Here is a 228,351-nt window from a genome sequence, read left to right on the forward strand (position 1 = left end):
AACTCTCGCTGCAGCCTCAGGAATGTTTCGGTCGGTCGATCATAGCTGACGAGCCTGACGTCGAGGTCGAAGCCGGACGCCAGCGACAGCGCGCGGCGCAGCGCGTCTTCGATCCAGGTTTCCTCATTGCCGAATGCGCCGCCGCCGACGCTGGTGAGCAGCACGATGTTCGAGCCGCTGATGGCGTTGAGGACTGCCGCCCAGATCGTTGCCTCGTAGGTGGCCTCCAGGATGAGGCGAGCGAATGACTCCCAATATCGAGGGGCGGGCGAGCCATAGGCCACGGGGAGCGCGGAGCAGAACGCCTGCGACACCGTCGGCATCGGCTCGGTTGCGTCGGTCAGTTCGACATCGCTGTGAATGCCGATCCGGAGATGTCCGCGCAGCGCATCGATCTCCTCGGGGCTGCTTACTCCAAGGAGCGCTGCAACGGTGTCGAGGCCGTTTCGCGTACACAGCGCGTAGCCGTTGGTCATCGCCCAGAGTTCGCCGGTGTTGCCGGGCAGGCGGCTCCTGAGCGCCGCACCGAGATCTGCGAGCGCATCGAGTTGCCGGTCGCAGGTCTGACCCGTTTCCTCTCCGACCGGGACAAAGTAGTTCCGGTAGATCGTCGCGGCGCCTGCGGCGATGGCGCAGGCAGGTCCCTGCGTCGGATCGGACTGATAGATCGTCACGCCGTCTTCGGGGGTGGCGTGCGGTCCGATCATCTCCAGCAGATTGAACTGCGACGCGACCTGGAACAGGGCGCCCGCGAACTCCGGAAATAGATGCAGGGTGCGGACGTCGCCGCTGACGAGGCTCACGCGAAGTCGCCCGCTGCGATACGCCGAGCCTTGAACCATGGTCCGGAGCTCCGACAATCTCGGCAGCTCCAGCCGTCCGGTAAGATAGGTCTTGCCGTTGACCAGAGACGTCAGCCGTCCATCTTCGCAGGCGAGCCTCGCGCGCGTGGAGGCATAGTCGGTCTCCTTGAAGCCGGTCAATCGTTCGAACCAGTCCACGACGTCAGCCTTTCATCATTGGCAATCAGATGAGGCGCCATCGCCTCGGCGCCTGCCGATCGCACGTGACCAAAGTGTAGATCATCGCAGCTCACCGCAGCAATGAACGACGCTGTCTCGCACCTAGAGGATCCGCAGCGGCCGCCAGTAGACGAGGCTCGGCGCGAACACGAGGATGGCAAGCGCAGCTGCGCTCCCGGCGAGACATACCAGGACGACGGCCCGCGGCGACAGGCTGCGGGCCTGCGGCAAGAATGTGAGCGCCCGAACGATGGCTCCGGTGATGAAGCCGGCTCTTGCGATCGGCAGCAACGGGATGTCGAGCAGATCTTCGAGCGTACAAGCGTTGCTGCAGCCGCCTTGCGCTGGCGTCCACCAGTCGCGCAGGGCGCCGATCGTGGTCGCCAGCGCGAGCAGCAGCGTTGCCACCGCCAGCGCCCGCCACGATGGCATCAGCACCGCGATTGCATAGGAGATCAGGCAGACCCCGAGAAGCTGCGTCGGATAATCGAACACGATCCGCTCGCGCCTCAGCTTTGATCCAGAAACGGCGCCACCACCTCGCGCGTCTCGGCGCTGGTCACCACCGGCACGATTTCGAAGGTCATGCCGGTGTCGCGGGCGTTGGCCAGGATCCATTGCTGCAGCAGCCGCGCATCGTCGCATTCCATCAGCTGGAAGCAGCGGTCGAAATTCGGCTCGATCCAGCTGCCGATGTATTTCAAGCCATCCGGAAAAATGATGCCGGGGTCGCGGACGCGGCGGTAGACGGGGATCGGGTCGCGGTCCTTGAAACGTTCGATGACCATGAACAGCATGCGCGCCTCATCTCGATGCGTCGGTATTATGAGCTGGGTCGCGCCGTCGCGCCAGCGCCGCAAGAAGTCAGCCCGTCGCGGATGTTGCTCCAGCCAAGCCGTGAAGGGCGCGGATGCAGGAGCCGTGGCCCGCTCCTTGCTTTTGCCGGGCTACCCGTATCCAAAGCCAAGGGAAGCCAATGAACAAGGCACGTCTCGTCGCGTATGCTCTGGTCGCAACGGTGCTGGTTGCACCCGCGGTTGCCGAGGAGCTGACCGGCACGCTGCAGAAGGTCAAGGAGACCGGCGCGATCACGGTCGGCTACCGCGAAACCTCGCTGCCGTTCTCCTACATCGATGACAACCAGAAGCCGCTCGGCTTCGCGCTCGACATCTGCGGCAAGATCGTCGACGAGATCAAGACGACGCTGAAGCTCGACAAGCTCGACGTCAAGCTGACGCCGGTGTCGTCGGCGACCCGCATTCCGCTGATGGCCAACGGCACCATCGATCTGGAATGCGCCTCGACCACCAACAACCTCGACCGGCAGCGGCTGGTGTCGTTCTCCCACACTTATTTCCTCACCGCCAATCGCTTCGTCGCCAAGGCCGCGAGCGGCCTGAAGACGATCGACGATCTCAAGGGCAAGACGGTGGCCTCGACGTCGGGCACCACCAACATCAAGCAGCTCTACGAGGCCAATACATCCCGCCAGCTCGGCCTCAACATCGTCGCGGCGAAGGACAATGCCGAGGGATTCCTGATGGTCGAGAACGGCCGCGCCGACGCCTATGTGATGGACGACATCCTGCTCGCAGGCCTCGTCGCCAGCGCCAAGGCGCCGGCGGACTTCGCGATCTCGACAGATCAGTTCTCGATGCCCGAGCCCTACGGCATCATGCTGCGCAAGGACGATCCCGCCTTCAAGGCCGTCGTCGACCGCGCGACGACCAAGCTCTACACCAGTCCGGAGATCGCGACGTTGTATGCGAAGTGGTTCATGAGCCCGGTGCCGCCCAAGGGCGTGAACTTCAACTTCCCCATGACGGCGGTGCTGCAAAAGGCGTTCGCGCAGCCGAACGACAGCGGCGATCCGAAGGCGTATTGAGGGATGAACGGAAGAAATTCTACCGAGCCTTTCGTTAGCTGAGGCTCGATGAATAGCCGCGCAAGCGGTGCGCTCCCTCTTCCCGTTCTTCACGGGGAGAGGGTCGGGGTGAGGGGCAGCCGTACGGGTGGTGCTGCTATCGAAGGACGCCTTACGAATCCGATGGAGCTGCGATGAGGCTTCGTCAGTGCCATGCCCCTCACCCGGATTGCTTCGCAATCCGACCTCTCCCCGCAAAGGGCGGGGAGAGGTTGCACCGTCGACGCCGACAGATTACTGCCTCAAGACAATGAGCTTGCCGTCCATGATGAGCTTCGCATCGCCGACGCGATTCGAGGCATCCACACGAACGGTGCGCTCCCTCTCCGGGTTCTTCACGGGGAGAAGGGCAGCCTTACTTACTTCACGATACGCACCGCGCCCTTGGCGGCGCTGCTCGCGAACGCTGCGTAGGCCTTGAGCGCGGTCGAGACCTTGCGGGCGCGGGTCTTCGGCTTCCAGGCCTGGTCGCCCTTCGCTTCCATCGCAGCGCGCCGCTTCGCGAGCTCCTCGTCCGACACCGCCAGGTGAATGGTGCGGTTGGGGATGTCGATCTCGATGCGGTCGCCTTCCTGCACCAGGCCGATCAGTCCGCCCTCGGCGGCTTCCGGCGAGACGTGGCCGATCGACAGGCCCGAGGTGCCGCCGGAGAAGCGGCCGTCGGTGATCAGCGCGCAGGCTTTGCCGAGGCCTTTCGACTTCAGATAGCTGGTCGGATACAGCATCTCCTGCATGCCGGGGCCGCCGCGCGGGCCTTCATAGATGATGACGACGATGTCGCCTTCCTTGATCTTGTTGGTGAGGATCGCCTCGACCGCCGCGTCCTGGCTCTCCATGACGCGCGCGGGACCTGCGAATTTCAGGATCGAGGCATCGACGCCAGCGGTCTTCACGATGCAGCCGTCCTGGGCGATGTTGCCGGTGAGAACGGCGAGGCCGCCGTCCTTGGAGTAGGCGTGCTCCATGTCGCGGATGCAGCCCTTCTCGCGGTCGAGATCGAGCTCCTGGTAGCGGCGGTCCTGGCTGAAGGCGACCTGTGTCGGCACGCCACCCGGTGCGGCCATGTAGAAGTTCTTGACGCTTTCGCTCGACGTCTGGCGGATATCCCAGCGCTCCAGCGCTGATGCCAGCGAGGCCGAATGCACGCTCGGCAGCTCCGTGTGCAGCAGGCCGGCGCGGGCGAGCTCGCCGAGGATGCCCATCACGCCGCCGGCGCGATGCACGTCCTCCATGTGCACGTCGGCCACGGCCGGCGCGACCTTGCACAGGCAGGGGACCTTGCGCGACAGGCGGTCGATGTCGGTCATCGTGAAGGGGATCTCGCCCTCATGCGCGGCGGCGAGCAGATGCAGCACGGTGTTGGTCGAGCCGCCCATCGCGATGTCCATGCTCATGGCGTTCTCGAACGCCTTGAAGTTGGCGATCGAGCGCGGCAGCACGGAGGCGTCGTCCTGCTCGTAGTAGCGGCGGGCGAGATCGACGATCAGATGTCCGGCCTCGACGAACAGGCCGCGGCGGTCGGCATGCGTCGCGAGCACCGAGCCGTTGCCGGGCAGGGACAGGCCGAGCGCCTCGGTCAGGCAGTTCATCGAATTGGCCGTGAACATGCCGGAGCAGGAGCCGCAGGTCGGGCAGGCCGAGCGCTCCATCACCTCGACATCTGCGTCCGAAACCTTGTCGTCGGCGGCCGTGATCATCGCGTCGATCAGGTCGACCTTGCGCAGCTTGCCCTGGATGTTGACCTTGCCGGCCTCCATCGGGCCGCCCGAGACGAACACCGCGGGGATGTTGAGCCGCATCGCGGCCATCAGCATGCCGGGGGTGATCTTGTCGCAATTGGAGATGCAGACCATGGCGTCGGCGCAATGCGCGTTGACCATGTATTCGGTGCTGTCGGCGATCAGCTCGCGCGACGGCAGGCTGTAGAGCATGCCGTCATGGCCCATCGCGATGCCGTCGTCGACGGCGATGGTGTTGAATTCCTTGGCAACGCCGCCGGCTTTCTCGATCTCGCGGGCGACCAGCTGACCGAGGTCCTTGAGGTGGACGTGGCCGGGCACGAACTGGGTGAAGGAGTTGACCACGGCGATGATCGGCTTGCCGAAATCCTCGTTGGTCATGCCGGTGGCGCGCCACAGGCCGCGGGCGCCGGCCATGTTGCGGCCATGGGTGGAGGTGCGGGAGCGATAGGCGGGCATGACGGTGTCCTCAAGCGTTCCTCAGGGAAGGCAATGTTGGTCCGGCGGGCGGGGCGGCTGGCCGCGACGGCCGGACGGGCGGCAAAACGTGCCGGAGGCATACAGCGAAGTCCTTGACGATTCGACCCTAAATTTCGCCGCAGCGGGGATGCGGGAGGGGCAGGGCAGGTGTCGGAGGGCTGCGTGCAAAAGGAACTGTCCACAGCTCAGCTCACGGCATTGTGGTGAGGTGTGGAACGGGCGGCTGCCATAGATTAGAACGGAATCGTTCTTTTCCGGGCGCAGCTCTTGCTTGCGGGATGCTGTGCATCCTCAGATGTCGGCCATCGATCCCATGCTCGCCCTGCGACTTCGCCTCCTGCTGCCCCTGGCCGCTCTCGCCTTGCCCGGCGCCGCCTCGGCCCACGCCATCATCGTCTCCTCGCAGCCCGCCTCGGGCGCGACCATCGACAAGGACGCGCTCGCGATCCGGCTGCGCTTCAACAGCCGCATCGATCACACGAGGTCGCGGTTGAAGCTGAAGGCGCCTGACGGAGCCGAGCAGGCGCTGAGCCCCGCCGCGGATGCGCCGGCCGATGAGATCGACGCGCAGGCGAGGGCGCTCAGCCCCGGCGCTTGGCACCTGCAATGGCAGGTGCTCAGCGTCGACGGCCACATCACCCGCGGCGACATCCCGTTCACCGTGCGCTAGCCGTCTTGCTGTCATGGCGCTGTTCCTCGACATCTTCGGCTATCTCTCGGTGGTGCTGCGCGGGCTGACCCTGCTGGCGCAGTCGTTCACCATCGGCGGCATCGCGTTCCAGCTCCTGCTGATGCGGCCGATGCAGGACAAACTGTCAGCGGATGCGCTGGTGGTGGGGAAGCGGGCACAGCGGTTCCTGCGCCGCAGCGCTACCGGCTGGTTCGCCGTGGTGATGGTCTCGCTGGCCGTCAACATGGCGGCGCTCACCGGCACGCTCGATTTGTCGCTGTGGGAGGCCATCGGCGCGGACTTCGTCCGCTCGGGCGTCGTCGTTGCCGCCTGCGCCCTTGGCATCGCCGTGCTGGCGCGGACCGGCACCTGGGTGACGTGGCGCGCCGCGGCGCTGGTGGCGCTGACGGGGCTTGCGCTGGCCATGCAGCTCAACCTCACCCACGCAGCCAGCCGGCTCGACGTGCGCTGGCCGCTGCTCGCGGCCGATTTCCTGCACATGTTCGGCGCGGGCGTGTGGATCGGCGGACTGCCGTATTTCCTGATGGCGCTGAACGGCTGCCCGTTGGAGGACGATCAGCGCCGTATCGGCCGGCGCTATTCGCTGATGTCGATGGCTTCCGTCGCGGCCATCGTGACGGGCGGCACGATCATGGCCGTCGCCTATCTCGGCTCGTTCGAGGCGATCTACGGCACGGCCTATGGCGTGATGACCTCGGCCAAGGTCGCGATGCTGCTGATGCTGCTCGCGCTCGGCGCCGGCAATTTCCTCGCCGTCGAGCGCCTGCGTCGCGGCGATCCCTCAGCGCCGCTCTCGCGGATGAAGCGCTTCGTCGAGGTCGAGCTCGGCATCGGGCTGACGGTGCTGCTCACCGCGGGCTCGCTGACCTCGCTGCCGCCCGGCATCGATCTCAGCCAGGACCGGCTGAGCTGGTCGGAGATCGTCGAGCGCGCCGCGCCGCAATGGCCGCGGCTGACCAGCCCCTCGGTGGACCAGCTCACGGTCTCCCAGCTCCAGGCCAAGATCGATGCCGCCGATGCGCAGCGCGTGACCGCGCCGCAGGCCTATGTGCCGGGCGAGGGCGTGATCCTGCCGCGTAGCGCGGCTGATATCGCCTGGTCGGAATACAACCACCATTGGGCGGGCATCTTCGTCGTGCTGATCGGCGTGCTCGCGCTGATCGAGCGCTTCTCCTGGGGCCGATGGGCGCGGCACTGGCCGCTGCTGTTCCTGGTGATGGCGGCGTTCCTGTTCCTGCGCGCCGACGAGATGGCCTGGCCGCTCGGCCCGATCGGCTTCTGGGCCTCGTGGCGCGATCCGGAAGTGGCGCAGCACCGGCTGTTCGTGGTGCTGATCATCCTGTTCGGCCTGTTCGAATGGCGGGTGCGGCTGCGCGGGCAGCAGGCGGGACGCGCGGCGCTGGTGTTTCCGCTGACGGTCGCCGCCGGCGGCGCGCTGCTGATGACGCATTCGCACGCCATCGCCAACATCAAGGACCAACTGCTGATTGAGGTGAGCCACACGCCGCTGGCCTTGTGCGGCATCACCGCCGGCTGGGCGCGCTGGCTGGAGCTGCGCATGGATGGCAAGATCAGCCGTGTCGCGGCCTGGGTGTGGCCGGTGGCGTTCGTGCTGGTCGGGCTGATCCTGCTGGACTATCGCGAGGCGTGAGATGCGCCCGTCAAGGCCGCGAGGCGTGCCGATCAGGGGTACAGCTCTTGCGTGTGTGCGATCTGTCAATATCGAGATAATTCGTCGATAGGCTTTAGAGAGTTCTTATAAAATTCACCCTTAGGTAGCGAACGCGTTGGTGTCAGGAGAGACCACAATGACGTTCGGCAAACGCCAGTCCGGTGTTGGCGCCTCGGCGCAGACGTTCAGTGCCGAGATGGCCACTGTAAGACCGGATACTGCAAGGACCGATACTGCAAGAAGCGACGTCGCGACCGAGGACCGTCCAGTCAAGGGCGGTCCGATCCGCTGGGCCATTGCCACGCTGGTCTGTGGCGCGTTCCTCTATGGATTTCTCACCAGCTACGGCCCGGATCTCCGGCGCGATCGGCATCTGGTTGGCACGTGGCAACCAGCCTACGACCTGCGGGCGACCGAGGGAAAGTGCAAGCGAACGAACTTCGTGATCACCAACTGCACCGCCACCATCGTCTCCGTTGCCCAGCCTGATCGAGCGCCGATCAAGGTCGACTTCTTCATGCTTTTCGCGGGCGGCGGCGGCGAGGCGATCGTGCCGGTGCGCTCGACGGCGGATCGTGCGGCGGTCTCGATCCACTACGCGGTGGAAACGAAGCTCTGGAACCGGACGCTGACGTTCGTCTTCGGGACGGTCATCCTGGCCCTGATGACGGCAGCTGCGGCGCTCACCTTCTGGAAGAAGGTCAATTCCTGACAACGCGGTGCAGGTTCACTCCTGCCTGGATTGTGTAGGCCACCGTGCCCCTGTTGAAATCACTCGGCATCATCTGCGGCGTCCTGCTGCTCTGGGGCTCCTTCCAATTGCCGTCCGGCTCGGGAGACGTCGCGTCCCGGCAGATCCTGTCGGTCAAGGAAGAGCCGGACCGCATCGTGCTCGGCTGGAGCGGGCCGGTGGAGCCGCCGATGAGCGAGCGCGTCGGCGCGGCGCTGGATCGCTACCGGGCCGACCCGCGCCGGCTGGTGCTGCTGCTGAATTCGCCGGGCGGCTCGATCCAGCATGGCCGCGACGTCGTCGCCGTGATCCGCGGACGCGATCGAACGGTCGACACGCTCGTCGAAAGAGCAGGGGTCTGCGCCTCGATGTGTGTGCCGATCTTCCTCGCCGGCGCCAGGCGCATGGCTGACCCCGAAGCCAACTTCATGTTTCACGAGGCCAGCCTGAACAGCAGTGCACGCGATGAGCTGAAGCGCCGGGAGATCGGCGCCGCCGAGGAGGCGGCGTTGTCGACGCTCGTCAAGACCACGGTCACCGACGAGATGTTCCGTCACGACATGGGCATTCGCGGCGTCAGCGCGCTCTGGCTTGCGGGCTTGCGGAAGAAGATCGCGGGGCGCGATGTATGGATGAGCGCTCAGCAACTCGTTGATGAGGGCTCCGGCATCGTCGATGGTCTCGTGCGTGCATCGGGCCGATAGCCGCCGCAGCCGCCGCGGCCGGTAGCGTTCTTGGTCAGGCCGATCCTGCTGGATGATCGCGCGGCGTGAGATCGTTCACGTTACGCAATTGACCCAAAGCACGACGGCTTTGGCGTCGTCGGACGGATTGGAGAAGCGGTGCGGCCGTCGGCTGGCGAAGCGGAAGCTGTCGCCGGTCTTGAGCGACCAGGTCTCGGCATCGACCGTCAGCATCATCTCGCCGTCGAGCACCAGGCCCGCTTCCTCGCCGTCATGCGTGTAGAGCTCGTCGCCGGTCGAGCCGCCGGGCTCCAGATGCACCAGGAACAGGTTGAGCTTGTTGTCGGCGCCGGCCGCGCTCAGCAGCTGCTTCGAGACGCCGGTGCGCCACAGCTTCAGCTCCGGGCGCTGCGCGCCGCGCGTGACCACGGAGTCGGACGCCGCATCGCCGCCCGGGCTGGAGCCGAACAGCGCGGCAATGCCGACGCCGAGCACATCGGCCAGCGTCGCCAGCACGCGCAGCGATGGTGACGACAGGCCGCGCTCGATCTGGCTGAGAAAGCCGATCGATAGCGCGGTCTCCGCCGCGACGGTCTCGAGCGACAATTTCCTGTCGCGCCTGAGATCGCGGATGCGCCTGCCCACCGCAACGTCCATCGCCGGCTCGCCCCCCGGCGCGGCCGACGGCGCCTTGCGTTTCCGGGAAGGCTCGGCTGCGCCCGGTTTGCGCAATCTCCTGCCACCACTCACGTCAGTCCGCTTCCTTCATGTGCATGAAAACCGCTTGCATGATCAGGCGAAGTATGGCCAAATTTTCATATTGGTGAAAATAGGCCGAAACGGCGCGGCCCGCAACGGTCGCCGTGCGCGACCGGTGAGACGCACCGGGTCCAAAGGGGGATGCGATGCTGTTGAAGCGTTTGGTTCAGGCCGCCTGTGCGGCGCTCGTCGTGGCCGCGGTGACGCCAGCCTCTGCGCAGCAGGTGCTCAAGGTTGGCTCGACCCCGACCGGCATTCCCTTCACCTTCCTCGACACCAAGACCAACCAGATCCAGGGCGTGATGGTCGATCTCATGACCGAGATCGGCAAGGACGCCGGCTTCAACGTGCAGATCGAGCCGATGCAGTTCTCGGCGCTGATCCCCTCTCTCACCTCCAGCAAGATCGACATCATCGCCGCGGCGATGTTCATCACGCCGCCGCGCAAGGAGGTCGTCGATTTCTCCGATCCGATCTACACCTATGGCGAGGGCCTGATCGTGCCCAAGGCCGACACCAAGGCCTATGCCTCGCAGGAGGATCTCAAGGGCGAGGTGGTCGGCGCGCAGGTCGGTACCGCCTTCGTCGATGCGCTGAAGAAGTCCGGCCTGTTCTCGGACGTGAAGGCCTACGACACCATTCCCGACATCCTGCGTGATGTGAACACCGGCCGCCTCAAGGCCGGCTTCGCCGACTATCCGATCCTCGCCTACAATCTCAAGCAGGGGGCCTTTCCCGATGCGCGGCTCGTCGCCAGCTACAAGCCCGTCACGGTCGGCTCGGTCGGCATCGCCGTGCGCAAGGGCGAGGCCGAGCTGCTCGGCAAGATCAACGCTTCGCTGGCCAAGCTGAAGGCGAACGGGACGGTAGACAAGATCCTCGACAAATGGGGCCTGAAGGGCTGACCCGACAATGAGCAGGTTCTGGCACGACGCCGTCGAGTTCTTTCCGATCCTGCTCAACGGCGTGGTGCTGACGATCGTCGTCACCCTGGGATCGCTGCTGCTCTCCACGGTGCTGGGCCTGGTCTGGGCGATGATGCGGGTGTCCGGCATCCGCGTCCTCTCGGGCGTGAGCGCCGGCCTGATCAATTTGATCCGCGGCATCCCGATCATCGTGCTGCTGTTCTATCTGTACTTCGTGATGCCCGATCTCGGCGTCACTCTGTCAGCGCTGCAGGCGGCCATCCTCGGCCTCGGCATCGCCTATTCGGCCTATCAGGCCGAGAACTTCCGCGCCGGCATGGAGGCCATCGACAAGGGGCAGATCGAGGCCGCGCAATCGATCGGCATGGGCTGGTGGATGACGATGCGCCGCGTGGTGCTGCCGCAGGCGGTGCGCATCGTGCTGCCGCCCTACGGCAACGTCATGATCATGATGCTGAAGGATTCCTCGCAGGCCTCCACCATCACGGTCGCCGAGCTGGCGCTGCAGGGCAAGCTGATCGCATCCTCGACCTTCAAGAACTCCAGCGTCTTCACGCTGGTCGCGCTGATGTATCTCACCATGAGCGTGCCGCTGATCCTGCTGGTCAGGCACTTCGAGAAGCGAGCGGCGCGGAGATGATCGAGCTCGTCGACGTCCACAAGAGTTTTGGCAAGGTCGAGGTGCTGAAGGGCATCACGGCCTCGGTCGAGAAGGGCGAGGTGGTCTGCATCATCGGCCCGTCAGGCTCCGGCAAGTCGACCATCCTCCGCTGCATCAACGGGCTGGAAAACTACGATCGCGGCACGATCAGCGTCGAGGGGCTGCGCGTGGACCGCGCTGCGCCGTCGATCGTGGCGATCCGCACCCAGGTCTCCATGGTGTTCCAGCGCTTCAACCTGTTCCCGCATCGCACCGCGCTCGACAATGTCATCGAAGGGCCGCTGTACGTGAAGAAGGAGCCGCGCGCGGCGACGCTGGAGCGCGGCCGGGCGCTGCTCGCCCAGGTCGGGCTGGCCGACAAGGCCGACATGCATCCGCCGCAGCTCTCCGGCGGTCAGCAGCAGCGTGTCGCGATCGCCCGCGCGCTGGCGATGCAGCCCAAGGCGATCCTGTTCGACGAGCCGACCTCGGCGCTCGACCCGGAGCTGGTCGGCGACGTGCTCGGCGTGATGCGCAAGCTTGCCGATGACGGCATGACCATGGTCGTTGTCACCCATGAGATCGGCTTTGCCCGCGAGGTCGCCGACCGCGTGCTGTTCATCGACTGCGGCGTCATCGTTGAGCAGGGGCCCGCGAAGGCGATGCTCAATCAACCGCAGCACCCGCGCACGCAGGACTTCCTGCGCCGCGTGCTGCATCCGATGTGATGTTCGAAAGATCCGCCATGACGACTCCTGATCGCCTTCCGCTGCCGCCATCGGTCTATGCCGTGACGGCGGTTGAGCCTGTGGCGACCCCACCGCTCGACGTCGACCGCAGCGTCTCGGTCGCGATCATCGGCGGCGGCTTCACCGGCCTGTCGACGGCGCTGCATCTGGCGGAGCAGGGCACCGACTGCGTCGTGCTCGAGGCGCAGGAGCCCGGCTGGGGCGCCTCCGGCAACAATGGCGGCCACACCAATCCCGGCATGAAGCATGATCCGGATCAGATCGAGGCCGATTTCGGCGCCGAGCTCGGCCGTCGCATGATCGACTTCGCCTATGGCACGACAAACTTCACCCACGACCTGATCCGCCGCTACCAGATCCCCTGCGAGGCGCGGCAGCAGGGCACGCTGCGAGCCGCCTATCATCCCGCGAGCGCCACGGCGATCGAGCGCACCGCCGAGCAGTGCATCCGCCGCGGCATGCCGGTTGAGCTGTACGACCGCGCAAAGCTGCGCGAGGTCACCGGCAGCGACCGATATGTCTGTGCGATGTTCGACGCGCGCGGCGGCGACCTGCATCCGCTGAACTACGCGCGCGGGCTGGCGCGGGCGGCGGTCTCGGCCGGCGCCGCCGTCCATGGCGACACGCCGGCGCTGTCCTTGCGCCGCGATGGCGCGCGCTGGCGGATCGAGACGCCGCGCGCGGTGGTGCATGCCGACAAGGTGCTGATCGCCACCAACGGCTTCACCGGCGATCTCTGGCCGGAGCTGCGCCAGACCGTGATCCCGGTGTTCTCCTCGATCGCCGCGACGGCGCCGCTGCCCGACGACATCGTGCGCGCGATCATGCCGACGCGCTCGGTGCTGTATGAGAGCGGCCACATCACCGTCTACTACCGTATCGACCAGAACAACCGCCTGCTGATGGGCGGCCGCGGGCCGATGCGCTGGATCAATTCGCCGGGCGACGTCGCCTATCTCATGCGCTATGCCGAGCAGCTCTGGCCGCAGCTCAAGGGCGTCGCCTGGACCCATGGCTGGAACAGCCGGCTCGCCATCACCAAGGACCACTATCCGCATGTGCACGAGCCGGCCGAGAGTGTGCTGATCTCGCTCGGCTGCAACGGCCGCGGCGTCGCGCTGTCCACGGCGATGGGCGCGCAACTGGCGCGCCGGCTGATCGGCGGCACGACTGCCGAGATCGACATGCCCGTCACCGGCATCACGCCGATCCCGCTGCATGCCCTCTGGCCCATCGCCGTGACCAGCGCCGTCATCGCCGGCCGGGTGCGCGACCGGCTGGGGCTCTGACGGCTTCGCCAGCCGTGACGATGCCGCCGGGCGCTCGCAGCAGGCTCAGGCCGGCTGCGCGCCAGGCCACAGGATCTCGATGTGCTCGTTGTTGAAATGCGGATCGTCGTCGGCGCCTCTGCGCCAGCACGTCATGCCGTCCGGCAGCGTGTTCATCCGGATGTCCTGACCGTCCGGCACCAATCCTCCCAACGCGAGCAGGTCGATGAACCGGTTGATGAGGTCGAAGACGGCGTCCCGGTGCTCGGCGCGGACCCGGTGGATGCTGAGGTCCGGACGGCCGAACTTGCGCATGCCCCTGGTGTGGATCCACTCGGTGCCGTCGGCTTCCTGTGAGATCAGGGTGATGACGTGCTGCCGTGGCGTGCAATGGCCGACGTTGAAAATGCGTGCGCGCCATTCCGGCGGGGTCCACCATTTCAGGATCAGCGGGTCGTAGATCGCGACCCCGCCGGCATCGAGGCAGAAGGTCAGCAGGCCGACCATGTCGCGAAGATAGCCCAATGTCGGGGGATCGCTCACCTCGCCTCTGATGACGAGGCAAAAGTCCTGTGCCGCGACCACGGCCGCCAGATCCGGGTCCTCGGTCGTGAGCCTGGTCCAGGCATGGCCGGTCCGGAAGCGCGTGACCACCGTGGGATTGGCTTCCGGGCCGAAGGCCAGCAGGTCGAAGCCCTCAGGGACGCCGCGCGAACGATAGATGCTCCGGGACAGCGGCCGATCGATGTCCACCCAGCCATAGACGATGTACATCAGGCAGGGATTCCTGCCTCCGGCGGCGAAGTAGGGGCGGGGCCAGTCGATGAGGGGGAGGGGGGCGTTCATCCGCCTGGCTCCGACGATTGCCGAGACCCGACCTCACGGGTTGGCGATATCCAGATTCGAATGGCGGGCGCGACGGCCTGGCCGCCCCGTGTCGGAGCTCCCGGCAACAACAGCGACAGAATCGGGATCGGACGCACGGCTGGCTCTCCGACGGCGGCACAACGAAGACGGGCCACGCCAATGGCGTAGTCCGCTGATCGTTGGCGACAGCGAAGGCGGAAATGAGATCAATTTCGATTCTCAGACGACCGCTGGCGTCTTTCGGCTTGCGGCATGATCTGGGCGTCGGACACAACCGGCGCGGATGGGGTCAGGGGTGGCCGACCTGGCTGTCGGGCCAAACGATCTCGATGTGCTCGTTGTTGAAATCGGGATCGTCGCTGCTGCCCTTGCGCCAGCAGGTCATCCCGGCCGGCAAGGCGTGCATCCGGATCTCCTGACCGTCAGGGACCCGTCCGCCCGAAGCGAGCAGCTCGATGAAGCGATTGATGAGCTCGACAATGGCCGTGCGATGCTCTGCGCGGACCCGGTGCACGCTGATGTCCGGGCGTCCAAACTTGCGCAGGCCGCGCGTGTGATACCATTCGGTGCCATCGGCATCCTCGGAGACCAGCGTGACGACGTGCTCATGCAGCGCCGACTGGCCGCTATCAAACGCTCGCGCGCGCCACTCCGACGGACGCCACCATTTGAACATCTGTGGGTCGTAAATGGCGACGCCGCCGGCATCGAGGCAAAAAGTCAGCAGACCACTGACGTCGCGAAAGTAGTTCAGCGTCGGCGGATCGTCGACCTCGCCTCGAATGACCAGACAGGAATCCTGCGCCGCAATCTGTGCCGCGAGCTCGGGGTCTGTGCTGATAAGACGGTCCCAGAGGAAGCCGCTCCGAAAGCCGCTCACGACATCAGGATGAACGGTCGGGCTGTAGCCCATGAGCTCGACTCCCTCCGGGATCCCTTCCGTCCGGTAGGCGATGCGGGACAGCGGCTGCGCGAAATCGACTCTGCCGAAGACCACATAAAATAGAAAGGGATTGTTGCCACCGGCAGCGAATTGCGGTCGCGGCCAGTCAGCCAAGGGCAAGCTCGTCTCGTTCTCCATGCCTCGTCACCCCGCGTATCCGGTTGTGCACCTCACTCCTTCTTCAGGAACACGTAATCCGCCGCGTAGGCCACGCTGCGAAACTGTCCGGCGGTCTCGCAGGCGCCTTCCAGCTTGCCGCCCGCCGTATTGATCCGCTGCACCGTGGTCACGTCCGACAGCACGCCCTGGCCACCGCGGTGGGAGACGACGGTGAGCTTCAGCCAGGGGATGTCGGCCTCGGTGGCGCCGATGGCGGTCCCCACGACGCGGCCGGTCACGATCGAGCCGTCCTGGTGCTCCCAATTCGGTCCGGCGTAGTGCCGGCCGACGGTCTTGCCATCCGCGGACAAAGTGGCGATCGGCTCGCGGAACGCCCAGGCGAGCTTGCCGTCCTTGTCCGTCTTGCATTCGTAGACCTGCGCGCCCTCGGCATGCAGTGTCAGCACCGGCTTCTCGCCGGCGGCCACCAGAGCGTCGGGGATCGTGGTCTCGGCGGCATGAGCCGGGATGGTCAGGGCGCCCAGCAGCACCAGCGACAAGGTCGGGATCACGCGCATGGTCTAGTCCTCAGGTGACAGCGGAAAATGAAACGGGCCACGCTTGTGGCGCGGCCCGTTGATAGGTGACGTCAGCGAAAGGCGAAAGTGGGGAAACTTACGCCGCCATCGCCTTGGTCAGGTTCTCGGCGATCTTGTCGAGGAACCCGGTGGTGGACAGCCAGCGCTGGTCGGCGCCGACCAGCAGCGCGAGGTCCTTGGTCATGTAGCCGGCCTCGACGGTGTCGACGCAGACCTTCTCCAGGGTCGAGGCGAACTTTGCCAGCTCGGCATTGTTGTCGAGCTTGGCGCGGTGCGACAGGCCACGGGTCCAGGCGAAGATCGAGGCGATCGAGTTGGTCGAGGTCTCCTTGCCCTTCTGGTGCTCGCGGTAGTGGCGGGTCACCGTGCCGTGGGCGGCCTCAGCCTCCATTGTCTGGCCGTCCGGGGTCATCAGCACCGAGGTCATCAGGCCGAGCGAGCCGTAGCCCTGCGCCACGGTGTCGGACTGCACGTCGCCGTCATAGTTCTTACAGGCCCAGACGTAACCGCCCGACCACTTCAGCGCCGCGGCGACCATGTCGTCGATCAGGCGGTGCTCGTAGGTGATCTTCTTGGCCTCGAACTTGTCCTTGAACTCCTTCTCATACACCTCCTGGAAGATGTCCTTGAAGCGGCCGTCATAGACCTTCAAAATCGTGTTTTTGGTCGAGAGATAGACCGAATAGTTCTTGGAGAGGCCCATGTTGAGCGAGGCGCGGGCGAAGTCGTAGATCGACTCGTCGAGGTTGTACATCTCCATGGCGATGCCCGGGCCGGGCGCCTTGAAGACTTCCTTCTCGATCACGGTGCCGTCGTCACCGACGAACTTCATCGTCAGCACGCCCTTGCCGGGGAACTTGAAGTCGGTGGCGCGGTACTGGTCGCCATAGGCGTGGCGGCCGATGATGATCGGCTTGGTCCAGCCGGGGACGAGCCGCGGCACGTTCTTGCAGATGATCGGCTCGCGGAACACAACGCCGCCAAGGATGTTGCGGATGGTGCCGTTCGGCGACTTCCACATCTCCTTGAGGCCGAATTCCTTCACCCGGGCTTCGTCGGGGGTGATGGTCGCGCACTTGACGCCGACGCCGACCTTCTTGATCGCGTTGGCCGCATCGATCGTGATCTGGTCGTTGGTCTTGTCGCGGCTCTCCATCCCCAGGTCGTAATACTGCAGCTCGATGTCAAGGAACGGGTTGATCAGCTTGTCCTTGATGTACTGCCAGATGATCCGGGTCATCTCGTCGCCGTCGAGCTCGACGACCGGGTTGGTCACCTTGATTTTTGCCATGATCGATGGGGCCTTCTTGGAAACAGCGCGCCAGGAATGGAAAGCGCTTGTGAAATCAAGCGCGTCATAGCACTGCTGCACCGCATGCGGAAGCGCACCCGGTAGGCTCACGGTGCTGATTTTCGCAGCCCGCTCATGCGGTGGGCAAAGCCGGCAAGGCGACGGCCTGCGATTTCGAGCAAACTGCAAATTTCTTGGCTAAGCCGATTATTTTGCTTGAGAATTCTGGCCAGCCGGGCCAACGGAGCGGGCAGGGCGCCGCAGCGGCGCTTCATCTGACATGGAAGTTGAGGATCGACCGGTGTCGGGCACCGACAAGACCAAGGCAGGAATGGAGATCGCCGGCCCAGTGGTGATCCTTGTCGAGCCGCAGCTCGGCGAGAACATCGGCATGGCTGCGCGCGCCATGGGCAACTTTGCGCTGACCGAGCTGCGCCTGGTGAACCCGCGCGACGGCTGGCCGAACATCGCGGCCGAGCGGGCAGCCGCCGGCGCCGATCACATCATCGACCATGTCCGCCTCTTCGACACGCTGCCGGAGGCGATCGCCGATCTCGACCTGGTGTTCGCCACCACCGCGCGCTCCCACGACCAGGCCAAGCCGGTGATGGGCCCGGAGGGGGCGGCGCGGGAGATGCAGGGCCAGATCGCCGCCGGCGGCCGGGCCGGCATCCTGTTCGGCCGCGAGCGGGCCGGCCTCACCAACGAGGAGGTCGCCCGGGCCAACCGCATCATCACGTACCCGGTCAATCCGGGCTTCGCCTCGCTCAACCTCGCCCAGGCCGTGCTGCTGATGGGCTATGAATGGTTCAAGCTGGTCACCTCGGGCTCGCTGCCGTTCGAGATGCCCGAGCGCTCCGAGCGCGCCAGCCAGGGGCAGATGGAGGCCTTCTTCGAGAACCTCGTGCGCGAGCTCGACCGGGTCGAATTTCTGCGGCCTGCCGAGAAGCGCGAGACCATGCTGGTCAATCTGCGCAACATCTTCTTCCGCATGGAGCCGAGCCGGCAGGACATTCATACGTTGCACGGCATCGTCATGGCGATCGCCGAGGGGCGCAAGGGGCCGGCCAAGGGCGGCGTGCTCGACAGCGAACAGGCGATGCGCTTGCGGGCGCTGATCGCGGAGCAGGGCACAATCGCCAACCTGCCGGATTCCCGCGGCTCGCTGCGTGGGCTGGCGCGGCTGCTCCGCCGCAACCCGACCGATGCCGAGCGCGCGCTGTGGCATGCGCTGTCGCGCGACCGGCGCTTCGCCGGCCAGTTCAAGCGCCAGACCCCGGTCGGCCGCCACATCCCGGATTTCGTCTCCTTCATCCACCGCCTTGCGATCGAGCTGGTGGGGACCGACGAGAGCGAAGGCGTGGTCGCAGACCGTGCGCAGCGCCGGGCTTGGCTGGAGAGCCGCGACTACCGCGTCACCGAGGTGAGGACGGCGGATGTCGAGGCGGATCTGGAAGCCGAGCTGGTCAGGCTGCAGGCGCTGATTGCGCAGACGAAGTAGCGATCGCGCAGCTCGATCCGCTCGACGGCGAACGCTGCGTTTGTCGTCCCATCGTCTTGTGCCGCTAACGGCTTGCAATCTCACAACGCCGACGGCGAGGTGCCGTTCAATGCAGCCGAGTCCGCGATCCCGTTTACACCGGCTGAACGATGATTCCCGAATGCAATTGCCGATTGTGGTCCACCCCGCCGGCATCGGTAACATCAGTGCACCACAACGATAACAGGGGGACACACATGGCGATGCGACGATGGTGCCTGCTCGCAGGTCAGGCGCTGATCATCGGTTTGATCTTCAACTCATCAGTGACAGCGGCACCGGCAGACGCGGCGCGCTGCACGAGCGGGGCCGACGCCCAGGCGCGCATTGCCGGCTGCACTCTCGTGATGGAGCAGAGAAGGCCGGCGCCCCCGCAGGTGATCAAAGCTCATCTGGCGCGCGCCAGCGCGCAGTTTCACCGCGGCGATCTGGACCATGCGATCGATGACTACAAGTGGGTGATCGCGCATGTCTCGGCCGATCCTCTCGCTGCCTACAATCGCGCACCTGACTTACGCGCAGGGGAGCCTCTGTCACTCTCCAGCGCCGAGCCGGTGCTTGGACGCGACAGCGACCGCGCCCGAGCCTATCGCGGGCTGGGAATTGCGAGCTTTCAGGCCGGCCTCCTGGAGCAATCTCAGCATGAGTTCAAACAGCTCACCGCGATGGATCCAGGCAATGCCGATGCGGCCTTGTGGCTCGATCTAGCCCGCCGGCGTGCCGGACAGGCCAGCGAACTCGCCAACGAGGCTAAGCGTCTCGACATGCGCAAATGGCCGGCTCCGCTGGTCCGTCTCTTCCTTGGGCGAGAAACGGTCGACGGCGTGCTCGCGGCGGCCGACCGCAGCGGCCCGGCTCTGCGCGGCATACGGCGCTGCGAGGCAAGCTTCTTCGCCGGCGAGCTGATGCTGCAGCAAAGCCGTGACGCTGAGGCTGTCAGGTTGATCGACAAGGCACTCGCCGAATGCCCGGTCGGATCGGACATGCGATCGGTCGCCAGCGCGGAGGGGCGCGTTCTCAGCGTGATCCCGTAATCCCAAAGCGGCGAACTCCTCCGGGAAGCGTTCGCCGCTGCGGACAACCCGCCGGTCTTCAAGAAGCGTGGGCAGATCTGCGAGGTCAATTCCCATGCAGGCGAGCTCGCACTCGCGCAGCATGAACCAGCCAAGGGCATCAGTTTTGCTCGAGGCCGCAGCTCAGGATTGCCCCAAGAGCTATCTCGCAAGAGCTATCTTGAATGGCTCGTCGCTCAGGCCGAGCTCCGAGCGCTCGACGCCAAGCGGTGACACGACCCTGCGCGACTGAGGAGCCGCGCGGATGCCGGCACGTGGTGCCCGTACGACTACGGCCTTCGCATCATTTGTCGTCGATCCGTAAATCCCTACCGACCGAACGGCCGTGGGATACAGCTGATCGAGACAAATTTCTAAAATTTGAACGGATCGCGCAGCTTTGCCGCAACGGCTGATGCGAACGATGGCGGGCCGGTCGCACATGCGATCAGGACCAGTCACATCGTTCACGGAGAGCCTCGACCAATGCCGATCCAGCCGCAGGGCCTACGCAAGCCGCAGACCGACCGGAACAGCGACCAGACCGGATTCTTCGAGAACGACAGCTGGTTCACATCCGACCTCGCCCCGTTGTGGCTGCCGAACCAGGCCCCTGCGGCCCCCGCAGCGCCCGCGGCTCCGCCGGCAGCAGCAACGGCGGATACGTCGGCAGCCATCGCGATCTACGGCAATTTCTGCAGCGTCGCTGCGACCGTGACCACGACGCCCGGCACGACCTCGGGCGTGAGCTCGACGACGTCGACCTCGACGGTTGCGGCAACGTCCACGACCAAGACCCCCGCGCCGGCCTGGGTGAATACCCTCACCAACGCCCAGATCAAGGCCGACATGACGGCCGCGATCACCAATGGCACGGTCACCTATGCCGGCCTGCTGAAGATCTTCACCGATATCGATGCGACGCTCGCCGCGACCAAGACCAAGCTGAGCGCGAGCCAGTTTGCCGATCTCAAGACGATCGCCGCCAATCTCAACAACGGCGTATCGACCTCGAGCTATCTCACCTACATCACCCAGGCGTTCGTCAACGGCAATGCCGCGAACGCGACCTGGACCGGCGGCGCGGCGAGCTCGGTTGCGCTCGGCAATCTCGCTAGCGGCTCGACCGAGCTGCAATTCGCCGAGCTGATCGGCAAGTGGTTCCTCGGCACCGACCTGCCGTCGTCGAAGGTGATCCTCGGCAGCACGCAATTCTCGGTGTCCTATTCGAACTCGACCAAGCCGCTGTTCTCCGCCGCCGGCGCCAGCATGAACGACATCAACCAGGGCTATCTGGGTGATTGCTACCTGCTCGCCGGGCTCGCCGAGGTCGCCTACAAGGAGCAGTCGGTGATCTCCTCGATGTTCACGACCAACGGCAACGGCAGCTATGGCGTGCGCTTCTACGTCAATGGCACGGCGCGCTACGTGACCGTCAACAGCGCGCTTGCCAATGGCGGCAACATCTTCAACAATGGCGGCGCTGCGATCTGGGCGAGTCTCGCCGAAAAGGGCTATGCCGAGCTGCAGGCCAGCGGCGTCTACACCGGCAACTCCATCAACTACGGCAATTCCTACACCACGATCGGCAATGGCGGCGCGCCCGAGATCGCGCTGGAGGCGATCACCGGCGCGACCCAGATCACCGACTTCCGCGCCATGGGCGGCTCCTGGGGCAAGGTGGTCTACAATTCGTCGTTCGGCGTGACGAACTATACCACGGGCAATTCGACGTCGGGCGTGCTGTCGACCATCGCGGCCAGTCTCGCGGCCGGCGACGACGTCATCCTCTCGTCCTACACCAACGCCAAGGATGCGACCGGCAAGACGACGCTGGTCGCCAACCACGCGATGTCGATCTACGGCTACAACAGCGCCAACTGCATGCTGCAGATCCGCAATCCCTGGGGCTCGGCGGCCGGCCAGTACTGGCAGACCACCTTCGAGGTCAGCCTCGCGACCCTGCTCGCCGCCGGCGACACCATCACGATCGACAATGTCGGCGACGCCAAGAAGCTGGCGGCGGCAACGATCACCACGTCATCGGGACTGAAGCTGACGTCCGATGTCAACGACCTCGCGGGCGCGGCCTCCGGCTTCGTCCAGGCGATCGCATCGCTGACCGATGGCGGTGCGTCGAACGTGGCGTTCACGCAGGGCCTGGCCTCGCAGCAGCATACGCTGGCAATGCCGCTGGCGGCGTGATCCCGCGTTCCAGCGACTGAGAATGGACCGCCCCCGCGCAGCGGGGGCGGTCGTGTCGTATCAGCCGATTCCTGCTGCATCCATACCCACCGTCATTCCGGGGCAAGGCCGCAGGCCTTGAGCCGGGAATGACGAGGCAAGCCGCGACTGACCCGCATGTTGTGACGCGGATCGTGGAGTGCCCCGGATGCGGCCGGCAACGCCGTACGTCACCTGTTAATCATCCGATTTAACGCCATGCGAACGCAGGTCCCGGAGGGTGTCGGCGGGGACGTCGGACCAAGAGGCGGGATCGATCGATGCAGGCGTGTACGGATCAGGGCGCATGGGCGCTGGCGCTGTCGCTGCATTTGCTCGGCATCGTCGCCGATCCCGGCCGCATCCAGCACGAGGCCGGCCGCAGCGATGCGCTCACGATCGATGATCTCCTGCGCGCCACAGCGCGCTTTCCGGTCAAGGCCAAGCTCGTCACGTCCAAGGCCGCGCGGCTGAAGAGCACGCCGCTGCCGACGGTCGCCGTGCTCAAGGATGGCGGCTTCGCCGTGATCGGCAAGGTCACCGAGACCGGCGTCCTCGTTCAAGGGCTGAACGATTCGGGGCCGCGTCTCCTGACCTTTGCTGAATTCGACGCGATCTGGTCCGGTCAGCTGATCCTGATCGCCAAGCGCGCGGAGCTGTCCGACACGGCGCGGCGGTTCAATTTGGGCTGGTTCGTCGCGGCGATCGGAAAATATCGCCGCATCCTGATCGAGGTGCTGCTGGCCTCGTTCGTGATCCAGCTGTTCGGCCTGGCGACCCCGATGATCTTCCAGGTCGTGATCGACAAGGTGCTGGTGCATCGCGGCCTGTCGACGCTGGAGGTGATGGTCGCGGGCCTCGCGCTGATCGCGCTGTTCGAGGCGGTGCTGTCGGGCCTGCGCACCTACCTGTTCACCCATACGTCGAACCGCATCGACGTCGAGCTCGGCGCGCGGCTGTTCCGGCACCTGATGCGGTTGCCGCTGGCCTATTTCGAGAGCCGCCGCGTCGGCGACAGCGTCGCGCGCGTGCGCGAGCTGGAGACGATCCGGCAGTTCATCACCTCATCCTCGATCACGCTGGTGCTCGATCTCGCCTTCGCCGCGGTCTTCATCGGCGTGATGTTTCTCTACAGCGCCACGCTGGCCTGGATCGTCTGCGCCACGCTGCCGGTTTATGCGCTGCTGTCGCTCGCAACGACGCCGGCATTCCGGACGCGACTGGACGAGAAATTCCGCCGCGGCGCCGAGAACCAGGCGTTCCTGGTCGAGAGCGTCACCGGGGTCGAGACCATCAAGGCGATGGCGGTCGAGCCGCTGATGCAGCGGCGCTGGGAGGAGCAGCTCGCGAGCTATGTCGGCGCCTCGTTCTCGGCCTCGCAGATCGGCAATTGGGCGAGCCAGGCCGCGAGCCTGCTGAACAAGGGCGTCGGCGCGCTGACGCTGTTCGTGGGCGCAGGCCTCGTGATCGCCAACAAGATGACGGTCGGCGAGCTCGTCGCCTTCAACATGCTCGCAAACCAGGTCTCCGGCCCGGTGCTGCGGCTGGTGCAGGTCTGGCAGGATTTCCACCAGGTGCGGCTGTCGGTCGAGCGGCTCGGCGACATCCTCAACACGCCGGTGGAGGCGCAGAGTGGCGGCGCCGAGCAGAACCTTCCGCCGGTCGAAGGCGCCATCGAGTTCGAGCGCGTGACCTTTCGTTACGGCCTCAACACCCAGCCGGTGCTGCGCGAGGTGTCGCTCAGTATCGGGGCAGGGCAGGTGGTCGGCATCGTCGGACCGTCCGGGTCCGGCAAGAGCACGATCGCCAAGCTGGCGCAGCGGCTGTACCAGCCGGAAGCAGGACGCGTGCTGGTCGACGGCGTGGACACCGCCGTGCTCGATCCGTCCTGGCTGCGGCGGCAGATCGGCGTGGTGCTGCAGGAGAACGTGCTGTTCAACCGCTCGGTGCGCGACAACATCGCGCTCGCCGATCCCGCGCTGCCGATGGAGCGGATCGTCGAGGCCGCGAGGCTCGCCGGCGCGCATGAGTTCATCTGCCGGATGCCGCAGGGCTATGACACGGTCATCGGCGAGCGCGGCGTGTCGCTGTCCGGCGGCCAGCGCCAGCGTATCGCGATCGCGCGCGCGCTGGTCGGCGATCCCCGCATCCTGATTTTCGACGAGGCGACGTCGGCGCTCGACTACGAGTCCGAGAGCATCATCCAGGCCAACATGCGCGACATCGTGCGCGGCCGCACCGTGCTGATCATCGCGCACCGGCTGTCGACGGTGCGCCATGCCGACCGCATCCTGACGATCGAGAGCGGCGTGATCGTCGAGGACGGCACGCATGAGCAATTGGTAGCCGGCGGCGGCCGCTATGCCACGCTGCACCGGATCCAGTCCGCAGGCCGTTGAGGAGAAGGCGATGAGTACACCTGCTGGCCTTCTGCGTGGCTTTTCGTTCGGCGGCACGACGTCGGAGCGCGAGTTCCTTCCCGCCGCGCTGGAGATCACGCAGACGCCGCCCAATCCGCTCGGACGCATCACGGCGCTGGCGCTGTGCACCGTCACCTTTGCGGCGCTCGGCTGGGCCGTTTTCGGCAAGGTCGACATCGTCGCGGTCGCCAGCGGCAAGGTGATCTCGCATACCCGCACACAGGTGGTGCAGCCGTTCGAGACCGCGAGCGTGAAGGCGGTGCTGGTGCAGCCCGGCCAGCGCGTAAGCGCGGGTGATCCGCTGATCGAGCTCGACAAGACCGCTGTCACCGCCGAGGCTGATCGCGCCCGCAGCGATCTGATCGCGAGCCTGCTCGACGAGGTCCGGCTGGCGGCGTTCCTCGATGGCGTCGCGAACGGACCGTTCGATCTGGTGGTCGGCGCCGAGCCGCTGGACCGCGCTCGCGCGCAGGCGCAACTCACGGCACAGCTGGCGATGCGCGCCAGCCAGCTGGCGGCGCTGGCGCAGGAGCGAGCGCAGCACATTGCCGAGCGCGAGGCGCTGCAGCAGACGGTGGCCAAATACGAGCAGACGCTGCCGATGGTGACGCAGCGCGCCGACATCCGCACCAAGGCGAGCGAGATCGGCAACGCTTCGATCATCGCCCGGCTGGAGAGCCAACAGCTGCTGGTCGAGACCCGCTCCGAGCTGGAGATCAACAAGGCCAAGATCATCGCGTTGGATGCCACCGTCGCAGGACTCGATCAGAAGATCGCGGCGACCGAGGCCGACATGCGCGACAAGGCGATGCGTGACCTCGCCACCGCGCGCGAGCGCGCCCGCGCGGCCGGAGAGGCGCTGACCAAGGCCACCCGCCGCGCCGAGCTGCAGACCTTGCGCGCGCCGATCGACGGTACGGTGCAGCAGATGCACGTCGCCGCCGCCGGCGCGGTCGTGACACCGGCGCAGCAGCTGTTGTCCGTGGTGCCCGACGACGACAGGATCGAGGTCGAGGCGGTGGTGGAGAACCGCGACGTCGGCTTCGTCGAAGCCGGGCAGCGCGTCGAGCTCAAGGTCGACGCCTTCCCGTTCACGCGTTACGGCCTGCTCGGCGGCAAGGTGACCTCGGTCGATCGCGACGCCGAGGCCGCGCCCGTCAATCCCCAGGGCGTGCAAGGTGCCGAGCGGCAGGCCGACCAGACCGACCGCGTCGAGGCCAGCGAGCGGCTGCGCTACATGGTGCACATCGCGCTCGACCGAGCGACGCTCGACGTCGACGGCCGGATGGCAACGCTCGTGCCGGGCATGTCGGTGAAGGCGGAGATTCTCACCGGCAAGCGCCGCATCGTCGACTTCCTGCTGGCGCCGCTGCGCGAGCATGTTCACGACGCCATGCGCGAGCGCTGATCGACCGGCATGCTTAACGTGCTCCCGCGCATTTGAGCAAAAACGTAACCTCAAATCCGTACGCGAACGCTTACGGAACGCTCGCGTTCGGACGGTATGTTTCGCGCATTCGCTTTCCTCATTGCGGTGTTGTGGCTTCTCATCATGAACGAGACAAAATCGGTATTGCGCGAGCTGGAAGACGCGATTGCGCGGGGCACGGCCGACAGCCGCGAGCGCGCGCTGTGGCACGCGACCGACCTGCTGCTCGCCGGCCGCTATTGCGAGGAGGAGATCGCGACGTTCGGCGAGGTGATCAACCGGCTCGCCGACGAGATCGAGGTCGAGGCCCGCGCCAAGCTCGCCGACCGTCTCGCCAAGATCGAATATTCGCCGGCCAGCGTCATCCGCAAGCTCGCCTTCGATGACGAGATCTGGGTCGCCGGTCCGGTGCTGCGCGAGTCCGAACGCCTCGACGACGCTGCGCTGGTCGAGAATGCCAGCACCAAGAGCCAAGCCCATCTGCTCGCCATCGCCGAGCGCAAGACGCTGAGCCCGGAGGTGACGGACGTGCTGGCGCGGCGCGGTGACCGCGATGTCGCGACCGCAGTGGCGCGCAATCACGGCGCGCAGTTCTCCGGCGCCGGCTTCCTGCACATGGTGAAACGCGCCGAGAACGACTCCATCCTGGCCGAGCATCTCGGCCGTCGGCTCGACATCCCGCGCCACCTGTTCCAGCAATTGATCGCCAAGGCGTCCGACGAGGTCGGCAAGCGGCTGGCGAGCGAGCGCCCTGAGCTGCTCGGCGAGATCGAGAGCTCGGTCGCCAACATCGCCGGCGATCTGCAATCGAAATTCGGGCCCGGCTCGCGCAACTACTTCGTCGCCAAGCGCACCGTGACGATCCAGCACCGCCTCGGCAATCTGCACGAGAGCACCATTGCCGGCTATGCGACGTCGCACAAGGTCGACGAGGTGACGATCGGTCTGTCGCTGCTCTCGGGACTGCCGGTCGACGTGGTCGATCGGGCGCTGTTCGATCGCAATCGCGAGATGCTGTTGATGCTGGCGAAGGCGCTCGGCTTCAGCTGGGACACGATGATGGCATTGGCCTTCCTCGGCGCCCGCGAGCATCGGATCACCGCGGGCGAACTGGACGAGCTGGAGCGGAGCTACGTCCGGCTGCAGACGCAGACTTCGCGGAGCGTCCTCGAATTCTACCAGTCGCGCAAGAATGCCGGGAAGGCTGGCGGCACACACGCGCCGCGCGCGGTAGCGCATTGAGTGTCAGCGAGAAGAGGTGAGCGCGGATGATCGGCATGGGACGTCATCTCCACGCCGCGCAGCGGCGGGGCAGCCGACACGCCGCGGTGGACCGCGCCGCCGTCGATGCCGCCTGGCACGTTCTCGAAGCCGCCAATGAGCTCGGCGACGAAACCACCGTCGCCGCCTGCCGCCGCATCATCGACGCGAGCCTCAATGGGGCGGGGGCCGACGAGGCCGACCTGCAGCGAGTGGCAGACTATTTCCGCTAGGTCTGTTGGCGCCTAGGTCGCGCAGTCGGCTCAAACCGCCGCAAGCTGCGGATCCGCCTTGCTGCCGCGCTTGCCGGCTTTCCCCTTCGCCGGCTCGAACAGGGCGCTCGCCGCGATGCCGGCCGTATCAGCGACCTCCGGATTGCGCGACACCATGGCGGCGACGATCGCGCCGTCGATCAGCAGCGCCAGCTGATGCGCAAAACTCTCCGGCTCCGCCGCGCCCATCTCGCGCGCCAGCTTCTCGATATGCGCCAGCACCACCTTCTTATGGCGCAGCGCGATGGTGCGGAACTGCTTCTGATCCTTGTCGTGCTCGCCGACCGCGTTGATGAAGGGGCAGCCGTAGAAGCGCTCCTCGCTGAACCAGCTCTTCAGCGCCGGGAAGATGCGCGTGAGCTTGGTCTCGGCGTCGCCGCCGCCGCTTTCCATCGCAGCGATGAACCATTCCCGCCACTGCTTGCCCTCGCTTTCGAGCACGGCGGTGACGAGCGCGGTCTTCGAACCGAATAGTTTGTACAGCGTCGTCTTTGCGGTGCCGGCCTCGCTGATGATCGCGTCGATGCCGGTGGCGTTGATGCCGTTCTTGCAGAACAGGTGCGTCGCCGCGCCGAGCAGGCGGCCGCGCGCCGACTCGTCGTCACCAGCGGCGATCGGTCGCGCGAGCGCCTTCTTGGCTGACGGTTTGCCCGCGGCGGACTTGATCTCTTTCTTGCCCATGCGCGCAAGCTTAATCGCGGTGCGCGTGAGTCAGCAAGACCGCTGATGCGTATGAGGCAGCGGTGCGCTCAATTTCATCGCCGAGAGCAGCACTCTGCATCGCACGTGGGCAGGCGAGGGGAGGCCAAATCCCGCCTTCTTCTTCTAAGCCGCGAAGATCATTCCGCCTTTTGATTTCCTGGGTCCCTGGCACGCTTCGTGCAGGAAACAGACCGTTCGGTATCCTCGATCCCAGGGAGAGAAATGAGATGACCGCTGTGGTTCAGAAGACGGCCCTCACGGGCTGCCTCGCACCCATCGACAAAAACGGGCTCGAACAGCTCATCATCAACGGCAAGGCCAACCCCAAGGTCATCAAGACCCTGAAGTGCAAGACCGTCGCGGAGGGCAAGTTCCGCCACGCCAACTACATCCGCAACCTCGCTCCTTATATCGTCGACGAGCCGCCGGGCCTGCTCGGCGACGACACCGCGCCGAACCCGTCGGAGGCCTCGCTCGCCGCGCTCGGTTCGTGCCTGGCGGTCGGCCTGCACGCCAATGCCGTGCATCGCGGCTGGATCGTCAACAAGCTCGAGCTGGAGCTCGAGGGCGACCTCAACATCACCGCGGTCTGGGGCACGGGCGACGTCTCCGAGAAGCCGGTCGGCTTCACCGATGTGCGCGTCAAGGTCGACATGGAGTGCGAGGGCATTTCGAAGGACGAGGTCCAGGCGCTGATCGATCACGTCAAGAAGTGGTCGCCGGTCGCCAACACCTTCACGCGCCCCGTCAATCTTGAGGTCGGACTCTGATCTGACCACGACGCGCAGCGGAGGGCTTCATCATGGGTTCACTCGGACAGCATCTGGCGGTCGATGGGGCGGGCGTGATGCCTGTCGCGTCGACCGTGGAGCAGGTGGCGGCGATTGCGCGCAACGAGCTTGCGCCGCTCGCCTCTGGCATCGACGCCGGCACGGTGTACCCGGCTGACGTGCTCCGCCGCTTCGGCGAAGTCGGCGCGTGGAGCAGCCATGTGCCGGAGGATGGCGCAGCCGATCTCAACTGCGCCATCGACTCGATTGCCGCGATCGGCGAGGTCTGCGGCGCCTCGGCCTTCATGGCGTGGTGCCAGAACACGCTGGTCTGGTACATCGCCAACTCCGGCAACACGGCGCTGGTCGATCGTCTGCTCGACGATGCGTCGAGTGGCCGGCTGCTCGGCGGCACCGGGCTCTCGAATCCGATGAAGAGCTTCTTCGGCATCGAGAAGCTCAAGCTCAAGGGGCGCAAGGTCGAGGGCGGCTACGTCGTGCGCGGCGTGCTGCCCTGGGTCTCCAATCTCGGGCCGGACCACATGTTCGGCACGATCTTCGAGCGCGAGGATGCGCCCGGCGAGATCGTCATGTTCGTCGCCGATTGCGCTGATCCGGCGGTGACGCTGTCGACGTGCCAGCCGTTCCTCGCCATGGATGGCACCGGCACCTACGGCATCCAGTTCCGTGACCTGTTCGTCCCGGACGAGCTGATCCTGGCCGATCCCGCGGGTCCCTTCGTCAAGAAGATCCGGGCCGGCTTCATCCTGCTGCAGGCCGGCATGGCGCTCGGCCTGATCAAGGACTGCATCAAGATCATGCAGGAGGTCGCGACGCCGCTCGGCCACGTCAATCGCTATCTGCCGCAACAGCCGGTCGATTTCAGCGCGCTTGCCGACGAACTCGCTCGGGAGACGGCCGAGCTCGCCCGCGATCCCTACAACACGGACGAGACCTACTGGCGCAAGGTCGTCGCGCTGCGCTTGCGCGCAGGCGAAGCCAGCGTCGCAGCGGCTCACGCCGCGATGCTCCATTGCGGAGCGCGCGGCTACATCAAGGGCAATCGCGCCGAACGTCGCCTGCGCGAGGCCTATTTCGTCGCGATCGTCACCCCCGCGACCAAGCAGCTCCGCAAGATGCTCGCCGACGGCTGACGCCGGCGAGAACGGCAAACAACGAAGTTTAGACCAGGAGAGGCCTGCCATGACGGACGTTCTGATTACTGCCGGCGAACTCGCTGACTTCATCAAGACCGAGCCGTGTGTCGTCATCGACACCCGCAATCCCGATGCCTACGGTGCGGGACATCTTCCCGGCGCCGTCAACGTCCACGAGATCTTCACCTATCTCGCGACCTCGACGCCGGAGGGCATCGCGGAGCTGAAGACGAAATTCGCCGACGCGTTCGGCGCGGCCGGCCTGTCCGGCGCTGAGACCGCCGTGGTCTACGAGCAGTCGATGAACTCCGGCTTCGGCCAGTCGTGCCGCGGCTATTTCCTGCTGACGATGCTCGGCTATCCCAAGGTGAAGGTGCTGCATGGCGGCTACGACGCCTGGGTCGCGGCTGGTCTGCCGGTCACGACCGACGCGCCGACGCCGGCCAAGGCTTCGTTCGCGATCGTGCCGGAGGCTGGCAGCATCCTGATCGACGCCAAGGCGATGCTCGCGGCGGTCGGCAATCCCGCGATCGCGATCCTCGACGTCCGCGACGTCGACGAATGGATCGGCGACTCGTCCTCGCCCTACGGCAAGGATTTCTGCCCGCGCAAGGGCCGCATCCCGGGCGCCGTCTGGCTCGAATGGTACCGCATGATGAAGCCGACCGGCGAAGGCCCGCGCTTCAAGTCGAAGGACGAGATCCTCGCCGAATGCGCCACCGTCGGCATCACGGTCGATACACCGGTCTATCTCTATTGCTTCAAGGGCGCGCGTGCGTCGAACACGTTCCTGGCGCTGAAGAACGCCGGGGTGAAGGATGTGCGGATGTATTTCGGCTCGTGGAACGAGTGGTCGCGCGACCCGTCGCTGCCGATCGAGGAAGGCCTGCCGATGCCGGCGATGACCAGCAAAGCGGCATAGAAGCTGCATGAGATGCACGTCCGGCCGCTGAAAAATGCGGCCGGATGAGCAGTTTGAAGGCGCAGTTAGCGCAGGTGTGACAAAGGGGCGCAGCACATGTCGATTTTCGATGATCCGTTCGATGCCGATTCCCGCGTGAATGCCGGTTGTATTTGCGGCCAGCATCGCAGCCCGGCCGAACATGAGCACGCGATGTCGGCGCTGCGCTGTGAGCCGGTCGTGGAGTCCCAAGAGAAGCGCTACGAGAACGTCGTGGCGTCGGCTGTGCTGCGCGCTGTTTTCCCCGAGGCCACGACGCGCCGCGCGTTTCTGAAAACCGTCGGAGCCGCGACGGCGCTTGCGGCGGTGTCGCAGTTCTTCCCGTTGAAGACGGCGACGGAAGCCTTTGCCGAAGCGGGCACGCCGGAGAAGAAGGATCTGAAGGTCGGCTTCATCCCGATCACCTGCGCGACGCCGATCATCATGGCTGCGCCGCTGGGCTTCTATGCGAAGGCCGGCCTGAACGTCGAGGTCGTCAAGACCGCCGGCTGGGCTGTCATCCGCGACAAGACCATCAACAAGGAATACGACGCCGCCCACATGCTGGCGCCGATGCCGATCGCAATCTCGCTGGGCCTCGGCGCGCAGCCGATCCCGTTCACGGTACCCGCGATCGAGAACATCAACGGGCAGGGCATCGTGCTGTCGATGAAGCACAAGGACAAGCGCGATCCGAAGGACTGGAAGGGGCTGAAATTCGCCATTCCATTCGACTATTCGATGCACAATTATCTGCTACGCTATTATCTGGCCGAGCACGGTATCGACCCGGATACCGACGTGCAGCTGCGCTCGGTGCCGCCGCCGGAGATGGTCGCCAATCTCAGGGCCGACAACATCGACGGCTTCCTGGCGCCCGACAACATCTGCCAGCGCGCGATCTATGACGGCGTCGGCTTCCTGCACATTCTCTCCAAGGAGATCTGGGACGGCCATCCCTGCTGCAGCTTTGCCGCCAGCCGCGAGTTCATCACGTCAGCTCCGAACAGCTTCGCCGCGCTAACCCGCGCCATCGTCGACGCGACCGCTTATGCGTCCAAGGCCGAGAACCGCAAGCAGATTGCTGAAGCCATCGCCCCGGCCAATTACATCAACGCGCCGGTGACGGTGCTGGAGCAGGTGCTGACCGGCACCTATGCCGACGGTCTCGGCGGCGTGAAGACCGACCCGAAGCGCGTCGATTTCGATCCGTTCCCGTGGCAGTCTTTCGCGGTGTGGATGCTGACCCAGATGAAGCGCTGGGGCCAGATCAAGGGCGACGTCGACTACAAGGCGGTGGCCGAGCAGATCTACCTCGCCACCGACACCCGCAAGGTCATGATCGAGATGGGGCTGACGCCGCCGAAGGACTCCTACAAGTCGTTCTCGGTGATGGGCAAGAGCTTCGATCCGACCAAGCCGGACGATTATGTTGCGAGCTTCAAGATCAAGAAGGCGTCGTGATGGGAGCGATGGGCGCGACGTTGCTTGCCAAGCCGACGGTGACGAATACGACGCAGTCGACCAGACCAACAGTGTCGTCCCCGCGAACGCGGGGACCCGTACGCCGTGACCTCGCTGGGGGCAGGGCTGGTCGCGAGGATCTTTTCCACCAACACCCGCCTGGGGTTATGGGTCCCTGCGTTCGCAGGGACGACACCGGCGGTGGAGCGACGGCATGATTGCCTCACTTCGCCTGCGCGCCGCCGTCGTCTCCATCGTGCTGCTCGCCGTGTTCCTCGGCGCATGGCATCTGGCCACGCGCAGCACGGGCACGGCGGCCAACATGAGCCCCGAATACGCCAAGCTGATGGGCATGACCGCCACGCAAGGCAAATCCGCCATGCCAGGGCCGCTTGATGTTGGCGCCAAGCTGTGGGAGCATTTGCGGCGGCCGTTCTACGACAATGGCCCGAACGATAAGGGTCTCGGAATCCAGCTCGCCTTTTCGCTCGGGCGGGTGATGCTCGGCTATCTGATCGCGGTTGCGATCGCGATTCCCCTGGGCTTCCTGATCGGCATGTCGCCCCTGATGAGCAAGGCGCTCGATCCATTCATCCAGATCCTCAAACCGATCTCGCCGCTCGCGTGGATGCCGCTGGCGCTCTACACCATCAAGGATTCCAGCCTGTCGGCGATCTTCGTGATCTTCATCTGCTCGGTCTGGCCGATGCTGATCAACACCGCATTCGGCGTCGCCAGCGTGCGGAAGGAGTGGATTAACGTCGCGCGCACGCTCGAGGTCGGTAATTTCAGGCGCGCCTTTACGGTGATCCTGCCGGCGGCCGCGCCGACGATCCTCACGGGCATGCGGATCTCGATCGGCATCGCCTGGCTCGTGATCGTGGCGGCCGAGATGCTCGTCGGCGGCACCGGTATCGGTTACTTCGTCTGGAACGAGTGGAACAACCTCTCGATCACCAACGTGATCATCGCGATCCTGCTGATCGGCCTTGTCGGAATGGTGCTGGATCAGATCCTGGCCCGCGTCTCGCGGCTCGTGACGTTTCCGGAGTAGGAGCGTGATGTCAGCTCAGAACGGCGCTGCTTACTTACCTCGCCCCGCTTGCGGGGAGAGGTCGGATTGCATCGAAGATGCAATCCGGGTGAGGGGGTACAGGTCTCTCGACACACACAGCTGGCGCGTGTGCCTCGCAGGACCTTTTTCGACGCGCACCTCCCGTGCAGCTGCCCCTCACCCCGACCCTCTCCCCGTGAAGGACGGGGAGAGGGAGCGCACCGTGCCCGGAGAGCCTGCTCGATGACATCGGACAAATTCATCTCCATCGAGGGGATCGCCAAGCGCTACGACGGCGCGCGGAGCACGACGATCTTCGAGAACCTCTGGCTCGCGATGGCCCGGGGTGAGTTCGTTTGCGTGATCGGGCATTCCGGCTGTGGCAAGACCACTGTGCTCAACATTCTCGCCGGGCTCGACGTGCCGAGCGAGGGGGCCGTGATCGTCGACGGCCAGGCCATCGAGGGGCCGAGCCTCGACCGTGCCGTGATCTTCCAGAGCCACGCGCTGCTGCCGTGGCGGACGGTGCTTGGCAACGTGGCCTATGCGGTCTCGTCAAAGTGGCGCAAATGGGATCGCGCCAAGGTCAAGGCGCATGCGCTGAAATACATCGAACTCGTCGGTCTCGGCGGCTCCGAGCACAAGCGGCCGTCGGAGCTGTCCGGCGGCATGAAGCAGCGGGTCGGCATTGCGCGGGCGCTGTCGATCACGCCGAAGATCATGCTGATGGACGAGCCGTTTTCGGCGCTGGACGCGCTGACCCGCGGCACGCTGCAGGACGAGGTCCGGCGCATCTGCGTCGAGACCGGGCAGACCGTGTTCATGATCACCCACGACGTCGACGAAGCGATCTATCTCGCCGACAAGATCGTGCTGATGACCAACGGCCCGGGCGCGGTGCTGGCGGAGATCGTCGAGAACCCGCTGCCGAAGGACCGGCTGCGCGGCGATCTGCATCGCCATCCGCTGTACTACGCGCTGCGCAACCACATCATCGATTTCCTGGTCAGCCGCAGCAAGACCTTCACCGCGGAGACGCCGGAGCATGATCCGCGCAAGGTGGCCGTGGTGAAGATCGGCCGGACCGAGCCGATCATCGTCGCATCCAAGCCGGCCGAGAGCGACGCACCGCAGGCGCTCGCGCGCTGAGCTCAAAAGAAACCCATCAACGAAGGCCCATCAAGGGAGACCAAGCATGAAGCGATCCGACCTCACCGAGAAGCTGCTCGACATCAAGCGCGAGAAGGGCTGGAGCTGGAAGTACATCTGCGAAAAGATCGGCGGCTACTCCGAGGTGCTGATCGTCGGCGCCATTCTCGGCCAGATGAAGCTGACCAAGCCGCAGGCCGCCAATGCCGGCGAGCTGTTCGGTCTGTCCAAGAGCGAAATCTCGATGCTGAACGAGACGCCGATGCGTGGCGAGGGCGTGCAGATGCCGCCGACCGATCCCTTGATCTACCGTTTTTATGAGCTCGTCATGATCAACGGGCCGGCGTGGAAGGAGCTGATCCAGGAGGAGTTCGGCGACGGCATCATGTCGGCGATCGACTTCGACATGGTGATGGAGCGCCTGCCCAATCCGAAGGGCGATCGCGTCAAGATCTCGATGTCGGGCAAGTTCCTGCCGTACAAATATTACGGCGCCAGCGGCAATGTGCCGGAGTATGGATTTAAAGAAGAATAAGCGAATAGCGAATTGCGAGTAGCGAATAGGGGAAGGACATCCCTATTCGCCACTCCCTATTCGCTATTCGCCCTATTTCACTGTCCCGCCTTGACCTGCGCCACCGCGGTGGCCAGCAGCTCGCTCATCTTGGCGCGAATCTCGGCCTCGGTGACGCCCTTGGCGGAGAGGTCGCCCAGCACCTTGCGCACCACGTCGGCGTCGCCGGCTTCCTCGAAATCGGACGCCACCACTTCCTTGGCATAGGCGTCGGCATCGGCGCCGGCTTTGCCGAGCTTTTCGGCCGCCCACAGACCGAGGAGCTTGTTGCGGCGGGCTTCCGCCTTGAATTTCAATTCCTCGTCATGAGCGAACTGCTTCTCGAACGCGTCCTCGCGCTTGTCGAACGTGGTCATAGCCGGAACTTCCAGTGTTGCCGAAAAGGGTTAACCGCGCAGGCGGTTGCGGGGTGATGGTCGCATGCCTAAATAATTGGAACACAAAGCCAATACAACGGGCACGAGGCCGCAGGAAGGCCGGTAAAACTAAGGTCTGGAGATCCGGATCGATTGTGCTCGGGACACCAATGGGATAGGTTTCCCACAGGCCCGGTTCTTGTTCTGTTTCCATTCAGGTCCAGGCCCTCGCGGCAGCTCCGTCGTGGTCCTGTCCAAAGTCATCCGGAGCCCACCATTTCATGGATTTCAACAAAACACGGTACATCCCAATGAGCCGTCGGCGTCGCATTTATGAAGGCAAGGCCAAGGTCCTTTACGAAGGTCCCGAGCCGGGCACCCTGATCCAGCACTTCAAGGACGACGCCACCGCCTTCAATGCCAAGAAACACCAGGTGATCGAAGGCAAGGGCGTCCTCAACAACCGCATCTCGGAGTACCTGTTTCAGCACCTCAACGACATCGGGGTGCCGACCCACTTCATCCGCCGCCTCAACATGCGCGAGCAGCTGATTCGCGAGGTCGAGATCGTCCCGCTCGAGGTCGTGGTGCGCAATGTGGCGGCGGGCTCGCTGTCGCAGCGCCTCGGCATCGAAGAGGGCACCCAGCTGCCGCGTTCGATCATCGAATTCTATTACAAGAACGACCAGCTCAACGACCCCATGGTGTCGGAGGAGCACATCACCGCGTTCGGCTGGGCGACCCCCCAGGAGATCGACGACATCATGGCGCTGGCCATCCGCGTCAACGACTTCCTGACCGGTCTCTTCCTCGGCATCGGCATCCGTCTGGTCGATTTCAAGATGGAATGCGGCCGGCTGTTCGAGAACGAGATGATGCGGATCATCGTCGCCGACGAGATTTCCCCCGATTCCTGCCGGCTGTGGGACATCAAGTCGAACGAGAAGCTCGACAAGGACCGCTTCCGTCGTGATCTTGGCGGCCTTCTGGAGGCCTATACCGAGGTCGCCAAGCGGCTCGGCATCCTCATGGAGAACGAGCGTCCGGCGGGCTCCGGCCCGGTTCTGGTCAAGAGCTAAGGGAATCACAGACGTGAAAGCGCGTGTCACGGTGACACTGAAAACCGGCATCCTCGATCCCCAGGGCAAGGCGATCGAGGGCGCCCTCAAATCGCTCGGCGTCGACGGCGTCGCCAGCGTGCGTCAGGGCAAGGTGTTCGACATCGAGCTCGCGGGCGCCGACAAGGCCCAGGCGGAGGCGGCGCTGAAGGCCGCCGCCGACAAGCTGCTCGCCAACACGGTGATCGAGAATTACCGGGTGGAGTTGTTGGGGTAGGGCGAAGCGGAGCGATGGCGTCCGATCTCGAAGCGATTGATGCTTGTGAAGTCAGACTTGCATTGTCTGCGACATGACCCTGCTTAAGGAAATTGGAAAACTCGGGTCTTTGGCCGTTGTTTTCGCGGCGGCGCTATCCGCCGCCAAAGCTGCGGCGCCTGTCACCTTGGATGGCTGGCGCTACATTGATGGCGGCGACAGTCTGCACGTGTTTGTCTGCGAACGCGGAGACTGCGTGCCGGGATCACGGGTGTTCTGCCATGTTGGGCAACGTGGTTCAGCGGTCGCTCCGGGTATTTTGAGGACCGAAGAGAGGAGAGCAGCGGCGCTGGCAGGCGAGCAATCTAGGCCGCCAACGAACGCACCGAGCGTCGGTCTTGATCTGTCCGGAGGCTCGCGCATCATCGAGACCGTCGACGATGTGATTTCAAGGTATAGAACATCCGGCGTCGTCAACAACGAGACCTCGCAGTTCATTTTGGTCAGTTCCGCGACAGACGAACAAGCCAGCCGAGCCAATCTCGCGCGTTTTGAGAAGGCTCTGCAGGAAATCAGCAAATAGGCCGCAAGCATGAAATCCGCCGTCCTCGTCTTCCCCGGCATCAATCGCGAGCGCGACATGGCGCGCGCGCTGCGCATGATCTCTGGCCATGAGCCGGCGATGGTCTGGCACGCCGAGACGGCGCTGCCCAAGGGCACCGATCTCGTCGTCGTCCCCGGCGGCTTCTCCTATGGCGATTATCTGCGCTGTGGCGCGATCGCCGCGCGAGCGCCAGTCATGGATGCGGTGCGCGATCACGCAGCCCGAGGCGGGCTCGTGCTTGGCGTCTGCAACGGCTTCCAGATCCTGTGCGAATCGGGTCTGCTGCCGGGCGTGCTGATGCGCAACGACCGGCTGAAGTTCATCTGCAAGGACGTGCATCTGCGCGTCGAGCGCTCGGACTCGCCGTTCACCCGCGGCTACAATGCGGGGCAGGTCATCCGCGTGCCCGTCGCCCATGGCGAGGGCAACTACGCGGCCGACGAGGAGACCTTGAAGCGGCTGAATGGCGACGGGCGCGTGCTCTATCGCTACTGCTCGGCCGACGGCGAGGTCGGCGACCTCAGCAACATCAACGGCGCGGCGCATTCGATCGCCGGCATCGTCAACGAGAGCGGGAATGTGCTCGGCATGATGCCGCATCCCGAGAATCACGTCGAGGACATCATGGGCTGCACTGACGGCCGCGGCCTGTTCGCCGGCCTTGTCGCGCATCTCGACCGCGCCGCCTGATCGCTTCGCTGCGCATGTTCAGCCGGGCTCGCCCGGCGGACCCACGACCGACTGGTGATCGAGGGGGCCGGGACGTTCCTCAATCTCCCGGGATCGTCCATGACGTCCGCCCTTGTCTCGATCCCGACGGTGCCTTGATGTCGACGCTGCCTCTCACTCAGCGCGCTCTGCGCTTGCTCCTCTTGTCCGCGCTGCTCTCGGTCGGCGTCGGCACGGCGCAGGCCGAGACCCCGGCGGCTGCACCCACGGCCGCCGCTGCGCCGTTCGCTGTGAGCGGCTGGAAGCCGCAGCGGCCGAACGGCACCGACGTAACCTTCTTCCTCTGCGAGGACGCCAAGTGCGGCCCCGGCTCGAAGGTCAGCTATCGGCTCTACCCGCCGAACACGACGATGACGATCGAGCAATTCCGAGCCTCCCAGGAACAGACCATCAAGCTGCTGGACCAGCGCGTGCCCGGCCAGACCACCACGATCCTGGGCGTCGACGGCGACAAGGGCACCAAGTTGCCGCGTGTATTTCGTGTGCGGCGCCTGAAGGTGGCGCCTGATGGGACCAAGGAATATCAGGTCAGCGGCGTGCTGTTCGGGCTGAAGGGCAGCGCGAGCCTGATCAGTTCGGCGGACAGCGAGAAAGGCAGCACCACCAACTTCGCGCAGTTCGCGATTCCCGTCATGGTCCTGCTCGGCCTGCCGCCGCGACAATGATAGTGAGCGCGGCAATCTGAGAGGGCGACGCCTCGCGCCTTCGCCTCCCGCGAATATCGGCTTCGATGAAGAGGCCGTTCATCGAAATCGTTCCGCGCGATTTTTATCCGGCTTCCGGCAACGCCGGGCGGCTGTTCGCGTTGTCCGCCCGCGAATGGGGCAGGGAACCAAGGAGGTTCTCTCATGACGACGAAACATTGGCTGGGAACGGCCGCAATCATCCTGGCGATCGGCACGGCATCAGGTGCTGCATCGGCCCAGGGCGACATGAAGCGTGAGGGCGGGGCGGCTGCTCCGACGGCCCGCGAGGCCACACGGCCTGCCGGCGAGGCTAAGAGTGAGGTCAAGGGTGGTGCCGCAGCGGCCGAGCGCGGCGCGTCTGAGACGCGGCAGAGCGCGCAGGAGCGCCGGAGCGAACCGGCAGCCGGTGGGCGCGAGCAGGCACAGGAACGGGCCGCCGAGCGGCCGGCGCGCGACGCCAAGCAGAGCGCCGAAAGCAAGGGCGGTGCAGCCGCCGAGCGCGGCCGCGACGCGAAGGAGAGCGCAAAGGAAAGCGCTGAGACGAAGTCGGCCACCGACAGCAAGCAGGCCGACAAGCAGTCGGATAGCAAACAGTCGGAGAGCAGGACCAAGGCTGAGTCCAAGCAGGAGCAGGACCGCGCCGCCGAGTCCAAGTCGGGCGCGACGGACCGGAAGTCCGACCGCGAGGCCGATCGCAACGCGCCTGACAAGGACAAGACCCGGCAGAGCCAGGACGAGCGCAAGACCGGCACGTCCGACAAGGCCGCGGACAAGGCTGGCGACAAGCAGGACAGCGACCGCAGCAAACAGGCCAATCAGCCCGGCGGCACCGACACCAAGAGCTCGACCGCGCAGCAGAACCAGCAGACCGGTCCGGCCGGCGCTGGTCCGCAGACGGGGCAGGCCAGCACCCAGACACAACCCAACGGCAACCGCACCAACGCCCAGGTCCAGGTCAACGATCAGCAGAAGACCCGCGTGGTCGATCAGCTGCGCCGCGATCACGACTTCGACCGCGCGCGCACCGACATCAACATCAACGTCAATATCGGCGAGCGCCTGCCGGAGCGTGTCCGGCCGCGTCCGCTGCCGTCGGATATCGTGACCATCGTGCCGGAATATCGCGGCTACGAATACACCGTCGTGCATGACGAGATCGCGATCGTCGACCCGCGCAGCCGCGAGATCATCGACGTCATCTCGCCGGACGGCAGGCGTGCCGACCGTGGCTATGACCGAGGCGGGTATGGCGTAAGCTCGACCCGCATCGTGCTCTCGGACGACCAGCGACAGATCCTGCGCCGTGCGGCCACCGAGACCGGCACGGTCGGTTCGACGACGTCTTCGTCCTCGACCGGCTCGAGCTGCCTGAGCCTGCGCCGCGTGCCTGATGAGCTCGCTCGCGCCAATCCGGAGCTGGCCAACTACCAGTATCTGGCGATCGGCGAGCAGGTCATCCTGGTCGATCCGCGCGATCAGAAGGTGGTGCAGGTCATCGATCAGCAGCAGTAATGCCGCAGTCATAGATTTGTCACGGAAGGGGCGGGAGCGCGGAGCGCTTCCGCCCTTTGTCTTGTCCGGTCGTGATGCGGGAGGTCGCCGTACGCCCAGCGAACTTGATCTCGAGACGGCTTGAACCCGCCGTTGCAGCCATGCGTCAAAGCAGCAGGACTGGCGAGCCAGCGCCGGCCACAGGATTGTCCATCGCGCATGGCCACGCTATCAACGCCGGCGTGTAACGTTGTTGGCTGTGGGGTGGGGGTCTGCCGTGCCGATTGCACTTGTCGTTCTGTTGCTCGACATCTCGCTGATCTATCATGCCTCCCGCACCGGCCGCCTGCAGCCCTGGGCTTTCATCATCCTGATGGTCCCGATGATCGGCGCGCTGGCCTATATCGTCGTCGAGCTGGTGCCGGAATGGCTGGGGAGCCACGACGTGCAAAAGGCGCGCAAGCGCGTCGCCAACAAGCTCGATCCCGAGAAATACTACCGCGAGTTGTCGGATCGCGTTGCGGTGACGGATACGATCGCCAACCGCGCCGCGCTCGCGGAGGAGTGCGTCGTCGTCGGTCGCTATGACGAGGCCGAGCAGCACTACGACCACATCCTGAGCCTGCCGATGGGTCACGAAGCGATCTTCGCGCTCGGCAAGGCCAAGGCGCAGTTCGCGCGGCGCCGTCCGGCCGACGCGCTGGCGACGCTCGACGAGCTGCAGAAGACGTGGCCGGACTACAATTCGGCCGAGGCGCATCTGTTGTATGCGCGGGCGTTGCAGGACGCCGGACGTACCGACGAGGCGCTGGAGGAGTACCAGGCGCTCTTGGACTACGCGCCGAGCAGCGAGGCCAAGGCGCGCTACGGCACGCTGCTCAAGCTGGTCGGGCGCGTCGACGAGGCCAAGGTGGTCTTCACCGAGCTCCTGATCCAGATGAAGCGCTCACCCCGTCACGTCCGCAAGGCCCAGGCCGAGTGGATCGCGATCGCCGAGAAGCAGATCGCGGGGTAGCTGTTGGACGGGCACCGTGAGCGGCGAGCGAGGTCTTCGCCTCTCCCGCGTGCGGGGAGAGGCCGGATTGCATCGATAGATGCAATCCGGGTGAGGGGGCTATCCGCGAGTCTGATGCGCGTGCCCCTCACTCCGACCCGCTCCCCCGTAAAGAACGGGGAGAGGGAGCACACCGCCTTCGCCGCTCTATCTCGAGTGCAATTCCGTGTAAGAGCCGCCTACGGCGAGCTCGCCGCCTCCGGCGTTCGCCGCCTGACGCGCTTGATGGTGCCCGAAAACGAGAACAGCGGCTTCGTCCCGGAATGCAGCATGCCGCGCAGGAAGATCAGCGAGGCGCCGGAGCGGGTGACCTCGCCGGTGGCTTCGATCAATTCGCCCTCGCGCGCGGCATCGAGGAATTCGGACGAGAACGAGACCGTGACGCCCGGGCCCTGCAGAATCGGGGCGGCGAAGGCGAACAGGCAATAGTCGGCGAAGGTCATCAGGCAGCCGCCATGGACGTTGCCGGCGCCGTTGAGGTGCTTCCTCTCGACCCGGAAGGCGCAGCGGATCGAGCCGTCCTCCTCCATCCGGTGCCAGAACGGCCCGGTATGGGATTCGTAGCTGTCGCGCATCCAGGTGCGCCAGCCGGCGAATTCGCCATCGGAGGCGATGTGGATGCCGGGGCGGTTCTCGAAGGCGGAACGGGACAGATCGTGCACGTGACGGGGCCTTTAACTGTTGATTGACCGTCTTAAATCCGATCAGTGGTCAATCTGCAAATATCCCGCCAGGCGGTCCGGGCCAAAGCTCTGGACAGGGCGGATGAGGGCCGTAAAAGGCCTTTTCGCATCAGGCCCGGCTTTCTATGAAGCAGGGTTTAAGGGACCAGCGGCCCACGGGGCAAAGGCATTTCTCCATGCGCAATGAACCGCAGATCACCCCCGAGCTCGTCGCCGCCCACGGCCTGAAGCCCGACGAATATGAGCGCATCCTGAAGCTGATCGGCCGGGTGCCGACCTTCACCGAGCTCGGCATCTTCTCGGCGATGTGGAACGAGCACTGCTCGTACAAATCGTCGCGCATCCATCTCAAGGGCCTGCCGACCAAGGCGCCCTGGGTGATCCAGGGCCCGGGCGAGAACGCCGGCGTGATCGACATCGGCGACGGCCAGGCCGTCGTGTTCAAGATGGAGAGCCACAACCACCCGAGCTACATCGAGCCGTACCAGGGTGCCACCACCGGCGTCGGCGGTATTCTGCGCGACGTGTTCACGATGGGCGCCCGTCCGATCGCCTGCCTGAACGCCCTGTCGTTCGGCGCGCCCGAACACCCCAAGACCAAGCACCTCGTGTCCGGCGTCGTCGCCGGCATCGGCGGCTACGGCAACTCGTTCGGCGTGCCCACGGTGGGCGGCCAGACCCGCTTCCACACCCGCTATGACGGCAACATCCTGGTCAACGCTATGGCGGTCGGCCTCGCCGACGCCGACAAGATCTTCTATGCGGCGGCCTCCGGCGTGAACATGCCGATCGTCTATTTGGGCTCCAAGACCGGCCGCGACGGCATCCATGGCGCCTCGATGGCCTCGGCCGAATTCGACGACTCGTCCGAGGAGAAGCGCCCGACCGTGCAGGTCGGCGACCCCTTCGCCGAGAAGCTGCTGCTGGAGGCGTGCCTCGAGATCATGGCCGCCGACTGCGTGATCGCGATCCAGGACATGGGCGCGGCCGGCCTGACCTGCTCGGCGGTCGAGATGGGCGCCAAGGGCGACCTCGGCGTCGACCTCGATCTCGATTCCGTGCCGACCCGCGAGACCGGCATGAGCGCCTATGAGATGATGCTCTCCGAGAGCCAGGAGCGGATGCTCATGGTGCTCAAGCCGGAGAAGGAAAAGGAAGCCGAGGCGATCTTCCGCAAATGGGGCCTCGATTTCGCTGTGGTCGGCTACACCACGCCCAGCAAGCGCTTCGTGGTCAAGCATGGCGGCGACGTCATGGCCGACCTGCCGATCAAGGAGCTTGGCGACGAGGCGCCGCTCTATGACCGCCCGCATGTCGCGTCATCAGCTCTGCCGGTGATCCATGCCCGCGAGGTCAAGCCGCCCCTGGACATCATCCCGGCGCTGGAGAAGCTGATCGCGACGCCCGACCTGTGCTCCAAGCGCTGGATCTGGGAGCAGTACGACCACGTCATCCTCGGCAACACCGTGCAGCGTCCGGGTGGCGATGCCGCCGTCGTGCGCGTGCAGGACGGGCCGAAGGGCCTGGCGATGACCGTCGACGTCACGCCGCGCTATTGCGAGGCCGATCCTTATCAGGGGGGCATGCAGGCCGTCGCCGAGGCCTGGCGCAACATCACCGCTGTGGGCGGCCGGCCGCTCGCCATCACCGACAATCTCAACTTCGGCAATCCGGAGCGGCCCGAGATCATGGGCCAGTTCGTCGGCTGCCTGAAGGGCATCTCGGAGGCCTGCCGCGCGCTCGACTTCCCGGTCGTGTCCGGCAACGTCTCGCTCTACAACGAGACCAACGGCCGCGCGATCCTGCCGACGCCCTCGATCGGCGGCGTCGGCCTGCTCGATGACTTCACCAAGTCCGCCAGTATCGCCTTCAAGGCCGAGGGCGAGGCGATCCTGTTGATCGGCGAGACCCATGGCTGGCTCGGCCAGTCGGTGTACCTGCGCGACATCTGCGGCCGCGAGGAGGGCGCTCCGCCGCCGGTCGATCTCGCCGCCGAGAAGCGCATCGGCGATGTCGTGCGCGGCATGATCCATGCGGGCACCGCGACGGCCGCGCATGATTTGTCCGACGGCGGTCTCCTGGTGGCGCTCGCCGAGATGGCGATGGCCTCGGGCATCGGCGCGCGCCTCTTGGCCGCGCCGGGGTCGATCGTGCCGCATGCCTATTGGTTCGGCGAGGATCAGGCGCGCTATCTCGTGACGGTGCCGGAGACCGAAGCCGGCCGCGTGCTCGCGAAAATGCGCGGCGCCAACGTGCCGTGCACGCGCATCGGCACGACGGGTGGCACGGCCCTGGCGATCGCGGGAGAGGCCTCGGTCGAGGTCGCCACGCTCAAGAGCCGGTTCGAAAGCTGGCTGCCGAGCTACATGGGCGGTAGCGCCGCATAACCCCCCGCTGTCGTCCCGGACAAGCTACGGCGGCGCACCGCGCCGCCGTAGCGCCGATCCGGGACCCATACTCCGTGTACGGAGTCGTCGGGCAGGCTGGTCATCGACCTGCGCCAACAACAACAGCCTGTGGTTATGGTCCCTGCGTTCGCAGTGACGACAGCGGAGTTTGTCGTCTGAGCATCGGTCCCGCTCGGCCAGTGAGAGCCTACAGCACGTTCTTCGCGCCCGGGATCTGCCTGAGCACCCATGTCGCGCCCCAGCTCAGCAGAACGGTGCCGACGAACGCAATCGTCGCCTTGGCGATCGCCGGCAGATTGAGGTCGAACAGCCAGTATTGAAGCCACAGCACGATCGGATAGTGCACCAGGAACATGCCGTAGGCGTCGGCCTGAAGGCGGTCGAGCACGGAGAATTCAGAGCGGCGGTGGTTGAGGAAGTAGGACAGGATCGCGAACATCATCGCGGTGCTGAAGATCACGAAGAAGAAGCCGTAGGCTCCCTCATACCAATGCGGCAGGTCAGGCGGATTGCCGAGCACCTGGCGCTTGATCGTGATCAGCACCCACAGCAGCGCGTAGGGCACGAGCGTCACCACAATCCACGCGCCGAGTCCGCGCTGTGACATCTGGCCTTCCGCCGCCAGCAGCCCGCGCTCGAAATTCGCCGCGCCGATGCCGGCCCCGACGTAGAAATAGGCGGCGTAGAGCAGGACGCGGCTGGCCTGCACTGAGAATGGCCCGGCTTCGAACCAGTAGGTCGGTCCGAAGAACAGCCGCGAGGGAATGTAGAGCAGGCCGGTGATCAACAGGAAGACGAAGAAGAAGTCGCGTGGATGCTCGAAGCCGCGCAGCGACAGCCGGTTGATCGGACCGAGCAGGCCGGGCGAGATGCGGTACAGCAGGGCCGCCGATGCGTCGAACGCCAGCAGCACCCAGATGAACCAGATCGGCCCGCTCGGCCAGGGACCGACGGTCACGGTCTTCCACCAGAAGGCGGAGAAGCTGGCGTCGGGATTGGCGCGCAGCTCGATCGCATAATAAGCGATCGGAATCAGCGTCAGCGCGGCGATGACGAAGGGCAGGCCGAGCCGCAGCAGACGATCGCGCAGGTGCTGCCAGGTCGACTTGTGCGCAAGGCCGGACCACGCGAACAGGCCCGACAGGAAGAAGAACATGGCCATGAAGAAGCTGTCGGTGGCCAGCACGATGCCGTCGAAGCCGAGGAAGGAGGTCGGGTCGGTGTGCCCGAAATAGGTGTAGGGAATCACGGCGTGATGCAGCAGCACCACCAGCGTGAGAAAAGTGCGGGCGTGATCGAGCGCGGCGTTTCGCGCTCGCGCCTTTGGCCGGACCTGAAGCTCGACCTTGGCGGCCGCCGCCGATTGCGTAACCGATATGACCATGTGCCCCAAGCCCCGCTGTCGTCTCGCTCGATTTTGACCGGTGCTGCAAATCAGTTGCCGAAGCCGCCCGCAACCCGATTTCTCACACCTCCCGCTACTTTGTCGTCATCTCCAGCTTACGAAGCAGCAGCCGCGAAAGTTACGAGCCGGCCTGCTCGAAGTTGCGGATGTTCTCCGGCTGGCTCGATCTCTGAAGGAACCGGTTCCCGGCAGCGTCGTTAGTGAGGCGAATGCGCCGGCACGGCGCCTGACCGGAGGACCATACCGTGACTATTCTCAAATGGGCGCTGCTGTTTTTCTTGATCTCGGTCGTCGCCGGTGTTCTCGGCTTCACGGGAATCTCGGCGGCTTCCGCAGACATAGCGCGGATCCTGTTCTACATCTTCCTGGTGATCTTCCTCGTGCTTCTGATCCTCGGCCTGACGATCTTCAGGGTGTAGCAGGCCGCGAACCAAACTCCCGCCGCACCGGTACCCACCGGGCGGCGGCGATCAGCCGGCCGCAACTTCCTCGATCCGCACCTTGTCGGGATAGAACGCCAGATGGCCCGAAATCTCGGCCATCGCCGGGAAGGGCGCTTCATAGCTCCATATCGCGTTGTCCAGCGTCTTGCCGCCCACGGCGATGCTGAAATAGCTGGCATCGCCCTTGTAGGGACAATGGGTGACGCGATCGGTTTTCTGCAGCGCCGTCATGTTGGCATCGGCCCGCGGCACGTAGTGGACGGCCGGGTAGCTCGCCTCCTTCAAGGTCAGCGCGTGCGTGGTATCCGCGATGACGACGCCGTGGGCGATGACGCGCACCCGTCTCGGATTTGGGGTGATGGTGATCGGGTGATCCGGCCCTGGAAGCTTCATGTCGTCTCCCTCGCGATCAGACCCGGGTGCGTCACCCGGTCCAGCGCATTGTATGTGAGCCGGATATATAGTGGTTCCGGGCGTGACCCCGAAACCGGTTCACGTTAAATTCCGCCATCACGGTCGCGCGAGAGCGCCTTGATTCGTGCCGTTCGACGGGCCACACAGGGGAGCTGCGGCCGGCAGCTCTTCGGCCGCTCGCTGCTACAGAAGGAGATGGACTGGGATGCCCATGGATGCCCACGTGATCGAGCAGATGATCAAGGCCGCCATTCCCGACGCCCAGGTGACGATTCGTGATCTCGCCGGCGACGGCGACCACTACGCTGCGACCGTCATCTCCGAGGCTTTCCGCGGCAAGTCCCGCGTGCAACAGCATCAGCTCGTCTATCAGTCGCTGCGCGGCCAGATGGGCGACGTCCTGCACGCGCTGGCCCTTCAGACCGGGGTGCCGGACCAGCGCTGACGCCGGTATCGGCCGTTTTCATCCCGGTTGATCGCATCCGCGCCGGGCGGGCGCGGATGCCTGTATTCCAGCAATCGCAGTGCCGTGGGGACGCTATCCCATCCAGCGAAGCCGGAGCCTCATGCTTCGGCCACCAGCGCCTGAACCGAGAACATCTTCTCGGCATCGGTCCAGACGGTCTGGACCTTCCAGCCTGAGCCGCGGGCCAGCGCCCCGAAGCGTTCGATGCTGTATTTGTAGCTGTTCTCGGTGTGGATGCTCTCGCCGGCACGGAAGGAGATCGTGCTGCCGAGCAGACGAACCGTTTGCGGCTTCCGCGCCACCAGATGCATTTCGATCCTGTGCTGCTCGCGATTATAGATCGCACGGTGGACGAAGGCGGAGAGGTCGAAATTGCCGCCGAGCTCGCGGTTGATCCGTAGCAGCAGATTGAGATTGAAGCGCGCGGTGACGCCGGCTGCGTCGTTGTAGGCAGCGTGCAGAGCGCGCTCGTCCTTCTCCAGGTCGACGCCGACGATCATCAGCGCGCCGACGCCGAGGATCTCCCGCGCCGAACGCAGGAAGCGGCAGGCCTCGTGCGGCTCGAAATTGCCGATCGTCGATCCCGGGAAGAAGCCGACCTTCGGCTTGCCTGCGATCGCCTCGGGCAGCCTGAAGGCGGTGGTGAAGTCCGCAATGACGGGATGCACGGCCAGATCGGGAAAATCGTGGCGCAGAGCATCGGCCTGTGCGGTGAGGAAGTCGCCGGAGATGTCGACCGGAACGTAAGCTGCAAAACGGCAGCTCTCCAGCAGCAGTCGCACCTTGGTCGTCGCGCCGGCGCCGAACTCGATCAGCGCCGCATCCTCGGGGATGATCGCGGCAATTTCGGTACCGCGGTCTCGGAGAATGCCGAGTTCGGTCCGCGTCGGATAGTATTCCGGCAGCCGCGTGATCTGCTCGAACAGGTCCGATCCGGCGGCGTCATAGAAGTATTTCGGCGATAGCTGCTTGGGCTGCTGGCTGAGACCTGCGACCGCCTCCTGCGCGAAGGCCGACGTCTTGTCGTCGGGAAGATGGGCATCGACCAGAGCGTTGACGTGCACGTTCATGATACTCTCCTGGACGCGCAAGAGGCGCGATGATCGGCAACAATGTTCGCGACTCTCTCAGACGTAGTCGGCGAGACGCAGCCCCGTGAATTGCCAGCGGTGATGCGGATAGAAGAAGTTGCGGTAGGTGACGCGGCTGTGGTCCGCCGGCGTGGCAAGCGATGAGCCGCGCAGCACGAGCTGGTTGACCATGAACTTGCCGTTGTACTCGCCGAGCGCACCTTCCGTGGCACGGTAGCCGGGATAGGGGCTGTAGGCGCTGCGGGTCCACTGCCAGACGATGCCGAAGGCGTCATGCAGCTGGTTAGCGCGCGCGGCGACCTCCCATTCCATCTCGGTCGGCAGGTGCTTGCCGGACCAGCGCGCGAATGCGTCGGCCTCGTAATAGCTGACGTGGCAGACCGGAGCATCGGGATCGACCGGCTGAAGGCCGCCGAGCGTCATGATGCGCCATTCGCCCTCGACCTCATACCAATGGCCAGGCGCCTGCCAGCCTTCGCGGCTGGCTGCGGCGAAGCCGTCCATCAGCCACAGCGTGGCGGTGCGGTAGCTGCCGTCGGCCATGAAGGCGAGCCACTCGGCATTGGTGACGAGGTTGCGCGCCAGTTTCACCGGCCCGACGAGCGCGCGATGCGCCGGTCGCTCATTGTCGAAATGATAGCCGTCACCGGCGTGACCGACGGTGTGAATGCCCTCGGGGAGGCTGATCCAATCCTCGCCGCGGCTGGCCGGGACGGGGAAGCGCCATGAGGGATCATAGGCCGGCGCCGTCGGGTTCTGGGCGAAGGCATGCAGGATGTCGGTCAGCATCAGCTCCTGATGCTGCTGCTCATGGTTGAGCCCGACTTCCACCAGCGGGGCTACGGCTTCCAAAGTCGCGACATCGGCGCGGCCTAGGAAGTCGACAACGGCCTCATCGACGTGGCGGCGATAGGCGGTGATGTCGGCCATTCCCGGGCGGGTGATCAGGCCGCGCTCGCCACGCGTGTGGCGCGGACCGGCGCTGACGTAATAGGAATTGAACAGGAAGGCATAGTCCGGATGGAAAGGCTGATATCCTCGGCAATGCGCGCCGAGCACGAACTGCTCGAAAAACCACGTCGTATGGGCCCGATGCCATTTCGTTGGACTGGCATCCGGCATCGACTGGATGACCTGGTCCTCCGGACTGAGCGGCGCGGCCCGGCGCTCGGTCTCGCCGCGGACCACCAGAAACGCATCGATCAGGCTCCCGGCGAGAGGGCCGAGCCTCGGGGTCTGCGTGGCGGTGACGGGAAACGAGGCTGTGGCGGAGGCTGAACTGGTCACGCGGGTCTCCGTTTGGGTGGAGAGAACGATTTTCGACGGAACAAGTTCCTTCGGACAGTTCGTCCTAGATGGGGGCTTGGTGACGGGATGAAACCCTCGCCGCGGCGATAATATTGCCGTCATCAGCCCATGGCCCGCGCGGGGGCCTGCCTTGCGGGCCGATCGTTGGCATTTTACTTTGGCACACCAACGGTTTGCGCTACATATAGGGGAAGTGACGGTCGTCCCCGGGCGAAATCGGCCCGACGCGACCGGAGCGGCACCGAGCCCCAGGCGTTCCTTGAGGCGCCCTAGAGGAAGCGAAGATGAGCATCGAGCAATTCATTGACAATGAAGTGAAGTCGAACGACGTCGTCCTGTTCATGAAGGGGACGCCGCAGTTTCCGCAGTGCGGATTTTCCGGCCAGGTCGTGCAGATCCTCGACCATGTCGGCGTCGGCTATAAGGGCCTGAACGTCCTGGAATCGGCCGAGCTGCGCAACGGCATCAAGACGTTCTCCAACTGGCCGACCATTCCGCAGCTCTACGTGAAGGGCGAGTTCGTCGGCGGCTGTGACATCGTGCGTGAGATGTTCCAGAGCGGCGAGCTGCAGCAGCTGTTCACCGACAAGGGCATCCCGGTCGGCACGGCGGCCTCAGCCTGAGCTACCCTGTCCGCGAGATCGGCGCGACCCGCTTCGAGGTCATCAAGGCCGACATCACCAAGCTCGGCGTTGACGCCATCGTCAACGCCGCGAATTCGTCTTTGCTTGGCGGTGGCGGCGTCGATGGCGCCATCCACCGCGCCGCCGGTCCCGACCTCGTCATGGAGTGCCGCATGCTCCATGGCTGCAAGACCGGCGAGGCCAAGATCACCAAGGGCTATCGGCTGCCCGCGCGCCATGTGATCCACACCGTCGGCCCGGTCTGGCAAGGCGGCGAGCGCGGCGAGCCGGAGCTTTTGGCCTCGTGCTATCGGCGCTCGATCGAGCTGTGCCACAAGCATCTCTTGGACTCCGTCGCCTTTCCCGCGATCTCGACCGGGATCTTTCGGTTTCCCGCGGATCGCGCCGCATCCATTGCGGTCGCGACCTCCATCGCGGCCGTCAGCGAGGAGACCTCGCTGTCGCAGATCGTGTTCTGCTGCTTCTCCGATCAGAGCGCCGAGCTGCACGATCACGCGCTCAGTGAAGCGATCGCCAGTCGCGCTCGTGCGGGTTCGCCGCGGTGACAGCGATCTCTCTGCAGCGAAGCAGCTAACGTGGATCGGCCGGTCTCGCGACGGACGCTGCTCGGCGCCATGCTCACGGCGCCGATACTGCCGGCTCTGGCTCGCGCCGATGTCACATCGCGGCGCAATCTCGATCGGCAGCGCCTCGATCAGGTCTCGGCCTACTTCCGCAACGAGGTTGCCGCCGGCAACATTCCCGGCTCCGTCGTCCTGGTCCAGCAGCACGGCAGTTCGGTCCTGCTGCAGAGCTTCGGCTTTCGCGATCCCGCGACCCGCGCGGCGATGACGGAGGATGCGATCTTCCGGATCTACTCGATGTCGAAGCCGATCACGTCGGTGGCTGCGATGATGCTGATCGACGACGGCGGTCTGAGGCTCGATGACCCCTTGGCCAAGTTCATCCCGGCCTTCGCTGACGTGAAGGCCGCCGGCGGACCGCTCGCGCGTCCGATCACCATTCTCGACCTGCTGCGCCATACCTCGGGCATCACCTACGGCTTCTACGGCGAGACGGCCGTGCGGAGGCTCTATGCGCATGCGCCGCTGTTCGATGGCGATATCGACAACGCCGCTTTCGTCGAGCGTCTTGCCAGGCTGCCGCTGGCCGAGCAGCCTGGCACGCTGTGGGACTACGGCCACTCCACCGACGTGCTCGGCCGGGTGATCGAAATCGTCTCGGGCCGCTCGCTTTATCAGTTCGAGCAGGAGCGGCTGCTCGGTCCGCTCGGCATGGCCGAGACGAGGTTCTTCCTCGCCGACCAGAGCCAGCGCGGCCGCGTCGCCGAGCCGTCGCCACGCGACTGGTTCGATCGTCCGATCGCCGGCCTCGATGATCCCATTCGGCCGCGGCGCTGGCAGTCGGGCGGGGCGGGGATGATCAGCACGATCTCCGACTACGCGCGGTTCGCGCAGATGCTGCTGAACGGCGGCGAGCTCGACGGGCGCCGCTATCTCAAGCCCGAAACCGTCGCGCTGATGACGCGGGATCATGTCGTGGGGGCGGGGATACGTCGTGACGACCTCTACTTTCCGGGCGCCGAGCACGGCTTCGGCTTGGGTTTCTCCGTACGTCTCGCGGCGAAGCCCCCGCTGCCGGCAGGCGAATATGGCTGGGATGGCGTCGGCGGGACGTTCTTCTTCATCGATCCCACCGACGATCTCTTCGTCATCGTCATGATGCAGGCGCCGTCGCAGCGCGGCCGTATCGCGAGCGATGTGCGGCAGCTGGTCTACTCGGCGCTCGTGCCATGATCCTCATGCGCCGCGAACGATCTCTCTGACGTGGCCGACCATCTCCTCGATCATCGCGGCTGACACATCGAGATGCGTGCAGGCGCGGATGCGGCCGTCCATCATCGCGAGCAGCACGCCGCGCTTGCGCAGCTCGCGCACCATCTTTTCGCCGGGGACGCCCGCGCCATCAGGCTTGAAGAACACGAGATTGGTCTCGGGCTCCTGCACCTCGATGCCTTGGATCTGCGACAGACCGCGCGCCAGCGCGCGCGCATTGGCGTGATCGTCGGCGAGACGGTCGACGTGATGATCGAGCGCGTAGATGCAGGCGGCGGCGACCACGCCGGCCTGGCGCATCGCGCCGCCGAGGCGCTGCTTCCAGCGCCAGACCTCGTCGATGAAGGCGGCGCTGCCGGCAAGCACGCCGCCGATCGGTGCGCCCAGGCCCTTGGAAAAGTCGATCCAGGCGGAATCCCAGCCGGCCGTCATCTCGGCCGCCGAGATGCCGGTCGCCACGGTGGCATTCAGCAGCCGCGCGCCATCCATGTGCGTCGCCATGCCATTCGCCTTGGCGATCTCGACGATTGCGTCGAGGTCAGCCTTCTTCCAGATCGTGCCGCCGCCGATATTGGCGGTCTGCTCGACGCTGACGACGGTCTGCGGCGGCTGGTAGCGGCTGCGCGGATGCAGCGCGGCGCGGAAGGTCTCGGGCGTGAACTGGCCGTCGGGACCCTTGAGCTGCGTCACCTGAAAACCGCCGAGCGCGGCATGCGCGCCGCCCTCGCGCGAGATGATGTGCGCGGTTTCGTGCGCCAGGATCTCGTCGCCCGGGCGGCAATGCACCAACGTGGCGGCGACGTTGCACATCGTGCCAGAGGGCATCAGCACCGCGGCTTCCTTGCCGAGCAGGGCGGCGACCCGGGCGGTGAGCTCGTGCACGGTCGGATCGTCGCCAATCTGCTCGTCGCCGACCTCGGCCCGCGCCATGGCTTCGCGCATCGCGGCTGTGGGGCGGGTCTGCGTGTCCGACAGCAGGTTGACGCGCACGGGCGGCGCCTTGGGATCGCGCGGGGGCGGGGTGTAATACATCGGCAGTCCTCGTTCGGCTTTCATTTGAGGACCTTACCCAACTCGGACCGCTCCCGCAAAACGCGCCTCCGTTGCAATCACGCCGCGAGCCAGATGTCGGGCCGCAGCGGCCTGGAGATATCGATCGGCCGGCTCACCAGCAGCGGCGCCTCCGCGCAATCGAACACCCACGACTCCAGCGGGCTGCGCCGCGAGGGTGAAAGAAGCAGTGCGGCGCCCGGGCGCTGGCGCTTGATGTTCCAGCCCATGTTCACCGCCGCCCAGCCGACCAGCATGGTCTGCCATTCGTCGAGGGGCTCGGGCGATTCGTCGAAACAATGGAGAAGTTCGAGCGCGAACGGATCGTAGCCGAGCTGCGCGTCGGCAAAGGTGAGCCCTGTTCCGACGTGACGGATCACATGGGCTGTCGCATCGGACTGGACGTGCCAGCAGGAGCGTTCGAGAAGGTCGAAGACGGTCGAAGGATAGAGGCCGTCGTTGAAGCGGTAGCGGATCCCGGAGGGTCGCGCGCGTAACGGAGAAGCATCGAGGGGCGGCGGCCGCAACGGCGGCAGAGGTGGAGCGCCGACCGCCTCGGTCGGCAACGCACCGAAGATGATATTGCGCCTGTTGAACTCCATGGCGAACGCCCCGCTACTTTACAACTGACGGCAGTGAATCACGGGACGGATTCGCTGTCAGCCCAGGTTGGGGCGAATTCGTGGCAAGTGTGGCATTCGGGAATCGGTTTGCCGCATCCGAAACAAATCCAAAAAACAAAGGCCCCGGCGCGTGCCAGGGCCTTCGGATTATCAGATGTGGACGGAGCGGCGCTCCGTCAAGATCAGCGCGAGTAGAACTCGACGATCAGATGCGGCTCCATCTGCACCGCGAACGGCACGTCCGACAGCGCGGGAATGCGGATGAACTTCGCGGTCATCTTGGAGTGATCGACCTCGATGTAGTCGGGCACGTCGCGCTCTGCGAGCTGGCTGGCCTCGAGCACCACGGCGAGCTGCTTCGAGGCTTCCTTGACCTCGATCACGTCGCCCGGCTTGACCTGATAGCTCGAGATGTTGACCTTGCGGCCGTTCACCTTGATGTGGCCGTGGTTGATGAACTGGCGCGCGGCGAACATCGTCGAGACGAACTTGGCGCGGAACACCACGGTGTCGAGACGGCGCTCGAGAATGCCGATCAGGTTCTCGCCGGTGTCACCCTTGATGCGGCCGGCCTCGACATAGATGCCGTGGAACTGGCGCTCGGAGATGTTGGCGTAGTAGCCCTTCAGCTTCTGCTTGGCGCGCAGCTGCACGCCGAAGTCGGAGAGCTTGCCTTTGCGGCGCTGGCCGTGCTGGCCGGGGCCGTATTCGCGGCGGTTGACGGGGCTCTTCGGGCGGCCCCAGATGTTCTGGCCCATGCGGCGATCGATCTTGTACTTCGCCTCACTGCGCTTAGTCATCGCGTCCTCTTTAAGTCTTTCGTTCGGGGTTGAGGAAACGCGCCCTCCTGTGTGTCCGGGAAACCCGGTCCACCGACAGGCCGATCCCCAAAGCGTGAGGGGACGAGGCCACGGGTCGCGAAACGCAACGCGGGCCGAAAGCGGCCCGCGAGCAGGGCGGTTCTTAAGGGAGAAACCGCTGGTCTGTCAAACTGTAACCGCCGATTTGACGGCAAATCACCCCTGCGGCCCCCCGATCGCGGTGATTTTCGGCCGGTTCGCCTCGCACGCCCGGTCGGTCACTGCCAATCCCGGCGGTAAAGCCCTGAGCTCGGCCGCGATCTCCCCGTTCAGCACCTCCTCGAGCCGTATCGCAGTCCTGGCGATCATGGCGCCGTCGGTAACCCGGTGATCCCAGCGGATCAGGATGGAAATCGTCTGGTCCGGCCGGACGACGTCGTAATTGAGGATGAATGGCCCCGGACTCAAAGCGAGCAGCTGGCCGCCGCCGCAGGCGGCCACGCTGGTGACCGAGAAATTGCCGAACCAGTTGGCGCGCTGGCGGCCGAAATTCAGCCCGACCCACCAGGCGAACCGGCGCAAGGGAAGCGGCAGCCGGGTCGCCCGCATCATCTTGCGGAACATGGCGACGTCCTCGATCGGCGCCTCCTTGCCCTCCCGGATCACGGCATCGATCTCCGCCAGCGACATGGCGTCCGGCCGGGAGACGCGCTGCGGCAGCACGCAATCCTCGCCATTCTCGACCCTGGCGATGGTGACGGTGGCGACGCTGCGCGGCAGCTCGTAGAGGCAGCGCTGCGGCCAGCCGGTGTAGAGCGTGCGCAGCACCGGCTCGTCACGGGCGACCAGCGCGAACGCCTTGACGAAAATGGCGGCAAAACCGGGCGGCCGGACGGCCGCGGCGCGCGCCTCCAGCAACGGGCCGATCTCGATCATGCGCGCCAGCGAGACGAACGGCACGTCGCGCGAGGCGTGCATCAGATCGATGATCAGACGGCGGTGCAGCGAGATCGGCCTGGTCTTTCCGCGCATTCTGAACCCGTCACTCCCGATCTATCATTGGTGGCCTGCCGGTCTCCGGCGGCGGCTGCTGTTAGCACCGCCTGCCGGTCCGGCGAAAGCCCCCCTCTATGGCGCCGGCGAGGCCAGCGGCTTGGTCTTGTCGACGACGTAGACGCCGAGCACCTTCAGCCCCTTGTCGCCATGAACCTTCGCGTCGTGAACGACGCCGGCCGGGATCTGGAACGAGTCGCCAGGTTTCAGGTGCCGGTCGGGCTGGCCCTCGACGATCAGCTCGGCCTCGCCCTCGAGGATATAGGCCGTCTCCACGCCCGGGTGGGTATGCCGGCCCGCGGCACCGCCGGCCGGGACCTCGGCGATCGCCTGCACGATGGTATGGCCGTCCGGAAAATCGGTCTTGTTCAACAGCGTGCGCTTGATTGCCGGCTGCTGCGCCAGGGCGGCGCCGAGTCCGAGCACGGCCAGCGTCAGGCCGAAAATCGTCTTCTTCATCATGAGCTTCTCCCCCAATGTTGTTTTTCGTTTGGAACGTGAAGTTCGGCGTGTTCTCGGTTTAGCGCTTGATCCCCTCGAAGCTCGCAGCAATGCCGCGCTGGAACAAGGACCAGTCGAAGCCGAGCGCGAGTGCGAGGTAGCCGCGTTCGATCATCGCATTGGCCTGCTCGGCCGACCGGGCCGCGCCGCCGATCGGCACGCCGGATTTGAGGATGCCGGCCTCGGCGCGGGCGATCAGGGATTTGACTTGGGGATCATCGAGTTGGCCGCGCTTGTTGATCGAGGTGGCGAGATCGCCGGGGCCGATCACCGCGATGTCGATGCCGGGCGTGGCCATGATCTCGTCGATGCGTTCGACGGCCTCGACATGCTCGATCGTGACCATGCAGATCATGTCGTCGTCGGCGGTCGCCATGTAATCGGCCATCGACACGTTCCAGTGGAACGGCGCATGGAACGGGCCCCACAGCCGGTCGCCGCGGGGCGGATAGCGCACGGCGCGCACCGCCTTCTCGGCATCCGCGCGGCTGGAGATCATCGGGAAGTTGATGCCGAGCGCGCCGAGATCCATCGGTGCTTTCGCCAGATGCGGCTCGTTGGCGGCGATGCGCACCAGCGGCACGCAGGGGGTGCCCGCAGTCGCCGTGATCATCGCATGCGCGGTGGAGAGATCGATCGGCCCGTGCTCGAGGTCGACGATGATCCAGTCGAGCGACTGCGCCATGATGCGCACAGTCTGGATGCTCGGGATGGTGGCGATGGCGCCGAAGGTCGGCCGCTTGTCGCGCCAGGCCTGCTTGAGGCGGTTGAGCGGTTTGGGTGTCGCAGACATCCTGGGCCTCCGTCAGGCCGGCACGCGGCCGCCGAAATAGGGCGTCAGCGCGCGGCTGAGCTGATGCGGCTTGTTCGAGGTGAAGATCATGCTGGCGGCGCCGTCGCCGGCGCTCGTGGTCGACGGCCCCAGGAGATCGACGACGCGGCGCGCGATCGCCGGCGCGGGATCGATCCATGCGACCGGCCAGGGTGCCAGCCTCTGCAGGCGGTCGAGCAGCAGCGGATAATGCGTGCAGGCGAGCACCACCGTGTCGGTGCGGGTGCCGGCGTTGTCGGCATCGCCGGTGAAGCAAGGCGCGATCTCGGCCGCGATTGCGGCATCGCCGACGCTGGTTCCGCTGAGCGCGGCTTCGGCCAGCGAAGCCAGGTCCGGCGAGCCGACCAGCGTGACCGCGCAGCCTTGCGCGAAGTCGCGGATGAGGGCGTGGGTGTATTCGCGCTGCACGGTGGCCTTGGTGCCGAGCACGGAGACGCGCTTGGTGTGCGACTGCGCGCAGGCCGGCTTGATCGCCGGCACGGTGCCGACGAACGGCGTCGCATAGGCGGCGCGCAGCGGCGCCAGCGTCTGCACCGAGGCGGTGTTGCACGCGATCACGATCAGGTCCGGCCGGTGCGCTGATATCAGTTCGCCCATCAGCGGCACCACGCGCGCGATCAGCGCCGGCTCGCTGTGATGGCCATAGGGAAAGAAGGCGTCGTCGGCGACGTAGACGTAATGCGCATCGGGCCGCGCGCCCACCACCTCGCGCAAAACGCTGAGGCCGCCGAGGCCGGAGTCGAACACGAGAATCGTCGGGCGGTGGGTCACGTCGCGAGTGTACCGGATCGGGGAGGGTTCAGTCGGTTTTTCTGCCGGGTTTGGCGGGAGTAGGGCGTCTCGGTGTGTTCCGTGGCGGAGGCGAAGGTTCAAACATGTATCCGTAAGCCCCCGCAGCCGCCAAACATTCAGTGTCATCCCGGCGTACGCCGGGATCCATAACCACCGGCTTGCATGGGCGCAAAGGCTGCCAGCTCCATCCTGCCTTACACGACCGCCGCGGAGTCCGGGTCCCGGGTCGGCGCCGCGCCGCCGCTGTCGCGTCGTCGCGGCTTGCCCGGGACGACAACTCAGTGTGGAGGCACAGCATCTCATCCTCGCACCCGCTTTCGCGTCCGAGTGTTGCTCGTCTCATCGCCCTCTCGACAATGAGGGCGCGGGGAAGGCCGGGTGCCGGTCGCACCCATGGCCCGCCTGCAGAAAAAAAGCAGGCGGCAGTCACCACAGGTACGGGCCGGATCATCCGGCCTTCCCCGCGCGATGGCGCTACGGCTTATACGTGCTCTCCCCGGGGACCGGCTTTTGACCCCGTCGCCTTGCGCGCTCGTCCAGACTTGGCAGCGCAGGCTTGATCTCAGCACCGGGAGACCAGGACCACACGATTTCGCCGTGCGCATCGGATCGTTCGTCGGCATGATCGCTCACGCTGCAACCCGACACGCCCACCGCATCCCGCACTCCACGCTCGTGACGATCGCGATGCGCCCCTCAAGTGAGGCGGGATGCAGCAACATAGCATGTTCTTCTGAAAAACGGAAGAAGAAAGATTCGGATTTTCGGATGAGGCCGGCGCGCCGGAAGAGCGCAGGGAGGGGACGAGTTCCCGGAATAATTAGCATTGACTAATTCATTAGTGAGCGCTATTGTTTCTGCATGATCGAAGCAGCCGAACCCATTACTGCCGTCATGCGCGCCTTGGCGGATCCGACGCGGCGGGCCGTGTTCGAGCGCATCGTCGACGCTGACGAGATCACCGTGGTCGAGCTGACCCGCGGCAGCAGCGTCACGCAGGGCGCGATCTCGCAGCATTTGAAAGCCTTGAAGCAGGCGGGCCTCGTCTGCGAGCGTCCGGAGGGGCGCAAGGTCTACTACCGCGCCGAGCCACGCGGCCTGGAGCCGCTGGCGAACTGGATGAGCCATTACGGCGTGTTCTGGCGCGACCGCTTCGCCGATCTGAGAAAACTGCTGAAGGACATCGATCCATGACTCAAATCGTGAAGCCGGACACGCACGCCATCGTGGTGGAGGAGGTCTTCCCGCATGCGCCTGATGTCATCTGGAAGGTGCTGACGAATGGCGATCTGATCGGCCGCTGGCTGATGGCGCCGAAGGGGTTTGAAGCCGTGGTGGGGACGCGCTTCACCTTCCAGACCACGCCGGCCGGGGAATGGGACGGCACCATTCATTGCGAGGTGCGGGAGGTCGTGCCGAACGAGCGGCTGTCCTATGCGTGGAAAGGCGGCCATGCCGGCAATGTCGGCTACGGCGCGCCGTTGGAGACCTTGGTCACCTTCACCCTTGCAACAGCGGACAAGGGCACGCGCCTGCGCCTCGTCCATTCCGGGTTCGTGCTGCCGGCCAACGAGACCGCGTATCGCAAGATGGGCGAGGGCTGGAAGACGGTGGTCAAGAAGCTCGATCAGCTCGTCACCGACGAGACATCGCTGCAGCGGCCGCATTGACGCCGAGGGAGAGCCACCATGACGAATGTCTATGCCGGCGGTTGCGCCTGCGGCGCGGTGCGCTACGAAATCAAGGGAGAGCCGGCTGTGATGCTGGACTGCCAATGCCGGCAGTGCCAGCGCGACAGCGGCACCGGCCATCAGTCGCACCTCACCTTCGTCGCGGCGGAGGTGAAGGTCGACGGCGAGGTGTCGCATTGGCAGACGACCGGCGACGGCGGCACCGTGAAGCGGCGCGCCTTCTGCCCGACCTGCGGCTCGTCGATGCACATGACGTTCCCGGCGATGCCCGATGTGTTCATCGTCACCCCGGCAAGCCTCGACGATCCCAGCCGTTACCGGCCGCAACTGGTGTCCTGGACGGCGGCCGGATATGCCTGGGATCACCTCGATCCGGCGCTGCCGGCATTCGAGAAGATGCCGCCGCGATGAGTAGGGCGGCGCGGTGACAGTTCTGGATTGTCACCGCAGGCCGATCGCGTACGGCGCTCCATCTCGGGCTGGACTGTTTCCACGTCGTCATGGCCGGGACAAGCCCGGGCATGACGGAGTCACTAATTGGGAGTCGTTTTGCCGCGATGGGCGCATTCTCCAATGCGATAGCCGTGTCTGTGGGCGTCCTCCCAAAGAAACTTAGAGAGCCACAGACCCAAAACCCTCGCGCGGACGTTTAAGCTCCGGGACCGGTGTCGGTGTCTTGGAGATCCGCATGGCGCCAGAGTCTGCACAATCGACCGTCTACTTCGACGGCTCCTGCCCGCTGTGCCGGGCGGAGATCGGCTACTACGGCCGGACGGACCAGGCCGGCGCGCTGTGTTTCGTCGACGTCTCCCAACCGGGTGCCGAGACGCCGGAGGGCTTGACGCAGGGGCAGGCGATGGCGCGGTTTCATGTGCGCGCCAGAGACGGGCGGCTGTTGTCCGGCGCCGCCGCGTTCGTCGAGGTCTGGCGCCGTCTGCCGCGCTGGCGCTGGGCGGCGCGTGTGGCCTCGCTGCCTGGGGCGCTGGCGGTGCTCGAGCTTGGCTACAGGCTGTTTCTTCCCGTGCGGCCGTTGATCTCCCGCAAGCTGGGACGCATCCTGCAGCGTCAGGGGCAGGAGGGACGCCGAGCGTGACCGGGCAAGCTGGCGGTGTGATGTCGCGTTTTATCGACTGGTTCTTCCGCAATCGCGAAACCGGCGAGATCACCATCGCGCAGATGCCGAACCCGGCGCTATGGATCGCGCTGGTGGGGAGCCTCATAGGCTGGGTCTGGCACCCGCAGGGCCCAACCGGCGACAAGCTGGATGGCCTCGTCAAGGCCAGTCTCGTCGTCTGGGCCGTCGATGAGCTCGCGCGGCGTCAATCCGTGGCGGCGCTGCCTCGGGGCGGCCGTGCTGATCTATGAGGTCGCGACCTTGGTGTAATCGATTTGCGCTGGGAACGTGAGCAGTGGTCCGTCGCTCCATGCCATCCTGCTATTGAGAGCAAAGCCTTCAGCAGTTTGCGAGCTACGCGGTCGTCTGGCCTCGCTGCGCCACCTGGTAGCGCTCGTCCCGGCAGTGCTGCCATCATTTGCGAACAGGAGCGCGGTGGCTGCAACTGTGCCCTCTCCCCTTGTGGGAGAGGGCATGTAGGTGGCGCGGCATATTCACTTGGGTGAGGGATATGTCTCCGCGAATGATACTTGAGGAGACATACCCCTCACCCAACCGCGCATGCGGATCGGCCGTACATGCCCTCTCCCACAAGGGGAGAGGGCGCTGCATCTGGCGGCGTCGTTGGCTCATGACATCGCTCGTGAGAGGTCGGCAAAAACCCGTCGGCGGCGCATTCTGCCCTGAGATGGGGGGCACGGCGGCATGACGAGCTCGGGATGACACGACGGGCGGCTGCGCCTTTTGCCCACGCACAGACTGATCCATCGTCGCCGGATCCTCGATCGCCGCGACACCGGGCTAGTAGATCTCTGAGGAAGGTCGGTTCAGCATGCCACGGCCTGACCGCGCCCAGCGCTTCAGTCCTCGTCGTGCTCGCTTTCGTCGAGCTCCTCCAGCTCCTCGCTCGCGTGGTCGATCACGTCGATGGCTTGCTGGACCTCGACGAGGCTCTTGACCGCAATTTCGGTTTCGCCCTTCTTGTAACCGGCCGAAACGGCCTTGGCCAAATTCAGGCGCATTTCGACCAGCACGTTGCGCGCGGTCAGGAAGATTTCGAGGTCGTTGTCGGCCATGGTGCTCCTCGTCAAGGCTGTGCGTTCGATTGGTAGCCGCGGCGTATGGCGGGCGTATGTCGGATCGGGCGTCAATCGGCATGACGCCGTTGTGTTTCGCCCCCGAGCTCGCTCGATCGGCGTTGGGCCGAAGGCAGCATCACTGAAGTTGCTCGCGTGTAGGCCAGGGCGGCGCGGTCCATAACGTCTTCCATGCACCCGCTCCACAATTGTCCAGCCGGAAGTCGACCCTTATCAGTGACAGCCCTTTGTCATAGGGCGCGATCTTGTAGATGTGTCTGAGTGCTCCCGTACACATGTCGTTTCCCCCGGTGGCCTCGAACACCTGGTCATCCCTGTTCCAGGTGACGAAGCCGGCACTGTCGGCTGCCACCAAGCCGCGTTCGGGGGCCATCTTCGCGAGCGGCAGCAACCGGGGCCGTCGGCGGTCCTGAAGGTCGAAGATCTCGTGCCACGTGGTAGCCATGCCGAAACAGGGAACGAGCACGAACGGCTTGGTTTCGACGACAAGGAAGCGGACTGGCACCGTCTTGAGGTCCTCCTTGTAGCGGCAGTTGGTCAGCTCGATCGCCCTCACGAGCTGCTTCGGTAAGAGGTCTGGATCGTGAATTTCGAATTCGCTTTGTCCCTTGAAGTCGATGCCGTCGAACTCACTTTTCTCGAATTTCTTGATGTGCGAGGCTTCGTCCTCGCCCCGCGCGGGTGCGCCAATCGCAGCGACCAGACAGAGCGCGATCAGCAAGGTCCTGAGGATAGAGGCGCGGTGTCTGCTCAATTGATATCCTTGCCATGATCGCGATTGCTTAGGTCAACCCGTGGACCTGAGGCGACGACGTGCTGGCCGGATATAGGCGCTCTGCGCTGCGGCGCCAGTTCCGTAACCACGAATGCCGTGCCGGGCTTGGGCGATCAGGCGGTCGATCAGCGCGGGGGCGTGAGGGCGGGTGGTTTCGCCCATCCTCGTGGGACATGCTGGGTGGCGGCACTCCTCGGCGGCGTGCTGATTGACGTAGTCGTAGCCGTGGAATGGACATGAGCCGGTGTGAGGTCAGGCCCTGGCGCCGGTGATGCCGCGCGCTTGACCTGCATCAACTGGCGCGGGCGGCTGCAGACCGATGGTCAGAGATGTGGTCCAGTGCCACGGGAACAGGCATGGAAGGCGTGCCTCCACGGCAGGAATGACGGTTTGACGAGTCCGGCCACCACCAACGACGCGAGTGCTGCCGCACCTCCGGAGCCACCGGGCGCCGCGCCGGTGTTTCGTGCCCGTAAGCTATCCAAGACCTATCGCATGGGCGAGGTCGAGGTACATGCGTTACGGGATGTCGATCTCGACATCTACGAGGGCGAGTTCGTCGTGCTGCTCGGGCCGTCGGGGTCCGGCAAGTCGACCTTGCTGAACATCCTCGGCGGGCTCGACAGTCCGACGTCGGGCGATGCGCAATGGCGGGATCACCAGCTGGTCGGGGCCGATGATGCCGAGCTCACGCGCTACCGGCGTGAGCATGTCGGCTTCGTGTTCCAGTTCTACAATCTGATCCCGAGCCTGACCGTGCTCGAAAACGTCCAACTGGTCACCGAGATCGCCGAGAGGCCGCTCGATGCCCTGGAGGTACTCAAGCTCGTCGGCCTCGAGAAGCGGATGGAGCATTTTCCCTCGCAACTGTCCGGCGGCGAGCAGCAGCGGGTGGCCGTGGCCCGCGCCATCGTCAAGGCGCCGGACGTGCTGTTGTGTGACGAGCCGACCGGCGCGCTCGACTACGAGACCGGCAAGGTCGTGCTGGCCGCGATCGCGCGGGCCAATGAGCGGCTCGGCACCACCACGGTCGTGATCACCCACAATGCGGCGATCGCCGGCATGGCCGATCGCGTGCTGCGGCTCGGCGGCGGCCGCATCGTCGGCGAGACGCGCAATCCGCGACGGCTCTCGGCCGAGGAGGTGACGTGGTGAGCCTGCTCACCCGCAAGCTCTGGCGCGACATCGGCGCCATGCGCGGGCAGGTGATCACGATCGCGCTGCTGGTCGCCGCCGGTGTCGCCGTGTTCGTGGGCTCGGTCTCGACCTATCAATCGCTGCGCGCCGGCTGCGAGCAGTTCTATGCGGAGGCGCGGTTTCCCCAGGTTTTCGTCACCCTGAAGCGCGCGCCGCTGGCGCTGGTCGCGCGGCTCAACGCCATCGCCGGCATCCTGGCGGTCGAGCCGCGCATCGTGCGCGAGGTCATCGTCGACGCGCCCGCCGCGTCGCAGCCGGTCTCCGCGCGCCTGGTCTCGCTCAGTCGCGGAGGCGACGAGCCGCTGGCCCGGTTGCATCTGCGCCGCGGCACGGCGCCCGCGCCCGGCGATGCGCGCAGCGCCGCCGTCAACGAGGCCTTTGCGGAGGCGAATGGCGTGAAGCCGGGCGACGAGATCCGGGTGCTGCTCAACGGCCGGCTGCAGGCGTTCCGGGTCTCGGGCATCGCACTGTCCTCGGAATATGTCTACGCGGTACGGCCGGGATTGCCGATCCCGGACGATCGCCTCTACGCCATTCTGTGGGTCGACCGCAGCGCGGCCGAGGCCGCCTTCGACATGAAGGGCGCGTTCAACGACGCGGTGGTCGCGCTCGCTCCGGGGGCCGCGGCGCAGCCCGTCATCGAGGAGCTCGACCGGCTGCTCGAGCCTTATGGCTCGATCGGCGCGATCGCGCGGCGCGACCAGCCCTCGAACCGCTTTCTCGAGGACGAGCTGAACCAGCAGAAGGTGATGTCGATCACCATTCCCATCATCTTCTTCGGCGTTGCCGCCTTCCTGCTCAACAGCGCGCTCGGACGGCTGGTCGCCGCGCAGCGCGAGCAGATCGCCGCGCTGAAGGCGCTGGGTTTTCCGACCTCCGCGCTGACCGTGCACTATCTCGCGCTGATGCTGGTGATCGTGCTGATCGGCTCTCTGCTCGGCATCGCCGGCGGCTTCGGCTTCGGGCAGGCGATGATTGCGAGCTATCACGGCTTCTTCCGCCTGCCGGAGCTGCCGTTCCGGCTGGCGCCCTGGGCGATGTTGGCCGGCGTCGCGATCAGCGCTGCGGCCGGGTCGCTCGGCGTCGTCACGGCGCTGCGCGCGGTCGTCAGCCTGGCGCCGGCGGAGGCGATGCGGCCGGCAATGCCGCTCGGCTTTCGTCGCTCCTGGATCGAACTGATCGTGCCGGGCGGTGCACGGCGCGCGCGGCGGATGATGATGCTGCGCAACGTCGCGGGGCGTCCGTTCCGTTCGCTGTTCACGGTCGTCGGCATCGCCTTTGCCGTGCCGATGATGGTGCTCGGGATCTTCTGGCGCGATGCGATCGGCGAGATGATCGAGCTGCAGTTCAACCTGGTCGAGCGCGGCAATGCCAGCATCACCTTTCCGCATCCGGTGGACCGCGCGGTGCTGCGCGATCTGGCGCGGCAGCCCGGCGTGCTGCTGGCCGAAGGTCAGCGCATCGTGCCGGTGCGGCTGCGCGCCGGCCATCGCAGCTATCTCACCTCGGTGGTCGGCCTCGCGCCGACGGATGAATTGCGCCGGCCGCATGATGCGGCGCGCCGACCGATCGTGGCTGCTCCCGACGGCATCACGTTGACGCGGCGGCTCGCCGAACGGCTGGCGCTGAGCGCAGGCGATCTCGTCACGGTGGAAGCCATGGAGGGCCGGCGGCGCCGCCGCGACGTGCCGGTCAGCGCCATCGTCGACGAGGCGATCGGGATGGCGTCCTACATGGACATCGACACGCTCAACCGCTTCACCGGCGAAGGCACGGTGATCTCGGCCGCCAGCCTGCATGTCGACCCCACGGCGCTGGCCGCGCTCGGCACGAGGTTCAAGAGCCTGCCGATGATCGAATCCGTCTCCATGAAGGCCTATGCCGTCGCATCCTTCATGGACAAGATCGCGGGCCTGGTGTTCGTCACCGCGGGAATCCTCACCGGCTTTGCCGCGATCATCACCGTCGGTGTGGTCTACAACAGCGCCCGCATCAGCCTGCAGGAGCGGGCCTGGGAGCTGGCCAGCCTGCGCGTGCTCGGCTTCACGCGGGCAGAGGTCGCGGGCATCCTGTTCGGTGAGTTCGCGCTGGAGATCGCGGTCGGAATTCCGCTCGGCCTGCTGCTGTCGCGCGGCATCATCGCGCTGATCGCGCGGTTGCATTCCAGCGAGAGTTTTCAAATTCCCGGCGTGATCGCGCCGCGGACCTATCTGATCGCGACCGCAGTGGTCTTGGCGAGCGCCGCGATCAGCGCCATCATCGTCCGCCGGCGGGTCGACCGGCTCGATCTGGTCGCAGCCCTCAAGACCAGGGAATGAGCATGCGTTTGGTGTTGCGCCGTATCATTATCTTGTCAGCGGCTCTGGCGGTCGCCGCCGGTGTCGCCTGGATGATGATGCCGAGCCCGGTCCCGGTTGAGACGGCTGTCGTGACGCGAGGGCGGTTCGTTGCGACCGTCGAGGACGACGGCAAGACGCGGGTGCGCCAGCGCTACGTCGTGGCCGCGCCGCTTGCCGGCCGGCTCGGACGCATCCGCTTCAAGGCCGGCGACCAGGTCAAGGCCGACGACGTCGTCGCCACCATCACGCCGGCGCCGGCCCCGCTGCTGGATCCGCGCGCGCGCCGCGAGGTCGAGGAGCGGCTCGGCGCGGCCGATGCCAATGTCGAGCGCGCCAAGGCGGTTGTTGCGCGGGCGCAGGCGCAGAGCGCGCAGGCGAGCGCCGATCTGGCGCGCACGACCGCACTCGCCGCGAGCGGAGCGGCGTCGACGCAGGCGAAGGAGCGCGCCGAGCTCGCGATGCGCATCGCCGAACGCGACCTGCGCGCCGCAGAATATGTCGACCATGCTGCCGGACACGAGCTCAACCAGCTCCGCGCGCTGCTGTCGCGCTACGGCGGCAACACCGATGCCGATGCGCCCGCGGAGAGTTGGACCATCACAGCGCCGGTCGGCGGGCTCGTGCTGAAGGTGACGCAGGAAAGCGAGACCGCGGTGTTGCCGGGGGCGCCGCTGCTCGACGTCGGCGATCCCCACGATCTCGAAGTGGTGATCGACGTGCTGAGCACCGATGCGGTGGAGATCCGTCCGGGCGCCGATGTGACGATCGATCGCTGGGGCGGCCCGGGCCGCCTGTCGGGGCGGGTCCGGCGCGTCGAGCCGGCGGCCTTCACCAAGATCTCGACGCTCGGCGTCGAGGAGCAGCGCGTCAACGTGCTGATCGACATCGTCTCGCCGGCCGAGCAGTGGTCGCGGCTCGGCGATGGCTATCAGCTCGATGCCCAGATCGTCGTCTTCACCCAGGACGACGTCACCATCGTGCCGACCGGGGCGCTGTTCAAGCGCGGCGAGGACTGGTCGGTGTTCGTGCTGAAGGACGGCCGCGCCGAGTTGCGCACATTGCGGATCATCCGCCGCTCCGGCCGGTTCGCGGCGGTGGCCGACGGCATCGCCAGCGGCGATGTCGTGATCATCTATCCCAGCGATCGCGTTGCTGACGGCGCCAAGGTCGCGCCGCGCTGATCCGCGCTGCTCGTGGAAGCGGCCTCACCGCTGCGACGCCAGCGCCCTCAGCCGCGCGTGCCGCGCCAGCGCGTGCGCGATCAGCTCGTCCATCAGCGCGGGCTGCGGCAGGCCGGTGGCCTCCCACATCTTCGGATACATGCTGATGTTGGTGAAGCCGGGCAGGGTGTTCACCTCGTTGACGTAGATCTCCTCGCCGCGGACGAAGACATCGACGCGCGCCAGGCTCTCGCAGCAGAGCACGCCGAACACCTCGGTGGCCATCTTGCGAATGCGCGCGGCGAGGGCCGGCTCGACCTGCGCGGGGACATGCAGCGAGGCGCCGGAGGCGTCGGTGTATTTCGCCTCGTAGGAGTAGAAGCCGTGGCTGTCCGCCGGCACGATCTCGCCGAGCTCGGAAGCCTTGATCTCGCCGTTCGCGTGCTCCAGCACGGCGCATTCGATTTCGCGCACCGGGGAGATGCAGCGCTCGATCAGGATTTTCAGGTCGAAGCGCAGCGCAAGCTTGCAGGCGGCATCGAATTCAACGGCGTTGCGCGCCTTGGAGATGCCGACGGAGGAGCCGAGATTGGCCGGCTTGACGAACAGCTCGGGCGAACCCACCGCGCGCGCGGCGTCTTCGTAGCTCACCGGCGCTGCCTCCGTCATGGTGACGAACGGCACGATCGGCAGGCCGGCGTCGCGCAGCAGGCGCTTGGCGACGTCCTTGTCCATCGCCGCCGCCGATCCCATCACGCGCCCGCCGACATAGGCGACGTCGGCCAGCTCGAGAGCGCCCTGAACGGTGCCGTCCTCGCCGTTCGGACCATGCAGCACCGGGAAGATGACGTCGAAAGCGAGCTCGCGCGGGGCGCCGTCGCCGAGCACCAGCGCGCGGCCCCGGCCGGCGGGCAGCAGCACGATGTCGGGCCCGTCCGCAGGCACCGTCAGCGCCGTCCCGGGCGCATCATTCGCGGCATCGGCGAGCACCCAGCGGCCGTCAGGAGTGATGCCGATCAAGGTGATCGCGTAGCGGCCGGCATCGAGCGAGCGGAAGATGTTGGCAGCGGAGGCGCGGGACACGTCGTGCTCCGCCGAGCGTCCGCCGAACAGGATCGCCACGCGTGTCTTTGTGTCAGTCATCGTTCGTCACCAGCCTGAGACTTTGCGGTGCGAGACCGTACAGCGAGAGCTCGGCCCGTCGCAATCGCGCCGTTCACCGCGAGCGCATCTCGCCATCCGAGCACAGCAGCGTTGTGCCGCCGGCATGCATGCAGCTGCGGTAGACCGGCGGCTCGACGAAGCGGCCGGACCAGATGCCGCGCCCGGAGCGGCGCGCGGCGAGCTGGTCGGCCGCGTAGGCGCCGTGGGAATATTGCGGCTCTTCGAGCGCTAGCCCGCGCGATACCATGAACTGGCCGAGATCAGCACCGCCGGCGGCGCAGCGTGCGACGATGCGGCCGTAGCGATCGCCCTCGATCGGTCGACAGCGCACGAGCTTGCCGCGCGCAAAGGCGTCGAGCGTGTTGGCGGCCAGCGCGCCGCACCGATAGGGCTTGCGGTCGCGACCACGGCAGAATTGCGCACTCTCGGGCGCATCGATGCCCCAGAGACGGATGCGCTCGCCGTGGACATCCAGGGTGTCGCCATCGACGATGCTGGCGCGGCCGATGAGATCGGCTGCGGCCGCAGGCAGAGTGGCCATGACGGGAAGAACGACGACGGGAAGAACGATGCAGCAGAGGCGAAGGAGGATGGATCGCAAGACGGGGACCTATGGCAGAGAAGGGCGTGAGCGCGTCGTCGGACGAATCGATCGCGAATCATCGTGCCTTATAGCGGAGCCCAGTCGTCCGATTGTGTCGCCGAGCATCGCGACGCCGTTGCGGCGGACGTGATCGGCGGCGTTTCAGCTGACGCGTGATCCGGCGGCGCGCGCGGCGCGTTCGACTTCGGCCGCGAGGTTGCTCAGATGTTCGGCGAGGCGCGCGAACAATTCGCGCTTGTCGCGGTCGGTGGCGAGATCGCGGATGAGGGCGCATTCGGCCGCGTCGGCCCGCAGCTTGTCCGGCTGGGTCATCAACTCTGACATCTTTCGCTTCCCTGCCGCGCCGGCAAGTTTTCGAAACGACGGTCGTTCAACATTGTTCCGTGATGCCGCGAGAATTTTGCACCGGCTTGCTCATTGCCCGACCAGAGTACCTCCAGATGACATCTTCGTTCGCTAAGCCGAGCAACGGGGCATGAAGCGCACGCTGATCGGGCGCCGTCTGCGAGAAGGTCGCCGCGCTTTTCAGCTGCGACAGACCGCGTATAAGTTCCCCGGTCAAAGCGATCGACGGGGGACCCGATGCGGCGATGGATGGTGCTGGCGTTGGCAGCATTGAGTTGGCTTAGCCTGTGCGGCACTGGGCTCGCCGATACGCGCATCGCGCTGGTCATCGGCAACTCCGCCTATCGCAGCGTCAGCCGGCTCGACAATCCCAAGCACGATGCGGAGCTGATGGCGGAGACGCTTCAGGGTCTCGGCTTCGACCTGGTCGGCGGCAGTGCGCGGCTCGATCTCGACGAGGCCACGATGCGTCGCGCCGTGCAGGAGTTCGGTGCCAAGGCGCGCGGCGCCGATGTCGCGCTGGTGTATTATGCCGGCCATGGCGTGCAGGTGCGCGGCGCCAACTATCTGGTGCCCGTCGATGCCAATCCGTCGCGCGAGGCCGACGTCGACTTCCAGATGCTCGACGTCAACGTCGTGCTGCGGCAGATGGAGAGCGCGGGCACCAAGCTCAATCTCGTGATCCTCGATGCCTGCCGCAACAATCCGTTCGGCGGCCGCGGCCTGCGCGATGGCGTCGGCGGGCTTGCGCAGATGCGCGCGCCCGAGGGCACGCTGATCTCGTTCGCGACCCAGCCCGGCAACGTCGCGCTCGATGGCCGCGACGGCAACAGCCCGTTCACGAAGGCGCTCGCCGAGACGATCCGGCGGCCCGGCCTCGACATCTTCAAGACCTTCAACCAGGTCGGGCTGGAGGTGAAGCGGGCGACCGGCGGCACCCAGCAGCCCTGGGTGTCGAGCTCGCCGGTCGACGGCGACTTCTTCTTCGCGGGTCAGGCGTTCGCGCCGGCGTCGACAGCGCCGCCCGCAGCAGGCGCGTCGTCGGATCCGGCCGAGCGTGCCTGGGCGGTGACGCAGAACACCACCAGCATCGCCGTGCTCGAGGATTTCGTGCGCCAGTTCGGCGCGACGCCCTACGGCTCGATGGCGCGGGCGCGCATCGAGGAGATGAAGAAGACGCAGACGGCCGCGCGCCCGGTGGAGTCGCCGATCGAGCGCGCGCAGGCGATCCTGCCCAATCCGCATCTCGTGCCGCGCATGATCAAGCGCAATGTCTCGCAGGGCTATCTCAATCTGCGCCGAGAGCCCGGGCAGAAGTCGGAGATTCTGACGCGCATTCCCGCCGGCGAGACCGCGATGGTCGGAGGCTGCGTGATGCCCGGCGACGGTGTCAGCCGGTTCACGTCGTGCCGCGCGGTCTGGAACGGTGTCGTCGGCTGGGTGTCGTCGAACGGGCTGGAGTAGGCGGCGCCGAAGCGTCAGCCTTCAGCGATGACGTCGGCTCAGCTTTCGGCCCTGACCGTTCTCGGCGCGAGATAGGGCCGCGCGAACAGATAGAGCCCGGTGCCCAAGAGCACGATCAGCGGGATCAATGCCAGCAGGCCGATCCAAAACGCCGGCTGCGTCTGCGTCATCGCCACGATGTTGACGATGACGCCGAGCGTGAAGGCGATCGAGACCCAGCGATGGATCTGGCGGATCGTGTTGGTCGAATTCATCGGTTCCTCCCTGTGATGACAACCTTAGATAAGATGAATGCGCGAGAAACTCTCCTTCGTCATTCCGGGGTGTGCGAAGCACGAGCCGGAATCCATCAAGCGGCAGTTTCCGCTGCTCAGTGGATTCCGGGCTCGCCGCGCTGCGCGCGTCGCCCCGGAATGACGATGGAGTTGTCCGTCAGTGCGGCTCAGTCGAGCCGCGCCAGAGTCTGCTCCAGCCCGTCGAGGAATTTCGGCCAGCCGTAGCGTGCGCCCTGATAGGCGCGGGTCTGGTCGGCGGCGAAGCCGGTCTGCTCCATGCGCAGGTGCGTTCCTGTCGCGGTCGGCGTCAGCGTCCAGGTCACGACGCTGTCGAGGCCGAGCGCGGCCCAGCTGTAGGACAGCATCTTCTGCGGCTCGATGGTCATGACCTGGCAGTCGACGACGCCCCAGTCGGCCTTCAGCTTGAAGCGATGATCGATGGCCGGCACGAAATCATTCGCCATCAGCCATTCCGCGATCAGATGCGGCTGCGTCAGCGCGCGCCAGAGTTTTTCCGGCGGATGCGCGAACTCGCGCTCGACGATGACGGTGCGGGTCTCCGGCGCGGCTGTGGTCATTGATCCATCCTGTTGAGCAGAGTTTCCAGATCGTCGAACCGGGCCTCCCAGAACGCGGCCATCTTGCTGGTCCAGTCGAGCAGCGGCGCCAGCGCCTTCGGCTGCGCGCGATAATGCGTGAGGCGGCCTTCGTGCCGCTCGCGCACCAGGCCCGCCTGCTTGAGTTGGCCGAGATGCTTCGACACCGCCGGCTGCGACACGCCGGCCTTGGCGGTCAGCGCGCCGACCGTCTGCTCGCCATGACGGCAAAGCCCCTCGAAGATCGCGCGCCGCGTCGGATCGGCGAGCGTTCGGAACAGCAGGTCGGGAGAGCGCGGCATTCGATCCATAACTCGTTGGTTATGGATTAATGCATAACTGTTCGGTTATGAACTGGCAAGCGGAAAGGCTTTGCCGGCGCGACGCGGGACGGGGGCGGCCGTCCGTCTCGGCGCGGTGATCAACCCTCGGCATTGTGGGTGATCCGGACGGAAGCGCCGTCCGGATCATGCGTCGTGGCGAGGCGGATCAGGGCGTCAACGTCCACTGCTGCGATCCGGCGGCCGAGGCGGTCGCGGTCAGCAGCTGATTGCCGAGAGAGGTCCCGTTCTGGCTCATCACCTCGACCGGATAGCTGCGCACCGCGATCGTGCCGGCGGCCGCATCATAGCGGAAGCGCTGGTTGTTGTTGCCGGTGCAGGTCCAGATGATCAGCTGCGCGCCGTCGCCATAGGTGCCGTTGTTGTCGAGGCAGTAGTGCGGGTCCTGCATGCTGCGGATCATGCCGGAGGCGTCGTCGTAGCTCCAGGTCTGGTTGGCGGCGCCGGTGCAGTTCCACTGGATCACGGCCGTGCCGTCGGCCATGGTGCCGCCGCTGATGTCCATGCACAGCGCCGACGTGCGGTTGACGATGCGGACCGGCTGGCGCGACGGTGCCGCTCCGGTGGAGACCGGCGCGTAGACGACGCCGAGCTTGTCGATGCCGTCGCCGGAGCGGCCATGGAAGCCTGTGATCTGCCAGCCGCCCGGAGCGGTGTAGCTGGTGCAGTTCGACGTCGTCGTGCCGCCCGACAGGGTGCGGCCTGCGCTGGTGCCGAACGCGATCCTGAAGATGCGGGTGTGGCCCTGATACTGGTCGCTGCACAGATTGACCGAGGTGAGATACTCGCCGCTGCCGAGCGCCAGGCTCTGCGCCGTACCGCCGGTGCCGCCATGGCTGTAGACATAGCCGTTCGAAAGCGTCAGCTCGACCTGGTCGACGCGATTGCCGGTGCGGATGGTCAGCTTGCTGACGACGGGATTGGCGGGCAGCGCGGAGACATCGTTGTAGCTCGTGCCGTGCGGGCCGCCGAACTGGTCGCTGAGCTTGCGGTTCGATGCCGTCGCGTAGCTCCAGTCGACCTCGACGGGGTGATGATCGGACAGCTGCGCGCCGTTTGAATCCAGCGCATCCTGGCGGTCGACATAACCGGACGCCTGCAGGGTCAGGAAGCCGTTGTTGCGCCACAGCACCTTGTCGACGATCTCGCAATCCGGCCGTGCCGTCTGCGTATCGCCGCACACCAGCGGATCGCCGATCGGCGGCACGCTGCCGCCGCGCACCGCCTCGACCCAGGCGTCGCTGAAGCCATGATGCAGGAACTCCCACATGTTCTGGCCGGCCCGCGTGTAGCGCGTGTTGGTGTCACCCATCACCATGACGGCATTGCCGGCGGAATTCGCCTCGATATAGCTCAGGATCTGCGCGACGTCGGACTCGCTGTCGGTGAGATCGGTGGCCGACGTGCCGGACTGGGCGTGCAGATTGTAGAAATCGAGATAGACGCCCTCGGCCAGCCGCGTGCGGACCAGCGAGAATCCCTTCGGCGTCAGCGCGTCGGAATCGGCGCGCTTGGTCCAGGTGACGCGGTCGAGATCGTCGAACCCATAGGTGCTGAGCGTGTTGAGGCCGTCGCCGATTCCGGCGGTGCCGGAGGTCGGCGTGCGATAGGGATGGTTGTCGCAGGTGTCGTACAACGCAGCATGCCAGAGGAAATCCTCCTGCACGTTGACGATGCCGAACTGGCGCAGATAGCAGCTGATCACGCGCGAATGCGCGTCGCTGCCGCCGTTGTAGGCGGTCGGCGTTTCCGCGACGTTGTAGGTCAGCGTGTTGAAAGTTCCGTCGGCGGCGTGCAGCGCGCTGCCGAGCAGGCTGGCGCATCCGAACGCGATTGCGCCGGCCCATAGGCGAAGTGTCATTGGTCGTTTCCCCATCGATGATGCTGGATAGAGGGGCGCGCGATATCATCCGCCGAATGTCGGTGTGATGACGGATCGATGGATGTTCTGCGTGGCACGTGTCATGCGGACGCGCGCCAGCCCAGGTTGTCATTGCCGCGCATCGAAGGTCGACGTTTCGCCGTGCCATGCGATGCGAATGCAACCGAGCGCCATCTGGCATCTACGGTCTTGGACTCCTGAGGTGAGGGCACCAGCAAACAACGCAGTGTGTGTCGGCGGCCATTCGTCCGCGTGAGCCTGATCACGGTCCTGAACCGCGCTTGCGTCGTACACGGAACGAGGCAGCGCAGGCTGGCCGAGGCGTCGGGCGGCGCTCGTATCGAATGCCGTGCCATACTCCTATCGGGGGACGCTGAGGGGACGCTGGGCTGCTAGCAATCCGATACGACTTGCTGGAGACACCGGACATGCAGGCCCATCAGGTTCCGCCGCGGCTCAGGCCGATCAGGTCGAAGCCATTCACTTCGAAGCCAGTCACTTCGAAGCAATGGCTCGGCGCCGTCGTTCTCGCCTTCTTCTTGATCCTGCACATCGTCGCGATTGCGATTCTGCGAGGAGCGGACACGCCGGACCGCGCGGGGGCAAGTCCGGTTGCGACGCTCCAGACCACCGATTGACGATCCATCATTTCATTTTCATCAGCCGGAGATTTTTCATGCCGGGACTCGGATCATTCTTGCTGCTCAGCGCCGCGGTTTTCTTCGGCGCCTTCGTCTCCGGCCTGGCCGGATTTGCCTTTTCCGCCGTGGCGGGCGCGATCCTGCTGCACAGCCTGCAACCGCTCGAGGCCGTGCCGCTGATGATGGCGTGCAGCGTCGGCGTGCAGGCCACGAATCTCTGGGCGCTTCGCAGCAGCATCCGCTGGAAGGAGAGCCTCGTCCTGATCCTGGGCGGACTGCTCGGCGTGCCGCTTGCGCTGTGGCTGCTGCACAATGCGGATGCGCGACTGTTTCAGCAGGTGTTCGGCGCGACGATCGCGATCTACGCCGGCTACATGCTGTTCAAGCCGGCGCTCGGCAGCCTTCAGCCGATGAACCGCAGTCGCACCGCGATCGTGGGCTTCGGCGGCGGTCTCATCGGCGGCCTCACCGCAATGCCCGGTGCGCTGCCGACGATCTGGTGCGAGATGCACGGCCTGCCGAAGACCGAGCAGCGCGGCCTCGTGCAGCCGTTCATCGCCGCCATCCAGCTCGCCTCGCTCGCGGTGATGCTGGCGCGGCAGGACCTGTCGTCCAAGGTGGTCATCGATCTCTCCTTGAGTATCCCGGCACTGCTCGCCGGCACCGCGCTCGGCATCCTCGCCTTCCGCAAGGTCAACGACGCGCTGTTCAGGAAGATCATTTTGGGGATTCTGCTGGCGTCGGGGCTGCTGCTAGTGGTGTGATCAATCGACGAAACCGGTCGCGATTGCGTTGGCCCAGTCGTGCATGCCATGACGGCGGGCGCGGGCCGACATGGCCGTGGCATCATACGGCACGTAGCGCAGCGTGACCGACCATGGACCGCGTCGGCGCTCCAGGATCGCGTAACAGGCATCCGGCGTGCCGGTCTCCACCTGATAGATATTCGGCGGGCGGCCGCGGTAGCCCGGCAGCCCGACGCTGCCGGGATTGACGATGAGCCGGCCGTCACGCAGCCGCACCACGCGCGGAATATGGCTGTGTCCACACAGGATCAGCGACGCATCGATGCCGCTCGCACGCGCCGTGATGTGCGCGAGACTATTCGGACGCAGCGTGCCGTCATCCATCATCTCCTCGAGCCAGAACGCCGCATCGTCGTCCGGTGCAGCGTGGCAGAGAAAGACGTCATCGCGATAGGTCAATGTCGGCGGTTGCGCCGCGAGCCAGCCGACATGCGCCTGAGACAGTGCACTGACATCACGGCGAGACGAGGAGCCGCTACGGGCAAGGTCGACTATGTGCCGGTCCTGGTCGCCACGAACGGAAGGAAAGCCACGCGCCATCAGCATTTCGGCGGTGCGGACCGGCTCCAGCGGGCCGCTGAGATGATCGCCGAGATTGACGACCTCATCGATGCCGAGATCCGCAATGTCCGCCAGCACGGCCGCGAGTGCGTCGGAATTTCCGTGGATGTCTGCAATGGCCGCAAACCGCATGAGAGCCTCCGTTCGGGGAACGGCGGGCAGGGGCATGGCCATGCGGCGGACCGTTCGCTTTAGCTGCATTTGGAAACGCGCCCGCAAGCTGATGGTCAAATCGGCGCTTGGTGTTGCTCATAGCATGGCGCGGCAAAGAGCGACAGTTGCTCGGGACGATTCTCCGCGTGAGCCAAATCCTTTCGCAACCGCAAGGGCTTGGCCGGACGATCTAAAATCCAAGTGGCGGTGCGCAGACAGGCTGTGTATAAGGCGCGCGCCGCTGCGCGGGGAACGAAGCGTGCTGAGATTGAGAGGGAGTAGAGAGCCATGACGGAGCGCTGGAGCCCGGAGAGCTGGCGGTCCAAGCCGGTGCAGCAGGTGCCTGATTATCCCGACCAGAAGGCGCTGGCCGAGGTCGAGGCGCAGCTTTCGACCTTCCCGCCGCTGGTGTTCGCCGGCGAGGCGCGCAACCTCAAGAAATCCCTGGCGCGGGTGGCCGCGGGCGAGGCGTTCCTGCTGCAGGGCGGCGACTGCGCGGAGAGCTTTGCCGAGCACGGCGCCAACAACATCCGCGACTTCTTCCGCGTGCTGCTGCAGATGGCCGTCGTCATGACCTATGCCGGCGCGGTGCCGGTGGTGAAGGTCGGCCGCATCGCCGGCCAGTTCGCCAAGCCGCGCTCGTCGCCGACCGAGAAGATCAACGGCGTCGAGCTGCCGAGCTATCGCGGCGACATCGTCAACGACACCGCCTTCACGGCCGAAGCGCGCATCCCCAATCCGCACCGCCAGCTCGACGCCTACCGGCAGTCGGCCGCGACCCTGAACCTGCTGCGCGCCTTCGCCACCGGCGGCTTCGCCAATCTCGGCAGCGTGCATCAATGGATGCTCGGCTTCGTCAAGGACTCACCGCAGTCGCGGCGCTACAAGGAGCTGGCCGACCGCATCTCCGAGGCGCTCAACTTCATGCGCGCCTGCGGCCTCGACCTGGAGAGCCACCCTGAGCTGCGCGCCACCGATTTCTACACCAGCCACGAGGCGCTGCTGCTCGGTTACGAGCAGGCCTTCACCCGCGTCGACTCCACCACCGGCGACTGGTACGCGACCTCAGGCCATTTCATCTGGATCGGCGACCGCACCCGCCAGCTCGACCACGGCCATGTCGAGTACTTCCGCGGCATCAAGAATCCGATCGGCCTGAAGTGCGGTCCGTCGCTGAAGCCGGACGAACTGCTCAAGCTGATCGACATCCTCAATCCCGACAACGAGCCGGGACGGCTGACCCTGATCAACCGCTTCGGCGCCGACAAGGTGGGCGACCACCTGCCGGGGCTGATCCGCGCGGTGCAGAAGGAAGGGCGCAAGGTGGTGTGGTCGTGCGATCCGATGCACGGCAACACCATCACGTCGAATTCGGGCTACAAGACCCGGCCGTTCGATCGCATCATCTCCGAGGTGCGCGCCTTCTTCGCGGTGCATGCCGCCGAGGGCACCCATGCCGGCGGCATTCATCTGGAGATGACCGGGCAGGACGTCACCGAATGCACCGGCGGCGCGCGCGCGATCAGCGACGAGGATCTCAACGACCGCTATCACACGGTGTGCGATCCCCGGCTGAACGCCGAGCAGTCGATCGACATGGCGTTCCTGATCGCCGAGTTGCTGAAGCAGCAGCGCGGCGGCAAGTCCACCCCGATGCCGGCGGTCGCGGGCTTCTGATGCTGCGTCTTTGGCGCGCGACGCTCAACTCGCGCAATGGCCTGGCCTTCGCGCTCCGCTCCGAGCAGGCGGTGCGCGAGGAGGTGATCGCGCTGATCCTGGCGCTGCCGCTGGCTTACGTGATCGGCGCGACGCCGATGCGCAGCGTCGAGCTGGTCTGCGCGGTCATGCTGGTGCTGGTCGTCGAGCTGCTCAACACCGCGATCGAGAAGCTCGCCGATCGCCTGACCACCGAGCACGATCTGCAGATCGGCCGCGTGAAGGACCTCGGCTCCGCCGCCGTGGGCGCCGCGCTGCTGATGTCCGGCGGCTTCTGGCTGTTTGCGATCGCCGAGCGGCTCGGGCTCTTGTGAACGAGCCGAGCGATGGCCGCTGACAGCTTCCGGATCACGCTGGCGCAGTTCAATCCTGTGGCCGGCGACGTCGCGGGCAATGCTGCGAAGGTGCGAGAGGCGCGCAGCAAGGCGGCGGCCGATGGCGCCGATCTGCTGGTGCTGCCGGAGCTGTTCCTCGCCGGCGCTCCGCCGCAGCAGTCCGTTCTGGACGCCGCATTCCTGTTGGCGTGCCGCACGGCGATCGAGGCGCTGGCGCGCGAGACCGCAGACGGCGGACCAGCCGTGCTGATCGGCACGCCCTGGGTCGAGGACGGCAAGCTGTATAACGCCGTGGCGCTGCTCGACGGCGGCCGCGTCGCCGCCACGCGTTTCAAGATCAATCTGCCTGATGATCAGAAGCGGTTGTTCTTGCGCGGCCCCGCGGCCGGCCCGGTCAGCGTGCGCGGTGTGCGCATCGGCATCGCGATCGGCGAGGACATCTGGCCCGAAGGGGCCGGCGACGAGAATGTGGTCGAGACCCTGGCGGAGACGGGCGCCGAGCTCGTCGTGGTCTCCGCAGCCGCTTGCTATGTGCGCGGCGGCGGCGATCGGCGGCTGTCGGCCGCGGTGGCCCGCGTCACCGAAAGCGACCTGCCGCTCATCTGGCTCAACCAGACCGGCGGGCAGGTCGGACAAGTGTTCGACGGCGCGTCCTTCGCGCTCAACGCCGATCTCTCCGTGGCGGCGCAACGTCCGGCCTTCGTCGATGATGTCAGTACGCTGGCGTGGAGCAGGGGAGCCGACGGCTGGCAGGGCCAGGGTCCGGTCGCCAAGCTGATCGAGGGCGACGAGGCCGACTATGCGGCGCGCGTGCTCGGACTGCGCGACCATGTCGGCAAGAGTGGATTGAATGGAGTCGTGCTTGGCCTGACGGCGAGTCTCGAAACCGTGTTGTCATTGGCGATTGCGGTGGATGCGCTCGGGCCGGCGAAGGTGCGCGGTGTCGTGCTGGCCGGGCCGGACACGGCGGTGCCGGCACAGGATGCGGCGATCGCGGCCGCGGCACGGCTCGGTGTGGCCGCCGAGGTGGTGCCGATCGCTGCCGCCGTCGCAGGCTTCGAGACCATCCTGCCGGGACAGCTTGGGAGCGGCCCGCATCGCGAGCTGCTGGCGAGGGTGCGCGCGACGCTGCTCGACGCACTGGCCAGTCTCTCCGGCGCGCTCGCTTTTGCTTCGGCGCAGGCATCGACGCCGCATGGCGACGAGGTCGGCCCAGGCTTCACGCTCCTCGGCGACATCTCGCCGCCGCAGCTGAGTCGCCTCGCAGCGCTGCGCAACCGCTGGCAGCCTGCGGACGCGCTGGGACCAGGAGGCGAGGTCATCGCGCCCGACCTCGTCGCACCCGCGGCGACGGACGCGCGCGACGACCGAGGCTGACGCCCCGGCGATGCCGCTCAGCGCGCCGGGATGAAGGTCGGACCGACCGTGCGGATCTGCTTGTCGCCGGCGGCGCCGTCGGCGGTCGCCGTGGTCGGAGCCGCGGGATCGGCCGGCGCGGCGCCCTTCTTGGCAGCCGTCGCCGGCGGCTTGCCGGTCTGGCGCTGCTGCATGCGCTTGGCGCTCTCCTCGGTGACGATGATGTCGCCTTGCTCGGCGGCGGAGGCCCGCTCGTCGATCGACTTCAGCGCCTCGGCCCAGGTCTGGCCCGGCGCCTTGCAGGAGCAGCTCGGGTTGAACTCGGTGCGATATTTGAACGCGTTCGGCAGTGCGCTGTAGGACTGGCCGTTGACCGAGACCGCCTGGTTCATGTCCTCGCCGGGATTGCGATAGGTGAACAGCGTCGCTTCGGCGGCGGGGCATTGCGCCTTGCAGGCGCGCTCGTCATCGGCGAAGCGGCCGGGAACGGTGGCGAACGAGATCGGGAAGTAGGCGCCGTCGCAGGTGCGCACGCAGACGGTGCGATAGGTGCCTTGCGGCGCGGCGAGATCGGCGCTCGGCGGAGGCAGCGAGGCGGCAGGGTTGTTGTCGCCGCCGCCGCCGCCGAACAGGCTGGTCAGGAAGTTGCCGCCGGCATTGCCGCCGCGATTCGCGTTCGCATATTGCTGGTACTGCGGGCCGCAATTGTTCTGGCCGAGCGCGGCGAGCACCGAGCGGCGCTGATTGTCGCGCTCACCGCCCATGCCGCCGCCGCGCAGCCGCTCCAGGCTGCCGGTGATCTGGTCGAGGTTGGAGCGCATCTGCTGGATCTGGTTGTTGACCGGCTGGCATTCGGCGGCGCGGCCGTTGAAGATCGAGAAGAAGCCGGGGCTGTCGCAGCCCATCCGCTTGGCCTGCATGCTGACGCGATCGAGCTCGGCCTGCTGCTTGGCTGCCGCGTCCTGATAGCGCCGGATCTGGTCGTCGCGCGCGGGATCGCCGCCTCCGCCGCGATCGATCGTGGCGAGCTGCGCCTCGAGGCGCGGGCAGATCGGATTGACGCCGGCCTGCGCACCCGGAGGGCCCGGCGGCATCTGCGCATAGGAATCGGAACTGGATTGCGCCAGGGCGTGCGAGCCGGTCAGGGACAGTCCGAGCAACGCAGAACAGGCCAACAGGCGCGGAGACAGGGATGCGATCAAGATGCGGTATTCCGGTCCATGGGTGCTGCCGCGGAGCTAGCACAGAATTCGGAAAATTCGCGGCAGCGGCGGGCATCCCATAGCCGCTTTGTCGGGCATCGTCACGTCGTTTCCGGGGCGCTCGGATGGCGGGAACAGCCGTTCCCTGGCGCCTCAGCGCTGGCAGGTGATGGCGACGTAGTCGCTGCAGCCGCCATGAGCGCAGTTTCCGCCGGCTTTCGGCACCGATCCGGTGATTTCATCAGGGTCGACGCGGCGGTAGGAGGACGCCTGCGCAAAATCGCGTGATTGGCAATAGGAGCGCGCCGCCGAGGCGCCGCATCTGTCGCCCTTGGCCAGGCACTGGTCGACGCCATAGCCGTCGGCCTCGTTGGCGATGATGAAGATTCGGCTCTCGGCCGAGGCGGTCGTCGCGACGGCGAGGACAACACAGCAGGCGAGCAGGCCTGAGGAGAATCGCATGGTGCACCGGTGGATGTAGGAGACAACCCATGGTTAGGCCCAAAGGGTTAAAAATGATTAACCTTGAGGCAGGGCCGGAGCGTTTGAGCGGCGAAAACGGCCGTTTTGCGGCTCTTGACGGCAACACCCTGCTGGATCATGGTGAAACCCATGAACGGTTTCCTCGCCATCTGCTGCATTTGCCGCGAGATTACGCGCTAGCGATTCGCTGGCTGAGGCCGTCTTTTCTCAACAGAGATGATCAGGACGCCCGGCCGGCAGGTCGGCAGCGTGTTTTTGGCCGTGGCCGCCCGCATCCGGGCCGTCATCTGGCGAGGATACCCGTTGCGTCTCGCCCAGTGAGACGCGGGCACAGGCATTCGGGACTGAGGCATTCGGGGACTGACCATGGACTTGCGTTTGTACGACACCGCGTCGCGGGAGAAGCGCCCCTTCGTGCCGCTCGATCCCAACAATGTCCGCATGTATGTCTGCGGACCGACGGTCTACGACTTCGCCCATATCGGCAACGCGCGCCCGGTGATCGTCTTCGACGTGCTGTTCCGGCTGCTGCGCCACGTCTACGGCGCCGAGCATGTGACCTATGTCCGCAACATCACGGACGTGGACGACAAGATCAACGCGCGGGCGGCGCGTGATTTTCCAGGTCTGCCGCTGAACGAGGCGATCCGGAAGGTCACCGAGGTCACGGCCAATCAGTTCCACAGCGACACGGCGGCGCTGGGCAGCCTGCCGCCGACCTTCGAGCCGCGCGCCACCGATTTCGTGCTGCCGCGTCCCGACGGCAAGGCGGACATGGTGTCGCTGATCAAGCAACTGATCGCGCGCGGCCACGCCTATGAGGCCGGAGGCGAGGTGCTGTTCGATACCCAGTCGATGCCGGACTATGGCGCGCTGTCGGGCCGCAAGCTCGACGAGCAGCTTGCCGGCGCCCGCGTGGCGGTCGATGCGCACAAGAAGAACCCGGCCGACTTCGTGCTGTGGAAGCAATCGTCGGCCGACGAGCCGGGATGGGATAGCCCATGGGGCCGCGGCCGCCCGGGCTGGCACATCGAGTGCTCGGCGATGAGCGCGGCCTATCTCGGCGATGTCTTCGACATCCATGGCGGCGGGCTCGACCTGATCTTCCCGCATCATGAGAACGAGATCGCGCAGTCGCGCTGCGCCCACGGCACGTCGGTCATGGCGAACTACTGGCTGCACAACGAGTTCGTGCAGGTCGAGGGCGCGAAGATGTCGAAGAGCCTCGGCAACTTCGTCACCATCCGTGACCTGCTGGCCGACTGGCCGGGCGAGGTGCTGCGGCTGAACATGCTCAAGATGCACTACCGCTCGCCGGCCGATTGGACGGTCAAGAACCTGGAGGAGAGCGCGAAGACGCTCGACGACTGGTATCGCGTCGCCGCCGATGCGCCGGGCGACCAGCCGGAGCCCGCGATCATCGCTGCGCTGCTCGACGACATCAACACGCCGTTGATGATCGCCGAACTGCACGCGTTGCGCGCACGGGCAGTATCCGGAGGGGAGGCGGAACGAGCGGCATTTGCCGGCTCGCTGCGCTACTTCGGTTTCCTGTCCCAAACCGCGGCGCAATGGGAGGCCCGCAAGCAGCAGGCCAAGGGCGTCGATGCCGCCAAGGTGGACGGGCTGATCGCCGAGCGCACCGCGGCCCGCGCGCGCAAGGACTTCAAGGAGTCCGACCGTCTCCGCGACGAGCTCGCGGCCATGGGCGTCGTGCTGAAGGACGGCAAGGGCGCCGACGGCAAGCCGGTCACGACCTGGGAGATCGCGCGATGAAGAAGCCCGACACGCCGTTTCCGCGGCACTGGCTGTACTACATCGTGATCAAGCTCGCGGTGATCGCCGGCGCTGTCGCGATCGTCACGAAGCTCTATGGGATCTGGTGAGGATATGGGACAGTCACTGCCGAAGGCCGCGCTGCGGCCGTTTCTCCCGACCGATACGCCAGTCCTGGCCGCGATTTTCGCTGCGAGCATTCAGCAGCTCACCGGAGACGACTATAGCGAGGAGCAGCAGGAGGCCTGGGCCGCCGCGGCCGATGACGAAGCGAGCTTCGGCAAGAAGCTGGCGTCCACGCTGACCTTGATCGCAACCTTGCAGGGCTCGCCGGTGGGCTTTGCCTCGCTGAAGGGCAATGATCACATCGACATGCTCTACGTGCATCCGAGCGTCGCCGGGCAGGGCGTCGGCGCGATGCTGTGCGATGCGCTGGAGAAGCTTGCCGGCGCGCGCGGCACCACGGGGCTCGTGGTCGACGCCAGCGACACCGCGGTGGATTTCTTCAGGAAGCGCGGCTACGTCGCGCAGCAGCGCAACAGCGTCTCGATCAATGGCGAATGGCTCGCCAACACCACGATGAAGAAGCCGCTCGGGGCGGGAGCGCAGGCATGAGCAGGGAACGGCTTTATCTGTTCGACACCACCCTGCGCGACGGCGCGCAGACCAATGGCGTCGACTTCACGTTGGCGGATAAGCAGGTGATCGCGCGGCTGCTCGACGATCTCGGCATCGACTACGTCGAAGGCGGCTATCCCGGCGCCAACCCGCTGGATACGGAGTTCTTCGCGCACAAACCCAAGCTCGGCCATGCCCGCTTCACCGCCTTCGGCATGACGCGCCGCGCCGGGCGTTCCGTCTCCAACGATCCCGGCGTCGCGGCGCTGCTGGAGGCCAAGGCGGACGCGATCTGCTTCGTCGCCAAATCCTCGGCCTATCAGGTGCGCGTCGCGCTCGAGACCACCAACGAGGAGAATCTCGCCTCGATCCGTGACAGCGTGACGGCGGCCAAGGCGGCCGGGCGTGAGGTCATGCTCGATTGCGAGCATTTCTTCGACGGCTACAAGGAGAATGCCGAGTTCGCGCTCGCCTGCGCCCGCACCGCCTACGAGGCCGGCGCGCGCTGGGTCGTGCTGTGCGACACCAATGGCGGCACCATGCCGCACGAAATCGAGGCGATCGTAGGCCAAGTCCTCAACCACGTGCCCGGCGATCACCTCGGCATCCACGCCCACAACGACACCGAGCAGGCGGTGGCGAATTCGCTGGCCGCCGTGCGTGCCGGCGTGCGGCAGATCCAGGGCACATTGAACGGGCTCGGCGAGCGTTGCGGCAATGCCAACCTGTGCTCGCTGATTCCGACGCTCAAGCTGAAGTCGGAGTTTTCGGACCGCTTCGAGATCGGCGTCTCGGATCAGCAGCTCGGCAGCCTGATGAAGGTGTCGCGCACGCTCGACGACATGCTGAACCGCGCGCCGAACCGGCATGCGCCTTATGTCGGCGAGAGCGCCTTCGTCACCAAGACCGGCATCCATGCCTCGGCCGTGCTGAAGGATCCGCACACCTATGAGCACGTGCTGCCCGAGAGCGTCGGCAATCATCGCAAGGTGCTGGTCTCCGACCAGGCCGGCCGCTCCAATGTCATCGCGGCGCTGGAGCGCGGCGGCATTCCGTTCAGCAAGTCCGATCCGAAGCTGACGCGGCTGGTCGAGGAGCTCAAGGAGCGCGAGGCGCTCGGCTACGCCTATGAGTCCGCCAATGCCTCGTTCGAGCTGCTGGCGCGGCGCACGCTCGGCTCGGTGCCGGAGTATTTCCGGGTCGAGCAGTTCGACGTCAATGTCGAGCAGCGCTACAACGCGCTCGGCGAGCGCGTCACGGTGGCGCTGGCCGTGGTCAAGGTCGACGTCGCCGGCGAGCGTCTGATCTCGGCGGCCGAAGGCAACGGCCCCGTCAACGCGCTCGACGTCGCGCTGCGCAAGGATCTCGGCAAGTACCAGGGCTTCATCGACGGCCTCAAGCTGATCGACTACCGCGTCCGCATCCTCAACGGCGGCACCGAGGCGGTGACGCGCGTGCTGATCGAGAGCGAGGACGAAACCGGCGAGCGCTGGACCACGGTCGGCGTCTCGCCGAACATCATCGATGCGTCGTTCCAGGCGCTGATGGATTCGGTGTTCTACAAGCTGGTGAAGTCGGGCGCGGCGGGATGAGTTAGGGGACCGTCATTGCGAGCGAAACGACGCAATCCAGGGCCGAGTGCGCGACTCTGGATTGCTTGGTCGCTTCGCTCCTCGCAATGACGGAGGAGAGAAAGCGGGGACGAAGCATGATCGACCACATCTCCGTCGGCGTCAGCGATCTCGCGCGCAGCGCCCGCTTCTATGAGCTGGCCCTGGCGCCGCTCGGCCTCGCCAGGCTGATCGAGCGGCCGGCGACTATCGGCTTCGGCAAGGCCTATCCGGAGTTCTGGATCAATCTGCGCGCCGGCATGGCGCGCGTGCCGGCCGACACCGGCTCGCATCTATGCTTCCGCGCCAGGAGCACGGCCGACGTGGACGCGTTTCACGCCGCGGCGGTTGAGGCGGGCGGCGTCTCGGATGGCGCGCCGGGGCTGCGGCCGCACGATCGCGTGCGCTATTATGCGGCCTTCGTGCTCGATCCCGACGGCAACCGGATCGAGGCGGTGACGTTTCCGAGCGAGTAGGGCTCAGAGGCGCTTCGCGATCTCCGGCGCCATCTGGGTCTCTTCCTTGGCGACGCGGGCGGCGGCTTCGCGAAGCCGCGGCAGGATGTCCTCGGCGCGGTCGGCTTTGAGCAGCTCGATCTGGAAGCCCGGGCGGATGAACTCGGTCTCGCGCATGTGGGCGAGAAGAGAAAAGAGCGGCTCCCAGAAGCCGTCGATGTTGGCCATCAGCACCGGCTTGGCGTGGCGGCCGAGCTGCTTCCAGGTCAGCTGCTCGACCAGCTCCTCGAGCGTGCCGACGCCGCCGGGCAGGGCCACGAACGCATCGGAGTGCTCGAACATCAGCCGCTTGCGCTCGTGCATATCGGGCGTGACGATGAGATCCTTGAGCGGCATCATGACTTCCTTCTTCACCAGGAAGTCGGGAATGATGCCGGTGACGTCGCCGCCATGGTCCAGCACGGACTTCGCGACCGCGCCCATCATGCCGATGGAGCCGCCGCCATAGACGAGGCGCACGCCGTTGTCGGCGAGCGACTTGCCGAGGGTCTTCGCCGATTCGATGAAGCTGGGATTGGTGCCCGGGCCGGAGCCGCAATAGACACAGACGGTGCGGATTTCAGTCATGGGATGGGTGTGACACTGCAACTGAAAGGCGTCAAGACGAGGGCGGATGGGGTGGTTCGCGGAGTTCTACGGGCAATCCAATCGATCTGAATCAAGTTATGCAATTACTGCGCCGCCGCAACGGAATCCGTCGGCATGCGGGTGCACTTGGCGGTCGAACACTCTATATGGGGCAGATGATCCTGATTCATAACCGGCCAAGATCCCCACTGTTCCAGATCGCTTGATGCCTCCTGATTCGTCTCCCCATCACGGCGCCGCCCAGCCGCAAGCGTCCCTCGAGCAGGGAACGCTCGCCGGTACCTTGCGGCATCTGTGGCCCTTCATCTGGCCGAGCGATCGCGCTGACCTGAAGATGCGCGTCCTATGGTCGGTGGTGCTGCTGCTGGCCGCCAAGGTCGCGACCCTGGTGCTGCCCTTCACGTTCAAATGGGCCACCGATGCCCTGACCGGGGCCAACACCGCGCCGATCAAGTCGGACGACTGGGCGTTCTGGCTGGTGGCCTCGCCGATCGTGATGACGGCGAGCTATGGCGCGATGCGCGTGCTGATGGCGGTGCTGACGCAATGGCGCGACGGGATCTTCGCCCGCGTCGCCATGCATGCGGTGCGCAAGCTCGCGACCATTACCTTCGTCCACATGCACGAGCTGTCGCTGCGCTTTCACCTGGAGCGCAAGACCGGCGGCCTCACGCGCGTGCTCGAGCGCGGCCGCAACGCCATCGAGACGATCGTGCGCATGGTGATCCTGCAGCTGATCCCGACCATCGTCGAGGTGTCGCTGCTGACCGCCGTGCTGCTGTGGCAGTTCGACTGGCGCTACGTGCTGGTCACGCTGACCATGGTCGCGGCCTATCTCTATTACACCTACATCGCGACCGAGTGGCGGATCGAGATCCGCCGCCGCATGAACGATTCCGATACCGACGCCAACACCAAGGCGATCGATTCGCTGCTCAACTACGAGACGGTGAAGTATTTCGGCGCCGAGGCGCGCGAGGCCGAGCGCTACGACCGCTCGATGGAGCGCTATGAGCGCGCCAGCGTGAAGACCTATACCTCGCTGGCGGTGCTGAACGCGGGGCAGGCGGTGATCTTCACCATCGGCCTGACCGTGGCGATGCTGATGTGCGCCCAGGGCGTGCGCGAGGGGCGCAACACGGTCGGCGACTTCGTCATGATCAACAGCATGATGATCCAGCTCTACCAGCCGCTGAATTTCATGGGCATGGTGTATCGCGAGATCAAGCAGGCGATCATCGACATCGAGATGATGTTCGGCGTGCTGACCAGGGATGCCGAGGTCAAGGACGCGCCGGGGGCCAAGCCGCTGGTCGTCACGTCGGGCGCTGTCCGCTTCGAGGACGTCCGCTTCGCCTACGAGCCGGAGCGGCCGATCCTGCAGGGGCTGAGCTTCGAGGTGCCGGCCGGCAAGACGGTCGCGATCGTCGGCCCCTCCGGCGCCGGCAAGTCGACCATCTCCAGGCTGCTGTTCCGGCTCTATGACGTGTCCGGCGGACGCATCCTGATCGACGGGCAGGACATCCGCGACGTCACCCAGGTGTCGCTGCGGGCGCAGATCGGCATGGTGCCGCAGGATACCGTGCTGTTCAACGACACCATCCGCTACAACATCCGCTACGGCCGGTGGGATGCTGCTGACGCCGAGGTGGAGGAGGCCGCGCGGCTGGCGCAGATCGATGGCCTGATCCGGATGGCGCCGAAGGGCTACGAGACCCAGGTGGGCGAGCGCGGCCTCAAGCTGTCGGGCGGCGAAAAGCAGCGTGTCGCGATCGCCCGCACGATCCTGAAGGGACCGCCGATCCTAGTGCTCGACGAGGCCACCTCGGCGCTCGACAGCCATACCGAGCACGAGATCCAGGAGGCGCTGGACGGCGTGTCGCGCAACCGCACCTCGCTGGTGATCGCGCACCGGCTGTCGACCATCGTCACGGCGGACGAGATCATCGTGCTCGACCGCGGCCGGATCGCCGAGCGAGGCACCCATGCGGACCTGTTGGCGCGGGGCGGACTCTATGCCGGCATGTGGAACCGGCAGCGCGAGGCCGAAGAGGCGCGCGAAAAGCTGGCGCAGATCGGCGACGAGGCCGCCGCGCCGAACCGCAATCCGCCCGGGACAGCCGATTCGGTGGCCACCGCCGCCGAATGAGCCCTTCGAACCGCCTTGATCCACAGTTAAGGAATCATTTTGACCTTCGCCGCGCAGCGACCTAGTCAAGGCGGCGGTCCGCTCTGAGGTCAGAGCGACGACATCTCAACGAAGCAGGCCATGTCGATCAGCAATTCCATCCGTGCCCAGATCCCGCCGATCCATCCCGAGGGCTATCCGTTCATCGGCGCCTTCGCCCTGGTCAGCCTGATCCTGTTCTGGATCTTCACGCCGCTCGGCTGGATCGGCACCTTGCTCACCGTCTGGTGCGCGCTGTTCTTCCGCGATCCGATCCGCGTGACGCCGCAGCGGGACGGGCTGGTGGTGTCGCCGGCCGACGGGCGCGTCTCCATGATCACCCGCGCCTTGCCGCCGGCCGAACTCGGTCTGGGTGACCGGCCGCTGCTGCGGGTGTCGATCTTCATGAGCGTGTTCAACGTCCATGTGAACCGCAGTCCGGTGGCCGGCCGGATCGAGAAGATCTCCTATCGCCCCGGCGCCTTCCTCAATGCGGAGCTCGACAAGGCGAGCGAGGACAATGAGCGCAACTCGCTGGCGATCTCGACGCCGCACGGCAAGATCGGCGTGGTCCAGATCGCAGGCCTCGTCGCCCGCCGGATCGTGTCCTTCGTGCGCGAGGGCCAGACCCTCGGGGCAGGTGAGCGCTTCGGCCTGATCCGGTTTGGCTCGCGGCTCGACGTCTATTTTCCCGATGGCGTCGAGGTGCTGGTCTCCGAAGGGCAGACCGCAATCGCAGGAGAGACCATCCTGGCCGATTTCGACGTCGCCGTGCCTGGCCTGAGCTTCCGGAGCCAGTGAACCGCCGCCCGGTCGGTGTGACTCATTAACGGGACCTTGGGCCGCGTCGCGGCACAAGGTTTGGACCATCCACTTTGCGGTGTGATCATGAGCTTCGATCCGACCTCTCCCGACCTGCGCCGTCGCCGCTTCCGCCCGATCCCGGTGCGGCTGCTGGTGCCGAACATGATCACCTTGCTGGCGATCTGCGCCGGCCTGACCGCGATCCGGCTGTCGACCGAGGGCCGCATGGAGCTCGCGGTCGGCGCCATCGTCTTTGCCGCCTTCCTGGACGGCATCGACGGCCGCATCGCCCGCATGATCAAGGGGCAGTCGAAGTTCGGCGCTGAGCTCGACAGTCTCGCCGACTTCGTCAATTTCGGCGTCGCGCCCGGCCTGATCCTGTATTTCTGGCAGCTCCATGAGCTGCGTGACGGCGGCTGGATCGCCGCGATGATGTACGCCATCAGCGGCGGGCTGCGGCTGGCGCGCTTCAATGCCAGCATCGACGATCCCAACAAGCCGCCCTTCGCCGCCAATTTCTTCACCGGCGTGCCGGCGCCGCTCGGCGCCATCACGGTGCTGCTGCCGGTCTATCTCGCCTTCCTCGACCTGCCCAGGCCGCCGGCGCTGGTGACGGCCCTCTACACGCTGCTGATCGCCTTCCTGATGGTGTCGCGGCTGCCGGTGTTCTCCGGCAAGACCACGCGGATGCGGGTGTCGCCGGAGCTCTTGCTGCCGGTGTTTGCCGCGGTGGTGTTCTTCGTCGCGCTGATCGTCGTCTATCCCTGGCACATCCTGTCGGCAGTCTCGATCCTGTACATGGTGAGTCTGCCGTTCGGCTGGCGGCTGTACCGCCGGCAGGCGGCACGGCATGCCGCCACGCTGGCCGCTGCCGCGGCAGCCCCGCAGGCGCCGTCACCCGCGGCCTCGACATTCACGCCGGCGGCCGCACCCGACCAGGAGCAGCGGCCGCAGGAGCGGCTGCACTGAGCGCAGGGCGGTCCATCCCGCCCGAAGCTTTGCCGCCTGGGAGGCGTCAGTTATACCGGATGCAAGGACGGCGATGACATCCGTCCGCATCATCCGGAGAAAACGCCCGTGACAAGTTCTGCCGCCGCGCCCGTCGCTCCCGCCGTCCTCGAGGCGCTCGCGCGCTACGACACGCCGACCATCTGCAATGCGATGGAGATCGTGGCGCCTGATCGCCGCCTGATCGGCTATACGACCAAGCCGCTGGTCTGTCCGTTTCCCGATCTGCCGCCGATGGTCGGCTACGCGCGCACCGCGACGATCCGCTCCGTGGTCAAATCCGGCATCAGCGTCGAGGAGCAGGCGCAACGGCGCACCGACTATTACGAATATGTCGGCACCGGCCACGGTCCGCGTATCGTGGTGATCCAGGACATCGACGGCCCGGATATCGGCTATGGCGCGTTCTGGGGCGAGGTGCAGAGCAATGTGCACAAGGCGCTCGGCTGTCTCGGCGTGATCACCGACGGCTCCATCCGCGACATCCCGCAATGGGCCCCGGGCTTCCAGGCGCTGGCCGGCTCGGTCGGACCGTCCCACGCCTGGGTGCATGCCGAGAGCTTCGGCGGGCAGGTGCGTGTCGCCGGCATGACGGTGCGCTCGGACGACCTGATCCACTCCGATCGCCACGGCGCGATCGTGATCCCCCACGACATTGCAGCCAGCCTGCCGGAGGCAGCCGAACTGTGCGCCCGCCGCGAGACGCCGATCCTGGAGATCGCGCGCTCGGCTGATTTCTCCCTGGCGAAGCTCAAGGACGCCTTGAAGCGCTCAGCCGAGATTCACTGAGTGCTCTGACAGAGCCGCGCCGCAATGGCGGTGCGGCTCATGAGCTCGGTGTTGCGACAGGGTTGCGGCAAGCCGTGCGATCATCTTATCCGGATCATTACGGGGGGCGCTGCAGTCACGGTGACTGATTACCCATAATTGCGCCGGACGGGCCGAAGGTTAAGGTGCTCTCGCCCGTTGAGAAGATTTTATCCATCAAGCTTTACCTGATGGCGAGCCTGGATCGCTAGGCATGTTCTCCGAGGGCGAGAGACATGCGCAGGCTGATATCCAAATCGATGCCGTTGTTTGGCCGGCTCGACCGGGCCGTCGACAGGATGGTGCGGCTGATCGGGCATTTCGGCAGCGCCGTGATCGGCCTGTCGGCGATCGCGCTGGTGTGGGCCGGCATCTTCTACACGATTACGGAAGAGCATGTGCGGACCGAGCAGTCGGCGCTGAAGAACGGCGCCAATCTCGCGCGCGCGTTCGAAGAGCAGATCATCCGCTCGATCCGCGCCGCGGACCAGACGCTGCTCTATGTCCGAGATTCCTATGCCAAGGATCCCCAGAGCTTCGACATGTCGCTGTGGGCGAAGAACAGCCAGTTCCTGTCGGACTTCTCCTTCCAGGTGGTCGTGATCGGCAAGGACGGCATCATGCTGTCCAGCAACATCGATCCGAAGATGCGCGGCCTCGACCTGCGCGACCGCGAGCATTTCCGCATCCATGCCGACGGCAAGGATGACTTCCTCTTCATCAGCAAGCCGATCTTCGGCCGCGTCTCCAACAAATGGTCGATCCAGCTGACCCGCCGGATCATCATGCCCGACGGCTCGTTCGGCGGCGTGGTGGTGGTATCGCTCGATCCCGAATATCTGTCGAGCTTCTACAATTCGGTCGATCTCGGCAAGAAGGGCAACGTCACGCTGGTCGGCCTCGACGGCATCGTGCGCGCGCGCGCCTCGGCCGGTCCCGCCGGCGTCGGCACCTCGCTGGCCGGCAGCCCGGTGATGTCGGCCATCCAGCAGAAGAGCAGCGGCTCCTACAGCGTCAAGAGCCTGATCGACGGCATCAATCGCATCTATACGTTCCAGCGCATCAAGGACCAGCCGCTGGTGGTCATCGTCGGTCAGGCCTCCGACGAGATCTTCGCCGCCTTCAAGCTCAACCGCGACCGCGATCTCCTCGTCGGCGCGCTGCTGACGGTGATCATCGGCATCATCACGATCCTGATCGCGCGCTATCAGGCAGGTCTCGCCGCCTCGCGCGACGCCGCGGAAGCCGGCACCCGGGCGCGCTCGGAATTCCTGGCGATGATGAGCCACGAGATCCGTACCCCCATGAACGGCGTGATCGGGCTTGCCGACCTGCTGCTGTCGGCGGATCTGGCGCCCGAGCAGCGCAAGATCGCGACCACCTTGCGCGAGTCCGCCGACTATCTGCTGCAGCTCCTCAACGACGTCCTCGATTTCTCGAAGCTCGATGCCGACCGGCTCGAGATCGAGCATATCGAGTTCGACCTGCATCGGTCGGTGACGGCGACCGCCGAGCTGCTGGTGTCGCGCGCCAAGGAGAAGGGTTTGCAGCTGACGACATCGATCGCGCCGGAGGTGCCGAACTACGTCGTCGGCGATCCCGCGCGGCTGCGCCAGGTGCTGTTCAATCTCGTCGGCAATGCGTTGAAGTTCACCGAGGCCGGCAGCGTCCATATCGACGTGCGGGCGGAGAACCTGGCCGGCCCGAACCTGACGCTGGTGTTCTCGGTCGCCGACACCGGCGTCGGCATTCCGGCGGAGGCCGTCGGCCGGCTGTTCAAGCAGTTCTCGCAGGTCGACAACTCGATCTCGCGCCGGTTCGGCGGCACCGGCCTCGGACTTGCCATCTGCAAGCGCCTCGTCACCTGCATGGGGGGCGACATCAAGGTGCAGAGCAAGGTCGGCGAGGGCAGCACCTTCACCTTCTCGATCGAAGTTCAGCCGCAACCGCAGCCCGAGGTCGAGCAGGTCAGCGCACCCGAGGCGACCATCGTCCCCGTCGGCGAGACGCCGGCCGAGGAGCGCCTGCCCAGCATCGAGCCGCTGAAGGTCCTCGTCGCCGAGGACAACCTCACCAATCAGTTCGTGATCAAGAAGCTCCTCGACAAGCTCGGCCACGGCTACGACCTCGTCGAGAACGGCACGCAGGCGGTCGCGGCCGTGCAGAAGCAGAGCTACGACTTGATCCTCATGGACATGATGATGCCCGAGATGGACGGGCTCACGGCGACGCGGATGATCCGTTCGCTGCCGCCGCCCGCCCAGGACATCTACATCATCGCTCTGACGGCCAACGCCACCAGCCAGGATCACCTGGCGTGCACGGATGCCGGCATGAACGACTTCGTGACCAAGCCGGTCACGCGCGATCGACTGAACGCCGCTCTGCTCCGCGCGGCCGCTGCCACGAACAAGGAAAGGCTTGTCGCATGACCGACCTGGTGCAATTCGATGAATCCGTCTACCAGATCCTGATCTCCGAACTCGGCGAGGAAGATGCGCTGGAGGTGCTCAGGACCTTCCTCGACGACACCTCAGGCAAGTTCGGCAAGCTCGCGGCCAAGTTCGAGGATCGCATGGAGCTGAAGCGCGAGGCGCATTCGATCAAGAGCTCTGCGGCGACGTTCGGCTTTGCCGCGCTGTCCCGGCTGTCCCGCGAGCTCGAGCTCGGCTCGGCGACGATGGAGCCGGCGCAGATGCTGGAGATGGTCCGCAGGATGGAAGCATCGTTCGCGCAGGCCGCTCTGTTCGCCGAGGCGAACCTGCTGAAGGGCGGCGTGGCGGCAGCCTGAAATTCGGCCGCCCGACGCAAGGCCAGAGGCGCGGACGACGGTTCGTTTACCTCTCGTTATGCCTACCAAATTCGGTAACTCGTCCTTAATGGCGCGCATCTAATCTCGACAGCGCGTGGGGCAGGGCCGTCGCGCCCGTCCAGGATGGCCGGTAGTTCGCGGATGCGCGTGGAGTAAGTTCATGGATATCATGACGGGTGTGGGGCTGGTCGCGGGCTTCATCGTGATCGCAACGATGATGCTGCTCGGCGGCGACGTCGAGATGTTCATCAGCGAGCACGCCATGATCATCATCTTCGGCGGCTCGATCGCTGCAACCATGATCCGCTTCCCGCTCGGTGCGATGCTGCACGGCCTGCCGCTTGGCGCCAAATTCGCATTCACGATGAGCCGGCTGTCGGCGCGCGACCTGGTCGAAGAGCTCGCCCGCATCGCCGAGATCGCCCGCAAGCAGGGCCCCGTCGGGCTCGAAAAGGTCGAGACGGACGAGCCGTTCCTGGCTAAGGGCATCCGCTACGTCGCCGACGGCTATGACCTCGAATTCATTCGCGACAATCTCGAGCGCGACCGCGACAATTTCCTCATGCATCTCGACGAGGGCAGCAAGATCTATCGGGCGATCGGTGACTGCGCGCCCGCGTTCGGCATGATCGGCACGCTGATCGGCATGGTGCAGATGTTCGCCAACATGACCGATCCGTCCAAGCTCGGCCCGTTCATGGCGACCGCGCTGCTCGCGACGCTGTACGGCGCGCTGGTCGCCAACCTGTTCTGCCTTCCGATCGCCGACAAGCTGCACGGCAAGCTGCTCGACGAGGAGACCAACCGGACGCTGATCATCGACGGCATCCTGATGATCCGCGACTCCAAGAGCCCGGCGCTGGTTCGCGAGATGCTGCTGGCCTATCTGCCCGAGAAGCACCGCCATGCCGAGGGCGAGCCTGTGCCGGCCTGATCGGCAGGGCTCGAGGGGATCGGGGGCGGGTTGAGAGATGGCCAAGAAGAAACGGGGCGACGCGCATGGTGGCGGGCACGGCTGGTTCGTGACCTTCGCCGACCTGATGGGTCTCATGATGAGCTTCTTCGTGATGCTCGTCGCGTTCTCCACCATGGACAACAACAAGCTGAAGGTCGTCGCGGGCTCGATGCGCGAGGCGTTCGGCGTGCAATCCGAGTCGCGCTATTCCGGCATCGTCGAATCCGATGGTCTGCCGACCCGTCCGAAGCTGAAGAACGCCGCGCACATTTCCCCGGAGGAGACGTCGCGCGATCCGAGCCCCGAGCAGGAGGAGCGCCAGCATACCAACGGCGCCAAGCTCAAGACCGATCGCCAATTCGCGCTGGCCTCGGCGTCGCTGCGGCAAGCCTTGCAGGACATGCCGGAGATGACCGAAATCTCCAAGCACATCATGTTCGAGGAGACCAAGCAGGGGCTCAATCTGGAGATTGTCGACCAGGACGGACGCTCGATGTTCGCGGACGGCTCCAAGACGCCGTTCGATCGCACCCGACGCCTGATCGAAAAGCTCGCCGCGCCGCTCAAGGCGACGCCGCTGCGGGTCCAGATCACCGGGCACACCGCAGCCGGCTTCGTCCCGTCACGCAGCGACTACGGCGGGTTTGACCTGTCGGCCGATCGCGCCAACGCCGTGCGCCAGATCCTGGAGCGGGAAGGGCTGCCGCCCAGCCATATTTTTGCGGTCTCCGGCAAGGCGGATACCCAGCCACTGTTCCCTGATGACCCGTCGCTGGCGGCCAACCGCCGCGTCACGATCACCTTGATGCGGGAAGACCCGCCATTGCCGCCGGACCTGAAGCCGTAGTCGCGCATCGGCGTTCCGCAGCATATTGCCGCATCCTGGTCTGAAACTGCTAACGAACAGCGGCACAAGCCCTTGATTCGGCTGCGGCCGATCCGACATTCGCATCACCGTCCCTGCATACCCGGCGGCTTGCCGCGGCGCGGCAAGAGACATCTGTGAACGAGATGCTGTTTGGCAACGGCCTCCGAACCAAGGTCTGCTACGGTAGAGACTTGACCTGCGGCCGGTCTGCGTTCACACGCGCCGGGCCAAACAGGGAAGATGCGTTCCAAGCGACATGACGGCCAGCGCCACATCGACCGAAGGACAGGACACTGCCACCACCTCGGGGTTCTGGGGGCTGACGCTCGGCAGCATCGGCGTCGTGTTCGGCGACATCGGAACTTCGCCCCTCTACGCCTTTCGCGAGGCCGCACATGGCGCCGCGCACGGCGAGCCGGTCTCGCGGATCATCGTCCTCGGGGTTCTCTCGCTGATCCTCTGGTCGCTGTTCATCGTCGTGACCGCCAAATACGTCCTGCTGCTGCTGCGCGCCGACAACAATGGCGAGGGCGGAACGCTGTCGCTGATGGCGCTCGGGCAGCGCGCCCTCGGTCGACGCAGCATGTTCCTGATGGCGCTCGGCGTGATCGGGGCCTCGATGTTCATCGGCGATTCGATGATCACGCCGGCGATCTCGGTGCTGTCGGCGGTCGAAGGTCTCAAGCTCGCCGCGCCGGCGCTCGAGCACTACGTGGTGCCGCTCACCGTGATCATCCTGGTCGTGCTGTTCGCGGTGCAGAGCAAGGGGACGGCGCGGGTGGCCTCGGCCTTCGGCCCCGTCATGGTGACGTGGTTCGCGTGCCTCGCGGTGATGGGCATCGTCCACATCAGTGACGATCCCTCCGTTCTCGCCGCGATCAATCCCTATTATGCGGTGCACTTCCTGCTCTCCCACGGCACCATCGGCCTGGTCACACTCGGTGCCGTGTTTCTCGCCGTCACCGGAGGCGAGGCGCTCTATGCCGATCTCGGCCATTTCGGCCGCAAGCCGATCCAATCGGCGTGGCTGTTCTTCGTGCTGCCCGCGCTGCTGATCAATTATTTCGGGCAGGGCGCCCTGGTGCTGTCCGATCCCGGCGCGCTCGAGAACTCGTTCTATCGGATGGTGCCCGAGATCCTGCTGCTGCCGCTCGTGGTGCTGGCGACCGCCGCGACCGTGATTGCCAGCCAGGCCGTGATCACCGGCGCGTACTCGCTGGTGAGCCAGGCGGTGCAGCTCGGGCTGCTGCCGCGTTTCGAGGTGCGCTACACCTCGGAGAGCCACGCCGGGCAGATCTATCTGCCGCGCGTCAACCGCCTGCTGCTGATCGGCGTGATGCTGCTGGTCCTGCTGTTCCGGACGTCGAGCAACCTCGCTTCCGCCTACGGCATCGCTGTTTCGACCACCATGGTCGCCGACGGCATCATGGGCTTCGTCGTGATCTGGAAGCTCTGGAACCTGCGCGCCGCAGTCGCTGCGGCGGTGATCGCTCCGTTCGTCATCGTCGACATGAGCTTCTTCGCGGCCAACCTGCTGAAGCTCTTGGAAGGCGCCTGGGTGCCGCTGCTGTTCGGCGCGGCGATGGTGGTGACGATCTGGACCTGGCGGCGCGGCTCGGCGATCCTGATGCTCAAGACCCGCAAGATCGAGGTGCCTCTCGACGATCTGGTGTCCAGCCTGGAGAAGCGGCCGCCGCACATCGTCAAGGGAACCGCGGTGTTCCTCACCAGCGACCCGACCTCGGTGCCGACAGCACTGCTGCACAATCTCAAGCACAACAAGGTGCTGCACGAGCACAACGTGATCCTGACCATCGAGACCGCGCAGACGCCGCGCGTCGACGTGTCGGAGCGGGTGCGGATGGAGAAGGTCAGCGAGAAGTTCTCCAAGGTACGGCTGCGCTTCGGGTTCATGGAATCGCCCAACGTGCCGAGGGCGCTCGCGGTGGCGCGCAAGCTCGGCTGGCAGTTCGACATCATGTCGACGTCGTTCTTCGTCTCGCGCCGGTCGCTCAAGCCGTCGTCGCAATCGGGAATGCCCGCTTGGCAGGATCATCTGTTCATCGGGCTGAGCCGATCCGCCAATGATGCGACGGACTACTTCCAGATTCCGACCGGCCGGGTCGTGGAAGTTGGTACTCAAGTAACGATTTAAGGGTTCCAGCTCCCTCGAATCGGTTAAGATATGTTAATTCGGTTTGCTGACATGCAATATCTGCAGGTCAGAGCCCAAGCGCTACGGCTATAAGCCGCGCGCTCTGCCATCTTGTGCAGTGAAGCAATTTAACCAGTCCTCGAGGGGGCTACCCCAATGACAGCCGACATCGCAGCCACGCCCGCGGAGACGCCGGCGACCAACGGGCATGGCGATGCCCACTCCACGGCCAGCTTCACGGCGCTGACCCTGGGGAGCATCGGGGTCGTCTACGGCGACATCGGCACCAGCCCGCTGTATGCGCTGCGCGAAGCCGTGATGGCCGCCAGCAGCAGCGGTGAGCCGGCGCCTCACGCGGTGATGGGCGTGATCTCGCTGATCCTGTGGGCGCTGATCGTCGTGGTCACCCTCAAATACGTCGTTATCCTGCTGCGCGCCGACAACCATGGCGAGGGCGGCACGCTGGCGCTGATGGCACTGGCCCAGCGCGGCGTCACCCGCGGCGCCAGCGTCATCGTCCTGCTCGGCATCATCAGTGGCGCGCTGTTCTATGGCGACGCGGTGATCACGCCGGCCTTGTCGGTGTTGTCGGCGATCGAGGGCGTCAAGCTCGTGACGGCGGCGTTCGATCCCTATGTCGTGCCGATGACGATCATCATCCTGGTCATGCTGTTCGCGGTCCAGGTGCGCGGCACGGCCAAGGTCGCAGCCTTCTTCGGCCCGATCATGCTGCTCTGGTTCGTGGTGATCGGGGTCGCGGCGCTGCCGCCGATCCTGCGCCATCCCGAGGTGCTCTGGGCGATCAACCCGTTCAACGCCGTCACCTTCATGCTTCATCACGGCATCATCGGCTTCATCACGCTCGGCGCCGTGTTCCTGGCCGTGACGGGCGCCGAGGCGCTCTATGCCGACCTCGGCCATTTCGGCAAGCGGCCGATCCAGACCGCCTGGCTGTTCGTCGTGCTGCCGTCGCTGGCGCTGAACTATCTCGGGCAGGGCGCGCTGGTGATTGCCGATGCCAAGGCGATCGAGAACCCGTTCTTCCTGATGTTTCCGGATTGGGCGCTGATCCCGATGGTGGCGCTGGCCACCGTCGCGACCGTGATCGCGAGCCAGGCCGTCATCACCGGCGCCTATTCGCTGACCCGCCAGGCGATCCAGCTCGGCCTGCTGCCGCGCTTCGAGATCCGCCATACCTCGGAGGCGCATTCCGGCCAGATCTACATTCCGCGCATCACCAAGCTGCTGCTGGTCTCGGTGGTGCTGCTGGTGCTGCTGTTCAAATCGTCCAGCGCGCTCGCCTCCGCCTATGGCATCTCGGTGACGGGCACCATGGTCGTCACGGCGATGATGGGCTTCGTCGTGATCTGGAAGGTCTGGCGGTGGTCGCCGTTCGCGGCGGCTGCGCTGATCGCGCCGTTCCTGTTCCTCGATCTCACCTTCCTGTCGGCGAACCTCCTGAAGGTGCTGGAGGGAGGCTGGGTGCCGCTGGCGCTGGGCGGCTTCGTGATGACCTTGATGTACACGTGGCGGCGCGGCAGCCGGCTGCTGTTCGAGAAGTCGCGCAAGCTCGAATTCCCGCTCGCCGACCTGGTCGAGATGCTGGAGAAGCGGCCGCCGCAGCGGGTCGCCGGCACCGCCGTGTTCCTGACCTCCGATCCGCTGAGCGCGCCGACCGCGCTGATGCACAGCCTCAAGCACTACAAGGTGCTGCACGAGAAGAACGTGATCCTGACGATCGAGACCGCGCCGACGCCGCGCATCGATCCCTCCGAGCGGGTGCGGCTGGAGCAGATCAGCCCGACCTTCTCCAAGGTGACCTTGCGCTTCGGCTTCATGGAATCGCCGAACGTGCCGAAGGCGCTGGCGATCGCGCGCAAGCTCGGCTGGCAGTTCGACATCATGTCGACCTCGTTCTTCCTGTCGCGCCGCGCGCTGAAGCCGGCGGCGCATTCGGGCATGCCGCGCTGGCAGGACCACCTGTTCATCACCATGAGCCGCTCCGCCAACGACGCCACCGACTATTTCCAGATCCCGAGCGGGCGCGTGGTCGAGGTCGGGACGCAGGTCACGATCTGAGGGCGGGGGGGCTCCGGCGCTCGCCGAAGCGCTTGATTTTCCCGCCGTCCGGGGCGAGTTTGGCGCCGGTTCGGGGCCTTGTCCGGCTCTGCTGAAGGCTTGGAGGATGGCGTGGCTGTTGTGCACGATTTGACCCCGCAGGACGTGGCCAAGGGGATCGCCGAGGGGCGGATTCTGCTGGTCGACGTCCGCGAGCCGAACGAAGTTGCTGCGGAAGCCTATCCCGACGGCATCGTTGTTCCCCTGTCGGCCTTCGACCCGAAGCTGATCCCGGATCCCCAGGGCAAGGACGTCGTGTTTGCCTGCCGCTCCGGCAAGCGCTCGGTGACCGCCTCGATGGCGGCGCAGGCGGCGGGCCTGCCGTATGACAAGCATCTCCAGGGCGGGATGCTCGGCTGGAAGGCGGCCGGCCTGCCGATCAAGACCGGCGGCTGACACGGCATCATGATCTCGCAGAACAAGGTCTTCGCCGATCTGCCCGTCACGATCTTCGAGCAGATGTCGCAGCTCGCGCGCGACAACAACGCCATCAATCTGGGGCAGGGTTTTCCCGACGATCCCGGCCCGGAGGACATCCGCCGCGCCGCGGCTGATGCGGTCCTGAACGGCTACAACCAGTATCCGTCGATGATGGGCCTGCCCGAGCTGCGCCAGGCCATCGCTGCGCACTACAAGCACTGGCACAGACTCGATCTCGACCCGATGAGCGAGGTGATGGTCACCTCCGGCGGCACCGAGGCGCTGACCTCGGCCATCCTGTCGGTGGTCGAGCCCGGCGACGAGGTGATCTGCTTCCAGCCGGTGTATGATTCCTATCTGCCGATCATCCGCCAGGCCGGCGGCATCCCGAAACTGCTGCGGCTCGAGCCGCCGCATTGGCGTCTGTCGGAAGAGATGCTGCGGCAGGCATTCTCGCCGAAGACCAAGGCGGTGCTGTTCAACAATCCGCTGAACCCCGCCGCCGTGGTCTATCCGCGCGAGGACCTCGAGCTGCTGGCACGGTTCTGCCAGGAGTTCGATGCGGTCGCGATCTGCGACGAGGTCTGGGAGCACGTGGTGTTCGACGGCCGCGAGCACATCCCGCTGATCACGATTCCCGGCATGCGCGACCGCACCATCAAGGTCGGCTCGGCCGGCAAGATCTTCTCGCTGACGGGCTGGAAGATCGGCTTCGTCTGCGCCGCCCCGCAGCTGCTGCGTGTCGCCGCCAAGGTGCATCAGTTCCTGACGTTCACGACGGCGCCGAACCTGCAGATGGCGGTGGCCTACGGCCTCGGCAAATCCGACGACTATTTCGTCAACATGCGCGCCGAGCTGTCGCGCAGCCGCGACCGGCTGACGGCCGGGCTCGAGAGCCTCGGCTTTCCCGTGCTGAAGGCGCAGGGGACCTACTTCCTAACGGTCGATCTCTCGCCGCTCGGGCTCAACGAGACCGACGAGCAGTTCTGCCGGCGCATCGTCCACGACTACAAGGTGGCGGCGATTCCGGTGTCGGCTTTCTACGAGAAGGATGCCGTGACCTCGGTCGTGCGGTTCTGCTTCGCCAAGAAGGACGCGACGCTCGACACGGCGCTGGAGCGCCTGTCCGACGCCATCCACCGACGCTAGGAGACGAGCTTGATGACGCGCGGCTGCATTCGTTCGGCTCTGGCGCTGGCCGCCGCCGTCCTGACGCTTTCGGTGTCGGCCGGCCGGGCCGAAGAGCGCGTCGTGAATTTCTACAACTGGTCGAACTACATGGCGCCGGGTGTCCTGGACGACTTCACCAGGGAAACCGGCATCAAGGTCGTCTACGACACCTTCGACGCCAACGAGACCTTGGAGACCCGGCTGCTCGCCGGCAAGTCCGGCTACGATGTCGTCGTGCCCACCGCGTATTTCCTGCAGCGTCAGATCAAGGCCAGGATCTTCCAGCCGCTCGACAAGTCCAAGCTGCCGAATCTCGCCAATGCCTGGCCCGTGGTGACCGAGCGCCTGGCCATCTACGATCCCGGCAACCAGTTCGCCGCCAACTACATGTGGGGCACGACCGGCATCGGTTACAACGTCAAGGCGATCGAGAAGATCTTAGGGCCGGGCGCACGCATCGACAGCTGGGACATGGTGTTCAAGCCGGAGAACCTCGCCAAGTTCAAGGATTGCGGCGTCCACATGCTGGATTCCGCCGACGACATCTTTCCGGCGGCGCTGAACTATCTCGGCCTCGATCCCAACTCGACCAAGCAGGCCGACCTCGAGAAGGCTGCCGATGTGGTCGGCAAGGTCGCGCCCTCCGTGCGCAAGTTTCATTCTTCGGAGTATCTGAGTGCACTCGCCACCGGCGAGATCTGCCTCGTCGTCGGCTGGTCCGGCGACATCATGCAGGCCAGAAGCCGCGCCGAGGAAGCCAAGAACGGCATCGAGATCGGCTACGCCATGCCGAAGGAGGGCGCGCAGATGTTCTTCGACAATCTCGCGATCCCCGCCGATGCCCAGCATGTGCCCGAGGCCTATGCGCTGATCAACTATCTCTACCGGCCCGAGGTGGCGGCAAAGAACTCGGACTTCCTGTCCTACGCCAACGGCAATCTGGCCAGCCAGAAGCTGATCGACCCGAAGATTCTCGGCGACAAGAACATCTATCCTGATGACGCGACCCTGAAGAAGCTGTTCGTCATCACCGCCCGCGAGCCGGCGACCCAGCGCGTGATCAACCGGCTCTGGACCAAGGTGAAGACGGGACGGTGAGGGCAGGTGGGGCGCGCTTTCGATACCACACGATCTTGAGTGGGGGCTACACCTAGGGCGATTTTTTCGCCTCTGCCGCGGCGATCTCGACTCTGGAGGGGAGCCAGGCGGGGACGGAGCCTGTTTCTTGTTTCGCCACCTCAACGGCTTGTTGAAGAAACGATAAAGCGTCCTTTGGCTGCTCGTGCATGAGCATCGATATCCCCATGATGGTGAGGCACTTCCAGCATTTCTTGATCTGAGAGTCGTTTTTATCCAGGATGGTCACCATCAGCGTGCCCGGCTTGAATTCCAACACGTTGGGATCCGTGAGCGTGAGCCACAGGATGATATCGATCGCGGCGTATTTCGGTGTCTTGGGATCTGCCGCTATCCTTCTGCAGGCTTCCCGGTACGCATCCGAAAAGCCCTGTCCTTTTCGTCCGTTCGAGACGTAGGCGCGGGAGGTGCCCGCATTCATCCTGCACAACACGTCATCCGCGTTCTTGGCGGTGACATCTTCGGGCTTCATCGACGCGCCCCGACGAAAGCACGCGATGCCAGTGTTGGAGTCATCTTGGGGGCTCCATTTCATGAAACCCCAACATTCCGCATCTTCGGCCGTCAGCCACAGCATGCTCGAGGGTTTGGTGTATTTGCCGAAGCCCTCGATGACGCCCCACGGCACGCCATGCGCGCGCGCATTGGCGGCCATTGCCGTGTTGCATTGGGCGGATTGAGTGCCGTCCAAACTCGCGCAGGAATGGATGCCGAGTCGGCCGCCGATGCGGACGATCCGCCGTTCTCCAGAGACGAAGATCGCCATGGCACACGCGGAAGCACAGGACGCGCCGGACGGCACGACAGTCTGGATGTTGCCGCGGGCGTCGATGTTCGCGGCAATGGCGAGCGCCTCGCCAACCAGGCCGCCGGGGCTATCGAGCTCCAACGTGTCAAACTTTGCCAAGGCCGCGAACTTTGCTGCATCACCTTGTTCGATCGGTCCGGATGCTTGCACCGTTGACTGGTCCCACCAACGGAAGTCCATCGCGTGCACCGATGGCACCCCCCGGAGCAGCATGATCACCGCTAGTATGATTGGGCTGAGCGTTCGCATGACCGAACTCCAATGGGGCACATAAAATCGATAGAACGAGAACGAACCGCCCGGGGGCGCCGTTGTGAAATGCCGTGGAGCCAGAATCATATCTGCAGGCGAAATGGGCCGCCGCGTATTCATTTAATGAAGAGCGGTCTGGTTGAAGAATGACATCAGGACACGGTCGGCGATATTGTTATCGCCGACCGTGCGATGGTCAATCCCCCATGCGAGAGATGCGTCTGTCGTGAATTTTGGTCGGTCGTTGGGGCAGCGCGAAACGTGCGGGGGAGGGGGCGATCCTGGCCTGGGCTTATCGCCTCAGCCCAGCCGATGCATCGCGCAGAGCTTGTTGCCGTCGAGGTCGCGCAAATACGCGAGATACAGCTTGCCGGCGGATCCCTGGCGCACCCCGGGCGGGTCCTCGCAGGTGGTGCCGCCAGCTTCGAGGCCGGCTGCGTGCCAGGCGTCGGCTTGTTCGGTCGAGTTGCAGGTGAAGCCGATGGTGCCGCCGTTGGCCGGCGTGGCGGGCTGCCCGTTGATCGGCTTGGAGACCGAGAAGATGCCGGTTGGCGTGATGTAGAAGATGCGGTGGCCGTCGACGCGGGCCGGTCGCACGCCGAGCGTCCCCAGCAGTTTGTCGTAAAAGGCCTTGGCCTTGTCGAGATCGTTGGTGCCGACCATGATGTGCGAAAACATCCGCGCTTGTCCTCCTGAAGCTTCCGAACGGCTTGTCGGATACGGCTTCAAGGTAGCGAGCGTCGCGCCGCGAAGTAAGAGTTTTCTTCGAGTGGGGTGTTGATGGAAGGTGGTGCTATTGGTCGCCTTCCCTGTAGTGGAATTTGCCGCGCGCAGCGATTACCGCCAGCGCCGGTGCAGCCAGAGCCATTGCTCCGGATATTCGCGCACCCAGCTCTCGACGACGTCGGTCACCGCCTGCGTCGTGCCCTGGATATCGATCTGGCCATCGGCCGTCCGCACCGGCTTCACTTCCTCCGACAGCTCGGCGCGGAAGCGGTTGCCGGGCAGGCGGATGATGCGCACGCCGTGCACGGGGCATTCGACCTGGCGCAGCAGCCGCGCCAGCATCGGGTTGGCGCGGGTCTTGCGGCCGAAGAACGTCACCTCCACGCCGCCGGTCAGGTACTGATCGACCAGCATCGCGACGTGCTGTCCGTTCTTGAGCGCCTGGCCCAGCCGCAGCGGCGCGTCGCGGCCGGCCGGGATCAGCGTGCCCATCTTGACCTGGCGCATCTCCTGGATGATGCGGTCGGCGGCGGCGATGTTCGGCCGGCGATAGAGGATGGCGGTGTCGAGCTTGTGGGCGACGGCGGCGAGCGCCGGCATCTCCCAATTGGCGAGGTGGCTGGCGAAGATCAGCGCCGGCTTGCCGTCCAGGCGGAGCTGATGAAACAGCTCATGAGTGCGCGGCGTGAGTTCGATGCGGCTGCGCTCGGGATGCTCCTCGTCGAAGTCCCAGATCTTGTCGAGATGGGCGAACTCGGCGCCGACGCGGCCGAGATTGTCCCAGACGCCGGCGAGAATCCGCTCGATCTCCTCGGGCGACTTCTCCGGGAAGGCCTTGGTGAGATTGTCGCGGCCGATGCGCTGCTCGCGCAGCTTAGGGCCGATCCACTGCGCGATGCGCGCGAAGCGATCGGCGGTCTTCTGCGGATCGAAATAGCGCGTGGTCTTGAGCATGCCGACCGTCAGCGCGCCGACGGCCGAGGACCCGAACGACTTCACCTTCTGGCGGATGACGAGCTTGGTCCGGAGGGGAATGAGACTCATCGATGCGAGGGGCGGATCAGGCCGGTTCGCGGGTCAGGATCAGCGAGGCGTTCTGGCCGCCGAAGCCGAACGAGTTCGACATTACGGCGGTGACGCGCGCCTCGCGGGCCTTGTTGCCGACGACGTCGAACAGGATCGCGGGATCCGGAATGTCGTAGTTGATGGTCGGCGGGATCAGCTGATGCTCGAGTGTGAGCAGCGAGATGATCGCCTCGACCGCGCCGGCCGCCGAGATAGTGTGGCCGACCATCGACTTGTTCGACGAAACCGGGATCTTGCCGGTGTGCTCGCCGAACACGGCGGAGACGCCGACATATTCCATCTTGTCGTTCTCGGGCGTCGCGGTGCCGTGGGCATTGATATGGTCGATCTGCTCCGGCGCCATGCCGGCATCGGCCAGGGCTTTCCGGATACAGCCGATGATCGGCTTGCCGTCGGGCGAGGAGCGGGTGCGGTGGAAGGAGTCGGTCAGTTCGCCGCAACCGGCGACGACGCCGAGAATCTTTGCGCCACGCGCCACGGCGGCGTCGTAGCTCTCCAGCACCAGCGCGCCGGCGCCTTCGGCCATGACGAAACCGTCGCGGTTCTTGGAGAACGGCTTGGAGGCGGCTTGCGGCGGATCGTTCTGCGTCGACAGCGCCGAGAGCAGCGAGAAGCGCACGAGGCCCTCAGGATTGACCGAGCCTTCGGTCGCCGCGCACAGCGCCACGTCGGTCTCGCCGCGCCGGATGGCCTCGACGCCGAGCTGGATCGCGGTGGCGCCGGAGGCGCAGGCGGTCGACAGCGAGATCGGCGAGCCCTTGGTGCCGAACGTATCCGACAGCGAATCCGCCACCGAGCCGAACAGGAAGCGGTGGTGATAGTTGACGAACTTGCCGCCGCCGCAGACCTTCAGGAGGTCGTCATAGGTGAAGTGCGTGCCGCCGACTTCATGCGCGAGCTCGAGCCGCTGCGGCCACTCGATCTCGACCGGCGCGACGGCGAGGAAGAGGGGGCCGGGGAAGTCGCCCTTGGAGCCGATGCCGGCCTGCGCGATCGCTTCCTCCACCGCCATGTGGCCGAGCCGCTCGGAGAGGCCGGTCGACGTGAACGGCGCCACGGGGACAAAGTCCACCGTGCCGGCCATCGTCGTCTTCAACCCGTCGATCGGGAAGCGCGTGATGGTGCGGATGCCGGACTCGCCGGCCACCAGCTTGGTCCAATTGTCGGACTTGCCCGCACCCAGCGAGGTGACGATGCCCATGCCCGTCACGACCACGACGGGACGTCCAAACTTGTCGCGTACACTCATGATGTCCCCCGTCGCGTCGTCAGCCGCGCGCCGCGTTCACTTGACAGCTTCGACCAAGGCCATGCCTTCGCCGCGGTAATGGCCGGCGCCGACCACCACGATCTGGGTCGGAGCCTCCTTCATCTCGCTCTCGACGCCCGAACTATCGCCCGGCGCGAACAGCGCGCCGCGCGAGATCGACAGCGCGGCAAGCGCCAGATCGAGCGCGAAATGCGCCTCCATCGTGTGGCCGAAGCGGGTGCCGCTCGAGCGCACGGCGAAGGCCTTGTGATGATCGAGGAAGGCGCGCTCCTCCGATGTCACGGGCTCCGCGCCGGTCGCGCCGGTGATGATAGCGCCCGGCGCGTCGTGCACGTCGAGCGCCGACCACAGCCGGTCGAGCGTGCCGGTGACGGAGCCGGCTTCCTTGCGGCGGGCACGATCGGCGACCACCTTGCTCAGCCGCGCCAGCGGCTTCGCGCCACGGGCTTCGGCATGCGGCTTGGATTCCAGCACCAGGAAGGCGCCGGCCGAGCCGAGCGCGAAGCCCGGATGCTCCTTGCGCGCCCAGACCGGCTTGAACTCGTTCTTCAGATTGTAGTCGCCGAACTCGTAGAGCACGAGCAGGTCCTTGCGCTCGCCATTATGCGAGCCGCCGACCAGCGCGATGTCGCTCTGGCCGCCGGCGATACGCGCGAGCGCGATCTTGAACGAATCGACGCCCGCGACCTCTTCGCCCATGAACGTGCGCGACGTTCCGCACACGCCGTGCGAGATCGCGATGTTGCCGGCGAGCAGGTTGGAGAGCTGCGCCAGGAACAGGGTCGGGCGCAGATCGCTCATCAGCCGGTCGTTCAGGAAGCCCGGCGTGCAGTTGCCCTCGGCCTCGGCGTTGAGAATCGCGGTGTCGACGGAGATGTCGCGCTCGCCACCGCCGGCGGCGACGATCATGTCCATCCGGGACAGGATGTCCTTGTTGCCCTTGAGGCCGGCGGAATCCAGCGCGAGCCCGGCCGCGTAGGTGCCGATGCGCTGCCACGCCTCCATCTGGCGCTGTTCCTTCTTGGGGATCTGCGCTTCCAGATTCACCTTGGCCCAGGGATGCACGATGTAGGGCGCAAAGCCCTGCTGATCGACATTGATCTGGCCGGCGTTGAGGGCCTCCCAGTTCGCATCGAGGCCCTCGCCGAGCGAGGTCGCAAGGCCGATGCCGGTGATCCAGACTTCGACGGGGGCTGATGTCACGGAACGCGTCTCACTCATCGCTGCAGGATCTGTTGCGGAAAGCCGACGCGTTCGGCGACGGCATCCATGTGTCCGCGCAGCTCCGGATTGGGGAAGGGCACGTGGCTGAACGTGATCGTCGCGTTCGAGCGCAGCTTGCCGCCGACCTTCACGCGCGCTTCGGTGATGGCGTAGCCGGAGCCTTCATGAAGCACGTTGGCCTCGACCGTCAGCACCTCGCCCGGCTGGACGAAGCCACGCATCTTGGCTTCCTTCACGGCGGCGAGGAACGGCATCCGCTCGAACTTCATCAGCGCGAGCAGCAGCCAGCCGGAGGTCTGCGCCATCGACTCGATGAGCAGCACGCCGGGCATGATCGGATAGCCCGGGAAGTGCCCTTCGAAGATCGTGCTCTCGGTCGGAACCTTGGCTTCGACGGTGATGGTCTTCTCGTCCAGTCTGAGGTCGAGAATGCGGTCGATCAGGAGGAAGTATTCGATCTGCATGGCGGGCGCTCAGGCGCCCTTGGCGGCGACCAGCTCGTCGATGCGCGCGCACAGGTTCTTGAGCACGAAGTACTGCTCGGTGCTGGCTTTGCCGTCGTTGACTTCCTGCGTCCACTTCTCGAGCGGCAGCTTGATGCCGAAGGCCTTGTCGATCGCGAAGGCGATGTCGAGGAAATCGAGGCTGTCGATGCCCAGATCGTCGATGGCGTGGCTATCCGGCGTGATCGTGTCGCGCGGGATGTCGCAGGTTTCAGCGATGATCGTGGCGACCTGATCGAATGTTGAGGACATCACTAAGCCTTTGATATTTTGGAGCTAATCCGGAGAAGGGCAACGAGAGGACACCGCCTTGGGGGCGTCTGATGCGAGCCCTTTTACCCCCGTCGCCCAGGAGTCGTGTGCCCGTATATCGGAGCGCCGCGGTGAGTTCAATGGAGCCGGGCACGTGGGTTGTGGCGGGATTGTGATGCCCTGTCAGACAGGCGGCGCGGCCCTCAGGGCGTGTAGGTCTCGGTGATGATGCGGGCGCAGTCGCGCCGTCCGGTCAGCAGGCAGTCCTGGGTCTTGCGGAGATCGGCGATGCTCATGGCGAGCCAGATCCCGATCGCCGTCAGTGCGATGGTGAAGGCGATGGCGGCGATGTTGGCCAGGATGCGGTGGCGGAAATCGTCGGGCTCCTCGCGTGGCCGCTCATAGCGGGAGAGGTCGAGCGACACCGGCTCGGGACGCCGCAGCGGCACGGGGGGATTGCCGCTCGCACTGGCGGTCTCGGTGACCCGCCGCGCCGGACCATTGCGGGGCCGGAACGGCACCACGCAATGCTCTTCCTCCGCTGCCATGGGGCGTTGGGACTTCATGCCTCGACTCCGATGCTCTTTCTTAGCACGCGGGCTCAGCCTCTCACAAAGAAACTTTGCTGCTCTTGAGCTGCATCAGACGAGCACAGCGCCCTGCGGATGTGTCGTCGCCACGGCATTTGGTGTATCGGTGGAACTCACGCGCCGGCGGCGCTGATCTCGCCGCAGATGTCGACGACGTCCATTGGAGCCTCACCATGGCCAATACCCGCGAGCCGCTGCTGCATCCGATCCCGATCCTCTCGCTGCGCCCGACGCAGATGACGGTGGGCATGCGCGAGGTGAAGGAGAAGCGTGAGCGCTGGCGCGAGCACAAGGCCAAGAAGAAGGCCGAGCTGCTCGGCAAGCACATGATCCCGGTGGTGCTCGGACCGGACAAGCGGCACTACGTGGTCGACCATCATCATCTGGCGCGCGCGCTGCACGACGAGGGCGTCAAGGATGTCCTGGTCACCGTCATCGGCGATCTCACGATGGTCGATCCCGACGGCTTCTGGAACGTGATGGACAACAAGCGCTGGGTCTATCCCTACGATGCCAAGGGGGAGCGGCGGCATTTCAAGGACCTGCCGAAGAGCGTCGCGGAATTGAAGGACGATCCGTTCCGCAGCCTCGCCGGCGAGCTGCGCCGCGCCGGCGGCTTTGCCAAGGACACGACGCCGTTCAGCGAGTTCCTGTGGGCGGACTTCCTGCGCCGCAAGGTCAAGCGCAAGCGGGTGGAGACCGATTTCGCCGGCGCGATGGAGCACGCGCTGGCGTTCGCCAAGAGCCATGATGCGGTCTATCTGCCCGGCTGGTGCGGGCCGGCGTCGGACGACTGACCGGCGCCTACTTCGTCTTCGGCAGCCGCCCCATCAGGTAGAACTCGTCATTGGGCCGCATGCCCGTGACATTGGCCATCCGGTTGGAGAGCGCGAAGAAGGCCGCGATCGCGGCGATGTCCCAGATGTCGTCGTCGCTGAAGCCGTGCTCCGCCAGCGGCTTGAAATCGGCGTCGCCGACCGTCTGTGCCTCCAGCGCGACCTTCATCGCGAAGTCGAGCATGGCGCGCTGGCGCGGGGTGATATCCGCCTTGCGGTAGTTGATCGCGATCTGGTCGGCGATCAGGGGATTCTTGGCGCGGATGCGCAGGATGGCGCCATGCGCGATCACGCAATACTGGCACTGGTTGGCGCTCGACGTCGCCACCACGATCATCTCGCGCTCGGCCTTGGTCAGCCCGCCGTCCTTCTCCATCAGCGCGTCGTGATAGGCGAAGAAGGCGCGGAACTCGTCGGGCCGGTGCGCCAGGGTCAGGAACACGTTGGGCACGAAGCCGCTCTTCTCCTGCACCCCGAGCAGGCGGGTGCGGATGTCCTCCGGCAGCGCGTCGATCGCGGGGACGGGGAAGCGGCTGATGGCGGGCTGGGTCATGGGCGATGGGTCCGGCATGGCGTGTGGGGAGCGAACCTTAGTCGATCGGCAAAGGGGCGCAACGGCCCGCCTTCAGTTCAACACCTCCACCGTGGCCGATCGTCCCGCGACCAGCTCGCTGCGCCGCGACGTGTCGTCGAGCGCGATGCGGACGGGGACGCGCTGCGCCAGCCGCACCCAGTTGAAGGTCGGGGTGACATTGGCGAGCAGGCTCGCGCCCTCGGCGCGGTCGCGGTCCTCGATCCCTGCGGCGATGCTTTCGACATGGCCGGTGAGTTGTTGACCCGTGCCCATCAAGCGGATGCGCACGGGCGCACCGACGCGGATCCGCGGCAGCTTGGTCTCCTCGAAATAGCCTTCGACATGCAGCGTATCGGTGTCGACCAGGGCCATGACGCCTTTCCCGGCGCCGACATAGGTGCCGGGGCGCAGATCCATGTTGGTGATGATGCCGTTGACCGGGGCATGCACCTCGCTGCGCTCCACATTGAGCTTCGCCACGGCCTGATCGGCCAGCGCCTGATCGTAGGACGCCTGCGCCTGCTGTTGCGTGGCAAGCACCTGTTCCTGCTTCTGCTGCGAGACCGCCTCGGTGGTCAACGAACGGTAGCGGTCGAGGTCGGCATTGGCCTGATTGAGCGTCGCGAGCCGGCCGGCGACGACGGCATCGGCCTGCTGCAGCGCGAGCTTGAAGCGGGCGCGATCGATCCGGAAAATGACGTCGCCCTGATGCACCGGCTGGTTGTCGCGCACCAGCACCTCGGTGACGAAGCCGGAGACGTCGGGCGCGATCTGGACGATATCGGCGCGCACGCGTCCGTCGCGCGTCCATGGCGCCTTCATGTAATAGCCCCATAGATAGCTGCCGACCAGGATCGCTGCGACAACAGCCGCAGCGGTGACCGCCACGCGGCCGAGCAGAGCAGAAGTGCCTTTCACGACGAGAACTCCGAAACAAGATAGACGATGCCGCCGAGCACGCAGACGAACAGCGCAAAGTCGAATAGCGCGCGATGCCAGACCAGGCGATAGAAGCCGAGCCGGCGCAGCCCCACGCTGAGCAGGGCGACGCAGCCATAGGCCACGACGAGCCACAGCAGCAGCGAGGGCACCAGCACCCCGGCGATGTCGATGTCGTGTCTCATGCGACGAGGCTCCGCAGGTCAGCCTGGCTCGCGTGATAGGCCGTCGCGTCCGGAAACAGTCCGGTGCGGATTCCGACCAGCCCGATCAGCGCATCCTCCTTGGCGGCTGCGGCCGGCTCGGCGAGCGTCTTCAATAGGGCCGTGTCGATCGCGGCGAGCAGGCTGGCGGGCATGACGCCGGCTCCCGCGCCGCGGCTGCGGCAGGCGGCGGCGAGACGATCGAGCATGGTGTCGATGGCGCCCAGCGTCGCTGCCGTCAGTCCATGGCGGGCGCGGCGGAGGTCGATGATGTTGAGGCCGACGCGCAACTGGCTCAGGCTGTCGAGCTCGCGGCGGTCGTCCTCGGGGATCGCGGCGAAGCGTTGCGCCAGCAGTCCCAGCCGGTCGAGCATGAGGCCGATGAAGGCGGCGCGATCATGATGGCCGCGGCGCTCGGCGGTCAGCGCCAGGGTCTCCCAGCTCGTGCGCAGCAGCCGCTGGGCGATCCATTCGGCGCGGACCGAGCGCACCAGGCGGGTGAGCACCACGGCCGCGGCCATGCCGACCATGAAGGCGATCGCCGAATTGGCGTAGCTCTGAAAGTCGGCACTGTAGGTCGATTGCAGCGCCAGCAGCGTCGCGCCGTTGGCGCCGAGCGCCATGCCGATCGGCGTCGTCTGCGGGCGGGCGATCAGCACGCCGAACAGCAGGAACGCCGGCGCGAGTGCCGCGATCAGCAGCTCGACGTCCGAGATCGCCGGGATGATGGCAAACAGGTAGATGGCGTCGATGATGATCGCGACCAGCGACCACGCCGTGAACCTGACGATGCTGGGAGCCGGATCATCCTGCGCGGCAAAGAACGAGCAGGCGACGGCGGCCATCATCGGCGCCGAGGCGCCGTCGGTCCACCCGGTCGCGATCCAGAATGCGCAGCAGACCAGAATGGCGACGACCACGCCTGCGGCCGACCACAGCGCCAGCGCGTGGTCGCGATGCCGGGCGGGCGCGATGCCCTGCTCGGTGCGGAAGGCGAGCGGGACCTGGGATGTGTCCTTGCCGGCGGCAATGGCTGCGTTCAACGCCCGGCAATCATCGGCGATGTCGACCAGCTCGCGCAGCCTGATCAGCAGGCTCGCGGTCATGATCTGGTCCCAGGACGAGTTCGCCTCGAGCGAGGGCCGGAGCGCGTCGATCTCGGCCCGCAGGCGATCGGTCGGCGCGCGGTCGCCGGCGGCTGTGACCCAGCCGGCCAGACGTCGCAGCAGATCGCTCAGCTCCCGCTGGATATGGCCTTCGAGCGCCTCCAGCCGGTCGTGGATCGAGCCCAGCAGCGGCAGCAGCAACTGCATGTGCAGCCGCAGCGATCGCAGGCCTTCGACGGCGTCGTGGTCCGCCTGCCGGTCGAACGCGAGGTGCGTGGCGAGCGTATCGATCTCCAGCGCTTCCGCTGCGAGCCGCAGGCGGTGCGCGCGATCCTCCTCGCTGCCGCCACCGCCGAGCAGCACGTCCCGGCTCAGTCGGCGCGCATCGTCGAGCCAGCGCTCGACCTTGGCGGCGACCACGGGAGCGACGCTGCGCGGAAGCACGATGGTGGAGACCAGCGTCGCACAGACGATGCCGAGCGTGATCTCCTGCGCGCGCGACACCGCGACATCGAAGATGCCCCCGGGATCGGTCACGGCGGGAAAGCCGATCAGCGCCAGCGTGTAGCCGGCCAGCATGAACAGATAGCTGCGCGGCGTGCGGTCGAGCAGCGAGACGTAGAGGCAGGCGCCGGTCCACAGCGCGATGACCAGGCTGAGCAGCTCGGGCGCATTGACGAAGCTCGGGACGATGGCGACGGCTGCCGCGGCGCCGGCGAGCGTCCCGAGCACGCGATAGAGCGCCTTCGATGCGGTGGCGCCGGCCAGCGGCTGCGAGGTGATGTAGACGGTGGCCATGGCCCAATACGGCCGGGGCAGGTCGATCCAGAGCGCGATCAGCAGCGCCAGCACGGCCGCGCCGAACGTCTTGACCGAGAATACGAGGTCGGCGCCGCGCAGCGGAAATTTGTTCATGGTTCGCCTGCGGGACCAGCATCGGGCGGAAGGGCTTCGTGCAGCCGCATCATGCGCTGCTCGATGCGATGCAGAACGTCGTAGGCGGTCGCGAGGTCCTCAGCCGGGATACCTTTCAGGAGATCCTCGCGGACCCGCCGCAGCACGCCCTCGATCTCTGCCGTCTTCGCTGCGCCCTTGGCGGTGAGATGCAGCGTCTTGGCGCGGCGATCGCTGGGATCCTCACGGCGCTCCACCAGCTTCTCCGCCTGCAGCAGGTCGATCAGGCGGACCAGCGACGGGCCTTCGATGCCGACGTCCTCGGCGAGCGCGCCCTGGCGGATGCCCTTGCCATCCCTGGTGCCGTGCCTGGCGAGCGCCCGCAGCGGGTGCGCGGTCGCCTGCGACAGGCCGTGATCCGCCAGCGCCTGATCGGCCTCGCGGCGCCACAGCCGCGCGACGCGGGCAACGAGGAGGCCGATTTCCGCGGCAATATTCGGGGGAACGGAGGGCATGACCAATAGATAGGAATAGAATTGGTAGCTTGCAATCTATTGGCCCGCACGATTCACAGCGCGAGTTCCCAGGCCGGCCGGGAACCCGGCCGCCAGCATGCGATGTCCTGATGTTCGCGGGGATTAACGCAGCGGCTTCTTGAGCAGGGAGAAGCGGTCGGGATCGAGGCCCATCGAGGGCTGCAGCATCGGGGCGTCGAGCGACGTCGCCAGACCGCCGCGCTCGCCGCCGCTGCTCATGCCGCCGTCGCCATTCGCGGCATCCCGGCTCGAGGTCGCGCCGCGCCAGCGCTCCAGCACCGCGCTGACGAAATGCATGTCGTGGCCGGCATTGACCGAGCGCACCGTGGCGATCGTCGCCTCGCTGCGCGGCATCTGATGCGGCGGCACCTCCTTGAAGCGCAGCCGGGTCGGCAGCGCGACGCCTTCGCCGAACGCCAGCACCTCGCGGGTGCCGAGCGAGGGGACGAAGGAGAGCAGGTTGGCGGCGGCGTCCGACACCGCCGAGCGCAACAGCGACTGGTCGCGCTCGTTGGCGAGGCGCATCGTGAACAGCGTGTTGCATTGTGAGATGATGGTGGCGTCGAGCTCGGCCGGGCGCTGGGTGATCAGGCCGAGATAGACGCCGTATTTGCGGCCTTCCTTGGCGATGCGCGAGATTGCCTTGCGGGTCGGCCCGAAGCCGATCGAGCGGTCCGCGGAGGCATAGCGGTGCGCTTCCTCGCAGACGAACAGCAGCGGCGAGACGCCGTCGCTCCACAGGCCGAAATCGAACGCCATGCGGCAGACCACCGAGACGACGGAATCGACCACCTCGGCCGGGAAGCCGGCGAGCTGCATCACCGTCATCGGCCGGCCGTTCGCGGGCAGGCGGAACAGATGGCTGATGACCTCGGCCATGGTGTCGCCGCCGACATTGGCGTTGTCGAACATGAAGGCGTAGCGCGGGTCGTTGCGCACGGTCTCGATGCGCGAGATCAGCTTGTGATAGATGATGCGTGAGGAGCGGTTCTCGAGCTTGCCCATGCGCTCGTCGATCAGGTTGATCAGGTCGACGAGGCGGTAGGGCACCGGCGTATCGACCGTGTAGCCGACCATCTTCGGATCGATGCGCTTCAGGCCGATACGGTCCGTGTTCTGGTACTGGGTGTAGATGCCCTTCGCCAGCGGGATGACCTCGGCGAGAATGTCGAGCTCCTCCGGGACGCCGGGACGGCCGCCGAACAGGACGTCGACGATCTCCTCGAAATTGAACAGCCAGAACGGCAGCTTCAGATTGCGCGGGTTGAGCACCAGCGCCTTCTCGCCGAAGCAGCGGCCATATTCGTTGTGGACGTCGAGCAGGAAGATGCGCAGGTTCGGCCGCGCTTTGAGGATCTCGTTGAGCAGCAGCGACACGCCGGTGGATTTACCGACGCCGGTCGAGCCGAGCACCGCGAAGTGCTTCGACAGCATTTCCTCGACATTGACGCAGGCGCGCACGGACGTGTCCTGCTGCAGCGCGCCGATGTCGATATGATCGCCGGCGGTCGGCGTGTAGATCGTGCGCAGCTCCTGGCTGGTGATCATGTCGACGGCGTCGCCGATGGTCGGATAATGGGTGACGCCGCGCTGGAACTTCGGCTTCTCGGCGGGCCCGAGAATCTCGCCGAGCAGGTCGACGGAGGCCGTCGCGACATACTCGCTGGCCTGAGAAAGGTCCTCGCTGGTGACCTCGGTGATGATGGCGATGATCGTGGCGCTGGGGCAGCGGATGCTGATGAAACGGCCGACTGTCGCGCGGATGTCGGAGACGGTCATCTGCTGTGTCGACAGAATGCCGACGCGGGCCTGGGAGCCTCGCACCGAGATCACGCGTCCGAAGGATGTCACGGTCATGAAACCTGTGGTGAATTGTTGCGCTGACACCTTCGCCGCTCCGACTGGACAATTTGTTAAACGGCTCGTCATGATGAACGCATCGGCGCCCTTCCGTGGCCTCGCAGGATGCTGTCCGGCGCTGCAAGCGCGGTTCCTCAAACGCTCGTAACGCATTGGGACGTAACGCTTTCTGCTGGCTTTGCTAAAGCGTTGCACGAGCCGTTCCAGTTTACGTTCGGTTTACCATTTCGAGGGGCTCCTTCAGCTTTGTGCGCGGACTGATCTTTCGAAGGCGATGACGATCAGCGGGCCGGAGCGCAGGTCGCTCGCCGCGGGCGGGCGCGCGGCGATTTGATCGCGATCAATCTGGAACCGCCGTGTGCCCGGTATAGTCTTCCCGTCAAGCGCGAGGGAGCGGATGCGGCCGAGGTCGCGCTGTGCACCGGCCGCGATGCTGCTGAAGAGCCGATCCTCGCGTGAAGCAGGAGGATGACATCATGGCTGAACCCACCAAGCTGCCTGTCAACACCGAGAAAGCGAATGCGCCATCATTGCAGGGATGGCGGCCGTTCGAGAACCTGCGCCGCGAGATCGATCGCGTGTTCGAGGACTTCCACGGCGGAGTCTGGCGCACCCCGGCGCTGTTCGACCAATTGCCGGGTCTTGCGCGCGCGAGATCGTTTGCCGTGGCGCCGGCGGTCGACGTCGCCGAGCACGACAACGCCTATGAGCTCACGGCCGAGCTGCCCGGACTCGACGAGAAGAATGTCGAGGTGAAGGTCGCCAGCGGCGTGCTGTCGATCAAGGGCGAGAAGCAGGAGGACAAGGAGGAGACAAAGAAGGACTATTACGTCCGCGAGCGCAGCTACGGCGCGTTCGAGCGCTCCTTCCAGATCCCGGACGGGGTCGACACCGACAAGATCGAGGCGGTGTTCAAGCAGGGCGTGCTCAAGGTGACCCTGCCGAAGAAGCCCGAGGTGCAGAAGGCCGCCAAGACCATCGACATCAAGGCGGCGTGAGCCGCGCAGCCGCGCGGGCTGTCCCATGATCATGGGACAGCCGATTGGTTTGGACGCTGAGGAGGGCCGCGCTTGCGGCCCTTTTTTTCGGCTGGCTGGAGGGGTAATCTGCCGCTCAAGCAAACGGCCGGCGATATCAGGCCGGGGAACGACCGGAAGGAGACGAGGGATGGGCAAGCTCGCGCTGGCGGCGAAGATCACACATGTGCCGTCGATGTATCTCAGCGAGCTCGATGGCCCGGCCAAGGGCAAGCGGCAGTCGGCGATCGACGGCCATCTCGAGATCGGCCGGCGCTGCCGCGAGGCCGGAGTCGACACCATCGTCGTGTTCGACACCCATTGGCTGGTCAATGCGGGCTATCACATCAATTGCGCGCCGCACTTCCAGGGGCTCTACACCTCGAACGAGCTGCCGCATTTCATCGCCAACATGACCTATGAATATGACGGCAATCCGGAGCTCGGCCACATCCTGGCCGACGGCGCCAATGCGCACGGGATTGCGACCATGGCGCATGATGCGACCTCGCTGGCGCTGGAATACGGCACGCTGGTGCCGATGCGGTACATGAACCCCGATCGCCACTTCAAGGTGGTGTCGGTGTCAGCGCTGTGCACATCGCATTATCTCGCCGACAGCGCCAAGCTCGGCTGGGCGTTCCGCCGCGCCGTCGAGGATCATTATGACGGCACGGTCGCGTTCTTCGCATCGGGCTCCCTCAGCCACCGCTTCGCGCAGAACGGCACCGCCGACGACTATCGCGACAAGATGTTCAGCCCGTTCCTGGAGCGGCTCGACCACGAGGTGATCCAGATGTGGGAGCAGGGCGAGTGGCCGGATTTCTGCGACATGCTGCCGGAATATGCCAGCAAGGGCCATGGTGAGGGCTTCATGCACGACACCGCCATGCTGCTCGGCGCGCTCGGCTGGAACCATTACGACCGCGGCGTCGAGGTGGTGACGCCGTTCTTCCCGTCGTCGGGGACGGGCCAGATCAACGCGGTGTTCCCGGTCTCGCCGATGCCGCAGGCGCTCGAGGATGTCGGCCGCCCGCGCGCTGCGGCGCTTGCCGGCGGGCGGCTCTGACCGCGCGCTGGCCTCACCAGACTCCGGCGCGCGTCAGCATCTCCACGATGTCCTCGGGAAACACCTGGTCGGCCGTCGCCGCCAGCTCGTCCCTCCGCCACCAGCGTTGCGCGGCGATGGCCGCGCGCTCGAGCTCGGTCCAATGCATGGCGGAGATGGCCGCGCTGCCGACCCGGACCAGGAAATAGCGCTCGTCAGCGCTGACCTCCTCGCCATCGACCAGCGTGAAGATCACCGCTCGCTGCGCGATCTCGGGCCCCGGATGATCGATGCGGATGCCGGTCTCCTCGAACATCTCCCGGCATGCCGCGGCCTCGTAGCTCTCGCCCGGATCGAGCCCGCCGCCCGGCGTCGCCCAGAACTGCTGTCCCTCCAGCGCGCCGGCGAGATGCACGAACTTGAAGAGCAGCAGGCGCCCCTCGGGATCGACGACGAGGAGACGCGAGGAGGGGCGTTCACGCATGAGAGGCTTTCGACGTTCCGATGGACGGCGCTGCGCCAAAGTGCAGGCGCGGATAGCACGGGTTCAGCCGGACGACACGCCTTCTCTGCGGCCGCCTGAACTTCAGGGCGCCGAGAGCGACCAAACCCGACAGGGAACATCAATCCGGATCCCACGATGCTTGGAAGAATTTTATTGCTCCTGCTGCTCTCGACGTCTGGGGCGGTCGCGGCTGGCCGCGAGGCCTGCGATGTCGCGGTCGACATCACCGATCCAGATCCCAACGGCGCCAATGTGCGCGCCGAGCCGGGCGGCGCGTTGCTCAAGGCGCTGAAGAATCCGACCAGCAATGGTTGGATCGTCGTGCATCTGAGGGCGCAGCAGGAGGACTGGTTCGAGATCGACCGTGCCGTCCTCATCGATGTCGATCAGGATCGGGAGACGGTCATCTTCCAGGGCAGGGGCTTCGTGCACCGCGCGGTCGTGGGCGTCGGCGGCCTGCAGAACGGCGCGGTGATCTATCGTGATCCCGTCGCCACCAGCGCCAAGCTCGATGCCCATGCGGGCGGCGATCAGGCGGTCGAGCTGCTCGGCTGCTCCGGCGCGTTCGCCAAGATCCGCGTCAAGGCCGGCATCGGCTGGACCCGGCAGCTCTGCACCAACATGGTCACGACCTGCTCGTGAGCGGCGCGCCACCTCCGACGGGCGGGCGAGCGATGATCATCTGACGCGCGCGGCGGGTCACGCGGCGTGGCGGTGGTGCGACAGCCGTTCGGCCTCGCGGCGGCACTCGGCGGCGAACTGCCTGAGGCGTTCGATCGTCACCGCATCGGTGATGCTCCGCTGCAGCCGTTCGGCCCGCGCAATCTGGTCTTCGAGATCCATCAGTCTGCTCATGTCCCGTCTCCCTGAACTGATAATTTGATGCAAATTGCATCGTTCCGGGCGGGTGAGCATCGTGGTGAATGGCGGGTTAATTCCGGCAGTCCTCGCCGGCCGTGACTTGGGCGCAGTAGTCCTGCCAGAACTTGCGATAGCCCTGTTCGACCTGCTGCGTATAGAGCGCGTTGTCTCCGGCGGCCGAATGCGAGACCAGCTCCGGCAGCCGGGCGCGCAGCGCGGCGAGCTCCGCGGGCCGGGAGCAGAATTTCAGCGCGATCGCGAGATAGGCGTCGTCATCTTCGGCGACCCAGTCGTCGAGGCCGACCGCCTTGACGATCGCGCCGCCGGCGCGAGCCGCGGGGCCGCTGCCGAGCTTGGTGACGACGGGCACGCCCATCTGCAGCGACTCCCAGGTCGAGATGCCGCCATTCTGCGGGAACGGATCGAGCGAGATGTCGATGTCGGCGAACATCGCAAGATGCGCCTCGCGTGTCGTCTTTCCCTCACAACGAACGCGGTCCGCGGCAATGCCGTGAGCGGCGAAGCGAGCGAGCAATCGGTCGCGCAGCAGGGCATCGCCCATCGAGTGGTTCTTGACGACGATGATCGAGCCGGGCGTTGCGGCCATCAGCTTCGACCAGAGCGTGAGCGTCGGCTCCGACAGCTTGTCGATGCGATTGAACGCGCCGAAGGTGACGTGGCCGTTACGCAGCATCGGCAGCGGCGATGGCGGAACGGGAGGCGGCGGTTCGATCGTGATGAGCGACGGCAGGTCGTAGATCTTTTCGGCAAACAGCGGCCGGACCTCGGTCGGAATCACCACCGGATCGGCCAGCAGATAATCCATGACCGGCAGGCCCGTCCCGGTGACGCTGCCGACGGCCGAGACCTGGATCGGGGCCGGCTTGCGCGCAAACAGCGTGAGCCGGTGGCCGGCGGAATGCCCCGAGAGGTCGACGAGGATGTCGACCTTGTCGGCCTGGATCCGATCGGCGAGCTTCTCGTCGCTCCACAGCGAGGCGTCGACGAAGCGATCGACCAGCGAGCGGCACAGCTCGGTCTTGGCGTCCTGCATCGGCGAACAGGAATAAGCGAGGATTTCGAACTTCGCGTGGTCGTGGTGGCGCAGGATGGGCATGAAGGCAAAAGCCGCCGAATGATCGCGGAAATCCGACGAGACGTAGCCCACGACGAGCCGCCGGTCCGGATCGAGATTCCGCGCGCCGAGCGAGCGCCGTGGCAAGCGCGACCCGATCGCGTCCCACCAATATTTGCGCTCGGCCTGAAGGCGCTTCACCGTCACGTCGGGCAGGAAATCCAGCGCGAAGATCTTCTTGGTGATCGCGTCCTCATGATGCGGATTGATCGCGAGCGCGCGGTCGTAATGCTCGATCGCCGCGGCGGTGTCGCCCTGCGCCGCCGCGCAGACGCCGAGCAGGGTCCAGGCGAGCTCCGAGTTCGGGTTCTGAGCCAGCACCTTGTTGCTGACGGCGATCGCCTGCGCGATATTGCCATTGGCGAGTGTCACCGTGGCCTTGCCGCAAAGGGCAGCTTCGAGAAGCGGCTCACGCGCCAGCGCGGCGTCGAAATCGGCTTCCGCCTGCTCGAACTTGCCCAGCTCCTGATACACCCGCCCGCGTTGGGCGATCACGGCGCCAGCATTGGGATTGATCGCCAGCGCCGTATTCAGCGCGGCCAGTGCCGTTTCGAAATCGCGCAGATATGTGCTGGCGACGCCCTTGCCGAACAGCGCCGACAGCAAGCGCGGCTGCAGCGACAGCGCGCGATCGAAGTTCTGGCCGGCCTCTCCGTGCCGGCTCGTGAACAGCAGCGTCATGCCGCGATTGGCGTACGCCTCGGCATGGTCGGGCTTCAGCGCGATGGCGCGGTCATGCGCCGAGATCGCCTCCTCGAACCGGAACAGGCTCATCAGCGCATTGCCGAGATGCGTGAGCGCGGCCGGGAAGTTCGGCTTGAGCGCGATGGCGCGCTCGAAGCGGGCACGCGCGTCCTCGTGCCGGCCGAGCCGGGACAGCGCCACGCCGAGATCGGACTGGGCGTCGGCCGAGCGCGGGTCGATTTCGACCGCCCGCGTCAGGAGGAGCACGGCCTGATCGAACCGGCCGCACTCCCGTTCGGAGACGCCGAGCAGATGCAGGGCGCCGACATGCTGTGGCAGCTCCTGCAGGATCTGCTGGCATAGCGCCTGCGCCTCCTGATGCCGGCCCTCGCGATAGGCCTTCACGGCCGCCGGCAACAGCACGTCCGCCTGCTTCTTGGCGCGCTTTTGAAGCCGTGCGTTCTGAAAGGCCCGCGACCCGACGCTGCTCTGCACGTGGAATCCTCCGCCGAAGCGTTCCGTTGCCCGGAATGGTTGTTCCGTTCTCGTCGATTCGCAATGAGCAGAGGTTAACGAGCGGCGGCGCGTCGAAGCGCTGGTGCACGCGGATAGCGGCGTCGGTTCAGGTCACGAGGAAGGGGGCCTGTTCGCTTCAGGCGGTCGCGGCGAGATCAAGCTGGCTGGGGAACCTGGATTCGAACCAAGACAAACAGAGTCAGAGTCTGTTGTGCTACCGTTACACCATTCCCCAACGGAATGCCGAGCAGTTTCAACCATTTGGTGGACTGTCTGGCACCGTTTTGCGAACCGGCCCGCGAAGCAGGCCGGCGGCGGCGACGCGTCCTTCTACCCGCATGTCCGAGGCTTTGGCAAGCCGCTGGATGACGGATTTCCAACCTGTTTGGCAACCTTCAGCCAACCGCCCGGCCTTTAGCGCTTGGCAGAGCGGGCTGGCGGCTTACGGGGCGCGCCGTCCGGCTTGGCGCGCAGCAGCTGGACGAGGCAGGCACCCAGCCTCTGTGCGATCTCGTCGTCGTCGATCGAGAGCGGGCCGGGATCGTTGAGGATGGCGTTCACCAGCGTGCCGAGCACGACCTGGATGCCGAACGCGACCGCCTTGCGCTCCTCCGCGGTCGCGGCCGGCTTGCGGGCAGCGCTGGCGCCGTCAGCTGCCGGCCGCAGCAGCAGCGCCGCGCGTTTCGACAGCGCCTGCGCCAGATCCTTGAAGCCGGTCCAGTTATTGGATCCGTTTTCGCCGCGAACCAGGGCGGCGCGCAGGACGCCCTTGTGACGGCGCATCCAGAGCACGGTGCCGCGGACCAGCAGATGACACTGCGCATCGAGGTCGCCGGCAGGGGCCGCTTCGGCCGCCGGCAGCTTCAGCAGCTGCTCCCGCCCGTCCTCCAGGGTGAGCGCGAGCAGGGCGTTGAAATAGGCCTCCTTGCTGTCGAAGCGGCTGTAGAAGGCGCCGACCGTGGCGCCGATGTCAGCGCACAGCTCGCTGATCGACAGCTCCGCGAGGCTGCGCGTGCGCAGGAGCTCGGCGCCGGCGGTCAGCAGGGCCAGCGTGGTCTCGCGGCTGCGCTGCTGCCGCGACGGCGTAACGCCGGGCAGGTCGACTGCCGCAATCCGCGGGATCATGAAACTCTCCGTCTGGAATAATAATGATAATCATGGTTATGATCTCAGGCAAGCGGGCGCTGCTCTCCCTCGCGGAGGGCGGATCGCGGCAACCAGAACAACGCCGCTGTCGCAAGGCCGCTTCGCCGCGACGCGAGCGACGGGGGAGGACGAGCCATGAACGAGCCGGCATTCGGCGGCACGATCGGCAGGACCATCGCAGGTTCAAAACCGTGGTGGCCGGCGCCGCCGCAGCCGCCCAAGGGCGCGCCCAACATCCTGGTGGTGCTGTTCGACGATGTCGGCTTCTCCGATTTCGGCTGCTACGGCTCGCCGATCCGCACGCCCGCGATCGATGCGCTGGCGGCGCAGGGTCTGCGCTATTCCGGCTTCCATACGACCGCGATGTGCTCGACCACGCGCGCGGCGCTCCTGACCGGGCGCAACCATCATTCGGTCGGCGTCGGCTGCCTCGCCAATTTCGATTCCGGCTACCCAGGCTATCGCGGCAAGATGGCGCGGGAGGCGGGCACGCTGGCCGAGATGCTGCGCGCGCACGCCTATCGCAACTACATGGTCGGCAAGTGGCACGTCACGCCGCTGACCGAGAGCGGGGCGACCGGGCCGTTCGACGGCTGGCCGCTCGGCCGCGGCTTCGACCGCTTCTACGGCTTTCTCGACGCCGAGACCGATCAATATGCGCCGGAGCTCGTGCTCGACAATACGCACATCCCGCCGCCCGGCAGCTACGCCGACGGCTATCATTTGACCGCAGACCTCATCGATCAGGCGATCCGCTTCATCGCCGACCACACCGCCGACCGGCCCGAGCTGCCATGGCTGACCTGGCTCGCGCTCGGCGCCTGCCACGCGCCGCACCAGGCGCCTCATGACATCATCGAGAGCTATGATGCCGTGTTCGCCCATGGCTGGGACGTCGAGCGCGCGGAGCGCCTGGCGCGGCAGAAGGCGATGGGGCTGGTGCCCGAGACAACCGACCTGCCGCCGCGCAATGACGGCGTGAAGGCCTGGGAGGCGCATTCCGAGGATGAGCGCCGCGTCTTCACCCGGCTGCAATCGGCGTTTGCCGGCATGCTCGACCATGCCGACCAGCATCTGGCCCGGCTGCTCGCCTTCCTCGACAAGACCGGCCAGCGCGACAACACGCTCGTCATCGTGATGTCCGACAATGGCGCCAGCCAGGAAGGCGGGCCGCTCGGCTTCGTCAATGCGATGGGGCCGTTCAATTTCAAGCCGGAGCCGATCGCCGAGAAGCTCGCGCGCATCGACGACATCGGCGGCCCCGACACGCATTCCAACTTCCCGCATGGCTGGGCGATGGCGTCGAACACGCCGCTCAAGCGCTACAAGCAGAACACCCATGGCGGCGGCATCCGCGATCCCTTCATCCTGTCATGGCCGCGGGCGATTCCCGCCGGGGGTGAGGTCCGTCATCAGTTCGTCCATGCTTGCGATCTCGTGCCGACCTTGCTCGAGCTGATCGGCGTCGATGCGCCTGCCACGATCGCAGGCGTCCCGCAGATGCCGCTCGAAGGCGTGAGCTTCGCCGCCTCGATCAACGATCCGGATGCGCCGTCGAAGCCGGCCCCGCAATATTTCGAGATGTTCGGCCATCGCGGCCTCTGGCACGACGGCTGGAAGGCGGTCGCGTTTCATCCCACCGGCACGCCGTTCGACAACGACAAATGGGAGCTGTTTCACCTCGCGCAGGATTTCTCCGAAACCCATGATCTCGCCGCCGCCGAGCCGGAGCGGCTCGCCGCGCTGGTGAAGCTGTGGTGGGAGCAGGCCGAAGCGCACCAGGTGCTGCCGCTCGACGATCGCTTCGGCCCGCGCTTCGCCGAGAACGCGGCGCGTGTCCACGGCGCGCGCACGCGCTTCACCTTTCACGCCGGCATGGGCCATGTGCCGACCGACGTCGCTCCCGATGTGCGCAGCCGCGACTATCTGATCGAGGCCCATGTTGAGATCGACGCAGGCGGGAGCGGCGTGCTGATCGCGCATGGCGACGCCACCTCGGGCTACAGCCTCTACGTCAAGGACGGCCATCTCGTGCACGATCTCAACATCGGCGGCCGCCACGAGATCGTCCGCTCGACCCATCCGGTGCCAGCAGGGGCGCATAAACTCGGCCTGCGCGTCGCGCGCCTGCGGCGCGAGAGCGAGCCGGCCAAGGGCGCCCGCACCGGCATGAGCCGGTACACGCTGCTGATCGACGGCGAGGAGGCCGGCGCGGTGACCACGCAGCTCGCCTTCCACACGCTGATCTCCTGGTCGGGCCTCGACATCGGCCACGACCGCGGCAGCCCGGTCTCGGACTACGCGGCGCCGTTCGCCTTCACCGGTCGGCTCTCGCACGTGACGGTGACGATGCAGAACGAGCAGAACCTGGACGGCGAGAGTGTGGGCAACGCGGAGATGGCGCGGCAGTGAAGGACGGCGCGAAGCGGCGGGTTACTCCGCCGCTTCCTTGACCGGCCCTGCCGCCGCGGTCTCCGGCTCGTGCTCGATATGCGCGCGGCCCCAGCGCGAGAAGGCGTTGTTGACTTTGTCGAGATAGAGATAGATCACCGGCGTGGTGAACAGCGTCAGCATCTGGCTGACGATCAGGCCGCCGACCATGGCGTAGCCGAGCGGCTGGCGGATCTCCGAGCCGGTGCCGTTGCCGAGCATCAAGGGCACGCCGCCGAGCAGCGCGGCCATCGTCGTCATCATGATCGGGCGGAAGCGGAGCAGGGCGGCCTGGCGAATCGACTGCTCCGGCGCCAGATGCTGGTCGCGCTCCGCCGCGATGGCGAAGTCGACCATCATGATGCCGTTCTTCTTCACGATGCCGATCAGCAGGATGACACCGATCAGAGCAATGAGGCTGAACTCGTAGCCGAATGCCATCAGGATCGCGAGTGCGCCGACGCCGGCCGAGGGCAGGGTCGAGAGAATCGTGATCGGGTGGATGTAGCTCTCGTAGAGGATGCCGAGGATCAGATAGACCACGACGAGCGCCGCGAGGATCAGGAGCGGCACGGTCGACAGCGATTGCTGGAACGCCTGCGCGGTGCCCTGGAAGCTCGAGTTCAAGGTCGTCGGCGCACCCATCTCGACCATCGCGCGCTGGACGGCATCGGTCGCCTGGCCGAGCGCAACGCCCTGGGCGAGGTTGAAGCTGATCGTGATCGAGGGGAACTGGCCCTGGTGGCTGATCGAGAGCGGCTTGACCGGCACCGTCGTCCAGCTGGCGAAGGTCGACAGCGGCACCTGGTCGCCGGTGGTCGGCGACTTCACATAGAGCTTGTTCAGCGTGTCGAGATTGCCCTGCAGCTCGGGGAGGATCTCCAGGATGACGCGGTAGGAGTTGAGCTGGGTGAAGTACTGCGCGACCTGGCGCTGCCCGAAGGCGTCGTACAGCGTGTCGTCGATCAGCTGCGGCGAGATGCCGTAGCGCGAGGCGGTGTCGCGGTTGATGACGAGCTGCACCGTGGTGCCGTCGGCCTGCTGGTCGGTGGCGACGTCGCGCAGCTGCGGCAGCGCGCGCATCTTTTCCAGGATCTTCGGCGCCCATTCGTTGAGCTCGGAAAGATTCGGGTCCTGCAAGGTGAACTCGAATTGGGTGCGTGACGGCCGCCCGCCGAGGCGGATGTCCTGGGCCGCCTGCATGTAGAGGCGAGCGCCCTCGACCTTCTCGAGCTGCGGCCGCAGGCGGGCGATGATCTGCTGCGCCGTGGCGTCACGCTCCTCGCGCGGCTTCAGCGTGATGAACATGTTGCCGTTGTTGCCGGCGCGGCCGGAGCCGCCGATGTTCATCGCGATGCTGGCGACGTCGTGATCGGCCATCACGATCTTGGCGAGCGCCTCCTGGCGCGACTGCATGGCCTTGAACGAGATGTCCTGCGAGGCCTCGGAGGTGGCGGTGATCAGGCCGACGTCCTGCTGCGGAAAGAAGCCCTTGGGGATCAGAATGAACAAATAGACCGACAGGCCCAGCGTGGCGAAGAACACCATGAGGGTGGCGAAGCGCCAGCGCAGCGCGACGTCGAGGCCCTTCTCATAGGCCCGCAGCATCGCGTCGAACGCGGCCTCGCTCCACTGGTAGAACTTGCCGTGCTGAGCGGCGTGCTCGTTGCGCAGGAAGCGCGAGGCCATCATCGGCGTCAGCGTCAGCGACACGAACATCGAGACGAAGATGGTCATCGCCAGCACCACCGCGAACTCGCGGAACAGGCGGCCGATGATGCCGCCCATCAAGAGCAGCGGGATCAGCACCGCGACCAGCGAGATCGAGATCGAGACGATGGTGAAGCCGATCTCCTTGGCGCCCTTATAGGCGGCGGCCATCGGCGTCTCGCCTTCCTCGACATAGCGCGAGATGTTCTCGAGCATGACGATGGCGTCGTCGACCACGAAGCCGACCGCGATGGTCAGCGCCATCAGCGACAGATTGTCGAGCGTATAGCCGACGCCCCACATCATGGCGCAGGCCCCCAGCAGCGCCAGCGGCACCGTGATGGTCGGGATCACCGTCGCCCAGAAGCTGCGCAGGAAAATGAAGATGACCATCACCACCAGGAAAATGGTGAGGATGAGCGTGAACTGGACGTCCTCGACGGCGGCGCGGATGGTCGTGGTGCGGTCGGAGATGACGTCGATCTTGATCGCCGGCGGGATCGCCGCGACGAGCCGCGGCAGCAGCCCCTTGATGCGGTCGACGGTCTCGATGACGTTGGCGCCGGGCTGCTTGAAGATCACCAGGAACACGCCGCGCGTGCCGTTGGCCCAGGCGGCCTGCTTGGCGTCCTCGGCTGCCGAAACCGCCTTGCCGATGTCGCGGATCCGCAACGGGCCGCCATTGCGGTAGGCGATGATGACGTCGTTCCAGTCCTTGGCGTCGGTCAGCTGGTCGTTGGCGTAGATCGTATAGGCGCGCCGCTCGCCGTCGATGTTGCCCTTGGGCGCATCGACTGTGGTGATGGCGATCTGGCTGCGCACGTCCTCCATCGACAGGCCCTTGGCGACGAGCTTGGCCGGGTCGATCTGGATGCGGATGGACGGCTTCTGCTGGCCGCCGATGATGACCTGGGCGACACCCGAGATCTGGCTGATCTGCTGGGCGAGGCCGGCGTCGACCGCGTCGCTGACGGTGGTCAGCGGCAGCGTCTCGGAGGTCGCCGACAGCAGCAGGATCGGGGAATCCGCCGGGTTGACCTTGCGGTAGGTCGGCGGCGACGGCAGGTTCTTCGGCAGCTGGCCGGACGCCGCGTTGATCGCGCCCTGGACGTCGTTGGCGGCGCCGTCGATGTTGCGGTTGAGATCGAACTGGATGGTGATCGCGGCGGTGCCCAGGTAGCTCGTCGACGTCATCTGGGCGATGCCGGGGATCTGGGCGAACTGCCGCTCCAGCGGCTGGGCGACCGAGGTCGCCATGGTCTCGGGACTGCCGCCGGGCAGGTTGGCCGTCACCTGGATGGTCGGGAAGTCGACCTGCGGCAGCGGCGCAACGGGCAGCAGCGGATAGGCGACGAGACCGATGAACAGGATCCCCGCCATCAGCAGCGAGGTGCCGATGGGGTATTTGATGAAGGGTGCCGAGATGCCGCCGCCGTTCATTCCTGCCGGACCTTAGCTGGGGCCGGCTCCGAGCTGGCCACCGCGGTGGTCACGAGCGAGCCAGGCTGTACTTTGAATTGACCGCCCGTGATCACCTGCTGCCCTGGGGTGAGACCTTCTTCGACGACCGTGCGGCCATCGATCGAGGCGCCCACCTTCACCTTGCGCAGCTCGGCCTTGTTCTCCGGGCTCACGGTGTAGGAGTAGAGCCCGTTGGTGGAGTGCTGGACGGCGTCGTCGGGAACCACCGTGGCGTCCTTCAGCGTCCGCACCAGGAGCCGCGTCGAGACCGACTGACCCGGCCACAGCGTGTGCTCCTTGTTGTCGAACACCGCCTTCAGCCGGATTGTTCCACTGGTCGTGTCGACCTGGTTGTTGACGACCATCAGCTTGCCCTCGGCGAGTTGCTTCTTGCCGTCGGTCGTGAAAGCGATGACCTTCAGAGGCGCCGTCTTCTGCGCCTCGTTGATGTAGGGCAGCTGCTCCTCCGGCGCGGTGAAGATCACCGCGATCGGCTCGATCTGCGCGATCGAGACGATGCCGGTCTGGCTCGATGCGTTGACGATGTTGCCGATGTCGACCTGGCGCAGGCCGGCGACGCCGGAGATCGGCGCCTTGACCTGAGTATAGCCGAGCTGGGTCTGGGCATTGGCGATGGCGGCGTCGTCCGCAGCGATCTGCGCCGTCAGCTGCGCGACGGTGGAGCGCTGCGTGTCCTGCTGCTGCCGCGTCGCGAACTCGCCGAGCTTGGTCGTGCGCTGCAGATCGAGATTGGCGTTGTTGAGATTGGCCTCGTCCTGGGCGCGCTTGGCCTTGGCCTGATCGAGCGCGGCCTGGAACGGGCGCGGATCGATCTCCACCAGGAGGTCGCCTTCCTTCACCAGCTGGCCTTCGGTAAAGGCGATCTTGTCGATCTGGCCGTCGACGCGGGTACGGACCTGGACGGTGTTGAAGCCCTGCACGGTCCCGAGCCCGGTGAGGAAGACCTGGAAGTCCGTCTTCTCGACCGGCACGACCGACACGCGAACAGCCGGCGGGCGGGTGGATTTCTGCGCAGCCGCCGTCTTGGCGGCATTCGCGTCCTGATAACGCTGCCAGCCGTAATAGCCGCCGCCGCCAAGGGCCGCGAGCAACAGGATCCAGGTGATGGTTCGTGATGTCTTCATGCTGGCCCACATGCTGAGGCGGACAGGATAACGGGTCTTTAAAGCCGTTCCCAGCAGCCTAGATATAGTACGCACGCAATTAATGTGTAAACACACGAGCGCTTGGCCGAACCTAAACAATTGGCAAGCTTCGCGGGTGCGATCACAAGACTTCACGGGAGGTCACGGCCATGTCGCTCGACGACAGACGTCAGCTGATCGCGCAGCTTGTCGAAAGCTCGCGCATTCTCCGCAACTATATTGATCATCGTGCCAAGCAGCGCGGCACGACGCGCGCGCAATGGGTGGTGTTGTTTCGGCTCCGCGCGCAGGAGGGGTTGTCGCAGGTCGACCTCGCGGATGTGCTCGAACTGCAGCCGATCTCGCTGGTGCGGCTGCTCGACAGGCTTGTGGAGCAGGGATTGCTGGAGCGCAGGCATGATCCGAGGGATCGCCGCGCGAATCGGCTGTATCTCACCGCCGCGGGCCGGGAGCTTGCCGACAGTCTCGACGAGGTGCGCGACGCGGTCGCGACCGACGTGCTGCACGACATCCCGGACGCCGCAGTGACCTCCTGCCTCGCCACGCTGCGCGAGCTGAAGGAGCGCATCAAGGCGCTGTCCGAAACCAAGGCCGGCATCGCGGTCAAATCGCCGGGGGCGCTCGGATAGGCGTTCTTCCGATCCAGAGTTGCGTTTCCGCAGTGAGACATCCTGAGTGCGAAAAAGCCGGAGAATCGAGCGTTCGCGTGCGAGCGGCGTGCACCGGTCCTTTGTGTCGAAGCCCGGATGATCGCAGACAGGCCGCCGCGCCGTCGGCCGACCTATTGTCGCCGTCTTGTCGCGCCCGATGAGAGCTGATTAGAAGCGTCGATGTCGGCGGCTCGATGATGCCGACGGGCAAGCGCGCGTTTTCAACCAGAGCAGGGCAGCGTCGGCCGGTGAAGGCAACGACGCGCCGTGCGGCCACAATGAGATGGGAAGCTTTCGATGGAAGAACTCAACGGCAAGATGCTCGCGTGCCAGATCCTGGTGACCGGCCTGATTGCGCGCGTCGCCAACGAGCAGCGCGATCCCTTGCGCTTCCTCACCGATTTTCGCGATGAGATCAGGGCGGTCGTCAACGGCGTGCGGATTGCGGGTGTCGACGATTCGGATCGCGTGCGGGCGGTCGCGGTGCAGACCGTGGACGAGCTGTTCTCGCTGATGAAGCCGCCGAGCAGCGACGAGCCGGCCGGCCCCGCGAGCTGAGATGTGAGGCGTCTCGACAACAGCGCGAGTGCAATCGCGCTGTTTAGAACGATTTCAAGTTCCTCCCGGTTATTAGTTGAACGTTTTTAGAATTGTTTTGATCTGGAACTATTCAAGGCCAAATTAGGGCTCCTCAAATTGACCCCCTGAAACACGCCCGATACCAACGACACATCGTCGCGCTGCGAGTGATCCGCGATCGCGATGTGGAATGAAAAATCTGGGGCGCGTGAAAACAAAATGGGACAGGTGAGAGCACCGCGTTCGCTGCGCGAGGGCGCAGCGATGAATGTCATGGACGGACGAGGCGAGGGGCCTTCCGTCACCAAAGTATCGGCCATCGCAGGATTGATGGCGGTGGCGTCGGTGTCGGGGGCCGAAGCCCAGCCCGCTTCCGATCTCCCGCCGGTCAATGTCGATGCGCCGGTCGCGCGCGCCAAGCCCACGTCCTCCAAGCCGAGTGCCGAGCAGGTTCGCGCGCGCAATGCGCTGCGCCGCGCGGCGACCCGCCAGCAGGGGGCGCAGCAGGCTGCCGTGGCCTTCCCGAACGCCGGCGGGCTTTCCGCGCCCGACGCCAACCCCTATGCTGATGCTGCCGAGCCCTACAAGGTCAACCGCGTCCAGGCCTCGGGCAAGTTCCCCGAGCCGCTCTTGAACACGCCGAAGACGATCACGGTGATGAGCAAGGAGGTGCTGCAGGACAAGCACGTCACGGCGCTCAAGGAGATCGGCCGCTCGACTGCCGGCGTCACGCTGGGCTCGGGCGAGGGCGGCAACGCGTTCGGCGACCGCTTCTTCATCCGCGGCTTCGATGCCCGTAACGACGTCTTCATCGACGGCATCCGCGATCCCGCGGTGTCGATCCGCGAGAACTTCTTCACCGAGCAGATCGAGATCCTGCGCGGTCCGGCCTCGTCCTATGCGGGACGCGGCACCGCCGGCGGCGCCATCAACATCGTCACCAAGCAGGCGGGCGACACCAATTTCAAGCGCATGGACACCGAGTTCGGCACCGACCAGCAGAAGCGTGTCACGCTCGACGTCAACCAGGTGATCTCGCCGACCGTCTCGGTGCGCACCGGCGGCGTGTTCCAGGACTCCAACGTCGCGGGACGCAACTTCGTCACCGACGATCGCTGGGGCGCGTTCCTCTCCACCAAGTGGACGCCGACCGAGGATCTCAAGTTCACCACCAACTACGTCCATACCGACCTCTCCGGCTACCCGGATTTCGGCGTGCCCTACTACAAGCAGGGCAACGTCCCGGTGACGTCGGCCGGCATTCCGCGCGGCACCTGGTACGGCTTCCTCAACCGCGACTTCCAGGCCGCGCGGCAGGATTTCGGCACCGCCACGGCCGAGTACAAGGTCAACGAGGCGATCACGCTCACCAGCAAGTTCCGCGGTGAAAACTCGGTTCTGAACTACATTGGTACGCTGCCGCAGAACCCGAACACCACCAGCCCGAACCCGCTGCTCTGGACCACCACGGCGAGCGCGCAGAGCCGCTATCAGACCGTCGACGTCTGGGCCAACCAGAACGACGCCACGTTCAAGCTCGATACCTGGGGCGTGAAGCACACCGCGGTGCTCGGCACGGAGTTCTCGAACGAGAACATCTCGATCGACCGCTACACCGGCCTGGCGTCGGAGCTGTTCGGCGGGGGCTCGACCAGCTCGGGCGCGGTCACCGGCGTCAACGTTTACTCGCCGCAATACACCAACATCCCGTTCAGCACGGTCCCGTCGCTGTCCGGCAACCCCACGCGGTATGGCGTCAACACCAATAGCGTCTACGTGATGGACACGGCGAACTGGCGAGACACCATCATCCTGAATGGTGGCGTCCGCTACGACGGCTACAACATGAGCTCGTCCACCAACTCGCCGAAATATCTCAAGATGAACGCCGACCTGGTGAACTACAACGTCGGCCTGGTCTACAAGCCGATGCCGATCGGCAGCATCTACGCGGCCTATGCGACCTCGGCCAATCCGTTCGGCTCCGAGCTCGACGCCACCGGAACCGATTACGGCGGCGTCCCCGCCAATACCGCCATTCTGCTCGGGCCGGAGCGCAACAAGGCGGCCGAGCTCGGCACCAAATGGGAGCTGGTCGATCGTCACCTCCTGGTGTCCGGTGCGCTGTTCCAGACCACCAAGGACAATGCGCGCGAGACGGTCAACAGCGTCCTCACCTCGGGCGCGGCGTATCGTATCCAGGGCATCGATATCGAAGCGGAAGGCAAGCTCACCGACCGCTGGAGCATCTTCGGCGGCCTGGTGCTGATGCAGTCCAAGGTCACGCAGAGCGGTATCTCCTCCAATATCGGCCTGCAGCTTGCCAACATCGCGCACCAGTCCTTCAGCATGCTGTCGAAGTACAAGCTCGACAATGGCTGGGAGATCGGCGGCCAGGCGGTGTACCGCTCCAAGGTCTATGGCGGTACCTTCGCAGCCAACACCGGCAACGAGCTGCCGAGCTACTGGCGGTTCGATGCGTTCGTGGAAAAGAAGATCGACAAGAACTGGACGATGAAGCTCTACGCCCAGAACCTGACCAACAAGCTCTACTACGACACGCTGTATCGGAGCGCGGTGCCGTTCGTCGCCGTGGCCCCGGGCCGCGCCTTCTACATCGTGACAACTGCGAAGTTCTGATCATGCTGATCTGCATCCCGGACGTTCTGTCCAAAGACGAGGTCGCCGACTTCCGCCGCATCATGGATGCGGCGGAGTGGGAGGACGGCCGCTCGACGGCCGGGGCGCAGTCGGCCATGGTCAAGCGCAACGAGCAGTTGCCGCCGGACGGCGAGGCGGCGCGTGTGCTGGGCCAGCGCGTCATCAGTGCGTTGACGAAGAACCCGCGCTTCCTGTCGGCGGCGATCCCGCTGCAGATCTTTCCGCCCTTGTTCAATCGCTATGCGGCCTCGCGCGGCGACCATTTCGGCATCCATGTCGACAATGCCGTGCGCGGCGATCCGTTGACAGGGCTTCGCATCCGCACCGATCTGTCGATGACGCTGTTCCTGGCCGAGCCCGACACGTATGACGGTGGCGAGCTTGTGATCGAGGACACCTACGGATCGCACGAAGTCAAGTTGCCCGCAGGGCATGCGGTGCTGTATCCGTCATCGAGCCTTCATATGGTCACGCCGGTGACGAGAGGCGCCCGGGTCGCCTCTTTTTTCTGGATGCAGAGCATGATACGGGATGCCCATGTCCGGAGCATGATCTTCGATCTGGACACGGCGATCCAGAGCTTGGCGGAACGCCTCGGGAGGGACGATCCCGATGCGGTCAAGCTGACCGGCATCTATCACAATCTGATCCGGCAATGGGCCGAGGTTTAGTGGGCCGAGATATGATGACATCGTTCCTCGCAAGGTTTGCAATCGTCCTGTCATTTCTGACTGTTTCAGCCGTCACCCCCGCGGGCGCGCAGCAGGTCGGCCAGCCGGCGCCGTCCGCGCCGGCGATCTCGACGGAGGTGTCGGCGCAGCCGGCACCAAGCCAGCCTGCATCTGGCCAGCCTGCCTCTGGCCAGCCTGCGGCGCAGATGCCGGCGACCGCCGAAAGCGGCGCTGCGCGCGCTGGCAAGGCGGTTGCCACCGGGCTCGACGAGCTGTCGCCGCTCGGCATGTTCCTCAAGGCCGACATGATCGTCAAAGCGGTGATGATCGCGCTGGCGCTGGCCTCGGTCGCGAGCTGGACGATCCTGATTGCCAAGAGCATCGAGTTCTCCGTGCTGCGCGGTCGTCTCACGGCTGCGCTGCGCAAGCTGACGGCCGCAAAGTCGCTCGCCGAGGCGCAGCTCGCGCTGGGGCAAGGAAACAGCGCGAAGAACGTCGCCTCGACGCTGCTGCATGCTGCGATCTCGGAAGCGCGTCTGTCGGCCGGGCTGAACAGCGACGAGGGCATCAAGGAGCGCGCGGCCTCGAGCTTCACGGAGATCGTTCGCGCCGAGGCGCGCCGCGTCCGCGTCGGCATGGGCCTGCTCGCCACCGTCGGCGCGATCTCGCCCTTCGTCGGCCTGTTCGGCACCGTCTGGGGCATCATGAACAGCTTCATCGGCATTTCCAAATCGCAGACCACCAACCTCGCGGTGGTTGCGCCTGGCATCGCCGAGGCGCTGCTGGCGACCGCGATCGGCCTTGCGGCGGCGATCCCGGCGGTCATCATCTACAATCACTTTTCACGCGTCACGAAGGGCTATCTCGAGCTCGTCAGCCGCGCCTCGGGCGCCACCGGGCGGCTGCTGTCGCGCGATCTCGATCGCAGCCACATGAGCGTCCACGCGCGCGCGGCGGAGTAGCAGGCGATGGCCGTCTCGCTTTCCGAAGGCGATCTCGACGACGATTTCGACGAGACCCACGACATCAACGTGACGCCGTTCATCGATGTCATCCTGGTGCTGCTCATCATCTTCATGGTCGCCGCGCCACTGTCGACCGTCGACCTGCCGATCGACCTGCCGTCATCCAGCGCGTCGCCGCAGAAGAAGCCGGACAAGCCGACCTATGTCTCGATCAAGCCGGACCTGTCGCTGGCGATCGGGGAAAACCTGGTGAAGCGCGTCGACCTCGTGCGCGAGCTCGACGCGATGACCGATCAGCCGAAGGACCGGCCGATCTTCCTGCGCGCCGACAAGCTGGTGCCCTATGGCGAGCTGATGGGCGTGCTGGAGCTGCTGCGCGTCGGCGGCTACACCAAGATCAAGCTCGTTGCGCTGGAAGCGCCGCCAGCGGCGGCCGCTCAGGGACCTGCCGCGATGCCGGCGGCCCAGCCGGCGCAGCCTTGAGGAGCGCGGCCCGTCATGAGCGACCTCGATCACGGTCACGCCTCTTCGCGCCGCCTCTGGTTGCTGGCTATCTTCGGCGCGCTGCTGCTGCACGCCGGCGGCGCAGCGCTGGCGTTGACCCATCTCAAGGATGACGAGGAGACCGGCGGCCTCGGCGCGGCCGGCGCCGAGGTCATCGACATCGATATGGGCTCGCCGAAGGTCGACAATGACGAGGTGCCGGTCGGGCAGGACTCGGTAGCCCAGGCTGCCGCTCCGCAGATGCACGAGCAGAAGGCCGAGGTCGAGCAGACCGACCTGCAGAAGGATGTCCCGACCACGACGGAAGAGGCCGACCGTGAGGTCACGACCTCGGATGTGAAGAAGCCGACCGAAGAGCAGAAGGTCGCGACCGTCCAGACCCAGGCATCAGAGGCGCAGGAGGCCTCCGAGGACAGTGCGCGCAAGGCTCTGGACGAGAAGGTCCCCGAAGCCGAGAAGACCAAGGCGCCGAATGCCGGTATCGGCAAGGACGTCGAGCGGCTGACGGCCAATTGGGGCCGCAAGATCAGCGCCTATTTCGAGCTGCACAAGAAGTATCCGTCCGGAAAGAAGGTCGCCGCCCAGCTCAAGCTGGCGCTCGTCCTCAACCGGCTAGGCCGCATCGTCTCGGTCGATGTCAAGGAAACCTCCGGCGATCCGGACTTCGATCAGGCAGCCGTCAGCATGGTCCGCCGCTCGGATCCGGTGCCGAAGCCTCCGGCCGGGCTCACCGAGGACGAGTTCTCCTTCGTCCTGCCGGTCAAGTTCAACCCGCCGAAATGAGCGGGTGAGGTCCTCAAGGCCTCACTGCAAGTACAGCCGAATCCCGACATAGACCACGCAGAGCGCCGCGAAGATCAGCGCCACGGGCAGCTTGCGCGGGACGGTGGTGCCGCTTTGCGCGGCCTTCGGCTTCGGCGGCAGCTTGCGGAAGGCGGTGACATTGTCGGTCACGGGCTCGGCTTTCACCGGCTTGACCTCGGGCGGGGCGCCGCCGCCGCCCATCTCGGCGTAATAGGCCTTGTACATCTCGCGGATGGTGGCCTCGGTCGCCTCGTGCTCCGTCATGTCGGTGAGCCGGGTCTTGTAGCTCGCCAGGAACTCCTGCGCGGCCGGCGGCAGCCCGGAGGCGCCGTTCAGCTTGGCGATCATCTTCCATGTCGCGAAATCGGCCCGGGCGCGCGTATCGGCGCGGCGCGCGATCATCATGTCAGCGGCTTTGACCAAGAGTGCCTCGGAGCTCGTTTACCGTCCCTGATGCGAGAGACTTAGGTGTTACCCGTCAATAACAGAAGCAGTTGCTTGAGAGAATCGGTTGTGGCGCGGAGCAGCCCCGACACAAAATCAAGATTAAGACCGAACTGGGAACCCGCCAGGGGCAGCAGGATCAAAAATCCGATCAGAATCAGCATGCCGTAGGGCTCGAGCCGGGCAAAAGGCCGCGCCAGGACTGATGGCAGCAGGCCGACGGCGACCCGGCCGCCGTCGAGCGGCGGTATCGGAAGCATGTTGAAGACGGCGAGCAAAATGTTGAAGGAAAAGGCATTGAGCAGATTGTGGGCAACCCACTGCGCGCCGCCGGCCGGGACGAAGGGCAGGGCGTGGAACGCCAGCCCCGCGGCCAGCGCCAGCGCGATGTTGGTGGCCGGACCCGCCAGCGCCACCATGATCATGCCGGTCCGCAGCGGCTGCAGGTTGCGGAAATTGACCGGGACCGGCTTGGCATAGCCGAACAGGAACGGCGATCCCGACAGCAGCAGCATGCCCGGCAGCAGGATCGTGCCGAACGGATCGATATGCTTGACCGGGTTGAAGCTGACGCGACCCAGTTTCAGCGCCGTGTCGTCGCCGAACCGCCAGGCGACGAAGGCGTGAGCGGCCTCATGAAAGGTAATCGCGATGATGATCGGCAGGATCCAGATGGAGATGCCGTAGGGCGAGAGATTCAAGGAGCAGGTTCCGGGAGGGGGTGACGCCTTACATAGGCACGATGGTTCCGCGATGCTACGCAGGATTTTCCGGAAATTGCGGCAGAGCGTCGTTGATCTCGACCCAGCCGATCTTGGCCGATGTCCAGATGTGCTCGGTCGGCGAAAACACGTTCGGGTCGTCGAAGCACGCCAGCGCCACGCCCACCACCGGGCGGGTGTGCCGCCAGGAGAACAGCCGCGTCCCGCAGCGCGGACAGAACATCCGGTCGAGCGCATCGGAGGAGGGGTGGCGCGCGGTCTCGCCGTGAATCGTCAAGGCATCATGGGAGAACAGCGCGCGGGCGAAGAACGGCGAGCCCGTCGCCTTCTGGCAATTGCGGCAATGACAGATGCGCACGTTGATCGGCCCGCCCCGGCATTCGAAGCGCACTGCGCCGCAGAAGCATCCGCCGTGATGGATCATGGTGTCGGCTCCTGACGAGACGGGATCACGCGCCCGAGCTGCGCATGCAACCATAGCGCATCATCCGATGCGCACCGGCTCGAAGCTAAGACGATCTACCGGCGGGTTGAACAGCGTGCCGTGCGCCAAACCCTAGCACGGCCTACGATGTTTTTCAGACCACACCTCAGGAATCTTGCTGATCACGACGGGAGTTCCGCGATGCCCCTGGATTGCCTCCGCCTTCGCTCTTTGAGCTACGGCGGACACGTCGCTTCACTCGCAGTGACGGAGAGAGCGGGCTGTGGGTTTGATGGTCGATGCCGCAACAGAGAAGGGCCGTAGGGTGGGCAAAGGCGAATGCGAGGTCTTTCAACTTGCGAGCTCGCGGTGGCGCCGTGCCCACCATGTCGCATTGGACTGCGCTGATGGACGGTGGGCACGCGGCCGCCTGCGGCGGCGGCTTTGCCCACCCTACGGAGTCTCAGTTAGCTCCATCCCTCCAGCACGATCTTGCCGCGCGAGGTGTTGCTCTCGATCAGCGCATGCGCGCGCTTGAGGTTCTTGGCGTTGATGGCGCCGTAATTGTCGCCGAGCGTGGTGCGGATCACGCCCTTGTCGATCAGATCCGAGACATCGTTGAGCAGATGGTGCTGGGCGATGATATCCGGCGTCGTGAACGAGGAACGCGTGAACATCGACTCCCAGTGGATCGAGATCGCCTTGCCCTTGAAGGCGGCGAGCGAGAATTCGGCGGGATCGTCGATCAGGCCGAACTTGCCCTGCGGCGCCATGAACTCGGCGATCGCCTTGTAGTGCTGGTCGGTGTGGGTGAGGCTGGCGATGAGGCTGAGCGGCGGCAGCTTGAGCGCGTCGATCTGCGCCTTCATCGGCTTGCCGTGATCGATCACGGCGTGGGCGCCGAGCTTCAGGCACCAGTCGCGCGACTCCGGCCGGGTGGCGGTGGCGAGCACGGTCAGCCCGGTGAGGCGTCGCGCCAGCTGGATCAGGATCGAGCCGACGCCGCCGGCAGCACCCGTGATCAGCAGGGTGCGGTCGTCGAGGCTCTTGCCGGGGACGACGCCGAGCCGGTCGAACAGCAGCTCCCAGGCGGTGATGGAGGTCAAAGGCAGCGCGGCGGCCTCGGCGAACGACAGGCTCTTCGGTTTGCGGCCGACGATGCGCTCGTCGACGAGATGGAATTCGGCGTTGGTGCCCTGGCGCAGGATCGAGCCGGCGTAGAAAACCTCGTCGCCCGCCTTGAACAGCGTCACCTCGGGGCCGACCGCCTCGACCACGCCGGCGGCATCATAGCCGAGGATCTTGGTCTCGCCGGCCGGCGGCGCCGCGCGCTTGCGCACCTTGGTGTCGACCGGATTGACCGACACCGCCTTCACCGCGACTCGGATGTCGCGTCCCTTGGGCTCGGGCTTGGCGGTCTCGAAATCGAACAGCGCGCGCTCCTCGCTGATGGGCAACGATTGCTGGTAACCGACGGCCTTCATGAACAACCTCCTGGCTGGACTTTCGATAGGGCCTACTTGTCCTGCTGGCGTCATTTCGGCAAGTACTGTAAAAACAGGGAACTAGTCCCCGTTTGGATACTATTGGGCCAGAACGCGATGAAACGGAAGAATTTCACCCGGCGGCCTGGCTGCGCGGTCGAGGCCACGCTGGATCTGATCGACGGCAAGTGGAAGGGCGTCATCCTCTACCACCTGCAGGGCGGCAGCCAGCGCTTCGGCGAGCTGCGCCGGCTGATGCCGGGCATCACCCAGCGCATGCTGACCAAGCAGCTGCGCGCGCTGGAGGAGGACGGGCTGGTGGTCCGCAAGGTCTATGCCGAGGTGCCGCCGCGGGTCGATTACACCCTGTCTGAGGTCGGCGAGAGCCTGCGGCCGGTCATCGAGGTGCTGCGCAGCTGGGGCGAGCGGCACCAGGACCGGCTGTCCTGCGGCCCGGTTGCCGAGACCATCAAAACGCCGCATCAGACCGCCTGAGCTTGGCCGCACCGGCCGTTCCGCCTATATCCAGGGCCTCATTTTTCCAGGATTGTTCGCATGACGTTGATTCGCTCCACCGTGCTCCTGCTGCTGTCGCTGCTGGCCGCCACTCCGCTCGCGGCGCAGGAGCGGCGCGTGCCGCAATCCGGCGCCGAGCTGCGGCTGTCCTATGCGCCGATCGTGCAGCGCGTGCAGCCGGCGGTCGTCAACGTCTATGCCGCGAAGGTGGTGCAGAACCGCAATCCCTTCCTCGACGATCCGGTCTTCCGCCGCTTCTTCGGCCTGCAGGGCGGCCCGCAGGAGCAGATGCAGCGCTCGCTCGGCTCCGGCGTGATGATCGATGCGTCGGGTCTCGTCGTCACCAACGTGCACGTCATTGAGGGCGCCGACGAGGTGAAGGTGTCGCTCGCCGACAAGCGCGAGTACGAGGCCGAGATCGTGCTGAAGGACAGCCGCACCGATCTCGCGGTGCTTAAGCTGAAGGGCACCAAGGAGCAGTTTCCGACGCTCGAGCTCGCCAATTCGGATGATCTGCTGGTTGGCGATGTCGTGCTCGCGATCGGCAATCCGTTCGGCGTCGGCCAGACCGTGACCCACGGCATCGTCTCGGCGCTGGCGCGCACCCAGGTCGGTATCACCGACTATCAGTTCTTCATCCAGACCGATGCCGCCATCAACCCCGGCAATTCCGGCGGCGCGCTGGTCGACATGACCGGGAAGCTCGCTGGCATCAACACCGCGATCTATTCGAAGTCCGGCGGCTCGCAGGGCATCGGCTTCGCGATCCCGGCCAACATGGTGCGCGTCGTCGTAGCCTCCGCCAAGAGCGGCGGCAAGGCGGTGAAGCGTCCGTGGCTCGGCGCGCGGCTGCAGGCGGTGACGCCGGAGATTGCCGAGAGCCTCGGCCTGCGCTCGCCGACCGGCGCGCTGGTGGCGAGCGTCACGCCGAACAGCCCGGCGGCGCGGGCCGGCATCAAGTCGTCCGACTTGATCGTCTCGATCGACGGCCAGACGGTCGATGATCCCAACGCCTTCGATTATCGCTTCGCCACGCGGCCGCTCGGCGGCACCGCGCAGATCGAGGTGCAGCGCGGCGGCAAGCCGGTGAAGGTTGCGGTCGCGCTGGAGACGGCGCCGGACACCGGCCGCAACGAGATGGTCATCAACGGCCGCTCGCCGTTCCAGGGCGCGAAGGTCGCCAACATCTCGCCGGCGGTCGCCGACGAGCTGCATCTCGACGCCGACACCGAGGGCGTCGTCATTCTCGAGCCCGGCGACGGCACCACGGCGGCCAATGTCGGCTTCCAGAAGGGCGACGTGATCATGGCCGTCAACAACCAGAAGATCGCCAAGACCACCGATCTCGACAAGGCCGCGCGCGAGCAGGCGCGCCTCTGGCGCATCACCGTGCTGCGCGGCGGTCAGCAGATCAACGTGACGCTCGGCGGATGAGCCCGAAGCGTCCCCAGCAGGGAGGGCCGAGCCTCTTCGCTGCCGCGGGGATGGAGCACGATGCGCCGCGGCCGCTGCCGGAGCGGCTGCGTCCGCACAAGCTGTCGGATGTGGTCGGGCAGGATCACATCCTCGGCCCCGACGGCGCGCTGACGCGCATGCTCGAGACGCGCACGCTCGGCTCCTTGATCTTCTGGGGCCCGCCGGGCACCGGCAAGACCACGGTGGCGCGGCTCTTGGCCGATGCCACCGAATTGCACTTCGAGCAGATCTCGGCGGTGTTCTCCGGCGTGGCCGACCTGAAGAAGGTGTTCGACGCGGCGCGCGCCCGGCGCGAGACAGGGCAGGGCACCTTGTTGTTCGTCGACGAGGTGCATCGCTTCAACAGGGCCCAGCAGGATTCCTTCCTGCCGGTGATGGAGGACGGCACCGTTGTCCTGGTCGGCGCGACGACCGAAAACCCGTCCTTCGAGCTCAACGCCGCTCTGCTGTCGCGCTCGCGCGTGCTCGTCTTTCATTCGCTCGATGCCGCCGCGATCGAGAAGCTCTATCAAAACGCCGAGGCGGTCGAAGGCCGCAAGCTGCCGCTCGATGACGAAGCACGCAACGTGCTGATCCGCATGGCCGACGGCGATGGCCGGGCGTCGCTGACGCTCGCCGAGGAAGTCTGGCGCTCGGCGCGCAAGGGCGAGATCTTCAACGCGGTGCAGCTGCAGGAGATCCTGCAGCGCCGCGCGCCGATCTACGACAAGTCGGCCGACGGCCATTACAACCTGATCTCGGCCATGCACAAGTCGGTGCGCGGCTCCGATCCGGATGCCGCGCTGTACTACTTCGCACGCATGCTCGATGCCGGCGAGGATCCGTTGTTCCTGGCGCGCCGCATCGTCCGCATGGCGGTGGAGGACATCGGTCTTGCCGACCCGCAGGCGCTGGTCATCGCCAACGCCGCCAAGGACGCCTACGACTTTCTCGGCTCTCCCGAAGGCGAGCTCGCGATCGCGCAGGCCGTGATCTACGTCGCGACAGCGCCGAAATCCAACGCCGCTTACAAGGCCTTCGGCGCCGCCAAGCGCGTCGCAAAAGAGGGCGGCTCATTGCTGCCGCCGAAGCACATCCTCAATGCCCCGACCAAGCTGATGCAGAGCGAGGGCTACGGCACGGGCTATCAATACGACCACGACACGCCGGACGCGTTCTCCGGCCAGGACTACTTTCCCGAAGCCCTGGGCCGCCAGCAGTTCTACGATCCCCCCGAGCGCGGCTTCGAACGCGAGATCCGGAAGCGGCTGGATTACTGGGCGAAGCTCAGGAAAGAGCGGGGCGGGTAGGAGCGACGTCGGCTCGGCGCGCTGCTACAGCACCTTCCGCTGCTCATGTCGCATCATGCTCTCACCACGTCATTGCGAGCGCAGCGAAGCAATCCAGAGTCCTCGTTCCGCCCTGGATTGCTTCGCTGCGCTCGCAATGACGGTGGAGAGAGCGCGAACTACTTCCCCGTCTGCACGAACTCCGCAATCTCCCGCGTCAGCCGGTCGTCGTCAGTGTTGATCGAATACACCTCCGACATATGACTGTGCTGCGGCAACATCACCGCACGGGCGCAGCCGGATGGCCGCTTGCACGCGGCCTGCTTCAGCAGGTCGAACTGCTCGACGAAGCGCGGCGGGTCCATCTCGGCGGAGGCGATCATCAGCGGCAGCGACGAGGCTTGCAGGCCTGATAGCGAGGAGCGCTCCTTGAAGCGCGAGGGATCGATGCCGAAATAGGCCATCTCCTGGTCGCCGAGCGGTGTTGCCGTGAGGTCGTAGACGCCGGAGGCCATGATCGCGCCGGCCAGGCCACCGCCGCCGACCTTGTGGAATTCGGGATGCGCCACATAGGTCGCGACGTGTACCGCTCCGGCGGAGTGCCCCATCAAAAAGATGCGCGCCGGATCGCCGCCGTTCTCGGCGGCATGCGCCGCCGCCCATTGCACGGCGCTGGCAACGTCCTCGACGCCCGCGGGCCAGGGGAATTTCGGCGCCAGGCGGTAGGTGATGTTGATGCCGACGAAGCCGTTCTTCACGGCCCACAGCATGATGTTGTCGTAGAACGGGCTGTCCGGCGTGGTGCGCTTGTTGCCGCCGATGAATGCGCCGCCATGCACGAAGATCAGGATCGGGCGCGGCGCAGCCGCCGCGGTCTCCGGCGTGAAGACATCGAGCAGATTGCGCTCGGCCGTGCCGTAGCGGATGTCGCGCTGGACCTTCACGCCGGCATAGGGTTCCCTGGCCTGTAGCGGCGCGTAGATCGCCGCCGTCTTCGGCGGGTCGATGGCGCGGCCGATCTCGATCAGCTTCCAGGCGATGTCGTCGGGCATCGGGCTCTGCTGCGCCTGTGCGGCGCCGAGCGCCAGCGCGGTCGTCAGGATCGTCAAAGCCAGTCTCGTCAGCATCATCAGGTCAGCTCCGATCGCATCCGATTCGTGCAAGGTAGCGCGTTGCCAGGCCGATTTATCGTGATTTCGCCGTGACTGGCAGGGGCTTTTGCGATAGGCACCGTTCATGAGCCGCCGCATCAAGCGAACCCAGACCCGATCCGACCGCCCGACCGACCGCCGCAAGAGCGAGCGGCCCAAAAGCGAGCGGCCCAAGAGCGAGGCTGCGCGCAGCACCGGCGCGGCCGCCAAGCGCGAATCGGCGAAGCGAGAGCCAAGCACGCGGACCGAGGGCGAGCGCCCGCGCCGTGAACGTTTCGGCGGAGAGCGCGAGGCGGGACCGCGCAGCGAGTTCGCACGCGGCAAGGAGAATCGCGTTCGCGCGCCGCGTGGCGAGCGCGAGGACCGGCGCGAGAGCTTTGAGCCGCGCGGCAAGCGCGCTGCCGCCGGCAAGCCCGCACGCGTCGGCGCCGACCGTCCTCAGCGCAAGCCCGCCGAAGTGCCACCGCCGAAAAAGGCCGAGCCTGAAACGACCGTGCTGCCGACCAAGGTGCAGACCGTCGTGGTCTCTGCCGACGAGAACAACATGCGCGTCGACCGCTTCTTGGAAGCGCGCTTTCCCGGGCTGTCCTTTTCCCATATCCAGCGCATCGTCCGCAAAGGCGAGCTGCGGGTAAACGGCAAGCGCGCCGACTCCAAGGACCGCCTGGAGGAAGGCCAGACGGTCCGCATTCCGCCGCTCAAGCTCGATGCGCCGAAGGTCGCGGGCGTGCTGTCGGAGGCCGAGCAGAAGACCCTCGACAGCCTGAAGGCGATGACGCTGTATGAGGACGACGACGTGCTCGTCCTCAACAAGCCCGCGGGCCTTGCGGTGCAGGGCGGCTCCGGCATGACGCGGCACATCGACCAGATGCTCGAGGTGATGCGCGATGCCAAGGGCCAGAAGCCGCGGCTCGTGCACCGTATCGACCGCGAGACCTCCGGCTGTCTCCTGATCGCCAAGACCCGCTTCGCCGCGACGCATCTGACCGGCGCCTTCCGCCATCGCTCGGCGCGCAAAGTCTATTGGGCGCTGGTCGCCGGCGTGCCGAAGCCGAAGCAGGGCCGCATCTCGACCTATCTCGCCAAGGAGGAGAGCGAGGAAGACACCATCATGCGCGTCGCCGCCCATGGCGACGAGGGCGCCAGCCATGCCGTGACCTACTACGCCGTGGTCGAGGCCTCCGCCAACAAGCTCGCCTGGGTGTCGCTGAAGCCGGTGACCGGGCGCACCCATCAGCTGCGCGCGCACATGGCCCATATCGGCCATCCCATCGTCGGCGATCCCAAATATTTCAACATCGAGAACTGGTCGCTGCCCGGCGGCCTGCAGAACCGGCTGCACCTGCTGGCCCGCCGCATCGTCATCCCGCATCCGCGCGGCGGGGTCATCGACGCCACCGCGCCGCTGCCGCCGCACATGCTGCAATCCTGGAACCTGCTCGGCCTCGAGCACGACCGCTTCGACCCGATCGAGAACGCTCCGGAGGAGTGAGCCTCACTTCCTGAACTGCTCCAGGAACAGTCGCAGCGAGTCGTGCGGGGTCTCGACATCGAGGATGACCCAGCCGTCCGGCCCTTTGACCACGATGAAGTTCATCGTCACGCGCCGGCCCTGGTTGTCGAAGCTGGCCGCGACATAGGTCTTGTCGAACTGCTTGCGCAGGATCGCGATCGCGACCGGGCCGAGCTTCCAGCGCGGGCTCTGCACCAGGAAATCGTAGGGCTCGCGCCGCGGCGCCGTCCAGTCCTTGGCAAGGCTGGGATCGAAGAACTGCGCCGCCGCCTCGGACGTGCGCGGCAGGCCGGCCGAGAGCTCCGGTGATCCCTGGCCGTAATACGCATAGACGTTGCGCACCAGCGATTCCGGTGTGCGGAAGCCGGCGGCGGCGGGCATGGCGCTGCCGAGCAGGAGGAGGGCGAAGAGCAGGAGGCGCATCGGCGGCTCGCATTTCGGTCGATCAGGCCTTATCTACCGCGCAAACAACCCATCCCGTATGATCTTCCCTGCAAGAGGGCTGGAATTCCGATGCGTGAGCTGTTTGACGAGGTGGTCGGCCAGGGCAAGTCCGATCCGCAGGAGGCGGCGCGCCAGGCGATGCGGACGCCGCAGCGCAAGCGCTTCTACAAGGAGGCCGGCACGACTGAGGCCGAAGGCGGCCATCACGTGACGCTCGACGGCCGGCCGATCCGCACGCCCTCGGGCCGGGTCGTCGTCATTCCTGCAAGGGAGCTGGCGGAGGCGGTGGCCGCGGAGTGGGGCGCGCAGGGCGAGACCATCGATCCCGCGACCATGCCGCTGACGCGGTTCGCCAACAGCGTCGTTCAGTCGGTGGTCGACCGCGTGGACGACGTCCGCGAGGACATCGCAAAATACCTCAAGTCGGACCTGCTGTTCTATCGCGCCGGCCATCCCGAGGGGCTCGTGGCTAGCGAAGCGGCGCATTGGGACCCGGTGCTCGATTGGGCGCGGGATATGCTCGGCGCGCATTTCATCCTGTCTGAGGGCATCATGCATGTGACCCAGCCGGACGCTGCCGTGCAGGCGGCACGGGACGCGCTGCCGACCGGACCCTGGGCTGTCGCGGCCGCGCATGTCGTCACGACCGTGACCGGCTCGGCGCTGCTCGCCTTGGCGCTGGCTCATGGTGTCCGCGATGCCGACCAGGTCTGGGCCGCCGCCAATGTCGATGAGGACTGGAATATCGAGCAATGGGGCGCCGACGAGGAGGCCATGAGCCGCCGCGCCGCCAAGCAGGTCGACTACCTGGCTGCTGTCCGCATCCTCGGGGCGGTCGATGCCGCCAGCTGAGGCCGGTTAACGCCGGGTTTAGGGCGAGCCGCTAGTCTGCCGCGCGTAACCCGAGTACGCGCATGGTCCAGAGTGTCACCCCGCCGCCTTCCGTGAGCGCCGTCCGCAGCGTGGGAACTGCGGCGACCAGTGCGACGCCGGCCGCGACGTCGGGCACCACCCTGCAGGCCGGTGCGCTCGTCAGCGCAAGGGTGCAGCAGGTGCTCGCCGAGAACCTGGTCCAGGTCGCGATCGGAAACCTGTCGATGGAGCTCGCCACCGAGCTGCCGCTGCAGGCCGGCCAGTCCGTGCAGGTCGCGGTCTCGCAGACCGCGCAGGGGCTGCAGCTCGCGATCGTCGGGCAGGGCACGGCTTCCGGCACCAGTGGCACGCCGACTCCCGCCGCGACCGTCGTCGATGTCACCGGCCGCCTCGCGCCGACCTTGGCGCCGCCGCCGGACCCGTTGACCGGGCTGGAGCGGCTCGCTGTCTCGATCGCCAGCGAGGAGGCCGCGACCCGGCAGGGGAGCCAGGGCCAGTTGTTCGCCGATCTCCAGGCGGTCGCCGACTCGCCGAACCTGCCGCCCGCGCTGCGCGCCGCGGTCTCCCAGGTGCTGGCGCAGCAGACGCCGCTTTCGGCCGCGTTGACGGCCGACGATGTTCGGACCGCTGTCCAGAACTCCGGGCTGTTTCTCGAAACCTCGCTCGCCAAGGGCAGCATTGCATCGGCGCCTTCGGACCTGAAGGCCGCCCTGATCGTGCTGCGCCAGACGCTGGCCACCGTGCTGCAGACGGTCGATTCCGGCACCACCGCGTCGACGCCGCAGCCCGGCGCCTCCTATGCCACGGTGCTGTCGGAGGCGGGGCGCGCCGCGGCCGCGCAACAGAACGCCGCGCCGTCGCTGGTGCCAGACATCGACATCGAGCTGCCGGCCCAGCCCTGGGGCACCGGCATGGCGCGGCCTGACACGGCTTCCCCCGGCTTCACCGGTTCGGCGCTGCTCGAGAGCCTGACAGGCGCCAAGGCGCAGTCGCTGACCCCTGGCGCGGTGCTGGCCGTCCTGCAGGAGGCGCAGCAGCAGATCCCGCGCGCCGCCGGCCTCGTTCCCGGCCGCAACGGCCGCGGCGAGGTCGTCGTCCGCACCAACACGCCGCCGCCGCCGTTCCGTGGCGGCGCACCGGTGCCGCAGCACGTGGCGACGCCGACGCTCAATCAGGACACGCCGCTGCCGGCGATCGCCCACCGCCTGCTCGACGAGACCGACCAGGCGCTGTCACGCCAGACCCTGCTGCAGGTCGCCTCGCTGCCGGATCGCCCCGATGCCTCGGCCCCGCGCAACGATGCGACGCAGCCGCGCTGGAATTTCGAGATTCCGTTCGCCACTCCGCAAGGCACGGCGATGGCGCAGTTCGAGATCTCGCGCGACGGCGGCACGCAGTCGCCTGAAGCCGCCAAACGCACCTGGCGCGCGCGCTTTTCGCTCGATGTCGAGCCGGCCGGTCCGGTGCATGCGATGATCTCCTTCAACGCCGAACGCACCTCGGTGCGGATGTGGGCCGAGCGCCCGGTCACCGCTGCGCGGCTACGCGCAGGCCTCTCCGATTTGAGCCAGGCGCTCAGCCGCGCCGAGCTGTCGCCCGGCGATCTCGTCGTGCAGGACGGTGCGCCACCCGCGGTGATGCCGCCCAAGGCCGGCCATTTCCTGGATCGCGCGCTATGAGCATCGACGTGAAGGCCGCCAACAAGACCCAGCTCGCCGTCGCCCTGCATTACGACAAGGGCCAGGGCGCCCCGCGCGTCGTCGCCAAGGGCAAGGGCACGATCGGCGCCAAGATCATCGAGGTCGCCAAAGCGCACGACATCCCGATCGAGGAGAACGAAGTGCTGGCCGGCGCGCTCTCCAATGTCGAGCTCGGCGACGAGATCCCCGAGGAGCTCTACAAGGCCGTCGCCGAAGTGCTGGTGTTCGTACTCAATCTCTCGCGGCCGGCGCGCTAGAGCGCCGTATTGTGATCTCCGTGATGCTTCGCTCGTGATCGCCCTGTGATAGGAGGGGCGGAGTTCGCCGGAGAGATGACGCGATGTCGATGATGAGCCGCCGCCATGCGCTTGGCCTGATGGCCGGCGCCAGCCTCCTGCCCGCGCGCGCCTTCGCCCATGTCGCGCCGCCGCGCAACGAGCTCCGGACGAGTCTCGCGCAACGCTTCACCGATGCCGGCACCAAGGGCACGTTCCTCGCCTACAAGCCGGAGGAGTATCTGATTATTGCCAGCGACAGCGATCGCTCCAATGAGGGCAAGCTGCCGGCTTCGACCTTCAAGATCGCGAATTCGCTGATCGCGCTGGAGACGGGCGTCGTCGAGGATCCCGACAAGGACGTGTTCAAGTGGGACGGTGTCACCAGGCCGGTCGAGGCCTGGAACAAGGATCATACTCTGCGCAGCGCGATCGCCGTCTCGGCCGTGCCGGTCTATCAGGAGATCGCGCGCCGCATCGGGCCGGAGCGGATGCAGAAATATCTCGAGGAGCTCGACTACGGCAATCACGACATCGGCGGCGGCATCGATCAGTTCTGGCTCACCGGTGCTCTCCGCATCGATCCGGTCGAGCAGGTCGATTTCGTCGATCGTCTCAGGCGCGGCGCGCTGACCGTCGCCAAGCGCAGTCAGGATCTGACGCGCGACATCATTCCGACCACCAAGGTCGGCGATGCCGTGATTCACGCCAAATCGGGATTGCTTGGAAAAGAGCAGGGCTCGCTCGGCTGGATGGTCGGCTGGGTCGACAAGGGCGACCAGCCCACCGTGTTCGCGCTCAACATGGACTGCCCCGAACCCCGCCACGTCGAAGCCCGCATGGCGCTGACGCAGGCATGCCTGAAGGATGTCGGGGCGATTTGAAATTGAGACGCTGATGGAAGCGACACTCCACCACGTCCTTGCGAGCGCAGCGAAGCAATCCAGGATCTTTCCGCGGAGATCGTCTGGATTGCTTCGCTGCGCTCGCGATGACAGTGGAGAGCGGTGCTCCGCCATGCATGAAGTGTCGTAGCGTGGGCAAAGGCGCGAGGCGTGTTGTTAGTTGTGAGCGGCAGTGTCCCGCGCCGTGCCCACCATCTTTCTAGACCAAGACACCCTTTCTAGACCAAGACACCGCGGTGGGCACGGTGCCCGGCACGACGCAATGCGTCGTGCCTGCGGGCCTTTGCCCACCCTACATCTTCGTCACCGCCGCGCCAGCTCCAGGTCGACGCCCTTGATGTCCGTCCCCGCGGGCCGGATCGACACCGTCTGCCGCTTGCCGCTGGTGGTCAGCGCCAGTCCGGCGGAGAACGTCTGGCCGCGCGCCTGGGCCTCGATGCGGTTGCCAACGGCGCGGCCCTCGATCGTGCCGGACGCGTTGTGGCTCGACTCCGTCCATTGTCCCGAGATTTCGCCGCCGCGATAGGCGACGTCGCTGGAGAGGTCGATATTGTAGCTGTCGCTGGCGCAGCGGATGTTGAGCCGCAGCTGCTCGCCGGCGCCGCCGACGTCATAAGCGGCGCGACAGCGCAGCCGCTCCTGGTTGCCGTCGGACAGGTTGATCACGCCGCCGCCCGTCCAGGCGCCCTCCAGCGCGCGAAACGGCGAGGCGGGCGCGCCATGGGCTGCGCTCCCCAATGCGAGGGCGGTGAGCAAAGTGGGAATTGCAAGGCGAGAGGCGCGCATCATCGGGCTCCGTTTCATCGTCGAAAAGCGAGCGACAACGCAGGAACACCGGATACGTTCGATCCGTCACCTCAAAAATTGATCCAAATCGTTCTATTTTGGTCACGAGAGCTTGAACAGCGTACGCAGAAAGTCTGTCACTGCCTGGCGCGCGGCTTCCGCGGTGGCCGAGTTGCCGCCGACATGCGGATCGAGCTCGACGCAGGCGTCCTGATAGGTGAAGGGTTGCTGCGTCTCGGCATTCATCAGCATGCCGCCGTCGGCTTCGACGATGCGGCAGTTGCGCACGGTCTGTGCCTTCGGAGCGAGAGCGAGCATGTTGGCGCCGAGCAGGCCGAGATCGAAGCCATGCGGTGAATCCGGATATTCGGTCAGCTCGACGTCGCGCCCCGCAGCCTTGAGTCGCTCGACATAGGCCTTGCAGGTCCGCACCGGGTTGTAGTCATCAGGCCCGCCATGAAAGATCCGGATCGGCCGCGCCACAACATCGGTGTCGTCGCGATAGGTCGTGGAGCAATCCGGATAGAACGGGATGTAGGCGGTGAATTGCAGCCCGGAGGTGTTCCAGCGCTTGTGGAAACGCGCCAGGCTGGCATAGAGGGCAGCCTGCCCACCGCGCGAGAAACCCATCAGCGCGATGCGCTCGGGATCGACGCGCGGATGCTTCGCCAGCACGTCGAGCGAATGATAGATGTCCATGATGAAATTGAGCCGGCCGAGCAGCGCCTGATTGGTGCTGGTGGCGGTGATGCCGCGCCCGGTGAAGCCGTCGATCACGAAGGTCGAGATGCCCATGGCGTTGAAGGTGCGGCTCCAGGCCGCGATGTTGGCGCCGACGCCGCCAGAGCCATGCATCAGCACGACCACCGGCAGCCGGCCGCTGCCCTGCGCCACGCGCAGCTCGCCAGCCACCGTGACCGGCTTGCCGCCGTCGTCGCCGGCGAGGAACTGCCGGTCGGACAGCGTGAGCGAAGGGATCGGATACATCTCGACCCGGGCCGGCACGTCCTTGGTGATGCCCTGGGCGTGAGCGCTGCCGGTTAACACGACACCGACCACCGCAAGCAGTGCCGCAACGGCCCGAGCGATCGCGCGCGGCCGTCGTTCAGCGGCGGAGGGTCTTGCGGGCGCGAGACCGACGTTCCTGCGCGTGGCACACACCGCCGGTGCGGCACCGATGCGTTGCTCCATGGCCGTCCTCCTGGCTGCGTCTTGTCTCGCAGCTCATGACACGAGTAGAACGACGCCGCCGGACCATGTCAAACCTTGGCGCGCTGGGAGGATACGGACGGCAGTGGAGAACGTGCTCGACGGCTTGCAGCCTGCTGCGCCGCGGCAGGTGCACGATAGCTGGAAGACGTTCGCATGAAAAAGCTCTCACTGATGGTGGACGGAGTCGCGCTCGAGCAATCATCGCCGGCCGTTTTCGAACGGAGCAGGAGTTCGAGCGGCGCGCTACGGATCGTTCTCAGCGTGCCGAACGACCAGGCCGATCTGTTGCAGCGGCTCACCGCGTCGCTTCCGCCACCGTTCTTCGTGCTCTATGTCCTGCATACGCCCCGCGGCGAAGCCGAGCCGGGACGTTATCAGAGCCCAGAGCTTGCGCGGGATCAGCTCGACGCTCTCTTGAGCAAGTACCGGGAGTTCTTGTCCAGCGATGGACGCCATGACATCTGGATTCATTCGCCTCGATCGGGTCAGACCGTCGTCTGGGATCGGCACAATCAGTTGTTTGCCGAAGGTGAGCCGCTCGACATATTCAGGGAAGTCCTTTTGGCGTCTGGCTTCAGCGAAGGTTCTGTGGAACCCCTCGGCGCGCACGCGCACTACTATCGCGCCGAATTCGATGTCGACGCGGCGGGCTTGCTGACGGAATTGGATTGGCACCGAACACCGCTGCGTCCGGAAGACGAGCGATCGTGAAGATGGTCGTGTGCCGCTGAGCTCGAAGTTATCAGCGCCCCCCGTCTTCTGATCAGGAAGTGCCGCCGTGCACCCCGCACGACGGGCATTCCCCGCATGATGCGCATGCACGATTTGCCCGTCGTGCCAGTTTGTCGCGGACGCATCCCTTGTCACGTCGGGCAAATCACCTTCACATTCTCGCGCATCCCGGTTCGCTGAAGAGGGACGTTTCGCGATCGTCACGAACGTCGAGCCGGAGATGCGATGGGCGCGTCGCTCTGCAGCCTGGTGTCGCCATCGGGCCGACGAACGGAGTGATGCGACGGTGAAATCGTGTGGTCCTGGCATCTCGGTGCGGATGCCAAGCGGGCGGTGATGATGATCCGCTCGCGACGGGGGCAAGACAGCCGATCCCCGGGGAGAGCTCGTATAATCCGTCAAACCGTCGCGCAGGGAAGGCCGGATATTGGGCTGAACCTGTGGTTCTGCCGCGTGCTTATTTGCTGCACGCGGACCGCGGGTGTCAGTCGATACCCGGTCTTCCCTGCGCCTCTTCTCCGAAGGAGAGGTCCCTGCTGACAAAACTCGGGCGTCAGGTGCCGCGAGACTGCTCAGTCGCGTCTGATGGTCGGCAAGTCGAAATCCTCGGCTTGCGGGAGGTGACGAGGTTCGGCGGTGCGGGCGTCGGGTCGGTGCCATCGCACCCCGCTGCCGGATAGTAAAAGATCCGTGATCTGCTCCGCCGAACTTCGATGCGTCATGTATCCGAAAACGCATAGGTTGCAGTCCATCCTTCCGGAAGGTGTTTCGGAAACCGATGAAGGCAGCGCCCGGAAAAAAGTGATCGAATGCCAGCCGGATACTGATCTGCACCCGTCGTGCCGTCGTTCAATCGTTACGGGCACGTGCTTTGTTCTGGAGGAAGAGGCGCGACAAAGTGCGCGGGCTGTCCCGCTCCATCGCGGTCCAGAGTCAGGCGTCATTGTCGCAGGTACGTCTTTGTTGAGGAAAGCAGCTGGCCGGGAGCTATCAAGTCACCTATGTAACCGCCGCACGAAAATTCGTCAGCTCGCGACCGTGGTATACGGCGCGCCACGTTGTGAGCGACGACCTGGATGGCAGGGGGCCTGGCGGTTGTTCGCTCTGGTCGACCTGACAACCATCAGGGAGCTGAGCGCGCTGTCGACGTTATTAGATGGGCTTCATGTTAAGAGAGCAGTTGATCCGTTCCGTTGGTGCCGCGTTCTGCGCTGTGTCTGTCATCACGCTTGCGGGTTGCAGCGACCAAGGCGGCGCAGCTGCGCCGGCGGCGTCCAATGCTCCCGAGGTCGGTGTCGTCAGTCTCGTCTCCGCGCCGGTGACGTTGACGAAGGACCTGCCGGGACGCATTACCTCGATGCGGATCGCAGAGGTGCGCCCGCGCGTCAGCGGCATCGTCATCGAGCGCAGCTTTCAGCAGGGCGGCATGGTCGAAGCCGGGGCGGTGCTCTACCGCATCGATCCGGCCCCGTTCGAAGTCGAGCTGGAGAAGGCGCGCGCGGCGCTCGCCAAGGCCGAGGCTGTGCTCTATCAGGCGGACCGGCAGGAGGATCGCTTGAAGAACCTCTTGAAGGGCGAGGCGACCACCCAGGCGCAGTATGAGCTGGCGGTGGCCGCGGAGCGCCAGGCCCAGGCCGACGTCGCGGCGCAGAAGGCCGCTGTTGCTCAGGCTCAACTCAATCTTGATTGGGCGACGGTGCGGGCGCCGATCTCGGGCCGCATCGGCCGCGCGCTGGTGACCGAGGGCGCGCTGGTCAATCCGAACGAGACGACGCATCTGGCCACCATCCAGCAGCTCGATCCCGTCTATGCCGACTTCACACAGTCCGTGGACGAGTTGAATCAGCTGCGGCGCGATCTGACCGAAGGCCGCCTCAAGAGCGTGTCGCGCGAGGCCGCGCGGGTTCGTCTGCTGTTCGACGACGGCTCGATGTACAAGCATGCGGGCCGGCTGCTGTTCTCCGACGTGAGCGTTGATCCCGGTACCGCGAAGGTGACCTTGCGCGGTGAATTTCCAAACCCCGAGGGCGAGCTGCTGCCGGGCATGTATGTCCGCGTTCAGATCGAGGAGGCGATCGATGCCGACGGCATCGTCGTGCCTGCTCAGGCCGTACAGCGAACCACGGCGGGCGGCAGCTCCGTCTACGTCGTCAACGATGAGGGGCGTGCGAACCTGCAGCCGGTGCGTCTGGGCCGTCCGCTCAATGGCGGCATGCTGATCGAGGATGGTCTCAAGCCGGGCTGGCGGGTCGTGGTCGATGGCTTCCAGAAGTTCGGGCCGGGCAGTGCGGTCACGCCGGTGCCGTGGAAGGCTGCCGGCGCCGACAAGCCGTCCGCTTCGAACTGAACCCGGCCCACGGCCCGGAGACCATTTTCATGTCACGCTTCTTCATCGCGCGTCCGATCTTTGCCTGGGTCGTGGCGATCTTCATCTGTCTCGGCGGCATCCTGGCGATTCCGTTCCTGCCCGTCGCGCAATATCCGATCATCGCGCCGCCCTCGATCTCGATCTCGACGTCCTATCCGGGCGCCTCGACCGAGAACCTCTATTACAGCGTCACCCGCCTCATCGAAGAGGAGCTGAATGGCGCCGCCGGGATTCTGAACTACGAGTCGACCAGTGACACCACGGGCGAGGTCGAGATCATTGCGCAGTTCAAGCCCGGCACGGACATCGAGCTCGCCGCCGTCGACGTGCAGAACCGCATCAAGCGCATCGAGCCGCGCCTGCCGGAGGCCGTGCGCAAGCAGGGCGTCGTCATTCTCGAGGCGAGCAGCGCGATCCTCCAATTCGTCACGCTGACCTCGACCGACGGCAGCCTCGACGAGATCGGCCTCGGCGACGTTGCGACCCGCTACGTGCTGCCGGAGCTGCGCCGTGTGCCCGGTGTCGGCCGCGCCCGCTTGTTTGCGACCGAGCGCGCGATGCGGATCTGGCTCGATCCCGACAAGCTGCTCGGCCTCGGCTTGACCGCGCAGGACGTCGACGCCGCGATCGCGGCGCAGAATTCGCAAGTTGCCTCCGGCATCCTCGGCGTCCCGCCGTCGCCATCGACCCAGCGCACCCAGAACATGGTGCTGGTCAAGGGCCAGCTCGAATCGCCGGAGGAGTTCGGCAACATCGTGCTGCGGGCCAATCTCAACGGCTCCAACGTCAAGCTGTCCGACGTGGCGAAGATCGAGGTCGGCGGCCTGACCTACGCCTTCTCCTCGTGGCTCGACGGCAAGCCGGCGGCCGCCGTCGCCGTGCAACTGGCGCCGACCGGCAATGCGCTCGCGACCGCCAAGGCGGTCAAGACGCGGATGGCCGAGCTCGCGGGCTTCTTCCCGCCCGGCGTCAAATACGAGGTCTCCTACGACATCACCCCGGTCATCGCCGCCTCGGTCAAGAAGGTGCTGATGACGCTCGGCGAAGCCGTTGTGCTGGTGTTCCTGGTGATGTTCCTGTTCCTGCAGAACATCCGCTACACGCTGATCCCGACCATCGTCGTCCCGATCGCGCTGCTCGGCACCTGTGCGGTGCTGCTCAGCCTTGGCTTCTCCATCAACGTGCTGACCATGTTCGGCATGGTGCTGGCGATCGGCATCCTGGTCGACGACGCCATCGTCGTCGTCGAGAACGTCGAGCGCATCATGGCGGAGGAGGGGCTGTCGCCTGTCGAGGCGACCGTCAAGGCGATGGAGCAGATCACCGGCGCGGTGATCGGCATCACTCTGGTGCTGATGGCGGTGTTCGTGCCGATGGCCTTCTTCCCCGGCTCGGTCGGCATCATGTACCAGCAGTTCTCGGCCTCGATGGTGGTGTCGATCGGCTTCTCCGCCTTCCTCGCCTTGTCTTTGACGCCGGCGCTGTGCGCGACCTTGCTCAAGCCGATCGAGAAGGGCCATGGCCATGCCAAGCGCGGCTTCTTCGGCTGGTTCAACCGCTGGTTCGGGCGAGTGACGGAGCGCTATACCGGTGCGACGCGCTGGGTCGTGGCGCGCGGCGGCCGGTTCATGATCATCTACGTGCTGCTGCTGGCCGGGCTCGGCTATTCGCTGTGGCGCCTGCCGGGCGGCTTCCTGCCGGTCGACGACCAGGGCTTCGTGATGGTCGACGTGCTGACGCCGGCCGACGCCAGCACCAACCGTACGCTCGACGTGATCAAGGCTGCCGAAAAGACGCTCGCCGAGACCCCCGGCATCGACACGGTGTCGTTCATCTCCGGCTTCAGCTTCTACGGCCAGGGCTCGAACACGGCGCAGGCTTTCGTCACCTTGAAGGACTGGTCGGAGCGTGGCCGCAACGAGAGCGCGGATGCCTTGATCGCGCGTCTCAATCCGGAGCTGGCGAAGATCCGCGACGGCGAGGTGTCGGTGCTGGCGCCGCCGCCGATCGACAATCTCGGCAACACCTCGGGCTTCAGCTTCCGCCTGCAGGACCGTTCGCAGCGGGGCTATGACGCGCTGATGGCGGCGAAGGACCAGCTGTTCGCGGCCGCCGCGACCTCGCCGGTGCTCGGCAAGCTCAGCGTCGAGGGGCTGCCGCCGGCGCCGCTGGTTCGTCTCGAGATCGACCGCGCCAAGGCGGCGGCGCTCGGCGTGACCTTTGCGGCGATCAACGGCGCGCTGTCGACCAGCCTCGGCTCGAACTACATCAACGACTTCCTGAACCTCGGCCGCATGCAGCGTGTCGTGGTCCAGGCCAACGACGACAAGCGGACGAAGCCCGAGCATCTGCTGACCTACAGCGTGCGCAACAGTGCCGGCGAGATGGTGCCGTTCTCGTCATTCGCTCGCATCGCCTGGTCCGTGGGGCCCACCCAGGTCGTCGGCTTCGACGGCTATCCGTCCGTGCGCATCACCGGCAACCCGAAGCCGGGTTACACCTCGGGCGACGCAATCGCGGAGATGGAGCGGCTGATGGGCACTCTGCCGAAGGGCTTCGGCTACGCCTGGACCGGCCAGTCGCTGCAGGAGAAGCTTGCGGGATCGCAGGCGGCGTTCCTGCTCGGCCTGTCGATCCTGTTCGTCTTCCTGTGTCTCGCCGCGCTGTACGAGAGCTGGGCGATCCCGTTCGCCGTCATGCTCGCGGTGCCGCTCGGCCTGATCGGCTCGGTCGCCGCGGCCTGTCTGCGCGGGTTGCCCAACGACGTCTACTTCACGGTGGGCATCATCACCATCATCGGCCTGTCCGCGAAGAACGCTATTCTGATCATCGAGTTCGCCAAGGACCTGCGCGCCCGCGGCACGCCGCTGATCGAGGCGACGGTGACGGCCTGCGAGCTGCGCTTTCGGCCGATCATCATGACGTCGCTGGCCTTCATCCTCGGCGTCGTGCCGCTGGTGATCGCGACCGGCGCGAGCGGCGCCAGCCAGCAGGCGCTCGGCACCGGCGTGCTCGGCGGCATGATCACGGCCACCTTCCTGGCGGTGTTCTGGGTGCCGGTGTTCTTCGTCATGGTGATCCGCTTCTTCACGCGCGACAAGGCGGCGGTCTCTGCGACCAAAGAGGAGGTGCCATCGGCGGCGCATTGAGGGCCTGGCCTGCACGATGCCGAGACGCCGGTTCTTGCCCGTCTCGGCTCGTGGTATCCTCTCCATGAACACGCCTCTCGGCGTGTTCATGGTCCGGTTTGCGGTGCCCCTTGGCTTTTGACCCTCAGGGAACGAGAGCAGCGAAGAAAGGGCTGAGGAGCTGTCATGGTCGGCATTCGGGGGCAGTGACGCAGTGGCCGCAACGCGGATCGCCATTCTCGGCAGTTCAATGCCGAGCTTCGAACTTGCTGATGCTCTCATGGCCGATGGCTGCGAAGTCTGCGCGATCGTGCCGCCGCGCGGCGGGCTCGGTCGCGGAGTCGAACGGCGTGCTGCTGCGCGCCGGTTGCCGGTGTGCGATGTCGGACCGTCGATCAATGATCCGCATACGATCGAGCGGCTGCGGCTGCTGCGCGCCGACCTCTACGTGAATTGGGGGCATCCCGAGCGATTTTCGCAGGATGTGCTGGAATTGCCGCGGCTCGGCGTTCTCAATCTGCATCCCGGCGAGATCCCGGGCGCACGCGGCCTCGAGCCGGTGTTCGCAGCCATCGTTGAGGGTTGGCCGGCGATCACCCAGACGGCCCATCTGATGAGCGCCGCCTTCGACGATGGCCCGATCATCCGCACCCGCCGCATCGCGATCGATGATGAGCCGTATCGGGATGTGGTCGAGGAGCGGCTGCGTGAGGGGGCCGTCGGCTTCTATCGCGAGGCGGTGCTGGCCGTGCTGGCCGGCGAGCGCGGCGCGCCGGGGACGGGGCCGCGGCGCTATTTCGGGAAGCTGAAGCCGGATGATGACGTGCTGCGCTGGACCGAGCCGCGCGAAGCCGTGCTGCGGCGGCTGCGTGCGCTCAGTCCGTTCAAGCCCGCACGCAGCTTCATCGCCGGTCACAGTGAGCCGCTGCTGATCTGGCGCGCGGAGGCGAGTGATATCGCCGCTGAACCCGCGTCGGCCGGACAGGTGATCGCGGCCGGTGACGATGAGCTGTTGGTGGCGGCTGCGGATGGGCTTGTCCGCATCACGGCATATGAGCGCCCGCCGGCGCTGCCGTTGGTCAAGCTGGTCGGCGCGGAGCTGACGGGTGATCAGCCGCGATGAGGGCCGCGCAGCCGGCTCGCCAGCCTCTCGCGCTTGCGCGCGCGCAGGATGCGGTAGGAGAGGCGGCCGTCGGTCATGGCGACCTGCATCTCCGAGCCGGGGCGGGCCATGATGAGATCGAGCACGCGGGCATCGGATTGCGCCGTGACATCATCCGTCTCGGCCGGCGCCGCGGCGCCGAAGCCTGCGAACTGCGCCTCGCCTTCGGCGGCGCGGGCCAGCATCACATTCGTCGTAATATCGCGGTCGCCGAGCACGTCGAGCCCGCAAGCGCCCATCTCGGCACGCCGCGCCATCACGTCGTCGCGCTCGAACACGTCGGTGTAGAGGAACGTACCGCCCGGCCGCAGCACCCGCGCCACCTCCGCGTAGAACCGCGCGACGTGCGGATAGCAGTGCGAGCTCTCGACATTGGTCACGACGTCGAAGCTCTGGTCGGCGAACGGCAGCTGCTCGGCGTCGCCCTCGAGGAAGCGGCTGCGCGGCGCATCGACCGCGCGGCGACAGAAAGCGATGTTCTCCGGCGTGAGGTCGATGCCGGTGACCTCGTGTGGCTTGAAGTAGTTCAGCAGCGTGTGCACGGTGCCGCCGCGGCCGCAGCCGATATCGAGCACGTCGCGGCCGGCGAGATCGGTGTCGCCGACCAGTTCGAGGATGAGCCGCACCGAGCTGGCATTGACGGCATCGGGCCTGGGCAGCAGGCGGGCTTCATCCTGCCCCGACGGCAGGTAGCCCCAGTTCATGAACAGGCTGACCTCGCCGAATGGCAGCCCGTCGACGCGCCGGTTCCAATAGCCGTAGAAGCGCTGGATGCGCGACTTGAAAGCCTCGGGCTCAGTCGCCTTGTCAGGCAGGTCGTAGGCGTCGTGGTCGGACATAGGGTGGTCTCGCTACAGCTCGATGCAGTTGGCGACCTTGCGCAGGCGAAGGATGCGATATTCGAAGCGGCCGTCCTCGATGCTGTCAAAGAACTCGGAGCCTTCCGGCGCGAGGAAGTAGCTCATCAGGGCGGCGCGCGTCGGGTCGGCCGCGTCGGCCTCCTGCGCATTGAAGGCACGCAGCTGCACCTGCGCTGCCTCGCGCCGCGCGGCCAGCACGTTGGCGGTGATGTCGCGATCGGCCGCGATGACGAAGCCGTTGGTGGTGAGGAAATCGCGCGCATGCGCGAACTGCGCCGGCTGCAGCAGGTCGGTATAGGCGAAATGGCCGCCGACCCGCAGCACGCGATTGACCTCGCGGTAGAAGCGGTCGATGTCCGGATAAGCGTTGGACGATTCGATGTTGGTGACGAGATCGAAGGTGCCGTCGCCGAAGGCGAGGTCCTCCGCGTCGCCCTGGAAGAAGCGCAGGCGCGGATCGGCGTGGGCCTGACGGCAATGCGCGATGCTCGTCGGGTTGATATCGACACCCGTGAGGCTGCGCGGCGAAAACCGCGCGGCGAGCGCCGCCAGCGTGCCGCCACGGCCGCAGCCGACGTCGAGCACGTCGAGACCATCGACGCCGAGCGGCCCGAGCAGCTCCAGCACCAGCCGCACCGCGTGGCGATCGAGCATCGCGGCCGGCAGACTGCCGCTCCAATCGTCGGGCCGGCCCTCGACCGGCAGGTAGCCCCAGTTGAAGAACTGCACATAGCCATCGAGGCTGCCGTCGGAGAGATAGGTGTTGAGACCATTGTAGAAGTCGATGACGCGCGACTTCAGCTGCGCCGGTGCAACGCCGAGGCGGTCGCCAAGACGGTCGCCAAGACGGTCGCGAAGACCGGCAGGCGGGATGGCATCGTGCGAGTTCATCGGAGGCTCCGCCTGCGGTCGACGAGGGCATGGCGGCGGCGCTCGGCGCGATCGTCGACATCCTGAGTTTCAGCTGCCGCGGCCTTCTCCTCGGTCGTGAGCCTGGCCTGGTCGGCGATCGTGGTGGCGCGAAACAGGTCGATCAGCGCAAGCTCGCGGCCGAAATGGCTGTTGATGCGATGGAGCAGGCGCACCAGCAGCAGTGAGTGGCCGCCGGCATCGAAGAAGTTGGTGGTGCGGTCGATGCGCTCGCGCTGCAACAGCTCCTGCCAGATCGCATGGACCGCATGCTCGGCGTCACCGGCCGGCGCTGCCGCCTCATTCATCTCGGAGGCGGCTGCGATCGGCGGCAGCGCGCGACGGTCGATCTTGCCGGTGCGGGCCAGCGGCATCCGCTCGATCACCGCGATCTGGGCGGGGATCATGTACTCCGGCAGCAGCCGGCCGAGATGCAGCTTCAGCTCGGGCCCGATACTGCGGCCGAGCGCGGTCTGCAGCGGATCGTTGGACAGCTCGGCCCATGGCTTCGTTGCCCGCGAGACCTCCAGGGGCGAGACGGGACGAGGGCTGCCTTGCGGATACATCAGCACGTCGAACACGCCGTCGCCGGCACGCTCGGACAGCGCAAATTCCACCGCCAAGCCAGCGGCAGCCGCGGCCTGCGCGAGCTGCTCGGGATGCAGGGCCGGGGTGGGCGGCGGCGCATCGGGATCGATGGAGGCAAGCAGCTCAAGATCGTCCGTCAGGCGGCCGTCAGGCACGCCGGTGATGCAAACCGATCCATGCGTATGCGCGGCAGCGATCATCGCGGTGACCGGATCGGCGGCATCGAGTGTGGTCCAGGCCATCCTGACGGCGGGAGGCGACGAGTGAGTGGCACCCGTCTCGAGCTCCACCTCGTAGCGGTACTTGGTCAGCTCATTGGTCGCCATGCCGCGCTTGGCGACGAGCCGGACCGTTGCGCCATGCGCGGCGGCGACGTTGGTGAAGAAGGCAGGATCGAGCACCAGCTCCTTGTCGAAGCGGATGCGATTGGCGGCGCGGGCGAGAATGGCGGGTCCGCCGAGCGCATGCTGCCGCGCCTCGACGGAGACGGCGAACAGGCGCTGCAGGGGCAGCGACCTGATGTCGCCGAGATAGATCCGGCCTGATGGCGCGAGGCAGGCGAAGACGCCGTCGAGCACGCGGCGCAGATAGTCCCGGCTCGGGAAGTACTGGACGATCGAATTGAGGATGACGAGATCGAAATGCTGCAGCGGCAGGCCGGCGAAATCATCGGCCTCGCGCTGCTCGATGGTAACGTGGCTCCAGCCGTTGCGGCGCACGAGTTCGCGGGTGCCGGCCACCGCCGGCGGAGAGAAGTCGGTGCCGTGATAGGATGCGACCACACCGGCAAGGCCGCGCAGCAGCAGCCCGGTGCCGCAGCCGATTTCCAGGACGCGGCGCGGCTTCAGCGCCAGCAGCGCCTCGGTCGTCCTGGCCTGCCATTCGCGCATCTCGGCGACTGCGATCGGTCGGCCCGTGTAGCTGTCGTGCCAGCCGGCAAGATCGGCATCCGCCGCATCGGCGGCAGGAGCATAGGTGATCTCGTACAATTCGCGCCAGTCGGAGACGAACGCCTGGCCATGCTGCTGGTGCTGCACGGTCGCGATGTCCGGCTTGAGCGTGACGAAGGCTTCGAGGAACTTGTCGTCATCTGCCGTCCGCACGACGACGGCGGCCTCGGCGACCGCGGGATGACGGGCGAGCGCGAGCTCGATCTCCTCGATCTCGATGCGGTGGCCGCGGATCTTGACCTGATTGTCGCGCCGCCCGACGAACTCGATATTGTCATCCGGATCGAGCCGCACGAGATCGCCGCTGCGATAGAGCCTGGTGCCGTCGGCCGCCGTGACGAAGCGAGCCTCGGTCGCCTCGGTGTCGCCGAGATAACCGCTGGCGAGCCCGTTGCCGCCGATGCAAAGCTCGCCGGGCATGCCGGCCGGGACGGGCCTGAGATCGGCGTCGAGAATGCGGCAGATGACGCCCGGCAGCGGCCGTCCGATCGGCACGGTCGCGGCACGCTCGGTGAGCTCCGCGATCGGATGGAACGTTGCGAAGGTCGTGGTCTCCGTCGGCCCATAGACGTGCAGCAGGCGGGCCGGCGGACCGGCCGCGAGCACGCTGCGGACATGGTCGGCATTGACCGCCTCGCCGCCGAACAACACGAGCCGCAGCGATGCGAAGGCTGCAGGCTTCAGCTGGGCGACCTGGTTGAACAGCGCCGTGGTGAGGAACATGACCGACATCGCACGCGCCTTCAGACATCGTGCGAGCGCATCGGGATCGAGCAGGGTCTGCTTGTTGACGAGAACGATGCAGCCGCCATTGAGCAGCGCGCCCCAGATCTCGAACGTGGCGGCATCGAACGACAGCGGGGCGGCCTGCGCGATGCGATCGTCAGGCCTCAGCGCGGCGTAGTCGGTGTCGAGAACGAGATTGGCGACTGCGCCCTGCGGCACGAGGATCGCCTTGGGCGTCCCGGTCGAGCCGGAGGTGAAGTTGACATAGGCCGGGCTGTCGGCGCCGATCAGATCCGGCGCGGGCAGCGCCGCGCGGATGCGCTCGTCCATGTCGCCCGGGATCACGATGCCGAGCGATTCATCGATCCGCCTGAGCACGTCGCGAAATGCGGCCGTGGTGATGACATGGCGGACACCGGCCTGCGTCAGCATCAGCGTAAGCCGTGCCTCGGGCAGGGCAGGATCGAGCGGCAGATAGGCGCCGCCGGCGCGAATGACGGCGAGCAGCATGACAATCGTTTCGATGGAGCGATCCGCGGCGATGCCGACGATGTCGCCAAGCTCGACGCCGGCTGCGACCAATTGCTCGCCGAGCACGCGGCTCGCTGTGTCGAGCGCAGCGTAGCTCAGCGCTCGGCCGTCATCGCCTTCGACGGCGATACGATCACCATGCGCCGTCGCGATCGCCTGGAAGCGGATGGCCAGCCCGGCACTGCCGCTCGGCAGCGCGCGCGGCCGCTCCAACGCCCGCTGCTGCATCTGCAGATCAGACGGCAGCGCCAGGACGAGCGAGGCCAAGGGAGCGGCGGGTGCGTCCAGCGCGGCCGTCAGCAGCGTGGTGAACTGCGCAGCGAGACGTCTCGCTGTGGCCGCCGTGAAGAGATCGGTGGCATAGACCAGCAGACCCTCGATGGCGCCGTCGCGTTCAAACAAATGAGTCTCGATGTCGAACCGCGTGGTGCGGATGTCCACCGGGAATGGCGAAGCTTCGATGCCGGGCAGAGCGAGGCGGTCGTCGGTCGCGTTCTGCAGCGCGAATGCGACCTGAACCAGCGGATTGCGGGCGGGATCGCGATCGGGATGCAGGCGTTCCACCAACTGCTCAAATGGCATGTCCTGGTGCTGGTAGGCCTCCAGCGCGACATTGCGCACGCGCGCGATCAGCGTTTCGAGCGACGGCGTGCCCGACAGGTCGAGCCGCAGCGCCAGCGTGTTGACGAAGAAGCCGATCAGATCCTCAGTCTCGTGGCGGTGGCGATTGGCGATCGGGCTCGCCACCGCGAAATCCTCCTGTGCGCCGGCGCGGCCGATGACGGCGCCGTAGATCGCGATCAAAATCATGAAGGGAGTCGCATTGCAGCGCTCGGACAGCGCTTTCAGGTGCGCCGTCGTCTGGGCGTCGATGGTGATCGGCACGATGCCGCCGCGATAGGACTGCCTCGTCGGACGGCGACAATCGAGCGGCAGGCGCAGCTCGGGCAGATCGGCAAGGCGGGCCGACCAGGCTTCGAGCTGCTCACGCGCGCGAGCGCCGGAAAACCAGTCGCGCTGCCATGTTGCGAAATCAGCGTAACGCAGCGGCAACGGACGCAATGTGGCGCCGCTCATCAGCAGCGACAGCTCGCGCGCCAGCACGGTGAGCGACCAGCCGTCGCAGGCGATGTGATGCATCACCAGCGCTAGCACGGCGCTGTCGGTGGCGATCCGGACGAGCGTGGCGCGCAGCAGCGGCGGTTGCGTCAGGTCGAAAGGCTCGAGCGCCGCCTCCGCAACCAGCGCGCGCGCCTGCTCGCTGGCGTCCGGTCGATCGCGGAGATCGACCAAGTGCAACGGACAGCGCATCGGCTGCAGGGGCTCCTGCACGGATTGCCCGTCGCACTCCACCATCCGGCTGCGCAGCGGCTCGTGGCGGGCGATGATGGCATCGAGCGCGAGCTGGAGTGCGGCGATGTCGAGCGGCCCATCGAGCCGATAGGCGATCGGCACGTTGTAGCCGGCCGTGCCCGGGTCAAGACGTTCGAGAAACCAGAGCCGCTGCTGCGCAAAGGACAGCGGCGCGGCGCCAGGCGCGGCCCTGCCGGCGATCACCTCGCGGACCGGCGCCGTTGGAGCGCTCAGCGCGATGGCGGCGGCGAGCAGGCGCGGCGTCGGCTGCTCGAACACGAGCCGCAACGGCACGGCGAGTCCGCGCCGTTGCGCCAGCTGCGAGATCACGCGGGTGGCGAGCAGCGAATGTCCGCCATGCTCGAAGAAGTCGCTGTCGCGCCGGATCGGGTGGGCCAAGAGCTGCGACCAGATCGCGATGATCTCGGCTTCGAGATCGCCTGCTGCGTCGTGATCCGTCAGGAGCGTCGGTGGCGCCAGCGTGATGAGACGCAGCGCCGCCCGGTCGATCTTGCCGTGATCGCTGACCGGCATGCGCGCAATCTGCGTGATCCGGGATGGGATCATGTAGTCCGGCAGCTCCTGTCGCAGCCAGCGCAGGACGGAAAGGGGCTCGGTGCTCTCATCGTCGAGGGTGACCAAGGCTTCCAGAGACTTCTGCTCGCCGTCGCCGCGCACGATGACGGCCGCCTCAGCCACGGCCGGATGTCGTGCAAGCGCCAGCTCGACTTCCTCGACCTCGATGCGATGGCCGCGGATCTTGACCTGGTTGTCGCGGCGGCCGACGAACTCGATGTTGTTCTCGGGATCGAGCCGTGCGAGATCGCCGCTGCGATAGAGCCTGATGCCATCCCGGGCGGTGACGAAACGAGCGTCGGTGGCGGCGGAGTCGCCGAGATAGCCGTTGGCGACGCCGTTGCCGCCTATGCAGAGTTCGCCTGGCATGCCGGCTGGGACTGGCCTCAGCTCGGCATCGACGATACGGCAGATCACGCCGGGCAAAGGGCGTCCGATTGGCACGGTGGCCGCACGATCGGAGACCTGCTCGACCGGATGGAAGGTCGCGAAGGTCGTGGTCTCCGTCGGCCCGTAGACGTGGAGCAGGCGGCCGGGGGGACCTGCCGCGAGCACGCTGCGGACATGATCCGCGTTGACCGCCTCGCCCCCGAACAGCGCGAGGCGCAACGGCGCCAATGCAGCAGGCTTCGACTGGGCAAGCTGGTTGAACAGGGCCGTGGTGAGGAACATCACCGAGATCGCGCGATCCTTCAGGTCGCGGGCGAGCGCCTCGGCATCGAGCAAGGTGTGCTTGTCCACCAGGACGATGCAGCCGCCATTGAGCAGCGCGCCCCAGATTTCGAAGGTCGCAGCATCGAACGAGAGCGGCGCGGCCTGGGCGATGCGATCCTCGGGCGTGAGCGCGGCGTAGTCGGTGTCGAGCACCAGGTTGGCGACCGCGCCCTGCGGCACCAGGATCGCTTTCGGCGTGCCGGTCGAGCCCGAGGTGAAGTTGACATAGGCCGGGCTGCCGGCCCCCATCAGTTCGGGTGCGGGCAGCGACGCGTCGGCGACCTCGCCCGAAGCATCGTCTGCAACAACAATCTCGAGAGAGACTTGAACTCCGATGAAGACGTCGCGCAGCCTGGCTGTGGTGACGATATGGCGAACACCGGCTTGCTTCAGCATCAGTTCGAGCCGCGCCGGCGGCAGCGCCGGATCGAGCGGCAGATAGGCGCCGCCGGCACGGATGACGGCAAGCAGCATCACGATGGTATCGACCGAGCGCTCGGTGGCCACACCGACGATATCGCCGAGACCGATACCGGCAGCGACCAGCCGTTCACCAAGGGTGCAGCTGGCGAAGTCGAGTGCGGCATAACTCAGCGTCCGGCCGTCATCGCCTTCGACGGCGATACGCTGGCTCTGCGCGACAGCGATCGCGGCGAAGCGGGCGGCGAGTCCGGTGTCGCCGCCGGGCAGCGCGCGTGGCCGCTCCAGCAGTTGCCGCTGGGCCAGCAGATCGGCCGGCGAGTCCAGCGGCAGGTCCGCAACGTGACTCTCGGGTGTAGCCAGGCAGACATCGAGCAGATGGACATAGCGGCGTAGCCAGCGCGCGGCGCCGCGGCGCGTAAAGCTGTCGCTGCGCGCGGTGAGCATCAGCCGCAGGCCGTCCTGATCGGCTGTGTCGCTGTCCGTCAGCTTAATCTCGCTGTCGGGAGCGGGTTCCAGCAGGGCCGACGTGGCGTGGCCGGCGAGCGGCCAGACGTGAAGTTCGAGATCGAAGCGGGTGGTGCCGCGCTCAAAGCCGATGGTGCTGACGTCAATGCCGTCCAAGGCGAGCGGCGTGTCGGGGGTGGCCTGATAGGCGAAGCTCGTGAGCGCGGGATCAGCGAGCAGGGCGGAGAGCGACGGTTCGCTGGTCGCCTCATCGCGCGAGGCGTCGAGCGCAGCAGCGAGATCGTCATGAACCTGGCCGAGCAGATCGACAAAGCGCATCGTGCTGTTGAAATCGGCGCTGACGATCAGGGTGTCGACATGGAAGCCGATCTGCTCGGCCAGCGCGGCATCGCGGCGACCCGCGGCCGGCACTGCAATGACTGGCGTCGGGCTTGCCGATAGACGGGCAACGAGCAGCATCTGGACCGCCAGCAGCGTGGTCGCGACGCTGGTCCGGTGCTGACGGGCGAAGGCGCGCAAACGCGCGTGCAAGCGGGACGGAACTCGTGCGGCCAGCGTGTGGCCACCGAAGCGCCGGCCGCTCGGGCGGATCGCGTCGTGCGGCACCGGCGCGGGGCTTGCGTCCGGCAATCGCGCCGGTGCGGTCCTGCGGACAGTGACCGAGGGGGGAGCCATGACAGGGCGGGGCGGGACTTGCCACGTCTGGTCATTCAGCCGCGCGTGATAGGCCGACGCCAGATCGCGGCAAAACACGGCGTGCGACCAGCCATCGGTGACGATGTGATGGATCAGGTGAATGAGGACGTGATCGTCTTCGGCGAAGCGGATCAGAGCGGCCTTGACGAGCGGCGGCTGATCCAGCGCGATCGGCTGTTGTGTGAGGCGAGAGGCGAGATCGCGCGCGACGGAGTCGCGCTCATGGCGGGCGACCTCCGAACGATCAAGGCTCGTGATCTGAAATCGACAGGCTGCGGCAATGAAACGAACGGGCTCGCCATCGACGTCATGAAAACCGGTGCGCAGGGCATCATGTGCGGCGACGACATCGCCGAAGGCGGCTTCGAGGGCGGGGACGTCGAGACGGCCCGTCATGCGATAGGCCGCCGAGACATTGTAGAGGGCCTCGTCGGGCGCAAGCCGGCTGGCAAACCACAGTCGCTTCTCAGCAGCCGAGAGGCGCGACGCGTCACGCAGATGAGCGATGATGTCGGTCCGGTGTGCCGCGATTGACTGGCGCAGCTCTTCGCTCAGCGCGCCCGCAGGGGCGCGAAAGCGCAACTGCTCACCGTCCATGAACAGGACGACGCCGCGGCTCCGAAGCGTTGCGAGAAGGGAGCCTGCGGTCACAACACGCCCGCCTCGAAGGCCGCCACATCAGCCAGACGACGGGCGATCCCCCGCACCGTCGCGTCGGCATAGAGGTCCTGCAACGTCCCGTGCCAGTCGAGCTGCGCGCGCAATTGTCCGAGCAGGCGCATCGCCAACAAGGAATCGCCGCCGAGATCGAAGAAGTCGTCGTCGGCGCCGGACGGCGTCAGCTTCAGGACGGAGGTGAACAGCGCCGCGACCGCCGCCTCATTGGGATCATCGAACTCCATCTCGCTGCTTGCGTCCGCCCGCAGGCGCGACAGCAGCGCGTCGCGATCGATCTTGCCGTTGGCCGACAAAGGAAACGACGGCAGGATCACGAAGCGCGACGGCACCATGGCGGCGGGTAGCTCGGCCTGCAGCTGCGATCGAAGCTGGGCCTCGGCAGGGCCGCGAGCAGCCGATATGGTCACGAACGCATGAAGCCGAACATCGCCCGGCGACAGCTCGGCCGCCAGCACGATCGCGCCGCGTACGCCCTCGATGGCCTCGAGGTGGCGCGCGATCGCGCCGGGCTCGACGCGATGACCCCTGATCTTGAGCTGCTCGTCGAGACGTTCGAGGAAGACGAGCGATCCATCACGCTGCATGCAGACACCGTCGCCACTGCGATACATCAGCCCGCCGGGGCGGAAGGGATCGGGCCGAAACCGTTCGCGTGTGAGCTGGGCATCACCGAGATAGCCCGTCGTGACCGCCTCGCCGCCGATCCAGAGCTCGCCCTCCGTGCCGAGCGCGACCGGGTGCAGATCGGAATCGAGGACGTAGCAGGCCGTGCCGGCGACCGGCCCGCCGATCGAGAATGGCTCGCTGGGAGGCGCAGCTGCGGTGAACCGTGCGGTCGTCGTGAAGACCGCTGTCTCCGTCGGCCCGTAGCAATGCACGACGGCGCTCGCGCCGGCATTGAGCACCCGCTGGGCGGCCGCCGCGCTGCCGCGTTCGCCGCCGGTCAGGACCTCGACCCCGGCGAGCGCATCGGGGCGATCTTCGGCAATCCGGTTGAACAGGCCGGTCGTGATAAACGCCGTCGTGACTCCATGACGGCCCACTAGGTCGGCGATATTGTCGGGGGTCGGCGGCTCATTCGAATGCAGCACCACGCGCGCGCCCGCGGCGAGGAACGGCCAGAGATCGAACACGGCGGCATCGAAGCTGGGGGGAGACAAGGCCAGCGCAACGCTGTTGTTGTTTAGCGTGACGTAGCTCGACGAGACCATCAGCCGCGTGACGTTCTCATGGCGGACAACGACGCCCTTGGGACGGCCGGTCGAGCCCGATGTGAAGATCACATAGGCGGTATCGGAGGTGCGGGCGGCTGGTGGCGGCACTGCTCCCGCGCTTGCAAGGGCATCAGTTGCGATGACGCGGTCGCGCCATTGCGGACCAAGCTGTTGTGCCGTGTCGGCGGCCACGACGATCAGGGCCGGCTGTGCCGTCGCGAGCACGCTTTCGGTGAAAGCCTTGGGATAATGCGGCGCGATCGGAACATAGCCGCAGCCAGCATCGAGCACGCCGAGCAGCAGCGCCGGCAGATCAAGGTCACGGCCTGAGAGCACGGCCACAAGGTCACCGCGCCGTGCGCCGCGGGCGATCAAGGTGGTGCGAACATGATCGGCCCGAGCAATCAACTCACCATACGTCATGGTGCCGGCGGCGCTGATCAGCGCCGGCACGTCGGGCGAGCGCGCCGCAGCGCTGCGGACCAAATCGCCAATACTGCCGCGCTCCGGCTCCGGGTGGTCGTGCCAGGCTAGCGACAGCTCGGGGGCGACGATCAGGCGCGGGCCGATCCCGCCCATGATCCCGGCCATATCCTACTCGACCGGAACGCGTTGCGGACGGCGCTCCTTGGGGCCGCTGTCGGCGCGCTGCTCTTCCTTCTCGACCACCGCGAGCAGGCCGCGCAGCAACTCGGCCTCGCTGCGCAGGATATGCTTGCGCATGATCTGCGCGCTCTCGGCGCGTCCGGCCAGCAGCGGCCCGAGCACCTGGTTGATGGCGGCCTGCGCGTAGTTGAGCAGCGGCTGGAGGTCGATCGTCTTCAGTCCAAGGGTTGCAGCATCGACGGTCGCGTCGTCCTTGTCGTGAGCCTCGGTCATCGGTCTGGTCCTTTCAGGAATCCTTGGCGGGGAAGGGCGTGGGGCGAGACGGCATTGCGGTGCGCAGCTCGGCGGTCGGCCTGATCTGCTGGGCCAGCGCGGCCGACTCCGTGGCTGCGGCGGTGGCAGTTGCGATCGCCTGGGCGCGGCTGCTGTGAACCGGGCTGACGCCGGCAGCTGCGGTCGAGGCCGGCGTGCCGGCTGACGCTGCGGCCGGAGCTGTCGCTGCCGGGCGCGCATGCGTCGCGGGCGGCGGCGTCGACGCCTTGTGCAGCTTGCCGATGAGGTTCTCGACCACCGCGAGCTGGCCCTTGTAGAGCTCAGCCTGGGCCTTCAGCGCCTGTTCGAGCAACGTCCTCATCGCTGAATTATGCGTATCGGCCACCTCGCGCAGATCGTCGGTCAGCGACTGCGATGTGTCCATGGCCCGTTTCAGGAACGGGAAGCTTCCGCGGCTGATCATGAATGCGCATCCTTTCTGAATGTGATTTCGAGTGCATCGCCGTTCATCTTCGCGCCCGCCGTCTGCATCGCTACCAGGGCGCGGGGTAGCAGGATGACGCGCTTGAACGTACCGATCCGGATGAAGAGATCCTCGTTGTCGCGGGAGATCTCCACCTTGTCCTTTGGTGCGAACCGGAGTTGCACTGAGAGCCTGTGTTCGTTGTCGGAGATCTTGGCGAACCCGAATGGCGCCGTCGAAATGCGAACCTCGGCCGGGTCGGCATCGCCATAGAGCTGCGAGCCGAACTCCTCCAGCCGCTCGACGCCGATGACCTCGCTCCGCTGGAACGGGATCGTCGCAATCGGCACCGGATCGAAGTAGCTATGCACTGTCTCGATCATTGCGGTCTGCCGCTCCACCCAGTGCGAGAAGTAGCCGTCGCCTTTGGGTAGCATGCGGTTCACGACGACGGTGTCAATGGCGATCCCGTAGAGGTTGAAATACATGTAGGCCCGCTGGGTCTCGCGAACCACCATCTGGTCGGGCACCGTGACCAGCCGCAGCGAGGTGATGGTGGGATCGTGCAGCATGGTCTCGACGCCCTCGAGCTTCTCGAACAGGCTCTGCAGGGCTGCGAAATAGCCGTCCTCGGGCAGCATCATGGACTCGCCGCCGAATTTCTTGGCAATCGGCCGCAGCACGCTGGCGACCCGGCGGTCGATCTTGAGCCGCTTGCGGACATACCAGTCGATCGAGCCGATGATCGAGACGAAGCGCAACGACTCACTGGTCGGCGGGCAGTCGACCACGATCACGTCATAGGCGCCCTCGCGGGCATATTGGTTGATGTGGAGGAGGGCGATGATGTCCTCCATGCCGGGCATGATCGCCGCTTCCTCGGCGACGATGCCGTCGAGCCCGCCGCCCATCAGGAGATAGGCGATGTATTTGTAGACGTCGCCCCAGTTGCGCTGCATCTCCTCCTGGACGTCGATCTCCTGGAAGTCGAGATTGTCACGCACCTTGACCGGCTGGCCGCGCGCCGTGCTGAACAGCTCCTCGCTCATGTTGAAGCTGTCGGCGAGGCTATGCGCGAGATCGAACGACATCACGATGGTCTTACGGCCGCGGGCGGCCAGCGCCACTGCGGTCGCTGCGGCTACGGTGGTCTTGCCGACCCCGCCCTTGCCGGAGACCATGATGATGCGCGGCTTGGTCCGCGAAGGTTCAGTCCCGGTCATGAAAGTCGCAACTCCGAAGCTGTTGGACCGCGCGCGGCTGATGCGTCGCGCAGCCGTTCCGCGATAGCGCGGGCGATCAACGCCACGACAGCCGGCATCGCGCGATGGATGAAGAAGTGATTGCCGTCGAACATCTCACAGGTGAGAGGCGCCGACGTCATGGCCTGCCAGCTCTGAAGCTCCGGCAGTCCGGCAATCGGATCGCCACGACCGCCGATCGCCAGGATCGGGCAGGGCAGCGGTGGCCGCGGACTCCAGCGATAGGTTTCGCATAGCCTGAAGTCGGCGCGGAGCGCCGGCAGCACCAGGGCCAGCAGCTCGGGCTCGTCGAGCAGCATGGACGGCAGGCCGCCGAGCTCCATGACGGCCGCCACGAACGCAGCATCGCCGAGGTGGGACACGTCGCGGAACCGGCGCGGCAGGTTCGGGGCGCCATGTCCCGAGACGATCAGCAGCTCGGGGATCGGCAGTCCGCGCTGCTGCAGCGCCTGCGCCAGCTCATAAGCGAGCATCGCGCCCATGCTGTGTCCCAGCAATGCGTAGGGCCGGTCGAGCCACGGCGTGATGGCTGGGACGAGTTGCGCAATCAGTGTGCGCGCGTTGTCGATCGCGGGCTCCATGATGCGGCGCTCGCGGCCCGGCAGGTGCACGGGCGAGAACGCGATCCAGCCCGGAAGCCGCGACGGCCATTCGCCGAAGCTTGAGGCGTTGCCGCCGGCGAAGGGCAGCGCGAACAGCCGCAGCCGGCGCGGCGTCTCGGGATCGCCGCCGATCCAGGCGCGCCCCATGCCGCTCTTCGCGCCTGATGCAGACGACGTCGTGCTCATGCGTCCGGCTCGAAGGTTGCGCTGGGTTGCATGATCGGGGTGAAGACGTCGCGGCCTTCGGGGCCGGGCGGAATGTCGCCGATCCAGCCTTGGATGTGGAGCCATTGGCAGATCTCGTCGACCGCCGCCTCGACGTCGGTGTGAGCCAGCGCCTCGTCGATGACCTTGCGGGTCTCGGCGATGTCGAATGGATGCGGCGCGGTGTTGAAATAGGGATCGATGCGCTTGAAGTTGGCGCCGAGCAGCTGCGCGCATTGATATTCGATGATGGCCCCGCCGCCGCGGATCGCAAGCCGCACCAGCAGCATCGGCTCCTTTGGCGACAACAGCCATTGGCCGTAGCCCCAATCGGCGATGCCGTTGACGATCTCGGGCTTCACGGAGAGTGGCTTGCGGCCGCAGCCGACCGAGAGCACGCTGATGCTCTCGACGGCGATCGGCTCACCCGCGGCGCGGCGCTGCTCGAACACCGCCGACACCGCGCACATCGACGGGTTGTTGGCAACGAGGCCGCCGTCGAGATAGCCGATGTCGCCGCCGGCGATGCCGGCGAAGATCGGGCTGATCACGGGGATGTTGCTGGTGCGCAGGGCGACGTCGACGACGCGCTCGTCGGGCGAATAGTCGACGATGCCGGGAATGTTGTGAAACAGCCGCGGACGCCACTGCCGTTGCCGCTCGCTGGCGTTCTCGTGGTGCAGCTGGAAGGCGGGCACGATGACGCGCCGCTTGAGATCGCCGAGCCTTGTGTCTGCGCCGAAATAGCTGACCAGGAAATCGATCATCCGGCTGCGGTCGTCGAACGCCTTGGCGCCGACGAAGCCTGCCATGAGACGGGTCGGCTTGAAGGTGAAGGTGGTGTCGAGGATGTGCTCCCAGAAGCTCAGGGCGCCTTCGATGCCGTGATCGGGATCCTCATGGGCGGCGAGGAACAAGGCGTTCAGGCCGCCGGCCGACGTACCGGCGATGATGTCGGCGCTATCGAGGAAATGGCCGCCGTTGCGCCCGATGCGGTCCGCCGTGCGTCGCAGCACCTCGGCGGTGATGTAGCCGCTGATGCCGCCGTCCATCGCGAGGATGCGCTGATGTGTCATGGCTGCACTCCATCGCCTGTGGCGAGGCCATTGGTGATCGCTGCAGCGAGCGCCGCAACCGACTTGCGCCCCAGCAAAGTCAGATGCGCGGCGCGCACCACTTCAATTCTCGGGGCGAGCGCCAGATGTGGGCTGACGGTCGCCACCAGCGGATCGTCCGGAGCGATCTCGCCATCGACGCTGGCGCGCACGATCAGCGTCGATCCGCAATAGCGGCTCGGCTCATAGTTCAGCCAGGCGCGGCTGAGCGCGGCGAAGCACGGCCAGCGGCTGACCAGCTCGCGGGCGAGCCCGATGACCACGCTTGCGATCCCGGTGTGGCGGTCGCCGGCCAGCCGCGCGAGATCGGTGATGTCGGCTCGCGATCGCGGCGCGCTGCGCAGCAATTCGCGGCCGAGCCCCAGGGCCAGTGCGCCGGCGCGCAGCGGGCTGAGCTTGCCGCCGCGCCAGGGCAGGCCGGCGTCGATCAGCACGAGCTGCACCGACTCGCCTGCCGCCTCCAATTGCCGCGCCATCTCGAAGGCGATGGCGCCGCCGAGCGACCAGCCGCCGACGCGATAGGGGCCATGCGGCGCGACGCGCCTGACGAGCGCAACATAGCTGGCTGCAAGCCGCGCAAGGTGTTTTGCCTGCTCAGCCGCCGGCGCCTCGAGGCCGAACACCGGCCAGTGCTTCGGCAGCGCTTCCGCCAGCGCACCATAGCCGAGCGACGTTCCGATCGCCGGATGCACGAGGAACAGCGGCGGCGCGTCGCCGTCGCGCCGGAACGGCAGCACTTGGGTCGGCAGATCCGCCTCGTCATGGTCCGATGCGAGCGCATGGGCCATCTGCGCGATGCTTGAACCTGCGAACAATGTGGCCAATGCCAGCTCGCGGCCCATGGCGCGCTGCAGCCGGTCTCTCAACGTCAACAGCAGCAGCGAATGGCCGCCGAGCGCGAAGAAATCGGCGTCCCGGTCGAGTTCGATCGCGTTTGCGGCATCGCGGCCGAGAACATCTGCGACGATGCTTGCCACCTGCGTCTCGATCGGGCCAATCGGAGTGGAGCGGTGCGGGGCAGTCCGGAGCTCCGGTAAGGCCAGCAGCGTCGCCAAATCGAGCTTGCCATGCCGCGTCCGCGGCATCGACTGAACCACGACGATGCGATCCGGGATGAGATAGCCGGGAAGATTCTCGCGGAGGAATGCCGTCAACGACGGGCCGTCGAGCGTCGCGGAACCACGCGGAGCGGCGAAGGCGACGAGGCTTGCGTGATGCAGGGTCAGGGCGGCTTCAGCGACATCAGGGTGTCGGCCGAGTGCGGCCTCGATCTCGGCGGGCTCGATGCGGTGGCCGCGCAGCTTCAGCTGCTGATCGGTTCGGCCGAGATACGCAATCCGTCCGTCGTGCTGTCGCCGGCCGCGATCCCCGGTGAGATAGAAGCGCTCGCCGGGCGCGAGCCGCAGATCGGTGCGGAAGCGCGCTGCAGTCTGCAGGGCATCACCGAGATAGCCGCGGGCAAGGCCGATGCCGCCGATCGCGATCTGGCCGGCGATGCCGGTCGGCAGCGCGGCGCCCTTGGCATCGACCACGGCGACGCGATGACCGCGCACCGGGCGGCCGATCGTCGGTGCCGTGTCGCCTTCGACCCGCTCGATCGTGCTCCAGACCGTCGTCTCGGTCGGGCCATAGGCGTTGAACAGCTGTGTCGCGCCGGCCCACTCACCAAGGCCGCCGGGACAGGCTTCTCCGGCCACGACGACGCTGCGCAGCGACGGATGATCGGCCGGGCGCAGATGCAGCAGCATGGTGGGCGGCAACGTGACATGCGTGGCCCGCTCAGTGCGAATGCGGGCCGAGATGGAGAGCCGGTCGACGGTGTTGCCGTGCTCGGGCAGCAGCAGGGTGCCGCCATGCGCCATCGCCATCACGACCTCGAAGATGAAGGCGTCGAAGCTGATCGCGGCGAATTGCAGTACCCGTGCGTCCGTCCCATCCGGGATGATGTCGTCGGCCTGGGCGTCGGCGAGATTGGACAGGCCGCCATGCTCGACCATGACGCCCTTCGGACGTCCCGTGCTGCCGGAGGTGTAGATGAGGTAGGCGAGTTGCCCAGCGGAGGGAGGCGGCAACGATCGTGGCGCAGCGTTCACGAGCAGCTCGGCCACCGAGACCTGCGGCACATCGATCGTGACAGGCTGCTGCGCCGGATCGGTGGTCAGAAGCAGCGCCGGCCGCGCATCGGCCATCAACTCGGCGATACGCGCAGGCGGAAGATCGTGGGCCAGCGGCAGATAGCAGCGGCCGCTGCGCCAGATCGCCAGCAGAGCAACGATCAGCCCCGGGGATGATGGTCCGAGCACCGCGATGACCGTGCCATCCGGAGTCTGCTCCGTCAGTGCGGCGGCTAGTCTCTCGGCCCGCGATGCGAGCTCGCCGTAGCTGATCTGCTCGCCGCGGCAGATCAGCGCGGGATGGCTCGTGCGCGCTTCGGCATGGCGCGCAAAGCGCTCGGGGAGGCTGACATAGGGCCGTGCGGGTGCGCCCGTCGTCTGTTTCGTAAGTGCATCGCGCTCGGCGGCTGTGATCAAGGCGAGGTCGGCAATCGCGGTCGCGGGGCGCGTCACGGCGCCCGCGAGCAGCGTCCTGAAGCGTGCGGCGAACGCCTCCATGCTCTGGCGCGAAAACAGGTCGGCCGCATAGGTCAGCACGCCGCGCCAGCCGCCGGCGCCGTCCGGAAACAGATGCAGCTCGACATCGAAGCGTGTTGCCTTGTAGTCGGCCGAGAGGATCTCGATTGTGCTGTCGCCGAGCCGGCCATTGGCCGGGAAGTCCGGCTGCACCGACAGCGCCACCTGGACCAGCGGATTGCGCGAGGGATCGCGCGGCGGATTGAGCATCTCGACCAGCCGATCGAACGGCGTCAGCGCATGGTCGAGTGCGGCCATCGCGGTGCGATGCGTCTGCTTGACGAGGTCGGCGAAGCTGCGCTCCGGATCGAGCCGCTGGCGCATCACCAGAGTGTTGACGAAGAAGCCGATCAGCGGCTCCAGCTCGGGCCGCGTGCGGTTGGCCGTGACCGAGCCGATCGCGAGATCGTGCTCGCCGGTGTAGCGATGCAGCAGGGCTGTGAACGCGGCGAGGAACACGGCGAAGGCGGACGTGCCGTTCCGGCGCGCGAGCGCGTCGATGAGGCGGCCGTGCTGCGGGGTGATCGCGACTGCCACGGCATCGCCCGCGTGGGTCTGCTGCGGTGGTCGCTGCCGATCGGTGGGAAGCTCGGTCACCGGCAGGTCTGCCAGGGTCTCGCGCCACCACGCCAGTTCGTCCGTAAGCCGCCCGTCACCGCCGGCTTCGTGATAGGCGAGGTCGGCATAATCGATCGCCAGCGGCGGCAGCGTTTCGCCGCGATAGAGCGCATCGAGGTCGCGCAGCAGCACGCCGACGCTCCAGCCATCGGTGATGACGTGGTGGAGATTGAGCAGCAGCGCATGGTCGCGCTCGCCGAGCTTGATCAGTTCGGCCGCAATCAGCGGCGCGCAGGTGAGGTCAAACCGATGCTGGGCATGCCGGACAATGGCCGTGCTCAGCCGCTCTTCGCGCTCGTCGCGCGCGAGTTGCGACAGGTCGCTCTGTTCGAGCCTGAAATCGACGCTTGGCGCGATCGACTGGTACGGCTCGCCGTGGCGCTCGCCGAACGAGGTTCGCAGCACGGCATGGCGGGCGATCAGCGCGCCCAGCGCGGCTTCGAGGCGCTCCGCATCGACGGGACCGCTGAGCCGCAGCGGCAGTGGCGAGTTGTAGGCATGGTCGCCCGGCGACAGCCGATCCAGGAACCAGAGACGGCGCTGCGCGGAGGTCAGCGGTGCCGTGCCGCCCGCGGCCGGAAGCACCTTGGCGATCGGTGACGGCTTTGCCTGTGGCGCGTGCGCGGCCGCAAGCTGCGCATCGAGTGCGGCGCGTTGCGCCGGCGAGAGCTGCCGCAGACGTTCGGCGATATCCGCTGCTGCCGTCATGAGGCCAGCGCCTCCGGCACGCTCTTGCCCGCGAGCTGATCGAGGCCGTCGAGCAGCGCGGTCAAGGTCGCCTTGTCCGTGCTTTCGGCCAGAGTCTGGCCGATGCCGAGTGCGAGGCCGGCCACGGTCGGGGCGGCAAAGAACGTCTTGAGGGATAGCCGAACCCCGAACTGATCGGTGATCCGCGCCAGCAACTGCACGGCGCGCAGCGAATGACCGCCGAGATCGAAGAAATTGTCGTCGGCGCCGATCCGGTCGATGCCGAGCAGCTGGCCCCACAGCGTGGCGAGACCGGTCTCGATCTCGCCTTCGGGCGCGCGATAGGCGGTCCGGCGCTGTGACATCAGCGGTTGGAGGGCGCTCGTCGTTTCGGCGCTCTCGTCGCGCGCAATCCAGATCTGGCGGCGCTGAGCGAGATCTCCGCGCGTGACGACGAACTGCTCGGCCTCGCCCCGCAGGACGATGCGCATGAAGGCATCGAGGCTCTCCGACGGTCGCATCGCGAACGCATCCATGCTCGTGCCGGATCCCTTCGCGAGCTCGCCGTCGCGGGTGAGCCAGCGATCCCAGTTGGTGCTGATCCAGTCGGTGCCGGCGTGTCGGCCGCGGAGTGCCGCGGCTGCATCCAGCACCTGGTTGGCGGCCGAGTAGGCGGCAAAGCCGAGGCCGCCGAGAATGGCGGCGTTCGAGGACAGCAGCACGACGAAGCGCGGCGGGCTCGCGCAGGCGGCGACGGCGGCATCCAGACCTTCAAGCCCCGCCAGCTTTGGCGCGAACTGCGCGGCCACATCCTCCGGCGTCAGCTGGAGGATCGGACTGATCAGGGCTGTGCCGCTGGTGACGGCTGCCGCATGAATGATCCCGGCCACCGGCCCACGGCTGCGCTCCAGCGTCGCGATCGCCTGGGTCATGGCCAAGGGATCGGCGACGTCGGCCTGCACGACCTCGATCGGCAGGCCTTCGCTGCGCCATTGACGGAGGGCGGCGATGCGCTCGGCCTGGCTGGGATCGGCAACGTCCCAGCGGCTTTCGTCCGGAAAGCCGGGCCGCACGATCAATGCCACCTTGGCGCCGAACTGGCGCGCCAGATGGCCGGCCAGCAGCCGGCCGATACGGCCGAGCCCACCGGTGATCACCACGAGATCGCCGCTTGCAATGCTGCGGACGGAGGAGGAATGGGGGCCGAGTTGGACGGGCGTGTAGTCCCGAAGCCAACGGCGGCGGCCGCGCAGCGCTACCACCGGCTCCACGCTGGCCGCGGTGATCTCGCGCAGCAAGGCATCGATGACGGCCTCAGGCGTTGCCGAGGGATCGAGATCGATGACGCAGGCTTCGCAGCCCGGAAATTCCTGCGGCAGCACCTGCGCCACGCCGAGCACCGCGGTGCGCGCCGGGACAAGCTCATCAGCGGAATCGACCAGCACCGCATGGCGTGTCGCGATGAGCGTACGGGTCGGCGGCGCAAAACCCGCCGTCGCGCAGCCCTGCATCAGGGCGACGATGGACATGAAGCCATGGTCGACTTCGGCTGCAGCGCCTCGGCCAGCATCTGCACTCCAGAGATGGACGACGAGCGCAGGCGCTGCGCCGGCGGCGATCAGCAGCAGGCTAAAATCCTCGGCCGATCCCGGGCGAACCTGGAAGACATCCTGCTCGTCGATGGCGAAGCCGTCACCGGCGCGCACGCACAGCACCGGATCATGACCGGCCATGCGCAGAGCGCTGATCACGCCGGCAGCAATGGCGCTGCCGTCATCGAACACCAGCGCGGCGCCGGAAGCAGCATCGGTTCGCGGCACCGGCGGGAGCGCCCTGCGCCAGGCGGGCAGATAGAACCAGTCGTCGATCGGCTTGTCCGTCACTGCTGTACGGCGCTGGCCGGGGACCGGGGCGTCGATCCACAGCCGGTTGCGCTGAAACGGATAGGTCGGCAGCGGCACACGTACGCCGTCGGGCACACCTGCTGTTGCGGAGAGATCAACATCGACGCCCGAGCACCAGAGCTGCGCGGCGGCGGTCAGCAGCACGGCCTGGTCGTCATCGACGACTCCAGCCTTTCGCACCGAGGTCACGCGATGATGGCTCGTGCTGGAGGCTGGATGCTGTGCGGCTAGCATGGTGCAAGCCTCGCCCGGACCGCATTCGATCAGCACCAGGTCGGGCTCGCGCAACAGCGTGGCGAGCGCGCGGTCGAAGCGGACAGTGTGGCGCAGATGCGTGACCCAGTAGTCGGGCGTCAGCTGGCCGGCGCGGAGCCAGTCGCCGGTCAGGCTCGAGATGATCGGGCATGATGGCGAACGCTGTGGCACGCCTGCAAAGGCGGTGCTGAATTCAGCCATCACGGCGTCGATCGCACGGGAGTGGCCGCCGACGTTGAGAACCAGGCGCTGGCTGCGCAGGCCACGCGCCTCGAGCGCGCGTTCGAGCTGATCGATGGCCGCATGCGGCCCCGAGACGGTGCACAGATCGGGGCCATTGATGGCGGCGAGATCGACTTCTGAGCCCGCCAGGCTCATGACCGTGTCGCTCGCGGCCATCACTGCCAGCATGGCGCCGCCGGCATTCGCATCCTGCAGCGCCGAGCGCAACGCCACGATACGTGCGGCTTCTGCGGGCGTGAACACGCCGGCGAGCGTGGCGGCAGCATATTCGCCGAGACTGTGACCCAGCATGATATCGGCCTTGACGCCGCGCGCCTGCCACAGCCGTCCCAGCGCGTAGGAGACGGCGAAAGTGGCGGGCAGCGTGATCCGAGCGCTGCGGTTGGCAGGCGTGTCGGACGCGTCGCGGATCAGCGGCAGCACGTCGGCTCCCGCCGCGCCGAGATGCGACGCGATATCGAGCAACGCCTCCCGGAACGCGGGCTCCTGCGCGAGCAGCCCGCGCGCCATGCCGGGATAGGCGACACCGCCGCCCGGAAACAGGAAGGCACATCTGGGTCGCATCAGCGCCCGGGCCGACACGCGGCGACAGCCGCTCTCGCCTGACAACGCCTCTGCCGCCTGCCTCGCATCGCGGGCGATGATCGCGCCGCGCTGGTCATGAGCGGTGCGTCCGGCCTGCTGCGTGTAGGCAGCGTCGGCGAGCGTGATCTGCCCCTCGGCAAGTCGGCCGGCGAGCGCCGCGCCGAGACGGTTGAAGCCCCCTTCGTCGCGCGCCGAGAAGGGCAGCACGCGCCAGCTGCCGTCCGGTCCTGTCGCGCGCGTCGGCTTGAAGCTCTCGACGATGACATGGGCATTGGTGCCGCCGATGCCGAAGGCGCTGACGCCGGCGCGGCGCACCGCTTCCGGCCACGTCTTGGCTTCAGTGGCGAGATAGAACGGACTGCCGGCGAAGTTGATCGCAGGGTTGGGCGTGTTGACGTTGATGGTGGGCGGGATGATGCCGTCGCGCACGGCGCACACGGCTTTGATCAGTCCGGCGACGCCGGCCGCGGCATCGAGATGGCCGACATTGCCCTTCAGGCTGCCGAGCGCGCAGAAGCCGTTGCGCTCCGTCGTCTCGCGGAAGGCCTGCGTGAGCGCGCTGACCTCGATGGGATCGCCGAGTCGCGTTCCCGTCCCATGGGCCTCGATCAGTCCGATCTCGTCAGCGGTGATGCCGGCGAGCTGCTGCGCCAGCAGCACCGCTTCAGCCTGTCCTTCGACGCTCGGAGCGGTGAAGCTCATCTTGCGTCCGCCATCATTGTTGATGGCGCTGCCGCGGATCACGGCATGGATCATGTCACCATCGGCCACGGCTTCCGACAACCGCTTCAACACGACCATCGCGGCGGCGTTGCCGGGCACGATGCCGTCACCGGCCGCATCGAACGGCCGGCAATGACCGTCGCGAGCAAGCACGGACCCTTCCTGATGCAGGTAGCCGCCGGTGAGCGGCAGGCTGACCGTGACTCCGCCGGCCAGTGCCACGTCGCATTCGAAGGCGAGCAGAGCGCGGCACGCCATGTGGACGGCGACCAGCGAGGTCGAGCATCCCGTCTGCACGTCGACGGCCGGTCCGTGCAGGTCGAGCTTGAACGCCAACCGGGTGGCCAGGAAATCCTTCTCGTTGCCGATGAAGATCTGGTCGTCGCCTTCGGCGGCGCGCGGATTGTCGGCGAGGTTCGACAGCCAATAGCCGGCGCGGGCGGCGCCTGCGAACACTCCGGTCCAGCCGGCGAAGCCGCCCTTGCGATAGCCGGCGCTTTCGAGCGCGGCGTGGCCGACCTGGAGCAGCAGCCGATGCTGCGGATCCATCAGCATGGCTTCGCGCGGCGAATAGCCGAAGAACTCGTGATCGAAGCAGTCGGCGTCGTCGAGCACGGCTTTGGCGCGCACGTAATCCGGCCGGGTGGAGAGCGAGGCGGGGACACCGGCCTTGGCGAGGTCGTCGTCGCTCAAAGGGCGCACGGACTCGACGCCGGCTTGCAGATTGCGCCAGAATGTCTCGACATCGTCAGCGCCGGGGAAACGCCCGGCCATGCCGATCACGGCGATGGCTTCACGCGCGCTCGAGGAGCTCCCGGTCATCGCAAGCCCTCTCCACGCATGCGCAGCGCGCGCCCGCGGATTCCGCTCGCGGTGCTCACGGCGGCCGGGTGCGCTGCCGCACCGATGTGACGCGCCAGCGCCGCCACGGTCGGAAACTGGAACAGGTCGGCGATGGCGAGCGGCACGGCAAAGCTGCTGACCAGTTTGTCGTAGGCCTCCACCAGCAGCAGCGAATTGCCGCCGAGTTCGAAGAATGTGCTGTCGACGTCGACGTCGACGTCGTCGCGGCGGAGCACCGCGCTCCAGATCGCAGCGATCGCTTGTTCGGTCGCGCTGCGCGGCGCGGGTTGGTTCAGCGGCGACGAGGAGGCGAACGGCCGGCCGGCAGCACTCAGCGCGGCGCGATCGACCTTGCCGTTGGCAGACAAGGGGAGCGCATCGAGTTGCAGGAAGCGGGCCGGCATCATGTAGTCGGGCAGGCGGGGCCGCAGCCAGTCACGCAGGGCATGCGGCATAAGAGCCGGTGAGCCGGGAACGACGCAGGCGACGAGTTGGCGGTGGCCGCCCGCATCGCGCTCGGCGATGACAGCGCAATCGGCAACACCGGGATGAGCGGCGAGCACCACCTCGATCTCGCCCGGCTCGACGCGGTAGCCCCGGATCTTGATCTGGTTGTCGCGCCGGCCCAGGAATGCGAGACGCCCATCGCGGTTCAGCTTGACGATATCGCCGGTGCGATACATGCGGGCGTCGGCGGCGAACGGATCAGCGACGAAGCGATCCGCCGAGGCGTCGCCGCCGAGATAGCCATCGGCAACCTGAACGCCGGCAATGCAGAGTTCGCCGGCAGCGCCATAGGGCTGTAGCCGGCCTTCTGCATCGAGGACATACAGGCGATTGCCCGGCAGCGCGCGCCCGGCCGGTGGCAGCATGGGCCAATGCGAGGGATCGCCGTCGAGCACTTCCTCGCTCACCACGTGGGTCTCGGCAGGGCCGTACTGATTGATCAGCCGGAGGCCGGGATGACCAATGAAAAGACCGCGGACCTCGTCGGTGAGTTGGGGCTGCTCACCCGCGGTGATGATCTCACGCAGCCATGGAAGGTGTCGCCCGGAGGTGACGACGCCGCGCGCCAGCAGCGCGACGAGCGGGAAGGGGAGAAAGACGCGTGCGATCTGCTCTCGTGCCATCAGCGCGGCGAGTTGCTGCGGATCACGCCGCTGCGCTTCAGGCGCCGGGACCAGCGTGCCGCCCGTCAGCAGCGTGAAAAACACCTCCTGGATCGCGACGTCGAAGCCGACCGCGGAGGCCAGCAGCGTCCGCATCGGCTGCGGACGGATGGCGAGCTGAGATGCCATCAAGTTGGCAAAGGCGTGCGTGGGCATACGGATGCCCTTCGGCGTGCCGGTCGAACCCGAGGTGAACACGATGTAGAGCGGAGCGTGATTGCACGCGTCAGGCAGGGCAATGACGTCGCGGCCGATGTTGCCGATCAACGTGTCGATCGTCGTGCACGGCGCACCGATCGCCGCGTCGGCTCCACGCTCGCTCGCGCAGAGCACCAGTGCGGCACCGGCGAGCGCGATCTGCTGCGTGAGACGGAGCGGCGGCAGCTCGGGGTCGACAGGCGCAAACGGGAAGCCGAAGCGGGCGCAGGCCAGCATGGCGGCGACGAGATCGCGGCCACGGGGGAGCACCAGCGCGACGACGTCTCCGGCGGCGAGGCCACGTGCGCAGAGCGCCGATCCGATCCGGTCGGCAAGATCGTAGAGCTGATCATAGGTGAGATCGGGTCCGCACCCGTCATGTAAGGCGCAGCCTTCGCCGAAACGCGTGCGCGCCGTCTCCAGGAGCGCGCACAGCTCAACATGCGGAGCCGGACCGCCATCGCCGGCTGCCAGGATGGCGGCCTGTGCGGCCGCATCAAGCAGGGGATAGTCGGTGAGCGGACGGTCTGGCGTCGCGAGCGCGGCCGCGAGCCAGATCTTCAGCATCCTGATCAGGTCGGTCATCGTCGCGCTATCGAACAGATCGCTGTTGTAGAACAACGTGCCCGTCAGCCCGGCGTCGATATCGCGTGCCCCGGTCCAGCTCTGCCGGCCGTCCCACAGATGCAGCTCGAGATCGAAGCGCGCCGCCGGCAGTCGATACGGAAATGCGGCCGTCGACAGGCCTTCGAGCTGCAGCGGCCGCATCGGCGCATTCTGCAGCGCGAACAGCACCTGCACCAGCGGGTTGCGGCTGGTGTCCCGCGGCAGATTCAGGTCATCGACCAGCTTCTCGAATGGCAGGTCCTGATGCGCCTGGGCCTGGATCATCGCCTCGCCGGTGCGGCGGACGAGATCGCTGAAATCCTTTGCTCGCGCGAGATCGAGCCTGATCGCCAACGTGTTGACAAAGAAGCCGATCAGATTCTCCAGCGCCGGATCGGTGCGTCCGGCGACGGGCGTGCCGATCGCGAAATCAGTTTGTCCTGCGATCCGGCCGAGCACCGCGCGGAATGCCGCAAGCAGCACGCAATAGAGCGTCGTCGACTGCTGCCGCGCCAGCTCGCTCGCCGCGGCGATCAGATCCGGTTCGAGGCTGACATCGATCGAGGCGCCACGCAGCCTTGCGAGCGCCGGCCGCGGCCGGTCGAGCGGCAAGTCGAGGACGGGAAGGCCGTCGAGCGTGGTCTTCCAGGCATCGAGCAGATGTTGCAGCCGCGTGCCGCTCAGTGCGGCCCGCTGTGCCGTGCTGAAGCTCGCATAGTCGGTCGCGAGCGGGACGAGGCTCGGACTCTCGCCGTGCCGGCGTGCAGCATAGGCAGCTGCGAGATCGCGATTGAAGACCGCAAGCGACCAGCCATCGGCGCAGATGTGATGGAGCACGATGACCAGGATATGACGGTGCGGCGTCAGCCTGATCAGCCTGGTCCTGAACACTGCCGCGCGCAGATCGAATGGCTTGGCCACTTCAGCGTCGACCAGGCTCCGGGCGGCATCCTCATCGGCCGCATCGACGAGCGGTAGAGCGACCCGCAGCGCAGGCAGCACCGTCTGCACCGGCTTGCCGTCGATCTCGGCAAAGACGGTGCGCAGCGGCGCGTGCTGCGCGACCAGGTCGTTCAGCGCCTCCGTCAGGGCGGCGACGTCGAGAGGTCCTGACAGATCAAAGGCGCCCGGGATGTTGTAGGCGGGGCTGCCGGGATTCAGGCGGTCGAGAAACCACAGCCGTTGCTGCGCAAATGAGAGAGCGTAGCTGTGCGGCTGATCGGTGCGACGGCTCAGGAGTTGCGTCAGCAGGGCGCGCTGCTCCGCCGCGGACATCTTGGCCAGGTCTGGCGTGAGCCGCGCGGCGGTCATGTCGGTTGCCCCTCCGCCAGCAGCCGCTCCAGCATCCGGTTGACCTCGTCGCCCGACATCACCTCGACCATGCGACGCGCCTCCTCGCTCACCGGTCGGACCAGATCGACAGCAGGAGAGGCTGTACTCGGCGGCTGCGCGGCAGCGAGATGATCAAGCGCGGCCGCGAGCCGAGCCGGAGTGGTGTGCGCGAACAACAGATCGGGCGTGACCGGCAATGCGAAGCGCAGCCGCAGGCGTGAGACGACCTGGATGGCCTGCAGCGAGTCGCCGCCGAGATCGAAGAAGTCACCGTCGTGAGGCAGATCGGACCGCCCGAGCACCTCGGCGAAGATGTCGCGAATGCCGTGCACGCGATCCGTCGCACCGCCGACGACAGCATCATTCGCGGTGGCGGCGTGTCCGGCCAATGCAGTCCAGCGCGCAAGGCGTTCGTCGAGATCACCGCCGCAGACGACGAGCTGGCCAGTCAATCCTCCGGCCACGACACGCTCGATGGCGTCGATCGCTTGCGACGTCGTGAGCGCGTAGCCCGCCGACGCGACGTCGTCAGCATCCAATCCTTCCGACCACGCGTCCCAGCACAGCGAAGCCCAGCGGCCATCACGCTCTGCATAGGCGTCGAGCCAGGCATTCGCCGCCGCGTAGGAGGAGAAGCCGAGCCCGCCGAGCAGCGAGGCGAGCGACGACATCAGGATGCGCACACTGAGCTCGCGCTTGCCGAGCACGTTGTCGAGCGCTTGCACGCCCGCGACTTTTGCCGCGAGCATACGCTTCGACGTGGCCTCGTCAGTGTCATGAATGGATGCGAAGGCGCGGGTCTCGGCGGCCATATGAATGATGCCGTCGAGCGGGCCGAACGTCGCTTCGGCGGCGACGACCGCGCTGTTGAGGGCGTCGCCGTCAGTGACGTCGCACGAGAACGCCTGGGCAGAACCACCTTGTGCCGTCACGTCTTCAAGCCGGCGGACGATGTCATCGGGCACCGAGCGGCCGAGCAGCGACAGGCGGGCGCCGTGCCGGCTGGCAAGCTCGCGCGCCACGGTCAGGCCGAGCCGGCCGAGACCGCCGGTGATGAGATAGTGCCCGTCGAGCTTGGCGGTCTTATCGACGGCGCCGACCGGACGGAAGCTGCGTTCCAATACGCGGTCGCCTCGCAAGGCAGAGATGGAGGCGCCCGACGCGGCGCAGGCGGTGACGATAGCAGCATTTCGCACGTCACGGCCGACATCGAGGATGCGCACCGTGACGTTCGGCTGTTCCTGACCGAGCACAATGGCCGGCCCGAGCATCAGGGCGACGTCCGGATCGGGACGGTCCGTGTTGTCGACCGCGAACGCATCACGTGCGAGCACGGCCAGGTCGATGGGGGCCGCGACGTTGGCGGCTTCCAGCGCGGCTCCGATCCGGAGCAGTGACCGATAGCCGCGCTCGCGTGCATCGCCGCTCACGTCCTGCAGCAGCGCGAGGTGCACGATGCGGTCGGGGACCCCGGCACGCAGGTGCGCGATCAATTCGCCATGGTCGGTAGTCGCCGACACCTGCATTAGCCGTCCACCGGCCCGGTCGATGGCGGCAGCGATGGTCCGGGTGAGGTCACCCCCGGCGTCACCAACGATCCAGGTCATTCCGTCCAGCGCACGCGGGACACGTCGTGGCCTGCGCTCCCAGGCCGGCACGAACAGGATCTCGCTTTGTGCAGACGGTCGGCCGGCAGGAGGCGGCGCCGACAGCGCGAGATCGGCGATCATGTCGACAGCGTAGCGGGTCGCCCGGAAAGGATAGGGCGGCAGTGACACCGGCTGTTGCTGTCGGCTCTCGTTGAAGGCCTGCCAATCCAGCTCGCAGCCCTGCGCATAAAGTTCGGCAATCGCCGTATAAGTGGCGCGCGCCTCGTCGATGTCGGCGGACGACGGCTGCGGTAGCATGGCGACGATCTCGGTGTCGGGCGTGCGTGCGGCGTGCCGGCGCGCGAAGCCGCCCAGAACTTTGCCTGGCCCCATCTCGATCAGGATATGAGGTTGCTGCGCCAGCACGGACGCCAGCCCGTCCAGGAAGCGCACCGGCGAGAGCGCCTGGAGAATCCAGTAGGCAGGATCGCAAGCCTCTGCGCTGCTGAGCCAGCCGCCATGGACATTGGAAGCGATCGGGATGCGCGGTGCAGCCAGCGGCGTCCGCGCGAGCGTCGACCTGAAGGTGTCGAGCGCGGGCTCCAGCAGGTGCGAATGGAAGGCGCGGCTGGCGGGCAGCCTCCGCGTCTGCACGCCCATCGCTCTCCAGCGCGCGTCCTGCTGCTCGATCGCCTCGGGCGTGCCGGAGATCACGCATTGCGTCGCTGTATTCACGGCGGCGAGCCGCAGGTCGGGACCGAGCTTGCCGACTCCGGCTTCGCCGAGGGCGACCGCGAGCATCGCGCCGGCAGGGCTCGCTTGCATGGCCTCGCCGCGCGCCACCACCAGCGCCAGGGCGGCGTCTTCCGACATGACTCCGGCAAGGCAGGCCGCGGTCAGCTCGCCGATGCTGTGACCGATCAGGCACGCCGGGAGCAGTCCCCAATGCATCAAGAGTCGGCCGAGCGCATATTCGATCACGAACAGCGCCGGCTGGGTCCACCGGGTGTCGCCGAGGGCGGCCGTATCCAGGCGGCCAATTTCGATCACCTGCCGGATATCGGTGCCGGTCAGCCGCAGGATCGTTGCGGCACACCGATCGACGACATCCTTGAAGCGCGGCTCGGTGCGGAGCAGGCCGCTGCCCATGGCGATGAATTCCGCGCCCTGGCCGGGAAACATGAAGCACAGCGGGCGCTTCGTGGCGCCGACGCGGCTCGAGATCACCGCGCCATTGCCATTGCAGATATCGCGAGCTTCGCTGGCCGTTGCCGCGACGACGGCGCGTCGCCGGGGGAAGTGGCGCCGCCGCGTCTGCAGCGTGAAGGCGACGTCAGCGATGTCGGGCGGCTGCGAAGCCGACAGCGTGGCGCCGAGCCTGTGGACCATCGTATCGGCGACGTCATCGTCCGGCGCCGAGAGCGGCAGGATCAACGGACGCTGGTTTGCCGTCTCCCGAACGACTGGCGCGGGCGCTTCCTGCAGCACGGCATGGGCATTGGTGCCGCCGATGCCGAAGGAGCTGACGGCCGCGAGCCGCGCGCGATCCGACGTCCAGGGCTGTAGACGGTCGTTGATGGCAAAACGCGTGCGGCCCAGCTCCAGCTTGGGATTGGCGCTGCGATAATGCAGCGTCGGCGGGATCTCTCGGTGGTGGAGTGCGAGCGCCGCCTTGATCAGGCCAGCGACGCCTGCGGCGGCCTTGAGATGCCCGACATTGCTCTTCAGCGATCCGATCCAGCAGCGGGTCGCTCCCGGCTCTGCCGGCCCGAATGCCTCGGCGAGCGCGGCGATCTCGATCGGATCGCCCATCACGGTGCCGGTGCCATGCGCCTCGATGAAGCCGATCTCGGATGGATCGACGCCAGCCACCTTGCGCGCCAACGTCAGCACATCGGCCTGACCCTGAATGCTGGGGGCCGTAAAGCCGACCTTGCGGCCGCCATCATTGTTGATCGCGGTGCCGCGGATCAGCGCATAGATGCGATCGCCGGCCTCGAGCGCATCCTCGATCCGCTTGAGTGCGATGACGCCGACCCCGTTCGACGGCAGGGTGCCCGCTGCGTCGGCATCGAACGGCCGGCAGCAGCCATCCGGCGACTCCACCGAACCATGCGCGAAGGTATAGCCCTCGGCATTGGGCGTGCTGATCGACACGCCACCGGCCAGCGCGAGATCGGATTCAAACGTCAGCAGCGACTGGCAGGCCAGGTGAACCGCGACCAGCGAGGTCGAGCAGGCGGTCTGTACGGTCAGGCTCGGTCCGCGCAGATCAAGCTTGTAGGAGACGCGGGTGGCGAGGAAATCCGGGCTGTTGCCGAAGAAGACCGGTGTCGACTTCGCGGCTTCCACAACATCACGCGTGCGCGCGAGCAGGGCAGCCTGGTGGCTCTGCTCGGCCTCGCCGGCGAACACACCGATCCAGCCCTTGAACGTCGCGGGATCGCAGCCGGCATCTTCGAGCGCGTGCCAGCAGCTCTGCAGAAACCAGCGGTGCTGCGGATCGAGATAGGCGGCCTCGCGCGGCGCAATGCCGAAGAACTCCGCATCGAAGCAGTCGCCTTCCTCGATCAGGCCCTTGGCTGGGACATAGTCGGGATGGTCGACCAGCGATGCGGGAAGTCCAGCCGCGATCAGCTCGTCGCGCGAGAGGCGGCGCACGCCATCGCGCCCCTCGCGCAGCAGCGACCAGAACGCTGCGATATCGGCGGCGCCGGGGAAACGCCCGGCCATGCCGACGATTGCGATGCTGCCGGGGGGCACGGACGCCGACGTCATGTGGCGCCAGCCGCGCGCGCGATGGAGTTGCCGGCAAAGGCGGCGGCGAATCCGATCAGCGCGCTCACGAGCATCAGGCTGAAGATCGGCGCATGCTCGACGGTTTCGATCACTCCGGCCGTGGCTGAAATCGCAGCCGCCAGGACCGTCATCAGGAACGTGACGAGCGCCGATGACGTCGCAATGTCGCGCGTTGCCTCGCTGAGGGCCGCCGACCGGCCGACCACCACCGCCATGCCGAGCCCGAAGGTGAAGGTGCCGGCTGCGAGCAGGATCAACGTCACCGAGGGCTCTAGCACGCTGGTGAGCCAACCGGTTGCCGCGCCGATCACGGCGAGGCCGCAGCCGACGAGAATGTTGGCGTGAAGCGACAGCCATTGCCGCCGCAGCGATTCCCGCACCACGATCGATCCGATGATGAAGGGGAGAAAGGCTATGAAGGCCAGAATGCCGTAGGCATGCACTGACACCTTCAGCTTGTGCATGAACAGGAACGGCGCGCCGATGAAGAAGATGGTCAGCGCACCGGTCAGGCACCCGATCATGGTGGCGTACAGCACCAGCCGCCGCTGGCCGAGCGCGATGCGATAGCTCTCCAGCGTCGCGACCAGATGCGGTCGGGTCTTGTCCTCGTCGACCGGCGGCGTCAGAGTTTCCGGGCTGACGAAGGCAAACGGCCCCAATGCGAGCACGACGGCTGCCAGCACCGCGAAAAGGCCGCGCCAGCCGAGCGTGCCGACCAGCGACGTGCCGATGATAGGGGTCAGTGCGGAGGCGAGCGCCAGTGCCGTCCCAAGCCGCGCGAGGATCATCAAGGTCGCCTGCGCATCCCGGCTGTCGCGGATCATCGCCTGGCCGACCGTCGGCAGGACGCCGGCGCCGACCGATAGAATGAAGATGCCGACGAACACGCCGGCTACGATCTGCGCCACCGCAGCCGTGACGGCGCCGACCGCGAGCAGCGCGATGCCCCCGATCAGCACGGGGCGGCGGCCGAAACGGTCGGCGAGGGGACCAACCACGATCTGGACCGAGGCATAGCCCGAAAGAAAAACGCTCATCAGCATCTGCGAACGGCCAGCGGAAATCTCAAAGTATCGACCGATCTCCGGCAGGGCCGGAGCAAAAACGAAATTTGATAGCTGCGACATGACGATGGCTGCACCTGCCAGCGTCGGAATGAAGCGTGTATCGAGCTTGAGAGCTTCGCTCATTTGTCCGACGGAGTTGCCGCACACCGAATCATGACAACAGACTATCCGATTAGAAGACGCGTCCTTGTGAACTATCGCATAAGTCGCACCATATAATTTGGTGCAAAGGCGAACAAGGACGCGGCGCTGTTGTGCACAGCCGCGGCAACTACCAGCCGTCGCTCAGGTCTAAAGAGTCGCAGCTCCATTGAAGCAACTGATGGATTTGGCGCGAAGCCATGGTCGGCCTAGGCGACTGAGGCACTGACGACGGTAGTGCGAGATCATACGAAGATCAGTCTAGTGGTGCGTCGGCACCGATAGTTGTGTACGATGATGTGAGTAGGGAGGGTCTCAGCTGGTCCGGCCCCGTCGATCAAACGCCCGGCAGGCCATGCTAGCCCGGCATCACGTACAGAGTTCTACATGACGGCGATAACGACGCTGTTTCGGTGCCCGGTTGCGGTGAAGGCGTCTGGGCTGTTGACGGCCGAGGCGGACCTGTTTCCTGAGGAGCGCGCCTTTATCCGTGCTGCCGTGCCGAAGAGAAGGGCCGAATTCGCGACCGCGCGGATCCTGGCGCGGAAGGCGCTCGGCACGCTCGGTGCGGTGCCCATCCCGCTCGTGCCGCGACCAGACCGCGCGCCGACATGGCCGTCTGGCTATACGGGCAGCATCTCACACTGCGACAATTTTTGCGCCGTGGTCGTGGCGCGGAGCCGCGACGTGGTCTCGCTCGGCCTCGACGTGGAGAATCGGCGCGAACTCGATCGGACGATGCAGGAGTTGGTGCTGACCCCAGCAGAACGGCAATGGGCTGCGGTTCAGCCCGAGGCGCTCCGGCCGACCCTGCCGATCCTGATCTTCAGCGCCAAGGAAGCCTTCTATAAATGTCAGTATCCAGTCACGCGCGGCTTTCTCGACTTCCAGGATGTCGAGCTGGCGATCGACTGGATGTCGGGGACGTACACGGCGCGCGTTCTCAAGCCGGAATGGCCGGCGGCGGTCGCCTGTTTGTCCGGACGCTTTCTGATCGATGATGATCGGGTCGGCTGCGGCGTCGAACTCTTGCCGGGCTGATTGCCGAGCGCATCCCAGGGTTGGGTCCGCGGAGACGAGGCCGCAAAGAATTTTGCGGCGACCAGATTCTGGAATGTCTCGACCGAGACGCATGTTACCGCAGTCGCTAAACATGATGCGCCGCGGTATCGGCCGAAACGGGCTTGACATGTTTAGTGTGTGCCAATCTACTAAACAAAATACTTAACTCGGGCGATTTGATCCGAGGGCATGGGGAAACGCCTGCGGCTCCCGCTGTCGTTGTGACGGCGCATCTCGCTGCGGGCAGAGATCGCCGTGATCCGTGACAAAGCGGGCGGCGCCAACAGGGAGGGAGTGCCAGATGAAGTTGCTGCAGACATTTGCACTGACGGCGACCGTCGCCGTCGCGACAGTGCTCGGCGCATCCGCGCCGGTGCGTGCCGAAGGAAAGACGATCACGCTGTGCTGGGCGGCGTGGGACCCGGCCAACGCGCTGGTCGAGCTGTCCAAGGACTTCACCGCCAAGACCGGCGTCAACATGAAGTTCGAATTCGTGCCGTGGCCGAACTTCGCCGACCGCATGCTCAACGAGCTCAACTCCAAGGGCAAGCTGTGCGACCTGATGATCGGTGACTCCCAGTGGATCGGCGGCGCCGCGGAGAACGGCCAATACGTCAAGCTCAACGAGTTCTTCGACAAGGAAGGCATCAAGATCTCCGACTTCATGCCGGCCACTGTCGCCGGCTATGCCGAATGGCCGAAGGGCTCGCCGAACTACTGGGCGCTGCCGGCGATGGGCGACGCCAACGGCTGGACCTACCGCAAGGATTGGTTCGCGCGGCCGGAGATCCGCGAGGAGTTCAAGAAGAAGTTCGGCCGCGAGCTCGAGGTGCCGAAGACGCAGGAAGAGCTGAAGGACATCGCCGAGTTCTTCCAAAAGCGACAGATCGACGGCAAGACCGTCTACGGCGCGGCGATCTTCACCGAGCGCGGCTCGGAGGGCATCACCATGGGCGTGACCAACGCGCTCTACCCGTTCGGCTTCAAGTATCAGAACCCGAAGAAGCCGTATGACATGCAGGGCTTCGTCAACTCCGACGACGCGGTGAAGGGCCTCGAATTCTACAAGGCGCTCTACAAGTGCTGCACGCCGCCCGGCTATTCCAACGGCTACATGCAGGAGGGCCTCGACGCCTTCAAGTCCGGGCAGGTCGCGCTGCAGATGAACTGGTTCGCGTTCTTCCCCGGTCTCTACAAGGACCCGAATGTCGGCGGCGACAAGATCGGCTTCTTCGTCAATCCCGCGCAGAAGGAGAAGGGCTCGCAGCTCGGCGGGCAGGGCATCTCGGTCGTGGCCTATTCGCCGAACCGCGCCGAGGCGCTGGCCTACATCAAATGGTTCGCCTCGCTCGATACGCAGAAGAAGTGGTGGGCGCTCGGCGGCTATAGCTGCCACAAGGGCGTGCTGAACGACCCCAACTTCAAGAACACCGCGCCGTTTGCCGCCGACTTCCTGGTGGCGATGGACCAGGTCGTCGACTTCTGGGCCGAGCCGTCCTACGCCCAGCTGCTGCTGGCCATGCAGAAGCGTGTCCACGACTACGTCGTCGCCGACCAGGGCACGGCCAAGGGCGCGCTCGACGGGCTGATCGCCGACTGGACCAAGGTGTTCAAGGAGGACGGCAAGCTCTGATCGCCGCTCGTGAGCGCAATGCGAAACGAAGACCTGATCCGGCAGGCCTCGCCTGCCGGGTTGGACCACCGGCCTCCGAGCCATGCCGTAGCAGCCAGTGAAGCAGTCCCTCGCATGACCAACCAAACCGGATTGAGCGGCCTCGTCGACCGCGCCGCCTTGGTGACGCCGCCCGTCGTGGCGCGGCGCGTGCGCGGCCTGTCCGAGCGCGCCATCGCCTGGCTGTTCATCACGCCGACGATGTTGCTGCTGCTGGCGATCAACATCTTTCCGCTGATCTGGACCATCCGGCTGTCCTTCACCAATTATCGCGCCAACCGCCCCAACGCGGCGGTGCTCGATGTCGGCCTCGCCAACTACCAGTCGATCCTGACGGACCCGGACGTCTGGGCGGCGATGACCGTGACGGCGCGCTTCGTGTTCTGGAGCATCCTGATCCAGACGATGCTCGGCTTCACCCTGGCCTGGTTGATCGACAAGAAGTTCCGTGGCCACGGGCTGTGGACCACCTTGATCCTGCTGCCGATGATGCTGTCACCGGCGGTGGTCGGCAATTTCTGGACGTTCCTCTACCAGCCGCAGACCGGGCTGTTCAACTACGTCGTCTCGGCTGTCACCGGCGCGCCGGCGTCGTCGTTCCAGATGCTGGCGCAGGTGCCGCTGGCGCCATGGGCGATCGTGATCGTCGACACCTGGATGTGGACGCCTTACGTGATGCTGATCTGCCTCGCCGGCCTGCGCTCGATCCCGGACTACATCTATGAGGCGGCCGAGGTCGACCGGGCCTCGCCGTGGCGGCAGTTCTGGTCGATCACGCTGCCGATGGCGCTGCCGTTCATCATGCTGGCGGTGCTGTTTCGCGGCATCGAGAACTTCAAGATGTTCGACATGGTCAACCTGCTGACCGGCGGCGGGCCAGGCTCGACCACGGAGGTTGCCTCGATCACCCTGAAGCGCGAGGCGTTCGAGAAGTGGCGCACCGGCTATTCCTCGGCCTTCGCGATCATCCTGTTCGTTACCGTGTTCGGCCTCGCCAACATCTACGTCAAGGCGCTCAACCGGGTGAAAAGCCGATGACAGGCCTCGTATCAGCTCATTCCGTGGTCGATCCTTCGCCGCAGGTCAAGCGGATCGCAGCCTTCGTCGTGATCGGCTATGCGCTGATCACGCTGGTGCCGCTGCTGTGGATCGTGATGACAGGCTTCAAGTCGCCGTCGGACGCGATCGCCTATCCGCCGAAGATCGTGGCCGAGCCGACGGTGGAGGGCTATTGCAACCTGTTCACGACGCGGACGCGGCAGGCGCCCGAGTACATGGCCAAGCTCCCGCCGGCCGCGGGCATGTGCGACCGCATCTCGCGCGAGCGCAACATGGTGATCGCAGGTCCGTCGAACTACATCCCGCGCTACGTCAACTCGCTGGTGATCGCGTTTGGCTCCACGGCTCTCTCCATCGTGCTCGGGACGCTCGCAGCCTATGCGTTCTCGCGCTTCAAGGTGCCGCTCAAGGATGACCTGCTGTTCTTCATCCTGTCGACGCGGATGATGCCCCCGATCGCCGTCGCGATCCCGATCTATCTCATGTATCGCGAGCTCGGACTGTCCGACACCAAGCTCGGCATGATCCTGCTCTATACATCGGTCAACATCTCGCTCGCGGTCTGGCTGCTCAAGGGCTTCATGGACGAGATCCCGCGCGAGTACGAGGAGGCCGCGATGGTCGACGGCTACACCCGGCTGCAGGCGTTCTTCAAGGTGGTGCTGCCGCAGGCCACCACCGGCATCGTCGCCACCGCGATCTTCTGCCTGATCTTCGCCTGGAACGAATATGCCTTCGCGGTGCTTTTGACCTCCGGCACGGCGCAGACCGCGCCGCCCTTCATCCCGATCATCATCGGCGAGGGCGGCCAGGATTGGCCGGCGGTGGCGGCAGGCACGACGCTGTTCCTGATCCCGATCGTCGTGTTCACCGTCGTGCTGCGAAAGCATCTGCTGCGCGGCATCACGTTCGGGGCGGTGCGCAAATGAGCGAAATCATCCAAGGCAGCACGCCCGAGGTCGCGCCCACGCGCTGGCCGCGCGCGTTGCGGCGCGGCCCGATGGAGACGGTGGCGACCATCCTGATCGCAGCCGGCGTGCTAATGCTGCTGCAACCGTTCGCGCTGGTGCTCTACACCTATTCCTTCGTCACGACGCTGGCTGGCGTGGTGATGTTCACCATCGTCTCCAAGTTTCCGGATTGACGTCATGGCCGAGATCCGGATCGAAAATCTCGAGAAGCAGTTCGGCGGCTTCGCAGCCGTGCGCGGCACCAGCTTCACCATTGCCGATGGGGAGTTTTTCTGCCTGCTCGGTCCCTCCGGCTGCGGCAAGACCACAACCTTGCGCATGATCGCAGGTCTGGAGTTGCCGACCTCCGGCTCAATCAGGCTCGGCGGCGAGGACGTCACCTTCCGCCGCGCGCGTGAGCGCGACATCGCGATGGTGTTCCAGCTGTTCGCGCTGTACCCGCACATGAATGTGCGCAACAACATCGCATTCCCGCTGGTCTCGATGGGGATGCCGAAGGCCGAGATCAAGCGGCGCGTCGAGGATGCCGCGCGTATTCTGCGTATCGACCACCTGATCGATCGGCCGGTGAGCGGCTTGTCCAGCGGTGATCGCCAGCGCGTCGCGCTCGGACGCGCCATTGTCCGTGAACCGAAGGCGTTCCTCATGGACGAGCCGCTCGGCGCGCTCGACGCCGAGTTCCGGCACATCATGTGCGGCGAGCTGCGCGCCCTGCATGATCGGCTGAAGGCGACGACGGTGTTCGTGACCCACGACCAGCTCGAGGCGATGTCGATGGCCGACAAGATCGCGGTGATGAATCGCGGCGTCGTCGAGCAACTGGGGACGCCGCAGGAGATCTACGACCGCCCGGCCTCGATGTTCGTCGCCGACTTCATCGGCTCCCCGGCGATGAACTTCATCCGTTTTGACGCAAGGCTCCCTGCAGGCGCGAGCCGCATTCGCATCGACGGCGCCGAGATCGGCGTGCCCGTGCTGCGCGAGGACGCCGACGGCAGCGCCCTGGTGCTCGGCGTGCGGCCTGAGCAGGTGACGCTGACGACCGAGGGCGGCCTGCGCGGCGAGGTGTTCGGTGCCGAATATCTCGGCACCACCCAGGTCGTCACCATTGTCACCGCGCATGGCATGGTGAAGGCGCGCATCCCGGCCGCCGTTCGGGTCGAGCGCGCGGAGCCGGTCGGATTGAGCTTCCGAGCTGACCGGCTCTCGCTGTTCAATGCCGCGACAGGCCGGGCGATCCGCACGGCGCTCTATGAGCAGCCGGCGAGGGGAGGCCGCCATGGCTGAGACGCGCCTCCACGCCGTCAGCAAATCCTTCGGCGCCAAGCCGGCGGTGCGCGAGCTCTCGCTGACCATCCGTGACGGCGAGCTCGTCGTGCTGCTCGGGCCGACCGGTGCCGGCAAGACGACGACGCTTCGCCTGGTCGCCGGACTCGAGACGCCCGATCACGGCTCGGTGATCATCGGCGGTGCCGACCAGACTCACGCGACGCCTGCGGCGCGCGACGTGACCTTCGTGTTCCAGCAATACTCGCTGTATCCGCATCTGTCGGTGTACGACAATCTTGCCTTCCCGCTGCGCTCGCCGGTGCGCAGGACGCCGGAATCCGAGATCAAGCGCATCGTCGGCGATGTCGCTTCGATGCTGCGGATCGAGGACAAGCTCGGCAACCGCGCCACGCAATTATCGGGCGGTCAGATGCAGCGCGTCGCGATCGGGCGTGCGCTGGTGCGCCGGCCGGCGATTGCGCTGCTCGACGAGCCGCTGTCCTCGCTCGACGCGAAGCTGCGCGCCGATTTGCGCATCGAGCTCAAGCGGATCCAGCAGGATCTCGGCGCCACCATGCTCTATGTCACCCACGACCAGATCGAGGCGATGACGCTCGCCAACCGCATCGGCGTGATCGAGCAGGGGCAACTGGTGCAGGTCGGAACGCCCCGCGAGGTCTATGAGGATCCTGCCAATGCCTACGTCGCGACCCGGCTCGGCAGCCCCGGAATCAATCTTCTGCCCCGCGGACTGTTTCCGGATCTCGCGGTTCCCGGCGAGGTCACGACCATCGGCGCGCGCACCGAGCACATGACCGTGCGCCGCGCCAATGACGGCGCGGCGGCGCGAGTGAAATGGATCGAGCATCTCGGCGACCAGAACCACCTGCACATTACGTTGAACGATCAGAAGATCGTCAGCCTGGTCGAGCCGGACACGGAATTGAAAGTCGGCGACTCCGTCGCTATCGAGTTTACCCGGCCGCTGCTGTTCGACCGGGCGGGTCAGCGGGTGAGATAGGTATGGACCAGGCATTCAAGCGCAGACTGATCGTTGCGATGGCCGACGCTATCATCGCGCATGCCGAAGAACTGACTGAACTCGATTCGGCGATCGGCGACGGCGACCATGGCCTCAACATGAAGCGCGGCTTCGAGGCGGTGCTTGCGGATGCCGACACCATCTCGGTCAAGCCGTTGCCGGATGCGCTGAAGGCGGTCGGCATGGCCTTGGTGATGAAGGTCGGCGGCGCCTCCGGTCCGCTCTACGGCACGCTGGCGATGGGGCTCGGCAAGGCGCTGCCGGTGGAGCCCACTGCGGCCAACGCCGCGGCGGCTCTCGGTCGGGCGATCGAGGACGTCAAGGCGCGCGGCAAATCCGAGGCCGGGCAGAAGACGATGCTCGATGTGCTGATTCCGGTGCAGGTGGCGTTCGCTGCCGGCGGCGACGATCTCGCGACACGGCTGCCGGCGATCGCGGCCGAGGCCGCTGACGCAACCGTGCCCATGAAGGCGATCCGCGGCCGCGCGTCCTTTCTCGGCGAGCGTTCGATCGGGCACATGGATCCGGGTGCGCGGTCGTCCAGCCTGCTGGTGCAGGCGATCTGCAGTGTTTTCAACGAGGCCTGAACATGGGTGAGCAGAAGAACGTCGGCATCGTCATCGTCTCGCACTCCGCCAAGGTGGCGGAGGGCGCGGCCGACATGGTCAGGCAGATGGTCGGCGACAGCGTGCCGCTCGCGGCGGTCGGCGGCAATGCCGATGGCGGGCTCGGCACCGATGTCGGCGCCATCATGGGCGCGATCGACAAGGCGTGGTCGGAGTCCGGCGTTGCGATCCTGGTCGATCTCGGCGGTGCCGAGACCAACAGCGAGATGGCGGTCGAGATGATGCCGGAGGAACGCCGCGAGCGCATCGTGATCTGCAATGCGCCGCTGGTCGAGGGGGCCGTGATGGCGGCGACGGAAGCGTCCGGCGGCTCGCCGCTCGATGCAGTCCGCGCGACCGCCGAAGAGCTGATGGCGAATTGAGTGAGAACGACGATGGCGGATGGTGGAGAGATCGGCATGCAGGACGTCAAGGCGCATGCGCTGTTGATCAACGAGGTCGGGCTGCATGCGCGCCCCTCGGTCAAGCTGACCCAGCTCGCCAAGCGCTTTGCCGCGACGATCGAGATCGCCATTGCCGCCGACGGGCCATGGACCGACGCCAAGAGCCCGGTGAAGATCATGCGCGTCAAGGCCGCCAAGGGCGAGACGCTCTATATGAGGGCGAACGGCACGGATGCGGAGGAGGCGTTGCGCGCGCTCGCTGATCTCGTCAATCGAAAGTTCGACGAGGAGTAGATGGTGGAGCGCTGCATCCGAGGTCGCGCAGCGTCGGAGGGAGTGGCCGTCGGCCCGGCGGTGATCCTGCGCGCGCTGGAAGGCGCCAGCCGGGCCAAGGGCTCGCTTGCAGAGGAGCACGCCACACTTGCGGCAGCCGTTGCGCGTGCGCGCGGGGAGGTTGCCGAACTGATCGGGACGCTCGAAGGCGACGCGGCCGAGCTGATCGGCTTTCAGCTCGCGCTGCTCGAAGACGATGCGCTCACCGAATCCGCCTATGCTCACATCGAGAGCGGTGTCGCCGCCGAGGCTGCCTGGCGCGCGGCGATGGCCGCGGAGATCGCCGGCTATGAGGCAGCAGACGACGAATATTTCCGCGCCCGGGCCAGCGATCTCGCCGACATTCGCGATCGCGTGCTGCGTCATCTGTTCGGGCTCGCTGACGATGGACCGGCTCCGGCTGGCGCGATCGTCGTCGCGCGCGACCTCGCGCCATCCGCCTTTCTCTCGGTCGACTGGACGAAGGGTGGGGGCATCGTGCTCGGTGACGGCAGCCCGACGAGCCACGTCGCCATGCTGGCGCGTGGTCGCGGCGTGCCGATGGTGGTCGGGCTCGGCCCGGCGTGGGAGACACTCTCCGGCTTGCTGCTCGTCGACGGTGGTGCTGGTCTCGTCGAAATCGGTCCGGATGCGGAGCGCGTCGCGCGCGCGCGGGCGCAGGCGGCAACGCTCGTGCAGCGGCGAGCCGACGCGATGGCGCATCAGCTCGAGCCGGCCTTGACGCGTGATGGCACGAGGATCTCGGTGCTCGTCAACATTTCCGGTCCGGCCGACATGACGGCGCTGCCTGCGGCGGCGTGCGACGGCATAGGCTTGGCGCGTACGGAATTCCTGACGGGCAACCTGCTCGGGGATGAAGAAGCGCAGTATCAAGCCTATGCCGAACTGATGCGCTGGGCGGATGGCCGCCCTGTGACGATCCGCACCCTCGATGCCGGCGGCGACAAGCCGATCCCCGGATATACGGTCGACGGCGAGAGCAACCCGTTCCTGGGTCTGCGCGGGATCCGCCTGTCGCTGCGCCATCCCGGGATTTTCCGCGTTCAGCTGCGTGCGCTGGCACGCGCCGCCGTGCTGGGGTCCTTGAAGGTCATGCTGCCGATGGTGACGAATGCGCGCGAATTGGAAGAGGCGCGCGCGCATCTGCGTGCAGTACTCGCCGAACTCGATGACAGCAGCATCGCGTTCGCCGAGCCGGCCTTCGGCATCATGGTTGAAGTTCCTGCTGCCGCGCTCGCCGCGCAGGACTTCGCCGCGGACTTCTTCTCGATCGGCACCAATGATCTCACCCAATACGCCACAGCGGCGTCGCGTGACGGCGCTGAGGTCGCCGACTATGCCGATGTGCTGCATCCCGGTGTCCTCGCGATGATCGCGCATGTCGCGCGCGCCGGCCGTGCCAGGGGCGTCGACGTTTCGATCTGCGGTGATGCCGCCGGTGATGCCAGAGCGATCCCGGCTTTGCTCAAGGCAGGCGTTCGCGCTCTCTCCGTCTCGCCTGGATTGTTGCCGATGGTGAAGGCCGCGATCCGCGGGCTCGACCTCGCGGCTCTTGCGGAGGACGCATGAGCGAGCAGGATGCCTCCGAGACCGCGAGCCCGCTCGCCGAATACAAGGCGATTCTGCGTGCCGTCATCGACAGCCGCCCGTCGGGCACGCGGCAGCGGCTTGCGGAGGCGATCGGCAAGAACCGCAGCTTCATCTCACAGATCATCAATCCGGCCTATCCGACGCCGATCCCGCTGCAGCATCTCGAGACCATCTTTCACATCTGCCATTTCTCGCCGCATGAGCAGCAGGGGTTCCTCGCCGCCTACCGCGCCGCGCATCCGGGCCGTCTCGAGGAAGCCGAGACGCAGCGGCCGATGCGGCGTCTCGTGGTTGAGCTGCCGGATTTCGGCGATGCCGCGCTCAATGCCCATGCCGATCGCATCATCACCGGCGTGGCCCGCGGCATCACCGCGCTGATCTCAGCCAATGAAAACAAGGACGAATCCGATCCGGGAGCGAAGCCATGAAGAAGCTGATCAACGCCGTCGACAACGTGCTGACCGAGAGCCTGCAAGGCTTTGCCGCCGTGCATGGCGACATCATCGCGCTCGGCGAGGAGAACAAGTTCGTCCGCCGCAAGAGCCTCAAGCCGGGCAAGGTCGCGCTGATCTCCGGCGGCGGCTCCGGCCACGAGCCGCTGCATGCCGGATTCGTCGGCCACGGCATGCTGGACGCCGCCTGTCCCGGCCAGGTCTTCACCTCGCCGACGCCGGACCAGATGCTGGCGGCCGCGCAGTCCGTGGACACCGCGGCGGGGTCGCTGTTCATCGTCAAGAACTACGAAGGCGACGTGATGAACTTCGCGATGGCCGCTGAAATGATGGAGACGAAGGTCGCCACCGTGATCACCGACGACGACGTCGCGGTGGAGACCTCGACCTATTCGACCGGCCGGCGCGGCGTTGCCGGCACGCTCGTGGTCGAGAAGATTCTCGGCGCCGCGGCGGAGCAGGGGCGTGATCTCGACGCGCTCAAGGCGCTTGGCGACGAGGTCAACAAGCGGACGCGCTCGATGGGCGTGGCGCTGACCTCTTGCACCGTGCCCGCGGCCGGCAAGCCGACCTTCGCGCTCGGCGAGGACGAGATGGAGATGGGCGTCGGCATTCATGGCGAGCCCGGTCGCCGCCGCGTGAAGCTCGCGTCGGCCGACGCGATCGCCGAGGAGATGGTGGGCGCGATCCTCGCCGATCTCGCGCCCAAGCCCGGCACGCCCTGCCTGCTGCTGGTCAACGGCTTCGGCGGCACGCCGGCGATGGAGCTCTATGTGATGGCCAATGCCGCGCGTCGTTTGCTGGATGGCCGTGGTCTCGCGATCGCGCGTGGGTTGGTCGGCTCCTACGTCACCTCGCTCGACATGGCCGGCTGCTCGCTGACCGTGACCGCGCTCGACGATGCGACGCTGGCGCTGTGGGACGCACCCGTGCACACGCCGGCGCTGCGTTGGGGCTGTTGAGCCTGAGACTGTTCAGCGGATCTCGTTCGAATAGTAGTGATGCGCCGTCGTGGCGCGGTGCTGGCTGAGGATCGCCAGCGCCCCGGTCTGGTCGTAGGCCTCTTCGTCGATGACAAGCACGGCGCTAGGGGAGGGCAGACCAAGCAGTTTGCGGTCTTCCTTGGTGGCGACCTCGGCCGTCACCTTCTCGCGCACCGCCGCGATGCGGATGCCGTAGGCCTCGAGCAGGTGCCGATAGATCAGGGCCGGGACCTTTTTGGCCTGATGCGGAAAGTCCGGCATCCGGCTCGCGACCATCGAGATCCGCGAGTGCAGGACCGGCGCGCCGGCCACCCGGCGGATGCGCTGCAGGTGGAGCAGCGGCTCGCCATCCCCGGCCGCAAACAGCGCGGCTTCGTCAGGTTCCGCCGGGCGTGTGGTCACCGACAGCACCTCGGCGTCGGAGTGCAGCAGGCTGCCGTCCTCGCCGAGCAGCCGGAAATACTGAAAGAAGAAGCTGAGGCCGTGTCGTGACGCCCGGCCGGTCACCACCGTCCCGGTCTTGCGCCGGCGCATCAGCATGCCGCCGGCCGTCAGATCAGCCAGGGCCCGCCTGATCGTGCCGACGGCGACGCCATATTGATTGGCGAGCGCGACCTCGCCTGGCAGCACGGTGCCCGGCGCGAGATCACCGATCAGGATCGCATCCGCGATCTGCCGCTTCACATGCTCGTACAGCGGCACGGGCAGGGCGCCGGAACCTGCGCCCACGTCCTCTGCCGCTTTGCTGGCCACGCCTGCCTTTTTCATGGAATTGACAAGTGCCACATTGTGATTTCTATTTCTATATAGAATATAGGATTGAGCTGGCGGCAAATGATTTCTCAGGGCAACCCAATTCGCAGCGAGGCCGATCTGGCCGGCGCCTTCGCGGCGATCGAGCGGCTGTCCGAAACCGCCGTGGATGATCTGCGCCGCATGGTGGCCGTGGACACCAGCTTTCCGCCCGGCGCGGGCTATGACGCCTTCGCCGATCTGATGGAGCAACTCGCGGCACCATTGGCGCTGGATTGCGAACGCGTGGTCGTGCCTGAGGAACTCTGGCGGGCTCCCGGCGCCTATGGACCGCGCACAAACGTGATTGCGCGGAGGAACTCCGGCAGGCCGGTGCTCGGGCTGTATTTCCATGTCGACACCGTGCCCCCAGCGCCGGGCTGGATCAGTGATCCGCTGCAACTCGCTCGCGAGGGCGATCGTCTCTTCGGTCTCGGTGCCGCTGATATGAAGGGGTCGATCACAGCCACGCTGCTCGCGCTGCGCGCCGCGCGGCAGACAGGCCTCACGCTCGCTTATGATCCAATGCTGCTGTTATGCACCGACGAGGAGGCGGGGCTCTATCCAGGGGTTCGTTACCTTGCGGAGCAGGGACGTCTCGAAGGCCACATTCTGAACTTCAACGGCAGCGCCATGCCCCGAATCTGGGCTGGCTGCTTCGGCCTGTTCACGCTGACGGTGCGCGTGCGCGGCAAGGCGGCTCATGCGGGTGAACAGCGCAGCGCCGGCGCCAACGCGATCGAAGCGGCGTTGCCGATCCTCAATGCGATCGCCGGCTTGAAGCCCGTCATCGCGCAGCGGACGTCGCGCCTGCCGCCACCCCCGCAGGCGGCTGGACCGCTGGCCGCGAGCCTCGACATCTCAGCCATTCATGGCGGGCAATGTGGCGGCCAAATCCCGTCGCAGCTCGAGATCCTGTTGTGCCGCCGCTACGCCCCCGAAGAGGATTTTGCCGCTGCGCGCAGCGAGATCGAGACTGTGATCAGACAGGCCGCAGCCGGCCTCGACCCCGATATTATCCTGACCGGTCATCTGATGCCGACCGCCGACCCCGGCGGTCCGCATTGGCCGCGTTGGCAACGGGCGCTCTCGGCGGGATTCGGCTACGCGCCTGATGACTTCGCGCGATGGGGCGCGTCCGGCTGCTCCGATTTCGGCTGGGTCCAGCAGGCCACTGGCATGCAGGAGGTCCTTCTCACCGGTCTTGGCAAACCCGACAGCCATATTCATGCGCCCGGCGAGGCGACCACGCTGACCGATATCGTCGCATTGGCGAAATCGGTGCTCGCTTATCTTTCAGCCGAGTTCTGTCCCGAACTCTCTCCCGAACACACGACGCCTTAAGAGGACTCCGCCTAGATGTCGTCCGTCACCCGTCGCCACTTCCTCGCTGGTACCGCGCTCGCGCTGGGCGCTCTGCCGCAAATCTCTCTCGCCACAGAGGCTCCGAAGCGCGGGGGCGTGCTGCGCGTTTCCGTCGACCAAGGCGCCGCGGTCATCCATCCGCTATTGGCGCGCGTCAATCCCGAATATCTCGTCACAGAGCTGCTCTATTCCAATCTGACCCGATTGAAGCCGAACATGGCTGTCGAGCCGGATCTGGCGCTGTCCTGGGAACATGCGGCAGGCCTGACCGAGTGGACGTTCAAGCTGCGGCCCAATCTCAGCTTCCACGACGGGTCACCGTTGACGGCCGATGATGTCGTCGCAACCTTCAAGGCGATCCTCGATCCGAAGACTGCCTCGCCCGCGCGCACCAATGTCGGACCTATCCAGGACGTGGTTGCCATCGACGCCGCCACCGTGAAGTTCACGTTGTCCGTATCCTTCGCCGATTTCCCGGTCGCGCTCGCCTATAACAATGCGCGCATCGTCCCGGCGAAAGTCGTTGCCGCGGATCTTGCCAGCCTCGCCACCAAGCCGAATGGCTCAGGCCCGTTCAAGCTCGTGTCCTACGAACCGGATCGCAAGATCGTGGTCGAGCGCAACCCGGCCTATTATGATCCGGCGCGGCCTGCACTCGATCGCGTCGAGATCCTCGTCTATCCCGACCGCACCGCCGAGGCATCGGCCCTGATCTCGGGCGACATCGATCTGATGTTGTCGACCACGCCCGGCGAATATGAGCGGTTGGGCAAGGCCAGCGGCGTCAATGCGTTGAGGATCCCCTCGGGACAGTTTCTGAACGTCAACATGGGATGCGACCAGAAGCCGTTCAACGATGTCCGCGTGCGCCAGGCGCTCGCGCTGACCATCGATCGCGACGCTATGGCCGGCTTCGTTGCTGGCGGCTATGGCACCCCCGGCAACGACACCCCGCTGAGCCCCGCCTATCGCTTCTATCAGGACAGCAAGCTGAAGACGCCTGACATCGCCAGGGCCAAGCGGCTGCTCGCCGAGGCCGGCTACCCGTCCGGCATCGACCTGACGATGGTGGCGTCCGACAAGCCGGACACGCGCACGCAGCTCGGCGTTGCGATCCGCGAGATGGCGGCTCCGGCTGGTTTCCGCATCAACGTTCAGACCATGCCGCACGCCACCTATCTCGATCAGGTCTGGAAGAAGGGCAATTTCTACGTCGGCTTCTACAACATGCAGTCGACCGCCGACGCCATCTTCAAGCTGCTCTATACGTCGGACGCGGCCTGGAACGAGACGCGCTGGAACAATGCGCGCTTCGACGAGATCGTCAATGCGGCGCGGAGCGAGACCGACGACGCCAACCGCGCAGCGCTGTATGCGCGGGCTCAGACCATGATGAGCGAGGAGGTGCCGTCGGTGATTCCGGTGTTCTTCGACATTCTCGCAGCACAGCGGTCTTACGTCGAAGGCTATCAGTTGCATCCGCGCGGGTCGGTGTTCCGGTTCGATCTGGTCTCGCTTGGCGCCGGTGCGCCCAAGCGCGCCTGAGGACGAGGTCCATCGGTGTCGCTCGCCTGGCTGCTGCGGCGGCTGCTGCTCATGATCTATACGGTCGCCGTCGTCTGCGTGCTGGTGTTCGCCATCACGCAGGCGCTGCCGGCCGATGCCGCGCAGACGTTGCTGGGTGAAAACGCCTCGCCTGAGGCGCTTGCGGCGGTCCGCGCGCGGCTGGGGCTCGACGATCCGGTCTGGCTGCAATTCATCCATTGGGTGCGGCACGCGGTCAGCGGCAATTTCGGTGTCTCCATGCGCACAGGTCTTCCGGTCGCGCCGGAAATGCTGACGGCGCTATCGCGGTCGCTGCTGCTCGCCGCCGGCTCGCTTGCGCTGACACTTCTGATCGCGGTGCCGCTCGGGATGTTTGCGGCGCTGCGCCAGGGACGGGTGGCGGACACTGCGACGAGCGTGATCGCCTATCTCGGCGTTTCCCTGCCTGAATTCGTGACCGCGACCGTTCTGGCCCTGCTGCTGACGGACGTCCTGCCGTGGCTGCCGGCGACCGGCTACGTGTCGCCGCTCGAAGATCCCGCGCTGGCGCTGCGTCATCTGGTACTGCCGGTCCTGACCGTGTCGGTGATCCTCGTCGCACATGTCATGCGAATGATGCGCTCGGAGACGCTCGATGTCCTACAATCGGACTACGTCCGGGCCGCCCGCCTGAAGGGTCTGCCGGAGCGCACGGTGCTGGTCCGCCATGTCATGCGCAATGCGCTGCTGCCGGTCATCACCATCGTTGCGCTCGATGTCGGCTATCTGCTCGGCGGCATCATCGTCATCGAGGAGATCTTCGCCATTCCCGGCATCGGCCGTGCGCTGATGATCGCCATCACCACGCGCGATCTGCCGTCGATCCAGGCCGGCGCGATGATCATGGCGGTGACCTACGCCATCACCAACACGCTGGCGGACGTGGTCTATGCTCTGCTCGACCGGCGGATCCGCTATGACTGAGCTGCTCCACCGGATGATCCGCAAGCCGCAGGGCGCGATCGGGCTGGCACTGCTCGTCGTGCTTGCCGCGGTCTGTATCCTGGGGCCATGGCTTGCGCCCTATGGTCCGGAGAAGATGGACTTCCTCGGCCGGTTTCGCGCGCCGGGATGGCAGAACTGGCTCGGCGCCGACCAGTTCGGCCGCGATGTGCTGAGCCGGCTGTTGTCCGGTGCGCGGGCGACTGTGCCGCTGGCGTTGGCAGCGACATTGGCCGGCAGCGCGATCGGTGCCGTCATCGGCGTCGCCTCGGCCTATCTCGGCGGCAAGTCCGACGAGGCCATCATGCGCACCAACGATGCCGTCATGGCGATTCCCGGCCTGCTGATGGCGCTGCTGCTGGTCAGCACGCTCGGCAACGGCGCCGGCAACGCCGTGGTGGCGATCGCGCTGGCTTTTGCGCCGGGTATGGCCCGGGTGACGCGCTCGGTCGCGCTGGCCGTCCGCAATCAGGACTACGTCAAGGCGGCGGTGGCCCGCGGCGAGGCCGCGCCGCACGTCATTTTCCGCGAGATGCTGCCCAACGTGATGGGCCCCATCATTATCGAAGCCACCATCCGGGTGTCGTTCGCGGTCATGCTGTTCGCGACGCTCAGCTTCCTTGGCCTGGGTGCGCAGCCGCCCGCGTCGGAATGGGGCCTGATGGTCGCCGATGCGCGCCAGTACATGCATCGCGCGCCGTGGATCCTGATCGCGCCGTCGGCGGCAATCGCGCTGTCGGCCATCGCCTTCAATCTCGTCGGCGACGCCTTGCGTGATGCTCTCAACCCGCGAGACGATCGATGACAGCAGCGCTCTCGATCACCAATTATGGGCTCGACTACGTCACCCCTGCAGGCGCCATTCCGGTGCTGCGTGATGTCTCGCTCGCCATCGCGCCGGGCGAGGTGCTTGGCCTCGTCGGCGAATCCGGCTCCGGCAAGAGCTCGCTGGCCTGGGCCTTGATGCGGCATCTACCGGCCAATGCCCGCGAGATCTCGGGCTCCCTTCGGCTCGGCGACATCGATCTGCAGGCGCTCGGACCGAAACGACTGACCGAGGTGCGCGGACGCCGGATCGGCATGGTGTTCCAGGATCCGTCCACCGCCCTCAACCCGACACTCACCATCGGCCGTCAGATGACCGAGGCGCTGATGCGTCATCGTGCTCTGAACCACGGCGACGCCAGGAGCCTCGCTGTCGAACTGCTCGGCCATGTCGAACTGCGTGATCCCGCAGCCGTGCTGCGGCGCTATCCGCACGAGATCTCCGGCGGCGAGAAGCAGCGCGTCATCATTGCCACCGCGTTCGGTTGCCGGCCCGACGTGATCCTGTTCGACGAGCCGACGACAGCGCTGGATGTCATCACCGGTGCGCGCATCATCGACCTGTTCGGCCGCCTGCGCGCGGAGACCGGCGTTGCCGCGCTGTACATCTCGCACGACCTCGCGATGATGACCCGCGTCGCCGATCGCGTCGCGGTCATCCGGCATGGCTGCGTGGTCGAGCAGGCGAGTGCGTCCGAGATCTTCCGCAAGCCGCAGCACGACTACACCAAATCGTTGATCGCGGCCGTGCCGCGTCCGGAACGGCGGCTGGTGCACGATATGCCCGGCTCGGACGTCCTGCTGGAGGCCAGGGGCATCGAGGTTCACTATGGCAGGCGCGGCCTGTTCCGTGCTGCGCTGCCGCCGGCGACCCAGGCCGTCGATGTCGATATCCGCGCCGGCGAGATCGTCGGTCTCGTCGGCGAATCCGGCTCCGGCAAATCGTCGATGGCGCGGGCGCTGATCGGACTTGCGCGGTTCTCGGGCGCGATCAGCTTCGATGGCCGGACGCTGCACGGGGCCGGCGACATGAACCGGGCCTATCGCCGCGACGTCCAGATCGTCTTCCAGCATCCGGATTCCTCGCTCAATCCACGCCACCGCGTCGGCGATATCCTGTCGCGGCCGCTGAAGCTCTATGGCGGCGATCCGTCGTCGGTGCCCCGGCTGCTCGAGCAGGTGCGGCTGCCGGCATCCTACGCGACGCGCTGGCCGCACCAGCTCTCCGGCGGCGAAAAGCAGCGCGTCGCGATCGCACGTGCTTTTGCTGCACGTCCGCGGCTCGTGATTTGCGATGAAATCACCGCACCGCTCGACGTTTCCGTGCAGGCCCAGATCGTCGAGCTTTTGCTGGCACTCCGTGCCGAGACCGGCACGGCTTATCTGTTCATTACTCACGACCTGAATCTCATTCGGCAGATCGCCCACCGCATCGTCGTGATGCGTCACGGTCAGCTCGTCGACAGCCGTGCGGTCGATGCTTTCAGCTCTGAGGATGTTCATCCCTATACACGCGAGCTGATGGCGGCTTCGCCCGTTCCGGTCGGCTGACCGCAAGGATTGCAACGCATGGACCGCAACGACCTGATCGCCCGCATCGATGTCCCGGCTGCGCTCGCGTTGCTGTCGCGCATGGTGCAGCACAAGAGCTATTCGAAGACCGAGGGTGAGAGGCAGCTCGCGACTTTCATGGCCGATCAGATGCGCGAGATCGGTCTCGACGCCGCCGTTGCGCCGTTCGGCGATGAGGGGCGCGTCAACGCTGTCGGGCGCTGGAAAGGAACCGGCGGCGGCAAGAGCCTGCTGTTCAACGGCCATGTCGACACCAATCCGGTGACCGAGGGCTGGACCGTTGATCCGTGGGAGGGCAAGGTCGACGACAAGTTCATTTACGGTATCGGCGTTTCCAACATGAAGGCCGGCGACGCCGCCTATTTCTGCGCGGTCAAGACGCTGATCGACGCTGGCGTGAAGCTCCGTGGCGATGTGATCCTGACCTATGTGGTCGGCGAGCTGCAGGGCGGCGTCGGAACCTATTCGCTGATCGAGCAGGGGCTGCGCGCCGACTACTTCATCAACTCCGAGCCGACTGATCTCAAGGCAATGACCATGCACGCGGCGGCGTTCATGTTCATCATCGAGCTGGTCGGCAACACGCGGCATCTGTCGAAGCGGGAGGAGGCGGTCGATGCCATCAGCGCGGCCTGCGATCTCATCCCGCGCCTCAACGCGATGACATTCTCCGGCGCCAGGTCGCCGGCGCACGAGGCGATCAACCGCGTCCATGTCGGCGTCGTTCATGGCGCGCTCGGCCGCGAGCTGCACGAGTGGCGGACGCCGCAGGTGGCGGACTTCGTCCGCATCAAGGGCTCCGGCCGCTATGCTCCCGGCCAGACCGAGCAGGGCGCGCTGGCGGACATGCGGCGCGAGCTCGATGCGCTGGAGGCACGGTTTCCCGGCCTCAAGGCGCATCTGATGTCGGAAGACCGCGCCGGCGTGCCGACGATGCCGCCGTTCGAGGTCGCTCTGGAGAGTCCGATCGTCCGCGCCATCAACGACGCCTATCGCGCGGTGCGTGGCGAGGCGCAGCCGACCGGGCCGGTTGCGCCGAGCTGCTTCTATGGCACTGATGCAGGCCATCTCTATGCCTCAGGCGGCCTGCAGGGCATCGTGTGCGGGCCGGGCGGGCGCTACAACACGATGCCGGACGAGCGCGTCGACATTCCCGACTATCTCGACATGATCCGCATCTACATGCTGGCCATTCTCGACATCTGCGGCTGAGCCCGCGCTCAAGCGCCGGCCGCCTGCTGCTGGAACTGCTCGAACGCACCGATCGCGTCGGCCGCGTACATCAGCGCCGGGCCGCCGCCCATGTAGACCGCCATGCCGAGCGTCTCCTCGACTTCCTGGCGGGTCGCCCCGAGGCGGACCAGCGCCTCGGCATGGAAGCCGATACAGCCGTCGCAGCGGACGGCGACGCCGATCGCAAGCGCGATCAGCTCCTTGGTCTTCTTGTCGAGGGCACCGTCGGCGCTCGCGGCCCGCGCCAGCGCGGAGAAGCCCTGCATGACGTCGGGAATGTCCTTGCGCAGCGTCTTCAGGTTGCCGGAGATGTCCTTGCAGATGTCGTTGTAGTTCTTGGTCATGAGGATGTCCTATGATGTTTTGATGGTCGGCTTGCCGGGGTCGCGCAGCGCGACGTAGATCGCGGGGATGACGAGCACGGTGAGCAGGGTGGAGGAGGCTAGGCCGAACAGCAGCGAGATCGCCAGGCCCTGGAAGATCGGGTCGAGCAGGATCGTCGCCGCGCCGATCATCGCCGCGAGCGCGGTCAAGAGGATCGGCTTGAAGCGCACGGCGCCAGCCTCCAGCACGACGTCGCGCAACGTCTTGCCCTCGCCGCCGCTGTGCCGGATGAAGTCGACCAGCAGGATCGAGTTGCGCACGATGATGCCGGCGAGCGCGATGAAGCCGATCATCGAGGTCGCGGTGAACGGCGCGCCGAGCAGCCAATGGCCGAGCAGGATGCCGATCAGCGTCAGCGGGATCGGCGTCAGGATCACGAGCGGCAGTTTGAAGCTCTTGAACTGCGCCACCACCAGCACGTAGATGCCGAGGATCGCCGCGCCGAACGCCGCGCCCATGTCGCGGAAGGTGACATAGGTGATCTCCCATTCGCCGTCCCACAGCAGGGTTGGATGCTGTTCGTCCTTGGGCTGGCCATGGAAGCCGATCGCGGGCTTCGGCAGCTTGCCCCAGTCATGCGCATCGATGCGATCGGCGACCGCAAGCATGCCATAGAGCGGGGCCTCGAAGCGGCCGGCGAGCTCGGCCATCACCATGTCGGCGAAGCGGCCGTCGCGGCGGAAGATCATCGGTGATCCGTCTTCCATCGTGGCCTTCACCACCTGGCCGAGCTCGACCACGGTCTTGCTGCCGGGCAGCGTGTTGGCCGGCACCGGCGTCGAGGCCAAGGCCTGGCTCCAGCTCTTGGCGCGCTTCGGCAGCTTCACCGCGATCTCGATCGGGTTACGGTCCTCGCCGCGATGCGAGTAGCCGACCGAGACGCCGCCGAACAAGGTCTGGATCGTGTCGTACACGTCGCGCTGCTCGACGCCGAAGAACTCCAGACTGTCCTGGTCAATCGACAGCCGCAGCCGCGGCCGCGGCTGACCGATGGAGTCGTCGATGTCGACGATGAAGGGCACGTCGGCGAACACTTTCTTCAGCTCGGCGGTCACGGCGCGCCGGGTCGCGGCATCCGGGCCGTAGATCTCGGCGAGCAAGGTCGCCAGCACCGGCGGGCCGGGCGGCACCTCGACGACCTTGATGCTGGTGCCCGAGGGCACCGAGACCGCCTTCAGCCGCTGGCGCAGGTCGAGCGCGATGTCGTGGCTGGAACGCTTGCGGTCGCCGCGCGCGGCGAGGTTGACCTGGAGCTCGCCGAGCTCCGGGCGCTCGCGCAGGTAATAGTGCCGGACGAGACCATTGAAGTTGAACGGAGCCGCCGTGCCGGCATAGCTCTGCACGTTGCTGATCTCCGGCAGTTGATGCGCGATGTCGGCCGCCGCGAACAATGTCCGCTCGGTATCCTCCAGGCTCGCGCCTTCCGGCAGATCGACCATCACTGCGATCTCGGACTTGTTGTCGAACGGCAGCAGCTTGACGGTCACGGACTTGGTCGCGAACAGCGTCATCGACAGCAGCGTGGCGATGCCTACGCCGAGCAGGAAGATCCATGCGGAGCGCTTGCTGGCAACGATCGGACGCGCGACGCCGCTATAGATGCGGCCGAGCCGGCCCTCGCCATGCGCGTCGTGATGCGCTCCGGGCGCCATGGCGGCGGTCTGCTTCGGCGCGAGGCGCAGCATCAGCCAGGGCGCCACGACCATGGCAACGAAGAACGAGAACAGCATCGCGGCTGAAGCGTTGGCCGGGATCGGCGCCATGTACGGGCCCATCAGTCCCGAGACGAACAGCATCGGCAGCAGGGCGGCAACCACGGTCAGGGTGGCGACGATGGTCGGGTTGCCGACCTCGGCCACCGCCTCGATGGTCGCCTGCAGGCGCGGACGGCCGTCGCGCATGCCCCAATGACGGGCGATGTTCTCGACCACGACGATGGCGTCGTCGACCAGGATGCCGATCGAGAAGATCAGCGCGAACAGGCTGACGCGGTTGATGGTGTAGCCCATCAAATTGGCCGCGAACATCGTCAGCAGGATTGTCGTCGGAATGACCACGAAGGTGACGAGCGCCTCGCGCCATCCGATCGCGATGGCGATCAGGACGACGATCGAGATCGTCGCAAGGCCGAGATGGAACAGAAGCTCGTTGGCCTTCTCGTTGGCCGTCTCGCCATAGTCGCGGGTCACCGTGACCGTGACATCGCTCGGAATGAGGCTGCTCTTGAGCCCGTCGAGCCGCTGCGCGATGTCGTGCGACACCACGACCGCATTGGCGCCGGCGCGCTTGGCGAGCGCAAGGCTCACCGCAGGCACACGGTGCCAGTCGCCCTTGTCGTTGCGCGCGTCATCCCAGACGCGGTGCTCGGCGAGATTGGGGCCGATGATGACGGTCGCGACATCGCGCACATAGACCGGACGTCCGTCGCGGGTCGAGATCAGCAAGAGGCCGATATCCGGGATGCCCGTCAGCGTCTGCCCGGCGGTGACGTTGCGGACGATGCCGCCGTCGCGGACGTCGCCGGCGAGGAAGGAGCGGTTGGCATCCTTCACCTTGGCGACGAGCTGCTGCAGCGTCACGCCGAACAGCGACAGCTTCTCCGGGCTGGGCTCGACGCGGATCTGCTGGGCGCCGCCGCCGGAAATGTAGGTCAGGCCGATATTGTCGACCTTGGTCAGCTCGGCGCGCAGCTTGTCGGCGAGCTCGTAGAGGTCCTTGTCCGACCAGCGCTCGGCGGCCTCCGGCTTCGGCGACAGAGTCAGCACGGTGACGGCGACGTCGTTGATTCCACGTCCGACGATCAACGGCTCGGGGATGCCGACGGGGATGCGGTCGAGATTGGCGCGGAGCTTCTCGTGGACGCGCAGGATCGCGTCCTCGAACTTGGTGCCGACCAGGAACCGCGCGGTGACCATGACGCGGTCATCCTCGGTCTGGCTGTAGACATGCTCGACGCCGTCGATTGCCTTGACGATCGTCTCCAGCGGCTTGGTCACCAGCTCGACGCCATCGGGCGCACGGAGGCCGTCGGCGTTGACGCGGATGTCGACCATCGGCACGCTGATCTGCGGCTCTTCCTCGCGCGGGATCACGACCACCGCGATGAGGCCGACGACGAGCGAGGCGAGCAGGAACAGAGGCGTCAGCGGCGAGGCGATGGTCGCCTGGGTCAGCTTGCCTGAGAGTCCAAGTTTCACGGCTGCACCAATTGGTCGCCGGCGCGCAGGCCGGACAGGATTTCAAGTCCATCGGGAAGCTCAGGGCTCGGCAGCGCGCGGCCGCGCTGCACGGGCACGCTCACCTGTTGCGATCCCTGCTGCAGCCGGACGTAGTCGATGCCGAAGCGGGTGGTGACGTAGCGAGCGGGGATCACAGTGGCGTCGCGCTGGCCGCCGGAGATCCACACCCGCAGCCGGTCGCCGACATAGTACTGGCCGAGGCCGGGGACGATCGCATCGGCGACGACGCGGCCTTCCTCGATCTGCGGATAGACGAGGTCGATCACGCCCCATTTGTCGCCGGTTTCGCCAAACTCGGCGCCGTCGATGCGGATCTTGTCGCCGGCCTTCAGGAACAAGGCATGGCGCTCGGGGACGCGCAGCCGCAGCTTGAAGTTCTGCTGCGCCACGGTCACCACGGGGTCGCCGGGAAGCACAACCGATCCGACGACGACGAGCTTCTTCAGCACGCGGCCGTCATCGGGCGCCAGCACCTGGCCTTCGCTCATCTGCTGGTTGACCACGGCACGCTCGGCGGTCTTCGCCCGGAGCCCGTTCTCGGCGACGTTCAGCGCGGTGCGGGTCTCGTCGAGCTTGACCCGGGGCAGCGTGCCGCGCTCGACGAGGCCCTCGGTACGGGTGAAGTCGATCTGCGCCTGGTTGGCCTGCGCCTGCAGTGCCTCGATCTGCGCGTCGAGCGACTTGAGTTGCAGCGCGAGCTTCTCGTCGCCGATCAAGGCGATCGGCTGGCCGCGCTTGACCGGGTCGCCTTCGCGGACGGAGAGCTGCGCAACCGTGCCGCCAATGCGGCCGCGCGCCGGGACGACGCTGACGCTCTCCACGGTCGCGAACACCGCCTTCTCGTCGGCGACTTGGCGCGGAGTCACCGTGAGCGTCTCGGCATTGGCTGGTAGTGACTGCCAGCTCATCACGGCGATCAAGCTCAGAAGCGGTAATCTGCGCATTGGCTTCATCCTGTTTTCATTTGAATCAAATCGGGGAGCCGAGCCAAACGGACGGTCCATCCATCCCACCGGACTGCGGGTTCCCACTTGATACGGCTCAAGTCGTGGGCAGCGGCTGGTCATAGTCTCGATCCGGGTTTCGGCGGCGGCGTCGCGCAGTAGACCTGATAGAGCGTCTTCAGGACCTCGCGGGCCGGCTCGCTGGCAATCGAGTAGTAGATGGTCTGCCCGTCGCGCCGGGCGGTGACCAAGCCGTCCTTGCGCAGCAAAGCGAGGTGCTGCGAGACGGTCGAGTCGCGCAGACCGAGGAATGCCGCCAGCTCGCCGACCGACCGTTCATCGTCGACCAGCTGGCAGATGATCAGGAGCCGGTGCCGGTTCGACAGCGCCTTCAACAGGTCGCTAGCCTGGTCGGCCGCCACTTCCATGATGTCAGCATCAAATTTCATAGTTGCGTATATACGGATATTCGAATATATAGTCAAGACCGACCCGGGAGGTCGCGGCTGAGCGAGACAAGAACAAAGCAAGGCGATGGAGGACCCAGATGGCGGACGTTGTCGTGATCGGAGCGGGGCTGAGCGGCTCCCTGATGGCCTATGAATTGCTGCCCCAGATGCGAAAGGAGGATCGTGTGACTGTCATCTCGCAGGGGTCCTCGTATCATTTCGTGCCGTCCAACCCGTGGGTCGCGGTGGGCTGGCGCAAGCGCGACGACATCGAGATCGATCTCGTCGATGTCATGCAGCGCAAGGGCATCCGGCTGCTGACCCAGGGCGCCAAGCGGGTGCATCCGGACGACAACCAGGTCGAGCTGACCGACGGGACCATGGTTGCCTACGACTATCTCGTCGTCGCCACCGGCCCCGAGCTCGCCTTCGACGAGATCCCGGGGCTCGGCCCCGACGGCCACACCCAGTCGGTATGCCACGTCGATCATGCAGCCCACGCGAAGGCCGCCTTTGACAAGCTGGCCGAGAAGCCGGGGCCCGTCATCGTCGGGGCGGTACAGGGCGCGTCGTGCTTCGGTCCGGCCTACGAATTCCTCTTCATCCTCGAGACCGAGCTGCGCCGGCGCAAGATGCGCGACCAGGTGCCGATGACCTTCGTGACATCCGAGCCCTATATCGGCCATCTCGGCCTCGACGGCGTCGGTGACACCAAGGGGCTGCTGGAAAGCGAGATGCGCGAGAAGCACATCAAGTGGATCACCAGCGCGCGCGTCACCAAGGTCGAGGATGGTCGCATGATCGTGGAGGAGGTGGCCGACGACGGCTCGGTCCGCAAGACCCACGAGCTGCCGTTCGCCTATTCGATGATGCTGCCCGCCTTCCGCGGCGTCGGAGCGGTCAGGGGCATCGACAAGCTGACCAATCCGCGCGGCTTCGTCGTCGTCGACAAGCATCAGCGCAATCCGGCCTATCCCAACGTCTTCGCCATCGGCGTCTGCGTCGCCATTCCGCCGATCGGGCCGACGCCGGTGCCGGTCGGCGTGCCCAAGACCGGCTTCATGATCGAGTCGATGGTCACGGCCACCGCCTTGAACATCGGTGCGCTGTTGCGCGGGGAGGCGCCGAAGGCGCAGCCGACCTGGAATGCGATCTGCCTCGCCGATTTCGGCGATTCCGGCGTCGCCTTCCTGGCGCAGCCGCAGATCCCGCCACGCAACGTCAACTGGTCGTCGAAAGGTGAGTGGGTGCATTACGCCAAGGTCGCCTTCGAGAAGTATTTCCTGCGCAAGATGAGGCGCGGCACGCCTGAGCCGTTCTATGAGAAGTTCCTGCTCGACCGGCTCAACATCGGAAAGATCAAGGAAGTCAGGACGGGCACATGAGCGAGACCTTTCAACTGGTGTGCGGCCATTGCGGGCAGATCAACCGTCTGCCGGCGGGCCGCGCGCCGGGCCAGGGCAAGTGCGGCAAGTGCCACCGGCCGCTGTTCTCCGGCCAGCCAATCGAGGTCGACCAGGCCGCGTTCGAGCGTCATGTCGCGCATAGCGACCTGCCGCTGCTGGTCGACGTCTGGGCGCCCTGGTGCGGTCCGTGCCGTGCAATGGCGCCGATGTTCGCGCGCGCCGCGCAAGAGCTCGAGCCGCGCGTGCAACTCCTGAAGCTGAACTCCGACGAGGCGCCGGACGTCTCGGCGAAGTTCTCCATCTCCGGAATTCCGACCCTGCTGCTGCTGCAGAAGGGCCGGGAGCTGCAGCGGATCTCGGGTGCGATGGACTCGCAACGAATCGTTGCCTGGACGCTGTCCGTTCTGCGGCAATGATGCCGCGGCGCCGGCTTGATTACGCTCAAATGCAACCATGAGGGACTATGCCATGAACGTCGACAAAGCAGTTCTCACCTTCGCAGGGTTCGTCGTCCTGCTCGGCCTCGCGCTCGGCTGGTATGTCAATCCGTACTGGTTCCTGCTCACGGCCTTTGCGGGCGTGAACATGATCCAGGCTTCGTTCACCGGCTTCTGTCCGGCGGCGATCGTGTTCAAGAAGCTTGGGTTGCGCAGCGGCAACGCATTCTCCTGAACGGCCAAGAAGGTGGGGCGAGATGACGATGAAGCGAGGACATCATGGCTGACTCGGACGAAACCTATATTGTCGGGCCGCTCTACAAGGCGCGCGACAAGGTCTATCCGGCAGCCGTGCACGGCCGCTTCCGGCGGATCAAATGGACGATCCTTTGCATCACGCTCGGCATCTACTATTTGCTGCCGTTCGTACGCTGGGATCGCGGACCCGGAATGCCGAACCAGGCGGTGCTGGTCGATTTCCCGCATCGCCGATTCTACTTCTTCTTCATCGAGCTGTGGCCACAGGAGGTGTATTATTTCACCGGCCTGCTGATCATTGCCGCCGTCGCCCTGTTCCTGATGAACGCGGTCGCGGGCCGGCTGTGGTGCGGCTACCTCTGCCCGCAGACGGTCTGGACCGATTTGTTCTACGCCGTCGAGCGCTGGGTCGAGGGTGACCGGCGCGAGCGCATGCTCGGCGACAAGCGTGGCTGGACGTTCAGCCACATCCGCAAGGTTGCCACCAAGCACTTCCTCTGGATCATGATCGGCTGGTGGACCGGCGGCGCCTGGGTGCTCTACTTTGATGACGCGCCGACCCTTGTGAAGGACCTCGCCACCTTCCAGGCGCCGTTCACGGCGTATCTGTGGATCGGCATTCTCACTGCGACGACCTACGTGTTTGCCGGTCATGCCCGCGAGCAGGTGTGCATCTACATGTGCCCATGGCCGCGCATCCAGGCGGCGCTGACCGACGAATGGGCGCTCAACGTCACCTACAAGGGCGATCGCGGCGAGCCGCGCATGTCGGTCAAGAAGGCCGAGGCGGCGCGGCTGCAGGGCGCGCCGGCCGGCGATTGCGTCGACTGCCATCAATGCGTCAATGTCTGCCCGACCGGCGTCGACATCCGCAACGGCATCCAGCTCGGCTGCATCCAGTGCAGCCTGTGCATCGACGCCTGCGACAGCGTGATGACGCAGATCGGCCGGCCGACCGGCCTGATCGGCTACGACACCGACATCAACGTGGCCAGGCGCCGCGAGGGCAAGCCGGAGATCTACCGGATCATCCGCCCGCGCACGATCATCTATGCCAGCTTCATCGCAATCGTCGGCAGCATCATGATGTATACCTTGGCGACGCGCGGCACGATGGGCATCAACGTGCTGCACGAGCGCAACCCGTTGTTCGTGCAACTCTCGGACGGCGGCGTGCGCAACGACTACACGGTGCGCCTCCTCAACAAACGCGGCGCGCGCGACTTCGTGCTCGACGTCGTCGGCCTGCCCAATGCCAAGGTGACTGTGGCCGGTGAGACGCGCGAGGCCGACGGCCGCATGCTGATCGATGTCGGCCAGGACCAGACCAGGGAGATCCGCATGTCGATCGAAGCCAAGGGGGCCGACCTGCCGCCGGCGCCTGTCGATATCGAGATCAGGATCACCGATCCCGCGACCGGCACGTCGGTGAGCAAGCACGATCACTTCGTGCCGCCGACGCGATAGGGGCGACGCTCGGCCAGCGCATGTTGCGCCGAACAGCCGAGAAGCTGGTGAAAGAAAGGGAGGAGCAGCCGCTCCTCCCTTTTTCTTTGCTGAGTTCGGTTGTTCCAGATCAATGATGAGCGCGGGTCGCAGGCAGAGCATCGCCACGTCAAGGGATCGATGTTTCCTGCTGACGGAGAAGAACAGATGTTCAAGGTCGCAATTCTCATCTGGGTCATGTTGGGCACCGTGCTCGCGGGCACCGCGGTGACGGCGTTGTTGACGGTGCAGGGCCCGGTCGGAAGTCCGATGAAGGATCTGCCGCTCGCGGCATTGGTCGGCTTCGTGGTCGCAATGCCGCTGTCCTATCTCGTCGCCGCGAAGATCAGCCGCAACGGGCGGGGCCGTACCGCCTGAGGGCGACGGGCCGGACTGAGACGTTCACGGAAATCAAACAGCGCAAAAGCGGGGATCGCAGAACGAGACGTCGTGACGCGATCCCGCGGCGCAGATGCGTCCGGGATGCTCCAGTCCGTTCCGCCCTGTCGAAGAAGAGGGCGCGGGGAATGCCGGGCGCTGGCCGCACCCATGGCCCGCCTGCAGAAAGAAAAGCAGGCGGCAGTCACCACAGGTTCAGCCGAGACATCCCGGCATTCCCCGCGCGATGGTTTTCACGCTTATAACGCGATCTCCCCGGTGTCCGGCTTGTTAGCCACCGTCGCCCGCGCGATGCGCCAGCATCGTCGCGAGCTTGGCGCCAGCTTCGGGGCGCCAGGACCACGCGTCTTCACGTCCGCCATCAGCCGTTCGTCCGCGCGCACTGAAGCACGCTGCAGCATGATCGCGGCCACCGCATCCCACCTCGCGCGTCGTGACGATCGCGATGCGCCCCTCTTGCCGAGGCGGGACGGCGACACTCAACCATAAATTCGGTAAAAGCGAAAGTGAAAAATGGCGAAGGCAGCATGTCGCGACGGCCATGATGTTGATCCTGCTTGCGAAGAATCTTCCCGGGTGCGACGGCCGCCAGGGTCTGCCAGCAGCGCTGGCCACCATGGCTGAGTCGCCCGTCGGGCCAGATGACTGCAGTTATTTGGGGGGGGGCGCGCAGAGGGCTGTCAGTCCTCCGCGGCGGAAGAGATTCACCGAGGTGTCACGGCGTGCTGGATCGTCCGTTTCCGCGGACGGCCGGGGTTACATGTTCAATTTGCCGGGACTTCGAAAACGCTCGCCTAGACGCCGGGTGCGGGGCGAGCGGCGCGCTCCTGCAGGAGCCTCGGAAGCGCCACGCGCGCGCCGTCCATGAACAGCAGGATCGCGTCGCGAACGGTCTGCTCCAGATCGGGCGGCACCGGCGTCTCATAGATGAACTTCCGGATCGCGAGATAGAAGATGCGGCCGTGCAGACCCCATAACATTTCCGTTTCGCGGCTTTCGAGCGGGCAGGTGCCGGCATCCGGCAGCTTCAATTCGTGACGCAGCTCGATCGCGGCCGGCTCGATGATCTCCTGGCGGACGAGATCGAGATAGCGGCCGGTGATGCCGAACGACTTCATTCCGGAGAACACGAAGATCCGCACCCAATTGTACTCGAACACGCGCGCGACGTAGTCGAGATAGAAGCTCGTGAGGCGCGCCTGCAGCGGCCGGCTGCGGTCGCGGATCAGGGGACCCCAGTCCTGCGACCATCGGCTGAGATAGACCTCCTGATAGACCCGCTCGATCAGTGCTTCCTTGGACGGAAAGTGCCGGTAGATCACCGAATGCGCGATGCCCATGCGCTTGGCGAGCTCCCGGGTCTGACCTTCGAAGCCGCGCTCGGCGAAAAAGCGGATCGCTTCATCGACGATCAGCCGCTCGCGATCGGCCGCGCGCATGTTGCGGCGCCGTGGCTGCGGCAAGTTGCCCGGTTGGGACGCGCGTGCGGCGCGGGCGCGGTTTGCCGTCTTGTTTGCGTCGGCTGTCTTCGGGGGCTTGGCCATGATCTTGTCGGTTTGCCGCAATGCGTATGTGATAGCCGAAAGCAGTTTTGTGACCAATCGTTCGTTTCTGGTTGACCGCGGCGGCAACGTCGTGCAACTGTTTTGAGACCAGATGGTCACAAATTTGGCGGTCCGGGCTGATGAGCCGCCGATGAGCCCTTGAGGCGAGGAAACGGATGAAAGCGCGGGCTTTCAGCTATTTTCGTGCACGCACGATCGACGAGGCGCTCGACGCGGCTGCGCGGAGCGGCGATGAGGCGCGCTTCATCGCCGGCGGACAAAGCCTCGTGCCGGCCCTGGCGCTACGGCTGCAGGCGCCGCGCCTGCTGATCGACATCAACCACATCGACGATCTCAGCGGCGTGACCCGCGAGGGCGAATGGCTGCGCATCGGCGCGCTGACGCGGCATTGCCAGATGCTGACCGAGCCGCTGATCGCGCAGTTCGCGCCGCTGCTGCGGGCTGCCGCGCCCTACGTCGCCCATCCCGCCATCCGCAATCGCGGGACGCTCGGCGGCAGCGTCGCGCTGGCCGATCCGGCCTCGGAATTTCCAGCGGTCGTCCTGGCGCTCGGCGCGGAGATGGAGATCGCCGGTCCGGCCGGCCGGCGGCGCGTCGGCGCCGATGAGTTCTTCGTCGATCTGTTCGAGACGGCGCTCGCCCCCGGCGAGCTGCTGGTCGCGGTTCATGTGCCGCTGTTCCGCGCCAACCAGCGCATTGCGTTCGACGAGTTGGCGCGTCGCCGCGGGGATTATGCGCTGGTCGGCTGCGGCATGATCGCGACGGTCGAGCAGGATCTGATCGCGGACATCAGGGTCGCCTTGTTCTCGGTCGGCAATGTCCCGACGCGCGCGAGGTCTGTGGAGGCCGCGCTCGCGGGAGCTTGCCTTGATGCCGACCGCATTGCCGCGGCCCAGGCGGCGCTCGATGGTGATCTCGCGCCTGACGACAGCGACGACGTGCCCGCCGCGATGCGTCTGCATCTGGCGCGGGTGCTGCTCGGCCGTTTGCTTGGCAGTTTGCTTGGCCGTCTCGGGGAGACCGCATGAGCAGGGCGGGCGATCTCGACGAAGCTGACGACGCCGTGCGCGTCCGCATGGTCGTCAATGGCCGCAAGACGGCGTGCGATGTCGCGCCGCGGGACACGCTGGTCGACTGCCTGCGCAATCAGCTCGAGCTGACCGGCACTCATGCCGGCTGCGAGATGGGCGCCTGCGGGGCCTGCCTGGTCCAGCTCGACGGCCGCGCCGTCCATGCCTGCCTGATGTTCGCGGTGCAGGCCGATGGCGCGCGGATCGACACGATCGAGGGACTCGCCGAAAGCGGCGTGATTGCCGACCTGCAAGCCGAGTTTCACCGGCGCAACGCGCTGCAATGCGGCTTCTGCACGCCGGGCATGCTGATGACCGCGCATGACCTGCTGAGCCATGACGCACGGCCCGATCGAGAGACCATCCGCGATGCGCTCTCGGGCAATTTCTGCCGTTGCACCGGGTATGAGGCGATCGTCGACGCCATCGCCGCGGTGGCCGAGGCACGTACAACCAAAGCGTCGCAGCCTGCGGAGGGCTCGTCGTCATGAGCGCGCCGCTGACGTCGCTGGACCGTCCGAATTCTTATATCGGCCGCGCGGTGCCGCGACCGAATGCCAAGCGGCTGCTCGCGGGACGAGGGCGCTATGTCACCGACATCCGCCTGCCGCGCATGCTGCATGCGGCGTTCCTGCGCAGCTCTCATGCCCATGCGCGCATCATCAGCATCGACGCCGAGGCGGCGCGCGCGCTGCCCGGCGTGCATCTCGTCGCGACCGGTCCCGACCTCGCCAAGATCTGCACGCCCTGGACCGGGACCCTCGATCATTTCAAGGGCATGACCTCCGAGCCGCAACTGCCGCTGCCGCTGGAGCGCGTGGTCTGGGCCGGCCAGGCCGTCGTCGCCGTCGTCGCGGAGAGCAGGGCGCTCGCCGAGGACGCGCTGGAGCTGATCTCTGTCGACTATGAGGAGCTGCCGGCGGTCGTGGATCTCGATGCCGCGCGTCAGTCGGGCGCAGAGCGGGTCAATCCCGCAGTTGGCTCCAACATTTGCTTCCGCGCCCAGCTCGACAGCGGCGGTGTCGATGACGCCTTTGCGTCGGCCCTGCATGTGATCGAGCAGGATTTCAGCTTCGGCCGGCATACCCCTGTGACGCTGGAGCCGCGCGCGATCATTGCGGACTACGAATCCGAGAGCGGCATGCTCACGGTGCACCACGCCACGCAGACGCCGTATCAGTTCCAGGATCTCTATTCCCGCCACTACGGCATTCCTGAAGCGCGCGTGCGCGTGATCGCGCCTGACATCGGCGGCTCCTTCGGCATGAAGCTGCATGTCTATCACGAGGACATGGCGGTGGTCGGGCTGTCGATGCTGCTGGGACGCCCGGTGAAATATGTCGCCGACCGCATCGAATCGTTCGTCTCCGACATTCACGCGCGTGATCACCAGGTGAAGGCGCGGATGGCGGTGGATGCCGCGGGAAAGATCCTCGCCATGGACGTCCATGACGTCACCGCGATCGGCGCCTTCTCGACCTATCCGCGCACCAGCGTGGTCGAGGGCAACCAGGTCATCCGCCTGATCGGTGCGCCCTACGACTTCAAGTCCTACCGTGCCGCGCTCGAGGTCGTGTTCCAGAACAAGGTGCAGACCAGCCAGTATCGTGCGGTCGGCCATCCCATCGCCTGCGCGGTCACCGAGCGGATGGTGGACCTTGCCGCGGCACGCGTCGGTCTCGATCCGCTGGCGATGCGCGCGAACAACGTGATCGCCGACGACGCCTATCCGACGGCATCGCCGACCGGCTACAAGTTCGAGGCGCTGTCGCACCAGGCGTGCCTGGAGCGGCTGCGCCGGCTCATGGACTATGACGCACTGCGCGCCGAGCAGGCGGAGCTGCGCCGGCGCGGCATTCATCGCGGCATCGGCATCGCGACCTTCGTCGAGATCACCAATCCGAGCCCGGCGTTCTATGGTGTCGGCGGCGCGCGCATCTCGTCGCAGGATGGCGCAACGCTCAGCCTGACGCCATCGGGCGAGGTGCGTTGCGCGATCTCCGTGACCGAGCAGGGACAGGGCACCGAGGCGATCATCAGCCAGATCGTCGCCGACCAGCTCGGCGTCGCCCAGGAGCACGTCAAGATCCTGACCGGCGACACCGAAGTCACGCCGCATGGCGGCGCGACCTGGGCCTGCCGCGGCGCCGGCATCGGCGGCGAGACCGCGCTGCAGGCCGCGCGGCAGCTCAAGGCCAACATTCTGGAGATCGCCGGGCTCATCCTGCAGGAGCAGCCTGCGGCGCTCGACATCGTCGATGGCCAGGTCGTGGGCAAGGCGACGCAGAAACCGCGCCTCAGCGTCGCCGAGATCGCGCGGATTTCCTACTTCCGCTCCGATACGCTGCCGCCCGGCACCCAAGCGCAGCTGACCGTCAGCCATCACTTCGCCCCGCAGGGCTATCCGTTTGCCTTCACCAACGGCATCCAGGGCTGCTATCTTGAGGTCGATGTCGACACCGGGTTCGTCAAGCTGTTGAAGCATTACGTCGTCGAGGATTGCGGACGCATCATCAATCCGATGCTGGTCGACGAGCAGCTGCGCGGCGGTGTGGTGCAGGGGCTGGGGGCCGCGCTGTTCGAGGAATGCCGCTACGGCGAGACCGGCCAGTTGCTCAACGGCTCGCTCGCGGACTATCTCGTGCCGATGGCGATGGAGATGCCTGATATCGTCATCGACCACGTGGAGACCCCGACGGCGGACACCATTCTGGGCGCCAAGGGCTGCGGCGAGGCCGGGACGGCGGCGGCGTCAGCCTGTGTGCTCAATGCCGTCAATGACGCGCTGACGACGTTCGGCGCGTCCATCAATGCCATTCCGATCACGCCTGCGCGCGTGCTCAAGGCGCTCAACCGCTACTAAGAAAACGAGATGAGGGAGGACATCATGCCAGTCTACGAGACCAAGTCCTACGAGACCAAGTCGCGACCAGCAGGACTTTCCCGCCGCACCGCTGTCATGGGCCTATCGGCCGGCATCGCCGCACTTGCGATGCCGCGGCTGGGGCGTGCCGCCGATGACACCATCCGCATCGGCTTCCCGACGCCGCTGACCGGCCCGTTCGCGGCCGAGGCGCGCGACCAGGTCAAATGCGCCGAGCTTGCGGTCAAGCTGGTCAACGACAAGGGCGGCATTGCGGGCCGCAAGGTCGAGCTTCTGGTGCGCGACGACAAGCTCAATGCCGGCGAGGCGGCGACACGGACACTCGAGCTGATCGAGAAGGACAAGGTGCATGCCGTCGTCGGCGCGCTGTCCAGCGCCGTGCAGCTCGCCGTCAACGAGGTGACACGCGCCCGCGGCGTGATCTACGTCTCGATCAGCCAGTCCGACACCATCAACGAGGCCAAGGATTTCAGCAAATACACCTTCCACGAGGCGCTGAATCCGCACATGACCACCGCAGCCGTGGCGCGGCAGACGATCAAGAAGGGCATGAAGGTCGCCCATCTCGTCGCCGACTATGCCTATGGTCATGAAATGCTGCGCGGCTTCAAACGGGCGCAGGCCGCGATCGGCGCCGAGAGCGTCGGCGAGATCCTGCATCCGTTCGGCGCGGCCGACTATTCCACCTTCATGCCGCGCCTGATGTCGCTGCGCCCGGACGTGCTGTGCATCAGCAATTTCGGTCGCGATCAGGCCAACGCGATCAAGCAGGCGGTCGATTTCGGCATCAAGCAGCAGATGAAGATCGTGGTGCCGGTGATCCTGCACAATCAGCGCCTCGCGGTCGGTCCTGACGTGTTCGAGGGCGTCGTCGGCGGCGCCAATTACTACTGGGGTCTGGAAAGCCAGAACAAGACCGCGGCCGAGTTCAACAAGGCGTTCCGCGCGGCCAATGGCGGCGCGATCCCGACCGACTACGGCGCCTATGGCTATTCCGGCGTCGGCTCGCTGCTGCAGGCGATGCAGGCGGCCGGCGGCACCGACACCGACAAGGTCGTCGCGGCGCTGGAGGGCCTGCAATATGACCTGACCAAGGGCCCGCAGCACTACCGCAAATGCGACCACCAGTCGGTGCAGTCGGTGCTGGTGCTCGAGTCCAAGAAGAAGTCGGCGATGGCCAACGAGAACGACCTGTTCGCGATCGTGGCCAATGACCCCGGCGCCGACGAGATGCTGCGCAGCTGCAGCGAGCTCGGTCACGCGACCTGATCCCGACAGCATGGACCTCTCGCTGATCATCATGCAGCTGTTTTCCGGCATCGCCCTCGGGGCGGTGCTGGTGATCACGGCGCTCGGCCTCACCATCGTGTTCGGCATGCTTGGCGTGGTCAATTTCGCCCATGGCGCGCTGTTCATGATCGGAGCCTATGCCGGGCTGTATCTGGCGTCGCTGACCGGCAGCTTCTGGTGGGGGCTGCTGCTCGCACCTGTGCTGGTCGGCGCGTTTGGCATGCTGATCGAGTTCGTGCTGGTCCGGCGGCTGTATGGCCGGTCGATCGATGATCCCCTGCTGCTCACCTTCGGCCTCAGCTACATCCTGGTCGAGGGCGTGCGCATCGTGTTCGGCAGCGACGGCATTCCGTTTCCGACGCCGTCGCAGCTGATCGGCGTCGTCGATCTCGGCGTCGGCTTCTTTCCGAAATATCGCCTGTTCGTCATCGCGCTGGTCGCCGTCGTGCTGCTGGTGCTGTGGCTGATGCTGGAGAAGACCCGCGTCGGCCTCATCGTCCGTGCCGGTGCGCGTGATCCGCAGATCATGCGCGTGCTCGGGGTCGACATCGGCAAGGTGTGGCTGGCGATCTTCGGCCTCGGCGTCGGCCTTGCCGCGCTCGGCGGCGTGCTCGCGGGGCCGATGCGCAGCGTCAACCCTGAGATGGGAACGCTGGTGCTGGCTGAGGCCTTCGTCGTGACCGTGATCGGCGGCCTTGGGTCCATTGTCGGCGCTGTCGTCGCCGGGCTGATGGTCGGCATCTGCATCAGCATGGTGGCGCTGTTCGCGCCGGAAATGGCGACCATCGTGATGTTCGCGCTGATGGCCGCCGTGCTGCTGGTCCGGCCGCAGGGCCTGTTCGGCCTCAAGGGGAGGGCGTGATGACGGTGGAGTCGACCGGCGAGGCCGCTTCGCTGTCCCACAGCCGGCGCGTGTTCGCTGTCCTGTCCGATCACC

Annotated in this window: 205 protein-coding genes, 1 tRNA gene and 1 pseudogene (2 of these 207 cut by a window edge); 122 read left to right on the forward strand and 85 right to left on the reverse strand. The window is 66.2% G+C overall.

What is annotated here, in order from left to right; genetic code table 11:
• The 3 genes from NLR35_RS04320 to NLR35_RS04330 all read right to left on the reverse strand — a co-directional run.
• Positions 1–1,001 carry the 5' portion of a hypothetical protein gene (locus tag NLR35_RS04320; RefSeq protein WP_257165331.1) on the reverse strand. It extends 10 nt beyond the left edge of the window, so only the first 1,001 of its 1,011 coding nucleotides appear in the window; its start codon is at positions 999–1,001; its stop codon lies beyond the left edge, outside the window.
• Between the two features lie 123 nt (positions 1,002–1,124).
• The gene (locus NLR35_RS04325) at positions 1,125–1,517 is read right to left on the reverse strand and encodes a hypothetical protein (RefSeq protein WP_257165332.1); all 393 of its coding nucleotides are present in this window, start codon (positions 1,515–1,517) and stop codon (positions 1,125–1,127) included.
• Positions 1,518–1,531: 14 nt separating this feature from the next.
• A complete protein-coding gene (locus NLR35_RS04330) occupies positions 1,532–1,819 on the reverse strand; it encodes a DUF3303 domain-containing protein (RefSeq protein ID WP_257165333.1) in 288 nt (95 codons plus the stop codon).
• 179 nt (positions 1,820–1,998) lie between these two features.
• Between NLR35_RS04330 and NLR35_RS04335 the strand changes: the two genes are divergently transcribed.
• The gene (locus NLR35_RS04335) at positions 1,999–2,907 is read left to right on the forward strand and encodes an amino acid ABC transporter substrate-binding protein (protein WP_257165334.1); all 909 of its coding nucleotides are present in this window, start codon (positions 1,999–2,001) and stop codon (positions 2,905–2,907) included.
• A 398-nt stretch (positions 2,908–3,305) separates the two neighbouring features.
• Here NLR35_RS04335 and ilvD read toward each other — a convergent pair whose 3' ends face one another.
• Entirely contained in the window at positions 3,306–5,144 is a 1,839-nt protein-coding gene (ilvD, locus tag NLR35_RS04340) for a dihydroxy-acid dehydratase (RefSeq protein ID WP_257165335.1), read from the reverse strand.
• Positions 5,145–5,478: 334 nt separating this feature from the next.
• Between ilvD and NLR35_RS04345 the strand changes: the two genes are divergently transcribed.
• The 4 genes from NLR35_RS04345 (at position 5,479) to NLR35_RS04360 (ending at position 8,962) form a co-directional block, all read left to right on the forward strand.
• Positions 5,479–5,835, forward strand: coding sequence for a copper resistance CopC family protein (locus NLR35_RS04345; RefSeq protein ID WP_257165765.1), 357 nt, complete (start codon positions 5,479–5,481; stop codon positions 5,833–5,835).
• 13 nt (positions 5,836–5,848) lie between these two features.
• Entirely contained in the window at positions 5,849–7,507 is a 1,659-nt protein-coding gene (locus NLR35_RS04350) for a copper resistance D family protein (protein WP_257165336.1), read from the forward strand.
• Positions 7,508–7,664: 157 nt separating this feature from the next.
• Positions 7,665–8,240 carry a hypothetical protein gene (locus NLR35_RS04355; RefSeq protein WP_257165337.1) on the forward strand — a complete coding sequence of 192 codons (576 nt, stop codon included), beginning with the start codon at positions 7,665–7,667 and terminating at the stop codon, positions 8,238–8,240.
• Between the two features lie 44 nt (positions 8,241–8,284).
• Positions 8,285–8,962 carry an ATP-dependent Clp protease proteolytic subunit gene (locus tag NLR35_RS04360; protein WP_257165338.1) on the forward strand — a complete coding sequence of 226 codons (678 nt, stop codon included), beginning with the start codon at positions 8,285–8,287 and terminating at the stop codon, positions 8,960–8,962.
• Positions 8,963–9,037: 75 nt separating this feature from the next.
• Here NLR35_RS04360 and NLR35_RS04365 read toward each other — a convergent pair whose 3' ends face one another.
• On the reverse strand, positions 9,038–9,691 hold the full coding sequence (locus NLR35_RS04365) for an XRE family transcriptional regulator (RefSeq protein WP_257165339.1): 654 nt from the start codon (positions 9,689–9,691) through the stop codon (positions 9,038–9,040).
• Between the two features lie 155 nt (positions 9,692–9,846).
• On the opposite strand from NLR35_RS04365, the gene NLR35_RS04370 reads away from it, so the two are divergent.
• Genes NLR35_RS04370 through NLR35_RS04385 form a run of 4 tightly spaced genes read left to right on the forward strand, consistent with a single transcriptional unit; the run spans position 9,847 to position 13,304 of the window.
• Complete coding sequence (locus tag NLR35_RS04370; RefSeq protein WP_257165340.1) at positions 9,847–10,605, forward strand: ABC transporter substrate-binding protein; 759 nt, start codon at positions 9,847–9,849, stop codon at positions 10,603–10,605.
• Between the two features lie 7 nt (positions 10,606–10,612).
• Positions 10,613–11,266 (forward strand): amino acid ABC transporter permease, encoded by a 654-nt coding sequence (locus NLR35_RS04375; protein WP_257165341.1) that lies wholly within the window; start codon positions 10,613–10,615, stop codon positions 11,264–11,266.
• Positions 11,263–11,994: an amino acid ABC transporter ATP-binding protein gene (locus NLR35_RS04380; protein WP_257165342.1), complete on the forward strand. Its 732-nt coding sequence runs from the start codon at positions 11,263–11,265 to the stop codon at positions 11,992–11,994. The genes NLR35_RS04375 and NLR35_RS04380 overlap by 4 nt, the downstream gene beginning before the upstream one ends.
• A 17-nt stretch (positions 11,995–12,011) precedes the next feature.
• A complete protein-coding gene (locus tag NLR35_RS04385) occupies positions 12,012–13,304 on the forward strand; it encodes an FAD-binding oxidoreductase (RefSeq protein WP_257165343.1) in 1,293 nt (430 codons plus the stop codon).
• Between the two features lie 45 nt (positions 13,305–13,349).
• Here the strand turns inward: NLR35_RS04385 and NLR35_RS04390 are convergent, their stop codons facing one another.
• The 4 genes from NLR35_RS04390 to NLR35_RS04405 form a co-directional block, all read right to left on the reverse strand.
• Positions 13,350–14,129 carry a hypothetical protein gene (locus tag NLR35_RS04390; protein ID WP_257165344.1) on the reverse strand — a complete coding sequence of 260 codons (780 nt, stop codon included), beginning with the start codon at positions 14,127–14,129 and terminating at the stop codon, positions 13,350–13,352.
• Between the two features lie 310 nt (positions 14,130–14,439).
• The gene (locus tag NLR35_RS04395; protein WP_257165345.1) at positions 14,440–15,231 is read right to left on the reverse strand and encodes a hypothetical protein; all 792 of its coding nucleotides are present in this window, start codon (positions 15,229–15,231) and stop codon (positions 14,440–14,442) included.
• 32 nt (positions 15,232–15,263) lie between these two features.
• A complete protein-coding gene (locus tag NLR35_RS04400) occupies positions 15,264–15,770 on the reverse strand; it encodes a DUF3455 domain-containing protein (protein ID WP_257165346.1) in 507 nt (168 codons plus the stop codon).
• Positions 15,771–15,867: 97 nt separating this feature from the next.
• The gene (locus NLR35_RS04405) at positions 15,868–17,082 is read right to left on the reverse strand and encodes an NADP-dependent isocitrate dehydrogenase (RefSeq protein ID WP_257165347.1); all 1,215 of its coding nucleotides are present in this window, start codon (positions 17,080–17,082) and stop codon (positions 15,868–15,870) included.
• 301 nt (positions 17,083–17,383) lie between these two features.
• On the opposite strand from NLR35_RS04405, the gene NLR35_RS04410 reads away from it, so the two are divergent.
• The 7 genes from NLR35_RS04410 to NLR35_RS04440 all read left to right on the forward strand — a co-directional run bounded on the left by NLR35_RS04410 (position 17,384) and on the right by NLR35_RS04440 (position 27,239).
• On the forward strand, positions 17,384–18,583 hold the full coding sequence (locus NLR35_RS04410; RefSeq protein WP_257165348.1) for a TrmJ/YjtD family RNA methyltransferase: 1,200 nt from the start codon (positions 17,384–17,386) through the stop codon (positions 18,581–18,583).
• Between the two features lie 149 nt (positions 18,584–18,732).
• Complete coding sequence (locus NLR35_RS04415; RefSeq protein WP_257165349.1) at positions 18,733–19,656, forward strand: hypothetical protein; 924 nt, start codon at positions 18,733–18,735, stop codon at positions 19,654–19,656.
• 504 nt (positions 19,657–20,160) lie between these two features.
• Positions 20,161–21,879 (forward strand): C2 family cysteine protease, encoded by a 1,719-nt coding sequence (locus tag NLR35_RS04420; protein WP_257165350.1) that lies wholly within the window; start codon positions 20,161–20,163, stop codon positions 21,877–21,879.
• Between the two features lie 299 nt (positions 21,880–22,178).
• Complete coding sequence (locus tag NLR35_RS04425; protein ID WP_257165351.1) at positions 22,179–24,296, forward strand: type I secretion system permease/ATPase; 2,118 nt, start codon at positions 22,179–22,181, stop codon at positions 24,294–24,296.
• Positions 24,297–24,306: 10 nt separating this feature from the next.
• Complete coding sequence (locus NLR35_RS04430) at positions 24,307–25,725, forward strand: HlyD family type I secretion periplasmic adaptor subunit (protein ID WP_257165352.1); 1,419 nt, start codon at positions 24,307–24,309, stop codon at positions 25,723–25,725.
• Positions 25,726–25,869: 144 nt separating this feature from the next.
• Positions 25,870–26,988 (forward strand): DUF2336 domain-containing protein, encoded by a 1,119-nt coding sequence (locus tag NLR35_RS04435; RefSeq protein WP_257165353.1) that lies wholly within the window; start codon positions 25,870–25,872, stop codon positions 26,986–26,988.
• A 26-nt stretch (positions 26,989–27,014) separates the two neighbouring features.
• A complete protein-coding gene (locus NLR35_RS04440) occupies positions 27,015–27,239 on the forward strand; it encodes a hypothetical protein (protein WP_257165354.1) in 225 nt (74 codons plus the stop codon).
• A gap of 30 nt (positions 27,240–27,269) precedes the next feature.
• Here the strand turns inward: NLR35_RS04440 and NLR35_RS04445 are convergent, their stop codons facing one another.
• Complete coding sequence (locus tag NLR35_RS04445) at positions 27,270–27,959, reverse strand: TetR/AcrR family transcriptional regulator (protein WP_257165355.1); 690 nt, start codon at positions 27,957–27,959, stop codon at positions 27,270–27,272.
• A gap of 248 nt (positions 27,960–28,207) precedes the next feature.
• On the opposite strand from NLR35_RS04445, the gene NLR35_RS04450 reads away from it, so the two are divergent.
• The 7 genes from NLR35_RS04450 (at position 28,208) to cynS (ending at position 35,049) form a co-directional block, all read left to right on the forward strand.
• The gene (locus NLR35_RS04450) at positions 28,208–28,750 is read left to right on the forward strand and encodes an OsmC family protein (protein WP_257165356.1); all 543 of its coding nucleotides are present in this window, start codon (positions 28,208–28,210) and stop codon (positions 28,748–28,750) included.
• 32 nt (positions 28,751–28,782) lie between these two features.
• Entirely contained in the window at positions 28,783–29,904 is a 1,122-nt protein-coding gene (locus tag NLR35_RS04455; protein ID WP_257165357.1) for an acyl-CoA dehydrogenase family protein, read from the forward strand.
• A 49-nt stretch (positions 29,905–29,953) separates the two neighbouring features.
• Positions 29,954–30,829 (forward strand): sulfurtransferase, encoded by an 876-nt coding sequence (locus tag NLR35_RS04460; RefSeq protein ID WP_257165358.1) that lies wholly within the window; start codon positions 29,954–29,956, stop codon positions 30,827–30,829.
• A 96-nt stretch (positions 30,830–30,925) separates the two neighbouring features.
• On the forward strand, positions 30,926–32,311 hold the full coding sequence (locus NLR35_RS04465; RefSeq protein ID WP_257165359.1) for an ABC transporter substrate-binding protein: 1,386 nt from the start codon (positions 30,926–30,928) through the stop codon (positions 32,309–32,311).
• Between the two features lie 214 nt (positions 32,312–32,525).
• A complete protein-coding gene (gene ntrB, locus NLR35_RS04470) occupies positions 32,526–33,365 on the forward strand; it encodes a nitrate ABC transporter permease (RefSeq protein WP_257165360.1) in 840 nt (279 codons plus the stop codon).
• 243 nt (positions 33,366–33,608) lie between these two features.
• Positions 33,609–34,514 (forward strand): ABC transporter ATP-binding protein, encoded by a 906-nt coding sequence (locus tag NLR35_RS04475; protein WP_257165361.1) that lies wholly within the window; start codon positions 33,609–33,611, stop codon positions 34,512–34,514.
• 46 nt (positions 34,515–34,560) lie between these two features.
• The gene (gene cynS, locus NLR35_RS04480) at positions 34,561–35,049 is read left to right on the forward strand and encodes a cyanase (RefSeq protein WP_006614502.1); all 489 of its coding nucleotides are present in this window, start codon (positions 34,561–34,563) and stop codon (positions 35,047–35,049) included.
• 77 nt (positions 35,050–35,126) lie between these two features.
• On the opposite strand, the gene NLR35_RS04485 is transcribed toward cynS, so the two are convergent.
• The gene (locus NLR35_RS04485) at positions 35,127–35,444 is read right to left on the reverse strand and encodes a DUF1476 domain-containing protein (protein WP_257165362.1); all 318 of its coding nucleotides are present in this window, start codon (positions 35,442–35,444) and stop codon (positions 35,127–35,129) included.
• Between the two features lie 311 nt (positions 35,445–35,755).
• On the opposite strand from NLR35_RS04485, the gene purC reads away from it, so the two are divergent.
• From purC to NLR35_RS04520, 7 genes are all read left to right on the forward strand, one after another.
• A complete protein-coding gene (gene purC / locus NLR35_RS04490; RefSeq protein WP_008974302.1) occupies positions 35,756–36,523 on the forward strand; it encodes a phosphoribosylaminoimidazolesuccinocarboxamide synthase in 768 nt (255 codons plus the stop codon).
• Between the two features lie 13 nt (positions 36,524–36,536).
• Complete coding sequence (purS, locus tag NLR35_RS04495) at positions 36,537–36,779, forward strand: phosphoribosylformylglycinamidine synthase subunit PurS (protein ID WP_006614499.1); 243 nt, start codon at positions 36,537–36,539, stop codon at positions 36,777–36,779.
• Between the two features lie 73 nt (positions 36,780–36,852).
• The gene (locus NLR35_RS04500; protein ID WP_257165363.1) at positions 36,853–37,341 is read left to right on the forward strand and encodes a hypothetical protein; all 489 of its coding nucleotides are present in this window, start codon (positions 36,853–36,855) and stop codon (positions 37,339–37,341) included.
• Between the two features lie 9 nt (positions 37,342–37,350).
• Positions 37,351–38,052, forward strand: coding sequence for a phosphoribosylformylglycinamidine synthase subunit PurQ (gene purQ / locus NLR35_RS04505; RefSeq protein ID WP_257165364.1), 702 nt, complete (start codon positions 37,351–37,353; stop codon positions 38,050–38,052).
• A gap of 269 nt (positions 38,053–38,321) precedes the next feature.
• The gene (locus NLR35_RS04510) at positions 38,322–38,756 is read left to right on the forward strand and encodes a hypothetical protein (protein ID WP_257165766.1); all 435 of its coding nucleotides are present in this window, start codon (positions 38,322–38,324) and stop codon (positions 38,754–38,756) included.
• Between the two features lie 267 nt (positions 38,757–39,023).
• Positions 39,024–40,289, forward strand: coding sequence for a DUF1236 domain-containing protein (locus NLR35_RS04515; protein ID WP_257165767.1), 1,266 nt, complete (start codon positions 39,024–39,026; stop codon positions 40,287–40,289).
• A 256-nt stretch (positions 40,290–40,545) separates the two neighbouring features.
• Complete coding sequence (locus NLR35_RS04520; RefSeq protein WP_257165365.1) at positions 40,546–41,283, forward strand: tetratricopeptide repeat protein; 738 nt, start codon at positions 40,546–40,548, stop codon at positions 41,281–41,283.
• A gap of 218 nt (positions 41,284–41,501) precedes the next feature.
• Here the strand turns inward: NLR35_RS04520 and NLR35_RS04525 are convergent, their stop codons facing one another.
• Positions 41,502–41,984, reverse strand: coding sequence for a PaaI family thioesterase (locus NLR35_RS04525; RefSeq protein WP_257165366.1), 483 nt, complete (start codon positions 41,982–41,984; stop codon positions 41,502–41,504).
• Between the two features lie 197 nt (positions 41,985–42,181).
• Between NLR35_RS04525 and purL the strand changes: the two genes are divergently transcribed.
• Complete coding sequence (purL, locus tag NLR35_RS04530) at positions 42,182–44,392, forward strand: phosphoribosylformylglycinamidine synthase subunit PurL (protein WP_257165367.1); 2,211 nt, start codon at positions 42,182–42,184, stop codon at positions 44,390–44,392.
• Between the two features lie 208 nt (positions 44,393–44,600).
• Here purL and NLR35_RS04535 read toward each other — a convergent pair whose 3' ends face one another.
• Positions 44,601–45,797: an acyltransferase gene (locus tag NLR35_RS04535; RefSeq protein ID WP_257165368.1), complete on the reverse strand. Its 1,197-nt coding sequence runs from the start codon at positions 45,795–45,797 to the stop codon at positions 44,601–44,603.
• 266 nt (positions 45,798–46,063) lie between these two features.
• On the opposite strand from NLR35_RS04535, the gene NLR35_RS04540 reads away from it, so the two are divergent.
• A complete protein-coding gene (locus tag NLR35_RS04540) occupies positions 46,064–46,237 on the forward strand; it encodes a DUF1328 domain-containing protein (protein ID WP_257165369.1) in 174 nt (57 codons plus the stop codon).
• Positions 46,238–46,288: 51 nt separating this feature from the next.
• On the opposite strand, the gene NLR35_RS04545 is transcribed toward NLR35_RS04540, so the two are convergent.
• Positions 46,289–46,654 (reverse strand): DUF427 domain-containing protein, encoded by a 366-nt coding sequence (locus tag NLR35_RS04545; RefSeq protein WP_257165370.1) that lies wholly within the window; start codon positions 46,652–46,654, stop codon positions 46,289–46,291.
• Between the two features lie 226 nt (positions 46,655–46,880).
• On the opposite strand from NLR35_RS04545, the gene NLR35_RS04550 reads away from it, so the two are divergent.
• Positions 46,881–47,120, forward strand: coding sequence for a BolA/IbaG family iron-sulfur metabolism protein (locus tag NLR35_RS04550; RefSeq protein WP_006609193.1), 240 nt, complete (start codon positions 46,881–46,883; stop codon positions 47,118–47,120).
• 119 nt (positions 47,121–47,239) lie between these two features.
• Here NLR35_RS04550 and egtD read toward each other — a convergent pair whose 3' ends face one another.
• Both egtD and egtB read right to left on the reverse strand, forming a co-directional pair.
• Positions 47,240–48,211 (reverse strand): L-histidine N(alpha)-methyltransferase, encoded by a 972-nt coding sequence (gene egtD, locus NLR35_RS04555; protein ID WP_257165371.1) that lies wholly within the window; start codon positions 48,209–48,211, stop codon positions 47,240–47,242.
• A gap of 57 nt (positions 48,212–48,268) precedes the next feature.
• Positions 48,269–49,519 (reverse strand): ergothioneine biosynthesis protein EgtB, encoded by a 1,251-nt coding sequence (egtB, locus tag NLR35_RS04560; protein WP_257165372.1) that lies wholly within the window; start codon positions 49,517–49,519, stop codon positions 48,269–48,271.
• 305 nt (positions 49,520–49,824) lie between these two features.
• On the opposite strand from egtB, the gene grxD reads away from it, so the two are divergent.
• From grxD to NLR35_RS04575, 3 genes are read left to right on the forward strand one after another with little or no spacing between them, the layout of a single operon-like run.
• Positions 49,825–50,163 carry a Grx4 family monothiol glutaredoxin gene (gene grxD, locus NLR35_RS04565; protein WP_006609190.1) on the forward strand — a complete coding sequence of 113 codons (339 nt, stop codon included), beginning with the start codon at positions 49,825–49,827 and terminating at the stop codon, positions 50,161–50,163.
• Positions 50,160–50,729 (forward strand): O-acetyl-ADP-ribose deacetylase, encoded by a 570-nt coding sequence (locus NLR35_RS04570; protein WP_257165768.1) that lies wholly within the window; start codon positions 50,160–50,162, stop codon positions 50,727–50,729. The genes grxD and NLR35_RS04570 overlap by 4 nt, the downstream gene beginning before the upstream one ends.
• 30 nt (positions 50,730–50,759) lie before the next feature.
• Positions 50,760–51,980, forward strand: a complete 1,221-nt coding sequence (locus tag NLR35_RS04575; RefSeq protein ID WP_257165373.1) for a serine hydrolase domain-containing protein — start codon at positions 50,760–50,762, stop codon at positions 51,978–51,980.
• A gap of 3 nt (positions 51,981–51,983) precedes the next feature.
• Here NLR35_RS04575 and NLR35_RS04580 read toward each other — a convergent pair whose 3' ends face one another.
• The 7 genes from NLR35_RS04580 to murI all read right to left on the reverse strand — a co-directional run bounded on the left by NLR35_RS04580 (position 51,984) and on the right by murI (position 57,649).
• Entirely contained in the window at positions 51,984–53,051 is a 1,068-nt protein-coding gene (locus NLR35_RS04580; RefSeq protein ID WP_257165769.1) for a low specificity L-threonine aldolase, read from the reverse strand.
• A gap of 77 nt (positions 53,052–53,128) precedes the next feature.
• A complete protein-coding gene (locus tag NLR35_RS04585) occupies positions 53,129–53,671 on the reverse strand; it encodes a hypothetical protein (RefSeq protein WP_306577251.1) in 543 nt (180 codons plus the stop codon).
• A 203-nt stretch (positions 53,672–53,874) separates the two neighbouring features.
• Positions 53,875–54,492 (reverse strand): 30S ribosomal protein S4, encoded by a 618-nt coding sequence (gene rpsD, locus NLR35_RS04590; RefSeq protein WP_257165375.1) that lies wholly within the window; start codon positions 54,490–54,492, stop codon positions 53,875–53,877.
• A gap of 216 nt (positions 54,493–54,708) precedes the next feature.
• On the reverse strand, positions 54,709–55,524 hold the full coding sequence (locus NLR35_RS04595) for an acyltransferase (RefSeq protein ID WP_257165376.1): 816 nt from the start codon (positions 55,522–55,524) through the stop codon (positions 54,709–54,711).
• Positions 55,525–55,620: 96 nt separating this feature from the next.
• Positions 55,621–56,007 (reverse strand): cupin domain-containing protein, encoded by a 387-nt coding sequence (locus NLR35_RS04600; RefSeq protein ID WP_257165377.1) that lies wholly within the window; start codon positions 56,005–56,007, stop codon positions 55,621–55,623.
• 58 nt (positions 56,008–56,065) lie between these two features.
• Positions 56,066–56,839 carry an HpcH/HpaI aldolase/citrate lyase family protein gene (locus tag NLR35_RS04605; RefSeq protein ID WP_257165378.1) on the reverse strand — a complete coding sequence of 258 codons (774 nt, stop codon included), beginning with the start codon at positions 56,837–56,839 and terminating at the stop codon, positions 56,066–56,068.
• Between the two features lie 12 nt (positions 56,840–56,851).
• Entirely contained in the window at positions 56,852–57,649 is a 798-nt protein-coding gene (gene murI / locus NLR35_RS04610; protein WP_257165379.1) for a glutamate racemase, read from the reverse strand.
• An 882-nt stretch (positions 57,650–58,531) separates the two neighbouring features.
• Between murI and NLR35_RS04615 the strand changes: the two genes are divergently transcribed.
• The 5 genes and pseudogenes from NLR35_RS04615 (at position 58,532) to NLR35_RS04635 (ending at position 60,745) form a co-directional block, all read left to right on the forward strand.
• The gene (locus tag NLR35_RS04615) at positions 58,532–58,864 is read left to right on the forward strand and encodes a helix-turn-helix transcriptional regulator (protein WP_257165380.1); all 333 of its coding nucleotides are present in this window, start codon (positions 58,532–58,534) and stop codon (positions 58,862–58,864) included.
• The gene (locus NLR35_RS04620; RefSeq protein ID WP_257165381.1) at positions 58,861–59,340 is read left to right on the forward strand and encodes an SRPBCC domain-containing protein; all 480 of its coding nucleotides are present in this window, start codon (positions 58,861–58,863) and stop codon (positions 59,338–59,340) included. Before NLR35_RS04615 ends, NLR35_RS04620 begins: the two co-directional genes overlap by 4 nt.
• Before the next feature lie 18 nt (positions 59,341–59,358).
• Positions 59,359–59,772: a GFA family protein gene (locus tag NLR35_RS04625; RefSeq protein ID WP_257165382.1), complete on the forward strand. Its 414-nt coding sequence runs from the start codon at positions 59,359–59,361 to the stop codon at positions 59,770–59,772.
• A gap of 277 nt (positions 59,773–60,049) precedes the next feature.
• Positions 60,050–60,454 carry a thiol-disulfide oxidoreductase DCC family protein gene (locus NLR35_RS04630; RefSeq protein WP_257165383.1) on the forward strand — a complete coding sequence of 135 codons (405 nt, stop codon included), beginning with the start codon at positions 60,050–60,052 and terminating at the stop codon, positions 60,452–60,454.
• A 20-nt stretch (positions 60,455–60,474) separates the two neighbouring features.
• A pseudogene (locus NLR35_RS04635) lies at positions 60,475–60,745 on the forward strand (hypothetical protein).
• A gap of 590 nt (positions 60,746–61,335) precedes the next feature.
• Here the strand turns inward: NLR35_RS04635 and NLR35_RS04640 are convergent.
• Both NLR35_RS04640 and NLR35_RS04645 read right to left on the reverse strand, forming a co-directional pair.
• Positions 61,336–61,551 (reverse strand): hypothetical protein, encoded by a 216-nt coding sequence (locus NLR35_RS04640; RefSeq protein ID WP_257165384.1) that lies wholly within the window; start codon positions 61,549–61,551, stop codon positions 61,336–61,338.
• 139 nt (positions 61,552–61,690) lie between these two features.
• Positions 61,691–62,326: a hypothetical protein gene (locus NLR35_RS04645; protein WP_257165385.1), complete on the reverse strand. Its 636-nt coding sequence runs from the start codon at positions 62,324–62,326 to the stop codon at positions 61,691–61,693.
• Between the two features lie 516 nt (positions 62,327–62,842).
• On the opposite strand from NLR35_RS04645, the gene NLR35_RS04650 reads away from it, so the two are divergent.
• From NLR35_RS04650 to NLR35_RS04660, 3 genes are read left to right on the forward strand one after another with little or no spacing between them, the layout of a single operon-like run.
• Positions 62,843–63,502, forward strand: a complete 660-nt coding sequence (locus tag NLR35_RS04650; protein WP_257165770.1) for an ABC transporter ATP-binding protein — start codon at positions 62,843–62,845, stop codon at positions 63,500–63,502.
• Positions 63,496–65,862, forward strand: a complete 2,367-nt coding sequence (locus NLR35_RS04655) for an FtsX-like permease family protein (protein WP_257165386.1) — start codon at positions 63,496–63,498, stop codon at positions 65,860–65,862. Before NLR35_RS04650 ends, NLR35_RS04655 begins: the two co-directional genes overlap by 7 nt.
• A gap of 2 nt (positions 65,863–65,864) precedes the next feature.
• Positions 65,865–67,064: an efflux RND transporter periplasmic adaptor subunit gene (locus tag NLR35_RS04660; RefSeq protein ID WP_257165771.1), complete on the forward strand. Its 1,200-nt coding sequence runs from the start codon at positions 65,865–65,867 to the stop codon at positions 67,062–67,064.
• Between the two features lie 24 nt (positions 67,065–67,088).
• On the opposite strand, the gene NLR35_RS04665 is transcribed toward NLR35_RS04660, so the two are convergent.
• From NLR35_RS04665 to NLR35_RS04675, 3 genes are all read right to left on the reverse strand, one after another.
• Positions 67,089–68,186, reverse strand: coding sequence for a D-alanine--D-alanine ligase family protein (locus tag NLR35_RS04665; protein ID WP_257165387.1), 1,098 nt, complete (start codon positions 68,184–68,186; stop codon positions 67,089–67,091).
• A 73-nt stretch (positions 68,187–68,259) separates the two neighbouring features.
• Positions 68,260–68,748, reverse strand: a complete 489-nt coding sequence (locus NLR35_RS04670; RefSeq protein WP_257165388.1) for a thermonuclease family protein — start codon at positions 68,746–68,748, stop codon at positions 68,260–68,262.
• A gap of 204 nt (positions 68,749–68,952) precedes the next feature.
• Positions 68,953–69,123, reverse strand: coding sequence for a hypothetical protein (locus NLR35_RS04675; protein ID WP_257165389.1), 171 nt, complete (start codon positions 69,121–69,123; stop codon positions 68,953–68,955).
• Positions 69,124–69,393: 270 nt separating this feature from the next.
• Here NLR35_RS04675 and NLR35_RS04680 point away from each other — a divergent pair, with 270 nt between their 5' ends.
• Positions 69,394–70,620, forward strand: coding sequence for a caspase family protein (locus NLR35_RS04680; protein ID WP_374940788.1), 1,227 nt, complete (start codon positions 69,394–69,396; stop codon positions 70,618–70,620).
• A gap of 38 nt (positions 70,621–70,658) precedes the next feature.
• On the opposite strand, the gene NLR35_RS04685 is transcribed toward NLR35_RS04680, so the two are convergent.
• Positions 70,659–70,874 (reverse strand): hypothetical protein, encoded by a 216-nt coding sequence (locus NLR35_RS04685; protein ID WP_257165390.1) that lies wholly within the window; start codon positions 70,872–70,874, stop codon positions 70,659–70,661.
• Between the two features lie 37 nt (positions 70,875–70,911).
• Between NLR35_RS04685 and NLR35_RS04690 the strand changes: the two genes are divergently transcribed.
• The gene (locus tag NLR35_RS04690; protein WP_257165391.1) at positions 70,912–71,037 is read left to right on the forward strand and encodes a hypothetical protein; all 126 of its coding nucleotides are present in this window, start codon (positions 70,912–70,914) and stop codon (positions 71,035–71,037) included.
• 25 nt (positions 71,038–71,062) lie between these two features.
• Here NLR35_RS04690 and NLR35_RS04695 read toward each other — a convergent pair whose 3' ends face one another.
• From NLR35_RS04695 to NLR35_RS04705, 3 genes are all read right to left on the reverse strand, one after another.
• Positions 71,063–71,473, reverse strand: a complete 411-nt coding sequence (locus tag NLR35_RS04695; RefSeq protein WP_257165392.1) for an SRPBCC domain-containing protein — start codon at positions 71,471–71,473, stop codon at positions 71,063–71,065.
• Positions 71,470–71,793, reverse strand: coding sequence for a helix-turn-helix transcriptional regulator (locus tag NLR35_RS04700; RefSeq protein WP_257165393.1), 324 nt, complete (start codon positions 71,791–71,793; stop codon positions 71,470–71,472). Before NLR35_RS04700 ends, NLR35_RS04695 begins: the two co-directional genes overlap by 4 nt.
• 187 nt (positions 71,794–71,980) lie before the next feature.
• A complete protein-coding gene (locus NLR35_RS04705) occupies positions 71,981–73,693 on the reverse strand; it encodes a jacalin-like lectin (protein WP_257165394.1) in 1,713 nt (570 codons plus the stop codon).
• 449 nt (positions 73,694–74,142) lie between these two features.
• Between NLR35_RS04705 and NLR35_RS04710 the strand changes: the two genes are divergently transcribed.
• Both NLR35_RS04710 and NLR35_RS04715 read left to right on the forward strand, forming a co-directional pair.
• Positions 74,143–74,352, forward strand: coding sequence for a DUF5379 domain-containing protein (locus NLR35_RS04710; RefSeq protein WP_257165395.1), 210 nt, complete (start codon positions 74,143–74,145; stop codon positions 74,350–74,352).
• A 38-nt stretch (positions 74,353–74,390) separates the two neighbouring features.
• Positions 74,391–75,119: a sulfite exporter TauE/SafE family protein gene (locus NLR35_RS04715; RefSeq protein WP_257165396.1), complete on the forward strand. Its 729-nt coding sequence runs from the start codon at positions 74,391–74,393 to the stop codon at positions 75,117–75,119.
• Here the strand turns inward: NLR35_RS04715 and NLR35_RS04720 are convergent, their stop codons facing one another.
• On the reverse strand, positions 75,120–75,854 hold the full coding sequence (locus NLR35_RS04720; protein WP_257165773.1) for a metallophosphoesterase: 735 nt from the start codon (positions 75,852–75,854) through the stop codon (positions 75,120–75,122).
• A gap of 309 nt (positions 75,855–76,163) precedes the next feature.
• Between NLR35_RS04720 and NLR35_RS04725 the strand changes: the two genes are divergently transcribed.
• From NLR35_RS04725 to NLR35_RS04735, 3 genes are read left to right on the forward strand one after another with little or no spacing between them, the layout of a single operon-like run.
• Entirely contained in the window at positions 76,164–77,552 is a 1,389-nt protein-coding gene (locus NLR35_RS04725) for a class II 3-deoxy-7-phosphoheptulonate synthase (protein WP_257165397.1), read from the forward strand.
• The gene (locus NLR35_RS04730) at positions 77,552–77,905 is read left to right on the forward strand and encodes a diacylglycerol kinase (RefSeq protein ID WP_006609160.1); all 354 of its coding nucleotides are present in this window, start codon (positions 77,552–77,554) and stop codon (positions 77,903–77,905) included. Before NLR35_RS04725 ends, NLR35_RS04730 begins: the two co-directional genes overlap by 1 nt.
• A gap of 12 nt (positions 77,906–77,917) precedes the next feature.
• Complete coding sequence (locus tag NLR35_RS04735) at positions 77,918–79,303, forward strand: nitrilase-related carbon-nitrogen hydrolase (protein ID WP_257165398.1); 1,386 nt, start codon at positions 77,918–77,920, stop codon at positions 79,301–79,303.
• A gap of 17 nt (positions 79,304–79,320) precedes the next feature.
• Here NLR35_RS04735 and NLR35_RS04740 read toward each other — a convergent pair whose 3' ends face one another.
• Positions 79,321–80,484 (reverse strand): DUF2865 domain-containing protein, encoded by a 1,164-nt coding sequence (locus NLR35_RS04740; RefSeq protein WP_257165399.1) that lies wholly within the window; start codon positions 80,482–80,484, stop codon positions 79,321–79,323.
• 153 nt (positions 80,485–80,637) lie between these two features.
• Positions 80,638–80,946, reverse strand: coding sequence for a hypothetical protein (locus NLR35_RS04745; RefSeq protein ID WP_257165400.1), 309 nt, complete (start codon positions 80,944–80,946; stop codon positions 80,638–80,640).
• 387 nt (positions 80,947–81,333) lie between these two features.
• Between NLR35_RS04745 and cysS the strand changes: the two genes are divergently transcribed.
• The 4 genes from cysS to NLR35_RS04765 all read left to right on the forward strand — a co-directional run bounded on the left by cysS (position 81,334) and on the right by NLR35_RS04765 (position 85,447).
• Positions 81,334–82,743, forward strand: a complete 1,410-nt coding sequence (gene cysS / locus NLR35_RS04750; protein ID WP_257165401.1) for a cysteine--tRNA ligase — start codon at positions 81,334–81,336, stop codon at positions 82,741–82,743.
• Positions 82,744–82,857: 114 nt separating this feature from the next.
• A complete protein-coding gene (locus tag NLR35_RS04755; protein WP_257165402.1) occupies positions 82,858–83,358 on the forward strand; it encodes a GNAT family N-acetyltransferase in 501 nt (166 codons plus the stop codon).
• Complete coding sequence (gene cimA / locus NLR35_RS04760; protein ID WP_257165403.1) at positions 83,355–84,953, forward strand: citramalate synthase; 1,599 nt, start codon at positions 83,355–83,357, stop codon at positions 84,951–84,953. Before NLR35_RS04755 ends, cimA begins: the two co-directional genes overlap by 4 nt.
• A gap of 116 nt (positions 84,954–85,069) precedes the next feature.
• On the forward strand, positions 85,070–85,447 hold the full coding sequence (locus NLR35_RS04765; RefSeq protein ID WP_257165404.1) for a VOC family protein: 378 nt from the start codon (positions 85,070–85,072) through the stop codon (positions 85,445–85,447).
• A 3-nt stretch (positions 85,448–85,450) separates the two neighbouring features.
• Here the strand turns inward: NLR35_RS04765 and NLR35_RS04770 are convergent, their stop codons facing one another.
• Positions 85,451–86,053, reverse strand: coding sequence for a TIGR00730 family Rossman fold protein (locus NLR35_RS04770; RefSeq protein WP_257165405.1), 603 nt, complete (start codon positions 86,051–86,053; stop codon positions 85,451–85,453).
• A 226-nt stretch (positions 86,054–86,279) separates the two neighbouring features.
• On the opposite strand from NLR35_RS04770, the gene NLR35_RS04775 reads away from it, so the two are divergent.
• From NLR35_RS04775 to NLR35_RS04835, 13 genes are all read left to right on the forward strand, one after another.
• Entirely contained in the window at positions 86,280–88,223 is a 1,944-nt protein-coding gene (locus NLR35_RS04775; RefSeq protein ID WP_257165406.1) for an ABC transporter ATP-binding protein/permease, read from the forward strand.
• A 120-nt stretch (positions 88,224–88,343) separates the two neighbouring features.
• Complete coding sequence (locus NLR35_RS04780; RefSeq protein WP_257165407.1) at positions 88,344–89,042, forward strand: phosphatidylserine decarboxylase; 699 nt, start codon at positions 88,344–88,346, stop codon at positions 89,040–89,042.
• Between the two features lie 87 nt (positions 89,043–89,129).
• Complete coding sequence (locus tag NLR35_RS04785) at positions 89,130–90,014, forward strand: phosphatidylcholine/phosphatidylserine synthase (RefSeq protein WP_257165408.1); 885 nt, start codon at positions 89,130–89,132, stop codon at positions 90,012–90,014.
• Between the two features lie 108 nt (positions 90,015–90,122).
• Positions 90,123–90,842, forward strand: coding sequence for an RraA family protein (locus NLR35_RS04790; protein WP_257165409.1), 720 nt, complete (start codon positions 90,123–90,125; stop codon positions 90,840–90,842).
• Positions 90,843–91,096: 254 nt separating this feature from the next.
• The gene (locus NLR35_RS04795) at positions 91,097–93,292 is read left to right on the forward strand and encodes a hybrid sensor histidine kinase/response regulator (protein WP_257165410.1); all 2,196 of its coding nucleotides are present in this window, start codon (positions 91,097–91,099) and stop codon (positions 93,290–93,292) included.
• Entirely contained in the window at positions 93,289–93,651 is a 363-nt protein-coding gene (locus NLR35_RS04800) for an Hpt domain-containing protein (RefSeq protein ID WP_257165411.1), read from the forward strand. Before NLR35_RS04795 ends, NLR35_RS04800 begins: the two co-directional genes overlap by 4 nt.
• Before the next feature lie 181 nt (positions 93,652–93,832).
• Entirely contained in the window at positions 93,833–94,606 is a 774-nt protein-coding gene (locus NLR35_RS04805) for a motility protein A (RefSeq protein ID WP_006609144.1), read from the forward strand.
• 37 nt (positions 94,607–94,643) lie between these two features.
• Positions 94,644–95,474 (forward strand): flagellar motor protein MotB, encoded by an 831-nt coding sequence (locus tag NLR35_RS04810; protein ID WP_257165412.1) that lies wholly within the window; start codon positions 94,644–94,646, stop codon positions 95,472–95,474.
• A gap of 277 nt (positions 95,475–95,751) precedes the next feature.
• Positions 95,752–97,650 (forward strand): potassium transporter Kup, encoded by a 1,899-nt coding sequence (locus NLR35_RS04815; RefSeq protein WP_257165413.1) that lies wholly within the window; start codon positions 95,752–95,754, stop codon positions 97,648–97,650.
• Between the two features lie 156 nt (positions 97,651–97,806).
• Positions 97,807–99,729, forward strand: coding sequence for a potassium transporter Kup (locus tag NLR35_RS04820; protein WP_257165414.1), 1,923 nt, complete (start codon positions 97,807–97,809; stop codon positions 99,727–99,729).
• A gap of 111 nt (positions 99,730–99,840) precedes the next feature.
• Positions 99,841–100,164 (forward strand): rhodanese-like domain-containing protein, encoded by a 324-nt coding sequence (locus NLR35_RS04825; protein WP_257165415.1) that lies wholly within the window; start codon positions 99,841–99,843, stop codon positions 100,162–100,164.
• Positions 100,165–100,173: 9 nt separating this feature from the next.
• The gene (locus NLR35_RS04830) at positions 100,174–101,337 is read left to right on the forward strand and encodes an aminotransferase (protein WP_257165416.1); all 1,164 of its coding nucleotides are present in this window, start codon (positions 100,174–100,176) and stop codon (positions 101,335–101,337) included.
• A gap of 12 nt (positions 101,338–101,349) precedes the next feature.
• Positions 101,350–102,456 carry a polyamine ABC transporter substrate-binding protein gene (locus tag NLR35_RS04835; RefSeq protein WP_257165417.1) on the forward strand — a complete coding sequence of 369 codons (1,107 nt, stop codon included), beginning with the start codon at positions 101,350–101,352 and terminating at the stop codon, positions 102,454–102,456.
• 52 nt (positions 102,457–102,508) lie between these two features.
• On the opposite strand, the gene NLR35_RS04840 is transcribed toward NLR35_RS04835, so the two are convergent.
• The 8 genes from NLR35_RS04840 to NLR35_RS04875 form a co-directional block, all read right to left on the reverse strand.
• Positions 102,509–103,552, reverse strand: a complete 1,044-nt coding sequence (locus NLR35_RS04840; RefSeq protein ID WP_257165418.1) for a hypothetical protein — start codon at positions 103,550–103,552, stop codon at positions 102,509–102,511.
• 303 nt (positions 103,553–103,855) lie between these two features.
• Positions 103,856–104,233 (reverse strand): VOC family protein, encoded by a 378-nt coding sequence (locus NLR35_RS04845; RefSeq protein ID WP_257165419.1) that lies wholly within the window; start codon positions 104,231–104,233, stop codon positions 103,856–103,858.
• A 159-nt stretch (positions 104,234–104,392) separates the two neighbouring features.
• Positions 104,393–105,325: a lipid A biosynthesis lauroyl acyltransferase gene (locus NLR35_RS04850; protein ID WP_257165420.1), complete on the reverse strand. Its 933-nt coding sequence runs from the start codon at positions 105,323–105,325 to the stop codon at positions 104,393–104,395.
• A gap of 16 nt (positions 105,326–105,341) precedes the next feature.
• Positions 105,342–106,616, reverse strand: coding sequence for a beta-ketoacyl-ACP synthase (locus NLR35_RS04855; RefSeq protein WP_008962796.1), 1,275 nt, complete (start codon positions 106,614–106,616; stop codon positions 105,342–105,344).
• 36 nt (positions 106,617–106,652) lie between these two features.
• Complete coding sequence (locus NLR35_RS04860; protein WP_257165421.1) at positions 106,653–107,858, reverse strand: beta-ketoacyl-ACP synthase; 1,206 nt, start codon at positions 107,856–107,858, stop codon at positions 106,653–106,655.
• Positions 107,855–108,325, reverse strand: a complete 471-nt coding sequence (locus NLR35_RS04865) for a 3-hydroxyacyl-ACP dehydratase FabZ family protein (RefSeq protein ID WP_257165422.1) — start codon at positions 108,323–108,325, stop codon at positions 107,855–107,857. The genes NLR35_RS04860 and NLR35_RS04865 overlap by 4 nt, the downstream gene beginning before the upstream one ends.
• Before the next feature lie 9 nt (positions 108,326–108,334).
• A complete protein-coding gene (locus NLR35_RS04870; protein ID WP_006609130.1) occupies positions 108,335–108,616 on the reverse strand; it encodes an acyl carrier protein in 282 nt (93 codons plus the stop codon).
• 203 nt (positions 108,617–108,819) lie between these two features.
• Positions 108,820–109,182 (reverse strand): hypothetical protein, encoded by a 363-nt coding sequence (locus tag NLR35_RS04875; protein WP_257165423.1) that lies wholly within the window; start codon positions 109,180–109,182, stop codon positions 108,820–108,822.
• A 197-nt stretch (positions 109,183–109,379) separates the two neighbouring features.
• On the opposite strand from NLR35_RS04875, the gene NLR35_RS04880 reads away from it, so the two are divergent.
• On the forward strand, positions 109,380–110,003 hold the full coding sequence (locus tag NLR35_RS04880) for a ParB-like protein (RefSeq protein WP_257165424.1): 624 nt from the start codon (positions 109,380–109,382) through the stop codon (positions 110,001–110,003).
• A gap of 7 nt (positions 110,004–110,010) precedes the next feature.
• Here the strand turns inward: NLR35_RS04880 and NLR35_RS04885 are convergent, their stop codons facing one another.
• The 6 genes from NLR35_RS04885 to NLR35_RS04910 form a co-directional block, all read right to left on the reverse strand.
• Positions 110,011–110,595: a peroxidase-related enzyme gene (locus NLR35_RS04885; RefSeq protein WP_257165425.1), complete on the reverse strand. Its 585-nt coding sequence runs from the start codon at positions 110,593–110,595 to the stop codon at positions 110,011–110,013.
• 72 nt (positions 110,596–110,667) lie between these two features.
• Positions 110,668–111,534 (reverse strand): HlyD family secretion protein, encoded by an 867-nt coding sequence (locus tag NLR35_RS04890; RefSeq protein WP_257165426.1) that lies wholly within the window; start codon positions 111,532–111,534, stop codon positions 110,668–110,670.
• Complete coding sequence (locus NLR35_RS04895) at positions 111,531–111,740, reverse strand: DUF1656 domain-containing protein (RefSeq protein ID WP_257165427.1); 210 nt, start codon at positions 111,738–111,740, stop codon at positions 111,531–111,533. Before NLR35_RS04895 ends, NLR35_RS04890 begins: the two co-directional genes overlap by 4 nt.
• Positions 111,737–113,779 carry an FUSC family protein gene (locus NLR35_RS04900; RefSeq protein ID WP_257165428.1) on the reverse strand — a complete coding sequence of 681 codons (2,043 nt, stop codon included), beginning with the start codon at positions 113,777–113,779 and terminating at the stop codon, positions 111,737–111,739. The genes NLR35_RS04895 and NLR35_RS04900 overlap by 4 nt, the downstream gene beginning before the upstream one ends.
• Positions 113,776–114,273 (reverse strand): MarR family winged helix-turn-helix transcriptional regulator, encoded by a 498-nt coding sequence (locus tag NLR35_RS04905; RefSeq protein ID WP_257165429.1) that lies wholly within the window; start codon positions 114,271–114,273, stop codon positions 113,776–113,778. The genes NLR35_RS04900 and NLR35_RS04905 overlap by 4 nt, the downstream gene beginning before the upstream one ends.
• A gap of 123 nt (positions 114,274–114,396) precedes the next feature.
• A complete protein-coding gene (locus tag NLR35_RS04910) occupies positions 114,397–116,151 on the reverse strand; it encodes an ATP-binding protein (RefSeq protein ID WP_257165430.1) in 1,755 nt (584 codons plus the stop codon).
• Between the two features lie 479 nt (positions 116,152–116,630).
• Between NLR35_RS04910 and NLR35_RS04915 the strand changes: the two genes are divergently transcribed.
• Complete coding sequence (locus NLR35_RS04915; RefSeq protein ID WP_257165431.1) at positions 116,631–117,152, forward strand: Hsp20/alpha crystallin family protein; 522 nt, start codon at positions 116,631–116,633, stop codon at positions 117,150–117,152.
• A gap of 169 nt (positions 117,153–117,321) precedes the next feature.
• The gene (gene hpaD / locus NLR35_RS04920) at positions 117,322–118,239 is read left to right on the forward strand and encodes a 3,4-dihydroxyphenylacetate 2,3-dioxygenase (protein WP_257165432.1); all 918 of its coding nucleotides are present in this window, start codon (positions 117,322–117,324) and stop codon (positions 118,237–118,239) included.
• Positions 118,240–118,252: 13 nt separating this feature from the next.
• Here the strand turns inward: hpaD and NLR35_RS04925 are convergent, their stop codons facing one another.
• A complete protein-coding gene (locus NLR35_RS04925; protein ID WP_257165433.1) occupies positions 118,253–118,702 on the reverse strand; it encodes an NUDIX hydrolase in 450 nt (149 codons plus the stop codon).
• Between the two features lie 156 nt (positions 118,703–118,858).
• Here NLR35_RS04925 and NLR35_RS04930 point away from each other — a divergent pair, with 156 nt between their 5' ends.
• The gene (locus NLR35_RS04930; protein ID WP_257165434.1) at positions 118,859–119,365 is read left to right on the forward strand and encodes a hypothetical protein; all 507 of its coding nucleotides are present in this window, start codon (positions 118,859–118,861) and stop codon (positions 119,363–119,365) included.
• Between the two features lie 57 nt (positions 119,366–119,422).
• Here NLR35_RS04930 and NLR35_RS04935 read toward each other — a convergent pair whose 3' ends face one another.
• The 4 genes from NLR35_RS04935 to NLR35_RS04950 form a co-directional block, all read right to left on the reverse strand.
• Positions 119,423–119,578 carry a hypothetical protein gene (locus NLR35_RS04935; protein WP_257165435.1) on the reverse strand — a complete coding sequence of 52 codons (156 nt, stop codon included), beginning with the start codon at positions 119,576–119,578 and terminating at the stop codon, positions 119,423–119,425.
• A 76-nt stretch (positions 119,579–119,654) separates the two neighbouring features.
• A complete protein-coding gene (locus NLR35_RS04940; RefSeq protein ID WP_257165436.1) occupies positions 119,655–121,898 on the reverse strand; it encodes a tetratricopeptide repeat protein in 2,244 nt (747 codons plus the stop codon).
• A gap of 182 nt (positions 121,899–122,080) precedes the next feature.
• A tRNA-Gln gene (locus NLR35_RS04945) sits at positions 122,081–122,154 on the reverse strand.
• A gap of 179 nt (positions 122,155–122,333) precedes the next feature.
• Complete coding sequence (locus tag NLR35_RS04950; RefSeq protein WP_257165437.1) at positions 122,334–123,044, reverse strand: TetR/AcrR family transcriptional regulator; 711 nt, start codon at positions 123,042–123,044, stop codon at positions 122,334–122,336.
• Between the two features lie 156 nt (positions 123,045–123,200).
• Here NLR35_RS04950 and NLR35_RS04955 point away from each other — a divergent pair, with 156 nt between their 5' ends.
• Positions 123,201–125,477: an arylsulfatase gene (locus tag NLR35_RS04955; protein ID WP_257165438.1), complete on the forward strand. Its 2,277-nt coding sequence runs from the start codon at positions 123,201–123,203 to the stop codon at positions 125,475–125,477.
• A 21-nt stretch (positions 125,478–125,498) separates the two neighbouring features.
• On the opposite strand, the gene NLR35_RS04960 is transcribed toward NLR35_RS04955, so the two are convergent.
• Together NLR35_RS04960 and NLR35_RS04965 are read right to left on the reverse strand one after the other, a co-directional pair.
• Positions 125,499–128,645 (reverse strand): efflux RND transporter permease subunit, encoded by a 3,147-nt coding sequence (locus NLR35_RS04960; protein WP_257165439.1) that lies wholly within the window; start codon positions 128,643–128,645, stop codon positions 125,499–125,501.
• Entirely contained in the window at positions 128,642–129,811 is a 1,170-nt protein-coding gene (locus tag NLR35_RS04965) for an efflux RND transporter periplasmic adaptor subunit (protein WP_257165440.1), read from the reverse strand. Before NLR35_RS04965 ends, NLR35_RS04960 begins: the two co-directional genes overlap by 4 nt.
• Before the next feature lie 170 nt (positions 129,812–129,981).
• On the opposite strand from NLR35_RS04965, the gene NLR35_RS04970 reads away from it, so the two are divergent.
• From NLR35_RS04970 to NLR35_RS05000, 7 genes are all read left to right on the forward strand, one after another.
• Positions 129,982–130,461, forward strand: a complete 480-nt coding sequence (locus tag NLR35_RS04970) for a MarR family winged helix-turn-helix transcriptional regulator (RefSeq protein ID WP_257165441.1) — start codon at positions 129,982–129,984, stop codon at positions 130,459–130,461.
• A gap of 318 nt (positions 130,462–130,779) precedes the next feature.
• A complete protein-coding gene (locus NLR35_RS04975) occupies positions 130,780–131,040 on the forward strand; it encodes a hypothetical protein (protein ID WP_257165442.1) in 261 nt (86 codons plus the stop codon).
• 240 nt (positions 131,041–131,280) lie between these two features.
• Entirely contained in the window at positions 131,281–133,701 is a 2,421-nt protein-coding gene (locus NLR35_RS04980; RefSeq protein ID WP_257165443.1) for a TonB-dependent siderophore receptor, read from the forward strand.
• A 2-nt stretch (positions 133,702–133,703) separates the two neighbouring features.
• Positions 133,704–134,393: a Fe2+-dependent dioxygenase gene (locus tag NLR35_RS04985; RefSeq protein ID WP_257165444.1), complete on the forward strand. Its 690-nt coding sequence runs from the start codon at positions 133,704–133,706 to the stop codon at positions 134,391–134,393.
• An 11-nt stretch (positions 134,394–134,404) separates the two neighbouring features.
• On the forward strand, positions 134,405–135,355 hold the full coding sequence (gene exbB / locus NLR35_RS04990; RefSeq protein WP_257165445.1) for a tonB-system energizer ExbB: 951 nt from the start codon (positions 134,405–134,407) through the stop codon (positions 135,353–135,355).
• A 6-nt stretch (positions 135,356–135,361) separates the two neighbouring features.
• The gene (gene exbD, locus NLR35_RS04995; protein WP_257165446.1) at positions 135,362–135,841 is read left to right on the forward strand and encodes a TonB system transport protein ExbD; all 480 of its coding nucleotides are present in this window, start codon (positions 135,362–135,364) and stop codon (positions 135,839–135,841) included.
• Positions 135,842–135,856: 15 nt separating this feature from the next.
• Positions 135,857–136,645: a TonB family protein gene (locus tag NLR35_RS05000; protein ID WP_257165447.1), complete on the forward strand. Its 789-nt coding sequence runs from the start codon at positions 135,857–135,859 to the stop codon at positions 136,643–136,645.
• Positions 136,646–136,666: 21 nt separating this feature from the next.
• Here the strand turns inward: NLR35_RS05000 and NLR35_RS05005 are convergent, their stop codons facing one another.
• The 4 genes from NLR35_RS05005 to NLR35_RS05020 all read right to left on the reverse strand — a co-directional run bounded on the left by NLR35_RS05005 (position 136,667) and on the right by NLR35_RS05020 (position 139,740).
• The gene (locus NLR35_RS05005) at positions 136,667–137,071 is read right to left on the reverse strand and encodes a hypothetical protein (protein WP_257165774.1); all 405 of its coding nucleotides are present in this window, start codon (positions 137,069–137,071) and stop codon (positions 136,667–136,669) included.
• Positions 137,072–137,130: 59 nt separating this feature from the next.
• A complete protein-coding gene (locus NLR35_RS05010; protein WP_257165448.1) occupies positions 137,131–137,811 on the reverse strand; it encodes a site-2 protease family protein in 681 nt (226 codons plus the stop codon).
• Positions 137,812–137,866: 55 nt separating this feature from the next.
• Positions 137,867–138,256 carry a GFA family protein gene (locus NLR35_RS05015; protein ID WP_257165449.1) on the reverse strand — a complete coding sequence of 130 codons (390 nt, stop codon included), beginning with the start codon at positions 138,254–138,256 and terminating at the stop codon, positions 137,867–137,869.
• 467 nt (positions 138,257–138,723) lie between these two features.
• Positions 138,724–139,740, reverse strand: coding sequence for a zinc-binding alcohol dehydrogenase family protein (locus NLR35_RS05020; RefSeq protein WP_257165450.1), 1,017 nt, complete (start codon positions 139,738–139,740; stop codon positions 138,724–138,726).
• A 117-nt stretch (positions 139,741–139,857) separates the two neighbouring features.
• Between NLR35_RS05020 and NLR35_RS05025 the strand changes: the two genes are divergently transcribed.
• Genes NLR35_RS05025 through NLR35_RS05035 form a run of 3 tightly spaced genes read left to right on the forward strand, consistent with a single transcriptional unit; the run spans position 139,858 to position 143,021 of the window.
• The gene (locus tag NLR35_RS05025) at positions 139,858–140,235 is read left to right on the forward strand and encodes a helix-turn-helix domain-containing protein (protein WP_257165451.1); all 378 of its coding nucleotides are present in this window, start codon (positions 139,858–139,860) and stop codon (positions 140,233–140,235) included.
• A gap of 60 nt (positions 140,236–140,295) precedes the next feature.
• Positions 140,296–141,690 carry a DegQ family serine endoprotease gene (locus NLR35_RS05030; RefSeq protein WP_257165452.1) on the forward strand — a complete coding sequence of 465 codons (1,395 nt, stop codon included), beginning with the start codon at positions 140,296–140,298 and terminating at the stop codon, positions 141,688–141,690.
• The gene (locus NLR35_RS05035) at positions 141,687–143,021 is read left to right on the forward strand and encodes a replication-associated recombination protein A (RefSeq protein ID WP_257165453.1); all 1,335 of its coding nucleotides are present in this window, start codon (positions 141,687–141,689) and stop codon (positions 143,019–143,021) included. The genes NLR35_RS05030 and NLR35_RS05035 overlap by 4 nt, the downstream gene beginning before the upstream one ends.
• Before the next feature lie 158 nt (positions 143,022–143,179).
• Here NLR35_RS05035 and NLR35_RS05040 read toward each other — a convergent pair whose 3' ends face one another.
• Positions 143,180–144,130: an alpha/beta hydrolase gene (locus NLR35_RS05040; RefSeq protein WP_257165454.1), complete on the reverse strand. Its 951-nt coding sequence runs from the start codon at positions 144,128–144,130 to the stop codon at positions 143,180–143,182.
• A gap of 106 nt (positions 144,131–144,236) precedes the next feature.
• On the opposite strand from NLR35_RS05040, the gene NLR35_RS05045 reads away from it, so the two are divergent.
• Positions 144,237–145,643, forward strand: a complete 1,407-nt coding sequence (locus NLR35_RS05045) for an RluA family pseudouridine synthase (protein ID WP_257165455.1) — start codon at positions 144,237–144,239, stop codon at positions 145,641–145,643.
• Between the two features lie 3 nt (positions 145,644–145,646).
• Here NLR35_RS05045 and NLR35_RS05050 read toward each other — a convergent pair whose 3' ends face one another.
• On the reverse strand, positions 145,647–146,087 hold the full coding sequence (locus tag NLR35_RS05050; RefSeq protein ID WP_257165456.1) for a hypothetical protein: 441 nt from the start codon (positions 146,085–146,087) through the stop codon (positions 145,647–145,649).
• 90 nt (positions 146,088–146,177) lie between these two features.
• Here NLR35_RS05050 and NLR35_RS05055 point away from each other — a divergent pair, with 90 nt between their 5' ends.
• The 4 genes from NLR35_RS05055 to blaOXA all read left to right on the forward strand — a co-directional run bounded on the left by NLR35_RS05055 (position 146,178) and on the right by blaOXA (position 149,840).
• On the forward strand, positions 146,178–146,960 hold the full coding sequence (locus NLR35_RS05055) for an ATP12 family chaperone protein (protein WP_257165457.1): 783 nt from the start codon (positions 146,178–146,180) through the stop codon (positions 146,958–146,960).
• 62 nt (positions 146,961–147,022) lie between these two features.
• Positions 147,023–148,660: a flagellar hook-length control protein FliK gene (locus tag NLR35_RS05060; RefSeq protein ID WP_257165458.1), complete on the forward strand. Its 1,638-nt coding sequence runs from the start codon at positions 147,023–147,025 to the stop codon at positions 148,658–148,660.
• Positions 148,657–148,938 carry an EscU/YscU/HrcU family type III secretion system export apparatus switch protein gene (locus NLR35_RS05065; protein ID WP_257165459.1) on the forward strand — a complete coding sequence of 94 codons (282 nt, stop codon included), beginning with the start codon at positions 148,657–148,659 and terminating at the stop codon, positions 148,936–148,938. Before NLR35_RS05060 ends, NLR35_RS05065 begins: the two co-directional genes overlap by 4 nt.
• Positions 148,939–149,021: 83 nt before the next feature.
• Positions 149,022–149,840 carry an OXA-1091 family oxacillin-hydrolyzing class D beta-lactamase gene (gene blaOXA, locus NLR35_RS05070; protein ID WP_257165460.1) on the forward strand — a complete coding sequence of 273 codons (819 nt, stop codon included), beginning with the start codon at positions 149,022–149,024 and terminating at the stop codon, positions 149,838–149,840.
• A 324-nt stretch (positions 149,841–150,164) separates the two neighbouring features.
• Here the strand turns inward: blaOXA and NLR35_RS05075 are convergent, their stop codons facing one another.
• A complete protein-coding gene (locus NLR35_RS05075; protein WP_306577252.1) occupies positions 150,165–150,650 on the reverse strand; it encodes a hypothetical protein in 486 nt (161 codons plus the stop codon).
• A gap of 99 nt (positions 150,651–150,749) precedes the next feature.
• Positions 150,750–151,838, reverse strand: coding sequence for a dienelactone hydrolase family protein (locus NLR35_RS05080; protein WP_257165462.1), 1,089 nt, complete (start codon positions 151,836–151,838; stop codon positions 150,750–150,752).
• Between the two features lie 174 nt (positions 151,839–152,012).
• Here NLR35_RS05080 and NLR35_RS05085 point away from each other — a divergent pair, with 174 nt between their 5' ends.
• From NLR35_RS05085 to NLR35_RS05100, 4 genes are all read left to right on the forward strand, one after another.
• On the forward strand, positions 152,013–152,570 hold the full coding sequence (locus NLR35_RS05085; RefSeq protein WP_257165463.1) for a hypothetical protein: 558 nt from the start codon (positions 152,013–152,015) through the stop codon (positions 152,568–152,570).
• Positions 152,571–153,756: 1,186 nt separating this feature from the next.
• Positions 153,757–154,938: an efflux RND transporter periplasmic adaptor subunit gene (locus NLR35_RS05090; RefSeq protein WP_257165464.1), complete on the forward strand. Its 1,182-nt coding sequence runs from the start codon at positions 153,757–153,759 to the stop codon at positions 154,936–154,938.
• A 29-nt stretch (positions 154,939–154,967) separates the two neighbouring features.
• Positions 154,968–158,108: an efflux RND transporter permease subunit gene (locus NLR35_RS05095; protein ID WP_257165465.1), complete on the forward strand. Its 3,141-nt coding sequence runs from the start codon at positions 154,968–154,970 to the stop codon at positions 158,106–158,108.
• A 259-nt stretch (positions 158,109–158,367) separates the two neighbouring features.
• On the forward strand, positions 158,368–159,210 hold the full coding sequence (locus NLR35_RS05100; RefSeq protein WP_257165466.1) for a methionyl-tRNA formyltransferase: 843 nt from the start codon (positions 158,368–158,370) through the stop codon (positions 159,208–159,210).
• Here NLR35_RS05100 and NLR35_RS05105 read toward each other — a convergent pair.
• The 14 genes from NLR35_RS05105 to NLR35_RS05170 are packed head-to-tail and all read right to left on the reverse strand — an operon-like array spanning position 159,198 to position 191,831.
• Positions 159,198–160,088: a class I SAM-dependent methyltransferase gene (locus NLR35_RS05105; protein WP_257165467.1), complete on the reverse strand. Its 891-nt coding sequence runs from the start codon at positions 160,086–160,088 to the stop codon at positions 159,198–159,200. The genes NLR35_RS05100 and NLR35_RS05105 overlap by 13 nt on opposite strands.
• 12 nt (positions 160,089–160,100) lie before the next feature.
• On the reverse strand, positions 160,101–161,000 hold the full coding sequence (locus tag NLR35_RS05110) for a class I SAM-dependent methyltransferase (protein ID WP_257165468.1): 900 nt from the start codon (positions 160,998–161,000) through the stop codon (positions 160,101–160,103).
• The gene (locus NLR35_RS05115) at positions 160,997–168,637 is read right to left on the reverse strand and encodes a non-ribosomal peptide synthetase (protein WP_257165775.1); all 7,641 of its coding nucleotides are present in this window, start codon (positions 168,635–168,637) and stop codon (positions 160,997–160,999) included. Before NLR35_RS05115 ends, NLR35_RS05110 begins: the two co-directional genes overlap by 4 nt.
• A gap of 50 nt (positions 168,638–168,687) precedes the next feature.
• Positions 168,688–170,523: an amino acid adenylation domain-containing protein gene (locus NLR35_RS05120; RefSeq protein ID WP_257165469.1), complete on the reverse strand. Its 1,836-nt coding sequence runs from the start codon at positions 170,521–170,523 to the stop codon at positions 168,688–168,690.
• Between the two features lie 3 nt (positions 170,524–170,526).
• On the reverse strand, positions 170,527–170,811 hold the full coding sequence (locus NLR35_RS05125) for a hypothetical protein (protein ID WP_257165470.1): 285 nt from the start codon (positions 170,809–170,811) through the stop codon (positions 170,527–170,529).
• A gap of 13 nt (positions 170,812–170,824) precedes the next feature.
• The gene (locus NLR35_RS05130; RefSeq protein WP_257165471.1) at positions 170,825–171,274 is read right to left on the reverse strand and encodes a hypothetical protein; all 450 of its coding nucleotides are present in this window, start codon (positions 171,272–171,274) and stop codon (positions 170,825–170,827) included.
• Positions 171,271–172,497 carry an ArsA family ATPase gene (locus NLR35_RS05135; protein ID WP_257165472.1) on the reverse strand — a complete coding sequence of 409 codons (1,227 nt, stop codon included), beginning with the start codon at positions 172,495–172,497 and terminating at the stop codon, positions 171,271–171,273. Before NLR35_RS05135 ends, NLR35_RS05130 begins: the two co-directional genes overlap by 4 nt.
• On the reverse strand, positions 172,494–173,324 hold the full coding sequence (locus NLR35_RS05140; protein ID WP_257165473.1) for a thioesterase II family protein: 831 nt from the start codon (positions 173,322–173,324) through the stop codon (positions 172,494–172,496). Before NLR35_RS05140 ends, NLR35_RS05135 begins: the two co-directional genes overlap by 4 nt.
• Positions 173,321–174,418: a patatin-like phospholipase family protein gene (locus NLR35_RS05145; RefSeq protein WP_257165474.1), complete on the reverse strand. Its 1,098-nt coding sequence runs from the start codon at positions 174,416–174,418 to the stop codon at positions 173,321–173,323. The genes NLR35_RS05140 and NLR35_RS05145 overlap by 4 nt, the downstream gene beginning before the upstream one ends.
• A complete protein-coding gene (locus NLR35_RS05150; protein WP_257165475.1) occupies positions 174,415–178,413 on the reverse strand; it encodes an amino acid adenylation domain-containing protein in 3,999 nt (1,332 codons plus the stop codon). Before NLR35_RS05150 ends, NLR35_RS05145 begins: the two co-directional genes overlap by 4 nt.
• A complete protein-coding gene (locus tag NLR35_RS05155) occupies positions 178,410–182,924 on the reverse strand; it encodes a type I polyketide synthase (RefSeq protein ID WP_257165476.1) in 4,515 nt (1,504 codons plus the stop codon). Before NLR35_RS05155 ends, NLR35_RS05150 begins: the two co-directional genes overlap by 4 nt.
• The gene (locus NLR35_RS05160; RefSeq protein ID WP_257165477.1) at positions 182,921–186,229 is read right to left on the reverse strand and encodes an amino acid adenylation domain-containing protein; all 3,309 of its coding nucleotides are present in this window, start codon (positions 186,227–186,229) and stop codon (positions 182,921–182,923) included. Before NLR35_RS05160 ends, NLR35_RS05155 begins: the two co-directional genes overlap by 4 nt.
• On the reverse strand, positions 186,226–190,617 hold the full coding sequence (locus NLR35_RS05165) for a type I polyketide synthase (protein WP_257165478.1): 4,392 nt from the start codon (positions 190,615–190,617) through the stop codon (positions 186,226–186,228). The genes NLR35_RS05160 and NLR35_RS05165 overlap by 4 nt, the downstream gene beginning before the upstream one ends.
• Positions 190,614–191,831: an MFS transporter gene (locus NLR35_RS05170; RefSeq protein WP_257165479.1), complete on the reverse strand. Its 1,218-nt coding sequence runs from the start codon at positions 191,829–191,831 to the stop codon at positions 190,614–190,616. Before NLR35_RS05170 ends, NLR35_RS05165 begins: the two co-directional genes overlap by 4 nt.
• Before the next feature lie 462 nt (positions 191,832–192,293).
• Between NLR35_RS05170 and NLR35_RS05175 the strand changes: the two genes are divergently transcribed.
• The 13 genes from NLR35_RS05175 (at position 192,294) to dhaK (ending at position 203,270) form a co-directional block, all read left to right on the forward strand.
• Entirely contained in the window at positions 192,294–192,890 is a 597-nt protein-coding gene (locus tag NLR35_RS05175; protein WP_257165480.1) for a 4'-phosphopantetheinyl transferase, read from the forward strand.
• 322 nt (positions 192,891–193,212) lie between these two features.
• The gene (locus tag NLR35_RS05180; protein ID WP_257165481.1) at positions 193,213–194,544 is read left to right on the forward strand and encodes an ABC transporter substrate-binding protein; all 1,332 of its coding nucleotides are present in this window, start codon (positions 193,213–193,215) and stop codon (positions 194,542–194,544) included.
• Between the two features lie 114 nt (positions 194,545–194,658).
• Positions 194,659–195,621, forward strand: a complete 963-nt coding sequence (locus tag NLR35_RS05185) for a carbohydrate ABC transporter permease (protein WP_257165482.1) — start codon at positions 194,659–194,661, stop codon at positions 195,619–195,621.
• Positions 195,618–196,571 carry a carbohydrate ABC transporter permease gene (locus tag NLR35_RS05190; protein WP_257165483.1) on the forward strand — a complete coding sequence of 318 codons (954 nt, stop codon included), beginning with the start codon at positions 195,618–195,620 and terminating at the stop codon, positions 196,569–196,571. The genes NLR35_RS05185 and NLR35_RS05190 overlap by 4 nt, the downstream gene beginning before the upstream one ends.
• Positions 196,568–196,786: a hypothetical protein gene (locus tag NLR35_RS05195; RefSeq protein WP_257165484.1), complete on the forward strand. Its 219-nt coding sequence runs from the start codon at positions 196,568–196,570 to the stop codon at positions 196,784–196,786. Before NLR35_RS05190 ends, NLR35_RS05195 begins: the two co-directional genes overlap by 4 nt.
• Before the next feature lie 4 nt (positions 196,787–196,790).
• Positions 196,791–197,900: an ABC transporter ATP-binding protein gene (locus NLR35_RS05200; protein WP_257165485.1), complete on the forward strand. Its 1,110-nt coding sequence runs from the start codon at positions 196,791–196,793 to the stop codon at positions 197,898–197,900.
• On the forward strand, positions 197,893–198,903 hold the full coding sequence (locus NLR35_RS05205) for an ABC transporter ATP-binding protein (protein WP_257165486.1): 1,011 nt from the start codon (positions 197,893–197,895) through the stop codon (positions 198,901–198,903). The genes NLR35_RS05200 and NLR35_RS05205 overlap by 8 nt, the downstream gene beginning before the upstream one ends.
• 2 nt (positions 198,904–198,905) lie before the next feature.
• Positions 198,906–199,511 carry a dihydroxyacetone kinase subunit DhaL gene (dhaL, locus tag NLR35_RS05210; RefSeq protein ID WP_257165487.1) on the forward strand — a complete coding sequence of 202 codons (606 nt, stop codon included), beginning with the start codon at positions 198,906–198,908 and terminating at the stop codon, positions 199,509–199,511.
• A gap of 2 nt (positions 199,512–199,513) precedes the next feature.
• Positions 199,514–199,912 (forward strand): dihydroxyacetone kinase phosphoryl donor subunit DhaM, encoded by a 399-nt coding sequence (dhaM, locus tag NLR35_RS05215; protein WP_257165488.1) that lies wholly within the window; start codon positions 199,514–199,516, stop codon positions 199,910–199,912.
• 12 nt (positions 199,913–199,924) lie between these two features.
• Complete coding sequence (locus NLR35_RS05220; protein ID WP_257165489.1) at positions 199,925–200,227, forward strand: HPr family phosphocarrier protein; 303 nt, start codon at positions 199,925–199,927, stop codon at positions 200,225–200,227.
• On the forward strand, positions 200,228–201,835 hold the full coding sequence (ptsP, locus tag NLR35_RS05225) for a phosphoenolpyruvate--protein phosphotransferase (RefSeq protein ID WP_257165490.1): 1,608 nt from the start codon (positions 200,228–200,230) through the stop codon (positions 201,833–201,835).
• The gene (locus NLR35_RS05230; RefSeq protein ID WP_257165491.1) at positions 201,832–202,284 is read left to right on the forward strand and encodes a hypothetical protein; all 453 of its coding nucleotides are present in this window, start codon (positions 201,832–201,834) and stop codon (positions 202,282–202,284) included. Before ptsP ends, NLR35_RS05230 begins: the two co-directional genes overlap by 4 nt.
• Complete coding sequence (dhaK, locus tag NLR35_RS05235; RefSeq protein WP_257165492.1) at positions 202,281–203,270, forward strand: dihydroxyacetone kinase subunit DhaK; 990 nt, start codon at positions 202,281–202,283, stop codon at positions 203,268–203,270. Before NLR35_RS05230 ends, dhaK begins: the two co-directional genes overlap by 4 nt.
• 12 nt (positions 203,271–203,282) lie before the next feature.
• Here the strand turns inward: dhaK and NLR35_RS05240 are convergent, their stop codons facing one another.
• On the reverse strand, positions 203,283–204,059 hold the full coding sequence (locus NLR35_RS05240; RefSeq protein ID WP_257165776.1) for a GntR family transcriptional regulator: 777 nt from the start codon (positions 204,057–204,059) through the stop codon (positions 203,283–203,285).
• A gap of 66 nt (positions 204,060–204,125) precedes the next feature.
• Here NLR35_RS05240 and NLR35_RS05245 point away from each other — a divergent pair, with 66 nt between their 5' ends.
• Genes NLR35_RS05245 through NLR35_RS05270 form a run of 6 tightly spaced genes read left to right on the forward strand, consistent with a single transcriptional unit; the run spans position 204,126 to position 211,583 of the window.
• The gene (locus NLR35_RS05245) at positions 204,126–205,427 is read left to right on the forward strand and encodes a M20 family metallopeptidase (protein ID WP_257165493.1); all 1,302 of its coding nucleotides are present in this window, start codon (positions 204,126–204,128) and stop codon (positions 205,425–205,427) included.
• Between the two features lie 15 nt (positions 205,428–205,442).
• Positions 205,443–206,993 carry an ABC transporter substrate-binding protein gene (locus NLR35_RS05250; RefSeq protein ID WP_257165494.1) on the forward strand — a complete coding sequence of 517 codons (1,551 nt, stop codon included), beginning with the start codon at positions 205,443–205,445 and terminating at the stop codon, positions 206,991–206,993.
• A gap of 15 nt (positions 206,994–207,008) precedes the next feature.
• The gene (locus NLR35_RS05255; RefSeq protein WP_257165495.1) at positions 207,009–207,956 is read left to right on the forward strand and encodes an ABC transporter permease; all 948 of its coding nucleotides are present in this window, start codon (positions 207,009–207,011) and stop codon (positions 207,954–207,956) included.
• Positions 207,949–208,779 carry an ABC transporter permease gene (locus tag NLR35_RS05260; RefSeq protein ID WP_257165496.1) on the forward strand — a complete coding sequence of 277 codons (831 nt, stop codon included), beginning with the start codon at positions 207,949–207,951 and terminating at the stop codon, positions 208,777–208,779. Before NLR35_RS05255 ends, NLR35_RS05260 begins: the two co-directional genes overlap by 8 nt.
• Positions 208,776–210,350: an ABC transporter ATP-binding protein gene (nikE, locus tag NLR35_RS05265; protein ID WP_257165497.1), complete on the forward strand. Its 1,575-nt coding sequence runs from the start codon at positions 208,776–208,778 to the stop codon at positions 210,348–210,350. Before NLR35_RS05260 ends, nikE begins: the two co-directional genes overlap by 4 nt.
• A gap of 18 nt (positions 210,351–210,368) precedes the next feature.
• Positions 210,369–211,583: a M20 family metallopeptidase gene (locus NLR35_RS05270; protein WP_257165498.1), complete on the forward strand. Its 1,215-nt coding sequence runs from the start codon at positions 210,369–210,371 to the stop codon at positions 211,581–211,583.
• An 8-nt stretch (positions 211,584–211,591) separates the two neighbouring features.
• Here the strand turns inward: NLR35_RS05270 and NLR35_RS05275 are convergent, their stop codons facing one another.
• The 4 genes from NLR35_RS05275 to NLR35_RS05290 form a co-directional block, all read right to left on the reverse strand.
• Complete coding sequence (locus NLR35_RS05275; RefSeq protein ID WP_257165499.1) at positions 211,592–211,948, reverse strand: carboxymuconolactone decarboxylase family protein; 357 nt, start codon at positions 211,946–211,948, stop codon at positions 211,592–211,594.
• A 9-nt stretch (positions 211,949–211,957) separates the two neighbouring features.
• The gene (locus tag NLR35_RS05280) at positions 211,958–215,185 is read right to left on the reverse strand and encodes an efflux RND transporter permease subunit (protein ID WP_257165500.1); all 3,228 of its coding nucleotides are present in this window, start codon (positions 215,183–215,185) and stop codon (positions 211,958–211,960) included.
• Complete coding sequence (locus NLR35_RS05285) at positions 215,182–216,171, reverse strand: efflux RND transporter periplasmic adaptor subunit (protein ID WP_257165501.1); 990 nt, start codon at positions 216,169–216,171, stop codon at positions 215,182–215,184. Before NLR35_RS05285 ends, NLR35_RS05280 begins: the two co-directional genes overlap by 4 nt.
• 119 nt (positions 216,172–216,290) lie before the next feature.
• A complete protein-coding gene (locus NLR35_RS05290; RefSeq protein ID WP_257165502.1) occupies positions 216,291–216,599 on the reverse strand; it encodes a helix-turn-helix transcriptional regulator in 309 nt (102 codons plus the stop codon).
• 119 nt (positions 216,600–216,718) lie between these two features.
• On the opposite strand from NLR35_RS05290, the gene NLR35_RS05295 reads away from it, so the two are divergent.
• The 5 genes from NLR35_RS05295 (at position 216,719) to NLR35_RS05315 (ending at position 220,584) form a co-directional block, all read left to right on the forward strand.
• On the forward strand, positions 216,719–218,005 hold the full coding sequence (locus tag NLR35_RS05295; protein WP_257165503.1) for an NAD(P)/FAD-dependent oxidoreductase: 1,287 nt from the start codon (positions 216,719–216,721) through the stop codon (positions 218,003–218,005).
• Complete coding sequence (trxC, locus tag NLR35_RS05300; protein WP_257165504.1) at positions 218,002–218,442, forward strand: thioredoxin TrxC; 441 nt, start codon at positions 218,002–218,004, stop codon at positions 218,440–218,442. Before NLR35_RS05295 ends, trxC begins: the two co-directional genes overlap by 4 nt.
• Before the next feature lie 52 nt (positions 218,443–218,494).
• The gene (locus NLR35_RS05305; protein ID WP_035644227.1) at positions 218,495–218,698 is read left to right on the forward strand and encodes a DUF2892 domain-containing protein; all 204 of its coding nucleotides are present in this window, start codon (positions 218,495–218,497) and stop codon (positions 218,696–218,698) included.
• Positions 218,699–218,742: 44 nt separating this feature from the next.
• On the forward strand, positions 218,743–220,188 hold the full coding sequence (gene ccoG / locus NLR35_RS05310; protein WP_257165505.1) for a cytochrome c oxidase accessory protein CcoG: 1,446 nt from the start codon (positions 218,743–218,745) through the stop codon (positions 220,186–220,188).
• 186 nt (positions 220,189–220,374) lie between these two features.
• Positions 220,375–220,584: a hypothetical protein gene (locus NLR35_RS05315; RefSeq protein ID WP_257165506.1), complete on the forward strand. Its 210-nt coding sequence runs from the start codon at positions 220,375–220,377 to the stop codon at positions 220,582–220,584.
• Between the two features lie 815 nt (positions 220,585–221,399).
• On the opposite strand, the gene NLR35_RS05320 is transcribed toward NLR35_RS05315, so the two are convergent.
• Positions 221,400–222,044, reverse strand: a complete 645-nt coding sequence (locus NLR35_RS05320; protein ID WP_257165507.1) for a TetR/AcrR family transcriptional regulator — start codon at positions 222,042–222,044, stop codon at positions 221,400–221,402.
• Between the two features lie 281 nt (positions 222,045–222,325).
• Between NLR35_RS05320 and NLR35_RS05325 the strand changes: the two genes are divergently transcribed.
• The 6 genes in view from NLR35_RS05325 to NLR35_RS05350 are tightly spaced (at most 24 nt apart) and all read left to right on the forward strand, a layout consistent with a single transcriptional unit that may run on beyond the window.
• On the forward strand, positions 222,326–223,198 hold the full coding sequence (locus NLR35_RS05325; RefSeq protein ID WP_257165508.1) for a xanthine dehydrogenase family protein subunit M: 873 nt from the start codon (positions 222,326–222,328) through the stop codon (positions 223,196–223,198).
• Positions 223,195–223,731 (forward strand): (2Fe-2S)-binding protein, encoded by a 537-nt coding sequence (locus NLR35_RS05330; protein ID WP_306577253.1) that lies wholly within the window; start codon positions 223,195–223,197, stop codon positions 223,729–223,731. The genes NLR35_RS05325 and NLR35_RS05330 overlap by 4 nt, the downstream gene beginning before the upstream one ends.
• Positions 223,728–226,103, forward strand: a complete 2,376-nt coding sequence (locus NLR35_RS05335; protein WP_257165509.1) for a xanthine dehydrogenase family protein molybdopterin-binding subunit — start codon at positions 223,728–223,730, stop codon at positions 226,101–226,103. Before NLR35_RS05330 ends, NLR35_RS05335 begins: the two co-directional genes overlap by 4 nt.
• Before the next feature lie 24 nt (positions 226,104–226,127).
• Entirely contained in the window at positions 226,128–227,393 is a 1,266-nt protein-coding gene (locus tag NLR35_RS05340) for an ABC transporter substrate-binding protein (protein ID WP_257165510.1), read from the forward strand.
• 10 nt (positions 227,394–227,403) lie between these two features.
• Complete coding sequence (locus tag NLR35_RS05345; protein ID WP_257165511.1) at positions 227,404–228,276, forward strand: branched-chain amino acid ABC transporter permease; 873 nt, start codon at positions 227,404–227,406, stop codon at positions 228,274–228,276.
• Positions 228,276–228,351 carry the beginning of a branched-chain amino acid ABC transporter permease gene (locus tag NLR35_RS05350; protein ID WP_257165512.1) on the forward strand. 926 nt of this gene lie beyond the right edge of the window, so only the first 76 of its 1,002 coding nucleotides appear in the window; its start codon is at positions 228,276–228,278; its stop codon lies beyond the right edge, outside the window. The genes NLR35_RS05345 and NLR35_RS05350 overlap by 1 nt, the downstream gene beginning before the upstream one ends.

This window comes from Bradyrhizobium sp. SRS-191 (assembly GCF_024586915.1).
GTDB lineage: Bacteria > Pseudomonadota > Alphaproteobacteria > Rhizobiales > Xanthobacteraceae > Bradyrhizobium.

Excerpts from the sequence above, each read along its gene's own strand:
- NLR35_RS04330 (WP_257165333.1), bottom strand. The coding sequence starts at position 1,819 with ATGCTGTTCATGGTCATCGAACGTTTCAAGGACCGCGACCCGATCCCC.
- NLR35_RS04335 (WP_257165334.1), top strand. The coding sequence starts at position 1,999 with ATGAACAAGGCACGTCTCGTCGCGTATGCTCTGGTCGCAACGGTGCTG.
- ilvD (WP_257165335.1), bottom strand. The coding sequence starts at position 5,144 with ATGCCCGCCTATCGCTCCCGCACCTCCACCCATGGCCGCAACATGGCC.
- NLR35_RS04345 (WP_257165765.1), top strand. The coding sequence starts at position 5,479 with ATGCTCGCCCTGCGACTTCGCCTCCTGCTGCCCCTGGCCGCTCTCGCC.
- NLR35_RS04350 (WP_257165336.1), top strand. The coding sequence starts at position 5,849 with ATGGCGCTGTTCCTCGACATCTTCGGCTATCTCTCGGTGGTGCTGCGC.
- NLR35_RS04355 (WP_257165337.1), top strand. The coding sequence starts at position 7,665 with ATGACGTTCGGCAAACGCCAGTCCGGTGTTGGCGCCTCGGCGCAGACG.
- NLR35_RS04370 (WP_257165340.1), top strand. The coding sequence starts at position 9,847 with ATGCTGTTGAAGCGTTTGGTTCAGGCCGCCTGTGCGGCGCTCGTCGTG.
- NLR35_RS04375 (WP_257165341.1), top strand. The coding sequence starts at position 10,613 with ATGAGCAGGTTCTGGCACGACGCCGTCGAGTTCTTTCCGATCCTGCTC.
- NLR35_RS04380 (WP_257165342.1), top strand. The coding sequence starts at position 11,263 with ATGATCGAGCTCGTCGACGTCCACAAGAGTTTTGGCAAGGTCGAGGTG.
- NLR35_RS04385 (WP_257165343.1), top strand. The coding sequence starts at position 12,012 with ATGACGACTCCTGATCGCCTTCCGCTGCCGCCATCGGTCTATGCCGTG.
- NLR35_RS04390 (WP_257165344.1), bottom strand. The coding sequence starts at position 14,129 with ATGAACGCCCCCCTCCCCCTCATCGACTGGCCCCGCCCCTACTTCGCC.
- NLR35_RS04395 (WP_257165345.1), bottom strand. The coding sequence starts at position 15,231 with ATGGAGAACGAGACGAGCTTGCCCTTGGCTGACTGGCCGCGACCGCAA.
- NLR35_RS04400 (WP_257165346.1), bottom strand. The coding sequence starts at position 15,770 with ATGCGCGTGATCCCGACCTTGTCGCTGGTGCTGCTGGGCGCCCTGACC.
- NLR35_RS04405 (WP_257165347.1), bottom strand. The coding sequence starts at position 17,082 with ATGGCAAAAATCAAGGTGACCAACCCGGTCGTCGAGCTCGACGGCGAC.
- NLR35_RS04415 (WP_257165349.1), top strand. The coding sequence starts at position 18,733 with ATGATTCCCGAATGCAATTGCCGATTGTGGTCCACCCCGCCGGCATCG.
- NLR35_RS04420 (WP_257165350.1), top strand. The coding sequence starts at position 20,161 with ATGCCGATCCAGCCGCAGGGCCTACGCAAGCCGCAGACCGACCGGAAC.
- NLR35_RS04425 (WP_257165351.1), top strand. The coding sequence starts at position 22,179 with ATGCAGGCGTGTACGGATCAGGGCGCATGGGCGCTGGCGCTGTCGCTG.
- NLR35_RS04430 (WP_257165352.1), top strand. The coding sequence starts at position 24,307 with ATGAGTACACCTGCTGGCCTTCTGCGTGGCTTTTCGTTCGGCGGCACG.
- NLR35_RS04435 (WP_257165353.1), top strand. The coding sequence starts at position 25,870 with ATGAACGAGACAAAATCGGTATTGCGCGAGCTGGAAGACGCGATTGCG.
- NLR35_RS04440 (WP_257165354.1), top strand. The coding sequence starts at position 27,015 with ATGATCGGCATGGGACGTCATCTCCACGCCGCGCAGCGGCGGGGCAGC.
- NLR35_RS04445 (WP_257165355.1), bottom strand. The coding sequence starts at position 27,959 with ATGGGCAAGAAAGAGATCAAGTCCGCCGCGGGCAAACCGTCAGCCAAG.
- NLR35_RS04450 (WP_257165356.1), top strand. The coding sequence starts at position 28,208 with ATGACCGCTGTGGTTCAGAAGACGGCCCTCACGGGCTGCCTCGCACCC.
- NLR35_RS04455 (WP_257165357.1), top strand. The coding sequence starts at position 28,783 with ATGGGTTCACTCGGACAGCATCTGGCGGTCGATGGGGCGGGCGTGATG.
- NLR35_RS04460 (WP_257165358.1), top strand. The coding sequence starts at position 29,954 with ATGACGGACGTTCTGATTACTGCCGGCGAACTCGCTGACTTCATCAAG.
- NLR35_RS04465 (WP_257165359.1), top strand. The coding sequence starts at position 30,926 with ATGTCGATTTTCGATGATCCGTTCGATGCCGATTCCCGCGTGAATGCC.
- ntrB (WP_257165360.1), top strand. The coding sequence starts at position 32,526 with ATGATTGCCTCACTTCGCCTGCGCGCCGCCGTCGTCTCCATCGTGCTG.
- NLR35_RS04475 (WP_257165361.1), top strand. The coding sequence starts at position 33,609 with ATGACATCGGACAAATTCATCTCCATCGAGGGGATCGCCAAGCGCTAC.
- cynS (WP_006614502.1), top strand. The coding sequence starts at position 34,561 with ATGAAGCGATCCGACCTCACCGAGAAGCTGCTCGACATCAAGCGCGAG.
- NLR35_RS04485 (WP_257165362.1), bottom strand. The coding sequence starts at position 35,444 with ATGACCACGTTCGACAAGCGCGAGGACGCGTTCGAGAAGCAGTTCGCT.
- purC (WP_008974302.1), top strand. The coding sequence starts at position 35,756 with ATGAGCCGTCGGCGTCGCATTTATGAAGGCAAGGCCAAGGTCCTTTAC.
- NLR35_RS04500 (WP_257165363.1), top strand. The coding sequence starts at position 36,853 with ATGACCCTGCTTAAGGAAATTGGAAAACTCGGGTCTTTGGCCGTTGTT.
- purQ (WP_257165364.1), top strand. The coding sequence starts at position 37,351 with ATGAAATCCGCCGTCCTCGTCTTCCCCGGCATCAATCGCGAGCGCGAC.
- NLR35_RS04515 (WP_257165767.1), top strand. The coding sequence starts at position 39,024 with ATGAAGCGTGAGGGCGGGGCGGCTGCTCCGACGGCCCGCGAGGCCACA.
- purL (WP_257165367.1), top strand. The coding sequence starts at position 42,182 with ATGCGCAATGAACCGCAGATCACCCCCGAGCTCGTCGCCGCCCACGGC.
- NLR35_RS04535 (WP_257165368.1), bottom strand. The coding sequence starts at position 45,797 with ATGGTCATATCGGTTACGCAATCGGCGGCGGCCGCCAAGGTCGAGCTT.
- NLR35_RS04545 (WP_257165370.1), bottom strand. The coding sequence starts at position 46,654 with ATGAAGCTTCCAGGGCCGGATCACCCGATCACCATCACCCCAAATCCG.
- NLR35_RS04550 (WP_006609193.1), top strand. The coding sequence starts at position 46,881 with ATGCCCATGGATGCCCACGTGATCGAGCAGATGATCAAGGCCGCCATT.
- egtD (WP_257165371.1), bottom strand. The coding sequence starts at position 48,211 with ATGAACGTGCACGTCAACGCTCTGGTCGATGCCCATCTTCCCGACGAC.
- grxD (WP_006609190.1), top strand. The coding sequence starts at position 49,825 with ATGAGCATCGAGCAATTCATTGACAATGAAGTGAAGTCGAACGACGTC.
- NLR35_RS04580 (WP_257165769.1), bottom strand. The coding sequence starts at position 53,051 with ATGTATTACACCCCGCCCCCGCGCGATCCCAAGGCGCCGCCCGTGCGC.
- NLR35_RS04585 (WP_306577251.1), bottom strand. The coding sequence starts at position 53,671 with ATGGAGTTCAACAGGCGCAATATCATCTTCGGTGCGTTGCCGACCGAG.
- rpsD (WP_257165375.1), bottom strand. The coding sequence starts at position 54,492 with ATGACTAAGCGCAGTGAGGCGAAGTACAAGATCGATCGCCGCATGGGC.
- NLR35_RS04595 (WP_257165376.1), bottom strand. The coding sequence starts at position 55,524 with ATGCGCGGAAAGACCAGGCCGATCTCGCTGCACCGCCGTCTGATCATC.
- NLR35_RS04600 (WP_257165377.1), bottom strand. The coding sequence starts at position 56,007 with ATGATGAAGAAGACGATTTTCGGCCTGACGCTGGCCGTGCTCGGACTC.
- NLR35_RS04605 (WP_257165378.1), bottom strand. The coding sequence starts at position 56,839 with ATGTCTGCGACACCCAAACCGCTCAACCGCCTCAAGCAGGCCTGGCGC.
- NLR35_RS04615 (WP_257165380.1), top strand. The coding sequence starts at position 58,532 with ATGATCGAAGCAGCCGAACCCATTACTGCCGTCATGCGCGCCTTGGCG.
- NLR35_RS04620 (WP_257165381.1), top strand. The coding sequence starts at position 58,861 with ATGACTCAAATCGTGAAGCCGGACACGCACGCCATCGTGGTGGAGGAG.
- NLR35_RS04625 (WP_257165382.1), top strand. The coding sequence starts at position 59,359 with ATGACGAATGTCTATGCCGGCGGTTGCGCCTGCGGCGCGGTGCGCTAC.
- NLR35_RS04630 (WP_257165383.1), top strand. The coding sequence starts at position 60,050 with ATGGCGCCAGAGTCTGCACAATCGACCGTCTACTTCGACGGCTCCTGC.
- NLR35_RS04640 (WP_257165384.1), bottom strand. The coding sequence starts at position 61,551 with ATGGCCGACAACGACCTCGAAATCTTCCTGACCGCGCGCAACGTGCTG.
- NLR35_RS04650 (WP_257165770.1), top strand. The coding sequence starts at position 62,843 with ATGGGCGAGGTCGAGGTACATGCGTTACGGGATGTCGATCTCGACATC.
- NLR35_RS04660 (WP_257165771.1), top strand. The coding sequence starts at position 65,865 with ATGCGTTTGGTGTTGCGCCGTATCATTATCTTGTCAGCGGCTCTGGCG.
- NLR35_RS04665 (WP_257165387.1), bottom strand. The coding sequence starts at position 68,186 with ATGACTGACACAAAGACACGCGTGGCGATCCTGTTCGGCGGACGCTCG.
- NLR35_RS04670 (WP_257165388.1), bottom strand. The coding sequence starts at position 68,748 with ATGGCCACTCTGCCTGCGGCCGCAGCCGATCTCATCGGCCGCGCCAGC.
- NLR35_RS04675 (WP_257165389.1), bottom strand. The coding sequence starts at position 69,123 with ATGACCCAGCCGGACAAGCTGCGGGCCGACGCGGCCGAATGCGCCCTC.
- NLR35_RS04680 (WP_374940788.1), top strand. The coding sequence starts at position 69,394 with ATGCGGCGATGGATGGTGCTGGCGTTGGCAGCATTGAGTTGGCTTAGC.
- NLR35_RS04685 (WP_257165390.1), bottom strand. The coding sequence starts at position 70,874 with ATGAATTCGACCAACACGATCCGCCAGATCCATCGCTGGGTCTCGATC.
- NLR35_RS04690 (WP_257165391.1), top strand. The coding sequence starts at position 70,912 with ATGCGCGAGAAACTCTCCTTCGTCATTCCGGGGTGTGCGAAGCACGAG.
- NLR35_RS04695 (WP_257165392.1), bottom strand. The coding sequence starts at position 71,473 with ATGACCACAGCCGCGCCGGAGACCCGCACCGTCATCGTCGAGCGCGAG.
- NLR35_RS04700 (WP_257165393.1), bottom strand. The coding sequence starts at position 71,793 with ATGCCGCGCTCTCCCGACCTGCTGTTCCGAACGCTCGCCGATCCGACG.
- NLR35_RS04705 (WP_257165394.1), bottom strand. The coding sequence starts at position 73,693 with ATGACACTTCGCCTATGGGCCGGCGCAATCGCGTTCGGATGCGCCAGC.
- NLR35_RS04710 (WP_257165395.1), top strand. The coding sequence starts at position 74,143 with ATGCAGGCCCATCAGGTTCCGCCGCGGCTCAGGCCGATCAGGTCGAAG.
- NLR35_RS04715 (WP_257165396.1), top strand. The coding sequence starts at position 74,391 with ATGCCGGGACTCGGATCATTCTTGCTGCTCAGCGCCGCGGTTTTCTTC.
- NLR35_RS04720 (WP_257165773.1), bottom strand. The coding sequence starts at position 75,854 with ATGCGGTTTGCGGCCATTGCAGACATCCACGGAAATTCCGACGCACTC.
- NLR35_RS04725 (WP_257165397.1), top strand. The coding sequence starts at position 76,164 with ATGACGGAGCGCTGGAGCCCGGAGAGCTGGCGGTCCAAGCCGGTGCAG.
- NLR35_RS04730 (WP_006609160.1), top strand. The coding sequence starts at position 77,552 with ATGCTGCGTCTTTGGCGCGCGACGCTCAACTCGCGCAATGGCCTGGCC.
- NLR35_RS04735 (WP_257165398.1), top strand. The coding sequence starts at position 77,918 with ATGGCCGCTGACAGCTTCCGGATCACGCTGGCGCAGTTCAATCCTGTG.
- NLR35_RS04745 (WP_257165400.1), bottom strand. The coding sequence starts at position 80,946 with ATGCGATTCTCCTCAGGCCTGCTCGCCTGCTGTGTTGTCCTCGCCGTC.
- cysS (WP_257165401.1), top strand. The coding sequence starts at position 81,334 with ATGGACTTGCGTTTGTACGACACCGCGTCGCGGGAGAAGCGCCCCTTC.
- NLR35_RS04755 (WP_257165402.1), top strand. The coding sequence starts at position 82,858 with ATGGGACAGTCACTGCCGAAGGCCGCGCTGCGGCCGTTTCTCCCGACC.
- cimA (WP_257165403.1), top strand. The coding sequence starts at position 83,355 with ATGAGCAGGGAACGGCTTTATCTGTTCGACACCACCCTGCGCGACGGC.
- NLR35_RS04765 (WP_257165404.1), top strand. The coding sequence starts at position 85,070 with ATGATCGACCACATCTCCGTCGGCGTCAGCGATCTCGCGCGCAGCGCC.
- NLR35_RS04770 (WP_257165405.1), bottom strand. The coding sequence starts at position 86,053 with ATGACTGAAATCCGCACCGTCTGTGTCTATTGCGGCTCCGGCCCGGGC.
- NLR35_RS04775 (WP_257165406.1), top strand. The coding sequence starts at position 86,280 with ATGCCTCCTGATTCGTCTCCCCATCACGGCGCCGCCCAGCCGCAAGCG.
- NLR35_RS04780 (WP_257165407.1), top strand. The coding sequence starts at position 88,344 with ATGTCGATCAGCAATTCCATCCGTGCCCAGATCCCGCCGATCCATCCC.
- NLR35_RS04785 (WP_257165408.1), top strand. The coding sequence starts at position 89,130 with ATGAGCTTCGATCCGACCTCTCCCGACCTGCGCCGTCGCCGCTTCCGC.
- NLR35_RS04795 (WP_257165410.1), top strand. The coding sequence starts at position 91,097 with ATGCGCAGGCTGATATCCAAATCGATGCCGTTGTTTGGCCGGCTCGAC.
- NLR35_RS04800 (WP_257165411.1), top strand. The coding sequence starts at position 93,289 with ATGACCGACCTGGTGCAATTCGATGAATCCGTCTACCAGATCCTGATC.
- NLR35_RS04805 (WP_006609144.1), top strand. The coding sequence starts at position 93,833 with ATGGATATCATGACGGGTGTGGGGCTGGTCGCGGGCTTCATCGTGATC.
- NLR35_RS04810 (WP_257165412.1), top strand. The coding sequence starts at position 94,644 with ATGGCCAAGAAGAAACGGGGCGACGCGCATGGTGGCGGGCACGGCTGG.
- NLR35_RS04815 (WP_257165413.1), top strand. The coding sequence starts at position 95,752 with ATGACGGCCAGCGCCACATCGACCGAAGGACAGGACACTGCCACCACC.
- NLR35_RS04820 (WP_257165414.1), top strand. The coding sequence starts at position 97,807 with ATGACAGCCGACATCGCAGCCACGCCCGCGGAGACGCCGGCGACCAAC.
- NLR35_RS04830 (WP_257165416.1), top strand. The coding sequence starts at position 100,174 with ATGATCTCGCAGAACAAGGTCTTCGCCGATCTGCCCGTCACGATCTTC.
- NLR35_RS04835 (WP_257165417.1), top strand. The coding sequence starts at position 101,350 with ATGACGCGCGGCTGCATTCGTTCGGCTCTGGCGCTGGCCGCCGCCGTC.
- NLR35_RS04840 (WP_257165418.1), bottom strand. The coding sequence starts at position 103,552 with ATGCGAACGCTCAGCCCAATCATACTAGCGGTGATCATGCTGCTCCGG.
- NLR35_RS04845 (WP_257165419.1), bottom strand. The coding sequence starts at position 104,233 with ATGTTTTCGCACATCATGGTCGGCACCAACGATCTCGACAAGGCCAAG.
- NLR35_RS04850 (WP_257165420.1), bottom strand. The coding sequence starts at position 105,325 with ATGAGTCTCATTCCCCTCCGGACCAAGCTCGTCATCCGCCAGAAGGTG.
- NLR35_RS04855 (WP_008962796.1), bottom strand. The coding sequence starts at position 106,616 with ATGAGTGTACGCGACAAGTTTGGACGTCCCGTCGTGGTCGTGACGGGC.
- NLR35_RS04860 (WP_257165421.1), bottom strand. The coding sequence starts at position 107,858 with ATGAGTGAGACGCGTTCCGTGACATCAGCCCCCGTCGAAGTCTGGATC.
- NLR35_RS04865 (WP_257165422.1), bottom strand. The coding sequence starts at position 108,325 with ATGCAGATCGAATACTTCCTCCTGATCGACCGCATTCTCGACCTCAGA.
- NLR35_RS04870 (WP_006609130.1), bottom strand. The coding sequence starts at position 108,616 with ATGTCCTCAACATTCGATCAGGTCGCCACGATCATCGCTGAAACCTGC.
- NLR35_RS04875 (WP_257165423.1), bottom strand. The coding sequence starts at position 109,182 with ATGAAGTCCCAACGCCCCATGGCAGCGGAGGAAGAGCATTGCGTGGTG.
- NLR35_RS04880 (WP_257165424.1), top strand. The coding sequence starts at position 109,380 with ATGGCCAATACCCGCGAGCCGCTGCTGCATCCGATCCCGATCCTCTCG.
- NLR35_RS04885 (WP_257165425.1), bottom strand. The coding sequence starts at position 110,595 with ATGACCCAGCCCGCCATCAGCCGCTTCCCCGTCCCCGCGATCGACGCG.
- NLR35_RS04895 (WP_257165427.1), bottom strand. The coding sequence starts at position 111,740 with ATGAGACACGACATCGACATCGCCGGGGTGCTGGTGCCCTCGCTGCTG.
- NLR35_RS04900 (WP_257165428.1), bottom strand. The coding sequence starts at position 113,779 with ATGAACAAATTTCCGCTGCGCGGCGCCGACCTCGTATTCTCGGTCAAG.
- NLR35_RS04905 (WP_257165429.1), bottom strand. The coding sequence starts at position 114,273 with ATGCCCTCCGTTCCCCCGAATATTGCCGCGGAAATCGGCCTCCTCGTT.
- NLR35_RS04910 (WP_257165430.1), bottom strand. The coding sequence starts at position 116,151 with ATGACCGTGACATCCTTCGGACGCGTGATCTCGGTGCGAGGCTCCCAG.
- NLR35_RS04915 (WP_257165431.1), top strand. The coding sequence starts at position 116,631 with ATGGCTGAACCCACCAAGCTGCCTGTCAACACCGAGAAAGCGAATGCG.
- hpaD (WP_257165432.1), top strand. The coding sequence starts at position 117,322 with ATGGGCAAGCTCGCGCTGGCGGCGAAGATCACACATGTGCCGTCGATG.
- NLR35_RS04925 (WP_257165433.1), bottom strand. The coding sequence starts at position 118,702 with ATGCGTGAACGCCCCTCCTCGCGTCTCCTCGTCGTCGATCCCGAGGGG.
- NLR35_RS04930 (WP_257165434.1), top strand. The coding sequence starts at position 118,859 with ATGCTTGGAAGAATTTTATTGCTCCTGCTGCTCTCGACGTCTGGGGCG.
- NLR35_RS04935 (WP_257165435.1), bottom strand. The coding sequence starts at position 119,578 with ATGAGCAGACTGATGGATCTCGAAGACCAGATTGCGCGGGCCGAACGG.
- NLR35_RS04950 (WP_257165437.1), bottom strand. The coding sequence starts at position 123,044 with ATGATCCCGCGGATTGCGGCAGTCGACCTGCCCGGCGTTACGCCGTCG.
- NLR35_RS04955 (WP_257165438.1), top strand. The coding sequence starts at position 123,201 with ATGAACGAGCCGGCATTCGGCGGCACGATCGGCAGGACCATCGCAGGT.
- NLR35_RS04960 (WP_257165439.1), bottom strand. The coding sequence starts at position 128,645 with ATGAACGGCGGCGGCATCTCGGCACCCTTCATCAAATACCCCATCGGC.
- NLR35_RS04965 (WP_257165440.1), bottom strand. The coding sequence starts at position 129,811 with ATGAAGACATCACGAACCATCACCTGGATCCTGTTGCTCGCGGCCCTT.
- NLR35_RS04970 (WP_257165441.1), top strand. The coding sequence starts at position 129,982 with ATGTCGCTCGACGACAGACGTCAGCTGATCGCGCAGCTTGTCGAAAGC.
- NLR35_RS04975 (WP_257165442.1), top strand. The coding sequence starts at position 130,780 with ATGGAAGAACTCAACGGCAAGATGCTCGCGTGCCAGATCCTGGTGACC.
- NLR35_RS04980 (WP_257165443.1), top strand. The coding sequence starts at position 131,281 with ATGGGACAGGTGAGAGCACCGCGTTCGCTGCGCGAGGGCGCAGCGATG.
- NLR35_RS04985 (WP_257165444.1), top strand. The coding sequence starts at position 133,704 with ATGCTGATCTGCATCCCGGACGTTCTGTCCAAAGACGAGGTCGCCGAC.
- exbB (WP_257165445.1), top strand. The coding sequence starts at position 134,405 with ATGATGACATCGTTCCTCGCAAGGTTTGCAATCGTCCTGTCATTTCTG.
- exbD (WP_257165446.1), top strand. The coding sequence starts at position 135,362 with ATGGCCGTCTCGCTTTCCGAAGGCGATCTCGACGACGATTTCGACGAG.
- NLR35_RS05000 (WP_257165447.1), top strand. The coding sequence starts at position 135,857 with ATGAGCGACCTCGATCACGGTCACGCCTCTTCGCGCCGCCTCTGGTTG.
- NLR35_RS05005 (WP_257165774.1), bottom strand. The coding sequence starts at position 137,071 with ATGATGATCGCGCGCCGCGCCGATACGCGCGCCCGGGCCGATTTCGCG.
- NLR35_RS05015 (WP_257165449.1), bottom strand. The coding sequence starts at position 138,256 with ATGATCCATCACGGCGGATGCTTCTGCGGCGCAGTGCGCTTCGAATGC.
- NLR35_RS05020 (WP_257165450.1), bottom strand. The coding sequence starts at position 139,740 with ATGAAGGCCGTCGGTTACCAGCAATCGTTGCCCATCAGCGAGGAGCGC.
- NLR35_RS05025 (WP_257165451.1), top strand. The coding sequence starts at position 139,858 with ATGAAACGGAAGAATTTCACCCGGCGGCCTGGCTGCGCGGTCGAGGCC.
- NLR35_RS05030 (WP_257165452.1), top strand. The coding sequence starts at position 140,296 with ATGACGTTGATTCGCTCCACCGTGCTCCTGCTGCTGTCGCTGCTGGCC.
- NLR35_RS05035 (WP_257165453.1), top strand. The coding sequence starts at position 141,687 with ATGAGCCCGAAGCGTCCCCAGCAGGGAGGGCCGAGCCTCTTCGCTGCC.
- NLR35_RS05040 (WP_257165454.1), bottom strand. The coding sequence starts at position 144,130 with ATGATGCTGACGAGACTGGCTTTGACGATCCTGACGACCGCGCTGGCG.
- NLR35_RS05045 (WP_257165455.1), top strand. The coding sequence starts at position 144,237 with ATGAGCCGCCGCATCAAGCGAACCCAGACCCGATCCGACCGCCCGACC.
- NLR35_RS05050 (WP_257165456.1), bottom strand. The coding sequence starts at position 146,087 with ATGCGCCTCCTGCTCTTCGCCCTCCTCCTGCTCGGCAGCGCCATGCCC.
- NLR35_RS05055 (WP_257165457.1), top strand. The coding sequence starts at position 146,178 with ATGCGTGAGCTGTTTGACGAGGTGGTCGGCCAGGGCAAGTCCGATCCG.
- NLR35_RS05060 (WP_257165458.1), top strand. The coding sequence starts at position 147,023 with ATGGTCCAGAGTGTCACCCCGCCGCCTTCCGTGAGCGCCGTCCGCAGC.
- NLR35_RS05065 (WP_257165459.1), top strand. The coding sequence starts at position 148,657 with ATGAGCATCGACGTGAAGGCCGCCAACAAGACCCAGCTCGCCGTCGCC.
- blaOXA (WP_257165460.1), top strand. The coding sequence starts at position 149,022 with ATGTCGATGATGAGCCGCCGCCATGCGCTTGGCCTGATGGCCGGCGCC.
- NLR35_RS05075 (WP_306577252.1), bottom strand. The coding sequence starts at position 150,650 with ATGATGCGCGCCTCTCGCCTTGCAATTCCCACTTTGCTCACCGCCCTC.
- NLR35_RS05080 (WP_257165462.1), bottom strand. The coding sequence starts at position 151,838 with ATGGAGCAACGCATCGGTGCCGCACCGGCGGTGTGTGCCACGCGCAGG.
- NLR35_RS05085 (WP_257165463.1), top strand. The coding sequence starts at position 152,013 with ATGAAAAAGCTCTCACTGATGGTGGACGGAGTCGCGCTCGAGCAATCA.
- NLR35_RS05090 (WP_257165464.1), top strand. The coding sequence starts at position 153,757 with ATGTTAAGAGAGCAGTTGATCCGTTCCGTTGGTGCCGCGTTCTGCGCT.
- NLR35_RS05095 (WP_257165465.1), top strand. The coding sequence starts at position 154,968 with ATGTCACGCTTCTTCATCGCGCGTCCGATCTTTGCCTGGGTCGTGGCG.
- NLR35_RS05100 (WP_257165466.1), top strand. The coding sequence starts at position 158,368 with ATGGCCGATGGCTGCGAAGTCTGCGCGATCGTGCCGCCGCGCGGCGGG.
- NLR35_RS05105 (WP_257165467.1), bottom strand. The coding sequence starts at position 160,088 with ATGTCCGACCACGACGCCTACGACCTGCCTGACAAGGCGACTGAGCCC.
- NLR35_RS05110 (WP_257165468.1), bottom strand. The coding sequence starts at position 161,000 with ATGAACTCGCACGATGCCATCCCGCCTGCCGGTCTTCGCGACCGTCTT.
- NLR35_RS05115 (WP_257165775.1), bottom strand. The coding sequence starts at position 168,637 with ATGGACGGTGAGCAGTTGCGCTTTCGCGCCCCTGCGGGCGCGCTGAGC.
- NLR35_RS05120 (WP_257165469.1), bottom strand. The coding sequence starts at position 170,523 with ATGGCCGGGATCATGGGCGGGATCGGCCCGCGCCTGATCGTCGCCCCC.
- NLR35_RS05125 (WP_257165470.1), bottom strand. The coding sequence starts at position 170,811 with ATGACCGAGGCTCACGACAAGGACGACGCGACCGTCGATGCTGCAACC.
- NLR35_RS05130 (WP_257165471.1), bottom strand. The coding sequence starts at position 171,274 with ATGATCAGCCGCGGAAGCTTCCCGTTCCTGAAACGGGCCATGGACACA.
- NLR35_RS05135 (WP_257165472.1), bottom strand. The coding sequence starts at position 172,497 with ATGACCGGGACTGAACCTTCGCGGACCAAGCCGCGCATCATCATGGTC.
- NLR35_RS05140 (WP_257165473.1), bottom strand. The coding sequence starts at position 173,324 with ATGAGCACGACGTCGTCTGCATCAGGCGCGAAGAGCGGCATGGGGCGC.
- NLR35_RS05145 (WP_257165474.1), bottom strand. The coding sequence starts at position 174,418 with ATGACACATCAGCGCATCCTCGCGATGGACGGCGGCATCAGCGGCTAC.
- NLR35_RS05150 (WP_257165475.1), bottom strand. The coding sequence starts at position 178,413 with ATGACGGCAGCAGCGGATATCGCCGAACGTCTGCGGCAGCTCTCGCCG.
- NLR35_RS05155 (WP_257165476.1), bottom strand. The coding sequence starts at position 182,924 with ATGACCGGGAGCTCCTCGAGCGCGCGTGAAGCCATCGCCGTGATCGGC.
- NLR35_RS05160 (WP_257165477.1), bottom strand. The coding sequence starts at position 186,229 with ATGACCGCCGCGCGGCTCACGCCAGACCTGGCCAAGATGTCCGCGGCG.
- NLR35_RS05165 (WP_257165478.1), bottom strand. The coding sequence starts at position 190,617 with ATGACGTCGGCGTCCGTGCCCCCCGGCAGCATCGCAATCGTCGGCATG.
- NLR35_RS05170 (WP_257165479.1), bottom strand. The coding sequence starts at position 191,831 with ATGAGCGAAGCTCTCAAGCTCGATACACGCTTCATTCCGACGCTGGCA.
- NLR35_RS05180 (WP_257165481.1), top strand. The coding sequence starts at position 193,213 with ATGAAGTTGCTGCAGACATTTGCACTGACGGCGACCGTCGCCGTCGCG.
- NLR35_RS05185 (WP_257165482.1), top strand. The coding sequence starts at position 194,659 with ATGACCAACCAAACCGGATTGAGCGGCCTCGTCGACCGCGCCGCCTTG.
- NLR35_RS05190 (WP_257165483.1), top strand. The coding sequence starts at position 195,618 with ATGACAGGCCTCGTATCAGCTCATTCCGTGGTCGATCCTTCGCCGCAG.
- NLR35_RS05195 (WP_257165484.1), top strand. The coding sequence starts at position 196,568 with ATGAGCGAAATCATCCAAGGCAGCACGCCCGAGGTCGCGCCCACGCGC.
- NLR35_RS05200 (WP_257165485.1), top strand. The coding sequence starts at position 196,791 with ATGGCCGAGATCCGGATCGAAAATCTCGAGAAGCAGTTCGGCGGCTTC.
- NLR35_RS05205 (WP_257165486.1), top strand. The coding sequence starts at position 197,893 with ATGGCTGAGACGCGCCTCCACGCCGTCAGCAAATCCTTCGGCGCCAAG.
- dhaL (WP_257165487.1), top strand. The coding sequence starts at position 198,906 with ATGGACCAGGCATTCAAGCGCAGACTGATCGTTGCGATGGCCGACGCT.
- dhaM (WP_257165488.1), top strand. The coding sequence starts at position 199,514 with ATGGGTGAGCAGAAGAACGTCGGCATCGTCATCGTCTCGCACTCCGCC.
- NLR35_RS05220 (WP_257165489.1), top strand. The coding sequence starts at position 199,925 with ATGGCGGATGGTGGAGAGATCGGCATGCAGGACGTCAAGGCGCATGCG.
- ptsP (WP_257165490.1), top strand. The coding sequence starts at position 200,228 with ATGGTGGAGCGCTGCATCCGAGGTCGCGCAGCGTCGGAGGGAGTGGCC.
- NLR35_RS05230 (WP_257165491.1), top strand. The coding sequence starts at position 201,832 with ATGAGCGAGCAGGATGCCTCCGAGACCGCGAGCCCGCTCGCCGAATAC.
- dhaK (WP_257165492.1), top strand. The coding sequence starts at position 202,281 with ATGAAGAAGCTGATCAACGCCGTCGACAACGTGCTGACCGAGAGCCTG.
- NLR35_RS05240 (WP_257165776.1), bottom strand. The coding sequence starts at position 204,059 with ATGAAAAAGGCAGGCGTGGCCAGCAAAGCGGCAGAGGACGTGGGCGCA.
- NLR35_RS05245 (WP_257165493.1), top strand. The coding sequence starts at position 204,126 with ATGATTTCTCAGGGCAACCCAATTCGCAGCGAGGCCGATCTGGCCGGC.
- NLR35_RS05250 (WP_257165494.1), top strand. The coding sequence starts at position 205,443 with ATGTCGTCCGTCACCCGTCGCCACTTCCTCGCTGGTACCGCGCTCGCG.
- NLR35_RS05260 (WP_257165496.1), top strand. The coding sequence starts at position 207,949 with ATGACTGAGCTGCTCCACCGGATGATCCGCAAGCCGCAGGGCGCGATC.
- nikE (WP_257165497.1), top strand. The coding sequence starts at position 208,776 with ATGACAGCAGCGCTCTCGATCACCAATTATGGGCTCGACTACGTCACC.
- NLR35_RS05270 (WP_257165498.1), top strand. The coding sequence starts at position 210,369 with ATGGACCGCAACGACCTGATCGCCCGCATCGATGTCCCGGCTGCGCTC.
- NLR35_RS05275 (WP_257165499.1), bottom strand. The coding sequence starts at position 211,948 with ATGACCAAGAACTACAACGACATCTGCAAGGACATCTCCGGCAACCTG.
- NLR35_RS05285 (WP_257165501.1), bottom strand. The coding sequence starts at position 216,171 with ATGCGCAGATTACCGCTTCTGAGCTTGATCGCCGTGATGAGCTGGCAG.
- NLR35_RS05290 (WP_257165502.1), bottom strand. The coding sequence starts at position 216,599 with ATGGAAGTGGCGGCCGACCAGGCTAGCGACCTGTTGAAGGCGCTGTCG.
- NLR35_RS05295 (WP_257165503.1), top strand. The coding sequence starts at position 216,719 with ATGGCGGACGTTGTCGTGATCGGAGCGGGGCTGAGCGGCTCCCTGATG.
- trxC (WP_257165504.1), top strand. The coding sequence starts at position 218,002 with ATGAGCGAGACCTTTCAACTGGTGTGCGGCCATTGCGGGCAGATCAAC.
- NLR35_RS05305 (WP_035644227.1), top strand. The coding sequence starts at position 218,495 with ATGAACGTCGACAAAGCAGTTCTCACCTTCGCAGGGTTCGTCGTCCTG.
- ccoG (WP_257165505.1), top strand. The coding sequence starts at position 218,743 with ATGGCTGACTCGGACGAAACCTATATTGTCGGGCCGCTCTACAAGGCG.
- NLR35_RS05315 (WP_257165506.1), top strand. The coding sequence starts at position 220,375 with ATGTTCAAGGTCGCAATTCTCATCTGGGTCATGTTGGGCACCGTGCTC.
- NLR35_RS05320 (WP_257165507.1), bottom strand. The coding sequence starts at position 222,044 with ATGCGCGCGGCCGATCGCGAGCGGCTGATCGTCGATGAAGCGATCCGC.
- NLR35_RS05325 (WP_257165508.1), top strand. The coding sequence starts at position 222,326 with ATGAAAGCGCGGGCTTTCAGCTATTTTCGTGCACGCACGATCGACGAG.
- NLR35_RS05330 (WP_306577253.1), top strand. The coding sequence starts at position 223,195 with ATGAGCAGGGCGGGCGATCTCGACGAAGCTGACGACGCCGTGCGCGTC.
- NLR35_RS05335 (WP_257165509.1), top strand. The coding sequence starts at position 223,728 with ATGAGCGCGCCGCTGACGTCGCTGGACCGTCCGAATTCTTATATCGGC.
- NLR35_RS05340 (WP_257165510.1), top strand. The coding sequence starts at position 226,128 with ATGCCAGTCTACGAGACCAAGTCCTACGAGACCAAGTCGCGACCAGCA.
- NLR35_RS05345 (WP_257165511.1), top strand. The coding sequence starts at position 227,404 with ATGGACCTCTCGCTGATCATCATGCAGCTGTTTTCCGGCATCGCCCTC.